This window comes from Naumannella cuiyingiana (assembly GCF_013408305.1).
Lineage (GTDB): Bacteria > Actinomycetota > Actinomycetes > Propionibacteriales > Propionibacteriaceae > Naumannella > Naumannella cuiyingiana.
The window spans coordinates 341570-568161 of sequence record NZ_JACBZS010000001.1 but is presented as its reverse complement, the minus strand read 5'-3'; the positions used below and the strand labels follow the sequence as shown (position 1 = coordinate 568161).

Annotated in this window: 206 protein-coding genes, 4 tRNA genes, 1 other RNA gene and 1 pseudogene (2 of these 212 running past the window's edge); 113 read left to right on the top strand and 99 right to left on the bottom strand. The window is 71.9% G+C overall.

Going from position 1 to position 226592, the window contains the following annotated elements; all coding sequences use genetic code 11:
- Both mmsB and mmsA read right to left on the bottom strand, forming a co-directional pair.
- Window positions 1–209, bottom strand: partial view of a multiple monosaccharide ABC transporter permease gene (gene mmsB, locus GGQ54_RS02520; RefSeq protein WP_179443953.1) — the 5' portion only. 1081 nt of this gene lie to the left of the window's left edge; only the first 209 of its 1290 coding nucleotides appear in the window; the start codon lies at window positions 207–209; its stop codon lies off the left edge, out of view.
- Between the two features lie 9 nt (window positions 210–218).
- A complete protein-coding gene (gene mmsA, locus GGQ54_RS02515) occupies window positions 219–1763 on the bottom strand; it encodes a multiple monosaccharide ABC transporter ATP-binding protein (RefSeq protein ID WP_343045832.1) in 1545 nt (514 codons plus the stop codon).
- Window positions 1764–1904: 141 nt separating this feature from the next.
- Here mmsA and recO point away from each other — a divergent pair, with 141 nt between their 5' ends.
- Together recO and GGQ54_RS02505 are read left to right on the top strand one after the other, a co-directional pair.
- The gene (recO, locus tag GGQ54_RS02510) at window positions 1905–2645 is read left to right on the top strand and encodes a DNA repair protein RecO (protein ID WP_179443952.1); all 741 of its coding nucleotides are present in this window, start codon (window positions 1905–1907) and stop codon (window positions 2643–2645) included.
- 30 nt (window positions 2646–2675) lie between these two features.
- A complete protein-coding gene (locus GGQ54_RS02505; protein ID WP_179443951.1) occupies window positions 2676–3470 on the top strand; it encodes a hypothetical protein in 795 nt (264 codons plus the stop codon).
- A 2-nt stretch (window positions 3471–3472) separates the two neighbouring features.
- Here GGQ54_RS02505 and GGQ54_RS02500 read toward each other — a convergent pair whose 3' ends face one another.
- The 4 genes from GGQ54_RS02500 to GGQ54_RS02485 form a co-directional block, all read right to left on the bottom strand.
- Entirely contained in the window at window positions 3473–3865 is a 393-nt protein-coding gene (locus tag GGQ54_RS02500; RefSeq protein WP_179443950.1) for a Fur family transcriptional regulator, read from the bottom strand.
- Window positions 3866–3983: 118 nt separating this feature from the next.
- Window positions 3984–4808, bottom strand: coding sequence for a metal ABC transporter permease (locus GGQ54_RS02495; RefSeq protein WP_218843636.1), 825 nt, complete (start codon window positions 4806–4808; stop codon window positions 3984–3986).
- Window positions 4808–5488: a metal ABC transporter ATP-binding protein gene (locus GGQ54_RS02490; RefSeq protein WP_179443949.1), complete on the bottom strand. Its 681-nt coding sequence runs from the start codon at window positions 5486–5488 to the stop codon at window positions 4808–4810. The genes GGQ54_RS02495 and GGQ54_RS02490 overlap by 1 nt, the downstream gene beginning before the upstream one ends.
- Window positions 5479–6435, bottom strand: a complete 957-nt coding sequence (locus GGQ54_RS02485) for a metal ABC transporter substrate-binding protein (protein WP_246292524.1) — start codon at window positions 6433–6435, stop codon at window positions 5479–5481. The genes GGQ54_RS02490 and GGQ54_RS02485 overlap by 10 nt, the downstream gene beginning before the upstream one ends.
- Window positions 6436–6493: 58 nt before the next feature.
- Here GGQ54_RS02485 and GGQ54_RS02480 point away from each other — a divergent pair, with 58 nt between their 5' ends.
- Together GGQ54_RS02480 and GGQ54_RS02475 are read left to right on the top strand one after the other, a co-directional pair.
- Window positions 6494–7966 (top strand): serine hydrolase, encoded by a 1473-nt coding sequence (locus GGQ54_RS02480; protein WP_179443947.1) that lies wholly within the window; start codon window positions 6494–6496, stop codon window positions 7964–7966.
- A 10-nt stretch (window positions 7967–7976) separates the two neighbouring features.
- A complete protein-coding gene (locus GGQ54_RS02475; RefSeq protein WP_343045831.1) occupies window positions 7977–8279 on the top strand; it encodes an antibiotic biosynthesis monooxygenase family protein in 303 nt (100 codons plus the stop codon).
- On the opposite strand, the gene GGQ54_RS02470 is transcribed toward GGQ54_RS02475, so the two are convergent.
- Entirely contained in the window at window positions 8272–9216 is a 945-nt protein-coding gene (locus GGQ54_RS02470) for an EamA family transporter (RefSeq protein WP_179443945.1), read from the bottom strand. The two genes, GGQ54_RS02475 and GGQ54_RS02470, sit on opposite strands and share 8 nt — an antisense overlap.
- A 78-nt stretch (window positions 9217–9294) precedes the next feature.
- Here GGQ54_RS02470 and GGQ54_RS02465 point away from each other — a divergent pair, with 78 nt between their 5' ends.
- The 4 genes from GGQ54_RS02465 (at window position 9295) to GGQ54_RS02450 (ending at window position 13965) form a co-directional block, all read left to right on the top strand.
- Window positions 9295–10161: a LysR family transcriptional regulator gene (locus GGQ54_RS02465; protein ID WP_179443944.1), complete on the top strand. Its 867-nt coding sequence runs from the start codon at window positions 9295–9297 to the stop codon at window positions 10159–10161.
- 92 nt (window positions 10162–10253) lie between these two features.
- On the top strand, window positions 10254–11645 hold the full coding sequence (locus GGQ54_RS02460; protein WP_343045830.1) for a glycine--tRNA ligase: 1392 nt from the start codon (window positions 10254–10256) through the stop codon (window positions 11643–11645).
- A 30-nt stretch (window positions 11646–11675) separates the two neighbouring features.
- Window positions 11676–12824, top strand: coding sequence for a tRNA dihydrouridine synthase DusB (gene dusB, locus GGQ54_RS02455; RefSeq protein WP_179443942.1), 1149 nt, complete (start codon window positions 11676–11678; stop codon window positions 12822–12824).
- Window positions 12825–12888: 64 nt separating this feature from the next.
- Window positions 12889–13965 (top strand): HD domain-containing protein, encoded by a 1077-nt coding sequence (locus GGQ54_RS02450; protein WP_179446380.1) that lies wholly within the window; start codon window positions 12889–12891, stop codon window positions 13963–13965.
- Between the two features lie 36 nt (window positions 13966–14001).
- On the opposite strand, the gene GGQ54_RS02445 is transcribed toward GGQ54_RS02450, so the two are convergent.
- Entirely contained in the window at window positions 14002–14370 is a 369-nt protein-coding gene (locus GGQ54_RS02445; protein ID WP_179443941.1) for a DCC1-like thiol-disulfide oxidoreductase family protein, read from the bottom strand.
- Between the two features lie 68 nt (window positions 14371–14438).
- On the opposite strand from GGQ54_RS02445, the gene dnaG reads away from it, so the two are divergent.
- From dnaG to GGQ54_RS02425, 4 genes are all read left to right on the top strand, one after another.
- Entirely contained in the window at window positions 14439–16334 is a 1896-nt protein-coding gene (gene dnaG, locus GGQ54_RS02440; RefSeq protein ID WP_179443940.1) for a DNA primase, read from the top strand.
- Window positions 16335–16443: 109 nt separating this feature from the next.
- Window positions 16444–17151: a sigma-70 family RNA polymerase sigma factor gene (locus tag GGQ54_RS02435; protein ID WP_179443939.1), complete on the top strand. Its 708-nt coding sequence runs from the start codon at window positions 16444–16446 to the stop codon at window positions 17149–17151.
- Entirely contained in the window at window positions 17145–17657 is a 513-nt protein-coding gene (locus tag GGQ54_RS02430; protein ID WP_179443938.1) for a hypothetical protein, read from the top strand. Before GGQ54_RS02435 ends, GGQ54_RS02430 begins: the two co-directional genes overlap by 7 nt.
- Before the next feature lie 38 nt (window positions 17658–17695).
- Window positions 17696–17771: transfer RNA gene (locus tag GGQ54_RS02425), tRNA-Asn, on the top strand.
- 16 nt (window positions 17772–17787) lie between these two features.
- Here the strand turns inward: GGQ54_RS02425 and GGQ54_RS02420 are convergent.
- A complete protein-coding gene (locus GGQ54_RS02420; RefSeq protein WP_179443937.1) occupies window positions 17788–19236 on the bottom strand; it encodes an alpha,alpha-trehalose-phosphate synthase (UDP-forming) in 1449 nt (482 codons plus the stop codon).
- A gap of 73 nt (window positions 19237–19309) precedes the next feature.
- On the opposite strand from GGQ54_RS02420, the gene otsB reads away from it, so the two are divergent.
- Entirely contained in the window at window positions 19310–20173 is an 864-nt protein-coding gene (gene otsB, locus GGQ54_RS02415) for a trehalose-phosphatase (protein WP_179443936.1), read from the top strand.
- A gap of 179 nt (window positions 20174–20352) precedes the next feature.
- On the top strand, window positions 20353–20793 hold the full coding sequence (locus tag GGQ54_RS02410; RefSeq protein WP_179443935.1) for a hypothetical protein: 441 nt from the start codon (window positions 20353–20355) through the stop codon (window positions 20791–20793).
- On the opposite strand, the gene GGQ54_RS02405 is transcribed toward GGQ54_RS02410, so the two are convergent.
- The 5 genes from GGQ54_RS02405 to GGQ54_RS02385 form a co-directional block, all read right to left on the bottom strand.
- The gene (locus GGQ54_RS02405; protein ID WP_179443934.1) at window positions 20794–22227 is read right to left on the bottom strand and encodes an aldehyde dehydrogenase family protein; all 1434 of its coding nucleotides are present in this window, start codon (window positions 22225–22227) and stop codon (window positions 20794–20796) included.
- Between the two features lie 156 nt (window positions 22228–22383).
- Window positions 22384–22460 (bottom strand) — tRNA-Ile (locus GGQ54_RS02400).
- A 15-nt stretch (window positions 22461–22475) separates the two neighbouring features.
- The gene (locus tag GGQ54_RS02395) at window positions 22476–23699 is read right to left on the bottom strand and encodes a glycosyltransferase 87 family protein (protein WP_179443933.1); all 1224 of its coding nucleotides are present in this window, start codon (window positions 23697–23699) and stop codon (window positions 22476–22478) included.
- Window positions 23681–24529 (bottom strand): HAD hydrolase family protein, encoded by an 849-nt coding sequence (locus tag GGQ54_RS02390; protein WP_179443932.1) that lies wholly within the window; start codon window positions 24527–24529, stop codon window positions 23681–23683. Before GGQ54_RS02390 ends, GGQ54_RS02395 begins: the two co-directional genes overlap by 19 nt.
- Entirely contained in the window at window positions 24526–25416 is an 891-nt protein-coding gene (locus tag GGQ54_RS02385) for a hypothetical protein (protein ID WP_179443931.1), read from the bottom strand. The genes GGQ54_RS02390 and GGQ54_RS02385 overlap by 4 nt, the downstream gene beginning before the upstream one ends.
- A gap of 243 nt (window positions 25417–25659) precedes the next feature.
- Between GGQ54_RS02385 and GGQ54_RS02380 the strand changes: the two genes are divergently transcribed.
- The 7 genes from GGQ54_RS02380 to GGQ54_RS02350 all read left to right on the top strand — a co-directional run bounded on the left by GGQ54_RS02380 (window position 25660) and on the right by GGQ54_RS02350 (window position 31833).
- Window positions 25660–26808 carry an AAA family ATPase gene (locus GGQ54_RS02380; RefSeq protein ID WP_425487392.1) on the top strand — a complete coding sequence of 383 codons (1149 nt, stop codon included), beginning with the start codon at window positions 25660–25662 and terminating at the stop codon, window positions 26806–26808.
- Window positions 26809–26823: 15 nt separating this feature from the next.
- Window positions 26824–27858: a DUF58 domain-containing protein gene (locus GGQ54_RS02375; protein WP_179446379.1), complete on the top strand. Its 1035-nt coding sequence runs from the start codon at window positions 26824–26826 to the stop codon at window positions 27856–27858.
- Window positions 27855–28832: a VWA domain-containing protein gene (locus GGQ54_RS02370; protein WP_343045827.1), complete on the top strand. Its 978-nt coding sequence runs from the start codon at window positions 27855–27857 to the stop codon at window positions 28830–28832. Before GGQ54_RS02375 ends, GGQ54_RS02370 begins: the two co-directional genes overlap by 4 nt.
- A complete protein-coding gene (locus GGQ54_RS02365) occupies window positions 28829–29785 on the top strand; it encodes a VWA domain-containing protein (RefSeq protein ID WP_179443929.1) in 957 nt (318 codons plus the stop codon). The genes GGQ54_RS02370 and GGQ54_RS02365 overlap by 4 nt, the downstream gene beginning before the upstream one ends.
- A gap of 53 nt (window positions 29786–29838) precedes the next feature.
- A complete protein-coding gene (locus GGQ54_RS02360; RefSeq protein WP_179446378.1) occupies window positions 29839–30537 on the top strand; it encodes a YggS family pyridoxal phosphate-dependent enzyme in 699 nt (232 codons plus the stop codon).
- Window positions 30538–30642: 105 nt separating this feature from the next.
- Window positions 30643–31143, top strand: a complete 501-nt coding sequence (locus GGQ54_RS02355) for a DUF3145 domain-containing protein (RefSeq protein WP_425487391.1) — start codon at window positions 30643–30645, stop codon at window positions 31141–31143.
- A gap of 171 nt (window positions 31144–31314) precedes the next feature.
- Complete coding sequence (locus GGQ54_RS02350; RefSeq protein WP_179443928.1) at window positions 31315–31833, top strand: CGNR zinc finger domain-containing protein; 519 nt, start codon at window positions 31315–31317, stop codon at window positions 31831–31833.
- Window positions 31834–31841: 8 nt separating this feature from the next.
- On the opposite strand, the gene GGQ54_RS02345 is transcribed toward GGQ54_RS02350, so the two are convergent.
- From GGQ54_RS02345 to GGQ54_RS02320, 6 genes are all read right to left on the bottom strand, one after another.
- Entirely contained in the window at window positions 31842–33107 is a 1266-nt protein-coding gene (locus GGQ54_RS02345; protein ID WP_179443927.1) for a beta-ketoacyl-[acyl-carrier-protein] synthase family protein, read from the bottom strand.
- 100 nt (window positions 33108–33207) lie between these two features.
- A complete protein-coding gene (locus GGQ54_RS02340; protein ID WP_179443926.1) occupies window positions 33208–33453 on the bottom strand; it encodes an acyl carrier protein in 246 nt (81 codons plus the stop codon).
- A gap of 126 nt (window positions 33454–33579) precedes the next feature.
- Window positions 33580–34530, bottom strand: a complete 951-nt coding sequence (locus tag GGQ54_RS02335; protein WP_179443925.1) for an acyltransferase domain-containing protein — start codon at window positions 34528–34530, stop codon at window positions 33580–33582.
- 93 nt (window positions 34531–34623) lie between these two features.
- The gene (locus GGQ54_RS02330; RefSeq protein WP_179443924.1) at window positions 34624–35211 is read right to left on the bottom strand and encodes a hypothetical protein; all 588 of its coding nucleotides are present in this window, start codon (window positions 35209–35211) and stop codon (window positions 34624–34626) included.
- Window positions 35204–36292, bottom strand: coding sequence for a PucR family transcriptional regulator (locus GGQ54_RS02325; RefSeq protein WP_343046008.1), 1089 nt, complete (start codon window positions 36290–36292; stop codon window positions 35204–35206). Before GGQ54_RS02325 ends, GGQ54_RS02330 begins: the two co-directional genes overlap by 8 nt.
- Window positions 36293–36583: 291 nt before the next feature.
- A complete protein-coding gene (locus GGQ54_RS02320) occupies window positions 36584–37552 on the bottom strand; it encodes a cupin domain-containing protein (RefSeq protein WP_179443922.1) in 969 nt (322 codons plus the stop codon).
- A gap of 82 nt (window positions 37553–37634) precedes the next feature.
- Here GGQ54_RS02320 and GGQ54_RS02315 point away from each other — a divergent pair, with 82 nt between their 5' ends.
- Entirely contained in the window at window positions 37635–38459 is an 825-nt protein-coding gene (locus GGQ54_RS02315) for an NmrA family NAD(P)-binding protein (RefSeq protein ID WP_179443921.1), read from the top strand.
- A 9-nt stretch (window positions 38460–38468) separates the two neighbouring features.
- Here the strand turns inward: GGQ54_RS02315 and GGQ54_RS02310 are convergent, their stop codons facing one another.
- Window positions 38469–39206, bottom strand: coding sequence for a YceI family protein (locus GGQ54_RS02310; RefSeq protein ID WP_179443920.1), 738 nt, complete (start codon window positions 39204–39206; stop codon window positions 38469–38471).
- Window positions 39207–39323: 117 nt separating this feature from the next.
- On the opposite strand from GGQ54_RS02310, the gene GGQ54_RS02305 reads away from it, so the two are divergent.
- Entirely contained in the window at window positions 39324–40349 is a 1026-nt protein-coding gene (locus GGQ54_RS02305) for a PHP domain-containing protein (RefSeq protein ID WP_179443919.1), read from the top strand.
- Window positions 40350–40453: 104 nt separating this feature from the next.
- Here GGQ54_RS02305 and GGQ54_RS02300 read toward each other — a convergent pair whose 3' ends face one another.
- The 3 genes from GGQ54_RS02300 to GGQ54_RS02290 are packed head-to-tail and all read right to left on the bottom strand — an operon-like array spanning window position 40454 to window position 42493.
- A complete protein-coding gene (locus tag GGQ54_RS02300; RefSeq protein WP_179443918.1) occupies window positions 40454–41380 on the bottom strand; it encodes an SRPBCC family protein in 927 nt (308 codons plus the stop codon).
- The gene (locus tag GGQ54_RS02295; protein WP_179443917.1) at window positions 41377–41655 is read right to left on the bottom strand and encodes a hypothetical protein; all 279 of its coding nucleotides are present in this window, start codon (window positions 41653–41655) and stop codon (window positions 41377–41379) included. Before GGQ54_RS02295 ends, GGQ54_RS02300 begins: the two co-directional genes overlap by 4 nt.
- Window positions 41656–41686: 31 nt before the next feature.
- The gene (locus GGQ54_RS02290; protein ID WP_179443916.1) at window positions 41687–42493 is read right to left on the bottom strand and encodes an aminotransferase class IV family protein; all 807 of its coding nucleotides are present in this window, start codon (window positions 42491–42493) and stop codon (window positions 41687–41689) included.
- Between the two features lie 25 nt (window positions 42494–42518).
- Between GGQ54_RS02290 and GGQ54_RS02285 the strand changes: the two genes are divergently transcribed.
- Together GGQ54_RS02285 and GGQ54_RS02280 are read left to right on the top strand one after the other, a co-directional pair.
- The gene (locus GGQ54_RS02285; protein WP_218843625.1) at window positions 42519–42887 is read left to right on the top strand and encodes a MerR family transcriptional regulator; all 369 of its coding nucleotides are present in this window, start codon (window positions 42519–42521) and stop codon (window positions 42885–42887) included.
- Between the two features lie 55 nt (window positions 42888–42942).
- A complete protein-coding gene (locus GGQ54_RS02280) occupies window positions 42943–45066 on the top strand; it encodes a heavy metal translocating P-type ATPase (protein WP_179443915.1) in 2124 nt (707 codons plus the stop codon).
- Here the strand turns inward: GGQ54_RS02280 and pabB are convergent.
- Complete coding sequence (gene pabB / locus GGQ54_RS02275; protein ID WP_179443914.1) at window positions 44990–46819, bottom strand: aminodeoxychorismate synthase component I; 1830 nt, start codon at window positions 46817–46819, stop codon at window positions 44990–44992. The genes GGQ54_RS02280 and pabB overlap by 77 nt on opposite strands.
- Window positions 46791–49553: a pyruvate dehydrogenase (acetyl-transferring), homodimeric type gene (aceE, locus tag GGQ54_RS02270; RefSeq protein ID WP_179443913.1), complete on the bottom strand. Its 2763-nt coding sequence runs from the start codon at window positions 49551–49553 to the stop codon at window positions 46791–46793. Before aceE ends, pabB begins: the two co-directional genes overlap by 29 nt.
- A 350-nt stretch (window positions 49554–49903) precedes the next feature.
- On the opposite strand from aceE, the gene GGQ54_RS02265 reads away from it, so the two are divergent.
- A complete protein-coding gene (locus GGQ54_RS02265; RefSeq protein ID WP_218843956.1) occupies window positions 49904–50275 on the top strand; it encodes a DUF3052 family protein in 372 nt (123 codons plus the stop codon).
- Entirely contained in the window at window positions 50272–50748 is a 477-nt protein-coding gene (locus GGQ54_RS02260) for a redoxin domain-containing protein (protein WP_179443911.1), read from the top strand. Before GGQ54_RS02265 ends, GGQ54_RS02260 begins: the two co-directional genes overlap by 4 nt.
- 5 nt (window positions 50749–50753) lie before the next feature.
- Here GGQ54_RS02260 and menC read toward each other — a convergent pair whose 3' ends face one another.
- The 3 genes from menC to GGQ54_RS02245 are packed head-to-tail and all read right to left on the bottom strand — an operon-like array spanning window position 50754 to window position 53742.
- Complete coding sequence (gene menC / locus GGQ54_RS02255) at window positions 50754–51878, bottom strand: o-succinylbenzoate synthase (RefSeq protein ID WP_179443910.1); 1125 nt, start codon at window positions 51876–51878, stop codon at window positions 50754–50756.
- A complete protein-coding gene (locus GGQ54_RS02250; protein ID WP_179443909.1) occupies window positions 51875–52585 on the bottom strand; it encodes a GNAT family N-acetyltransferase in 711 nt (236 codons plus the stop codon). The genes menC and GGQ54_RS02250 overlap by 4 nt, the downstream gene beginning before the upstream one ends.
- A 2-nt stretch (window positions 52586–52587) precedes the next feature.
- Complete coding sequence (locus GGQ54_RS02245; protein ID WP_179443908.1) at window positions 52588–53742, bottom strand: M20/M25/M40 family metallo-hydrolase; 1155 nt, start codon at window positions 53740–53742, stop codon at window positions 52588–52590.
- 92 nt (window positions 53743–53834) lie between these two features.
- On the opposite strand from GGQ54_RS02245, the gene GGQ54_RS02240 reads away from it, so the two are divergent.
- The 9 genes from GGQ54_RS02240 (at window position 53835) to GGQ54_RS02200 (ending at window position 63018) form a co-directional block, all read left to right on the top strand.
- A complete protein-coding gene (locus GGQ54_RS02240) occupies window positions 53835–54767 on the top strand; it encodes an ROK family protein (RefSeq protein ID WP_179443907.1) in 933 nt (310 codons plus the stop codon).
- 2 nt (window positions 54768–54769) lie between these two features.
- Window positions 54770–55585: a serine hydrolase gene (locus tag GGQ54_RS02235; RefSeq protein ID WP_179443906.1), complete on the top strand. Its 816-nt coding sequence runs from the start codon at window positions 54770–54772 to the stop codon at window positions 55583–55585.
- Between the two features lie 118 nt (window positions 55586–55703).
- Window positions 55704–57530 (top strand): ABC transporter substrate-binding protein, encoded by a 1827-nt coding sequence (locus GGQ54_RS02230; protein WP_179443905.1) that lies wholly within the window; start codon window positions 55704–55706, stop codon window positions 57528–57530.
- A gap of 4 nt (window positions 57531–57534) precedes the next feature.
- A complete protein-coding gene (locus tag GGQ54_RS02225; protein WP_343045826.1) occupies window positions 57535–58560 on the top strand; it encodes an ABC transporter permease in 1026 nt (341 codons plus the stop codon).
- A complete protein-coding gene (locus tag GGQ54_RS02220; RefSeq protein ID WP_179443904.1) occupies window positions 58557–59432 on the top strand; it encodes an ABC transporter permease in 876 nt (291 codons plus the stop codon). Before GGQ54_RS02225 ends, GGQ54_RS02220 begins: the two co-directional genes overlap by 4 nt.
- Window positions 59429–61078: an ABC transporter ATP-binding protein gene (locus GGQ54_RS02215; RefSeq protein WP_179443903.1), complete on the top strand. Its 1650-nt coding sequence runs from the start codon at window positions 59429–59431 to the stop codon at window positions 61076–61078. Before GGQ54_RS02220 ends, GGQ54_RS02215 begins: the two co-directional genes overlap by 4 nt.
- Window positions 61078–62013 carry a S66 peptidase family protein gene (locus GGQ54_RS02210; RefSeq protein WP_179446374.1) on the top strand — a complete coding sequence of 312 codons (936 nt, stop codon included), beginning with the start codon at window positions 61078–61080 and terminating at the stop codon, window positions 62011–62013. Before GGQ54_RS02215 ends, GGQ54_RS02210 begins: the two co-directional genes overlap by 1 nt.
- 82 nt (window positions 62014–62095) lie before the next feature.
- Window positions 62096–62169: transfer RNA gene (locus GGQ54_RS02205), tRNA-Val, on the top strand.
- 27 nt (window positions 62170–62196) lie between these two features.
- Window positions 62197–63018, top strand: a complete 822-nt coding sequence (locus GGQ54_RS02200; RefSeq protein WP_179443902.1) for an alpha/beta fold hydrolase — start codon at window positions 62197–62199, stop codon at window positions 63016–63018.
- On the opposite strand, the gene GGQ54_RS02195 is transcribed toward GGQ54_RS02200, so the two are convergent.
- The 6 genes from GGQ54_RS02195 to GGQ54_RS02170 all read right to left on the bottom strand — a co-directional run bounded on the left by GGQ54_RS02195 (window position 63002) and on the right by GGQ54_RS02170 (window position 66378).
- Window positions 63002–63805 (bottom strand): class I SAM-dependent methyltransferase, encoded by an 804-nt coding sequence (locus GGQ54_RS02195; protein WP_179443901.1) that lies wholly within the window; start codon window positions 63803–63805, stop codon window positions 63002–63004. The genes GGQ54_RS02200 and GGQ54_RS02195 overlap by 17 nt on opposite strands.
- Window positions 63806–63856: 51 nt before the next feature.
- Window positions 63857–64504 (bottom strand): alkaline shock response membrane anchor protein AmaP, encoded by a 648-nt coding sequence (amaP, locus tag GGQ54_RS02190; RefSeq protein ID WP_179443900.1) that lies wholly within the window; start codon window positions 64502–64504, stop codon window positions 63857–63859.
- 21 nt (window positions 64505–64525) lie between these two features.
- Window positions 64526–65083: a DUF6286 domain-containing protein gene (locus GGQ54_RS02185; RefSeq protein ID WP_179443899.1), complete on the bottom strand. Its 558-nt coding sequence runs from the start codon at window positions 65081–65083 to the stop codon at window positions 64526–64528.
- 12 nt (window positions 65084–65095) lie between these two features.
- Complete coding sequence (locus GGQ54_RS02180; RefSeq protein ID WP_179443898.1) at window positions 65096–65509, bottom strand: Asp23/Gls24 family envelope stress response protein; 414 nt, start codon at window positions 65507–65509, stop codon at window positions 65096–65098.
- Window positions 65506–65688, bottom strand: a complete 183-nt coding sequence (locus GGQ54_RS02175) for a hypothetical protein (protein ID WP_179443897.1) — start codon at window positions 65686–65688, stop codon at window positions 65506–65508. Before GGQ54_RS02175 ends, GGQ54_RS02180 begins: the two co-directional genes overlap by 4 nt.
- 168 nt (window positions 65689–65856) lie before the next feature.
- On the bottom strand, window positions 65857–66378 hold the full coding sequence (locus tag GGQ54_RS02170; protein WP_179443896.1) for an Asp23/Gls24 family envelope stress response protein: 522 nt from the start codon (window positions 66376–66378) through the stop codon (window positions 65857–65859).
- Between the two features lie 247 nt (window positions 66379–66625).
- Here GGQ54_RS02170 and GGQ54_RS02165 point away from each other — a divergent pair, with 247 nt between their 5' ends.
- From GGQ54_RS02165 to GGQ54_RS02155, 3 genes are read left to right on the top strand one after another with little or no spacing between them, the layout of a single operon-like run.
- On the top strand, window positions 66626–67147 hold the full coding sequence (locus GGQ54_RS02165) for a sigma-70 family RNA polymerase sigma factor (RefSeq protein ID WP_218843621.1): 522 nt from the start codon (window positions 66626–66628) through the stop codon (window positions 67145–67147).
- Window positions 67138–67716: a hypothetical protein gene (locus tag GGQ54_RS02160; RefSeq protein WP_179443894.1), complete on the top strand. Its 579-nt coding sequence runs from the start codon at window positions 67138–67140 to the stop codon at window positions 67714–67716. Before GGQ54_RS02165 ends, GGQ54_RS02160 begins: the two co-directional genes overlap by 10 nt.
- The gene (locus GGQ54_RS02155; protein WP_179443893.1) at window positions 67703–68029 is read left to right on the top strand and encodes a hypothetical protein; all 327 of its coding nucleotides are present in this window, start codon (window positions 67703–67705) and stop codon (window positions 68027–68029) included. Before GGQ54_RS02160 ends, GGQ54_RS02155 begins: the two co-directional genes overlap by 14 nt.
- 12 nt (window positions 68030–68041) lie before the next feature.
- On the opposite strand, the gene GGQ54_RS02150 is transcribed toward GGQ54_RS02155, so the two are convergent.
- From GGQ54_RS02150 to GGQ54_RS02140, 3 genes are read right to left on the bottom strand one after another with little or no spacing between them, the layout of a single operon-like run.
- Window positions 68042–68497 (bottom strand): MaoC family dehydratase, encoded by a 456-nt coding sequence (locus GGQ54_RS02150; protein ID WP_179443892.1) that lies wholly within the window; start codon window positions 68495–68497, stop codon window positions 68042–68044.
- 3 nt (window positions 68498–68500) lie between these two features.
- Window positions 68501–69718 (bottom strand): acetyl-CoA C-acetyltransferase, encoded by a 1218-nt coding sequence (locus tag GGQ54_RS02145; RefSeq protein WP_343045825.1) that lies wholly within the window; start codon window positions 69716–69718, stop codon window positions 68501–68503.
- Window positions 69715–70878 carry an acyl-CoA dehydrogenase family protein gene (locus tag GGQ54_RS02140; RefSeq protein WP_179443891.1) on the bottom strand — a complete coding sequence of 388 codons (1164 nt, stop codon included), beginning with the start codon at window positions 70876–70878 and terminating at the stop codon, window positions 69715–69717. The genes GGQ54_RS02145 and GGQ54_RS02140 overlap by 4 nt, the downstream gene beginning before the upstream one ends.
- A 117-nt stretch (window positions 70879–70995) precedes the next feature.
- On the opposite strand from GGQ54_RS02140, the gene GGQ54_RS02135 reads away from it, so the two are divergent.
- Both GGQ54_RS02135 and GGQ54_RS02130 read left to right on the top strand, forming a co-directional pair.
- Window positions 70996–71910: a LysR family transcriptional regulator gene (locus GGQ54_RS02135; protein ID WP_179443890.1), complete on the top strand. Its 915-nt coding sequence runs from the start codon at window positions 70996–70998 to the stop codon at window positions 71908–71910.
- Between the two features lie 77 nt (window positions 71911–71987).
- Window positions 71988–72830 (top strand): alpha/beta fold hydrolase, encoded by an 843-nt coding sequence (locus GGQ54_RS02130; RefSeq protein WP_179443889.1) that lies wholly within the window; start codon window positions 71988–71990, stop codon window positions 72828–72830.
- Window positions 72831–72852: 22 nt separating this feature from the next.
- Here GGQ54_RS02130 and GGQ54_RS02125 read toward each other — a convergent pair whose 3' ends face one another.
- Both GGQ54_RS02125 and GGQ54_RS02120 read right to left on the bottom strand, forming a co-directional pair.
- Window positions 72853–73629, bottom strand: a complete 777-nt coding sequence (locus tag GGQ54_RS02125; RefSeq protein ID WP_179443888.1) for a CoA-transferase subunit beta — start codon at window positions 73627–73629, stop codon at window positions 72853–72855.
- Window positions 73626–74597: a CoA transferase subunit A gene (locus GGQ54_RS02120; RefSeq protein ID WP_179443887.1), complete on the bottom strand. Its 972-nt coding sequence runs from the start codon at window positions 74595–74597 to the stop codon at window positions 73626–73628. The genes GGQ54_RS02125 and GGQ54_RS02120 overlap by 4 nt, the downstream gene beginning before the upstream one ends.
- A gap of 142 nt (window positions 74598–74739) precedes the next feature.
- Here GGQ54_RS02120 and prfB point away from each other — a divergent pair, with 142 nt between their 5' ends.
- The 9 genes from prfB (at window position 74740) to GGQ54_RS02075 (ending at window position 84954) form a co-directional block, all read left to right on the top strand.
- Complete coding sequence (gene prfB, locus GGQ54_RS02115; RefSeq protein ID WP_425487390.1) at window positions 74740–75852, top strand: peptide chain release factor 2; 1113 nt, start codon at window positions 74740–74742, stop codon at window positions 75850–75852.
- A 25-nt stretch (window positions 75853–75877) separates the two neighbouring features.
- Window positions 75878–76909, top strand: a complete 1032-nt coding sequence (locus GGQ54_RS02110) for a nitroreductase family protein (protein WP_179443885.1) — start codon at window positions 75878–75880, stop codon at window positions 76907–76909.
- Complete coding sequence (locus GGQ54_RS02105) at window positions 76906–78501, top strand: phenylacetate--CoA ligase family protein (RefSeq protein ID WP_179443884.1); 1596 nt, start codon at window positions 76906–76908, stop codon at window positions 78499–78501. Before GGQ54_RS02110 ends, GGQ54_RS02105 begins: the two co-directional genes overlap by 4 nt.
- Before the next feature lie 143 nt (window positions 78502–78644).
- Window positions 78645–79331, top strand: a complete 687-nt coding sequence (gene ftsE, locus GGQ54_RS02100; protein WP_179443883.1) for a cell division ATP-binding protein FtsE — start codon at window positions 78645–78647, stop codon at window positions 79329–79331.
- Window positions 79332–79379: 48 nt separating this feature from the next.
- Window positions 79380–80282 (top strand): permease-like cell division protein FtsX, encoded by a 903-nt coding sequence (ftsX, locus tag GGQ54_RS02095; protein WP_179443882.1) that lies wholly within the window; start codon window positions 79380–79382, stop codon window positions 80280–80282.
- 125 nt (window positions 80283–80407) lie between these two features.
- The gene (locus GGQ54_RS02090) at window positions 80408–81865 is read left to right on the top strand and encodes a M23 family metallopeptidase (protein WP_179443881.1); all 1458 of its coding nucleotides are present in this window, start codon (window positions 80408–80410) and stop codon (window positions 81863–81865) included.
- Window positions 81866–81944: 79 nt separating this feature from the next.
- Window positions 81945–82439: an SsrA-binding protein SmpB gene (gene smpB, locus GGQ54_RS02085; RefSeq protein ID WP_179443880.1), complete on the top strand. Its 495-nt coding sequence runs from the start codon at window positions 81945–81947 to the stop codon at window positions 82437–82439.
- Window positions 82439–84274 carry a DUF2207 domain-containing protein gene (locus GGQ54_RS02080; protein ID WP_179443879.1) on the top strand — a complete coding sequence of 612 codons (1836 nt, stop codon included), beginning with the start codon at window positions 82439–82441 and terminating at the stop codon, window positions 84272–84274. Before smpB ends, GGQ54_RS02080 begins: the two co-directional genes overlap by 1 nt.
- 86 nt (window positions 84275–84360) lie before the next feature.
- Window positions 84361–84954 carry a DUF1707 and DUF4870 domain-containing protein gene (locus GGQ54_RS02075; protein WP_179443878.1) on the top strand — a complete coding sequence of 198 codons (594 nt, stop codon included), beginning with the start codon at window positions 84361–84363 and terminating at the stop codon, window positions 84952–84954.
- 36 nt (window positions 84955–84990) lie between these two features.
- Here GGQ54_RS02075 and GGQ54_RS02070 read toward each other — a convergent pair whose 3' ends face one another.
- Both GGQ54_RS02070 and GGQ54_RS02065 read right to left on the bottom strand, forming a co-directional pair.
- The gene (locus GGQ54_RS02070) at window positions 84991–85362 is read right to left on the bottom strand and encodes an FKBP-type peptidyl-prolyl cis-trans isomerase (RefSeq protein ID WP_179443877.1); all 372 of its coding nucleotides are present in this window, start codon (window positions 85360–85362) and stop codon (window positions 84991–84993) included.
- 45 nt (window positions 85363–85407) lie between these two features.
- Window positions 85408–86055, bottom strand: coding sequence for a DedA family protein (locus GGQ54_RS02065; RefSeq protein WP_179443876.1), 648 nt, complete (start codon window positions 86053–86055; stop codon window positions 85408–85410).
- 179 nt (window positions 86056–86234) lie between these two features.
- On the opposite strand from GGQ54_RS02065, the gene ssrA reads away from it, so the two are divergent.
- Together ssrA and GGQ54_RS02055 are read left to right on the top strand one after the other, a co-directional pair.
- Window positions 86235–86603, top strand: a transfer-messenger RNA (tmRNA) gene (gene ssrA, locus GGQ54_RS02060).
- Window positions 86604–86757: 154 nt separating this feature from the next.
- On the top strand, window positions 86758–87864 hold the full coding sequence (locus tag GGQ54_RS02055; RefSeq protein WP_218843619.1) for a LacI family DNA-binding transcriptional regulator: 1107 nt from the start codon (window positions 86758–86760) through the stop codon (window positions 87862–87864).
- On the opposite strand, the gene GGQ54_RS02050 is transcribed toward GGQ54_RS02055, so the two are convergent.
- A complete protein-coding gene (locus GGQ54_RS02050) occupies window positions 87803–88423 on the bottom strand; it encodes a nucleoside/nucleotide kinase family protein (protein ID WP_179443875.1) in 621 nt (206 codons plus the stop codon). The two genes, GGQ54_RS02055 and GGQ54_RS02050, sit on opposite strands and share 62 nt — an antisense overlap.
- A 23-nt stretch (window positions 88424–88446) precedes the next feature.
- Here GGQ54_RS02050 and folP point away from each other — a divergent pair, with 23 nt between their 5' ends.
- The 9 genes from folP to GGQ54_RS02005 all read left to right on the top strand — a co-directional run bounded on the left by folP (window position 88447) and on the right by GGQ54_RS02005 (window position 98580).
- Window positions 88447–89301: a dihydropteroate synthase gene (gene folP, locus GGQ54_RS02045; RefSeq protein ID WP_218843617.1), complete on the top strand. Its 855-nt coding sequence runs from the start codon at window positions 88447–88449 to the stop codon at window positions 89299–89301.
- A gap of 64 nt (window positions 89302–89365) precedes the next feature.
- On the top strand, window positions 89366–90778 hold the full coding sequence (locus GGQ54_RS02040) for a malic enzyme-like NAD(P)-binding protein (protein WP_179443874.1): 1413 nt from the start codon (window positions 89366–89368) through the stop codon (window positions 90776–90778).
- Window positions 90778–91344 carry a YqgE/AlgH family protein gene (locus GGQ54_RS02035; RefSeq protein WP_179443873.1) on the top strand — a complete coding sequence of 189 codons (567 nt, stop codon included), beginning with the start codon at window positions 90778–90780 and terminating at the stop codon, window positions 91342–91344. The genes GGQ54_RS02040 and GGQ54_RS02035 overlap by 1 nt, the downstream gene beginning before the upstream one ends.
- Window positions 91345–91485: 141 nt before the next feature.
- A complete protein-coding gene (mtrA, locus tag GGQ54_RS02030; RefSeq protein WP_343045824.1) occupies window positions 91486–92190 on the top strand; it encodes an MtrAB system response regulator MtrA in 705 nt (234 codons plus the stop codon).
- On the top strand, window positions 92177–93811 hold the full coding sequence (gene mtrB / locus GGQ54_RS02025; RefSeq protein WP_343045823.1) for an MtrAB system histidine kinase MtrB: 1635 nt from the start codon (window positions 92177–92179) through the stop codon (window positions 93809–93811). The genes mtrA and mtrB overlap by 14 nt, the downstream gene beginning before the upstream one ends.
- Window positions 93808–95658, top strand: a complete 1851-nt coding sequence (locus GGQ54_RS02020) for an LpqB family beta-propeller domain-containing protein (protein ID WP_179443871.1) — start codon at window positions 93808–93810, stop codon at window positions 95656–95658. The genes mtrB and GGQ54_RS02020 overlap by 4 nt, the downstream gene beginning before the upstream one ends.
- A 52-nt stretch (window positions 95659–95710) precedes the next feature.
- The gene (locus GGQ54_RS02015; RefSeq protein WP_179443870.1) at window positions 95711–96460 is read left to right on the top strand and encodes a phosphoribosyltransferase family protein; all 750 of its coding nucleotides are present in this window, start codon (window positions 95711–95713) and stop codon (window positions 96458–96460) included.
- A gap of 157 nt (window positions 96461–96617) precedes the next feature.
- Window positions 96618–97298 (top strand): ribosome hibernation-promoting factor, HPF/YfiA family, encoded by a 681-nt coding sequence (hpf, locus tag GGQ54_RS02010; protein ID WP_179443869.1) that lies wholly within the window; start codon window positions 96618–96620, stop codon window positions 97296–97298.
- 79 nt (window positions 97299–97377) lie between these two features.
- Window positions 97378–98580 (top strand): winged helix-turn-helix domain-containing protein, encoded by a 1203-nt coding sequence (locus GGQ54_RS02005; protein ID WP_343045822.1) that lies wholly within the window; start codon window positions 97378–97380, stop codon window positions 98578–98580.
- Here the strand turns inward: GGQ54_RS02005 and GGQ54_RS02000 are convergent, their stop codons facing one another.
- Window positions 98581–98961 (bottom strand): cupin domain-containing protein, encoded by a 381-nt coding sequence (locus GGQ54_RS02000; protein WP_179443867.1) that lies wholly within the window; start codon window positions 98959–98961, stop codon window positions 98581–98583.
- A gap of 51 nt (window positions 98962–99012) precedes the next feature.
- Here GGQ54_RS02000 and GGQ54_RS01995 point away from each other — a divergent pair, with 51 nt between their 5' ends.
- Together GGQ54_RS01995 and secA are read left to right on the top strand one after the other, a co-directional pair.
- Complete coding sequence (locus GGQ54_RS01995) at window positions 99013–100005, top strand: GlxA family transcriptional regulator (protein WP_179443866.1); 993 nt, start codon at window positions 99013–99015, stop codon at window positions 100003–100005.
- Between the two features lie 83 nt (window positions 100006–100088).
- Entirely contained in the window at window positions 100089–103040 is a 2952-nt protein-coding gene (gene secA / locus GGQ54_RS01990; protein ID WP_484549451.1) for a preprotein translocase subunit SecA, read from the top strand.
- A 3-nt stretch (window positions 103041–103043) separates the two neighbouring features.
- On the opposite strand, the gene GGQ54_RS01985 is transcribed toward secA, so the two are convergent.
- The 5 genes from GGQ54_RS01985 to GGQ54_RS01965 all read right to left on the bottom strand — a co-directional run bounded on the left by GGQ54_RS01985 (window position 103044) and on the right by GGQ54_RS01965 (window position 107402).
- Window positions 103044–103520 carry an Rv3235 family protein gene (locus GGQ54_RS01985; RefSeq protein WP_179443865.1) on the bottom strand — a complete coding sequence of 159 codons (477 nt, stop codon included), beginning with the start codon at window positions 103518–103520 and terminating at the stop codon, window positions 103044–103046.
- Window positions 103521–103603: 83 nt separating this feature from the next.
- Complete coding sequence (locus GGQ54_RS01980; RefSeq protein WP_179443864.1) at window positions 103604–105109, bottom strand: tripartite tricarboxylate transporter permease; 1506 nt, start codon at window positions 105107–105109, stop codon at window positions 103604–103606.
- A complete protein-coding gene (locus tag GGQ54_RS01975; RefSeq protein WP_179443863.1) occupies window positions 105109–105702 on the bottom strand; it encodes a tripartite tricarboxylate transporter TctB family protein in 594 nt (197 codons plus the stop codon). Before GGQ54_RS01975 ends, GGQ54_RS01980 begins: the two co-directional genes overlap by 1 nt.
- The gene (locus GGQ54_RS01970; protein WP_179443862.1) at window positions 105699–106727 is read right to left on the bottom strand and encodes a Bug family tripartite tricarboxylate transporter substrate binding protein; all 1029 of its coding nucleotides are present in this window, start codon (window positions 106725–106727) and stop codon (window positions 105699–105701) included. The genes GGQ54_RS01975 and GGQ54_RS01970 overlap by 4 nt, the downstream gene beginning before the upstream one ends.
- Window positions 106728–106829: 102 nt before the next feature.
- The gene (locus tag GGQ54_RS01965; RefSeq protein ID WP_179443861.1) at window positions 106830–107402 is read right to left on the bottom strand and encodes a TetR/AcrR family transcriptional regulator; all 573 of its coding nucleotides are present in this window, start codon (window positions 107400–107402) and stop codon (window positions 106830–106832) included.
- Between the two features lie 37 nt (window positions 107403–107439).
- On the opposite strand from GGQ54_RS01965, the gene GGQ54_RS01960 reads away from it, so the two are divergent.
- From GGQ54_RS01960 to GGQ54_RS01945, 4 genes are all read left to right on the top strand, one after another.
- Window positions 107440–108258, top strand: a complete 819-nt coding sequence (locus tag GGQ54_RS01960) for an MBL fold metallo-hydrolase (RefSeq protein WP_179443860.1) — start codon at window positions 107440–107442, stop codon at window positions 108256–108258.
- A 226-nt stretch (window positions 108259–108484) separates the two neighbouring features.
- The gene (locus tag GGQ54_RS01955) at window positions 108485–108877 is read left to right on the top strand and encodes a universal stress protein (protein WP_343045821.1); all 393 of its coding nucleotides are present in this window, start codon (window positions 108485–108487) and stop codon (window positions 108875–108877) included.
- A 6-nt stretch (window positions 108878–108883) separates the two neighbouring features.
- On the top strand, window positions 108884–110368 hold the full coding sequence (locus GGQ54_RS01950; RefSeq protein WP_179443858.1) for a wax ester/triacylglycerol synthase family O-acyltransferase: 1485 nt from the start codon (window positions 108884–108886) through the stop codon (window positions 110366–110368).
- A complete protein-coding gene (locus GGQ54_RS01945; protein WP_179443857.1) occupies window positions 110365–110814 on the top strand; it encodes a DUF6912 family protein in 450 nt (149 codons plus the stop codon). Before GGQ54_RS01950 ends, GGQ54_RS01945 begins: the two co-directional genes overlap by 4 nt.
- Window positions 110815–110821: 7 nt before the next feature.
- On the opposite strand, the gene GGQ54_RS01940 is transcribed toward GGQ54_RS01945, so the two are convergent.
- The gene (locus tag GGQ54_RS01940) at window positions 110822–111913 is read right to left on the bottom strand and encodes a Gfo/Idh/MocA family protein (protein WP_179443856.1); all 1092 of its coding nucleotides are present in this window, start codon (window positions 111911–111913) and stop codon (window positions 110822–110824) included.
- 118 nt (window positions 111914–112031) lie between these two features.
- Here GGQ54_RS01940 and GGQ54_RS01935 point away from each other — a divergent pair, with 118 nt between their 5' ends.
- From GGQ54_RS01935 to pruA, 3 genes are read left to right on the top strand one after another with little or no spacing between them, the layout of a single operon-like run.
- On the top strand, window positions 112032–112337 hold the full coding sequence (locus tag GGQ54_RS01935) for an ArsR/SmtB family transcription factor (RefSeq protein WP_179443855.1): 306 nt from the start codon (window positions 112032–112034) through the stop codon (window positions 112335–112337).
- 4 nt (window positions 112338–112341) lie between these two features.
- Window positions 112342–113166, top strand: a complete 825-nt coding sequence (gene ku, locus GGQ54_RS01930) for a non-homologous end joining protein Ku (protein WP_179443854.1) — start codon at window positions 112342–112344, stop codon at window positions 113164–113166.
- Between the two features lie 28 nt (window positions 113167–113194).
- Window positions 113195–114823, top strand: a complete 1629-nt coding sequence (pruA, locus tag GGQ54_RS01925) for an L-glutamate gamma-semialdehyde dehydrogenase (RefSeq protein ID WP_179443853.1) — start codon at window positions 113195–113197, stop codon at window positions 114821–114823.
- A 79-nt stretch (window positions 114824–114902) separates the two neighbouring features.
- On the opposite strand, the gene GGQ54_RS01920 is transcribed toward pruA, so the two are convergent.
- Window positions 114903–115370 carry a DUF2505 domain-containing protein gene (locus tag GGQ54_RS01920; RefSeq protein ID WP_179443852.1) on the bottom strand — a complete coding sequence of 156 codons (468 nt, stop codon included), beginning with the start codon at window positions 115368–115370 and terminating at the stop codon, window positions 114903–114905.
- Between the two features lie 194 nt (window positions 115371–115564).
- On the opposite strand from GGQ54_RS01920, the gene GGQ54_RS01915 reads away from it, so the two are divergent.
- Window positions 115565–120355: an NAD-glutamate dehydrogenase gene (locus GGQ54_RS01915; RefSeq protein WP_218843613.1), complete on the top strand. Its 4791-nt coding sequence runs from the start codon at window positions 115565–115567 to the stop codon at window positions 120353–120355.
- A gap of 7 nt (window positions 120356–120362) precedes the next feature.
- Window positions 120363–121226 carry a PHP domain-containing protein gene (locus GGQ54_RS01910; protein ID WP_179443850.1) on the top strand — a complete coding sequence of 288 codons (864 nt, stop codon included), beginning with the start codon at window positions 120363–120365 and terminating at the stop codon, window positions 121224–121226.
- On the opposite strand, the gene GGQ54_RS01905 is transcribed toward GGQ54_RS01910, so the two are convergent.
- Together GGQ54_RS01905 and GGQ54_RS01900 are read right to left on the bottom strand one after the other, a co-directional pair.
- Window positions 121194–122282 carry a PLP-dependent cysteine synthase family protein gene (locus tag GGQ54_RS01905; protein ID WP_425487389.1) on the bottom strand — a complete coding sequence of 363 codons (1089 nt, stop codon included), beginning with the start codon at window positions 122280–122282 and terminating at the stop codon, window positions 121194–121196. The two genes, GGQ54_RS01910 and GGQ54_RS01905, sit on opposite strands and share 33 nt — an antisense overlap.
- Complete coding sequence (locus tag GGQ54_RS01900) at window positions 122233–123153, bottom strand: EamA family transporter (RefSeq protein WP_179443849.1); 921 nt, start codon at window positions 123151–123153, stop codon at window positions 122233–122235. Before GGQ54_RS01900 ends, GGQ54_RS01905 begins: the two co-directional genes overlap by 50 nt.
- A gap of 72 nt (window positions 123154–123225) precedes the next feature.
- Here GGQ54_RS01900 and GGQ54_RS01895 point away from each other — a divergent pair, with 72 nt between their 5' ends.
- On the top strand, window positions 123226–124122 hold the full coding sequence (locus GGQ54_RS01895) for a LysR family transcriptional regulator (protein WP_179443848.1): 897 nt from the start codon (window positions 123226–123228) through the stop codon (window positions 124120–124122).
- A 36-nt stretch (window positions 124123–124158) separates the two neighbouring features.
- Window positions 124159–125649 (top strand): NADP-dependent phosphogluconate dehydrogenase, encoded by a 1491-nt coding sequence (gene gndA, locus GGQ54_RS01890; RefSeq protein WP_179443847.1) that lies wholly within the window; start codon window positions 124159–124161, stop codon window positions 125647–125649.
- 11 nt (window positions 125650–125660) lie between these two features.
- Here gndA and GGQ54_RS01885 read toward each other — a convergent pair whose 3' ends face one another.
- The 3 genes from GGQ54_RS01885 to GGQ54_RS01875 all read right to left on the bottom strand — a co-directional run bounded on the left by GGQ54_RS01885 (window position 125661) and on the right by GGQ54_RS01875 (window position 127702).
- Window positions 125661–126557 carry an SMP-30/gluconolactonase/LRE family protein gene (locus GGQ54_RS01885; protein ID WP_179443846.1) on the bottom strand — a complete coding sequence of 299 codons (897 nt, stop codon included), beginning with the start codon at window positions 126555–126557 and terminating at the stop codon, window positions 125661–125663.
- Window positions 126558–126586: 29 nt separating this feature from the next.
- Window positions 126587–127096 carry a putative immunity protein gene (locus GGQ54_RS01880; protein ID WP_179443845.1) on the bottom strand — a complete coding sequence of 170 codons (510 nt, stop codon included), beginning with the start codon at window positions 127094–127096 and terminating at the stop codon, window positions 126587–126589.
- A 198-nt stretch (window positions 127097–127294) separates the two neighbouring features.
- The gene (locus GGQ54_RS01875; protein WP_179443844.1) at window positions 127295–127702 is read right to left on the bottom strand and encodes a DUF1761 domain-containing protein; all 408 of its coding nucleotides are present in this window, start codon (window positions 127700–127702) and stop codon (window positions 127295–127297) included.
- Window positions 127703–127773: 71 nt separating this feature from the next.
- Between GGQ54_RS01875 and GGQ54_RS01870 the strand changes: the two genes are divergently transcribed.
- Together GGQ54_RS01870 and GGQ54_RS01865 are read left to right on the top strand one after the other, a co-directional pair.
- Complete coding sequence (locus GGQ54_RS01870; protein ID WP_179443843.1) at window positions 127774–128409, top strand: winged helix-turn-helix transcriptional regulator; 636 nt, start codon at window positions 127774–127776, stop codon at window positions 128407–128409.
- A gap of 276 nt (window positions 128410–128685) precedes the next feature.
- On the top strand, window positions 128686–130017 hold the full coding sequence (locus tag GGQ54_RS01865) for an HNH endonuclease (RefSeq protein ID WP_179443842.1): 1332 nt from the start codon (window positions 128686–128688) through the stop codon (window positions 130015–130017).
- A 34-nt stretch (window positions 130018–130051) separates the two neighbouring features.
- Here GGQ54_RS01865 and GGQ54_RS01860 read toward each other — a convergent pair whose 3' ends face one another.
- Window positions 130052–131686, bottom strand: a complete 1635-nt coding sequence (locus GGQ54_RS01860) for an AMP-binding protein (RefSeq protein WP_179443841.1) — start codon at window positions 131684–131686, stop codon at window positions 130052–130054.
- Window positions 131687–131724: 38 nt separating this feature from the next.
- On the opposite strand from GGQ54_RS01860, the gene GGQ54_RS01855 reads away from it, so the two are divergent.
- Entirely contained in the window at window positions 131725–132747 is a 1023-nt protein-coding gene (locus GGQ54_RS01855) for a queuosine salvage family protein (RefSeq protein ID WP_218843611.1), read from the top strand.
- Window positions 132748–132752: 5 nt separating this feature from the next.
- Here GGQ54_RS01855 and GGQ54_RS01850 read toward each other — a convergent pair whose 3' ends face one another.
- The 4 genes from GGQ54_RS01850 to GGQ54_RS01835 all read right to left on the bottom strand — a co-directional run bounded on the left by GGQ54_RS01850 (window position 132753) and on the right by GGQ54_RS01835 (window position 137425).
- Complete coding sequence (locus GGQ54_RS01850) at window positions 132753–134237, bottom strand: DEAD/DEAH box helicase (RefSeq protein WP_425487414.1); 1485 nt, start codon at window positions 134235–134237, stop codon at window positions 132753–132755.
- A gap of 341 nt (window positions 134238–134578) precedes the next feature.
- The gene (locus GGQ54_RS01845; RefSeq protein ID WP_218843610.1) at window positions 134579–135796 is read right to left on the bottom strand and encodes an MFS transporter; all 1218 of its coding nucleotides are present in this window, start codon (window positions 135794–135796) and stop codon (window positions 134579–134581) included.
- Between the two features lie 49 nt (window positions 135797–135845).
- Window positions 135846–137012, bottom strand: coding sequence for a thiolase C-terminal domain-containing protein (locus GGQ54_RS01840; RefSeq protein WP_179443839.1), 1167 nt, complete (start codon window positions 137010–137012; stop codon window positions 135846–135848).
- On the bottom strand, window positions 137009–137425 hold the full coding sequence (locus GGQ54_RS01835; RefSeq protein WP_179443838.1) for a Zn-ribbon domain-containing OB-fold protein: 417 nt from the start codon (window positions 137423–137425) through the stop codon (window positions 137009–137011). Before GGQ54_RS01835 ends, GGQ54_RS01840 begins: the two co-directional genes overlap by 4 nt.
- Window positions 137426–137588: 163 nt before the next feature.
- On the opposite strand from GGQ54_RS01835, the gene GGQ54_RS01830 reads away from it, so the two are divergent.
- The 6 genes from GGQ54_RS01830 to GGQ54_RS01805 all read left to right on the top strand — a co-directional run bounded on the left by GGQ54_RS01830 (window position 137589) and on the right by GGQ54_RS01805 (window position 145172).
- Window positions 137589–138236: a TetR/AcrR family transcriptional regulator gene (locus GGQ54_RS01830; protein ID WP_179443837.1), complete on the top strand. Its 648-nt coding sequence runs from the start codon at window positions 137589–137591 to the stop codon at window positions 138234–138236.
- A 437-nt stretch (window positions 138237–138673) separates the two neighbouring features.
- On the top strand, window positions 138674–139843 hold the full coding sequence (locus tag GGQ54_RS01825) for an acyl-CoA dehydrogenase family protein (RefSeq protein WP_179443836.1): 1170 nt from the start codon (window positions 138674–138676) through the stop codon (window positions 139841–139843).
- A 6-nt stretch (window positions 139844–139849) separates the two neighbouring features.
- The gene (locus GGQ54_RS01820; protein ID WP_179443835.1) at window positions 139850–141991 is read left to right on the top strand and encodes an acetate--CoA ligase family protein; all 2142 of its coding nucleotides are present in this window, start codon (window positions 139850–139852) and stop codon (window positions 141989–141991) included.
- A 57-nt stretch (window positions 141992–142048) separates the two neighbouring features.
- The gene (locus GGQ54_RS01815) at window positions 142049–143173 is read left to right on the top strand and encodes a beta/alpha barrel domain-containing protein (protein ID WP_179443834.1); all 1125 of its coding nucleotides are present in this window, start codon (window positions 142049–142051) and stop codon (window positions 143171–143173) included.
- Window positions 143170–144387 (top strand): CaiB/BaiF CoA transferase family protein, encoded by a 1218-nt coding sequence (locus tag GGQ54_RS01810; protein ID WP_179443833.1) that lies wholly within the window; start codon window positions 143170–143172, stop codon window positions 144385–144387. The genes GGQ54_RS01815 and GGQ54_RS01810 overlap by 4 nt, the downstream gene beginning before the upstream one ends.
- Window positions 144384–145172 carry an enoyl-CoA hydratase/isomerase family protein gene (locus tag GGQ54_RS01805; protein WP_179443832.1) on the top strand — a complete coding sequence of 263 codons (789 nt, stop codon included), beginning with the start codon at window positions 144384–144386 and terminating at the stop codon, window positions 145170–145172. The genes GGQ54_RS01810 and GGQ54_RS01805 overlap by 4 nt, the downstream gene beginning before the upstream one ends.
- An 8-nt stretch (window positions 145173–145180) precedes the next feature.
- On the opposite strand, the gene GGQ54_RS01800 is transcribed toward GGQ54_RS01805, so the two are convergent.
- Window positions 145181–145954, bottom strand: coding sequence for an IclR family transcriptional regulator (locus GGQ54_RS01800; protein ID WP_179443831.1), 774 nt, complete (start codon window positions 145952–145954; stop codon window positions 145181–145183).
- Window positions 145955–146044: 90 nt separating this feature from the next.
- Between GGQ54_RS01800 and GGQ54_RS17530 the strand changes: the two genes are divergently transcribed.
- From GGQ54_RS17530 to GGQ54_RS01775, 5 genes are all read left to right on the top strand, one after another.
- A complete protein-coding gene (locus tag GGQ54_RS17530) occupies window positions 146045–147205 on the top strand; it encodes an acyl-CoA dehydrogenase family protein (RefSeq protein WP_179443830.1) in 1161 nt (386 codons plus the stop codon).
- Between the two features lie 233 nt (window positions 147206–147438).
- Window positions 147439–148206, top strand: coding sequence for an HpcH/HpaI aldolase family protein (locus GGQ54_RS01790; protein WP_179443829.1), 768 nt, complete (start codon window positions 147439–147441; stop codon window positions 148204–148206).
- Window positions 148203–149606: an MmgE/PrpD family protein gene (locus tag GGQ54_RS01785; RefSeq protein WP_179443828.1), complete on the top strand. Its 1404-nt coding sequence runs from the start codon at window positions 148203–148205 to the stop codon at window positions 149604–149606. Before GGQ54_RS01790 ends, GGQ54_RS01785 begins: the two co-directional genes overlap by 4 nt.
- Window positions 149603–150940, top strand: coding sequence for an MFS transporter (locus tag GGQ54_RS01780; protein ID WP_179443827.1), 1338 nt, complete (start codon window positions 149603–149605; stop codon window positions 150938–150940). The genes GGQ54_RS01785 and GGQ54_RS01780 overlap by 4 nt, the downstream gene beginning before the upstream one ends.
- 69 nt (window positions 150941–151009) lie before the next feature.
- On the top strand, window positions 151010–151768 hold the full coding sequence (locus GGQ54_RS01775) for a glucose 1-dehydrogenase (protein ID WP_179443826.1): 759 nt from the start codon (window positions 151010–151012) through the stop codon (window positions 151766–151768).
- Between the two features lie 3 nt (window positions 151769–151771).
- Here the strand turns inward: GGQ54_RS01775 and GGQ54_RS01770 are convergent, their stop codons facing one another.
- The gene (locus GGQ54_RS01770) at window positions 151772–151996 is read right to left on the bottom strand and encodes a DUF3107 family protein (RefSeq protein WP_179443825.1); all 225 of its coding nucleotides are present in this window, start codon (window positions 151994–151996) and stop codon (window positions 151772–151774) included.
- Between the two features lie 123 nt (window positions 151997–152119).
- On the opposite strand from GGQ54_RS01770, the gene GGQ54_RS01765 reads away from it, so the two are divergent.
- Window positions 152120–152392 carry a DUF2630 family protein gene (locus tag GGQ54_RS01765; RefSeq protein ID WP_179443824.1) on the top strand — a complete coding sequence of 91 codons (273 nt, stop codon included), beginning with the start codon at window positions 152120–152122 and terminating at the stop codon, window positions 152390–152392.
- Window positions 152393–152396: 4 nt separating this feature from the next.
- Here the strand turns inward: GGQ54_RS01765 and GGQ54_RS17265 are convergent, their stop codons facing one another.
- The 12 genes from GGQ54_RS17265 to ligD form a co-directional block, all read right to left on the bottom strand.
- The gene (locus GGQ54_RS17265; protein ID WP_179443823.1) at window positions 152397–153419 is read right to left on the bottom strand and encodes an FHA domain-containing protein; all 1023 of its coding nucleotides are present in this window, start codon (window positions 153417–153419) and stop codon (window positions 152397–152399) included.
- A gap of 4 nt (window positions 153420–153423) precedes the next feature.
- Window positions 153424–154701, bottom strand: a complete 1278-nt coding sequence (locus GGQ54_RS01755; RefSeq protein WP_179443822.1) for a VWA domain-containing protein — start codon at window positions 154699–154701, stop codon at window positions 153424–153426.
- A gap of 18 nt (window positions 154702–154719) precedes the next feature.
- Window positions 154720–155997, bottom strand: a complete 1278-nt coding sequence (locus GGQ54_RS01750) for a protein phosphatase 2C domain-containing protein (RefSeq protein ID WP_179443821.1) — start codon at window positions 155995–155997, stop codon at window positions 154720–154722.
- The gene (locus GGQ54_RS01745; protein WP_179443820.1) at window positions 155994–158423 is read right to left on the bottom strand and encodes a serine/threonine-protein kinase; all 2430 of its coding nucleotides are present in this window, start codon (window positions 158421–158423) and stop codon (window positions 155994–155996) included. The genes GGQ54_RS01750 and GGQ54_RS01745 overlap by 4 nt, the downstream gene beginning before the upstream one ends.
- The gene (locus GGQ54_RS01740; protein ID WP_179443819.1) at window positions 158420–159658 is read right to left on the bottom strand and encodes a hypothetical protein; all 1239 of its coding nucleotides are present in this window, start codon (window positions 159656–159658) and stop codon (window positions 158420–158422) included. The genes GGQ54_RS01745 and GGQ54_RS01740 overlap by 4 nt, the downstream gene beginning before the upstream one ends.
- Window positions 159655–160656: a transporter substrate-binding domain-containing protein gene (locus tag GGQ54_RS01735; RefSeq protein ID WP_179443818.1), complete on the bottom strand. Its 1002-nt coding sequence runs from the start codon at window positions 160654–160656 to the stop codon at window positions 159655–159657. Before GGQ54_RS01735 ends, GGQ54_RS01740 begins: the two co-directional genes overlap by 4 nt.
- Window positions 160653–162062 (bottom strand): hypothetical protein, encoded by a 1410-nt coding sequence (locus GGQ54_RS01730; protein ID WP_179443817.1) that lies wholly within the window; start codon window positions 162060–162062, stop codon window positions 160653–160655. The genes GGQ54_RS01735 and GGQ54_RS01730 overlap by 4 nt, the downstream gene beginning before the upstream one ends.
- Complete coding sequence (locus tag GGQ54_RS01725) at window positions 162059–163648, bottom strand: AAA family ATPase (protein WP_343045819.1); 1590 nt, start codon at window positions 163646–163648, stop codon at window positions 162059–162061. The genes GGQ54_RS01730 and GGQ54_RS01725 overlap by 4 nt, the downstream gene beginning before the upstream one ends.
- Entirely contained in the window at window positions 163645–164193 is a 549-nt protein-coding gene (locus tag GGQ54_RS01720) for a hypothetical protein (protein WP_179443816.1), read from the bottom strand. The genes GGQ54_RS01725 and GGQ54_RS01720 overlap by 4 nt, the downstream gene beginning before the upstream one ends.
- A gap of 4 nt (window positions 164194–164197) precedes the next feature.
- Complete coding sequence (locus GGQ54_RS01715) at window positions 164198–165457, bottom strand: toxic anion resistance protein (RefSeq protein WP_179443815.1); 1260 nt, start codon at window positions 165455–165457, stop codon at window positions 164198–164200.
- 97 nt (window positions 165458–165554) lie between these two features.
- Complete coding sequence (locus GGQ54_RS01710; protein WP_179443814.1) at window positions 165555–166196, bottom strand: TetR/AcrR family transcriptional regulator; 642 nt, start codon at window positions 166194–166196, stop codon at window positions 165555–165557.
- Window positions 166197–166206: 10 nt separating this feature from the next.
- Complete coding sequence (gene ligD / locus GGQ54_RS01705; RefSeq protein WP_179443813.1) at window positions 166207–167151, bottom strand: non-homologous end-joining DNA ligase; 945 nt, start codon at window positions 167149–167151, stop codon at window positions 166207–166209.
- Between the two features lie 68 nt (window positions 167152–167219).
- Between ligD and moeB the strand changes: the two genes are divergently transcribed.
- Entirely contained in the window at window positions 167220–168386 is a 1167-nt protein-coding gene (moeB, locus tag GGQ54_RS01700; protein ID WP_179443812.1) for a molybdopterin-synthase adenylyltransferase MoeB, read from the top strand.
- Window positions 168387–168480: 94 nt separating this feature from the next.
- On the opposite strand, the gene GGQ54_RS01695 is transcribed toward moeB, so the two are convergent.
- A complete protein-coding gene (locus GGQ54_RS01695; protein ID WP_179443811.1) occupies window positions 168481–168684 on the bottom strand; it encodes a cold-shock protein in 204 nt (67 codons plus the stop codon).
- A gap of 236 nt (window positions 168685–168920) precedes the next feature.
- On the opposite strand from GGQ54_RS01695, the gene GGQ54_RS01690 reads away from it, so the two are divergent.
- Genes GGQ54_RS01690 through nudC form a run of 3 tightly spaced genes read left to right on the top strand, consistent with a single transcriptional unit; the run spans window position 168921 to window position 176319 of the window.
- Window positions 168921–172145 (top strand): UvrD-helicase domain-containing protein, encoded by a 3225-nt coding sequence (locus GGQ54_RS01690; protein ID WP_179443810.1) that lies wholly within the window; start codon window positions 168921–168923, stop codon window positions 172143–172145.
- Window positions 172142–175435 (top strand): ATP-dependent helicase, encoded by a 3294-nt coding sequence (locus tag GGQ54_RS01685; protein WP_179443809.1) that lies wholly within the window; start codon window positions 172142–172144, stop codon window positions 175433–175435. Before GGQ54_RS01690 ends, GGQ54_RS01685 begins: the two co-directional genes overlap by 4 nt.
- An 11-nt stretch (window positions 175436–175446) precedes the next feature.
- Window positions 175447–176319, top strand: a complete 873-nt coding sequence (nudC, locus tag GGQ54_RS01680) for an NAD(+) diphosphatase (RefSeq protein ID WP_179443808.1) — start codon at window positions 175447–175449, stop codon at window positions 176317–176319.
- 71 nt (window positions 176320–176390) lie between these two features.
- Here the strand turns inward: nudC and GGQ54_RS01675 are convergent, their stop codons facing one another.
- The 4 genes from GGQ54_RS01675 to recC all read right to left on the bottom strand — a co-directional run bounded on the left by GGQ54_RS01675 (window position 176391) and on the right by recC (window position 186283).
- On the bottom strand, window positions 176391–177410 hold the full coding sequence (locus tag GGQ54_RS01675; protein ID WP_179443807.1) for a magnesium and cobalt transport protein CorA: 1020 nt from the start codon (window positions 177408–177410) through the stop codon (window positions 176391–176393).
- A gap of 271 nt (window positions 177411–177681) precedes the next feature.
- On the bottom strand, window positions 177682–179589 hold the full coding sequence (gene recD / locus GGQ54_RS01670) for an exodeoxyribonuclease V subunit alpha (RefSeq protein ID WP_179443806.1): 1908 nt from the start codon (window positions 179587–179589) through the stop codon (window positions 177682–177684).
- Window positions 179586–182915, bottom strand: a complete 3330-nt coding sequence (locus GGQ54_RS01665; RefSeq protein WP_179443805.1) for a UvrD-helicase domain-containing protein — start codon at window positions 182913–182915, stop codon at window positions 179586–179588. The genes recD and GGQ54_RS01665 overlap by 4 nt, the downstream gene beginning before the upstream one ends.
- The gene (gene recC, locus GGQ54_RS01660) at window positions 182912–186283 is read right to left on the bottom strand and encodes an exodeoxyribonuclease V subunit gamma (protein WP_179443804.1); all 3372 of its coding nucleotides are present in this window, start codon (window positions 186281–186283) and stop codon (window positions 182912–182914) included. Before recC ends, GGQ54_RS01665 begins: the two co-directional genes overlap by 4 nt.
- 89 nt (window positions 186284–186372) lie before the next feature.
- Here recC and GGQ54_RS01655 point away from each other — a divergent pair, with 89 nt between their 5' ends.
- From GGQ54_RS01655 to GGQ54_RS01645, 3 genes are all read left to right on the top strand, one after another.
- On the top strand, window positions 186373–188454 hold the full coding sequence (locus GGQ54_RS01655) for a UvrD-helicase domain-containing protein (protein ID WP_179443803.1): 2082 nt from the start codon (window positions 186373–186375) through the stop codon (window positions 188452–188454).
- 189 nt (window positions 188455–188643) lie between these two features.
- On the top strand, window positions 188644–188982 hold the full coding sequence (locus GGQ54_RS01650) for a hypothetical protein (protein WP_179443802.1): 339 nt from the start codon (window positions 188644–188646) through the stop codon (window positions 188980–188982).
- A 116-nt stretch (window positions 188983–189098) separates the two neighbouring features.
- Complete coding sequence (locus GGQ54_RS01645) at window positions 189099–189455, top strand: WhiB family transcriptional regulator (protein ID WP_179443801.1); 357 nt, start codon at window positions 189099–189101, stop codon at window positions 189453–189455.
- Window positions 189456–189557: 102 nt separating this feature from the next.
- Here GGQ54_RS01645 and GGQ54_RS01640 read toward each other — a convergent pair whose 3' ends face one another.
- Window positions 189558–190931 carry an ABC1 kinase family protein gene (locus GGQ54_RS01640; RefSeq protein WP_343045818.1) on the bottom strand — a complete coding sequence of 458 codons (1374 nt, stop codon included), beginning with the start codon at window positions 190929–190931 and terminating at the stop codon, window positions 189558–189560.
- 3 nt (window positions 190932–190934) lie between these two features.
- Window positions 190935–191765, bottom strand: coding sequence for a hypothetical protein (locus tag GGQ54_RS01635; RefSeq protein ID WP_179443800.1), 831 nt, complete (start codon window positions 191763–191765; stop codon window positions 190935–190937).
- Window positions 191766–192157: 392 nt separating this feature from the next.
- On the opposite strand from GGQ54_RS01635, the gene GGQ54_RS01630 reads away from it, so the two are divergent.
- Window positions 192158–192757 carry a M48 metallopeptidase family protein gene (locus GGQ54_RS01630; protein WP_179443799.1) on the top strand — a complete coding sequence of 200 codons (600 nt, stop codon included), beginning with the start codon at window positions 192158–192160 and terminating at the stop codon, window positions 192755–192757.
- A gap of 92 nt (window positions 192758–192849) precedes the next feature.
- Here GGQ54_RS01630 and GGQ54_RS01625 read toward each other — a convergent pair whose 3' ends face one another.
- Window positions 192850–193839 carry a GlxA family transcriptional regulator gene (locus GGQ54_RS01625; protein ID WP_179443798.1) on the bottom strand — a complete coding sequence of 330 codons (990 nt, stop codon included), beginning with the start codon at window positions 193837–193839 and terminating at the stop codon, window positions 192850–192852.
- Window positions 193840–193910: 71 nt separating this feature from the next.
- Here GGQ54_RS01625 and GGQ54_RS01620 point away from each other — a divergent pair, with 71 nt between their 5' ends.
- Window positions 193911–194879, top strand: coding sequence for an NADP-dependent oxidoreductase (locus GGQ54_RS01620; protein WP_179443797.1), 969 nt, complete (start codon window positions 193911–193913; stop codon window positions 194877–194879).
- On the opposite strand, the gene GGQ54_RS01615 is transcribed toward GGQ54_RS01620, so the two are convergent.
- Window positions 194876–196384, bottom strand: a complete 1509-nt coding sequence (locus GGQ54_RS01615) for a zinc-dependent metalloprotease (protein WP_246292510.1) — start codon at window positions 196382–196384, stop codon at window positions 194876–194878. The genes GGQ54_RS01620 and GGQ54_RS01615 overlap by 4 nt on opposite strands.
- Before the next feature lie 124 nt (window positions 196385–196508).
- Here GGQ54_RS01615 and GGQ54_RS16820 point away from each other — a divergent pair, with 124 nt between their 5' ends.
- From GGQ54_RS16820 to GGQ54_RS01590, 5 genes are all read left to right on the top strand, one after another.
- Entirely contained in the window at window positions 196509–196952 is a 444-nt protein-coding gene (locus GGQ54_RS16820; protein ID WP_343045817.1) for a molybdenum cofactor biosynthesis protein MoaE, read from the top strand.
- Window position 196953: 1 nt separating this feature from the next.
- Window positions 196954–198003, top strand: a complete 1050-nt coding sequence (locus GGQ54_RS17525; RefSeq protein ID WP_179443794.1) for a S16 family serine protease — start codon at window positions 196954–196956, stop codon at window positions 198001–198003.
- Window positions 197997–198527 carry a PPA1309 family protein gene (locus GGQ54_RS01600; RefSeq protein WP_179443793.1) on the top strand — a complete coding sequence of 177 codons (531 nt, stop codon included), beginning with the start codon at window positions 197997–197999 and terminating at the stop codon, window positions 198525–198527. Before GGQ54_RS17525 ends, GGQ54_RS01600 begins: the two co-directional genes overlap by 7 nt.
- Window positions 198528–198602: 75 nt before the next feature.
- Window positions 198603–201461 (top strand): UPF0182 family membrane protein, encoded by a 2859-nt coding sequence (locus tag GGQ54_RS01595; protein ID WP_179443792.1) that lies wholly within the window; start codon window positions 198603–198605, stop codon window positions 201459–201461.
- Window positions 201462–201464: 3 nt separating this feature from the next.
- A complete protein-coding gene (locus GGQ54_RS01590) occupies window positions 201465–202976 on the top strand; it encodes an amidohydrolase (protein WP_179443791.1) in 1512 nt (503 codons plus the stop codon).
- 12 nt (window positions 202977–202988) lie between these two features.
- Here GGQ54_RS01590 and GGQ54_RS01585 read toward each other — a convergent pair whose 3' ends face one another.
- The 4 genes from GGQ54_RS01585 to GGQ54_RS01570 form a co-directional block, all read right to left on the bottom strand.
- Window positions 202989–204314 carry a M16 family metallopeptidase gene (locus tag GGQ54_RS01585; RefSeq protein WP_179443790.1) on the bottom strand — a complete coding sequence of 442 codons (1326 nt, stop codon included), beginning with the start codon at window positions 204312–204314 and terminating at the stop codon, window positions 202989–202991.
- Window positions 204311–205615 carry a M16 family metallopeptidase gene (locus GGQ54_RS01580; protein ID WP_179443789.1) on the bottom strand — a complete coding sequence of 435 codons (1305 nt, stop codon included), beginning with the start codon at window positions 205613–205615 and terminating at the stop codon, window positions 204311–204313. Before GGQ54_RS01580 ends, GGQ54_RS01585 begins: the two co-directional genes overlap by 4 nt.
- Before the next feature lie 22 nt (window positions 205616–205637).
- Window positions 205638–206720: a 5'-3' exonuclease H3TH domain-containing protein gene (locus GGQ54_RS01575; RefSeq protein ID WP_179443788.1), complete on the bottom strand. Its 1083-nt coding sequence runs from the start codon at window positions 206718–206720 to the stop codon at window positions 205638–205640.
- A 65-nt stretch (window positions 206721–206785) separates the two neighbouring features.
- Window positions 206786–209050 (bottom strand): M6 family metallopeptidase, encoded by a 2265-nt coding sequence (locus GGQ54_RS01570; RefSeq protein WP_179443787.1) that lies wholly within the window; start codon window positions 209048–209050, stop codon window positions 206786–206788.
- Between the two features lie 235 nt (window positions 209051–209285).
- Between GGQ54_RS01570 and GGQ54_RS01565 the strand changes: the two genes are divergently transcribed.
- Both GGQ54_RS01565 and GGQ54_RS01560 read left to right on the top strand, forming a co-directional pair.
- Window positions 209286–210050, top strand: a complete 765-nt coding sequence (locus GGQ54_RS01565; RefSeq protein WP_179443786.1) for a putative ABC transporter permease — start codon at window positions 209286–209288, stop codon at window positions 210048–210050.
- 91 nt (window positions 210051–210141) lie between these two features.
- Complete coding sequence (locus tag GGQ54_RS01560) at window positions 210142–211293, top strand: AAA family ATPase (protein WP_246292792.1); 1152 nt, start codon at window positions 210142–210144, stop codon at window positions 211291–211293.
- A 91-nt stretch (window positions 211294–211384) separates the two neighbouring features.
- Here the strand turns inward: GGQ54_RS01560 and GGQ54_RS01555 are convergent.
- Together GGQ54_RS01555 and GGQ54_RS01550 are read right to left on the bottom strand one after the other, a co-directional pair.
- Window positions 211385–211461 (bottom strand) — tRNA-Met (locus tag GGQ54_RS01555).
- 106 nt (window positions 211462–211567) lie between these two features.
- Window positions 211568–212713 carry an FUSC family protein gene (locus GGQ54_RS01550; protein WP_246292508.1) on the bottom strand — a complete coding sequence of 382 codons (1146 nt, stop codon included), beginning with the start codon at window positions 212711–212713 and terminating at the stop codon, window positions 211568–211570.
- Window positions 212714–212790: 77 nt separating this feature from the next.
- Between GGQ54_RS01550 and GGQ54_RS01545 the strand changes: the two genes are divergently transcribed.
- Both GGQ54_RS01545 and serA read left to right on the top strand, forming a co-directional pair.
- Window positions 212791–213738, top strand: coding sequence for a hypothetical protein (locus GGQ54_RS01545; RefSeq protein WP_179443784.1), 948 nt, complete (start codon window positions 212791–212793; stop codon window positions 213736–213738).
- A gap of 60 nt (window positions 213739–213798) precedes the next feature.
- On the top strand, window positions 213799–215001 hold the full coding sequence (gene serA / locus GGQ54_RS01540) for a phosphoglycerate dehydrogenase (RefSeq protein WP_179443783.1): 1203 nt from the start codon (window positions 213799–213801) through the stop codon (window positions 214999–215001).
- On the opposite strand, the gene GGQ54_RS01535 is transcribed toward serA, so the two are convergent.
- From GGQ54_RS01535 to GGQ54_RS01520, 4 genes are all read right to left on the bottom strand, one after another.
- Window positions 215002–215769 carry an inositol monophosphatase family protein gene (locus tag GGQ54_RS01535; RefSeq protein ID WP_246292790.1) on the bottom strand — a complete coding sequence of 256 codons (768 nt, stop codon included), beginning with the start codon at window positions 215767–215769 and terminating at the stop codon, window positions 215002–215004.
- Between the two features lie 110 nt (window positions 215770–215879).
- Entirely contained in the window at window positions 215880–216866 is a 987-nt protein-coding gene (gene rsgA / locus GGQ54_RS01530) for a ribosome small subunit-dependent GTPase A (RefSeq protein WP_246292788.1), read from the bottom strand.
- The gene (gene aroA / locus GGQ54_RS01525; protein WP_179443780.1) at window positions 216863–218113 is read right to left on the bottom strand and encodes a 3-phosphoshikimate 1-carboxyvinyltransferase; all 1251 of its coding nucleotides are present in this window, start codon (window positions 218111–218113) and stop codon (window positions 216863–216865) included. The genes rsgA and aroA overlap by 4 nt, the downstream gene beginning before the upstream one ends.
- 85 nt (window positions 218114–218198) lie before the next feature.
- Window positions 218199–218804 (bottom strand): DoxX family membrane protein, encoded by a 606-nt coding sequence (locus tag GGQ54_RS01520; protein WP_179443779.1) that lies wholly within the window; start codon window positions 218802–218804, stop codon window positions 218199–218201.
- Between the two features lie 85 nt (window positions 218805–218889).
- Between GGQ54_RS01520 and GGQ54_RS01515 the strand changes: the two genes are divergently transcribed.
- The 4 genes from GGQ54_RS01515 (at window position 218890) to rsrA (ending at window position 221262) form a co-directional block, all read left to right on the top strand.
- Window positions 218890–219642: an SOS response-associated peptidase gene (locus tag GGQ54_RS01515; RefSeq protein ID WP_179443778.1), complete on the top strand. Its 753-nt coding sequence runs from the start codon at window positions 218890–218892 to the stop codon at window positions 219640–219642.
- Window positions 219643–219664: 22 nt separating this feature from the next.
- Window positions 219665–220303, top strand: a complete 639-nt coding sequence (locus GGQ54_RS01510) for an alpha/beta hydrolase family protein (protein WP_179443777.1) — start codon at window positions 219665–219667, stop codon at window positions 220301–220303.
- Window positions 220304–220378: 75 nt separating this feature from the next.
- Window positions 220379–221002 (top strand): sigma-70 family RNA polymerase sigma factor, encoded by a 624-nt coding sequence (locus GGQ54_RS01505; protein WP_179443776.1) that lies wholly within the window; start codon window positions 220379–220381, stop codon window positions 221000–221002.
- Window positions 220999–221262, top strand: coding sequence for a mycothiol system anti-sigma-R factor (gene rsrA / locus GGQ54_RS01500; protein ID WP_179443775.1), 264 nt, complete (start codon window positions 220999–221001; stop codon window positions 221260–221262). The genes GGQ54_RS01505 and rsrA overlap by 4 nt, the downstream gene beginning before the upstream one ends.
- Window positions 221263–221376: 114 nt before the next feature.
- Here rsrA and GGQ54_RS17730 read toward each other — a convergent pair whose 3' ends face one another.
- Entirely contained in the window at window positions 221377–221451 is a 75-nt protein-coding gene (locus tag GGQ54_RS17730; RefSeq protein WP_369797015.1) for a 50S ribosomal protein bL37, read from the bottom strand.
- A gap of 119 nt (window positions 221452–221570) precedes the next feature.
- Here GGQ54_RS17730 and GGQ54_RS01495 point away from each other — a divergent pair, with 119 nt between their 5' ends.
- A complete protein-coding gene (locus GGQ54_RS01495) occupies window positions 221571–223145 on the top strand; it encodes a histidine kinase N-terminal domain-containing protein (protein ID WP_179443774.1) in 1575 nt (524 codons plus the stop codon).
- Window positions 223146–223192: 47 nt separating this feature from the next.
- Here GGQ54_RS01495 and GGQ54_RS01490 read toward each other — a convergent pair whose 3' ends face one another.
- A complete protein-coding gene (locus GGQ54_RS01490) occupies window positions 223193–223444 on the bottom strand; it encodes a WhiB family transcriptional regulator (RefSeq protein WP_179443773.1) in 252 nt (83 codons plus the stop codon).
- Between the two features lie 227 nt (window positions 223445–223671).
- Between GGQ54_RS01490 and GGQ54_RS01485 the strand changes: the two genes are divergently transcribed.
- A complete protein-coding gene (locus GGQ54_RS01485) occupies window positions 223672–224055 on the top strand; it encodes a hypothetical protein (protein WP_179443772.1) in 384 nt (127 codons plus the stop codon).
- A 139-nt stretch (window positions 224056–224194) separates the two neighbouring features.
- Here the strand turns inward: GGQ54_RS01485 and GGQ54_RS01480 are convergent.
- The 3 genes and pseudogenes from GGQ54_RS01480 to GGQ54_RS01470 form a co-directional block, all read right to left on the bottom strand.
- Window positions 224195–224941: pseudogene (locus GGQ54_RS01480) on the bottom strand (amino acid ABC transporter ATP-binding protein); the annotation flags it as partial.
- A 59-nt stretch (window positions 224942–225000) separates the two neighbouring features.
- Window positions 225001–225960, bottom strand: a complete 960-nt coding sequence (locus GGQ54_RS01475; protein WP_179443770.1) for an amino acid ABC transporter permease — start codon at window positions 225958–225960, stop codon at window positions 225001–225003.
- A 2-nt stretch (window positions 225961–225962) separates the two neighbouring features.
- Window positions 225963–226592: the 3' portion of an ABC transporter substrate-binding protein gene (locus GGQ54_RS01470; protein WP_179443769.1), read on the bottom strand. Its footprint extends 258 nt past the window's final position; only the last 630 of its 888 coding nucleotides appear in the window; its start codon lies beyond the right edge, outside the window — the gene reads right to left on this strand; the stop codon is at window positions 225963–225965.

Here is a 226592-nt window from a genome sequence, read left to right as displayed (position 1 = left end):
AGGTCGATGTGCCCGGCGATGATCACCAGCACCATCCCGATCGCCAGGATCAGGATGTAGGCATTGCCGTTCAGCAGGTTCATCAGGTTGATCGACGTGACCACCGCGCCGCCGGTGGCGACCTGGAAGAAGACGACCAGCGCGACGAGTGCGATCAGCATGCCGAACTGGCGCCGGTTCCCGCCGAAGATGTCTTTGATGTGACGCATCGCGGCTCCTCAGGCGGCTGGTTCGGTGGTTCGGGTCATCAGGCGCATCAGGTTCTCCTGGGTGGCCTCGGCGCGCGACACCTCGCCGGTGATCGCGCCCTCGGCGATGGTGTAGATCCGATCGGACAGGCCGAGCAGTTCCGGCAGCTCGGAGGAGATCACCAGCACCGCCTTCCCGGCGTCGGCCAGCGCGCCGATGATCCGGTAGATCTCGAACTTCGCGCCGACGTCGATGCCGCGCGTCGGCTCGTCCAGGATCAGCACCTCGGGCTCGGTGAACAGCCACTTGGCGAGGACGACCTTCTGCTGGTTGCCCCCGGACAGGGTCGCGACCCCGGCATTCACGCTCGGCGCCTTGATCCGCAGCTCGGTGCGATAGCTCTCCGCGGCCGCGAACTGGGCCTGCTCGTCGATCACACCGAGGCGGGCGATCCTGGCCAGGTCGGCGCTCACCACCGTGTTCTTCACGTCGTCGAGCAGATTCAGACCGAACACCTTGCGGTCCTCGGTGACATAGGCCAGTCCGGCCGAGATCGCCTGCTCGACGGTACGCGGCTCGATCGGCCGGTCGCCGAGCCGCATCGTGCCGGACTCCCAGATGCCGTAGGAGCGCCCGAACAGCGACCTGGCCAGCTCGGTGCGACCGGCGCCCATCAGCCCGGCGAAGCCGACGATCTCGCCCCGGCGTACCTCGAAACTCTCGTTCTTGCAGACATAGCGGTCGGCGACCTCCGGATGCCGGACCGTCCATCCCTCCACCTGCAACAAGACGGGTCCGATGTTCGGCTCGTGATCGGGGAACCGGGCGGTCAGCGGCCGGCCGACCATGCCGCGAATGATCCGGTCCTCGTCGATCGGCGCCTCGTCGGCGCGGAACGTCTCCACGACCCGGCCGTCGCGGATCACGGTCACCGCGTCCGAGACCGCGGTCACCTCGTTCAGCTTGTGGCTGATCATGATGCAGGTGATGCCCCGGCCGCGCAGCCCGCGGATCAGGTCGAGCAGGTGCGCGGAGTCCGTCTCGTTCAGGGCCGCGGTGGGCTCGTCCAGGATCAACAGTTTGACGTTCTTCGACAGCGCCTTGGCGATCTCCACCAGTTGCTGCTTGCCGACGCCGATGTTCTTGATCAGGGTCTCCGGGTGCTCCTCCAGCCCCACCCTCGCCATCAGCTCGGCGGCGGCCCGGTTGGTCGCGGTCCAGTCGATCACGCCGAAGCGGCGCTGCTCGTTGCCGAGGAAGATGTTCTCCGCGATCGACAGCTCGGGGACCAGGGCCAGCTCCTGGTGGATGATCACGATGCCGGCGTCCTCGGAGGCACGGATATTGGCGAACCGGGCGGGGGAGCCCGCGAACTCGATGGCACCGTCGAAGCTGCCGTGCGGGTAGACCCCCGACAGCACCTTCATCAGCGTCGACTTGCCGGCCCCGTTCTCGCCGGAGATCGCGTGCACCTCGCCGGCCCGGACACTCATCGAGACATCGTCGAGCGCGAGCACGCCGGGGAACCGTTTCGTGATGTTGATCATCTCGAGAATGACCGGTGATCCGGGCACCTGAACTCCCTCGTTCGGGTCGGCTCTCGCTACAGAGACGTCGGAACATTACGCTCGGCCCGACGAGGGGGTCAATCAGCTCGCCGCGACACGCTCTCGATCGTTACCGACCGTGTCGGAGGAGCGAGGGACAATCGTTCGGTGCCCACCTACCGCGACGAGGTCGTGGTCCTGCGCACCCACAAGCTGGGGGAGGCGGACCGCATCATCACCATGCTCTCGCGGCGACACGGCAAGCTGCGTGCGGTGGCCAAGGGCGTGCGGCGTACCTCCTCGAAGTTCGGGGCCCGGCTGGAACCGTTCAGCCACGTCGACCTGCAGTTCGCCCACGGCCGCAGCCTCGATGTGATCGTCCAGGCCGACTCCCTGCACGCCTACGGCGAGCCGCTCGGCCGCGACTTCGACACCTATGCCGCCGGTCAGGCGATGCTGGAGACGGCCGACCGGCTGGTCGCCGAGGAGCGCGAGCCAGCCCTGCAGCACTATCTGCTGCTGCTCGGCGCGGTCCGGGTGCTCGGCTCGGCCACCCCCGACGGGCCGCGACCGCCGCGAGCCATCCTGGACTCCTATCTGCTCCGCGCGTTGGCCATCGCCGGTTATGCGCCGACCTTCGACGCCTGCGCCCGCTGCGGGCAGGAGGGTGCGCACGACTCCTTCTCGGTGCAGGCCGGCGGGAGCGTCTGTCGGGTCTGCCGGCCGCCCGGGTCGGCGAGCCTGGACGCCGGCGTCCGGGCGTACCTGATCGCGTTGCTGACCGGCGACTGGCCGGGCACCCGCGATGCCGCGCCGGGGGTACGCCGCAGCGCCAGCGGACTGGTCACGGCCTTCCTCACCTGGCATGTGGAGCGCCGTGTGCGCTCGCTCTCCCAGGTCGCCGGCTGAGTGCCGGGTAGCCTGCGTGCCGGAGGTGACGTGAGCGACGACAACCCGGCACAGGACCCGTCGAACCGCAGCCGGCCGAGTTCCCTGGCCGGCGCGCTGGGCGTTGTCGCGGCGGCCGTGCTGGTGGTCGTCATCGCGCTGGCCGTGCGCCAGCCGGACGCGCCCGCGCCGCCGTCCGCGCCGGATCCGGCCCCGACCGGCGGCGCGTGGCCGACCAGTACGCCGGCGTCGAGGCCCACCGGGCCGCTCAGACCGGACAATCTGCCCACCACCGACGACCTGGCCTGGGACGCGCCGGGGGACTGGGCCGCCCTGGACCACACCGAGCTGGGGCCCGGCTCGGTGTGCCTGGCCCGGGGGCTGGAGGAATCGCCGGGCGCGCTACGCGGCCTGCGGCGCGAGTACGAGCTGCGCGGCCGAGACGACGGCCGTGCGCGGGTCAGCATCGCCGAGTTCCGCACCCCCGCGGAGGCCGCCCAGGCCGCGGAGTCGGTGGCCGCCCGGCTGCGCGCGTGTCGGGGCTCGCTGGAGCGCGCCGGTGCCACACAGGTGTCGGAGCTGCCCGAGCGCAGCGTGCCGGTCGCGCGCGGGATCAAGGCGATCTTCGTCGAGTACGCCTATGCGCCGCCGGCGGGCACGAATCCGGACATCGGGACCTTCGATGCCCAAGCGGTCGTCGCCTCGGGCTCGCGGCTGGCGCTGGTCCGGATGGTCGTCCAGCAGCAGGAGAACTACTGGAGCTTCCCGGGCGAGCCGCGCTCGGGGCATCCGCTGCACCCGATGTATCGCTCCTTGCCGAAGGTGGTCGACCGGCTGGATCGGTGAGGTCAGCAGTCGCTGCAGGTGCCGAAGATCTCCAGATCGTGCCGGATGGCGCGAAACCCGTTCGCCGCCGCCACATCCCCGGCCCACCGCTCCACCTCGGGGGCGTCGATCTCGACCGTCCGGCCGCAGTCGCGGCAGACCAGGTGGTGATGGTGACCGGTCGAGCAGCGACGGTACGCCGCCTCGCCGTCGCTGTTGCGGAGCACGTCCAGCTCGCCCGCATCGGCCATCGTCTGCAGGGTTCGGTAGACGGTCGTCAGCCCGACCGACTGCCCGCGCCGGCGCAACTCATCGTGCACCTGCTGCGCGCTGCGGAAGTCGTCGAAGCCGTTCAGCACCGCGTCGACCGCGACGCGCTGCCGGGTGATGCGCTGGGACCGCGCTGCTGTCGCCATCAGGCTCCCTTCCGCCGGGCCGCCGGACCCGCACATATCAGTAGATCCGAATGTATCGTGTCGATCAAGATTCGGCCGCCCGAGGTCCGGGCGCTCGCGATCCGGCGGTCGGGGTCGCTCAGGGGCCGGCCCGGCGGGCTCGCCGCAGGGCGAGCGAGATCGGCCAGGCGAGCGCGAAGCCGGCGATCGCGAGCAGCACGATCAGCGCACCGGGGGCCGTGTCGAGGTAGAACGACCCGCCGGTGCCGACGACCGCGACCACCGCGCCGATCGCCATCGCCGCGAACAGCCCGCGGCGGAATCCGCGGACCAGGCCGCGCGCCGTCGCGACCGGGATCACCATCAGGGCGCTGATCAGCAACAGCCCGACCGTGCGCATGGCGACGCTGACGGTGATCGCGGCGAGGATGATCACGCAGAAGTTGTACGCCCGGACGGGCAGCCCCATCGTCCGCGCGTGCTCCTCGTCGGCCGAGACCGCGAAGAGCTGCGGGGCCAGCCCGATCGCCGGGACCAGCACCAGGATGCCGAGCCCGGCCACCAGCCAGGTGTCGCCGTCGTCGATCGTGGTCAGCGACCCGAACAGGTACTGGGCGAGCGCGCCGGCGCCCTGACCGGCCCGGGAGGCGAGCAGTACGCCCGCCGCGAGGCCGCCGTAGAACAGCAGCGCCAGCCCGACGTCGCTGGTCGCGCGCCCCGCCTGGCGCAGCAGCTCGATCGTCACCGCGCCTGCCACGCAGATGATCACCGCGATCGGGAGCGGGGCGGTGCCGGTGGCGAGGGCCAGGCCCACGCCCGCCAGCGCCACGTGCCCGAGGCCGTCGCCGAGCAGGCTGAGCCGGCGCTGCACGACATAGGTACCGATCGCCGGGGCGATCAGGCCGGTCAGCAGCGCCGCCAGCAGCGCCCGGACCATGAACGGGTACGCCAGGAGCTCTGTCATCACGCGCTCACCTCGTCGGCGACCAGCCGGCCCTGGTCGAGGACCAGCCGGCGCTGCAGGGAGGGGCCGAGCGGACCCGGCTCGTGCAGCACCGCCAGCAGCGTGCGCCCGTCGTCGTGCAGGGCCGCGAGGGTGGCGGCCAGGGATTCCTGACTCTCCACGTCGATGCCCGCCAGCGGCTCGTCCAGGATCAGCAGCTCCGGTCGGCCGGCGAGCGCGCGGGCGATCAACGTGCGCTGCTGCTGGCCGCCGGACAGGGCGGCGAACTCACGATCGGCCAGTCCGGAGATGCCGAGCCGGTCCAGCGCCTCGTCGGTCGCCTCGCGGTCGGCGCGGCCCGCCCGCAGGAAGAACGGGCGTCGGCGGGCGAGCCGACCCGAGGCGACCACCTCGCCCACGGTCGCCGCATCGATGGAGACAGCCGTGCGCTGGGGCACGTAGCCGATCCGTGACCAGTTGCGGAACTTCCCGACCGGCGTACCGAACAGCGACGCCGAGCCCGCCTCGGGACGGACCAGGCCGAGCAGGGTGCGCACCAGGGTGGTCTTGCCGGAGCCGTTGCCGCCGAACAGGCCGACATAGCTCGCGGGGTCGATGGCGAAGCTGATTTCGCGCAGCACGGGCGGTCCGCCGAGCGCGACCGTCAGGTCGTCGGCCGCGACGGCCGGGGTCACCGGCATCGGTTGGCGCCGCGCAGCGCGGCCAGGTTGGCGTCCATCAGCGAGAAGTAGTCCGCGCCGGTCGAGGCGTCGGCCAGGCCCTCGATCGGGTCGAGCACGGCGGTACGCAGCCCGAGATCGCGGGCCACCGATTCCGACACCTCGGGCGAGACCAGCGTCTCGTAGAAGATCGTGTCGATGTCGTGGTCGCGGGCGGCGTGCTGCACGGCCGCGATCCGGGCCGGTGAGGGCTCCTCGTCCGCCGAGAGGCCGCGGATCGCGATCTGCTCCAGGTCGTAGCGCGCGGCGAGGTGGCCGAAGGCTTCGTGGGAGGTGATGAAGGCCCGCGTCTCGCACCGGGCAAGTCCGGTACGGAAGCGCTCGTCGAGGTCGGTCAGGCGGGCGTCGAAGGTCGCATCGCGGTCGGCGTACCCGGCGGCGTCGTCCGGGTCGAGATCGGACAGCGCGGCCGCGATGCCGGAACCGATCAGCTCCATGTTCTCCGGGTCCAGCCAGAGGTGTGGGTCGCGCCCCCCGTGGTCGTGATCATGGCCCGGTTCCTCGGTGTGGCCCGGTTCGACGGCCGGTTCGTCGGCATGATCAGCTCCGGGGGGCGGGGCGGGGACCAGCGCGCCCGCCTCCAGAACCGTCCCGGTCGCATTCTCGGCGATGGCCCGGTCGACGGCGGGCTGCAGCCCGGCAAGGTAGACGACCAGATCGGCATCGGCGATCGCGGCCACCTGGCGCGGGGTCAGTTCGAGGTCGTGCGGTTCCGTGCCGGGCGGGGTGAGGTCGGTCACGGTCACGTCGGGGCCGCCGACCTGCTCGGTGGCGAACTGCAGCGGATAGAACGTGGTGACGACCTCGACGGGGCCCGCGCCCTCATCGGCCTCGACCGCCGGCGCGGCGCAGGCGCCGAAGAGGAGCGGGACGATCGCGGCGCAGGGCAGCAGGCGACGAAAGCTCATGGAAATCATTTTCATCTAGAGTCGACCGCCGGGTCAAGTCGCGCTAGTTTGAGCGGTCGTGACCGATCTGCGCAGTGACCAGACAGGCGGGGCGACCGACGACCTCGAACGGGCCGTCTCCGGCTTCGCCGATGCCGCCGAGGCGGCCGGGATCGAGTTGCACGGGCTGATGATCAACTCCGGCGGGCGTACCGTCGCCCGCGGTTGGTGGGCTCCGTATGACGCCGAGACCCCGCAGCACGTCTACTCGATGAGCAAGACCTTCCTGGCGACGGCGTTCGCGCTGGCGAGACAAGAGGGCCTGGTCGACCTGGCCGACCGGATCGTCGATCACTGGCCGGAGTACGCCGCACTCGCCGGCCCGCGCGCCTCGGGCTGGACCTTCGAGCACCTGCTCCGGATGAGCGCGGGGCATCGCACCGACGTGCTGTTGCTCGCCCGGGTCACCGACGGGCTGCAGTTCGACTCCGACGACGACCTGGTCGCCTGGTGCCTGGCCCAGGAGCCGGAGGCCGAACCGGGGTCGGTGTTCTGCTACAACCAGCTCTGCAGCTACCTGGTCTCCGCCACGCTGCAGCGGATCGTCGGCGAGCGGCTCGTCGACTGGCTGCGCCCGCGGCTGTTCGACCCACTCGACGTCGCACCGGTCGGCTGGCAGACCGACGGACTGGGTCGCGATCTCGGGTTCGCCGGTCTGCACATCCCGCTGCGCGGTCTGCTCGGGATCGGCGAGCTGTGGCTGCGCCGCGGGCAACTCGGCGGACGCCGGCTCGTCGAGCCGGAGTGGTTCGAGCTGGCCGTCCGGCCGCTCAGCGACACCGCCGTGCCCGACTCCTTCGGCCAGACGCCGCCGCCGGACTGGTCGCGGGGTTACGGCTATCAGGTGTGGATGATGGATGACGGCTTCCGTGGCGACGGCGCTTTCGGTCAGTACGCCCTCGTCATCCCCGAGCTGGATGCCGTGATCGCGGTGAACGCCGCCGTGCTGGACATGCAGGCCGAGCTCGACCTGATCCGGACCCATCTCTTTCCCGCGCTCGCCCGGCTTGCCGCCCGTGGTCCCGAGGCGGTCGAGCCCGAACCCGTCGAGCTGGCGAGCCGCGAGCTGCCCCCGGTCCGCAGCCTCGTCGACGCCGATTCCCCCGACGGCGGCCTCCCCGGATTCACCGACAGCGAGGGGATCACCCACGAACTGCTCGGTCGACTGCCCGCGCCGGTCGGCCGGCTGACGCCCCGCCGCGACGGCACCGACTGGCTCCTCGACCTGCAGCTCGAGTCCGGTTCGACGACCGTCCCGGCCGGCGACGGCCACTGGGCCGCCGGCACCATCGACGCCGGCGCGCCCGGGCAGGTAGCGGTCCGCAGCAGCGCCGGACTGACCGACGAGGGCTTCGTCGCCGAGCTGATCGTGATCAACACCCCGCACCGGGTCCGACTGGTCGGCGACCCGGTCAGCGGGCGGCTGCGCGCGGCCTGGAATGTCACCCCGCTGGCCGGGGCCGACCTGTCGACGCTCGTCCTCCCGGGGTGATCCGGTGCTGGTGATCAACCGATTCCGCGTACCCGATGATCGAGAAGCGGAGTTCGGCGAACGGATGCGCGCAGCGATCGAGCTGCTGGCCGGCAAACCCGGCTGCGAGGCGGTCGACCTGGTCCGCAATCTCGACGAGCCCGGGCTCTGGGCCCTGGTCGGCCGCTGGCGCGATGTCGGGTCCTATCGGCGCGCGCTGAACGGTTACGACTCGAAGATGATCATCGTGCCGGTGCTCTCGCTGGCGATCGACGAACCGTCGGCCTACGACGAGCCGCAGCGCGTCGGAGAGAACCTTCCCCGCATCACCTGAGCACTGGGGCCTGGGCGTCGGCGGCCCGCGCCTCGGGCGCCCGGGTGGACCGGGGCGGGGGAAGCTGGCCGGCGAGCATCGCGAGCAGGGCCAGCGCGAAGCCGCCGATCTGCAGGGCGGTCAACCGCTCGCCGAGCAGCAGCGCGCCCAGGGCGGCGGCGACCAGCGGCGAGAGCAACCCGAGCAGGGCCGTCGCGGTTACCGGCAACCGCCTGATCCCGCGGAACCACAGCGTGTAGGCCACCAGCGCCCCCGCCAGGCCGAGCCACAGGTAGCCGCCGATCGCCGCACCGTCGATCCGGTCCGGCACGCCGTCAAGAACCAGGGCGGGCAGGGCCAGCACCAGGCCGCCGGCGGTCAGTTGCCAACCGGCATAGGCCATCGGTCCGACACCGGTCGGCGTGCCCCAGCGCTTGGTCAGCGTGACCCCGAGTGCCATCGCGCCCGCGGCGCCCAGGCCCGCCAGCACCCCGACGCCGTCCAGCCGGGCGCCCGGACCGAGCACCACCAGCCCGATGCCGACCACGCCGACGGCACCCCAACCGAGCCGCCAGGGGGACAGGCGCTCACCGAGAACGGGGATCACCAGGAGCGCGACCATGATCGTCTGGGAGGCGCCCAGGGTGGCCGCGACCCCGCCCGGCAGGTGTTGCGCGGCCACGAACAGCAGGGTCAGGAACACCCCGATGTTCAGTGTGCCCAGCACGGCGGCCCGCCACCACCACGAGCCGTGCGGCAGCGTCCGGGTCAGCGCGAGCGCCAGCAGGCCGGCGGGCAGGGCCCGCAGCAGCGCCGCGAACATCGGGTGGCCGGGCGGCAGCAGCTCGGTGGTGACGAGATAGGTGGTGCCCCACAGGGCGGGCGCGAGCGCCGTCGCCGCCGTGCTGCCCAGGCGTTCGGTGAGTGGTGTGGCGGCCGGAGCGATGAGGTGTGCCATGGGACAAGGCTCCGCCCATCCGATCAATGAGTCCAACACATGTTTGTCACCACAGCAATCGTCAATCATGATTGATCAATGGAGCTGCGACAACTGCGCTATGTGCTCGCCGTCGCCGAGACCGGCAACTTCACCCGGGCCGCCGAGCGCTGCTATGTCGTGCAGTCCGCGCTCAGCCACCAGATCGCGGCCCTGGAGCGCGAGCTCGGCTTCGCGCTGTTCGCCCGGACCAGCCGGCGGGTTGCCATCACGCCGGCCGGCACGGCCTTCCTCGACGGCGCGCGGCAGTGCCTGGCTGCGGCCGAGCGAGCCGTCGCCGACGCGGCCGCCGCGGCCGGCGAGGTCCGCGGACATCTGTCGATCGGGATGATCCCGACGGTCACGGCACTCGCCGTCCCGGCCCTGCTGCGCCGCTTCTCCGACGCTCACCCGCAGGTCCGTGTGGGCCTGCGGGTCGCGGCCAGCAACGAGATCGTGGCGGGCATCCGGGCAGGCGAGCTCGACATCGGCGTGCTGGGGCTGCCGCCGGACGAACGGCCGCGCGGGGTGCGTTGGCGCGAGCTCGGCCGGGACCGCCACGTCGCGGTTCTCCCGCCGGGCCACGGTCTCGCCGGGCGGCGACGGATCGGGCTGGAGCGGCTCGCCGACCAACGGTTCGCCGACTTCCCGGTCGGCTCGGCCGGCCGGGCCCAGACCGACCGCGCGTTCGCGGCGGCCGGCCTGGCCCGGACCGTGGCCTACGAGGCGACCGCGGTGGAGCTGATCCTCGAACTGGTCCGCGAGGGGCAGGCGGTCGCGCTGTTGCCGTCGGAGGTGGTGCCGGCCCGCGCGGGCGTACCTGTGGTCGACGTGACCCGCGGACCGGCGCGGGTCCAGTACCTGGCCTGGAGCGCATTCGACCCCAGCCCCGCGGCGCTGGCCTTCCTCGATCTGGCCGCCCGCTAGGGTGGTGGGCCGAGCGCGGGCACCAGCCGGGTGTCCGGCTCGTGTGATGCAGACAAGTGATGCAGACATGTGCTGCAGACAAGGAAGTGACAGTGGCCCCGACCAGCCGTCTCGACAACGTGATCAGCCTCGCCAAGCGGCGCGGATTCGTCTTCCCCAGCGGCGACATCTACGGCGGTACGCGGTCGGCGTGGGACTACGGACCCTACGGCGTGGAGCTGAAGGAGAACATCAAGCGGCAGTGGTGGCGCTCGATGGTGACCGGCCGCGATGACGTGGTCGGCATCGACTCCGCGGTGATCTTGCCCCGCGAGGTCTGGGTCGCCTCCGGTCACGTCGGCGAGTTCACCGACCCGCTGATCGAGTGCCTGCACTGCCACAAGCGGTTCCGTCTTGATCATCTGCAGGAGGCGATCGCGGAGAAGAAGGGCATCGAGGATCCCGATTCGATTCCTGCGACCGAGATCAACTGCCCGCACTGCGGCACCAAGGGGCAGTGGACCGAGCCGCGCGAGTTCAACATGATGTTGAAGACCTATGTCGGCGCGATCGAGGACGAGGCCGGCCTGCGCTACCTGCGCCCGGAGACCGCGCAGGGCATCTTCGTCAACTTCCTCAACGTGTTGAACACCTCGCGCAAGAAGCCGCCGTTCGGCATCGGCCAGGTCGGCAAGAGCTTCCGCAACGAGATCACCCCGGGCAACTTCATCTTCCGCACCCGGGAGTTCGAGCAGATGGAGATGGAGTACTTCGTCAAGCCGGGCACCGACGAGGACTGGCACAGCTACTGGATCGACGAGCGCACCAAGTGGTACACCGATCTCGGCATCGATCCCGAGAATCTGCGCCACTACGAGCATCCGGCCGAGAAGCTGTCGCACTACTCCAAGCGGACGGTCGACATCGAGTACCGCTTCGGCTTCGCCGGATCCGAGTGGGGAGAGCTGGAGGGCGTGGCCAACCGCACCGATTTCGATCTGGGTACGCACTCCAAGCACTCCGGCGCCAAGCTGGAGTATTTCGACCAGGCCAATGACGAGCGCTGGACCCCGTACGTGATCGAGCCGGCGGCCGGCCTGACCCGCTCGCTGATGGCCTTCCTGATCGACTCCTACACCGAGGACGAGGCACCGAACGCCAAGGGCGGGGTGGACAAGCGGACCGTGCTGAAGCTCGACCCCCGGCTGGCCCCGGTCAAGGCGGCGGTGTTGCCGCTGTCGCGCAACGAGGACCTCTCGCCCAAGGCGAAGGATCTCGCCGCGCAGTTGCGCCGCAATTGGAACATCGACTTCGACGACGCCCAGGCGATCGGGCGCCGCTACCGCCGCCAGGACGAGATCGGTACGCCGTTCTGCATCACCGTCGACTTCGACACCCTCGACGACCAGGCCGTGACCGTGCGCGAGCGCGACTCGATGAGTCAGGAGCGGATCGCGCTCGACCAGGTCGAGGGCTACCTCGCCCAGCGGCTCGTCGGGGCCTGAGCCTTCCGGCCCACCTACACTGGGCTCGCCATGACGACGACCCTGAGCCCCGCCCCGCCCCTGCGCCTGGGCGATCTCGTCGTGCCCACGCCCGTGGTGCTGGCGCCGATGGCGGGCATCACCAATGCGGCGTACCGGCAACTCTGTCGCGAGCAGGGTGCCGGGCTGTACGTGTGCGAGATGATCACCTCGCGCGGCCTGGTCGAGCGCGACCGCAAGTCGCTGCAGATGCTGGCCTTCGACCCGGGCGAGACGATCCGTTCGGTGCAGCTCTACGGCGTCGATGCACCGACGATGGCACGGGCGACGGAGATCTTGTGCAACGAGTTCGGCGTCGCCCATGTCGACCTGAACTTCGGCTGCCCGGTGCCCAAGGTGACCCGCAAGGGCGGCGGGGCGGTGCTGCCCTGGAAGCGGGACCGGCTGCGCGCCATCCTGACCGCGACGGTGAAGGCGGGGGAGCGCTACGGCGTACCGGTCACCTGCAAGACCCGCAAGGGCATCGACGATGATCATCTGACCTACCTCGATGCCGGCCGGATCGCCGAGGACTGCGGCGTGGCGGCGATCGCGCTGCACGGACGTACCGCCGCCCAAGCCTATTCCGGGCAGGCCGACTGGGACTCGATCGCCGCGCTCAAGCAGCACGTGTCGATCCCTGTGCTCGGCAATGGCGACATCTGGGAGGCCGACGATGCGCTGGCGATGGTACGCCGGACCGGGGCCGACGGGGTCGTGATCGGCCGAGGCTGTCTGGGGCGCCCGTGGCTGTTCGGTGATCTTGCCGATGCCTTTGCCGGCAGGGAGTCCCGGGCGCTGCCGAGCCTCGGCGAGGTGGCCGCGGTGTTTCGCCGGCACGCCGAGCTGCTGGCCGCGATCATGGGCGAGCGGGCCGGGGTGACCGATCTGCGCAAGCACGTGGCCTGGTACTTCAAGGGCTTCGGGATCGGCGGCGAGGTGCGCCGCGGGCTCGGCCTCGCGTCCTCGCTGGCCGATGTCGATCACTGGCTGTCCATGATCGATCCGGCCGAGCCGTTCCCGACGGGTGAGCTGGGTCAGCCGCGCGGGCGCCAGGGTGCGCCGCGGGATCGGGTGATCATGCCGGAGGGCTGGCTGGCCGACACCTGCGGGCTGGAGGCCGACCTGGCCGATGCCGAGCTGGGGATCAGCGGTGGCTGAGCGCTCGGCACCCGATCTGTCCGTTTCCGATCTGACCCCGCGGGCGCGCGCCTGGGCTCAGACGATGCGCGGCCACGGCAGCGAGGAGATCGTCCGCGCGCACGCCGACTCCGCCGCGCGCATCGGCGTGGCGGCCCCGTTGGGTCGCGAGGACCGCGAGGAGCGGGAGCGGCTGACGCTGCGGCCCGGCGCCACGCTGGCAGAAGGCGCCGGCGACCGCGCGATAGCGGAGTCGCCCGATCCCGAGCGGACCTGCTTCGAGCGTGACCGGGACCGGATCGTGCACTCGACGGCGTTCCGTCGCCTCGCCGGCAAGACCCAGGTGGTCGTCGACCCGCTCGATCACCAGCGCACCCGGCTCACCCACGCCCTCGAGGTCGCCCAGGTCGCCACCTCGATCGCCCGCGGCGTCGGGGTGAACGTCGCGCTCGCCGATGCGATTGCGCTCGGCCACGACTGCGGGCACGGCCCGGGCGGGCACGCCTCGGAGGATGCCTTCGATGCGTTCATCGGCGAGGGCTACGACCACGGGCCGTGGGGCGCCGATGTCGTGCTGACGCCGCTGAACCTGTGCGCGCAGACCCTGGACGGCATCCGCAACCACTCCTGGTCGCGCCCCGCGCCGGCCACCGTGGAGGGCGAGATCGTCTCCTGGGCCGACCGGATCGCCTACTGTGCGCACGATCTGGAGGATGCGATCCATGCCGGAATCCTCACCACCGCGGACATCCCGGCCGAGGTCGTGGAGATCGCCGGGCGCACCCGACGCGAACAGCTCGGCACCTTCATCCGCGCCGTGATCGCGTCGGTGGTCCGGCACGGCGAGGTCGGGATGGACCCGGCAACGGCCTCGGCGCTGGCGACCCTGCGTACCTTCAACTACGAGCGGATCTACACCCGCCCCGCGGCGGTCGATCAGACGCGCCGGGTGATCGACGTGCTGCACGCCCTGGTCGAGCACTACGCGGCACATCCGCACATCATCCCCGACGCAGCCCCGGCCGACCCGGGCTCGCCCGAAGCGGTCCGCGAGGCCGTCCGCTATGTCGGCGGGATGACCGATCGGTACGCCTTCGAGCAGGCGGTCCGGCTGCTCGGCTGGGATCCGGCTCGGCTGCCGCAGGGCATCGACCGGGACTGAGCCGCCCGCGAGACGGCGGCGGGCTGGGCGCCGCACTCAGCGCATGGCGCACGCGGCGGTGCCGCCGGGCAGCCGGTGCCGGTTGGCGGCGACGGCGCGGTAGGCGAGCCCGGCGAGGCTGCGTACCACCGGAAGCGCGAGGAACCGGCCGGCCAGCGCGAGTGGCCCACGATGCCAGATCAGCCACTGGGCCATGGCCTGCGCGCCGCCGAACGCGCTCCCGTCCGGCAGCACCAACACCACCTCGCGCTCGGTGCGCTCGACCGGTACGCCGAGCTCTGCATCCTGCGCCGCGCGGATCTCCACATCGCGGGGGCCGCCGTCGTTCAGGCGGCTCGCCAGCGCGCCGGAGGTCGCGCGGCAGAACCCGCAGTCCCCGTCGATCAGCAGCACCGGACGTTCCACGCGGCCAGTCTATTCGCGCGCTCGATTCGCCTGGCGTCGGCGCCCGGCCCGCCGCGTACACTCGCCCCGTGCCAGGCCGGATCCATCCAGACGACATCGCCGAGGTGCGCGCCCGCGCCCGCATCGACGACATCGTCGGGTCCTATGTCACGCTGCGCAAGGCGGGCTCGGGCTCCCAGAAGGGGCTGTGCCCGTTCCACGACGAGAAGACGCCCAGCTTCCAGGTCACCCCGGCCCGCGGGTTCTTCTACTGTTTCGGCTGCGGCGAGGGCGGGGACGTGATCACCTTCCTGCAGAAGATCGACAACCTGTCCTTCGCCGAGGCGGTCGAGCGGCTGGCCGGGCGTACCGGCATCCAGTTGCGCTACACCGACGACGACCCGGGCGCGCGCTTCGAGCGCGGTCAGCGGATGCGGATCCTGGAGGCCAATGCGGCGGCGGCCGAGTGGTACGCCGCCCAGCTCGCCAAGCCCGAGGCGCTGACCGCGCGCCAGTTCCTGGACTCGCGCGGCTTCGACCGGGCGGCGGCCGAACAGTTCGGCGTCGGGTACGCCCCGCGCGGCGGGCGCGAGCTCGGCAATCACCTGCGCGGCAAGGGATTCGCCGACGCCGACCTGGTCGCCGCGGCGCTGATCCGCCCCCAGGGCTGGGACTTCTTCTCCGGCCGGCTGCTCTGGCCGATCCGCGACTCCGGATCGGCCGTGCTCGGCTTCGGCGGTCGCCGGCTCTACGACGACGACCGGCTGCCGGCCAAGTACCTCAACACCTCCGAGACCGCCGTCTACAAGAAGAGCCACGTGCTCTACGGCCTCGACCTGTCGCGGACAGCGATCGGCAAGCAGTCCCGCGCCGTGGTGGTGGAGGGCTACACCGACGTGATGGCCGCCCACCTGTCCGGGGTGGACACCGCGGTGGCCTCCTGCGGCACGGCGTTCGGCGATGATCATGCCCGGATGTTGCAGCGGCTGATGGGCAATCACGACGCCTTCCACGGCGAGGTGATCTTCACCTTCGACGGCGACGCGGCCGGTCAGAAGGCCGCGCTGAAGGTGTTCGACGGGGACAAGAACTTCATCGGGCAGACCTATGTCGCGATCGAACCCACCGGCCTCGACCCGTGCGATCTGCGGCTGCAGCACGGCGACGCGGCCGTACGCGAGCTGGTCGCGCGCCGCGTACCGCTGTACCGGTTCGTGATGTCCAATGTGATCGCCGGATTCGATCTTGACCGGGCCGAGGGCCGCACCGCCGCGATGCGCGCGGCCGCGCCGCTGGTCAGCTCCATCCGCGACGCGTCGCTGGTCAACGGGTACGCCCGGGAGCTGGCGGGCATGATCGGGCTGGATGTCGAGGAGGTACGCCGGGAGGTGACCCGGGCCGCGGGTCGCGGCCCGGAGCGGGCGCCGCGGGCGCGCGACGCCGAGCCCGACGAGGCGCCCGTGGTGCCGGCGGCACAGTTGCCCGATCCGGCCGACCGGACGCTGGCCGTCGAGCGGGGCACCTGCCAACTGATGATCCAGCAGCCCGCCTTGTTCTCGCCCACCTGGGAGGACATCGAGGCCGCCGACTTCACCCACCCCGCCTACGCGGCGGTCTACGCCGCCGTGCTCGCCGCCCGGGACGGCAGCAACGATGGATCGGCCGAGAGTTCGGCAGGGGGCTCTGGCTGGGTGCAGGCCGTGCGGGCCAGCACGCCGCACGGCTCGGGCGAGGCGCTGGACCACCTGATCGCCTCGCTCGCGGTCGAGCCGCTGCTGGTCCGCGCCGACGAGCGCTACGTGCAGGAGTACGCGGCGAAACTGCGGCTGCTCACCACGATGCGCCGGATCGCCGACCTGAAGTCGAAGCTGCAGCGCACCAACCCGGTCGAACAGCAGACCGCCTACAACCAGATGTTCGCCGACCTGTTGGTGCTGGAGAACCGTCGCAAGAGCCTGCAGGCGGCGAGCATCGGCGTCGACTGACGCGCGTCGCGATTGTCGGATCCGGTGTTGTCCGGTTGTCTCCCGGATGCGGATCCACAGGCGCCCCGCGGCGGCGTCCGGGGCCGGTGTCGGCGCGCAGGCTGGGTGCATGACCGCGATCCGTGTGCAGGCCCGGCCGTTGACCCATCGACTGCTGAGCGCCGAGGAGGAGCGCGAGCTGGCGCTCGACATCGAATGCGGCCTGATGGCCGCGCACCGGCTCGCCCGCGGGGCGTGCTCGGCGCCGGCAGCCGACGAGCTGGCGGAGTTGCGCCGCCGCGGTGAGACGGCGCGGGAGCTGCTGATCCGGCACAACCTGCGGCTGGTCGGCACGATCGCCAGCGAGGTCGCCCGGCGACACGACCAGCCGGTCACCGACCTGTTCCAGGAGGGCGTGCTGGGGCTGATCGAGGCGATCGAGCGCTACGACCTGCGCCGCGGGGTACGCCTCGGCAGGTTCGCCGCCGTGCTGATCCGGGCCCGGGTGCGGGACTGGTGCGCCGAGCGTGGGCGGCGGGGCGCGCGGACGGACTACCTCGCCGATGTGATCGTGGAGCCGCCCGATCCGGGTGCCGTCGAGGCATTCGACGCCGCCCTCGGCCGGCAGTTGCGTCGCGAGCTGCTGGCCTGCGTCGGGAAGACCGAACGTGCCGTGCTCGCGCTGCGCGTCGGCCTGGCCGGCCCCTGCCTCACGCGCGCCGAGGCCGGGCGGCGCCTCGGCCTGCCGCCGGCCCGGGTGCGCAGCATCGAGCGGTCCGCGCTGGCCACCCTGCGCCGCGCATTCGCCGAGCCGGCGGGCAGACTGGGGCAATGCTGAATCGCCTGGCCAAGCCGGTCCGTCGCGATCTTGCCGGGCATCTGGGCGCCAGCCCGCGGGTGCTGGCGTGGGGCCGGGTGGTCGACGGCCGCTGGTGTGTCGCGTTGCCGGACCGGCTGGTCTGGGGCGGGGTGCCGGAGGGGGCGGGGCAGTGGGAGCAGTTGGCGTACCACCTGATCGAGCACGGTGGCTGGAACGCCGAGCTGTCCGAGCTCGCCTGGACTCGTACCGACGGTAGGCGGGGCAGCCTGCGGCTGGTCGACCCGGGACGGCTACCGGAGGCCTTCGTCGACCGGGTCAATGCGACCATCGTCGCGCGGGAGCGCGTCCCGATCGAGGGCACCGACGACGGCGTGGTGATCAGCGGGCGCCGCGACCTGACCGATCCGGACGCCCCGCTGACCTGGCGGGCCAGCCCGATGCGGGGCACCAAGCTGTCCGATCCGCGGGTCGCCGCCGAGGTCGACGCGGCGATCGCGCGGGTCCGCGCCGAATACGACATCTGAGGGGCGAACTGCTACAGTCTCTTCTCGCGTCTACGCGATCCCCTGTAGCTCAATTGGCAGAGCATTCGACTGTTAATCGAAGGGTTGCTGGTTCGAGTCCAGCCGGGGGAGCCAGTCCGGCTCGGCCGCCTCAGCGGCGTTCCAGATCGGCGAGGAAGCTGCTCGCCCAGTGATCGATGTCGTGGTCGAAGACCTGCTTGCGCATCGCCCGCATCCGCTTGGTCTTGGCCGCCGGGGTGTCGTTGATCGCCCGCATCAGCCCGGCCTTCAACCCGTTGATGTCATAGGGATTGACCAGGTAGGCCTGCTTCAGTTCGCGGGCGGCGCCGGCGAACTCGCTGAGCACCAGCGCCCCGGAATTGTCGTCGCGACAGGCCACGAACTCCTTGGCGACCAGGTTCATCCCGTCGCGCAGCGGGGTCACCATCATCACGTCGGCCGCGACATACATCGCCGCCATCTCCTCGCGCGGGTAGCTGGTGTGCAGGTAGGTGATCGGCGGATGTCCGATGGTGCCGATGTTGCCGTTCAGCCGGCCGACCAGCATGTCGATGTCGTCGCGCAGCCGGCGGTACTCCTGCACCCGCTCCCGCGAGGGGTTGGCGACCTGCAGGAAGACGGCGTCGGTCGCCGACAGCGACCCCTCGCCGATCAGCTCGCCGAAGGCCCGCAGCCGCTGCCGCAGCCCCTTCGTGTAGTCCAGCCGGTCGATGCCCAGCACCAGATGCTCCGGGTCGCCCAGGTCGCGGCGAATCTCCTCGGCCCGGGCGCGGACCTGCGGGGTGGCCGCCAGGTCGGCGAATCCCTGGGCGTCGATCGAGATGGGGTACGCCTGGGCCCGCACCTCGCGCCCGTCGGGCATCGTCACCACGTGCCGGTGCACGGACAGCCGGAGCATCCGGCGTACCAGCTCGACGAAGTTGTTCGCGCCGCCCGGGAGCTGGAAGCCGACCAGGTCGGCGCCGAGCATGCCCTCCAGGATCTCGCTGCGCCACGGCAACTGGCGAAACAGCTCCGCCGGCGGGAACGGGATGTGCAGGAAGTAGCCGATCCGCAGATCGGGGCGCAACTCGCGCAGCATCTTCGGCGCCAGGGAGAGCTGGTAGTCCTGGATCCACACCGTCGCGCCCTCGTTGGCCACCGCGGCGGCGCGATCGGCGAAACGCTGGTTGATCATCTTGTAGGTCTCCCACCACTCGCGGTGGAACTCCGGGTGCGCGACGACGTCGTGGTAGAGCGGCCACAGGGTCGCATTGGAGAAGCCCTCGTAGTACTCGGCGATCTCGTCCGCGCTCAGCTCGACCGGGACCAGCGCGAGGTCGTCGGAGACGAATGGCTCGAGCTTCTCGTCCGGGGCGCCGTGCCAGCCCACCCAGGCCCCGTCGTTGGCGCGCATCACGGGCTCCAACGCGGTCACCAGCCCGCCGGGGGAGGTCCGCCAGTCCTCCGTGCCGTCGTCGTGGATCACTCGATCGACGGGCAGCCTGTTGGCCACCACCACGAAATCAGCTCCGGACGGGCTCGTCACCTGGTGCCTCCTCACAACCGCGGACAGCCTATCCAGCGCGGTTACGGGCATGTGTCGGGGTCGACAGATCGATCTTTGGTCCGCGGTGTTTGTCGCGAGCCTCGGGATGCGCCACGCTTGTCGCATGGTCGATGTCACCGACTCCGCCGCGGACGCGTTGGGGGTCACCTCCGAGGCCGCACGGCACGCACTCGACGCCGTCCTCGCCGATCCGGCAGGCACGCTCCTCGCGCTCGACTTCGATGGCACTCTCTCGCCGATCATCGACCGGCCGGAGGATGCCGTCATCCATCCCTGCGCAGCGGCGGCGCTCGATCGACTCGGTCAGTTGATCGGCACGGTCGCGATCATCACCGGGCGCCCGGCAAAGGCCGCAGTTGACCTGGGCCGGCTTGATCAACTCGACGGGCTGGGTGACATGGTGGTGCTCGGCCAGTACGGCGCCGAGCGCTGGGACGCCGACACCGGGCGGTTCTACATCCCCCCGGTACCGACCAACATCGGGCAGGTCGAGTCCGAGGTGCACAAGATCATCGACGACCTCGGCCTGCGCGGGGTGAGCATCGAGAACAAGCACCGTGCCATCGGCGTCCACACCCGGACGGCCGACGACCCGGCCGGGTCCTTCGACAAGCTGGTGGAACCGGTGACCCGGATTGCGGAGGAGAACGGCCTGCACGTGGAGCCCGGCCGCTCGGTCCTGGAGATCCGGCCGTCCGGCAGGGACAAGGGTGCGGCGCTGGCGGAGTTGATCATCGAGCGCGGTGCCCGGGCGGTGATCTTCGGCGGCGACGATCTCGGCGACGTGCCGGCCTTCGACGAGGTCGTGCGCCAGCGCGACGCCGGGCTGCCGGGGCTGCTGATCGCCTCGGCATCGGATGAGCAGAGCGCGCTGGTCGGTCGGGCGGATGTGGTACGCCACGGCCCGGCGGAGGTCGCGGAGTGGTTGAACGCGCTCGCCGACGAGTTGGAGCGCCGCGCCGCCTGAGACTGCCCGCCGGGAACTGCCCTGTGGACAACCCGCCCGTACGGATGATCGCGGCGGCCGGAACGGCAAGGCTGGTGGCCATGCCGACCTCACGCCGCCGCAACCACCGTCGACCCGCCCGTCCGCCGGCCCCTGCCCGCGGGTCGTCCCGCCCGGCCGGGAACGGGACGGAGCTTGTGTTGCCGTCTCGCCCCGCGGTGCTCCCGCCGCACCTGCTGTGCGCCTGTGGGGACGAGTGCCTGTTGACCGCGGCGGCCTGCACGGTGGGGCCGGCCATCCGGCGGCAGGCCTGGTTCCTGGTCTGCACCTCCGCCGGGCGGTTCGCGCCGGTCCTGCTGCCGTGTGACGACCTGCCCGCCGGGGCAGCGGCCGCCGACGCGTTGCTGGTCGGGCGGCTGCTCGAAACGGTCCTCGCGGAGACCCGCACCGATGCCGCGGTGATCATCTGGGAGTGTCCCGGCGACCGCCGCCTCGATCCCCGGACCCGCGCCTGGGCGCGGGCGATGGCCGAGCTGGCGCGGCGCGGCGAGCTACGCCTGCGCGGGCAGGTGCTCGCCCACGACACCGGCGTCCGCCTGCTCGGCGCCGCCGAACTGGGCGTCGCCGAGCAGGCGGGTTGATCAGCCGGCCGCCGGGGCGTACCCCATCACGGCCTTGGTCTCCAGGAAGTCGGCGAAGGCGTGCTCGCCCCACTCGCGGCCGTTGCCCGACTGCTTGTAGCCGCCGAACGGCGCGTTCGGGTCGATGCCGGGGTTGTTCACGCTGATCTGCCCGGCGCGCAGCCGCGATGCGACGCGCAGCGCCTCCTCGCGGTCCTCGCCGGCGACATAGCCCGCGAGCCCGTACGGGGTGTCGTTGCCCATCTCGACGGCCTGGTCGACGTCGTCGTAGCCGATCACCGTGACGACGGGGCCGAAGATCTCCTCCCGGGCGATCGTCATGTCGTTGGTCGCGTCGGTGAACACAGTCGGCTGGACGTAGTAGCCGGTCTCCAGACCCTCCGGCCGGCCCTCGCCGCCGGCGGCCACTGTGGCGCCCTCGTCGATGCCGGTCTTGATCAGTCCCTGGATCTTGTCGAACTGGGCCTGGGAGACGACCGGGCCGATCTTGGCGCCCGAGTCCGGCGCGCCCGGCGCGAAGCCCTCGACGGTCTGCTTGGCGATGTCGGCGACCTCACCCATCCGGGCGCGGGGGACGAACATCCGGGTCGGCGCATTGCAGGACTGGCCGGAATTCTGCATCACCCCGCCGATGCCGGCGGCCACGTTCTTCGCGAACGAGTCGTCGTCGAGGATGATGTTGGGGCTCTTGCCGCCCAGCTCCTGTTGCACCCGCTTCACCGTCGGTGCGGCGTTCCTGGCGACCTCCACGCCGGCGCGCGTGGAGCCGGTGAACGAGACCATGTCCACGTCCGGGTGGCTGGCCAGCGCCGCGCCGACCGTCGGTCCGTCGCCGTCGACCAGGTTGAACACGCCCTTGGGTACGCCGGCCGCATCCAGCACCTCGGCGAAGATGTGGGCCGAGAAGGGGGCCACCTCGGACGGCTTGAGCACCATCGTGCAGCCCGTGGCCAGGGCCGGGGCGACCTTGGCCGCGATCTGGTTCAGCGGCCAGTTCCACGGCGTGATCATGGCCACGACGCCGATCGGCTCCTTGACGATCCGGGTGGTGCCGGCGTCGCTGGTGAACGGGTAGTCCTTCAACACCTGCAGGGCCGTGCTCAGGTGCACCAGCCCCATGGCCGCCTGGGCCTGCTGGGCGAGTGCTGCCGGCGCGCCCATCTCCTCGGTGACGGCGGCGGCCAGGTCCTCGTAGCGCTTCTGGTACTCCTCGACCACCCGCTCCAGGAGCGCGATCCGGTCCTCGCGGCTGGTCTGGCCATACGTGGCGAAGGCCGCCCGGGCGGCGGCGACGGCGGAGTCGACGTCGGATTCGCTGCCGAGCGAGATCGTGCCTGCCGCCTCCTCGGTGGCCGGATTGATCACCTCCAGCGGTTTCGCCTCGGCCGGCTCGACCCACTCGCCGTCGATGTAGAACTTCTGGTAATCGCGCATGTACGCCCTCGTCTCTCACGATCTCGGTTGCACCGTCCGACGGGTTGCAACTCCACGGCAAATTTAGGTCATCGTCGCTCGTCGCGGTCAGGCGCCTCAGCCCGATATGTCTCGTGCGCTCAGCCCATGGTCGTCGCGTTCGAGATGCTCGGTACTTGGTGGGGCGGGCGGGGCTCGAACCCGCGACCCAGGGATTATGAGTCCCCTGCTCTGACCTGCTGAGCTACCGCCCCGTGCCGGGCGGAAGCCTATCCGGTCGCGGCCGCGGGGGTCCCCGCGCGTGCCCGGGCACGGATCCGGCGTACCCCGAGGACCAGGGCCGTACCGAGGAAGATCAGGGCGAGCGCCAGGCCGGCGGCGTCGGCCAGCCGGATCCACAGCGGCCAGGTCTCCTGTTCGGCGTAGGGCAACAGGTTGAACGGCGCCAGCGCCACATAGCCGACCAGTGCCCATCCGCTGACCCGCAGCCCCCACGGGATGCCCGCCCGCCGCAACAGCACCAGGCCGAGCGGCAGCACCCACACGTAGTGGTGCGACCACGAGATGGGCGAGGCGACCAGTGCGGCGAAGCCGGTCAGGCAGAGCCCGAGGGCCGGCTGGTCCAGGCGCTGCCACAGCGCGCCCGCGGCCAGCCCGGCCAGGCCGGCGACCGCGGCCACTGCGAGGGCCGGGCGCTGGGCGTCCGCGCCGAAGAGCCGCACGGCATTGCCGAGCACGGACTGGTTCGTGTAGTGGAAGATCCCGTCGTTGATCCCGGAGTCGCCGCCCACCAGCCGCGTCCAGAACGTCACCGATGCCCCCGGCAGGATCGCGAATCCGATGATCACCGACGCGAGGAAGGTGCCGAAGATGATCAATGCCACCCGGCGCCGTCCGGCCAGGAACTGTTGGACGGCGAAGATTCCGGGTGTCAGCTTGATCCCGGTCGCCACCCCGGCGAGCCAGCCGACCGGCCCCCGGCGGCGGCGACCGGGTGCCGGCAACAGGTCCAGCAGCACCAGCGCCAGCAAGGCGATGTTGATCTGCCCGAAGGCGATCGTGATCCGGATCGGCTCGACGGCGATGATCACCGCCGCGGTGAAGACGCTGAGCCGCCAGCCGGCCAGCCCGAACCGGCGCCCGATCAGCATCAGCAGGCCCGCATTCAGCACGGCCCAGGCGATCACCGCGACCGGCCAGGCGAGCAGCGCCAGCGGCACGGAGAGCAGGGCCGCGAACGGCGGATAGATGAACGGCCAACCGCCGACGGGGCGGGCGTAGAAGTCCTGCCCGGTGAGCACCTGCTCGCCGGCCCGCCGGTAGATGCCGAGGTCCAGGGCGAACGGCTCGAACGGGATCAGCGTCCCCAGCTCGAGCCCGACCGCACCGACGGCGATCGCGACCAGCGCCGGCGGAACCAGCAGGGCGAGCGCGCGTGCCCAGCGCGCCGGGCCGCCGCGCGTACCCGCTGCGGTCACTCCCGGCCCAGCCACGACAAGATCGTCCGCCCGACCGCGGAATCGGCGTTCGACCCGATCGCCGGCGCCCCCAGCCCCGCCAGGCTGGCGTGCGCGTGCGCCATCACGTACGGGCGGCCCACCCAGCCGAGCATCTCGGCATCGTTGGGCATGTCGCCGAATGCGGCCACGTCGGCCGCGTCGATCCCGAGCCCCCGGCAGTACTCGGCCAGCGTCGAGGCCTTCGACACCCCGGCGGCGCTGATCTCCAGCAGCCCGAGATCACCGAATGAGGAATGCGTCACCGTGACCCGGTCCCCGAGCAGGAGTTCGACGATCGCGTGCAGGTCGTCGGAGCTGTACGCCACATGCTGCACCAACAGCTTGATCACCGGTCCCGCCCCGACCAGCTCCTCGGCCGGCGCCACGGTGGACTGCTCCGGATGATGATCGGCGCTGTTGCGGACATAGTCGGGTTCGGTGCCGAACCGCAGACCCAGCTCCACCCCGAACGCCACGCCGGGCAACCGCTCGCGGATCATCGCGACCACCTCAGCCACCAGTGCGGCCGGCAGCGGGTGGCTGATCAGGGGGCGGTCGTCCGACAGGTCGAAGACCAGCGCCCCGTTGGAGCAGATCACCCGCTGCTCGTCGCACGGCAGGCCGCGCAGCACGTCCAGCCAGCGCGGCGGCCGGCCGGTCGCGAAGACCACCCCGATCCCGGCGTCGCGGGCGGCGGCGATCGCGGCCAGGTTGAGCTCGGAGACCGTTCCGTCCGGTGACAGGAACGTGCCGTCCAGATCGGAGGCGATCAACCGTGGCAGCTCACCCGCCGGTGAGGGGTACGCCGCGGCAGCGCGGGTCACAGCCGCGACCTCGTGGTCGGCGCCCCGGGCCCGCTCGACTCGCCGCCGGGCGACGGCGAACGCGATTCGCTCGGCGAGGCGCTGCCGGAGTCCTGGCCGCTCGGTTCCGGGCTCCCCGACTGCGAGCCGCCGTCGCTGGGCTGCGGGCTGGACGAATCCTGGCCGTCGCTCGGCTCCTGCGACTGCGGGCTGCCAGAGCCCGAGCCACCGCCCTGGGTCGGCTGGATGATGGGCGGCGGCTGCTGGGGCGGCTCGTTGCGGAAGATCAGGATCGCGATCAGCACCGCGAGGGCGGCCAGCAACAACATCAGCAGCCAACTGATCAGGATGCTCACCCAGCCGGCCCGGTCGAACCGGCCCGGCCACGGCAGCGGCCACATTCGGGTCAGCCCGGGCGCGATCCGCTGGATCCAGGGGAGCTGGTAGTCGGGCCCGCTCGGGGTGCCCTGGGGGGCGACATCGGCGAGCTGGACCTCGCGCAGCAGCCCGTCGGCCACCCGCACCGGGCCGTCGGTGCCGTCGGCGGCCAGCGCCACCCAGGGGGCGGGCTCGCGCGGGTTCGCCGCGGGTGGGGCGCCGGTGGATTCGTCGACGAACCGGCGCCCGAGCCGACCGTCGGCCTGGCCGTCGCCGCCGCGGGCCACCACGTCGTCGATGTGCAGGTCGTTGATCACCCCGGCGAACCGGTCGCGGGCCGCCGGATCCTCCGCGGCGCCGGAGTTGAGCTGGACCAGGATCACATCGGAGCGGCCGTCGGCGCGCGGTGTGGTGCTGTGGGCCAGGAATCCGGTGCCGGATTCGTGCGCCGCGACCCGGGCGTCCAGCCAGAAGCCTCCGATCCTGGGCGGATCGGAGGCCGTCAGCGGGTACAGGTCGGGTGCGGGCATCGCTCCTCATTCCATCACGTCCGGAGCCGACAACGCCCCGCCTGCCCGGCATCGCACGCCGGGTCGCCGACCATTCTGCCGGGTCCGGCGGCACACCCGGGCGACCGCACAGGGCCCGCACAGGCCGCACCGAGCAAGATAAGCGAGCAACCCCCGCGCGGGTATCGTTGACCCGGCGGTCGGCTCCCGGTGCCGGCCGCGGCCGGCGTCCGCCGCCGTCACCCCGACCCGCAGGAGTTGTTCGTGAGCCCCAGCCCGTCCGACCAGCCAACCGGTCAGTTGTCGAACCAGGAGGCCGCGCGCCTCCTCGGCGAGTCGATCGCGCAGGTGCAACGGGTCATCGTCGGCCAGGACCACATGGTCGAGCAGTTGATGGTGTCGCTGCTGGCGCGCGGGCACTGCCTGCTCGAGGGCGTACCGGGCGTCGCCAAGACGCTGGCCGTGCGCAGCTTCGCCACGGTCGTCGGCGGCAGCTTCGCCCGCATCCAGTTCACCCCCGATCTGGTGCCCTCCGACATCGTCGGCACCCGCATCTACTCCCAGAGCAGCGAGTCCTTCGAGGTCGAGCTCGGCCCGATCTTCGTCAACTTCGTCCTCGCCGACGAGATCAACCGCGCCCCGGCCAAGGTGCAGTCGGCGATGCTGGAGTTGATGGCGGAGAAGCAGGTCTCGCTCGGCGGTCAGACCCACCCCACCCCGAATCCGTTCATCGTGATCGCCACCCAGAACCCGGTGGAGTCCGAGGGCGTCTACCCGCTGCCCGAGGCCCAGCGCGACCGGTTCCTGCTCAAGGTCGACGTGCCCTATCCGCGCGGCAACGAGGAATTCGAGATCCTGCGCCGGATGAGCGTGCACCCGCCCGAGGCGCGCAACGTCCTCTCCCCGGAGCTGGTACGCCAACTGCAGGACATGGCCTCCGACGTGTTCGTGCACAACCTCGTCGCCGAGTACATCGTCCGGCTGGTGCTGGCCACCCGCTCGCCGGCCGAGTTCGACATGCCCGACCTGGCGTCGGTGATCCAGATCGGGGCGAGCCCGCGCGCCACCCTCGGCCTGGTCGCCGCCTCGCGTGCCCTGGCGCTGATCCACGGCCGCGACTACGTGCTGCCGACCGATGTCCAGGCCGTCGCCAAGGACGTGATGGCCCACCGGCTGGTGCTCGGCTTCGACGCCGTCGCCGACAACATCGAGCCCGGCCAGGTGATCGAGCGGATCCTTGCCATGGTGCCGGCGCCGACGCCGGTCTGGGAGGGTGAGCAGGGCTCGCAGGACCAGCCGCAACTCCAGCCCGGCCAGCCCCAGGGCCAGCCGCACGGGCAGGGCCAGCCGCACGGGCAGGCCCAGCCGGGGCCGGCATTCCCGCCGCCCGGGCAGCAGTTCCCGCGGGGCTGAGCAGTGGCCGCGCCCCTGCATTCCGCGCCGCACAGCTCCACCGCGGCGCTCCGCTCGGTCGTCGAGGTCCCGCGGGCCGCGACGCTGCCGATCAGCCAGCTCGCGCCCGAGGCGGCGCTGCGCCGCCTCGAGTTGACCATCGCCCGACGCCTGGACGGCTTCCTGCACGGCGATCATCTCGGGCTGCTGCCCGGCGCCGGCTCCGAACACAACGACGCGCGCCCCTACCAGCCCGGCCAGGACGATGTCCGCCGGATGGACTGGGCGGTCACGGCGCGGACCACCGTGCCGCACGTCCGCGACACCGTCGCCGACCGCGAGCTGGAGGTCTGGGCACTGCTCGACGCCTTCCCCAAGATGAACTGGGGCACCGCGGGCGTCACCAAGCGTGACCTCGGCATCGCCGCCATCGCCACCATCGGGTTCCTCGGCCAGCGTCAGGGTGACCGGTTCGGCGGCGCCATCCTGCGGCCCGACGGGATCCGCCGGCTGCCGGCGGGCGCCGGGCGTACCGCGCTCTACGGTCTGCTCCGCCGGCTGCTGACCGACCCGATCGTGCCCGACCACACGCCCGCCCGGACCAGCCTCGCCGACGGCATCGAGCACCTGAACCGAACCGAGCGGCGCCGGGGCCTGCGGGTCATCGTGTCCGACTTCGTGACCGCCGGCGACACCGAGCTCGACCCGGACGTCGAGCCGGCCTGGGAGCGTCCGATCCGGCACATGTCGGCGCGCCAGCAGGTCCTGGCCGTCGAGGTGGTGGATGCCCGCGAGCTCGACTTCCCGAATGTCGGCGAGGTGCTGATCCGCGACCCCGAGACGACCTTCGAGCGTTATGTGAACACGTCGGACTCCGGGGCCCGCGACCGGATGAATGCGGTCGCGGCCGCCCAGCGCGAGCGGATCCGGATCGCGCTGCGCCGGGCCGGTGCCGGGCACATCCAGTTGCGCACCGATGCTGACTGGGTCGCCGACATCGCCCGCTTCGTGCTGGCCTACCGGCGGGTGGCGAGCCGGCTGCACGCGCCGCCGCGGGGGGTCGCCCGGTGAACCCGCTGGACTACCTGGTGCCGGAGTCGCTGGACTTTCCGCAGCGGCTGCTGGCGCTGCTCGCGATCCCGCTGCTCGCCGGGGCGTACCTGCTGCTGTCTCGCCGGCGCAACCGCAAGGCCATGCGCTTCACCAACACCGCCATGCTGGAGCTGGCGATGCCTCGGACCTCGCAGTGGCGGCGCCACCTGGCCGTGGCGATGGCGTTGCTCAGCCTGGTCACGCTGACGGTCGCCTGGGCCAAGCCGGTCGGCCTGGACCGGGTACGCGTGGAGCGGGCGACCGTGGTGGTGGTGCTCGATGTGTCGCAGTCGATGGCGGCGACCGATGTCGAGCCGAGCCGGATCGAGGCGGCCAAGACGGCGGCGACGGAGTTCGTCAACGGGGTGCCGCCGACCTACAACGTGGCCCTGGTCAGCCTGTCCGGCAATCCCGGCGTGGTCGTCCCGCCGACGCTGAACCGGCAGGCCGTCGAGGGCGCGATCGCCCAGCTCGAACTGCGCGACTCCACCGCGATCGGCGAGTCGATCGTGGTCGCCATGAACGCCCTGCAGCAGGCGCCGAAGGGCGACGGTGACGAGCCGCCGCCGGGCGCGATCGTGGTGTTGTCCGACGGGCAGACCAATGTCGGCCGGCCGGGGGTGCAGGGCGCTGCGGTGGCGGCCGACGCCGGCGTACCGGTCTTCACCATCGCCTACGGCACCGAGAACGGCTACGTCGATCTCGACAACGAGCGCCAGCCGGTGCCGGTGAATGTCGAGGAGATGCGGCAGATCGCCGAGCGCAGCGGCGGTCGGGCGCTGACGGCGTCCTCGGCCGAGGAGCTGCGCAATGTCTACCAACAGGTGGAATCCGAGGTGGGCTTCGAGGAGGCGCGGCGCGATGTCACCGCGCGCTATGCAATGTATGCCGGCGTGTTCGCCGTCCTGGCCGCGCTGAGCACGATCTCGTTGAGTGCGAGGTGGCCGTCATGATCAACGACTGGATCCAGTTCCTGAACCCCGAGCGGCTGTGGTGGCTGCTGCTGGTGCCGGCGCTGGCCGGGCTCTACGGGCTGTTCTGCTGGCTGCGCCGCGACCGCGGCCGCAGTAGCTGGCAGGCGGTGCAGCAACTGGTGCAGCGCGAGCCCGCCTGGAAGCGTCACCTCGCCGTGGTGCTGGCGCTGGCCAGCCTGACCGCGCTGGTGGTGGCCTATGCCCGGCCGAAGCAGCAGGTGGACGTGCCGCGCGAGCGGGCCACCATCGTGGTGACCATGGACGTCTCGCTGTCGATGGAGGCCGAGGACGTCGCGCCGAACCGGCTGGCGGCCGCCAAGGCCGGCGCCACCGCATTCATCGAGTCGCTGCCGCCCGGCTACAACGTCAGCGTCGTCGCGTTCGCCGCGACCGCGCAGATCCTGGTCCCGCCGACCCCGGACCGCGAGCGGGCGACCGCCGCGATCGACCAGCTCACGCTGATGCCGTCGACCGCGATCGGCGAGGGCATCCTCAGCTCGCTCGATGCGCTGCTGCAGCTTCCGCCGACCGACAACGGCGAGCAGCTCCCCGCCCGGATCGTGTTGCTGTCCGACGGCAAGACGACGTGGGGTACGCCGGCCGCCCAGGCGGCCCAGGTCGCCCGCGACCGCAATGTGCCCGTCTACACGATCGCCTACGGCACCCAGGACGGCTATGTGGAGATCGACGGCCGCCGCGAGCCCGTCCCGGTCGACCACAACGAGCTGGAGGCCGTCGCCCGGATCTCCGGCGGCCAGGCCTATGAGGCCGCGTCTGCCGAACAGCTCCGCGAGGTCTATGCCAACATCTCCTCCTCGGTCGGCTACGAGAAGGTCGACCAGGAGGTGACCAGCCGCTACGCCGGTTTCGGGCTGTTGTTCGCGTTGTTGTCTGCCGTCGGCGTCGTCTCGCTCGCCGCGCGCTGGCCGTGAGCTGAGAACGATGCGCAGGACTCGGATGGGCAGGACTCGGATGGGTGGAACTCGTGGGTGAGATCGCCGCGCGGCTGGCGCGGGTACGCGGCCGGATCGACGAGGCCTGTGCGGCCGCCGGTCGCGATCCGGCCGGGGTGCGGCTGCTGCCGGTGTCGAAGACCCAGCCGGCGGAGGCCGTGCGCGCCGCCTTTGCGGCCGGGATGCGCGAGTTCGGTGAGAACAAGCCCCAGGAGCTCGCGGCCAAGGCCGACGAGCTGGGCGAGCTGGCCGGCCTGCGCTGGGCGGCGATCGGGCACCTGCAGACCAACAAGGCCAAGCTGGTCGCCGAGCACGCGAGCGAGTTCCACGCGCTCGACTCGGTCCGGGTCGCCGAGGCGCTGGATCGTCGGCTGCAGGCGCTCGGGCGGGGCCTCGACGTGTTCGTCCAGGTGAACTCCTCGGGCGAGGAGTCGAAGTTCGGGCTGGCGCCCGCGCAGGTCGCCGAGTTCGCCGGGGCCCTGGCGCCCTACCACGCGCTGCGGGTCGTGGGCTTGATGACCCTCGCGGCCAACACCGACGATCCCGCGCGGGTGGCGGGCTGTTTCGCCTCGATGCAGCAACTGCAGCGCGAACTGCGCGAGGGCGGTGTCGCGGGGGAGTGGGACGAGCTGTCGATGGGGATGTCCGGGGACTTCGCGGCGGCGATCGCCCACGGAGCCACGGTGATCCGCATCGGCACCGCGATCTTCGGGGCACGGGAGGTCGCCTGAGCCGGGGCTGGTGTCGCTGGGGCGGATGTTGCAGAATGGGCGCTGGTTCCGCCGTGCGGAGACGAGGCTGCTGGGGAAGGCACACCTCGAGCCGCAGGAGGAACCGTGAACGTGCCCACCCGTGGAGTGCTGTTCATCCACTCGGCGCCGTCGGCGCTGTGCCCACACATCGAGTGGGCCGTCGGCGGCGCGCTCGGCATGCCCGTCTCCCTGGACTGGACGGCGCAGCCGGTGGAGCGCTCGGCCTACCGCGCCGAGTATTCCTGGACCGGCCCCGCCGGATCGGCCGCCACCCTGGCGAGCGCGCTGCAGGGCTGGCAGCGGATCCGCTACGAGGTGACCGAGGAGCCGGCGGCCGGCGCCGAGGGTGTCCGCTATTCCTACACCCCGGCGCTCGGGGTGTTCTGCGGCGCCATCGGCCAACACGGCGACCTGCTGGTGCCCGAGGACCGGATCAAGCACGCCGTGGTCAACGACGCGCTCGGTCGCAAGGAGCTGCTCAGCTCACTGGACGAGCTGCTGGGCCGGCCGTGGGACGACGAACTGGAGCCGTTCCGGCACGCGGGGGCGGACACCCCGGTGCGCTGGCTGCACCAGGTGGTGTGAGCCGGGCCGCCAGCGGCTGGCCGCCGCGTTGGATCTCGAAGGCGCCGCAGTCGCAACGCAGGTAGCGGACGCGACCCTCGCTGGTCGCATGGGTCGAGGCGACCCACCACAGGTGCGGGCCGTCGGGGGCGGGGCATTGCAACATGCCCCCGATCCTGCTGTCATGTTCTTGTGCGAGTAAACCCTTACGGCGAGGATCCGGTACGCCTCGCCGTCCGGCTGGCCAACGACCCGCCCGACGATCCGGCGGAGCTGGCGCGGATCTGCAACGAGGCGGGGATGGTCGTCGACTGGCAGGTCTCGGCCGCCGAGCTCGCCGACACGACCACCTTCCTCGACCAGTGGCGCGCGCTGGCCGCGGTGGCGGGGGAGCGCGAGCGCGCCGAGCTGCTGAACGCCAGCCTGGCGGCGCACGCCACCCATCCCAGCCTGACCGATCACGACGGGCGGGGCTGGCACCTGCACTACCGGCCGGCCGGGCTGAGCTTGGACCGGGTGCTGCGCAGCATGATCAACGTTGCCACGGCGCTGCACCTGGTCACGCGCGGGATGCACCGGCTCGGGATCTGTGCCGCCAGCGGCTGTGCGCGGGTCTATGCCGACTTCACCCGGCCCGGTACCCAGCGCTACTGCTCGACGCGGTGCGCGAATCGTGACGCGGTGCGGCGGCACCGCTCGCGGCGGGCATGATCCCGCGATCACTCGGCTGCGGTCGCCTCCGCATTGGTGAAGATCAACGAGACGTTCGCTCCGCCGAAACCGAACGAGTTGCTGATCCCGGCAAGATCGCCGTCGCCCAACCGGCGCGCGGAATTCGCCGCCACGTCGATCGGCAGGTCGGGCTCGATGTTGTCGATGTTGATCGTCGGGGGCGCCACCCGGTCCCGCAGCGCGTACACGGTGGCGAGCGCCTCGATCGCGCCTGCGGCCCCCAGTAGGTGGCCGGTCATCGACTTGGTGCCGGTGACCACGGCATCATCGGCGGCCGCTCCGAGGACGTCACGGATCGACTTCGCCTCGGCGAGATCGCCCTGCGGGGTCGAGGTGGCGTGCGCGTTCACGTGCCGGATGTCGCCCGTTGCCAGGTCGGCGTCGACCAGCGCCTTGCGCATCGCCGAGGCCTGGCCCGCGCCGGAGGGGTCCGGCTGCACCATGTCATGGGCATCGTTGCTGATCCCGGCGCCCGCGACGGTGCCATAGATCCTCGCGCCGCGGGCGCGGGCGCTCTCCAGCGTTTCGAGCACCAGCGAGGCGGCCCCCTCGCCGAGGACGAACCCGTCACGGTCCACGTCCCACGGCCGCGATGCCCGCTCGGGGTCGTCATTGCGGCGCGACAGCGCCTGCATCTGGCCGAACGCGGCGAGCGGCAACGGGTGTACGACGCCCTCGGTGCCGCCCGCGACCACCACATCGGCCCGGCCGAGGCGGATCATGTCGAGTGCCTGGGCAATCGCCTCGGAGCTCGACGCGCACGCCGAGACAGCGGTGTGTACGCCGGCTCGGGCGCCGAGCCGCAGCCCGACATTGGCCGCCGGCGCATTGGCCATCAGCATCGGGATGGCGAAGGGGCTGACCCGGCGTACCCCTCGCTCCTTGAGGGTGTCCCAGTTGTCCAGCAACGAGTGCAGGCCGCCGATTCCGGTCGCGATCGCCACGCCGAGCCGCTCGCGGTCGACCGGGTTGTCCTCGCCGAGGCCGAAGCCGGCGTCGCGCCAGGCCTCCAGGCTGGCCACGACCGCAAGCTGGCTCGCCCGGTCCATCCGGCGCGCCTCGACCCGGGGGAGCTGCTCGCCCGGTTCCTGGGTGACGGTGGCGGCGAAGGTCGTCGGCAGCTCGGCCGCCCACTCGGCGGTCAGCGTGTGAACTCCGGGCGTACCGTCCCGCATCGCGCGCCAGGTGCCGGGCGCGTCCGGCCCGAGCGGGCTGGTGGCGCCGATTCCGGTGACGACGACGGTGCGGGACATGCGTGGCCTCGGTCTCTCTGTGCTCGGATGGTGCGCGCGGGAACGCGCGCAGGGATTGCGTGCCGGGACCCCGGCGCCCGCCGGGGTCCCGGGCGCGGGATCAGCCCTGGTTGCGCTCGATGTAGGCCACGGCGTCGCCGACCGTCTTGAGGTTCTTGGCCTCCTCGTCGGGGATGGAGACGCCGAACTTGTCCTCGGCGGCGTAGATGATCTCGTTCATCGCGAGCGAGTCGGCATCGAGGTCGTCGACGAACGACTTGTCCATCTGGACATCCTCCACGGGCACCTCGAGCAGCTCGTTGACGATCTCGGCGAGCTGGGTGCGGATCTCTTCGGTGGTGGCCACGAGCGTTCTCCTGTGTCTGGTTACTGATAGCCGGGTTCTGACTGGCTTGCTACCTGTGTGCTGTGGCCGTCGCCCAGCGGGCGGCGGCCGCCGGACCCGGCGGGGTCGCCGGTCCGGAGATCATCATCATGCCCGCTGGGCCGCCTGCGGGGCATCGGCGCGATGGGCGCGGACGAAGGCGCGCGCCTCGTCGAGCTGCTCGGGCCCGTTCAGCGCAAAGGTCTCGACGCCCTTGAGGTTGCGCTTGGCGAGTCCGGTGAGCGTACCGGCCGGCGACAGCTCCAGCAGGCCGGTCACCCCGAGATCGGCCATCGTCGCCATGCACAGGTCCCAGCGGACCGGGTTGGCGACCTGCCCGACGATCCGGAACAGCGCGTCGGCGCCGTCGGTGACCGCGCGCCCGTCGGCATTCGACAGCAGTTCGGTACGCAGAGCGCCGGTGCTCAGCCCGCGCGCCAGGTCGGCCAGCCGCTCCACCGCGGGCGCCATGTGCTCGGTGTGGAAGGCCCCTGCGACGCTGAGCGGCACCAGGCGGGCGCCGGCGGGCGGGTGCTCGGCGAGCGCGGCCAGTTGCTCGACCGCGCCGGCGGCCACGATCTGCCCGGTGCCGTTGTTGTTGGCCGGGGTGAGGCCGGCGGCCTCGATCGCCGCGAGCACCTCCTCGGGATCGCCGCGCAGCACCGCGGTCATCGACGTCGGCGCGATCGCGCTCGCCTCGGCCATGGCGCGGCCGCGCTCGCGGACCAGCGTCATGGCCTGTTCCTCCGTCAGCGCCCCGGCCGCCGCGGCGGCGGTGATCTCGCCGACGGAGTGCCCGGCCAGCACCCCGGCGGGCATCTCGTCCGACCCGTCGGTGAGTGCGGCCAGGGTGATCAGCCCGGCGGCGACCAGCAGCGGCTGCGCGATGGCGGTGTCGCGGATGGTGTCCTCGTCGGCCCGGGTGCCGTAGTGGGTCAGGTCGAGCTCGGCGACCGCACCGAGCCGGTCCAGGTGGGCGGCCGTGTCGGCGTCGGCCAGCCAGGGTTCGAGGAAGCCGGGCTTCTGGGCGCCCTGTCCGGGCGCGACGATCGCGAGCACGGGATTCAGCCTTGCGCGCCGGGCCGCCCGGGTGTGGCAGGTGAGCCGACCAATCTGGTCGCGGGTTTTTGTCAGAAGTCCACAACGGCCGACTCAGCGCGGGCCGTCGACCGTGATCTGGAGGATCGGGTTGAACAGCTCCTCGGTGAAGATCACGGTCGTCTCTCCTGGGGCCACCTCGAAGGTGGCTTTGGCGCGGACCGCCTTGCCCGGTTCCAGGACCACCTCGGGCAGCTCCGGCTGGTAACCCGACATCTGCGCCAGGAAGGCCTCGTTGCCGCGGGAGTCCTCCGCGCTGAGGTAGAGCGGATTGACCGCCAGGGTGCCCTCGGTGCAGGCGACCTCGACGTCCAGCACCAGATAGCGCAGCCCGTCCGCCGGGGGCACCGTACCGCGGGTCTCCCAACTCGCCTCGTGCACCGTGACCGTGCCGCGACCGGTGTGTTGGTACCACTCCACCGGCTTCCCGACGCCGCCGGTGACCGGCGCGTCCGGGACGGCATAGGCGGTCGCCGGGGTGGTCGGCGCCGGCGTCGCGGGGCGATTGGCGCCGGTGCCGGCGAACGGGCTGGTGAGAAAGGCCACCGCACCGACCAGGCTGATCGCGACCAGCGCCGCGATGCCGAGGATCCACCGGGTGCTGAAGGTCGAGGCCGTCCCCGGCGGTCGCTGCTCAGCCATCGGCCCACAGCCTGCCGAGGGTGAGCGCCAGCCGCAGGAAGTACGCCTCGCGCGGATCGGCGGGGGAGTAGCCGCAGACCTCGGCGATCCGCTTCAGCCGGTAGCGCACCGTATTGGCGTGAACGAACAACGCCCGCGCCGCCGCCTCGACCGAGGAACCATGGTCGAGGAAGGCCTCCAGGGTCTCCAGCAGGCCGCCGCCGGCGTCGCGCAGCGGCCGGTACACCTCGCGGTCCAGGGACCGGCGCGCGTGCCCGTCGCCCGACAGCACCCGCTCGGGCAGCAGTTCTCGTGCCTCGACCGGGCGCGGCGCCGCCGGCCAGCCGCGGGCGGCGCGCAGACCGGACAGGGCGGCCCGGGCGGAGGCCGTCGCATCGACCAGGTGTTCCACGACCGGCCCCAGCACCACCGGCCCGGGGGCGAAGGTGTCGAGCACGGCCGCCACGGCGCGCTGCCGGCCCGGCGCGTCCACCACACCGGCCCCGCCCAGCACCACGACCAGCCGGTCGCCGTGGGTCGCGGCCAGCAGGTCCAGCCCGAGCCGGGTGGTACGCCGCCGCATCGCCTCAACGGCGCCGTCCGGGTCGTCCTCCGGCGCCCCACCGACCACCACCATCACGGCCTCCGGCCACTGCCAGCCCAGCGTGGAGGCCCGCGACAGGACCGTCTCGTCGGCCTCGCCGCGGACCACCGCATCGACCACCAGCGACTCCAGTCGGGCGTCCCAGGCGCCGCGGGTCTCGGCCGCACGGGCGTAGAGCTGCGCGGCGCCGAAGGCGATCTCGCGGCTGTAGGCCAAGATGGCCTGCGCGAGCACGGGCCGGTCGGCCCGCGGCATCAGCTCCTGGGTCTTCGCCTCCACCACCTCGATGGTGGTGCGGACCAGATCGACGGTCTGGTGCAGCGTGATCTGCCGGATCAGCGAGCGGGGGGCGGCCCGGAAGATGTCGGCACCGCTCGGCGCGGAACGCGGGTCGGCGAACCAGGAGATGAACCCGTCGATTCCGGCCTGGGCCACGAGGGCGATCCAGGAGCGGTGATCGGCACCCAGCTCGCGGAACCACACGTGGCGGCGCTCCATCTCGGTCACCGTGGCGGTGCCGAGCTGGCCGCGCAGGCCGTTCAGCCGCTTCACGATCGCGTTGCGGGTGCGCGTCGACGGCCACCAGGGCCACGGGGCGGGGTCGACAGGCATGGCGGCGAGCTTAGCGGCGGCGTACCGTTGACCGACGCATCACCGGCTTGCCCCTGACCCCGCGGAGGGGTAGTAATGACGGGCACCGCATCCGAAGGGAACTGACGCCGATGCCGCTGGAACTGACCGTGCTGCTCCTCGGGGCCGTCGCGCTGGCCGTGGTCGCCGTGGCGCTGTTCAACCGCCCGCGGCCGAAGTCGCGCCGCGTCCGCGTGGATCGCTGAGCGCCCGGAACTGCCGGGGGCTCATCCCCTTCACCCGCTTGAATGCCGCGCTCAGCGCGAACGCCGAGGCGTACCCGACCTCGTGGGCGATCCGCTCCAGCGTGTGCTCGCCCTCGATCAGCAGGTCTGCCGCGAGCCCGATCCGCCAGCCCGTCAGGTAGCCCATCGGCGGTTCGCCGACGGCGTCGGTGAACCGGCGGGCGAGCACCGCCCGGGAGACGCCGACGTGGCGGGCGAGCGACTCGACCGTCCACGGGTACGCCGGGTTGTGGTGCAGCGCCGCCAGCGCACCACGCGCCACGGGATCGTCGGCCGCACCCGCCCACGCCGGAGCGTCGGGGAAACCGCGCGACCATGCCCGGACGGCGCCGAGCAGCAGCAGGTCCAGCAGGCGGTCGACCACCACATCCTGTCCCGCCGACGTCGTCGCCAGCTCGCGGTGCAACAACTCGGGTATCGGCCAGTCGAACTCGTGCCCGGCGACCAGCAGGCAGCGCGGCAGCGCCTCGACCAGCCGGGCGCCGACCTCGTTGCTGCGGGCATAGGTCGCGGTGACGAACTCGGTCGACCCGTCCGCGTCGGTGCCCCAGGTGCGGACACCGAGCGCCAGCAGGTCGCGGACCAGCGTCCCGTCCGGGGCATAACAGCCACCGTCGGCGCGGATCTCGGCCAACAGCGGCGCGGCGGCATCGTCATAGGCGTGGTACGGGTCGGGCCCGCGCAGCAGGAGCACCTCGCCCGGCTCTGCCCGGGCCGTTTGGCCGTCGTCGAAACGCACCTCGAGCGCGCCGCGCACCGGCACCAGCAGGCACAGCGCCGAGCCGTCGTCGATCCGGAGCCGCCAGCCCGCCGAGAGGCACACGCGCAGCGCGAAGGCGCGTTGGGCGCGGGGGCCGGTGAGCAGTGCTCCGGTGCTGTCCACGCCGGCAGTCTAGGACGATCGCGAATGTTTTGGCGCGACGAGAGCATGTTCTCTCTCGCCATGCCGCGGTGGGATAGGCCGCATGAATACGACACACGTCAATCCGGATGCCCGCCCGATCGCCATCACCTGCCCCCGCGGCAAGACCTCCCGACACGTCATCGACGCCCTCGCCGAGCGCGGCGTACCCACCCGGCCGGTCGGCCGCTCCGAGGCCATCACGTTCGACTGGAACGCGCCGGAGACCTGGACCCCCGCGCTGCAGGGGGCGCGGGCCGCGTACCTCGTCTACCAGCCCGATCTCGCCATGCCGGGCGCCGCGGAGGCGATCGCCTCGCTGGCGGCGCTCGCCCGCGACGCCGGGCTCGACCACCTCGTCCTGCTGTCCGGCCGCAACGAGCCGGGCGCCCAGGAAGCCGAGCGGGCCCTGCAGAGCAGCGGGGTCGACGCGACCGTGGTCACCGCCTCCTGGTTCGCCCAGAACTTCACCGAGGGGCTGTTCGCGCCGTTCATCGCGGCGGGCGAACTGCCGTTGCCGGCCGATGACTGCCCAGAACCGTTCACCGACACCCGCGACATCGCCGAGGTGGTGGTCGCCGCGCTCACCGATCCCGCTCACCGCGGGCGGCGCTACGAGGTGAGCGGGTCGCGCGCCTACACCTTCGCGGAGGCGGCGGCCCTGCTGGCGGAGACCTCCGGGCGCCCGGTCGAGCTGCGCCGGGTCGAGCCGGAGGAATTCGTCGCACGGCTGGCCGGTATCGGGATCGGCGCGGACGATGCGCGCGGCATCACCGAACTGTTCGCCGAGATCCTCGACGGCCGCAACTCCACGCCGGTCGAGGGTGTGCGCGAGGCGCTCGGCCGGCCGGCCCGGGACCTGCGGGCGGTGCTCGCCGACAATCGGTGAGCCGGGCGGTCAGCGGCCGAGGTTGACCAGGAACTCCACCTGACCGGTCGGCTCGACGGTGACGAAGCCCAGGTTCGGCGGCTCGATGCCGTAGTCGCGGACGTCGACGTCGACCGTGCCGGACACCGCCACGGCCTCGCCGTCGCGGGTGAGTTCGAACGTTCCGGTCGCGGGCCGGGTCTGCCCCGCCAGCGTGAGCTCGCCGCTGACCTCGGTCGCGCCGGAGCCGCCGGAGACGAACGCGGCCGGCAGGTCGACCGGCTCGGTGACCTCGAAGGTGGCGGTCGGGAACTCGTCGGCGCGCAGCGCCGTATCGCGGAAGTAGGAGTCGCGCCGCGAACTGTCCGTGGCGATGCTCGCGACGTCGACCTCGATCGTCGCCGCGGTGAGCCGGTCGCCGGCGACGGTGGCGGTCCCGCTGACCGAGTCGGTACGCCCGACCACGGTGACGTCGTTGCCGTTCAGCACCTCCTCGATCCGGTAGCCCGCCTCCGAGCCCGGACCGACACGCCACTCGCCGGCCAGGTCGTCGCCCGGAGCCGACGGGCCGGTCGTGGGAGGCGCGGTGGCCGGCCCGGCGGTGGGGGCCTGCAGCGGCGGCGGGGCGGCGGAGTTGCGTGACTCGGCGTACCAGCGCGGCCCGAGGATCGCCGCGGCCACGGCGAGCGCCGCGACGATGCCGGCGATGATCACCACCGTCCGAAGGCGCGCGCTCCGGGGAGCCTGTGGGGTTGTCGGGTCGGTCACGGTGGGCCTCCTCGGCAGAGTGCGCGGTCGATCGACGGCACATGATTGAAATTGCAACTGCCTGCTCAACGACGCGCGCCGCGGTTCGGTTCCGGATCGCGGCCGTACCCTGTGCGCGTGGATCCCGTCGTCGCCCTGCGTGAGATCGGCTTCTGGCTGGAGCGGTCGCGCGCCGACACCTATCGCGTGCAGGCCTACCGGAAGGCAGCCGACGCGGTCGCCGCGCTGAGCGGCGCCGAGCGTGCCCGCCGCGAGCGCGACGCAAGCTGGGGCGAGGTCGCCGGCATCGGGCCGAAGACGGCAACAGTGATCAAGGAGGCGGTCGCCGGGGGCGTACCCGACTATCTCGCCGGGCTGCGCGAGGCCGGCGCCACACCGCTCGCCGACGGCGGCGAGTTGATCAAGGACCTGCGCGGCGATCTGCACACGCACACGACCTGGTCCGATGGGGGATCGCCGCTGGAGGAGATGGTCGAGGTGGCGCGCGGGCTGGGCCTGACCTATCTCGCGATCACCGATCACTCGCCGCGGCTGAAGGTTGCGCGCGGGCTGACCGCGAAACGACTGACCGAGCAGATCGGTGTGATCGATTCGATCAATGCCGAGTTGGCGGGGGAGTTCCGGGTGCTGCGGGGGATCGAGGTCGACATCCTCGACGACGGCGACCTTGATCAGGATCGCGGACTGCTGGACCGGCTCGACGTGGTGGTGTCGTCGGTGCATTCCAAGCTGCGGATGGATTCGGAGTCGATGACGCACCGGATGGTTGGCGCGATCGCCAACCCGCGTACCAACATCCTCGGCCACTGCACGGGGCGCCTGATCGAGGGCGCGCGCGGCACGCGACCGGAATCGGTCTTCGATGCCGAGGTGGTCTTCGCCGCCTGCGCCCGGTTCGACGTCGCGGTCGAGATCAACTCCCGCCCGGAGCGCCGCGACCCGCCGGACCGCCTGCTGGAGCTCGCCCGCGATTCTGGATGTCTGTTCTCGATCGACACCGATGCGCACGCGCCCGGGCAGCTCGACTTCCGCGTCTACGGGGCCGAGCGCGCGGTCGCCGCCGGCATCGAGCCCGACCGGATCGTCGACACCTGGCCGGTGGATCGGCTGCTGGAGTGGGGCGGCGCGAAGAAGCAGCGGTGACCGGTCGGGGGCGGGGTCAGGGGCGCTCGACCACGGGCACCTCGTCGTAGGTGCTCGCGGTCGATCGAGGCGCGTGGGCCGCGGAGCCGCTCGGCGAGCGCCGGTCAGCCGCGCGGATGGCGGCTCGCCGTGGCCTGGTTCAGCGCCTGGGCGAGCATGCCTAGCTGGTTGCCCAGGAAGTGAGGTGCCCACCGCCGCGCCAGTCGCTGCAGCCAGTTCCGGGGTGGGGACAGCCGGCGGGCGATCCGTATCCGCGTACCCCCCGGCACTTCGGTCAGCGCCAGGTCGAGCCGGCTCCGACCGTCCGGGCGCGTCTCCAGCCAACTGACCCTGGCGCGCCCGCTCTCGGGCGGGACGGCGGTCACGAGCCGGTGCGTGATCGTGGCGGTACGCCCGCCGCCGCGCACCGTCTGGCGCAATGTGCCGTCCTCCGCGGCGACGGTGTCGTCGAGTGATCCGTCCCAGTCGAGCCGGGCGGCCGGCTCGGCCAGCAGCGGCCAGATGTCGCCGAGTGTTGCGGTGATCAACTTCTCGACCGCGATCTCCCCGTTGCGCGACGGGTGGTCCCCGGTGTCGTGGGTAGCGGCCAGTTCGGCACGGATCGCGGCGGGGTCGGCACCGGCCCATTCGAGGTACTCGCGGACGCGGGGATCGTCCAGGGCGGCGCCCAGGAAGTCACGATCATCGCGGCCGCCGATCCGCAGTGCCTTGGCGAGCGTTCTGGTCGACGGTGCGAAGTTCCAGTCGCCGCGGCGCACGAGTTCGAGTTGCTGTGTCGGGCTGAGCTCACGCTCCGGCGGCGCCGGCGGGGCGATGCCGATGTCGATCAGCTCGTCGCGCTCCAGTTCGCGGCTGGCGGCACGCAGTTGCGCCAGGCCGACCCCGTGGCGGGCGAGCAGGGCCGCCGACGGGCCGCCGGCGCTGACCAGCCCCAGCAGCAGATGATCGACATCGATCGTCTGCTGCCGCGCGCGGACCGCCTCCATGATCGCGCCGGTCAGGATGAGTTGGGTGTCTGAGACGGAGGTCATCGCGTTGGCCTTTCTGGTCGGGAGCCGCCACGTCGGCGTTTGTCGGGGTCGGTCAGGTCGGGGTGCACGCGTTTGGCGTACCTCTTGTGGGCGGCCTGCTTGGTCACCCCGAGCTCGGTTGCGATCTCGGCCCAGCTCAACCCCGCCGCGAGGGCCGCCTCGACCTGGGCGAGCTCCCAGGCGTCGGTCGCGCGACGCAGCGCGTGGATCGCGCGCAGCCCGCGGCGCGGGTCGCCCAGGTCGTTCGCCTCCGTGATCAGATCCGCCATCGCCATGCGTCAACCGTAGTTGACGACACGCAATGTGTCAATCAAAGTTGACGGCTGGTTCCGTGGCGTAGGCCCGGTGCAACAGCGCCGAGAACGCCCGCCCGTCGGCCAGGCGCCGGTCGCCGATCCGATCCAGGGCGATGCCGGGCGACCAGGAGTTGATCACCACACCGGAGAGCCGCGGATCGAGGTCGGCCGGTCGGATGTCGCGCGTTTCCTGGGGTACGCCGAGGGCGGCGAGGCGCCGCCGCAGGATCTGCATGGTGACCCCGGGCAGCACGGCGGCGTCCGGCCAGATCACCGAGCTGCCGTCGCTGAAAGCCAGGTTCCAGATGGTCGCCTCCGACAGTCGGCCATCGCGGTCGAGGAAGGCGGCGTCGTCGAAACCGCGAGCCACGGCCCGGCGCAGATATCGCGTCTTGGCCACCTCGCCCGTGTGCTTGATCTCGGGGAGATGCCGCTCGTGTGCGACCGCGTCGAGTGCCAGCGGGCCGGCCGGCGGTTGGGCAGGATCGGTGACCCTGACCAGGACGTCGAGGTCGGGCGCGACGTCCGGCGCCGTGAACTCGCCCGGTCGGCCCGTCACGAAGCAGGTGAGCGAGCTGTCGCGCGGTCCGCGGCGTACCGCATCGGCGAGCAGCGTCCGCAGCTCGGCGTCGGCGAGGTGGTGGCCGAACATCTCGTCGCTGGCGCTCCGCAGCCGCTCCAGGTGCAGGTCGAGCCCGCGAGCGGCGCGATCGCGTACCTGCATCGCGGTGAAGTGGGTGTATCCGGCGAAGGCCAACGGGGCGAGCTGTTCGGCGGTGGGGGTTCTACCGTTGAGGTAGGTCAGTGCGATAGGCATGGCCCGAAGCTAGGAGTTGACACCAGTGGCAGGGGCAAGTGCGGGGCGGTCGCTGCGGGTCGGGGAACTGGCCGAGCGGACCGGGGTGAGTGCGCGGCTGCTGCGGCACTACGAGAACAGCGGGATCCTGCCGGCTCGACGTTCCTCGGCCGGCCAGCGATTGTTCGACGCGGGCGCAGTGGAGCGGGTCCGCCGGATCCGCGAGCTGTTGGCGGCCGGGCTGCCGGTGCGGGTGATCCGCGAGCTGGTCGACTGCATCCACGAGCCGGGGCGCCTGGAGCCGTGCGCTGTACCGGTGCTCGTCGCGCACCTGCGCGAGCACGATGCGCGGATCGCCGAGCTGGAAGGTACGCGAACCTCGCTGCAGGGCCTGATCGACGCCTCGGCACCCTGACGGGCGCGCATCGACCAGTCTTGTCCAGATACCCCTAGGGGGTATAGTGTGAGACATGACCGAACACCAGCACCAGCCGGAAGAATCCATGCCGATGGCCGGCCACACCGGGCATGCGGGCCACGGCGAAGGCCATACCGGGCACGCGGGTCACGGCGGGCACGGCGACCACGCGGCCCAGTTCCGGCGACTGTTCTGGGTGATGCTGGCACTGTCGATCCCGACGGTGGCCGCCAGCCCGATGTTCGCGATGCTGCTCGGCTACCCGTTGCCCGACTGGCCCTGGCTGCGCTGGCTCTCGCCGGTCCTCGGCACGGTGATGTACCTCTGGGGCGGCCGGCCCTTCCTGACCGGCGCCGTCTCCGAACTGCGCGCCCGGCGCCCCGGCATGATGCTGCTCATCGCCCTCGCGATCACGGTCGCGTTCCTGGCCTCCTGGGGCGCCACGCTCGGCCTGCTCGACCACCAGCTCGACTTCTGGTGGGAGCTGGCGCTGCTGATCGTGATCATGCTGCTCGGGCACTGGCTGGAGATGCGCTCGCTGGCCCGGACCAGCTCCGCCCTGGACAGCCTGGCCGCGCTGCTGCCCGACACCGCCGAGCGGATCGACGCGGACGGCAGCACCAACCAGGTCGACCCGAGCCTGCTGGCCGTCGGCGATCTCGTGCTGGTCCGGCCGGGCGGCCGTCTGCCGGCCGACGGTGAGGTCAGCGACGGCGAGGCCAGCGTGGACGAGTCCATGATCACCGGAGAGTCGCGCCCGGTCCGGCGCGGCATCGGCGACCCGGTCGTCGCCGGCACGGTCGCCACCGACTCCGCCCTACGGGTCACGGTCACCGCGACCGGCGACCGGACGGCGCTCGCCGGGATCCGCAAGCTGGTCGCCGACGCGCAGAGCTCCACCACCCGTGCGCAGCGCCTCGCCGACCGCGCCGCCGCGTGGCTGTTCTGGTTCGCGCTGATCGCCGCTGTGATCACCGTGATCGTCTGGTCGGCGCTCGGGATGCCGGACCAGGCCGTCGTCCGCGCGATCACCGTGCTGGTGATCGCCTGCCCCCACGCGCTCGGTCTGGCGATCCCGTTGGTCGTCTCGATCTCCACCGAGAAGGCGGCCCGCAACGGCATCCTGATCTCGGACCGGTTGGCGCTGGAATCCATGCGCACGGTCGATGTGGTGCTCTTCGACAAGACCGGTACGCTCACCCGCGGTGAGCCCGTCCTGGTCGGCGCCCGGCCCGCACCCGGCACCGACGAAGATCAACTTCTCGCCCTCGCCGCTGCCGCCGAGGCCGACAGCGAGCACCCGCTGGCCCGCGCGATCGTCACCGCGGCAGCCGAACGCGGCCTGTCCGTGCCGCATGCTCGCGACTTCACCGCCTCGCCCGCCCTCGGCGTCACCGCCACCGTCGACGACCGGACGGTCGCCGTCGGCGGGCCGGCGATGCTGGCCAGCGCCGGTGCCGATCCGCTGGAAACCTCCGGTGAACCGGGTTTCGGGCCGGCCGCCACGGTCCTGTCCGTCCTCGTCGACGGCCAGGTGATCGGCGCGCTGGCCCTCGCCGACGCGATCCGCGCCGAGTCGCGCGAGGCGGTCGCCGGCCTGCGCGAGCGGGGCATCGAGGTCGTGATGATCACCGGCGACGCCCGATCGGTGGCCGACGCCGTCGGCGCACAGCTCGGCATCGACCGCGTCCACGCGCAGGTGCGTCCCGAGGACAAGGCCCGAGTCGTCGGCGAGCTGCAGGCCGAGGGCAAGCGGGTCGCCATGGTCGGCGACGGCGTCAACGACGCACCCGCCCTGGCCCGGGCCGATGTCGGCATCGCCATCGGCGCCGGGACCGACGTGGCCGTCGCCTCGGCCGGTGTGATCCTGGCCAGCGACGACCCGCGCGGTGTGTTGTCGGTGATCACGCTGTCCGATGCGGCGTACCGCAAGATGAAGCAGAACCTGTGGTGGGCTGCCGGCTACAACCTGATCTCCGTGCCGCTGGCCGCGGGCGTCCTCGCACCGATCGGCTTCGTGCTGCCGATGGCGGTCGGCGCCGTGCTGATGTCGCTGTCCACGATCATCGTCGCGCTGAATGCGCAGACCCTGCGGCGGCTCAACCTGTCTCCCGAGGCGGTCGCCCCGACCCTCGCGGCGACAGCTCTGCCGGCCGCCAGCCGCGCAGGGAGTTGATCAGCGCGAGCCCGGCGGCCGACCCGAGCCGGTCGGCGGGGATCGACCGCTCGACCAGGATGCCGGCGTCGAGCAGCCGGGCGCGTTCGATCCCGGGCAGGCAGCCGTCGGTCGTCGGCGGGGTGCACCACTTCCCGTCGATCAGCGCGACGACGTTCGCCGTAGTCGCCTCGGTGATCATGCCGGCGCGGTTCACCAGCAACACCTCGTCGGCGCCCGGGTGGGCGGCCCGGGCTCGCTCGTGGACCTCGCGGTTGGTCGTCTTGTGGTGCAGCCACGGGTTGTCCGGATCGACCGGTTCGGCCCGGTGCACGGCAAGCGCCAGCGGTCGCGCGGGCGGGTCCGGCGGGGGAGCGAGGCGCACCGCCGCCGTTCCGTCGCGGGCGAGCTCCAGGCGTACCCGTGCGCGGTCGACCCCGGCCAACGCGGCGGCCACCGCGCGCTCGACCCGGTCACGGTCGAAGGCGAACCCGAAATGGTCGGCCGAGGCCGCCAGCCGGGCCAGGTGCGCGGACAGATTCACCGCGGTGGGTACGCCGTCGCGCTCGGCCACCCCGAATGTCTCCAGCAGCGCGAACGGCGCCACCGGCTGGCCGAGCACCCGTGCCTTCGCCGCGAGCTCTGCCCATTCCGCGGCCGGCTCGGAATCCCAGGTGATGGCGCCGCCGACGCCGTAGCTGGCGGCACCCTGCGCGTCGAGCACGACCGTGCGGATCGCGACGTTGAACTCCGCTCGCACCGGTGCGCCCGGCGGTGCGACGTAACCGATGGCGCCGCAGTAGAGGCCGCGGCCGCGCCCCTCCAGCTCGGTCAGCAGCTTCGCCGTGCTGATCTTCGGAGCGCCCGTGATCGAGCCGCAGGGGAAGAGTGCGGCGAAGATCTCGGCCAGCCCCACGCCCGGTGCGGGGACGGCGCGGATGTCGGAGACGAGCTGCCAGACCGACGGATAGCGCTCCGCGCGCAGCAGCTCGCTCACCGCGACCGTGCCCGTGCGCGCGATCCGGCCGAGGTCGTTGCGCAGCAGGTCGACGATCATCACGTTCTCGGCGCGCTCCTTGGCGCTGGCCAGCAACCGTTCGCGGGCGACGGCGTCCGCGGCAACCGACACCCCGCGCGGGGCCGTGCCCTTCATCGGGCTGCACAGCAGCTCGTCGGCGCTCCAGCGGAAGAAGCGTTCGGGGCTGGCGCTCGCGACGACCCGGTCGCCGACCCGCAGCAGCGCGTGGAAGGAACCGTGCTGCGCGCTCGCCAGTTGGCGGTAGAACGCGGCCGGATCGCCCGGGACGTGTCCGCGCAGGGTGGTCGTCAGGTTCGCCTGGTAGGTGTCGCCGCGCGCGATCGCCGACCGGATCGCGGCCACCCGGTCGCGATGCTCGGCGGCCGACCACGCCGGATGCCAGGGACCGATCGGGCCGGGCCCCTCGGCAGGGAGGCCGGACAGCGCCGGCGCCACCCGCGGCGGATCGGTGATCATGAACCACGCCAGAGGCAGTCCGTCCGCCGCCGACGGCGCCCGCGGGACCGGCAGGAAGGCGGCCGCCGCGTCGTAGCCGACGAATCCCGCCGCCCACGCGCCGGCCGCGGTGGCCCGCTCCACCTGTCGCAGCACCGGGCCGACCTGGTCGATCCGGACGGCCGACAGCTCGGCGCGCGGAGCGCCGAAGATCAGCGCCCGGTCGGCGACGAGGTCGTCGAAGCGGGCGGAGCCCCGACACCGCCCGGGCTCAGGCGTCGCCGCCCTCCTGGGCGACATCGGCAACCGCGGTCGGATCCCCCAACTGGTAGGTGTCGTAGGCCTTCGCCGCGGTGTCGTGATCGAACTGGCCGTCGGCCGCCAGGGCCTGCAGCGTACCCACCACGATCGACGGGGCGTCGGTGTTGAAGTACCGGCGCGCGGCCGCCCGGGTGTCGGCGAAGCCGAACCCGTCGGTGCCGAGCGAGTGGTAGCGGTTCGGCACCCACGGCTGGATCTGGTCCTGCACCTCGCGCATGTAGTCGCTGACCGCGATCACCGGGCCCTCGGCGCCCTCCAGCGCCCTGGTCACGAACGGCACCCGCGGCTCCTCGGTGCCGTGCGCCCGGTTCCACTCGTCGGCCTCGACGGCATCGCGCCGCAACTCGTTCCACGAGGTCACCGACCACACCGTGGCGGCGACGCCATGATCGTCGGCGAGGATCTGCTGCGCCTTCAGCGCATCCGGCATCGACACTCCCGACGCCAGGATCTGCGCCTTCGGCCGATCCTCGGCGCCGTCCGGCGCATCGGCGTACCGGTAGATGCCCTTGAGCAGCGCCGCCACGTCCAGACCCTCGGGCTCGCCCGGCTGCGGCACCGGCTCGTTGTAGACGGTCAGGTAGTAGATGACGTTCTCCCCGCCGGGGTGCTCGTCGGAGCCGTAGTCATACATCCGGCGCAGGCCGTCGCGGACGATGTGGGCCACCTCGTAGGCGAATGCCGGGTCGTAGTGCACGATCGCCGGATTCGACGCGGCCAGCAGCGGGGAGTGCCCGTCCGCGTGCTGCAACCCCTCACCGGTCAGCGTGGTACGCCCGGCGGTGGCCCCGATCAGGAAGCCGCGGCCCAACTGGTCGGCCATCGCCCAGATCGAGTCGCCGGTGCGCTGGAAGCCGAACATCGAGTAGAAGATGTAGACCGGGATCATCGGCTCGCCGTGCGTGGCATATGCCGTGCCGGCGGCGGTGGTCGAGCCCATCGCGCCGGCCTCGGAGATGCCTTCGTGCAGCAACTGCCCCTGCGCGGACTCCTTCCACGACAACAGCAGCTTGCGGTCGACCGAGTCGTAGTTCTGCCCGTGCGGGGAGTAGATCTTGGCCGTCGGGAACATCGAGTCCATGCCGAAGGTGCGGAACTCGTCGGGCGCGATCGGCACGATCCGCTTGCCGATCTCCGGGTCCTTCATCAGGTCGCGGAGCAGCCGGACGAAGGCCTGGGTCGTGGCGACCTTGTTGTCGCCCGCCGACGCGAGCAGCGGGGCATAGGCCTTGTCGCCCGGCAGGGTGATCGACTTCGGCTTCGCCCGTCGCTCGGGCAGGAAACCGCCGAGCGCCTTGCGTCGCTCGAGCATGTAGGAGATCTCGTCGGAATCGGCGCCCGGGTGGTAATAGGGCGGGTTGTAGGGGTCCTCCAGCGCGCTGTCGGGGATGTCGAGATACAGCCGGTCCCGGAAGCTCTTCAGATCCTTGCTGGTCAGCTTCTTCATCTGGTGGGTCGCGTTGCGGCCCTCCAGCGCCTCGATGGTCCAGCCCTTGATCGTCTGCGCCAGGATCACCGTCGGCTGGCCGACGTGTTCGGTCGCCGCCTTGAAGGCCGCATAGACCTTGCGGTAGTCGTGACCGCCGCGCGGCAGCTTGGTCAGGTCGTCGTCGGAGAGGTCGGCGACCATCTTGGCCAGCCGGGGATCGTCGAAGAAGTTCTTGCGGATGAAGTCACCCGACTCGACCGAATAGGTCTGGAACTGGCCGTCCGGCGTGGTGTTCATCTTGTTCACCAGGACGCCGTCGGAATCCTTGGCCAGGAGCGGATCCCAGCCGCGGCCCCAGAGCACCTTGATCACGTTCCAGCCCGCGCCGAGGAAGGTCGACTCCAGTTCCTGGATGATCTTGCCGTTGCCACGCACCGGTCCGTCGAGCTGCTGCAGGTTGCAGTTGATCACCCAGGTGAGGTTGTCCAGGCCCTCCCGGGCCGCCACCCCGATCGCGCCCAGCGACTCCGGTTCGGCCATCTCGCCGTCGCCGAGGAAGGCCCACACCCGCTGCTGGGAGGTGTCGGTGATGCCGCGGTTGTGCAGGTAGCGGTTGAACCGCGCCTGGTAGATCGAGTTGATCCCGGTCAGGCCCATCGAGACCGTCGGGAACTCCCAGAAGTTCGGCATCAGCCGCGGGTGCGGGTAGGACGACAACCCGTTGCCGGGGCCGTGGCTCACCTCCTGGCGGAACGCGTCGAGCTTGGCATCGTCCAGGCGGCCCTCCAGATAGGCGCGGGCATAGATGCCGGGCGAGGCGTGACCCTGGAGGTAGACCTGGTCCCCGCCGCCGGGATGGTCCTTGCCGCGGAAGAAGTGGTTGAAGCCGACCTCGTAGAGGCTGGCCGCGCTCTGGTAGGTGGCGATGTGCCCGCCGACCTCCAGGCCCTTGCGGTTCGCCTTCGACACCATGACCGCGGCGTTCCAGCGGATGTAGGCGCGGATCCGGCGCTCGACGTGCTCGTCGCCGGGGAACCACGGTTCCTTCTCCGGCGGGATGGTGTTGATGTAGTCGGAGCTGCGCAGGGCGGGCAGGCCGATCCGGTTCTCCCGGGCGTGCTCCAGCAGCTTCAACATGATGAACCGGGCGCGATGTTCACCCGATTCGGCGAGCAGGCCGTCGAGCGAATCCAGCCATTCCCGCGTCTCCTCGGGATCGATGTCCGGCAACTGGCTTGCCGTGCCCTCGGCGGTGATCGCGGGGCGGTCTCCGGGCCTTGCCATGGTGCTCCTTCACACGTGCCTGCTAGTGGCGCCGCCGTGCGGCGTGCCGACCCGCCCGGGGTGGGGGTGGCCGGTCTTGTTTCATTCTGGCACCGACGCGCCGCCGTGCCGAACCGCGTGCGGTGCCGACGGCACCGACCCGGGCGTCGAGCCCGGCGAACCCGGGGTAGGCAGGCCGCGCCACCTCTGGCAATCTGACATGTCAAGCGGCCCCGCAGCGGGCCGGATTCCGAGTAACAGAAAGTGTCGCGGTGCGGCCGATGACGAGGGTGGAGGAGTAGGTGGGTACGTCGCAGAAGTCCGGGGATCGGCCGACCGGGGGCAAGGGCCCCGCGGGCCCGGCACACGATCTGGAGCCGGGCCAGGTGGTCCAGGAGCTCGGCTGGGACTCCGATGTCGACGAGGATCTGCGCGAACAGATCGAGTCCGCGATCGAGGGCGAGCTGATCGAGGACTCGGTCGACGCCGTGGACGTGGTGGTGTTGTGGTGGCGAGACGACGACGGCGACGTCGGCGACGGCCTGATGGACGCACTGACCGACCTGACCGATGACGGCCGGATCTGGCTGCTCACCCCGAAGGTGGGCCGGGACAACTATGTCGACCCCGCCGACATCGCCGAGGCGGCGGCCACCGCCGGCCTGGCCATGACCAGCACCATCGCGGTCTCCGGGGACTGGTCGGCGAGCAAACTGGTACGCACCAAGGGCGCGCGGCGGTGAGCACCGGGGGCGCGCCGGCCGCAGGCGATCCCGCGCCGGACTTCACCCGACCCGATGCGCACGGCACCCCGGTCACGCTGTCCGAGGCGCTCGGGCAGACGCCGGTGCTGCTGGTCTTCTACCCGTTCGCGTTCACCGGCACCTGCACCGGCGAGCTGGCCCGTCTGGCCGAACTGCATCCGGAGTTCCTGGCAGCCGGGGTGCGGCCGATGACGATGTCGTGCGATGCGCCGTTCAGCCAGCGGGTCTTCGGCGAGGCCGAGCGCCTGCCCTTCCCGATGCTCAGCGACTTCTGGCCGCACGGCGACACCGCGCGCGCCTACGGGGTCTTCGAGGCCGAGCGCGGATGCGCCGTCCGCGGGTCGTTCCTGATCGGCCGCGACGGCGTCGTCGCCTGGTCCGTGGTGAACCCGATCGGGGCCGCCCGCGACATCGACGACCATTTGGCCCGCGCCCGCGCGCTGGGCGACTGATCCACTCAGCGGGCCAGCTCGCGCGAGCCCACCCGGAACCGGCCCAGCACGTCCGGGTCCACCTCAACGCCGAATCCCGGGCCGCGGGGGACCGCGACCACGCCGCCGCTCATCGTGATCGGCTCGGTGATGATGTCGGTGGCATAGAACCGGTCCGAGCCGGAGATGTCGCCCGGCAGCGTGAAGCCCGGCAGCCCGGCCAGCGCCGCATTCGCCGCCCGACCGATGCCCGTCTCCAACATGCCGCCGCACCACACGGCCACCCCGTTGGCCCGGGCGAGGTCGTGGATCTGCCGGGCCGCCAGGTAGCCGCCGACCCGGCCCGGCTTGATGTTGATCACGGAAGCGGCGCCCAGGGCGATCGCATCGGCGGCCGCCTGCGCCGACACGATCGACTCGTCCAGACAGATCGGGGTGTCGAGCTGGCGCGCCAACGCGGCATGCTGGCGCAGATCGGCCTCGCCGAGCGGCTGCTCGATCAGCAGCAGGCCGAACTCGTCGAGCCGGCGCAGCCGGGCGGCATCGGCGAGCGTGTACGCCGCATTGGCGTCGACCTGCAGCAACAACTCGTCGCCGAACGCGCGGCGTACCTCCCGAACTGCGTCGATGTCCACGCCGGGTTTGATCTTGAGCTTGATCCGGGCGTACCCGGCGTCCAGATAGCCGCCGACCACCCGCACCAGCTCGTCCGTGCTCGGCTGCAGTCCGACCGAGACCCCCGACGGCACGGTGTCGCGGGTCACCCCGAGGTGATCGGCGAACGAGCGCCCGCCCGCCCGCAGTTGCGCGTCCAGGACCGCCATCTCCAGCGCGGCCTTGGCCATCGGGTGCCCGACGACGGGCGCGAGGCGTTCGGCCACGGTCTCGGCGCTCAGCTCGTCGGCGGCGAACAGGACCGGCGCGAGCCAGCGCTCGATCACCTGGGCCGCGCCGTCGGCGTACTCGGCCGAGTACAGCGGCTCGGCCATCGCGACGCACTCGCCCCAGCCGGTGACCGGCTCGCCGGACCCGACGTCGAAGCGGCCCTCGACGAGGTAGGCGCGCCGCTCGGTCTGGGTGCCGAACGAGGTGGTGAACGGTGCCACCAGCGGCAGGCGCAGATCGTGCAGGGTGAGCGAGAGCAGCTTCATCGAGACTCCTGGTGGGCGAAGGTGTAGGCGCCGCCCCGGCCGCCGGCCGGGCGGACGAAGCCGGTGGCGGACAGGCCGGCGGCGAAGGCGGCGACGAAGCGCTCCCGGGTCCGCAGGCGCCAGGCCCGCGCCGCGTCGGGGTCGGTACGCCGCAGCGCCTCGATGTCGGCCGGGATCTCGATCACCAGCTCCGGGTCGGGTGGCGCCGGCGGGTCGGGCGCGGGCGCGACCGGCCAGGTGAGGAGGATCCGGTCGCTCGGCTGACCGGCGTTGATCTCGTCGCGCATCTCGCCGTAGTGATCGACCAGGTACTCGACCGGACGCGCGCCGAGCACCGACAGGTTGAACCACGCGTTGCGGGCCACCAGCGGATCGAAGGTCCAGGTGATCGACCCGACGCCGCGCTCGGCACACCAGGCGCGCTGGTGGTGCTTGATCACGCGGCCTGCGCCGCGCTCGGTCGCGCCGACGATGTGGGAGTGCAGCGTCGCGTTGCCGGGCGGGCCGAAGAAGCCCAGGCCGGCGCCCACATCGGCGCCGTCGTGCTCGGCGATCACCACATAGTTGCCGGAGTGGGCGAGCGCCACGATCGTGTTGGCGTCGATCCCGGCGCCACCGGCCCAGATCGTCTCGATCACCGCGACCACCCGCCGGGCGCCGGCGGCATCGTGCACCGCGTGTACCCGCACGGGCGTACCGGCGTCCATGATCAGTCCAGCAGCCGTGCGACGAGCGCGGCAAGCAGCGCGGTTCGGGGCCCGAGCTGATCGACGAGGGCGTGTTCGTGATCGGCATGCGCACCGTCCCCGACGGCGCCCATCCCGTCCAGGGTGGGTACGCCGGCCGCCGCGGTGAAATTGCCGTCCGAGCCGCCGCCCACCTCCATGGTGCCGGGGGCGACGATGCCGAGCTCGGCGGCCACCTCGGTGCCCAGGTCGACCAACCCGGCACCGCTCGCGGGCTCCATCGGCGGGCGGTTGATGCCGCCGTCGACCCGGATGCTCGCGTCGGGCAGCACCGGGGTGAGCGCGTGCATCGCCGTATCGACGCGCTGCTGCTCCTGCGCGGTCCGGGCCCGGGAATCGACCTCGACCCAGGCGGTGGCGGGAACCGTGTTGATGGCGGTCCCGCCGCCGAGCGTGGTCGGGGTGACGGTGGTGCCGAGCGCGGCGTCGCCGAGCCCGGCGATCGCGGCGATCTGGTGCGCCAGCTCCAGCCCGGCGTTGACCCCCTTCTCCGGGTCCAGCCCCGCGTGGGCGGCGCGGCCGGCGATCTCGACCAGGTAGCGCGCCACGCCCTTGCGCCCGACCTTCCAGGCGCCGCCCGGTCCGGCCGCCTCCAGCACCAGCGCGGCCCGCGCCCCGGCCGCCTCGGTCAGGATCAGCTCGCGCGAGGTGGGGGAGCCGATCTCCTCGTCCCCGGTCACCAGCAGGCACACCCCGCGGGGTGGGCGGCCGGCATCGCGGAGCAACGCGAGCGCGTGGATCGCCATCACCAGGCCGGTCTTCATGTCGAACGAGCCCGGTCCGCGGATCACGCCGTCGGTCACCGCGAACGGCAGCCGGGCGAGCGTACCGATCGGCCACACGGTGTCGAGATGGGCGAGCAGCAGGACCCGGTTCGGTGCCGCATCGTCGCCGCGGACCCGCAGGTGCGTGCAGCCGTCGACCACCAGCGACTCCGCCGCCAGGCCGGTGCGCTCGGCGACCAGCGCTGCTGCGTCGGCCGCCGCGGCCGCGACGGCCACCCGGTCCGCGGTCGGCGTCTCCCGTTCGATCAGCCGTCCCAGGTCCGCCAACATGTCGGGCACGCGCCCCTCGGCGTCGGTCAGCAGCCCAGCATCGGTGCGGAACGGTGTCGTCATCGGGTCCTCTCCGGCACGGCGGCCCAGCGGTGGAAACAGCTCGCAGCTTACGGCGCGGCGCGTGGCACGCGGGCCCGGCTAGAGTCGCGCGGGTGACGCAACGGGTCCTCGCCATCGACATCGGTGGCACCAAGGTCGCGCTCGCCATCGTCGACGAGACCGGGGCGCTACTCACCGAGACCATCGTGCCCACGCCCCGATCGGCCGACCCGGACGCCGTCTATGCGCCGGTCGGTGCCGCGGTCGGCGCCATGCTGGCCGACTGGGACGGCGAACCGCCGCGGATCGGCATCGGCTCGGCCGGTCCGATCGACGGGCCCGCGGGCAGCATCAGCCCGGTCAACATCGGAGCCTGGCGCGATTTCGGGATCGTGGAGCGGGTGCGGGCCAGCGCCCGCGAGGCGACGGGATCGCCGCCGGGCTCGGTGACCCTGATCGGTGACGGTCACGCGATCGCCCTCGGCGAGTACTGGTTGGGCGCGGGACGCGATGTCGATTCCATGATCGGGATGACCGTCTCGACCGGGGTCGGCGGCGGAGCGGTGATCAACGACGAACTGTTCACCGGCACGACGGGCAATGCCGTCCACGTCGGTCACATCACCGTCGACCTCGCGGGGGAGCGCTGCGTGTGCGGCGGGCACGGCTGTGTCGAGCTGTACGCCCGGGGCCCCGCGCTGACCGCCGCCGCCCGCGCCCGCGGGCTGGCGGTCGCCGATGCCCGCGAACTGACCTCGCGCGCCCGCGACGGCGACCCGGTCGCGCTCGAGGTGATCGACGAGGGGATGCGCGCGCTGGCCGCCGGGATCGCCACCGCGGCGACCATGCTCGACGTCTCGGTCGTCGTGCTCGGCGGCGGCGTCGCGAAGGCCGGGCAGGTGATCTTCGACCCGATCCGCCGCCACCTCGGCGCCTATGCGGCGCTGCCGTATCTCCGGGGGCTCGAGCTGCGGGCCGCGGAGCTCGACAATGCCGGCCTGCTCGGCGCCGCCGCCGTCGCGCTCGGCCGGGTGGAACTGCGCTGATCATGGATCGGATCGAACTGCCCGACCTGCCGGCCGAGGCCGACTGGTCGGTCTGCCTGCGCGATGCTGCCAGCGGCGAGGTGCTCGGTGCCGCGTGGCCCGAGCGGGTACTGCGTACCGCCAGCGTCGGCAAGATCTTTCTGCTGATCGAGTGCGCGCGCGCCTTCGCCGCCGGTGAGCTCGATCCGGCCGAGCCGCTGCGGCGTACCCCGGAACTGATGGTCGCCGACTCGGGCGTGTGGTACCTGCTGGCCACCGACGCCCTGCCCGCGGCGGACCTGTGCACGCTCGTCGGCGCCTTCAGCGACAACCTCGCCACCAATGTGCTCATCGAGCGAGTCGGGATCGACGCCGTCGCGGCGACCGGCCGCGCGCTCGGGATGCGCGACAGCGCGCTGTTGGACCGGATCCGTTGGCCGCGCGGGCCGCAGGATCCGCCGACCCTGTCGGTCGGTACCGGCGCGGAGCTGTCGGCGATCATGGCGGCCCTGCACCGAGGCGAGGTGATCGCCGCGGCCGTCTCCGCGCGGGTCGCGCGCTGGCTGGCCGCCGATGCCGATCTGTCGATGGTCGCGGCCGCCTTCGGTCTCGACCCGCTGGCGCACGCCGACCCCGACCGCGGGATCACCCTGATCAACAAGACCGGGACGATCGCGACCGCCCGGATCGACATCGGGACCGCGGACGGCCCGGCCGGTGCCGTCGCGTATGCGGTCGGCGCGAACTGGAACGAGGCCCTCGATCCGCGCGATGGTGTGCTCGCGGCGATGACAACGATCGGGCATCGGATCCGCGCCGCCATCGGCGCGGGGGCTTGACCGCGGCCGCGCTGCGGTGGTTCGTTGCTGCTGCGTCGCACGCGCGTGGTTGCTCCGACGGTGCACGCGAACTGGCTGCATCCGCGCGGGGTGCACGGGAGACGAATCGAGGGTCACAGTGGATCGGCTGAAGCGGCGTACCCTGCCGAGGCGGTGGCTTGCCGCCATCGCGTCCCTCGCGCTCGCGCTCGGGCTTGCGGTGACCGGCGCGAGCGCGCCGGCGCGGGCCGAGGATCCACCGCGGCTGCGGGTCGCCCTGACCAGCGACATCGACACCCTGAACCCGTTCCAGGCGGTCTTCCTCACCAGCACCGGCCTGCTGCGCTACCAGTACGAGGTGATCGTCGGCGTCGGCGTCAACAACGAGCCCGTGCCCGGGCTGGCATCGGAGTGGACGACATCGCCCGATGCCAAGGTGTGGACCTATACCTTCCCCGAGGGGCGGCTGTGGTCCGACGGGCAGCCGCTGACGGCCGAGGACGCCCGCTGGACCCTGCAGTCGATCAAGGACAACGAGGCCCTCGGGACGGCCAACGGTGGCCTGGTCGAGAACATGGCCGAGATCGCCGCGCCCGACCCGCAGACCCTGGTGATCACCCTCACCGAGCCACAGGCATCCAATCCGGGCTTCGAGATCCCGATCGTGCCCAAGCACGTCTGGGAGAACGTCGATGCCGAGACCTACCCCAATGATCGCGACACGGTCGGCTCCGGGCCGTACGTGATCAAGAGCTATGCCCAGGGGCAGAGCGTCGATCTCGACGTCAATCCGAACTTCTGGCGGGGTCCAGCGCCCAATGGCGGCCTGACCTATGCCGTCTACCGGAACCTGGACGCCGCCGTGCAGGCGCTGCGCTCGGCCGAGGTGGACTTCGTCACCCAGCTCACCCCCGCGCAGTTCGACTCGCTGGCCAACCAGCCGGGCATCACCACCAATCCCGGCAACGGCCGCCGGTTCACCTCGGTGAACATCAACCACGGTCAGCGCGGGCCCGACGACACCGAGTACGGCGACGGCAATGCCGCCCTGAAGGATCCGCTGGTCCGCCAAGCGATCATGCACTCGATCGACAACCAGGCCCTGATCGACCGGGTCCTGCAGGGCTACGGCGAGCCCGGCGTGACCCAGGAGCCGCCGGTGTATCCCGACTACTTCGGGCTGGCCGCCGGCACCGAGCCCTATGCCTTCGATCCGGCCGAGGCGAATCGGCTGTTGGACCAGGCCGGGTACGCCCGCGGCTCGGACGGCAAGCGGCTCGGGCCCGATCGCAAGCCGCTGCAACTGCGGATGCTGGTCCGCAACAGCGACCCGACCCACACCCAGATCGCCGACTTCGTCAAGGCCTGGCTGGCCGACGTCGGCATCGGCGTCGATGTCTCCGCGATGAGCGCGAACCAGCTCGACGAGGTGACCACCGCCGGCAACTACGACCTCTACGTCAGCGGCTGGTCGATCAATCCCGACCCGGACTACCAGTTGTCGATCAACACCTGCGACCGGCGGGTGGACGCGGAGGGCAACGGCAACAGCGAGGCGAACTACTGCAATCCCGAGTTCGACGAGTTGTACGCCCAGCAGCACACCGAGCTCGACCCGGCCCGGCGCGCCGAGCTGGTGAAGCAGGCCTGGTCGATCATGTACCGCGACGCCGTGGTGCGGCCCGTCTACTACCAGCAGCAGCTCGAGGCGTACCGCAGCGACCGGTTCGACGCCTTCACCCGGCAGCCGGCCGAGGGCGGGATCATCGCGTACCAGAACTACTACTGGGGCTTCCACGCGGCGGCCCCGGCGGCGCCCGCGGCCGGACCGGGCGGAGCAGGCGGGGCCGGGGGCGGCATGCCGGTCGGCGGCTGGGTCGCCATCGGTGTCGGTGTGCTGCTCGCGATCTTCGGCGGGGTCTACCTGGCCAGGCGGCGCGGCACCTCCGCCGACGACCGGGAGTGACCGGGTGAGCCTGCCCGCCGCGGAGCAGGTCGCCGAGACCAGGGCCGCCCCGCCGCGGACCGGGATCGGCCGCTACCTGGCGGCCCGGGCCGGCGGCGCCGCGATCAGCATGCTGCTGGTGGTGGTGCTGGGCTTCTTCCTGTTCCGGCTGATCCCTGGCGACCCGGTGCGGACCATCACCGCCGGTCGGCCGGTGACCGCCGAGCAGGTCGAGGCGATCCGCCGCCAGCTCGGGTTGGACCAGCCGGTCTGGGTGCAGTTCGGCAAGTACCTGTCCGGCCTCGCCAGCGGCGACCTCGGCTGGTCGTTCGTCTACAACAAGCCGGTCGCCCAGTTGATCGCCGACTATCTTGCCCCGACGCTGCTGCTCACCGGGACCGCCTTCGTGTTGTCGGTGACGCTCGGACTGTGGCTGGGTCAGAAGGCGGCGTGGCGGCGCGGCGGCTGGTTCGACCAGAGCCAGACCGCGATCGCGCTGGTGTTCTGGTCGGTGCCGACGTTCTGGCTCGGGCTGTTGTTGCTGTTGATCTTCGCCGGCGGCCTGCGGCTGTTCCCCTCCGGCGGCATGGTCACGGCCGGCGCGCAACTGTCCGGTTTCGCCCTGGTCGCCGACATCGCCTGGCACCTGGTGCTACCGGCCCTGACCATGACGGCGGTGATCTATGCCCAGTACCTGATGGTGATGCGCGCGTCGGTGCTGGAGGAGATGGACGCCGACTATCTGGTCACGGCCCGGGCCAAGGGGCTGACCGAGGACCGGGTCCGCACCCGCCATGCGGTGCCGAATGCGCTGTTGCCCACGGTGACGTTGATCTTCGTCAACTTCGGCTTCCTGATCGGCGGGGCGGTCACCGTGGAGACCGTGTTCTCCTGGCCCGGCCTGGGCTATCTCACCTATCAGGGCCTGAGTACGCCCGACCTTCCGCTGCTCCAGGGCACCTTCGTGGTCTTCTCCGCGGTGGTGATCGCGATGAACCTGGCCGCCGACATCGCCTACCGCTTCCTCGACCCGAGGCTGCGGACCGTATGAGCACGGTTCGAGGCGGGTCCAGGATCGGCGGGGCGTGGGCGCAGTTCGCCGCCGACCGCGGCGGGATCGTCGGTCTGGTGGTGCTGCTCGTGGTGATCGTCATCGCCGTGCTCACCCCGCTGCTGGTGCCGCTGGAAAGCCTGGACGTGACGCGGGTGACGGCACGCTCCAACGAGCCGCCGTCGGCGGCGCACCTGCTCGGCACCGACCCGCTCGGCCGCGACGTGCTGGGCCTGTTGCTGTGGGGCTCGCGGATCTCGCTGCTGGTCGGCTTCGCCGCCACCGCGGTCGCGATGGTGCTCGGCACCGTGATCGGCATGATCGCCGGGCACGCGCGCGGGCCGGCCGAGGTGATCTTGATGCGGATCGTCGACTTCTTCCTGGTGGTGCCCGATCTGTTGCTCGCGATCGTGCTGGCCGCGGTGCTGCCGCGCAGCCCGGGGACGATCATCCTCGCCATCGGCCTCACCTCGTGGGCGCGCAATGCCCGGCTGGTCCGCGCGCAGACCCTGACGATCGAGGCGCGGCCCTACATCGAGCGGGCGCGGGCGCTCGGCGCCGGCGACGGTCGCATCCTCGGTCGGCACGTGCTGCCCGCGGTGCTGCCGCTGGTGCTGGCCACCACCACGCTCGCGGTCGGCTCGGCGGTGATCGCGGAGTCCACGCTGTCCTTCCTCGGCCTCGGCGACCCGAACACGATCTCCTGGGGGTCGATGCTGCGCTCGGCCCTGGACAGCGGCGCGGCGACGGCCGGCTACTGGTGGTTCGTGTTGCCGCCGGGCCTGGCGATCGTGGCGATCGTGCTGAGCTTCACCCTGGTCGGCCGCGCGCTGGAGGCCGTGGCGAATCCGAGCCTGCGGGGCCGGCGATGACCGCGGCACTGGAGTGGCGCGGGGTGAGCGTCGACTATCGGATCGGCGCCGAGCGGTTCCGGGCGGTCGACGACGTCGATCTTGCCGTGCCGGCCGGCGGCACCGTCGGTATCGCCGGGGAGTCGGGCAGCGGCAAGTCGACCCTGGCGATGTCGGCGCTGCGGTTGCTGCCGCGCAGCGCCGAGGTGAGCGGGGAGATCCTGCTCGACGGCGAGGACGTCACGTCGATGCGCTGGGGGCGGTTGCGCGCGGTGCGGTGGACCGAGGCGGCGATCGTCTTCCAGGGGGCCATGCATTCGCTGAACCCGGTACGCCGGGTGGGCGCCCAGATCGCCGAGGCGCTGGAGCTGCACCCGACCGACGGTGCCCGCTCGCCCGAACAGGTCCGGGCCCGGGTCGGCGAACTGCTCGGCCTGGTCGACCTGCCGGTCGAGCGCGCCGATGCCTACCCGCACGAGCTGTCGGGCGGGCAGAAGCAGCGGGTGATGATCGCGATGGCGCTGGCCTGCGATCCCGACGTGATCATCGCCGACGAGCCGACCACCGCCCTGGACGTCGTGGTCCAGGCGCAGGTGCTGCAGGTGCTCTCCGGGCTGGTCCGCGACCGCGGGCTGACCCTGGTCATGATCAGCCATGATCTTTCCGTGCTGGCGGCGACCTGCGAGCGGATCGTGGTGATGCGCGACGGCCGGATCGTCGAGCAGGGCCCGTCCGAGCAGGTGATGCGGGACCCGCAGCACGAGCACACCCGGGAGCTGGCCGCCGCCTTCCCGGTGATCGGCGATCCGGCGTCTCGCTACCGGGTCGGCCGCCGGGCCGGATCCGGACAGGCGGCGGCGCCGGCAGGCGATGCGCGGGCCGAAGCGTCCGGCACCCCGCTGCTCGCCGTGCGTGGGCTGACCGTCGACTTCCGCGTCCGCGGCGGCACCCTGCGAGCGGTCGATCAGGTCTCGCTCGACCTGCACGCGGGCGAGATCGTCGCGTTGGTCGGGCAGTCCGGCTCCGGCAAGACGACGCTCGCGCGGACCATCCTTGGGCTGCAGCGCCCGACCTCGGGGGAGGTGCGGCTGGCCGGACAGCCGCTGCCGACCAGCCGCGCCGGGCTCAAGGCGTACCGCCGGAAGGTGCAGTTCGTGCTGCAGGACCCGACGGGTTCGCTCAACCCCAGGCAGACCGTCGGCGATGCCGTCGCCGAAGGGATCCGCATCCATCGCCTGCCCGGCGCGGAGGCCGAGCAGGTCGAGCGCGCGCTGCGCCGGGCGGAACTGGTGCCGCCGGAGCGGTTCACCGGGCTGCTGCCCGCCCAGTTGTCCGGCGGGCAGCGGCAGCGGGTGGTGATCGCGGGCGCGCTGGCGCTGGAGCCGGATTTCCTGGTCGCCGACGAGCCGGTGGCCAGCCTGGACGCGTCGGTACGCGGCGAGATCCTCGCGTTGCTGCAGGACCTGAAGAATGATCTTGGTCTGGGGGCGCTGGTGATCACCCATGATCTCGGTCTGGCCTGGAACATCGCCGACCGCGTGGTGGTGATGACCGATGGTCGGATCGTGGAGGAGGGGCCGACCGAGCGGGTGCTGCTCGACCCGCAACACGACTACACCCGCAAACTGCTGTCGGTGGTGCCGTCGCGGCTCGGCGCACGGTCGTGATGCAGTCCGTCCCCGACATCGCGATGGGGCTCGGCCCGCTGACACCGGGCGATCGCGTCGCGCTGGTCGCGCCGGCCGGTCCTCCGCCCGCGGCGCTGCTCGACCGCGGCGCGGCGCTGTTGCGCGACTGGGGCCTCGTACCGGTGATCTTCGACTCCGCGCTCGCCCGGCACCCGCGCGCGGACTATCTGGCCGGACCCGATGCCCGGCGGGCGGCCGATCTGGTGGCCGCATGGCACGACCCGTCGATCACCGCGATCTTCTGCGTCCGCGGCGGCTACGGCACCGTGCGCGTCCTGGATCTGCTGGACGCCGAGGCAATGGCGACCGTCGCGCCCAAGCCGGTGTACGGCAGCTCCGACATCACTGCGCTGCACGAATGGCTGCGCGAGCGACTCGACGTGCCGAGCTGGTTCGCCCCGATGATCGCCACCGCTGACCTGCTCGACGATGCCGCGGCGATCGCGTCGCTGCGGGCCGCGGTGTTCGACGGACCGGCCGGGCGGTCCTGGTCTGCGGCCACGGCCCGGACGCTGGTGCCCGGCCGGGCGCGCGGACCGCTGATCGGCGGCAATCTCTCCCTGCTGGCGATGACGATCGGCGCCCGCGGGCGGCCGGCGATCCACAACGCGGGTGCGATCGCGCTGCTGGAGGACGTCACCGAGGACGTCTACCGGCTCGACGGGCACCTGCAGACGCTGGTGCGGGCCGGCTGGTTCGACGACATCGCCGGGATCGCGCTCGGCAGCTGGCGCGACTGCGGGCCGCCGGAGCAGATCCGTGCCCTGATGGTCGAGACGCTCGGCCCGCTCGGCGTACCGCTGGCCGCCGACCTCGGATTCGGTCACGGACCGGCGGCGCACAGCCTGCCCCTCGGCGCCCCGGTCACCCTGGCGGCGCCGCCGGAGGGTACGCCGAGCCTGTGCGCCGGGTGACCGCATGGACGCGCCGGAGTGCACCGGCTAGCATGATCCGCTGTCCGTCCGCGCCGTCGCGGTCGCATCGAGGGCGGGCACGGGGCGCATAGCTCAGTTGGTCAGAGCATCTGCCTTACAAGCAGAGGGTCGGCGGTTCGAGCCCGTCTGCGCCCACCGAATCGGCCGAGAGGGGACCGCGAGGTGCGCGAGGACCTGACCGGTACGCCGATCGCTGCCTACCAGCTCTCGCCGAGCGGCCCGGCGCGCGGCGATGTGGTGCTCTGTCATGGCACGCCCTGGTCGTCGCGGGTCTGGCTGCCCGTCGCCCAGCGGCTGGCCCGCGATCACCGGGTCTGGCTGTGGGACATGCCGGGCTACGGGCAGTCGATCATGGACCCGGCGTACCCGGTTGATCTGGTCCGGCAGGGCCGACGCTTCGCCGGGCTGCTGCGCAACTGGGGAGTGCGACGCCCGCATGTGGTCGCCCACGACATCGGCGGCGCGGTCGCCCTGGGTGCGCATCTGCTCGGCGGCGCCGACTTCGCCAGCCTGTTCCTGCTGGACGTCGTCACCCTGGAGCCCTGGGGCTCGCCGTTCTTCTCGCTGGTCGCCGAGCACGACGACGTCTTTGCGCGGCTGCCGCCGGCGCTGCACGCCGCGCTGGTGGTCGAGTACATCGCGGGCGCCAGCAACCACCGGCTCGACGCCGAGCGCACAGCCGAACTCGCGGCGCCGTGGCTCACCGAGGCCGGCCGGCCCGCGTTCTATCGCCAGATCGCCCAACTGCGGCCGGCCGACACCCGACCGCTGGCCGAGCGGCTGGGGGAGGTGCGCTGCCGGACCGGCATCGGCTGGGGCGCGGAGGACCCGTGGATCGATGTCGAACAGGCCTTCCGCCTGCACGCGGCGATCCCGGGATCGACCGCGCCGGTGATCTTCGACGGGCTGGGGCATCTCGCTCCGATGGAGGATCCCGACGCCGTCGCCACCGCCATCCGCCACTGGCTCAGCGCGCAGGGCTGACCGGCGGCGCCGCGAGCAGCCGCCCGTGCGGCATGATCAACACCGCATCCGGGTCTGCGGCCCAGGCCAACCACGCCTGCGCGATCGCCGCCAGGTCGTCGCGGTCGGCCAGACCCTCGGCCAGCGCCTGGTCGGCGATCGCCGAGTGCCGGATCCGTTCGGCCCAGTGTTCGCCCCACCAGCTCCGGTCCGCCGGGTCGGCGAAGACCCAGACATCGGCGGAGTAGGCCACCTCCGACAGCCCGGCCCCGTGCGCCCAGGCGAGCAGCCGGCGGCCGGCATCGGGTTCGGAGCCGTTGCGGCGCGCCACGGCCTGGAACAGGTCCTGCCAGGCATCGAGGCCGGGTAGCTCGGGGAACCATGTCCAGCCGTGATAGTCGACCTCGCGAACGGCGATGATCCCGCCGGGCCGGCATACGCGGCCCATCTCCCGCAGCGCGGCAACCGGATCGGGCAGGTGGTGCAGCAGTTGATGGGCGTGCACCACGTCGAACGCGTCGTCCGGCAGGTCCAGGTCCTGGGCATCGGACACCACGAACTCGCCAGCCAGGCCACGCTCGGCGAAGGTCCGGCGAGTCAGGTCGAGCGCCGATTCGGAGACCTCCACTGCGGTCACCGAGGCGACCCGGTCCGCGAGATCGGCCGTGATGGTGCCGGGACCGGAGCCGATGTCCAGCAGCCGCATCGAGGGATCGAGCCGATCGAGCAGGTGGCCCACGGAGTTCTCGGCGGTCCGCCACCGGTGCGAGCGCAGCACCGTCTCGTGATGCCCGTGCGTGTAGGTCATGATCGCAGGCTAGGCCGGGCCGCGCCCGACCCAGCCTGCGGGTCTCGCCAGTCAGGATGCGGCGAGCTGCTCTCCCCGGGACAGGGTGATGGCGCCCTCGGAGCGGGTGCTCCCCGTGGCGTCCACGAAGACCCGCAGGTCGGCGACCCGACCGCCGAGGGAGGTGGCCAGATCGCTCACCGGGCCGGTCTCGAGGGCCTCCAGGACCCGGCGCACATCGGCCAGCTCGTTCACCGACACGCGGACCTCGACCACCGGTTCGGTCGACATGCCGCGGACGGTGACCGAGGAACCGACCACGCCGGGGATGTCCTCGATGCCCTCGGCGACCGCCGACTCCAGCGCGCCGGTGTCGACGACGGTGGTGCCCCTGGCGGGATCGGTCGTCAGCCGGAACGGCTTGGCGGGGATCGGGCGGGGGAACTGCGCGATCAGCCAGACCAGGCCGAGCAGGAACAGCACGACGCCGACCGCGGCGACGCCTCGCCAGGCCCACAGCGGGACCTGACCGTCACCGACCAGCTTGGTGTTCGGGTCGGCCGGCGCAATGGGTGCCAGGCCGACCGCCTGGAGTGCGGGATTGGCCAGCCCGAGGGCGATGGCGCCGGCGACCAGGCCGCCGAGCACGGCGAGCAGGCCGATCACGAAAAGCCAGAACCGATTGGGTCCGCTGGGACCGTTACGACGCGGAACAGCCATGATCAACTCCTCGAATCCGGGTCACGCCGTCCGGCGTGCCGTGGTGGAAACCTTGGGGGTGCGGACGAAACCGATCCCGTCCAGGCGCTCCTGCACCTGCTCGGTGACCGCGGTGCGAACCGCCGTCGGATCGGCCGCGGCCGTCTTGACGATGAGCCGGACCGAACGCGCACCGGCGCTGACCGATACCCCGTCGACGCCGTCGATCTGCGCGGCGCGGGCGCCGGAGATACGGGCGAGGGCGGAGCGCGCCAGGGCAACGTCGCTGCTGGCGATCGCCTCCGGGTCCTGTGGCGGCCTGACCGCCAGGGCGGAGGTCGCGCCCGGCTTCACGGCGAGCACGATCAGCAGTAGGCCGAGCAGGACGGCCAGCACGGAAGCGACGATGATGCTCGGTGAGAACCAGCTCGTGTCCTGTAGCCGCTGGGGCAGCCAGGCCAGCCAGCTCGGCAGGTTCCGGGTGATCGAGGCCTCGATGCCGGCCCAGGCGGCGACAAAGCCGAGCCCGGCCAGCAGCACGGCCACGATGATCGCGGGGGTACGCCGTTGCGCGTGCCTGATCATGGAAGAGCGTGCCATGTGATCATCTCCTCAACGAAGGTGCCGGGCGACCCCGGTGTCGGCGCGGGACAGCCAGGCGACATCGATGTCCACCCGGTCGACGGTGATGCCGACCTGGCGCTCGACCTGGTCGTGCACGTGGGCGCGGACCGCGTCGGTGGTCTCGCGCAGCGGCGCGGGATAGGCAACCCCGCAGGTGACGGCGATCGTCGCGGAGTCACCGCGCAGGTCCACCGAGACCTTGGGCCGGGCGTCGAAGTCGCGGCGGGCTCCGATGCCCAGGAATCCGCCCGAGGTGCCGCCCGCGGCGGAGACCTCGCTGGCGGCCTGGGAGGCGATCTTCTCCACGACTCGTCGATCGATCCGCAGCCGCCCGCGGTCGGCCGCGGGGATCTGCGAGGCTGCGCTGTTGTCGACGTCCACGCGGGGGTCGACGATGGTCATCGCCGATCGCCCGCCCGGCCGGTGAGCTGGGAGACGTCGATCCGGCCCGAGACGACCTGGGCCACCAGCCAACCGACAGCCCCGCCGATCGCGGTGATCAACAACGGCACGAAGCCGGCAATGATCGCGATGGCGCCGAGGGCCATACCCACGATGATCGCGAACTGGGTGTTGTTCATCTGCTTTCTCCTCGACTTGTGCCACCAGCGGTGGCCGAACGGGAATGGGCCCCCGAAAACTGTGGAATCGGAACTGGTGAGATTCTTGCGGATTGGCGCGGCCGCGGGGTGCCGGGACACGGTACGGGGGGCTTCGTGCCCCGGCACGCCCTCAGGCCGGCCCGCAGGTCACTGCAGTTCCGGACGGTCCTTCTTGTCGCCACCGCCGTTGCCGGCGGAGTCGTCGCTGGCGTCCTCCGGGAGCTGCACGTCGGTGACGTTGATGTTGACCTCGATCACCTCGAGGCCGGTGCCGAACTCGACGGCCTTGATCACGGCGTCGCGCAGGTTCTGTGCGACATCGGCGATCGGGTAGCCGTACTCGGTGATGATGGTCATGTCGACCGCGGCCTGGCGCTCGCCCTTCTCGACGCTCACCCCGCCGGTGACATTGGTCTGCGAGCCGGGGATGCGCTCGGCGATGGCGTTCAGGGTGCGGCGCGCCGCATTGCCCATGGCGTAGACGCCCTCGACCTCGCGGGCAGCGAGGCCGGCCAGCTTGGCGACGACCTGATCGGCGATCGTGGTGTCGCCCTGCTCGGTGTGCAGAGCGTCGAGCTGCTTGGACTCGGCACGCGCGACCTCGTTGCCGCCGGTGGAGGTGCTCGTGCCGGCGGGCTTGTCGGTGGACTTGGTGGTCGGGTTGGTCATGATGGGTTCCTTTCCGCAACCGTTGGGCTTGCACTGTTGAAGACGCCGGTACGCGGGAATCCTCACGCGCCGATGCGTGTGATCTATGTCACAAAACCTTCGGGGAGCGGATCGTGGCATATTTGGGGCCGTGTCGACATCGTCACCCGTGCGTGAGGCGTCCGCGCCTGATGCACGAACCGAGCCCGGAGATCCGCTCGCCGGGCAGGACGACGCAACGCTGGTGGCCCGGTCGCGGGATGGCGATGTGGCCGCATTCGAGGCGCTGGTGGATCGCTACCAGGGGCCGATCTTCCGGCACGCGCTGCGGATGCTCGGCGATCGCGCGGAGGCCGAGGACGTCACCCAGGACAGCCTGGTCGCGACGTGGCGCCGCCTGGACCAGTTGAACGAGCCCGCGCACTTCCGGGCATGGCTCTACCGCGGCGCCACTCACCGCTGCCTCGACCAGTTGCGTCAGCGTGCGCGGACGCCGGCACCGGAGTCGCTCGATGCGCCGGATCCGGCCGGGCGTACCCTGCTCGACGCCGAGGCCGCGGACGGCCCCGGGCCGGAGGGCGCGGCCGTGCACGGGGCACAGTGGCAGGCGCTCGCGGTGCTGGTCCGCGAGCTGCCGCCGAATCAGCGTGCGTGCTGGATCCTGCGCGAGCTGGACGGGTTCGGTTGCGCCGAGATCGCGCGCATCGTCCGGACGACGGAGGGCGGCGTACGCGGGCAACTCGCCCGCGCCCGCGCGTCGCTGGCGAAAGGAATGGCCGAATGGAGATGAGGGCACCTCGGACGGCCGATGCCGCCGGCACGCTCGCCTGCGGGCGCACGCTCGAACAGGTGTGGGCCGGCCTGGACCGACCGCCCGACGAGCACGAGCGGGACTGCCCGGAATGTGGCCGGGCCCGGGAGAGTCTGCGTGAGATTCACGAAGTGGCGGCGCAGTGGCGCGACAGCGCGGATTCCGATCCGGAGCAGCACCTGGACGTGGCGGTGAAGGCGTCGATCATGCACGTGGTCCGCTCGGAGCTGCGGGGTGGCCGGCGGTTGCCGCTGCGGCGGACCGAGTTCGGCGAGATCCGGATTCGCGAGGCCGCGATCGCCCAGCTCGCCCGTGACGGCGCCTCGACCATCGCCGGGGTCCGACCCCGCGGGTGCACGGTGGGCGGGCTGGCCGAGCCCGGGGAGCCGCTGCGGCTGCGGATCGGCCTCTCGGTCGCCGCCCGTGAGTTGAGCCCCGGGCTGGTCGAGCGGATCCGGGCGGCGGTCATCGCCCGGCTGGAGCGCGATCTGGGACTACCGGGAGCGGTGGTCGATCTGAGCGTGGAGGACGTCCATGACGACGAGTGAGTTGGACCCGGGGGCGCTTGCCGACCTGATCGCCGACGAGTTGCGCGCGACGCCCGGCGTGGTCCGGCTGCACCCGAATCCGCGCGCCGTGCTGCGCGGGCTCGCCCGAAAGGCCCTCGGGGACGGTGAGACGGTCGAGGTCGACCTGCGGGTCGTCAATGGCCGCGCCATCGTCAACGCCGACGTGGTCGTCGCCGCCGGGCAGGTACCGATCGAGGTGGTCGCCGAAGCCCAGCGCCGGGCGGCCGCGGCGCTCGGGGCGACGGCCCGCGAGCTCGAGGTCGATGTCTGCATCACCGCCCGTGAGCAGTGACGGAGCGCAGCGTCAGGGAATGATCAGCATGATCATCTCGGCCACACAGGCCGGGCGATCGCTGCCTTCCAGCTCGATGGTGTATTCGGTGATCAACTGGATGCCCTTCTCCAGCCGATTCACCTCTGCGGCGCGAGCGTGGGCGCGGATCCGGCCACCGGCCGGGACCGGGGTCATGAAGCGCACCTTGTTCAGCCCGTAATTGATCTTCGCCGAGCCGAAGTCGATGGCGCTGATCTGTGCGCCCAGCACCGGGATCATGGAAAGGGTGAGGAAGCCGTGTGCGATCGGCCCACCGAACGGGCCGGCATTCGCCCGCTCGATGTCGACGTGGATCCACTGGTGATCACCGGTGGCGTCGGCGAACTGATTGATCCGCTCCTGGGTCACCTCCACCCAGTCGCTGGTGCCGAGCTCCGCACCGGCCAGCGCCTCCAGCTCCTCCGCCGAGTTGATCTTGCGTACCATCCGTCACTCCACCCTTTCGAAGATCGCTGCGAGGCCTTGTCCGCCTCCGATGCACATCGTAACCAGACCACGGCGAGCGCCCGTCCGGTTGAGTTCGCGCGCCAGGTGACCGGTCATCCGGGCCCCGGTGGCGCCGACCGGGTGTCCGAGCGAGATGCCCGAACCGTGCACATTGGTGCGCTCGCGGTCGGTCTCGGTGAAACCCCACTCGGTCATCACCGCGAGTGCCTGTGCCGCGAACGCCTCGTTCAACTCGATCAGGTCGATGTCGGCCAGACCGAGCCCGGCTCGTTCCAGCGCGGCGGCGGTGGCCGGGACCGGACCGATCCCCATCCGAGCGGGCTCGACCCCCGCCACGGCCCAGGAGACCAGCCGCGCCAGCGGCTGCAACCCGAGACGCTCGGCATGCTCGCGCGTCGTCACGATCACCAGCGCCGCGGCGTCGTTCTGGCCGCTGGCGTTGCCGGCGGTGACCGTCGCCTCGGGGTCGTCGGCGAGCAGGATCGGGCGCAGCTTGGCCAGCGCCTCCAGCGAGGCGTCCGCGCGCGGGTGCTCGTCGATCTCGACCGTGACCTCGCCCTTGCGGGTGGCGAAGCGGACGGGAATGATCTCGTCGTCGAACAGGCCGGCGCGCTGGGCGGCGACCGCGCGTCGGTGCGATTCGAGCGCGAGCTCGTCCTGCGCCTCGCGGCTGATCCGGTACTCGCGCCGCAGGTTCTCCGCCGTCTCCAACATTCCGCCCGGCACGGGGAAGTTCTTCCCGCCCGCGGTCACCCGCCCGCGGCCCAGCCCGTCGCGCATCGTGGTGTCGCCGGCGCGCGTACCCCAACGCATGTCGAGGGTGTAGAACGGCGCATTGCTCATGGACTCCGTGCCGCCCGCCAGCACCAGACGGGAACCGCCGGTCGCGATCTGTCCCGCGGCCGTGAGAATCGCCTGCAACCCCGAGCCACATCTGCGGTCCAGTTGCTGCCCGGTCGTGGTGATCGGCAGGCCGGCGTCGAGCGCCACCACCCGCCCGATCGCCGGCGCCTCGTTGGTCGGGTTGCAGTTGCCGAGGATCACCTCGTCCACCTCGGCCGGGTCGAGCTCCGTGCGCTCGATCAGCCCGCGCAGCAGCCCGCTCGCCAGGTCGGCGGCCGAGACGGGCCGCAGGCTCCCGCCGAAACCACCGACCGGTGTGCGGTAGGGCGCGGCGATCACGATCTCGGGGTTGGTCACGATCTTCCCTTCGGTTCGGCGTGGCGGCGCAGCAGTTGGCGAGCCACGATCACGCGCTGGATCTCGCTGGTGCCCTCGTAGAGGCGCAGCAGCCGGGCGTCGCGGTAGAAGCGTTCTGCGGCCGACTCGCGCAGATAGCCGGAGCCGCCGTGGATCTGCACCGCCCGGTCGGCCACCCGTCCGGCCATCTCGGTGCACCACAGCTTCGCCGCGGACGGCGCCAGCCGCGTGTCGGTGCCGGCATCGAACTCGCGGGCGGCGGCCAGCACCATCGCCCGGCCGGCGTATGCCTCGGTCGCGCAGTCGGCGAGCATCGCCTGGACGAGCTGGAAGTCGGCGATCGGCGTACCGCCCTGCCGGGTCACCAGTGCGTGCCGCGTGGACTCCTCGATCAGCCGGTCCGCCATGCCGACCGCGATGCCAGCCATGTGCAACCGGCCCTTGGCCAGCGAGCGCATGGCCGCGGCGAAGCCGTCGTTCTCGCGGCCGCCGACCAATGCGTCCGCGCCGACCCGGACGGAGTCGAACCAGACCTCGGCGGTGTGCGCGCCGCGCTGGCCCATCTTCTGGTCCGACGGCCCGACCGACAGGCCCGGGGTGTCGCGGGGGACCGCGAAGACCGAGATGGAGCGGTTGCCGTCGGCGGGATCGCCGGTGCGCGCGAACACCAGGAACACGTCGGCGACATCGGCATTGGTGATGAACCGCTTGGCCCCGTTGATCAGATAGCCGTCGCCGTCGCGCACCGCCTTGGTGGTCAGGCCGGACGGGTCGGAGCCGGCCTCGGGCTCGGTCAGCGCGAAGGCGCCGATCACCTCGCCAGCCGCCATCCCCGGCAGCCAGCGCTCCTGCTGTTGCGGCGTGCCGAAGTTGACCAGCACCTGGCCTGCGATCCCGTTGTTGGTCCCGAACATCGAACGGAAGGCGATCGGGCCGCGGCCCAGCTCGATGGCGAGCCGCACCTCCTCGGTCATCGAAAGGTCCAGGCCGCCGTGGCGCTCCGGCAGTGCGTAGCCGAACAGGCCCATGTCGGCGGCCTTGCGGCGCAGCCGATCGGGAACCCGGTCGGTCTCCTCGATCTCACGCTCGGCGGGGATCACCTCGGAGTCGAGCAGGTCGCGAACCGTCGCGAGCACCGCATCGAACTCCGCCGTCTCCATCGACCATCCCCTCCGTTGACGGGTCCGATCCTCCGTCGGCCGATTGCTAACCGTCAAGCTGGAAAATGCCATGGAATTGATACTCACCGAGCATCAAACTGTGCGAGCATCGGCGGGATGGACGTCGCCCAGCTCCGCGCGTTCCTCGCGGTCGCCGAGGAACTGCACTTCGGCCGCGCCGCCGAGCGGCTGCACATCGCCCAGCCGCCGCTCAGCCGGATGATCCGCCAGCTCGAGCGCGGGGTGGGCGCCCAGCTCTTCGATCGGACCACCCGGCGGGTCTCGCTGACCGCTCAGGGCGCGGCCCTGGTCGAGCCCGCGCGAGCGGTGCTCGCCGCGCTGGACGCCGCCCGGCTGGCGGTCCGCTCGGCCGGGGAGGGCGAGGTCGGCACCGTCCGGATCAGTTTCACCGGCCCGTCCACGCAGCACCTGATCAGCCGGCTCGCCCGGGCCGTGCGCAACCGTCACCCGGGGATCGACCTCGTGCTGCAGTCCCACACGTATGGCGCCGAGGCGGTCGGCCTGATCCTCGCCGGCCGGCTCGACCTGGCGCTCCTGATGACGCCGGGGCCGCCGCCCGGGATGGCCGCCAGGCCGATGCGCCGCGGCCGGTTCGTGGTCGTACTGCCCGACTCCCATCCGCTCGCCGGGCGGGCTGAGCTGGCGATGGCCGAGCTCGCCGAGGAGCCGTGGGTGGCCTTCCCGCCGTCGGCCGGCTCGGTGCTGCGCGAGGAGTTCGTCCGGCTGGCCGCCGACCGCGGCTTCGTGCCCCGGATCGTGCAGGAGGCGCCCGACACCTGGAGCAAGATCGCGCTCGTCGCCTCGGGTGTGGGGATCACGCTGAACACCGATCTCGCGCTGGACGCGATGGGCCGCGACGGGATCGTGGTCGTCCCGCTCGCCGACGACGTCGAGGCCTCACCCACCCAGCTCGTCTGGCGCGAGGCCGATCCCAATCCGGCGCTGCGCCGGGTGCTCGCGCTGAGCGCCGATCTCGCCGATCCGGCCGCCGCCGCGCCCCGGGACCGCTGACCGTCGCCGATCCGGCGCCGCAGGGTCGAGGCGCGGACCGGGAGCGCGGCCCGGCCGCGACGCAGAACAATGTGGCCATGCCCTTCCTCGATCTTCCGCTCTCCCGCGTGCACTACCTCGATCTCCCCGCGACCGGCGAACAGCTCGGCACCGTCGTGGCGCTGCACGGATTCACCTGCGATCACCGGCTGATGACCGGCGCGTTCGAGCCGGTGTTCGCCCGGCACCCGGGCTGGCGGCGGCTCTACCTCGACCTGCCGGGCCACGGTCTGAGCACCGCGACCGCGGAGTTGTCCGGCACCGACGACGTCCTCGCCGTCGTCTCGGCAGCGTTGGGGCGGCTGGTGCCGAGCGGGGTGGTCGCGCTGGCCGGGCAGTCCTACGGCGGCTACCTCGCCCAGGGCCTGCTCGCCGCCGAGCCCGAGCGGTACGCCGGCGTGTGCCTCGTCGCGCCGGCGGTGCTCGCCGACGCCGCCGCGCGAGACCTCCCCGAGCATCGCGTGATCGCGGAGCGCGCCGAGGGGATCGAGATCGTCGACGGCTCGGCGTTCTCGCTCGGCGTGGTCCGGACGCCCGAGACCTTCGTCCGCACCGCCCTGGAGGTCCAGGCGGGCATCGACAGCGGGGATCAGGACGTCCTCGCGCGCATCGCGGCTGCGTATCGCGGTGCGTGGGAGGGCTCGGTGCCCGCGTACGCCGGCCCGGGGCTCGTCGTGACCGCCCGGCAGGACGCCGTCGTCGGGTACGCCGACCAGTTCGCGCTCACCCGCGGCTGGCCGCGTACCACCTTCGCCGCGCTCGACCGCGCCGGCCACAACCTGCAGATCGAGCAGGCGGGCGTCTTCGACGCGCTGGCCGGCGACTGGCTGGCCCGGGTGGAGGAGGCGCTCGCTTCCGCCGATCGGCCCGGGCCCGCCTGACCGCGGCGGGCCGCCCGGGCCCTCAGCGCAGGTAGAGCCGCACGGTGTCGATCTCCTCGCGGAGCAGCCGCACGTCCTCGTCGGTCGGCGGGGTGGTCTCGGTCAGGTCGGCGGCGACCCGGAGCGGCCAGCCGGTGGCGCGCACCACGTCGTCGGGGTCGACGCCCGGGTGCACGCTGGCCAGCTCGAGCTCGGCGAAGCGGTCCGGGCGGCGCAGCACGCCGAGCGGGGTGATCACCGTGCTCACGCCGGCCCCCTGGGGCAGCGCGAAGCCCTCGCGCTCCGCGGCCTCGCGCGCGCGGACCGGGCTGGCCGAGGTGCAGAAGTCGAGCTCGGCCGGCATCGCGTCGGGGTCGTGGCGGCGGATCACCACGATCACCCGGCGCGAGTTCGCCATCACGTCCGCGGCGCCACCCGCGCCGGGCAGGCGTACCCGCGGCTTGGCCCAGTCGCCGATCACGGTGGTGTTCAGCGAGCCGTAGCGGTCGATCTGCGCCGCACCGAGGAAGCCCACGTCGACATAGCCGCCGCCGAGCACGGCGCCGAACAGAGCCGGGATGCCGATCACCGACTCCGCCCCGGAGACCAGCGTGAAGTCGGCGATGCCCTCGGCCATCGTCTCCGGGTGCGCGCCGCACACCCCGGACTCATAGATCAGCTCGAGGTCGGGATTGATCGTGCGCTTGGCGAGATCGACGGCCAGCGTGGGCAGGCCGATCCCGGCGAAGACGCGGTGCTCGCCCGCCAGTTCGCGCGAGGCGACGGTGGCCAGGAACTCCGGCCCGACCTTCGTGCTCATGCCGCGCCCCCGTTCCGGGGGGTACGCCCGTAGTCGACCGGCGCCGCCGGCCGCGGGTCGAGCCGCACGCTCGCCCAGCGCTCCTCGCCGAGTCGCTGCACGTACGCCGCCCGGTCCACCACGCCGTGCACCCACTCGTCGAGCCAGGCGAGCAGCCGCGAGCGATCCTTCGAGATCGCCTCCCACTCGCGGTAGAAGGCGTTGTCGCGCTGGTAGTAGCCCTGCACGTACGACGGGTGCGCGCCGCGGGGGACCGGCACCACCGCGGTGACGGCGTGGGCCGGGATCAGCGTCCGGTTGGGGTCGCTGCGCACGACCTCGGGCTCGACGATCTCCTCGACGGTGACGATCGTGCGCCGACCGGCGTAGGCGGCCTCCGGCTGGATACCGGTGATGCCCCACAGCTGCACGTTGCCCAGCCGGTCGGCGCGCTGGGCGTGGAGGATCGTGACATCGGGCCTGATCGGCGGCACCACCGCCACCCGGCCGCCGCCGTAGGGATCCTCGACGCTGCGCAGCATCGGGTTCACCTCGAACAGGTCCGAGCCGACGCCGGAGTGCACCGGCAGGAACGGCGCGCCGGTCGCGCCGGCGGAGTAGCGCGCGGCCATCTGGCCGTGGGTCCACTCCTCGACCTCCAGCGGGCGTGGGTCGTGGTGCTGGATGCGCCGGCGTACCTCGTGCAGCGAGCCGGCCGAGCCGCTGGCGAAGAAGGACGCGACGAGCCGGTCGACGCAGTCGGCCGCGATCAACTGGTCCGCGATCAGGTCCGGCGTCATCCGGACCAGCGTCAGCCCGCGGCGGCCCTGGCGGATGATCTCGTGCGCCGCGGCGAACGGGATCAGGTGGCCGAAACCCTCCGGGCAGATGGTGTCGCCGTCGTGGACATGGGCCGCGATGGCGGCGTCCAGCTCCATCACCTTGTCCCTCGGCGCGGCCTCCGGCGGGCCTGCGGTCTGCGTGGTCATCGGTTGCCTCCTTTGGCGCAGGTACAGCGTCGCGGGCCCCACCGATGCCGAGCAAGTGCCAGATCGGAAAACGATTACCGCCGGTTCGGGTAACAATCGAGCCGCGGCCCGCCGGCGGCCGCGCGCGATAGCATTGCCCGTTGTGGCAGAAGACATCTCCGAGACCCTGACCGAGCTCGACAAGGCGCTGACCTCGATCGAGGCCGTCGTCGATCCCGCGGCGAAGCGGGCGGAGATCGCCGACCTCGAGGGGCAGGTCGCCGCGCCGGACCTGTGGGACGACCAGGAGAACGCCCAGCGGGTGACGTCGCGGCTCTCGCAGTTGCAGGGCGAGGTGGAGCGGGTGGCCGGACTGCGCCAGCGCCTGGACGATGCGGCCGTGCTGGTCGAGCTGGCCGGCGAGGAGGGTGATGCCGACTCGCTCGCCGAGGCCACCCGGGAGACCGCGGCGCTGCGCGCGGCGATCGAGGCGCTGGAGGTGCGTACCCTGCTGTCGGGCGAGTACGACCCGCGCGAGGCGATGGTCACCATCCGCGCGGAGGCCGGGGGAGTGGACGCTGCCGACTTCGCCTCGATGCTGATGCGGATGTACCTGCGCTGGGCGGAGCGGCACGGCTACGGCACCGAGGTCTTCGACACCTCCTATGCCGAGGAGGCGGGCATCAAGTCCGCCACCTTCCAGGTCAAGGCGCCGTTCGCGTACGGCACGCTGAGCGTCGAACAGGGCACCCACCGGCTGGTCCGGATCAGCCCGTTCGACAACCAGGGCCGCCGGCAGACCTCCTTCGCCGGCGTCGAGGTGTTGCCGGTCACCGAGGAGACCGACCACATCGACATCCCCGAGGCGGACCTGCGGGTCGACGTGTTCCGGTCCTCGGGCCCGGGCGGGCAGAGCGTGAACACCACCGATTCGGCGGTACGCCTGACGCACCTGCCGACCGGGATCGTGGTGTCGTGCCAGAACGAGAAGTCGCAGTTGCAGAACAAGGCGGCCGCGCTGCGGGTGCTCCAGGCGCGCCTGCTGGAGAAGGCGCGCCAGGACCGCGAGGCCGAGCTGAACGCGCTGAAGAGCGACGGCGGCAACTCCTGGGGCGCGCAGATGCGGTCCTATGTCCTGCAGCCCTACCAGATGGTCAAGGACCTGCGCACCGAGCACGAGGAGGGCAATCCCGACGCCGTCTTCGACGGGGCGATCGACGGGTTCATCGACGCCGGGATCCGGTGGCGCAAGCAGAGCGAGACCGTCGACGCGTGACCCCCGCCGGGCCTAGCCTCCAGGCGTGCAGTCAGCCGCCGGTGCGTGGGACGCGATCCTTGCCGATGCCCACCGCTACCCCTCGCCGCACAACTCCCAACCGATCACGCTGGCCCTGACCGGCCCGCACTCGGCGATCGCATACTACGACAAGCGGCGGGGCCTGCCCGCTGAGGACTTCGGCGTACCGTTCGGATTCGTCTGCATGGGCGTCTTCCTCGCCCATCTCGAGGTGGCCGCGGCCGGTCACGGGTACGCCGTGGAGTCCGAGCTCGAGCTGGCCGAGATGGATTTCGCCGACCCGCGCCGCCAGCATCCGTTCGCCCGGCTCCGACTGGTCCGCCGGCCCGCCGACGAGCGGGCCCGCGACGGTCTGCGGCAGTTGCGGCGGCGGCGTACCTCGCGTCGCCCCTACGACTCCACGCCGGTTCCGCCGGCGGTGATCGCCGAGGTCACCGAGCTGGCCGCGCGGCACGGCTACCGTTTCCGCACCAGCGCCGAGCGCGCGGTGGTGGACAAGATCATCGAGGTGAACGCGGAGACGCTGTTCGACGATCTTCGCCGCGATGCCGTCTACCGCGAGCTGATGGACTGGCTGCGGTTCTCCCGGCGGGAGGCGGCCGCCACCGGTGACGGACTGAGCGCGGAAACCCTGCTGATGCCCGGCCCGGCGCTGCGGCTGGCCTTCCGGAACCGCTGGTTGTGGCAGGCCCCGGTGATCGGCCCGGCGATCCGTCACCTCTATCTGCGCACCATGACCGGAGTGGCGCAGGTGGGCTGGCTCGAAGGGCCGTTCGCCACCCTGGCGGACTATGTCGGCGCCGGGCGTTGCTTCCTGGAGGTCTGGCTGGCGCTCACCGCGCACGGGATCTGGCTGCATCCCTACGGCACGGTGATCACCAACCCGACATCGCACCGCCGGTTCGCCGAGCTCGTGGGTGCTCGCGAGGACGACGGGGAGATGGCCTGGATGCTCTTCCGCCTGGGCCGCAGCGCCACCCCGCCCCGCAGCCACCGCCGCCCGGTCGCCAGCATGATCATCGAGGAGCAGTCATGACCGAACCACGCACCGAACGCGGACGGCGGCTGGCCCTGCGGGCGCTGCTCGGGGCCCAGGATCTGGCGATGAAGCAGCTCGTCCGCAACCAGGGTGTGCACACCGCGCTCTTCGCCCGCGGCCTGGCGCCGGTGCGTGCCGAGCTGGGGCGCTACCGCGCCTGGCTCGCCTATGACAACGCCGCGCGGCGGGTCCCGGCGTACCGGGAGTTCCTCGCCGAACAAGGGATCGCGCCGGGCGCGGTCGACGGCGAACCGCCGACGCTGGCCGGGGTGCCCGAGATGGACAAGGCCAGCTACATCAAGCGCTGGAGCGTGCAGGAGCGCTGTCTGGACGGCCGGCTGCCGACGCGCGGTGTGGTGGTCGACGAGTCCTCCGGCAGCACGGGTACGCCGACCAGTTGGGTGCGCGGGCCCGCCGAGCGCAATGCCGTGCGCACCCTGCTGCAGATCGGGTTCCGCGGCACCACTGCCGCGGCCGAGAAGCCGATCTTCATCCTGAATGCATTCTCGCTCGGTGCCTGGGCGACCGGGATGAACATCAGCGCCTCGCTGACCGATGTGGCGATCATCAAGTCGATCGGCCCGGACCGGGACAAGATCATCTCCACGATCCGTGAGTTCGGCACGGGCTACACCTATCTGCTGCTGAGCTATCCGCCCTTCCTCAAGGAGCTCGCCGACGACGACCGGATCGACCTGTCCGCCCACGACGTGATGGCCGGCTTCGGCGGGGAGGGGATGAGCGAGTCGATGCGTGATCACCTGCTCGGCACCTTCGGTGCCGTGGTCGGTTCCTACGGCGCCTCGGATCTGGAGATCAATCTCGGCATCGAGTCAGATTTCACGATCGCGCTGCGCCGCGCGCTGCTGGCCGATCCCGAGCTGGCGGCCGCGATCTCGCGCAGCGAGGAATACGGCGTGATGCCGATGATCTTCCAGTACAACCCCTATGACTACCTGCTGGAGACCAACCAGGCGGGCGAGCTGCTGGTCACCATCACCCGCCCGGAGAACATCAGCCCGCGGATCCGCTACAACATCCACGACCGCGGCCACGTCACGACCATCCGCGAGCTGGCGCCGGTGTTGCGGCGGCTCGGGCACGCCGCGCTGCTGGACGGCCTGCGGACCGACCTGCCGGTGCTCTTCCTCTACGGACGATCCGACCTGTCGGTCGACTTCAACGGTGCGGTGGTCACCCCCGACGAGGTGCGCGACGTGCTGAATTCCCACGACGACCTGATCGACGCGGTGCACAACCACCGATTGATCAGCTACGAAGACGCCAATGCCGATCGCCGGCTGCAGATCGCGCTGCAGTTGGAGGAGGGTCGGCGGGCCGATGAGCAGACGACGGCGGCCTGGGCGCGCGACGTCTTCGCGGCGCTGCTGGAGCGCAACGGCGACCTGCGCCAGGCGTGCCGGACCGCCGCGCCGCGGATCTGGCCGACGCTCGCGGCCTATGAGTTCCGCACCGGCCCCTTCGCCGCCGACGGCCGGAAGCTGAAGAACGAATATGTCTGGCAGTTGCCCGCCGACGCCGTCGCCGCGGCCGGCCTGGTGCCGGGGGTCGCGGTGACCGAGGTGTGAGCGGCCCGGGCGCGCCGGGCGTACCAATCCTGAGATTTCGTTGAGTCTGTGCCTAGACTGACCACGGCCGTTTCCCCTGCCGGCCCGGGCGCTGTGGCGTGCGATCGGCCGGGGTCTTCGTCTAGCCGGCCGAGGGCAACACCGTGATCCGATTCGACAACGTCACCAAGACCTATGACGGTCAGCGCCGTCCGGCGCTGCGCAATGTCTCGGTGGACATCGACAAGGGCGAGTTCGTCTTCCTGGTCGGGACCTCCGGCTCCGGCAAGTCGACGTTCCTGCGGCTGGTGCTGCGGGAGTACCAGGCGAGCTCGGGCCAGGTCTGGGTCGCCGGGCGCGAGCTCGGACAGTTGCCGCGCTGGAAGGTGCCGAAGCTGCGCCGCGAGATCGGAACGGTCTTCCAGGACTTCCGGCTGCGACCCGGCCAGACGGTCGCGGAGAACGTGGCATTCGCCCAGCGGGTGATCGGTAAGTCCACCTCCCATATCCGCAAGGTGGTGCCGGAGACGCTGGAGATGGTCGGCCTGGCGGGCAAGGCCGACCGGCTGGTGGAGGAGTTGTCGGGTGGGGAGCAGCAGCGCGTGGCGATCGCGCGGGCCTTCGTCAACCGCCCCAAGATCCTGATCGCCGACGAGCCGACCGGCAATCTCGACCCGGGGACCAGCGTCGGGATCATGAAGCTGCTCGATCGGATCAACCGCTCCGACACCACGGTGCTGATGGCCACCCACGACTCGACGATCGTCGACCAGATGCGCAAGCGGGTGATCGAACTCGACGACGGGGAGCTGATCCGCGACCAGAGCCGGGGTGTCTATGGCACCCAGTGAGTCACCGATCGTCCGCCTGACCGCCCCCCGGAACCCCCAGGACCGCTGATGCGCCACACCTTCTCCGAGACCCTGTCGGGTCTGCGCCGCAACCTCACGATGACCATCGCGGTGATCGTGACGATGTGGGTGTCGCTGACCCTGTTCGGTGCCGGCCTGCTCGCCAACCAGCAGGTCGACCTGATGAAGGACCGCTGGTACGACAAGATCGAGATCTCGGTCTTCTTGTGCAACCAGGCCTCCGTCGGGCCCAACTGCACGCAGGGCGAGAACGTGACGGATGCGCAGCGCCAGACCATCGAGCAGACCCTGCGTTCCAACTCCGAGGTGGCCGAGGTCTACTTCGAGACCAAGGAGATGGCCTACGAGGAGTTCCGGCGCGCATTCGAGGGCAGCCCGATCCAGGACACCCTGCGGCCGGAGGACATGCAGGAGTCGTTCCGGATCAAGCTGGTCAATCCCGAGGAGTACCGGGGCGTGGTCACGGCGGTCGAGGGGCTGCCGGGGGTGCAGGCGGTACGCGACCTGCACGAGGTGCTGGACCCGTTGTTCGAGTGGCTCGGGGTCCTGCAGTGGGGCGCGATCATCGCATCGGTGTTGTTGCTGGTGGCCGCCGCGCTGCAGATCGGCAACATGGTCCGGGTCGCGGCCTTCGCCCGCCGCCGCGACATCGGCATCATGCGGCTGGTCGGGGCGTCCAACCTCTACATCATGTTGCCGTTCCTGCTCGAGGCCCTGCTGGCGGCCGTGGTCGGCGCGGGTCTCGCATGCGTCACATTGGCCGCAGGGGTTTACTTCCTCATCACCGAAAAGGTTCAAGTCTTGATTCAGGCTTCACCCTGGATCGGCCCGCAACACGTGCTGTGGGCCTGTTTGGGGGTTGCACTCGTGGGACTGCTGTTGTCAATAATTCCGACGCTCATAGCAACGCGAAGGTACCTTCGCGTCTGACTCGGGTCTGACCCGATCAGCCGCGATGTCACCGAACGGATTGGGAGATGACAGTGGACCGGGAACTTCCCCCCGCGGCACACCGGACGCACAGCCGACCCCGGTTGGTTGGCGCCGATCGCCGGATGCCCCGACGTCTCGCCGCGGTGCTCGCGGCCGCGGCCCTGAGCTTCGGGCTCGCCGTGCCGACCGCGCTGGCGAATCCCGCCGAGGACGCCAAGAAGGAGGCCGACCAGCAACTGGGCAAGGCCCGCGACACCCTCGACAACAGCTCGGTGGACCTGAGCGATGCCCAGGCCGCACTGGACGACGCGCGCTCGCGGCTGAGCCAGGCCCGCGACGAGCTGGAACGCATTCAGGGTGAGTTGGCCGAGGCCCGCGAGCGGGACGAGCAGATGGCGATCCGGCTGTCGGAGGCCCAGGAGAAGCTGGAACAGGCAAAGGCCGCCGTCGCCGCCAACCAGGATCGGGTGGACCGTCAGCGCGCGCTGATCGGCGACGTGGTCCGTGACCAGTACCAGCAGCAGAACGGCCTGGTCGGGATGGCGATGGTCGTCGACAGCACCACCGCCGGCACCCTGCAGACCCGGATGCAGTGGTCCACCACGATGTTCGACACCGCCCAGGCGAAGATGGACGCCCTGTCCGAGGCCCAGCGCAAGCTGGAGGCGGCGAAGAAGAAGCAGGCCGAGGCCGAGGAGCAGGCCGAGGAGGACCGCCGGGCGGCGGCCGCGAATCTCGCCGACATGGAACAGCTCGAGGCCGATGCGCAGGCCGAGGAGTCCGCGATCGCCGATCTGGTCGCCACCAACAAGCGGGCCGAGGCCGATCTCGCGGCCCAGGTGCAGAAGGACAAGAACCGGGTCGCCGAGATGGAGGCTGAGTCGGCCGACGCGCAGCGCAAGCTGGACGAGTACGCAGCGGAGCAGAAGAGGAAGGCCGAGGCCGAGCGCAAGGAGCGCGAGGCTGCGGCAAAGAAGCGCGCCGAGGAGAAGAAGCGCGCGGAAGAGGCCGCGAAGAAGGCCGAGGCCGAGAAGAAGGCGAAGTCCGAGCGCGAGGACAAGAAGGACGACGACGAGAAGGACTCGGGCAAGAAGAAGGCCGAGCCCGCCAAGAAGTCGAAGTCGTCGAACAGCCGCAACGCAACCAAGTCCTCCCGGGCCGCGGCGGTCTCACCGATCGCGCCGGGCGACTACCGGATCTCTGCCGTCTTCGGCCAGACCGGACTGTGGGCGCGCTACCACACCGGGCTCGACTTCGGCGGCACCGGGACGGGTACGCCGATCCGGGCGGCCAAGGACGGCGTGGTGATGAGCTCGAGCGCCGGCGGCTGGGCCGGGAACCACGTGATCCTGCGGCACAGCAACGGCGAGTCCACCCTCTATGCGCACATGAGCCGCAAGAAGGCCTCGCGCGGCGAGGTGGTGAAGAAGGGTGACGTGATCGGCTACACGGGCTCGACCGGCAACGTCACCGGGCCGCACCTGCACTTCGAGTACTACCCGCGCGGCGCCACCCCGGGCAGCGTCTACTCCGCAAAGGACCCGCGCGCCTGGCTCGGCCGCAACGGCGTGCGGATCTGATCGCCAGAAGCGCCCGCCCCCGGCGATCCCCGGGGGCGGGCGCTTCGGCGTGCGCCCCCCGCCGGGCATGATGGGGACCATGCCGAGGGAACAGGGCAAGACGATGGTCGCCCAGAACAAGAAGGCGCGCCACGACTATGCGATCGGCGACACCTACGAGGCGGGACTGGTGCTCACCGGCACCGAGGTGAAGTCACTGCGGGAGGGCCGGGCATCGCTCGCCGACGCCTTCGCCACCGTCGACGACGGCGAGGTCTGGCTCCGCTCGGCGCACATCCCCGAGTACTCCCACGGCACCTGGACCAACCACACGGCCCGGCGTACCCGCAAGCTGCTGCTGAACCGCAAGGAGATCGCCCGGCTCGAGCGCGCGCTCGGCTCCTCGGGCACGACGCTGGTGCCGCTGTCGCTGTATTTCAGCGACGGGTACGCCAAGATCGAACTCGCTGTCGCAACCGGCAAGCGCGAGTTCGACAAGCGGCAGACGATCGCCAGGCGCGATGCCGACCGAGAGGCGCAGCGGGCCCTGGCCCAACGCAACAAGCGTGCCGTGACCGGGCGGGGGAGGCGCTGATGCGGATGCTGGCCCGCCGTGTTGCAGCCGTGGCGGCGATCGCGATGCTGGCGCTGCTCGGGCTGACCCCCGGCATCGCCCGCGCGGCCGACGGCGACGTGATCAACGCCTACACGATCGACTACGTGGTCAACGACTCCGGGGTGGTGTCGGTGACGGCCACCATCGACTACCAGTTCGGCCCGGGCGAGCGCCGGGGCATCTTCTACAACATCACCACGCGCGAGCCCGACCCCGACCGGCCCGGCCAGGACATGGTCTTCCCGATCAAGAACGTCCGGGTGGAGAGTCCCACCGGCGCGCCCACCCAGACCTCGGAGGAGGACTTCGGCAGCGGCCGGGACCGGACCAAGCAGATCCGGATCGGCGACCCGAACCGCACGGTCGACAGATCCGAGACCTACATCATCTCCTACGAGGTCGAGGGCGCGATCCGGCCGCAGGACACCTTCGACGAGTTCTACTGGGACGCCATCGCGCCGGATCCGGATGCACCGCCGATCCGCGACCTGACGATCAGTGCGCGGGTGCCGGGCGGGGCCCGCGACGCCAGTTGTTTCATCGGCGCGGCCGGCTCGAAGCAGACCTGCCCGGCGCAGGTCGACGGCGACGACATCGCCCGCTTCGACGTCGGGGAGGTGCCGGGCGGCGACGGGATCACCATCGGCGTGATGATCGGCCAGGGCCTGGTTGCGGACAATCAGCCGCACTGGGAGCCCGACGGCAGCCAACTGACCCCGAGCCAGCTCACCGGGCTCGGCGCGATCGGGGCGGCCTTCGCCGTCGTGGCCGTCGGCTCGCCGCTGATCGGTCGCGCCTGGTGGCGCCGCAACGGGCGCGACGAGCGGTTCGTCGGGCTGCCTCCGGGCACCGTGCCCACCGGCGGCGCCGCGGCCGCCGTCGCCCCGACAGATCCGAAGATCCAGATCCCGGTCGCCTTCGCCCCGCCCAAGATCCCGGTCGGCGAGGGCGGTTATGTCATCGACGGCAAGATCACCGGCGAGGAGACCGCGGCCACGCTGGTCGACCTGGCGGTGCGTGGGGCGGTGCGCATCCGGGCTGCCGGCCCCCGCGAGTACGACGTCGAGTTGGTCGATCCGGCGAAGATGGCCACCCCCGAGGACCGCGCCTTCCTGCCCGCGCTGTTCCCCGGTCTGCGGGTGGGCGATGTCATCGACCTGGGCCGCACCGCCGCCCTGCATCGGCCGAGCCAGGCGCTGGATTCGGTGATCACCAGTGAGGTACACCGACACGGCTGGTTCAAGACCCCGCCGCGCGCGGGCGGGCTGGCCGGGATCGCGGTGTTGATCTTCGCGGTGGTCGCGGCCGTGATCTTCCTCGGGCCGATCGGCTTCCTCGCCGTCGTGGTGCTGGCACCGCCGTTGATCACCGTGATGGTGATCAACCACAAGCTCGGCCGCGGCGTACGGACCGCCGCGGGTCGCGCGGTTACCGATCAGGTCGAGGGTTTCCGGACCTATCTGGCAACGGCGGAGGCCCGCCAGCTCAGGTTCGAGGAGGGTCAGGACATCTTCTCCCGCTACCTGCCCTGGGCCATCGTGTTCAACCTTGCCGATCGCTGGCAGGGGGTGTGCGAGGAGGCCATGAAGCTCGGCGTGATCCCGCAGTACACGCCCACCTGGTATGTCGGCTCGCCCGGCTGGGGCTACTTCAACGCCGGCCTGCTGGCGGGCTCCATGCAGAGCGCGAGCGCGCCCCCGCCGCCACCCCCGAGCACCTCCTCGGGCAGCGGCTTCGGCAGCGGCGGCTCCTCGTTCGGCGGCGGGGGATTCTCCGGCGGCGGTGGCGGCGGTGCGAGCGTCGGAAGCTGGTGAGCAAGCCCAGGGTCTGACCCGATTGAGGGTCGAATAGGGGCACAGCCCGATGGGTCGGTCGCCTCGGCGGAGGCAGGATGGTCGGCATGGGTGCGATGAACGAGTACGCCGGACAGAACCAGCGCGTGGGCCATCTGGAGCGGGAACGGGCGGAGCAGTATCTGTCGGAGGCCTATGCGCAGGGCCGGATCGACGAGGACGAGTTCGAACGGCGGATCGACCGGACGCTGAATGCCCGGACCCGCGGCGACCTGAACGCCGCCTTCGCCGATCTGGTGCCCGTCACCGCGCAGTACTTCGGGCCGCACCCGGCGTACCGCCCGACCCCACCGCGCGACAGCGTCGAACTGCCCGGTGCGAAGGGCGCCGCCGGTATCGCCCACCTGCTGCCGTTCGTCAGTTGGATCATCGGCCCGGCGTTCGTGTACGCCGTGTCCTCGCCCGGCAGCTATGCCCGACGCGAGGCGGCGAAGTCGTTCAACTGGACGCTGTTCTCATCGGCCCTGTTCTTCGCCCTCGGGATGCTCGGCATCTGGTTCGTGCCCGATGTTCTGCTCGCCCTGGCCTGGTTCGCCTGGGTCGCGCTGACCGTCATCGGCGCCGTGAAGGCATTCGCGGGGGAGAACTGGACCAATCCGCTGCTGCGGGTCATCCCGTGGAAGCCGCTCACCGAGAAGTGAGCCGCGCGCGGCCCGGTGGGCGGTCGCCGCTGATGCTCAGCCCACGCCCCGCAGGTCGCAGACGAAGATCAGGGTCTCGCCCGGCTTGATCACCCCGCCCGCGCCGGCGTCGCCGTAGGCGAGCTGGGGCGGGATCACCAGTCGGCGGCGGCCGCCGACCCGCATCCCCTCCAGGCCGCGGTCCCAGCCCGTGATGACCTGTCCCGCGCCGAGCGCGAAACGCAGCGGCTGGCCGCGGTTGTAGCTGGCATCGAACTCCTCGCCGGAGCTGTACGCCACGCCCACGTAGTCCACCTCGACCATGTCACCCGGCTTGGCCTGCTCGCCCTCGCCGACGATCAGATCGGTGATCTCCAACTCGGCGGGCGGGGGACCTTCGGGAAAGTCGACTTCCGGCTTCTCGCTCATGGCCTCGACCCTAGCGGGTCGGCCTCGCCCCGCGGGGCGGTCGGCTCAGAACTCCTGGTCGCGCGCCTGTGCCTCCGTGGCGGCGCGGTGCCCGTGGCGGGCGCGGATCCGGCGTACCACCCAGATCACGACGGCCGCGGCGACCAGCACGATCACGATCTTCTGGAAGATCGAGGCGTACTGCTCGACGACCGCCCAGTTCGCGCCCAGGTAGTAGCCGGCGATCACGAAGACCGAGTTCCAGATCGCCGACCCCGCGAGAGTGAGCAGGCCGAACAGGACGGGCGGCATCCGGGTGATGCCGGCCGGAATGGAGATCAGGCTGCGAAAGATCGGGATCATCCGCCCGAAGAACACGGCCTTCGGGCCGTGCCGGTGGAACCAGGCCTCGGTCTTGTCCAGATCGGCCACATCGACCAGCGGCAGCTTGGCCGCCAGCCAGCGCATCCGGTCACGGCCGACGGCCGCCCCGACGGCGTACAGCAGGTACGCCCCGACGACGGAGCCCGCGGTGGTCCAGACGATCGCCTCGAGCACGCTGAAGCTGCCCCGGGCGGCGGCGAAGCCGGCGAGCGGCAGGATCGCCTCGCTGGGGATGGGCGGGAAGAGGTTCTCCAGTGCCACCGCGAGGCCGGCGCCCATCGGCCCGATGGTGTCCATCAGGCCGACGAGCCAGTCCACGATCTGATTCATGCGCACTGTCTACCAAGGATTTGCCGTGGGACCATCGCCCCGTGGGGTCGGCCCGGCAATCGTGGGTGACGCCACGGTCCCAGCGGGACTAGACTGGGCCGTTCCGGTGTTGCACCGGATGGACGATCGGTGGGAGTTCTCGCCTCGCGCGAGATCTCGTCGGTCGTGACAACTCAACAGGGGGTGATCGGTTTCGACTCGGGGCGGTAGTCCCAGGAGAAGCGGGCCGAGGATCCAGGGTCAACTCGTTGATGCTCCCTGGAAACCAACAAGTGCCGATTCCAAGCGCACTGACTTCGCTCTCGCTGCCTGAGCAGTGATCGAAGGGTCAGACCGGGGTTAGCCTTCGCTCCGGACCCTGGCCTCATCAAGAAGGCTTGCTGATCAGCCTGCGTCGCAGGGGCTGATCGGGACTTCACTGCGACTGGGCCTGTCGGTGACGTGCTGGCGCGAGCACCGGGGCCAAGAAAACGCTGACACCAGCTGCGCCCGGAGAAGTCCTGGTTCACCCTTCGAGGACGCGGGTTCGATTCCCGCCACCTCCACCTCTCCCGGTTGGGAGCTCAGCGGCGGTTCGCCGGGATTCGTCCCGGCGGGCCGCCGTTACGTGTGCGCGGGATTCGCAGGTTCTGTGGACGGACCTGCCGCGCCCATTTGCCCCGTCCCGACCCGGTAGCGGCCCGGGTGGGCCACACTGGACCGATGGCCCGACAGATTTCGATGCGACGGGTCGCCGAACGGGCCGGCGTCTCGGTGAGCACCGTCTCCCATGTCGTCAACGGCACCCGCGTGGTGGCGCCCGGGACGGTGGACCGGGTCCGCCGCGCAATGGCCGAGCTCGGCTACGTGGCGCCGGCGGAGGGCTCGCTACGGGCCGGCGATGCGCAGAGCATCGGGGTGGCGATGACCGCGGTCTCCAGCGAGTACTGGGCCGCGCTCGTCGACGCCATCGACCGCGAGGCGGGCCGACACGGATACAACCTGTTGATCGTCGACACTCGCGACGACGCCGAGCACGAGGCGCGGATGGTCGCGAACCTGCTGGCGCACCGGATCGCCGGGCTGGTGCTGGCCCCGTCCCCGGGTTGGACCGCGCACTCGCTGCCCGTGCTGCGCGCCCACGACACCCCGCTGGTGCTGGTCGACCGGCTGCAGCCCGCGCCCTACGACCAGGTCGGGGTGGAGAACCTGGAAGGCAGCCAGGGACTGGTGGGCCACCTGATCACCCACGACCACCGCCGGATCGGGCTGATCACGGGACTGGACGGGCTGACCACCACCGACGAGCGGGTGGCGGGCTACCGGGCGGCGCACGAGCGGTTCGGCGTACCGGTCGACGAGGCCCTGCTGGTCGGCGGCCAGTCGAGCACCACCGGTGGTCGGGCGGCCGCGGCCGCCCTGCTCGACCTGCCCGAGCCGCCGACCGCGATCTTCGCCGCCAACAACGCGATGCTGGTCGGCCTGCTCGACACCTTGTGGGAGCGTCGCCTGTCCGTGCCCGGCGACATGGCCGTGGTCGGCTTCGACGACTTCACCTGGGCCGACTTCATGCGGCCCGCGCTGACCACGGTCGCCCAGCCCTCGACGGCCATCGGCGCCAAGGCGATCCAGCTTCTGCTGGCGCGGCTGGCCGATCCCGAGCGGCGCGCGACGACGGTCCGGCTGCCCGGTCAGATCCGGCACCGGGAGAGCTGCGGCTGCTCGGGACGGCCCCATCCGGGGGCCGGCGACGAAGACCCGGCGGAGGTCAGCCGAGCCGGACGACCACGCTCGTCCGCGGCCGAGTCGCGGCGACCACCTCGGCGTTGACCAGGTCCGGGCCGAGGGTACGCCGCAGCGCCGCGTCGGCGGACCGGCCGTAGGCCCGGTGCCGCGCCGTCAGTCGGTCCCGGCGTACCTCCTCGGCAAGATCGAGGTACCAGATCTCGTGACACAGCTCCGCCACCCGGTGCCACGGCGGCTCGGCCGCCAGCAGGTAGTTCCCCTCGGTGATCACCAACGCGCAGTCCGGGGCCACCTCGACCGCCGACCCGATCGGCTCCTCGATCTCGCGGCGGAACTCCGGCGCCCAGACCGGGTCGGGCCCCCCGGCCCGCAGGCGTTCCAGCAGCGCGACATAGCCCGCCGCGTCGAAGGTGTCGATGGCGCCCTTGCGCTCGGTGCGGCCCAGCCGGGCCAGCGCCGAACCCGCCAGGTGGAACCCGTCCATCCCGACCACCACCGCGCCCGGCACGCCGGCCGCCAGTTGGGCGGCCAGCGTCGACTTGCCGGCCCCCGGCGGCCCGGTCAGGCCGAGCACGATCCGATCGCCGGCCGAGCCCAGCCGCCGCGCGCGGTCGAGCGCGCCGGCGGAGTCGAGTTCGATCATGGCGAAACCCTAGACTCGGCGCCGTGCCACCCGCCCCCGATCCCACGCCGTCCGGGCCGCAGGTGATGGCGATCGTCAACCGCACCCCGGACTCGTTCCACGACCGCGGCGCGACCTTCGCCCTGGACGCGGCGGTCGCGGCCGCCGAGGCGGCGATTGCCGCCGGCGCCGGTTGGGTCGACATCGGCGGGGTGCCGTTCTCGCCGGATGCCGCGCCCGTCGGGACCGCCGAGGAGATCGATCGGGTACGCCCGGTGGTGCGTGCGCTTGCCGGCCGGCCCGGGGTGATCGTCAGCGTCGACACCACCCGGCCCGAGGTCGCCGCGGCGGTGCTCGCGGCGGGGGCGCAGGTGATCAACGACACCTCCGGGCTGGCCGATCCGGAGCTGGCGCCCGTGATCGCCGAGGCGGGCGCCGGGGTGATCCTGACCCACTGCCTCGCCCCGCCGCGTACCCACCTGTCCGCGCCGCCACGCTACGGCGACATCGTCGCCGAGGTGACCGCATTCCTCGCCGAGCGGGTCGCCCGCGCCGCCGCCGGTGGCATCGACCCCGCCGCGATGGTGATCGACCCGGGCCCGGACCTGAACAAGACCACCGTGCAGACCCTGGAGCTGCTGCGCGGCGTCGACGCGCTGAACGCCGTCGGGCCGCCCTGGCTCGCCGCGGTGTCCAACAAGGACTTCGTCGGCGAGACCCTGGACCGCCCGCGCGCGCAGCGGCTGGCGGGCAGCCTGGCCGCGACCCTGTGGTGCCTGGATCGCGGGGCCGCGCTGGTCCGTGCCCACGACGTCGCGGCGACCGTCGACGCCGTGCGGATGTGGCGCTCGCTGCGCGGGGAGCGAGCCCCGGCGTACCAGCGGCACAACCTCGCCTGACCGGGCGGCCCGGGCCACGACTTCGTCGTGCATCCGGGCCCGCGCGCCGTGAGAGGATCGCGGGGTGACCGATGCAGCAACCAGACCCGCACCCTCCATCGCCTACTCGATCACGGCCCGGCTGCATGCCCCGGCGGGCGGGGCAGCGATCAGCCAGCTCACCCACGCCGTCGAGCAGGCCGGCGGCACCGTGACGGCCCTCGACGTCTCCGGCTCCGGCGGTGAGCGCCTGCAGATCGACGTGACGATGGGTGCGGCCTCGACCGAGCACGCCGACGAGCTGGTCGCGGCCCTGCGCGCGCTGCCCGATGTCGAGGTCGGCAAGGTCTCCGACCGCACCTTCCTGATGCACCTCGGCGGCAAGATCGAGATGCGCTCCAAGCACCCGATCCGCAACCGCGACGACCTGAGCCTCGTCTACACCCCCGGCGTCGCCCGGGTCTCCCGCGCGATCGCGGAGAATCCCGCCGACGCGCGCCGGCTGACGATCAAGCGCAACTCGGTCGCCGTCGTCACCGACGGGACCGCCGTGCTCGGCCTCGGCGACATCGGGCCCGAGGCGGCGATGCCGGTGATGGAGGGCAAGGCGGCGCTGTTTCGCCGGTTCGCCGAGATCGATGCCTGGCCGATCGCCCTCGACACCACCGATGCAGAGGAGATCATCTCGACGGTCCGCAACATCGCGCCCGGCTTCGCCGGAATCAATCTGGAGGACATCTCCGCCCCGCGCTGCTTCGAGATCGAGGCCCGGCTGCGCGAACAGCTCGACATCCCGGTCTTCCACGACGACCAGCACGGCACCGCGATCGTCGTGCTGGCGGCGCTGTTCAACGCGCTGCGGGTGGTCGACAAGAACCTCGCCGATGTGCGCATCGTGATGTCGGGCGCCGGTGCCGCCGGGACCGCGATCCTCAAGCTGTTGCTGATCGCCGGCGCCCGCGACGTGGTGGTCGCCGACATCGACGGGGTGATCCATCGCGGCCGCGCCGGGATGGACGAGTCGCTGACCTGGATCGCCGAGCACACCAACGCTGCCGGCCTGACCGGCAGCCTGCGCGGCGCGCTGGCCGGCGCCGATGTCTTCATCGGGGTGTCGGCGCCGGGCATCCTGGGCGCCGACGACATCGCCACCATGAACGAGCGGGCGGTCGTCTTCGCGCTGGCCAACCCCGAGCCGGAGATCGACCCGGTGGTGGCGGCCCGGCATGCGGAGGTGGTCGCCACCGGGCGCAGCGACTTCGCGAACCAGATCAACAACGTGCTCGCCTTCCCGGGCGTGTTCCGCGGGCTGCTGGACGCCCAGTCCCACGAGATCACCGCGGACCTGCTGTTGGCGGCCGCGCGCGCGTTGGCCGAAGTGGTCACCGACGACGAGCTGAACGCCGCCTACATCATGCCCAGCGTGTTCCACGCCGCGGTGCACACCGAGGTCGCGGCGGCCGTGCGCGAGGCGGCCGAGGGGGCCATCGCCGGCTGATGGGCGATCGCGCGCTGCCCGGCCCGGGCGATTTGTTGGTCTCCTCGGTGCTCGACACCGAGGGGTGGTTCGCCCACACCGTCATCCTGATGCTCGACGTCGACGCCGGTGGCGCGCTCGGTGTGGTGCTGAACCGGGTCTCCGATGTCCCGCTGGCCGCGGTCCTGCCGGCCTGGGTGGAGCAGGTCAGCGAGCCGCGGGTGATGTTCGCCGGTGGCCCGGTCTCACCCGACGGCGCGATCTGTCTGGCCACCCCGTACCAGCCCGACGAGGACCCGCCCGGCTGGCGGCGGGTGGCCGGCCGGGTCGGGCTGCTGCACCTCGACACGCCGGTCGAACTGGTCGCCGGGGCGTATGCGGATCTGCGGATCTTCGCCGGGTACGCCGGCTGGGAGCCGGGGCAGTTGGAGGGTGAGCTGGCCGCCGGGGCCTGGCACATCGCGCGCAGCAAGTACGCCGATGTCTTCTGCACCGAGCCCGAGGAACTGTGGCGCCGCGTGCTGCGCCGCCAGGAGCTCGACGTCGCCATCTATGCGACCTGGCCGGAGGAGCCGGAGCAGAACTGATCGTTGCTGCCGGGTTCGTGCGGACCCGCCGCATAGGATTGCTCCGATCGGGACGCGGATCGGCCCGGTGGCGAGATCACGGGAGCGATCACGGGCAGGCTCACGGGCAGGCTCACGGAACAAGGTGTGAAGGAGTAACGGGTGAGCGATCACGGCAGGGGCCAGCAGCACCGCATCCTGGTCGTCGACGACGATGCCTCGCTCGCCGAGATGTTGCAGATCGTGCTGCGCCAGGAGGGGTTCCAGACCACCTGGACCCCCGACGGCGATGCCGCGATCGACGCCTTCCGCGAGGCCGCGCCCGATCTGGTGCTGCTCGACCTGATGCTGCCCGGGCGCGACGGTGTCTCCATCTGCCGCGAGCTGCGCGCGACCTCCGGCGTACCGATCGTGATGCTGACCGCGAAGTCGGACACGGTCGACGTGGTCGCCGGGCTCGAGGCCGGCGCCGACGACTACGTGGTGAAGCCGTTCAAGGCCAAGGAGCTTGTCGCCCGGGTGCGGACCAGGCTGCGCCGGGCGCCCGCCGATGCCGACGAGAGCCAGTTGCGGATCGGCGACCTGACGATCAGCGTGGCCGCCCACACCGTGAAGCGCGGCGACACCGAGATCTCGCTGACCCCGCTCGAGTTCGACCTGCTGCTCGCTCTCGCCAGGCGGCCGAGGCAGGTGTTCAGCCGCGAGACCCTGCTGGAACAGGTCTGGGGCTACCGGCACGCGGCCGACACCCGCCTGGTGAATGTCCACGTGCAGCGGTTGCGGTCCAAGATCGAGGAGGACCCGGAGCGGCCGAGGATCGTGGTCACCGTCCGCGGCATCGGCTACAAGGCCGGTGAACCCGTCTAGCCGGGCCGCCCAACTGGCGCGGCTGCCCGCCCGTTGGTGGTGGGGATCGCTACCGCTGCGGGTGATCGCGACGACGCTGCTCGCCTCGGCGATCGTGATCACCCTCGGCGGGCTGTTGTTGATGCAGCAGGCGACCGAGGGCGTGCTGTCGGGCAAGAAGCAGTCGGCGCTGGCCGAGGCCTCGCTGGCCTACGACACCGCCCAGCGCCAGCTCGCCGCCTCCGATCTCGACGACCGCGGCATCTCGCTGCTGTTGTTGCAGCTCACCACCGACGTCGGCAACCGCGGCAATCTCGGCAGCCGCTACCAGGTCCTGGTCGAGGGGCCGGTCTCCAACTTCGTCTCCGGGCAGGCCAGCCCGGACAGCGTGCCCGACAGCCTGCGCCGCGAGGTCGATGCCCGCGACGGGCTGTGGCTCACCCCGACCACGATCCGCTACCGCGACGCCACGCCGGACGAGCCCGGGCTGGCGATCGGCGCCGCGCTGGTCGCGCCCGGGGCGGGGCGCTACCCGATGTACTTCTTGTTCCCGCTCGCCCAGGAGCGGGAGACGATCGAGGTGTTGCGGCAGGCGGTGATCACGACCGGCGTGATGCTGATCGGACTGTTGGCCCTGATCGCGGCGCTGGTCGCGCGGCAGGTGGTCGCTCCGGTACGCGAGGCGCGCAAGGCCGCGGAGCGGCTGGCCTCGGGCTTCCTGGACGACCGGATGACCGTGCGCGGCACCGACGACCTGGCCAGCCTCGCCACCTCGATGAACAACATGGCCTCCGAGCTCAGCAAGCAGATCAGTCAGTTGGAGGAGTTGTCGCGGATCCAACAGCAGTTCGTCTCCGATGTCTCCCACGAGTTGCGCACCCCGCTGACCACGGTGCGGATGGCCGCGGAACTGCTGCACGAGGCGCGCGAGGACTTCGACCCCACCTCGCGCCGCGCCGCCGAGCTGTTGGCCAAGGAACTGGACCGGTTCGAGGAGATGTTGTCGGATCTGTTGGAGATCTCCCGGTTCGACGCCGGCGCGGCCGAGCTGAGCGTCACCGAGGTCGACATGGTCGAGGTGGTGGAGCGCGAGATCGCCGCACAGCGGGCCTTCGCGCAGCGCAGCGGGATCGACGTGCGGCTGCACGCCGGCGGCCCGATCGTCGCCGAGGTGGACGAGCGCCGGGTGCGTCGCGTGCTGCGCAACCTGATCACCAATGCCCTCGAGCACGGCGAGGGGCGACCCGTGGACATCCGGGTCGCGGGCGATGCCGATGCCGTGGCGATCACCGTCCGCGATCACGGCGTCGGCTTCGAGGCGGGCCAGGTGAAGAAGGTCTTCCACCGGTTCTGGCGCGCCGACCCCGCCCGCAACCGCACGATCGGCGGATCGGGCCTCGGGCTGGCCATCTCGATGGAGGACGCCCGGCTGCACGGCGGCTGGCTCAATGCCTGGGGCCGACCCGGAAAGGGCGCCCAGTTCCGGCTGACCCTGCCGCGGGCGCGGGGCCGGATCCTGCAGCTCTCACCGTTGCCGCTGGTGCCGACCGATCTGCTCCGGCCGGCCGAGCGCCTGGCCCTGACCACCGGCCGCGCCGATGCGCCGGCCGGCGCGGCGCCGACCGGCCCGGTGGCGCCATGAGCGGGCGGTGGGCCACGAGACGGCGAGCCCCGCGACTGCTGGCGGCCCTCGCGGCGGCGCTGGCGCTGCTCGTCACCGGATGCGCGTCGATGCCGACCTCCGGGCCGGTCGAGTTCGGCGGCCGGGGCGGGCAGGTCGCCGACGCCGAGGTCGACATCGCGCCGGAGCCGCCGCGGACCGGCGCCGAGCCGCGCGACATCGTCGACGGCTTCCTGCAGGCGATGGCGAACTACCAGCCGGGCTATGCGACCGCCCGGGAGTATCTGACGCCGCAGGCGCGGCAGTCCTGGCAGCCCGAGGCGGGGATCGTGGTCTATGCCGACGGCAGCCAGGTCAACGCGACCTCGGACTCGGCCGTGCTGACGGCGCCGGTACAGGCCCGGATCGATTCCGACGGCGCCTACGTCCCGGGCCGGCTGCTCGACCCCGAGGATCCCCTCGGCGACCTGCCCGACCGGCTCGTGCGGCGCAGCGACTCCGATCCGCAGGTACGCATCGACTTCGGCCTGGAGCGAGACGCCGCGGGTCAGTGGCGGATCGGCAATCCGCCACCCGGCAGGCTGATCCAGGCGTACCTGTTCCAGCAGTTCTTCACCCGCGCCTCCGCCTACTATCTCGACGGCGACCTGCGGATGCTGGTGCCGGACCCCGTCTACGTGCCGCGCGGCTCGCAGAGCCCACTGGCGCGGCTGCAGATCCTGTTCCGCGGGCCGACCCGCTGGCTGGAGCCGGCCGTCCGCACGGCGATCCCGGCGGGCACGGAGCTGAGCACCCAGTCGGCCTTCGTCGATGCGGAGGGCGTGGTCGATGTCTCCCTGCGCGGTCCCGGACTGGCGGGGTTGCCCGACGAGCAACGCGGCCGGATGCGCGACCAGATCGTTGCCACGCTCGCCCAGGTTCCGGCCGTCACGGCGGTGCGGCTGTCGCTGGAGGGCGCGCCCTATCCGGTGCCCGGGGCGCCGGACGGCCTGATCGGGGTCGGGCCCCGGCCCGGCCTGGATCCGATCCCGGCCGAGCTCGGCGAGCAGTTGTTCGGCTCCACCGGGCGTCAGGTGGTGACGGTGGACGACCAGCAGGGCGCGGGCGCGCTGTCCCCGGTCGCCGGGCCCTGGGGCCGCGACGCCTCGGGTGTGCAGACCCTGTCGCCCTCGCTCACCGGCGACCGCGTGGCGGGCATCACCCGCGACGGGACCGAGCTGTGGGAGGCGCCGGTCGCCGACGGCGGCGAGGCCCGGCGGGTGCTGACCGGCCGGCGCCTGCTGCGTCCGCAGTATGTCGGGGGCGGCCGCGACGAACTGTGGGCCCTCGACGCCGCGGACTCGACCGCGCGCGTGGTCACCGCGACCGGCATCACCGACGTGCCGGTCGACCTGTCGGGCGGAGCGCTGCGGGCGTTCCGGATCTCGCCGGACGGTACGCGGATCGCCGCCGTCGCCGAACGGGACGGCCGTGCCGAGCTGGGCCTGCTGCGCGTCCGCCGCGAGGCCGAGCCGCGGATCGACGGCTGGCGCGCCCTGCCGCTGTCGGCACGGGCGGGCCGGCCCGCGCCCGACGTCGCCGCCAGCGATGTCGCCCCCATCGATGTCGCCTGGGTCTCCGACGAGGAGCTGATGGTGCTGACCGCAGGGGAGGGCGCCAACCGCCCGTGGCGGGTGGCCTCCGACGCCTCCGAGGCGACCCAGCTCGGCGCCCCCGACGGCTGGGCAGCCGAGACGATCACCGCGCTCCCGCGGCACCGCACCCCGCGGGTCGTCGTGCTCGGCCCGGCCGGGGCCTGGCGCTACGACGACAGCGCGAGCTGGTCGCGGCTCGGCGACGAGCTGACCGCGGTGAGCTTCGCCGGCTGAGTTCTCCACAGGGCCCTCGCGCCGCGCCGGGCCCCACGGTTTGGATGGGCCGGTGCACCTCGCAACCGCTCGCCGCGCGGCCGCCGGGCTCGTCGTGGCGGCCGCCGACGTGCTGGTCGGTGCGGCCTGCGCGGGCTGTCGCCGGCCCGGGATCGGGCTGTGCCCCGACTGCCGGCGCGAGCTCGCCGGTCCGCCCGTGCCGGCGGCGCCGCGACCGGCCCCGACCGGTTTCCCGCGCTGCTATGTCGCAGGCAGCTATGCCGGCGTGACCCGGGCGGCCCTCACCGCCTACAAGGAGCGCGGCGCGCTCACCCTCGCGGGGCCGCTGGCCGGCCGGCTCGCGGCAGCCGTCGCCGCCCTGCTGTGCGAGGCGGGAGCGGCCCACTGTCTGCTGGTGCCGGTGCCGAGCAGCCCGGCGGCGATCCGTCGCCGCGGTCTCGACACGGTCGCCACGCTCGCCGGCCGGGCGGCCGCCGATCTGCGCCGCTGCGGTGTGGCGGCGCGGGCCCGCCCGGCGCTGCGCCAGACCCGGCGGGTCGCCGACCAGGCCGGTCTCGGCACGGCGGCGCGTGCCGCCAACCTCGCCGGGGCGTTCCGGGCGGGCGCGCGGCCGCGCGAGCCGCGGCCGGTGATCGTCGTCGACGACATCGTGACCACCGGCGCGTCGCTGACGGAGGCGGCACGTTGCCTCGCCGCCGCCGGCTGGCCGGTGCTGGGCGCCGCCTGCGTCGCGGCGACCCGCCGTCGATCCGCGGCCCGGGGCCCGGACCGGCCCGGGGAACCAGTGAGATCGCTGGCATGAGACGGGGCGGGCCACTAGCGTTGTTGCATGGAGCCGCGCTGCACCCCGAGACGATCCGGGGCGCAGCGCGGCGTCGTTCGTGTGGCGCCCGGTTCCGCGGCGCCGCGCTCGATGTCGGGTGCCGCCGCTGCCGTGGCGTACCCGTGAGGAGGTTGCGATGGATGTTGTGGTGACGGGCCGGCACTGCCAGGTGCCGGAGGAGTTCCGCGAGCACGTGAGCGAACGCGTCGGGTTGATCGAGAAGCTGCGCGACCGGGTGATCCGGGTCGAGGTACTGGTCTCGGCGGGCGGGCACACCAAACAGCCCGACCAGGGCAGCCGGGTCGAGATCACGCTGATCGGCAAGGGCCCCGTGGTCCGCGCCGAGGCCAGCGCGCAGGACAAGACGGCGGCCTTCGAGCAGGCGTTGGACAAGCTGCGTTCCCAGCTCCGCAAGGCCCACGACCGGCGCCGGGTGAGCCGCGGCCGCCGCGCGCCCCGATCCGTCGCCGAGGCCACCGCCGAACTCGCCGAACTGCCCGTCCCGATGGACGGCGACCGGCCGGACGATCAGCCCGACAAGCACACCGTCGCGGGCATCGAGGTGACCGGCGGCGGACCGCTGGTGGTCCGGGAGAAGACCTTCGCCGGCGCGCCGATGACCCTGGAGCAGGCCCTGGACCAGATGGAGCTGCTCGGACACGACTTCTACCTGTTCGTCGACGCGGTCTCGGGCCTGCCGAGCGTCGTCTACCGCCGCCGCTACTTCGACTACGGCGTGATCCACATCGACACGGCCGCCGACGCGGATCCCACTGCGACCAACCCATCGACGCCGCAGCGAGCCGCCTCCGCCTGACCCGGCGCGGTTGTCGGGGCGGGGCGCTAGTTTGGCGCCCATGCCAACGGCCCCGTCCCCGCCATCGGATCGGCCGGCGGTGCGCCTGCGTCTGTCGCAGGCCAGGCGCATCGCCCTGGCCGCGCAGGGCTTCGGCGCGGCCCGGCCCGCGCGCCCGGTCGGCATGCGCGATGTGCAGCGCGAGATCACCCGCCTGGGCCAGTTCCAGATCGATTCGATCAATGTGGTCACCCGGGCCCACTTCATGCCGCTGTTCTCGCGGCTCGGGCCCTACGACCCGGCGCTGCTGGAGCGGGCCGCGCACCGCCCGCCGCGGCGGCTGTTCGAGTACTGGGGCCATGCCGCCTCGCTGATCGACGTCACGCTGCAGCCCGCGCTGCGCTGGCGGATGGCGCGCGCCGCGGACGAGGCGTGGGGCTCCATGATCAGGATCCGCGAGCAGCACCCCGGTCTGGTGGAACGGATCCGGGCCGACGTGCTCGACTCGGCGCGACCGATCACGGCCCGCCAGATCGAGCACGACGAGGTCCGGGTGCGTGATCACTGGGGCTGGAACTGGTCCAGCGTGAAGACGGCGTGCGAGTGGCTGTTCTGGGCCGGCGAGATCACCTCCGCTCGGCGCAATACCCAGTTCGAGCGGGCCTATGCCGCGCCGGAGCGGGTCTTGCCGAGTTCGATCATCGAGGCGCCGACACCCGGGAGAGAGGAGGCGATCCGTGAGTTGGTCCGCCGCTCGGCCCGCGCGCTGGGCATCGGTACGCTGGCCTGCCTCGCCGACTACTTCCGGGTGAGCACCGCCGATGCCGCGACAGCGGTCGCCGAGCTGGAGGCCGGCGGAGAGCTCGTCCCCGCGCGGGTGGAGGGTTGGGACCGGCCGCTGTGGCTGTGGCACGACGCCCGCCGGCCACGCAGGATCCTCGCCCGGGCGCTGGTCAGCCCCTTCGACTCGTTGATCTTCGAGCGGCGTCGGCTGCGCGAGCTGTTCGGGATCGACTACACGATCGAGATCTACGTGCCCGAGGCCAAGCGGCGCTACGGCTACTACGTCTACCCGTTCCTGCTCGGGGAGACCTTCGCCGCCCGCGTCGACCTGAAGGCCGACCGCGCCGCGGGGCTGCTGCGCGTCCGGGCCGCCTGGCTGGAGCCGGGCCACGACCCGGGATGCGTCGCGCCGGAGCTGGCCGCCGAGTTGTCGATCATGGCCGGTTGGCTCGGGCTGTCCGGCGTCGCCGTCGAGCCGCGCGGCGATCTTGCCGGGGCCCTTGCCGTCGCGACCGGTTGATCAGCGCGCCGTCGTCGGGCGGATCCCGTCGGGGAGGTCGGTGGCATCCCCGGTGTTCAGCGTGCCGGCCGGTTCGATCATCACGACATCGGCGCCCTCGGCCGAGCGGGTCCGGTGCTCGATGCCCGCCGGAACCGTCGCGATCGCGCCCGGCCCGAGGGTGATCGTGCGCTCGGCACCGTCCTCGCGCAGGTCGATCAGCAGTTCGCCTCCCGATACCCAGAACAGCTCGTCGGTGTCGGCATGGGCGTGCCAGACGAAGTCGCCCTGCACCCGGACCGCCTTGATGTCGTAGTCGTTGATGCTGGCGGCCAGGACGGGGGAGAAGGGGCGCTCGATGGCGGAGAAGATCTCGTCGAGGGAACGGGGTTGGATGCTCATGCCGCCATCCTCGCCCTGGCCGGGCCGCGCCGCGAGTGCTAGGAATGACATATGCCGCGCAATTCCTCTCACGTACCGCGCCCGCACCGGGTCGTGATGATCACCGGCGACGGCGCGAACCCGTTCGAGCTGTCGGTCGCGACCGAGATCTTCGGCATCTCCCGGCCCGAGCTCGCCGTCGATCCCTACGCCTTCACCGTCTGCGCGCCGCGGCCGACCGTGCGCCTGCGCGAGGGCCTGCTCACCCTGACCGGCCTGCCCGGGCTGCGTACCCTCGACCGCGCGGATACCGTGATCGCGCCCAACCGCCCGGACGCCGGGGCCGGCTTCGACCCGGTCGTGCTGGCCGCGCTGCGCCGCGCGCACCGGCGCGGCGCCCGGTTGATCAGCTTCTGCACCGGCGCGTTCACCCTCGCCGCGGCCGGGCTGCTGGACGGCCGGCCGGCGGCCACGCACTGGATGTGGGCCGAGGAGTTCGCGCGCAGCTTCCCCGCCGTCGAGCTGCGCGAGGACGTGCTCTACGTCGACGACGGCGATGTGCTGACCGCCGCCGGCAGCGCGGCGGCGCTCGATCTGTGCCTGTACCTGATGGCAAAGGACCACGGCGCGGAGGTCGCGAATGCCGTGGCGCGGCGCCTGGTGTTCTCGGCCCACCGCGACGGCGGTCAGCAACAGTTCATCGATCGGCCGCTGCCGGCCGAGGGCTCGGCCGGACTGACGCCCGTGCTGGACTGGGCCCGGCGGCACCTCGACCGGCCGCTGACCGTTGCTGCGCTGGCCCGCCGGGCGGGGCTCAGCCCGGCCTCGCTGCACCGCCGGTTCCGCGCCGAGCTGGGCCTGACCCCGCTCGCCTGGCTGAACGCCGAGCGGGTCCGGCACGCCCGCCGGCTGCTCGAGACGACCGATCTGACCGCGAACCGGGTCGCCGCGCAGTGCGGGATGGGCGATGTCTCGACCCTGCGCCGGCTGCTGCGGCGCGCCTGCGGGCTCAGCCCGAGCGAGTACCGCAGGCGGTTCGCACCGCCGCGGGCGGCGGCTGGCTGAGCGCGGCTTCGGCCGATGCCTCTACGATGGAGGGCGGCGTGCCGAGCCGCGGTACGCCGATGCCCGAGGGACGAGGAAGACGCGTGGCTGTACTGGACAGGTTGATGCGGATCGGCGAGGGCCGGGTGCTCAAGCGCCTGGAGAACATCGCCAAGCACGTCAACGCCATCGAGTCCGACTTCGAGGAGATGACCGACGAGGAGCTGCGCGGCCAGACCGACGAGTTCCGCAAGCGGCTCGACGACGGCGAGACCCTCGATGACATCCTTCCCGAGGCCTTCGCCACGGTACGCGAGGCCAGCCGGCGAGTGCTCGGCAAGCGACACTTCGACGTCCAGATCATGGGCGGCGCCGCGCTGCACCTGGGCAACATCGCCGAGATGAAGACCGGTGAGGGCAAGACCCTGGTCGCGACGCTCCCGGCGTACCTGAACGCCCTGACCGGCAAGGGCGTGCATGTCGTCACCGTCAACGACTACCTGGTGAAGTTCCAGTCCGAGCAGATGGGCCGCGTGCACCACTTCCTCGGCCTGAGCACCGCGGCGATCCTGACCTCGATGACGCCCGCCGAGCGGCGCGAGGCCTACCACGCCGACATCACCTACGGCACGAACAACGAGTTCGGCTTCGACTACCTGCGCGACAACATGGCGCTGCAGTTGGAGGACTGCGTCCAGCGCGGCCACCACTTCGCCATCGTCGACGAGGTCGACTCGATCCTCGTCGACGAGGCCCGGACGCCGTTGATCATCTCCGGCCCGGCCGAGGACAATCACGACTGGTACCCCGAGTTCGCGCGGCTGGCCGCGTCGCTTACCCCCGGTGAGCACTACGAGGTCGACGAGAAGAAGAAGACGGTGTCCGTGCTGGAGCCCGGCATCGATGTCGTCGAGGACCGGCTCGGCATCGACAACCTCTACGAGTCGGCCAACACGCCGCTGATCAGCTATCTGCAGCAGGCGTTGAAGGCCAAGGACCTGTTCAAGCGCGACCGCGACTACGTGGTGATGAACGGCGATGTGCTGATCGTCGACGAGCACACCGGGCGCACCCTCGACGGCCGCCGCTACTCCGAGGGCCTGCACCAGGCGATCGAGGCCAAGGAGAAGGTGCAGATCAAGGACGAGTACCAGACGCTGGCGACCGTCACCTTGCAGAACTTCTTCCGGATGTACGACAAGCTCGCCGGGATGACCGGCACGGCCAAGACCGAGGAGTCGGAGTTCCAGAAGATCTACGGCCTCGGGGTGCTGCCGATCCGGACCAACAAGCCGATGATCCGCGAGGACCAGCGCGACCTGATCTATCGCACCGAGGAGGCGAAGTTCGACGCCATCGTCGAAGACGTCGCCGCCCGCCACGAGGCAGGGCAGCCGGTGCTGATCGGCACGGCCTCGGTGGCGAAGTCGGAGTTGATCTCCGCGCGGCTGAAGAAGGCCGGCGTACCGCACAACGTGCTGAACGCGAAGAACCACGCCAAGGAGGCGCAGTTCGTCGCCGAGGCCGGGCGCAAGGGGTCGGTCACCGTCGCGACCAACATGGCGGGCCGCGGTACCGACATCATCCTCGGCGGCAATGCCGAGTTCCTGGCCGACCGGGTGCTGCAGAAGAAGGGCCTGAATCCGGAGGACACGCCGGAGGAGTACGAGGCCGCGTGGGCCGACACCCTCGCCGAGCTGGAGGACCAGGTCGAGGCCGAGCACGCCGAGGTGGTCGAGCTCGGCGGCCTGTACGTGGTCGGTTCGGAGCGGCACGAGTCCCGCCGCATCGACAACCAGCTTCGCGGCCGGTCCGGCCGCCAGGGCGACCCGGGGGAGAGCCGCTTCTACCTGTCGCTGGGCGACACGTTGATGCGACTGTTCAAGTCCGACCTGGTCGAGTGGGTGCTGACCACGCTGAAGATTCCCGACGACCAGCCGATCGAGAACCGACAGGTGACGAAGTCGATCGAGAGCGCGCAGAAGCAGGTCGAGTCGCAGAACTTCGAGATGCGCAAGAACGTGCTCAAGTACGACGACGTGATGAACCGGCAGCGGCACACCATCTATGCCGACCGGCGCAAGGTGCTGGAGGGCGCCGACGTCAGCGAGCAGATCCGTGCCGCCGTCGACCGGGTCGTCGGGGAGACCGTACGCCGGCTCACCGCCGAGGGCTTTGCCGAGGACTGGGACTACGAGGCCATCTGGGCCGAGCTCGAGGCGCTCTATCCCGTCTCGCTGAAGCGCGAGGACTACGAGGGCGGCGACCTCAGCTCCGACGAGCTGGCCCAGGAGTTCGTCGAGGATGCCCGCGAGGCGTACGCCAGGCGCGAGACCGAGCTTGGCGAGGACAACATGCGCGAGCTGGAGCGGCAGGTGCTGCTCACCGTGCTGGACCGCAAGTGGCGCGAGCATCTCTACGAGATGGACTACCTGCGCGAGGGCATCGGCCTGCGCGCCATGGCGCAGCGCGACCCGCTGGTGGAGTACCAGCGCGAGGGCGGCGACATGTTCAACGCGATGATGGAGGCGCTGCTCGCCGAGGTCGTCGGATTCGTCTTCCGGGTGGAGGTGCAGCAGCCCGCGCAGCCGCGGGTCGCGGCCGTGACCGATGCCGACGGCAAGCCCGTCAGCGTGGCCGATCTGACCAATGGCCGCGCGCCCGCCGACGACGCGGACGCTGGCGATCACGGTGGCGGTGCCGATGACGCCGACGGCGACGATGACGCCGACGCCGACGCCGACGGTGCCGATGACGCCGACGACGCGGACGATGCCGACGGCAAGTCGGAACCGGACGCGGCCGACGACGGCGAACCGGAACTGGTCGGCGCGGCAGCCGAGCGGGAGGGTGCCGAGCCCGGCTCGTTGCGGATCAAGGGCGCCGGGCGGCGACGCAGCGCACCGAAGCTGCGCTACTCCGCCCCCGATGCCGACGGCGAGGCGACCGAATCGGCCGATGCCGAGGCCGACGAGTACGCCGGGGTCGGCCGCAACCAGCAGTGTCCGTGCGGCTCGGGCAAGAAGTTCAAGCTCTGCCACGGCAAGCGCGGCTGAGTCTCATGCGGCGGCGCGCAACCTGCCGGCCGCGACCGGCGGGCCGGCCAGCTCGCTGCATCGCCAGCGGCCGCCCGCCCGGTCCAGGCGGAAGCCGAGAAAGCCCGTCCGCTCGGCGACCCGATAGACCGCGACGGCCTCGATGGACCGGCCCGCGGGCCGGGCGACGACCCGCAGCAGCCGCGGCGCGTCCGGCGTGAGCGCGAGCCCCGCCAGCACCGCTGCCGGACCGGGCGCCAGCAGCGCGGCCACGCCGGCCGCCTCCCGGCGACCGGAGATCACCTCCAGGAACACCCGGGCGAACGCACCCGCGGTGCGGCGGGCATGCTCGCCCCGCGGTGGCGGCGCCGCCGGCGGGGCGGCGTCGCCGGTCGGCGGCGGAGCAGCGGCCGGCAGCGGCCACGGCGCCGCGGCGCACAGGATCTGTCCGGCCGGCTCGATGTCTGGCGCCGAGCCGAGCAGGTACGGGTGCGTTGCCATGCGAGCAGGCTGACACGGCGTACCCGCCGGGCGGAACGACCCTGTGGACAACCTCCGCCCGGGGGTTCGGTCTTCGCGCCTGCTCAGAGGTCGGCGCCGGCGCGCTGGCGTACCCTGCGGACCACGCTCCACACGATCGCCAGCAGCAGCAGCGCATAGATGGTGATGGTGATCGGCTCGGAGGCGAGCACCGTCCAGTCGTTGTCGGAATTCTGCATCGCCGAGCGCAGCGAGGTCTCCGCGAGCGGGCCGAGGATGACGCCGATCATCACCGGCGCGAGCGGCACGTCGAAGCGCCGCATGCAGAAGCCGATCAGGCCCAGCACGATCATCAGCCACAGGTCGATCGAGGCGCTGCTGGCGGAGTAGACGCCGAGGCAGGCGAAGAGCGTGATGCCCGCGTAGAGATAGGGCTTGGGGATGCGCAGCAGGCGTGCCCACAGCGGGGCGAACGGCAGGTTCAGCACGAGCAGCACGACCAGGGCGACGAAGAGGCTCGCCAGCAGCGCCCAGACCACCTCGCCGTTGCGCTCGAAGATCAGCGGGCCGGGCTGCATGCCGTACTGCTGGAAGGCGGCGAGCATCAGCGCCGCCGTCGCCGAGGTGGGCAGGCCGAGCGCCAGCAGGGCACCCATCGCCGTGCCCGCCGTCGCATTGCCGGCGGCCTCGGGGGCCGCGACCCCGCGGATCGCGCCCTTGCCGAACTCCGGCGACCCCGAACGCCGGTCGATGTTGCGCTCCAGCCCGTAGGACAACAGGGTCGGCACCTCGGCCCCGCCGGCGGGAATGACGCCGAACGGCAGCCCGATGCCCGTGCCGCGCAGCCACGCCGGCAGCGCCTTGCGGAACTCGCGGCCGGACAGGAACGGACGGCCCTTGCTCGCGATCAGCGACGTGTCGTCGCGTTGACCGACCCGGGAGGCCAGGTGCAGCACCTCGCCGAGGGCGAGGATGGACACGGTGATCACCACGATGTGGACGCCGTCGAAGAGCGCCGGGACACCGGCGGTGAACCGCTGGGTGCCGGTGATCTGGTCGATCCCGACGAAGGACAGGGCGACACCGATCAGCAGCGCGCACAGCCCGCGGACGGCGCTGTCGGAGACGACGGCGGAGATGGCGATGAACGCGAACACGGCCAGCGCGAGGTATTGCGGCGGACCGAAGCTGGTCGCCAGGGTGGCCAGCAGCGGCACCGTGAAGACGACCACGATCGTGGCCAGCAGTCCGCCGGTGAACGCGCCGATCGCGGAGGTGGCCAGCGCCTGCGGCGCCCGGCCGGACAGGGCCATCCGGTGGCCCTCGAAGGTGGAGGCGATCGCGGTGGAATTGCCCGGGGTGTTCATCAGGATGCCGGAGATCGAGTCGCCGAAGAGGCCGCCGAAGTACACGCCGGCGAACATGATCAGCGCCGCGGTCGGGGACAGCGTGAAGGTCATCGGCAACAACAGCGCGACCGCCATCGACGACCCGAGCCCGGGCAATACGCCGACGGCGGTGCCGAGCAGCGCGCCGAGCACCAGCCAGAGCAGGTTCTCGACGGTGAGGACGGCGGCGAAACCGGCCCAGAGCTCGGGGAGATGTTCCATCACTGTCCTCCCAGCCACAAGCCGGGCGGCAGCGGCAGCCCGAGCAGCCCGGCGAAGATCAACTGGACCGCGGCCGACAGCCCCAGGGCGAGCACCGCGTTGAACAACGGGCGGCGGGCCGCGGCCTCGCCCCAGCCCAGCGCGGTGGTCATCCCGAAGAACAGCACGGCGCCGGAGACCAGCCAGCCGACCGGTTCCAGGATGATCGCGAAGACGACGAGGCTGGCCACGGCCAGGCCGAGGGTACGCCAGTTGACCGGCGTCGGGTGGCTCGCATCGCCGGCGTGCTGCTCGCCCGGCCGCCGCCAGATGTCGACGGCATAGATCACCGCGAGCACGATCATGGCGATCGCCGCCGCCCACGGCATGGCCGTCGGCCCGAGCAACTCGTCGCTCTCCACGACCTCCATGGTCACCAGGCCGAAGATCAGATAGCCGGCGACGGCGAGCATGATCGCCGGCATCACGAAGGCGCCGTAGCCACGGGTCACCCGATCGGTGACGGGGGCCTCGGGCCGGGTTGCCTCGGGCCCGGTTGCCTCGGGGTTGGCCGCCTCGGGGCTGGCCGGGTCGGGGGTGGGGCGATCGCTCATATCAACCCCAGCTCCGCGAGCAGTTCGTCCACCCGGGTCTGTTCGGTGGCCAGAAAGGCGCCGAAGTCGTCGCCGGCGAGATAGGAATCCTTCCAGCGGTTGCGTTCCACGGCCGAGCGCCAGGACGGGGTGGCGATCATCTGGTCGACGATGCTGATCAACTCGTCACGCTCCTGGGCGGTGATGCCCGGCGGGGCGACGATGCCACGCCAGTTGACTAGGTCCACCTCCGGATACCCGAGTTCGATCATGGTGGGGATGTCGGTGTTCGGGAGCCGCTCCGGCGCGACGACGGCGAGCGCGCGCAGATCGCCGCCCTCCAACAGATCGCGGAAGTCGTTGAAGCCGCTGATCCCGACCTCGACCGTGCCGGCCTGCGACGACAGCAGGGACAGGCTCAGCTCGCCGCCACCGCTGTAGGCGGAGTAGACCAGGTCGGCCGGGTCGATCCCGGCGACGCCTGCCAACTGGGCGGCGACCATGTGATCGATGCCGCCCGCCGAACCGCCGCCGATGGGCAGCGCCGCCGGATCGGCCCGCCAGGCCTTCAGCAGGTCATCGAGCGTCTCGAACTTCGAATCCGCCGGGACCACGATCACCTCGAAGTCCTCCGCCAGGCGGGCGATCGGCGTGGTGTCGGCCAGGGTGTACTCGGAGTCGTTGCGGGCGATGCCGCCCATCATCACGGTGCCGGTGATCATCAGCGTGCTCGGGTCCCCGGTCATCCGGCCGAGCTGGCTGAGCCCGATGGTCCCGCCGGCGCCGGGCACGTTGACGACCTGCACATTGCGTACCAGCGGGGGCAGGTCGTCGTCGGACTCGCCGCCCGGGGTGCGCAGCGCCCGCTGCGTCTCGCGCGCCACCAGATCCCATCCACCGCCGGCCGCTGCCGGGGCGATCACCGTCAACCGGGATCTCAGATCGGAGCGCTGGCCAGATCCCGCCGCCTGCGCCACCGCGGCAACGGTCAGCGCGAGGGTGACGGTGATCGCGATGGCCCACCCGACCGGGCGGGGTGTCTTCATCGTGCCTTCCCCTGTTCGTCGCCTGTGTCCTCATCGACCGGCCGCGTGCTCCGGCGGACGTGGGTCGCCATCATGTCACGTCCGCCCCCCCGCGAGGGCTCCTCAACGACCGGCGGGTGCTGCGGCCAGCAGGGCGTACGCTGCGGCCGCTGCCCGGCGCTGGACGTCCGGGTCGCAGGTCGCCCGCGACAGCACGAAGCCGCCCTGGACGACGGCGGCGACCATCCCGGCGAGGTCTGCCGCCGGCAGGTCCTCGCGCACCGCCCCGGCCTGCTGGGCGTCACCGATGGCGTCCGCCAGCAGCGCGACGATCCGCCGGAACGCCGCACCGACCGGCTCGAGCAGGCGCGGGTCGGCGACCACCGCGGGGTCGTAGGCGAGCCCGCCGATCTTGCAGCCGGCCAGCGCGTCGCGCCCGGCCAGCAGGTAGCGGCGGATCCGGGTGAGGCCCGGCTCCGGGCCGGTCAGGGTGTCTACCGCGAACGCTTCGATGTCGGCGGCATTAGCGCCGATGGCGGCCACGCCCAGGTCCGCCTTCGCGGGGAAGTGGTGGTAGAAGCTGCCCTGTCCGACCCCGCTGCCCGCCATCACCTGACGCGGGCTGGTCGCCGAATATCCCGCCTGCCAGATCAGTTCGGCGCCGGTCCGGACCAGCCTGTCTCGATTGTCGGCCATGTCGTCACCATACCTAGAGGTAGGTATGGTGGCCACCATGACACCCACCGAAGAGGCAGTGACCGCGGTCCGGCAGGAATTCGCCATCGCAGCGATCGGCGGCCCGACTGCCGTGCTGGACTACGGCGGGCTGCGGTTCGTCACCGATCCCACGCTCGACCCGCCCGGGGACTACGGGGCCTACCAGAAGCTCGAGGGCCCGGCGGTCGCGGCACCGGCCCTGGGTGACATCGATGCTGTGCTACTCAGCCACGATCTGCACGCCGACAATCTCGACCGGGCCGGGCGCGAGTTCGCGCTACGCGCACCGGTGATCCTCACCGGACCGAAGGCGGCCGCCCGGATCGGCCCGCCGGCGATCGGGCTGGCCGAATTCGCGGAGCACCAGCTGCCGGGGACCAGGTCGCTCGTGCGGGTCACCGCGGTACCGGCGCAGCATGGACCGCTGGACGGCGAGCTGGATGAGGCCGGCAACGTGAACACCGAGGTCAGTGGGTTCGTGCTGGAGAGCGACGGCCTGCCGACTGTGTATCTCAGCGGCGACAACGCCGGCATCGCCCCGGTGGTGCGCATCGCCGCCCGGTTCCCCAGGATCGAGGTGGCCGTGCTGCACTGCGGCGCGGCGCGGGTGCCGGCCAAGAACTCCGGGCGGGCGCTGACCCTGTCGGCCGCGCGGGCGGTGGATGTGACGGCCCTGCTCGATGCCGCCCAGGTAATCCCGGTGCACCATCGGGGCTGGTCGATCTACAGCGAGGGGTTCGATGACCTGGACCGCGAGTTCACCGACGCCGGGCTGCGATCACGGCTGATCCCGGCTCCTGTTGGCCGATGGGCGATCCGCCGCGAGATTGCCTGACGACGCGTCATGGGCGCTCGCCTCAGCGCAGCGGCGCGGGTGCCGCGGAACCCTCGGGGAGCCGCTTCTGGGCGAAAAGCACGTCGTGCCAGTGGCCCAGCTTCCAGCCCGCTCACCCCCTGCCAGCTCTGCCCGGTCCGGGTCCGCCATCATGTCAGGGCCGCCGCCCCGCGAGGGCTCCGGCCGATGCCCGGGAAGGCGCGCGCGGACGTGCCATGATGGCCCTGTGAGCGTGGTTGCGGTGGCCTTCAACGACAGCGTGCCGGGGCGGGCGGCGCTGGCTCGCGCCGTGCTCGAGGCCGAGCGCGACGGCCGCGAGCTGGTCGTGCTGCACGTGGTGGAGGAACTGAGCGCCGACAGCCGCGAGCACGCCGATTTCAACACCCGGCGGGCGGTCGTCGCCGCCGGCGGGGACGAGAACAACGTCCGGGTGCTGATCGGGGCCCAGGGCCCGGATCCGGCTGGCGCGCTGATCGACCAGGCGATCCAGGCCGACGCCGACATGCTGGTGGTCGGCGGCCGGCACCGCAGCGCGGTCGGCAAGCTGCTGATGGGCAGCACCGTGCAACGGGTACTGCTGGACGCGCCGATGCCCGTCTTGTTGGTCAAGGCCGACTGACCGACGATGGCAGACCGGCTGTCCGAGCGAGACGTACTGCTACTCGCCCTCGACACCCATCACAATCCCGGACACGCCGGCGCGGTCGACGTGTTCGACCCGGCCGCCGACGGTACGCCGCTGACCCGCGACCGGCTGCTGGACCTGATCACCGAGCGGCTGGTCTATGTGCCGCGCTATCGCAAGCGGGTGCGGACGGTTCCGGGCGCGCTCGGTACGCCGGTCTGGGTCGACGACGCCGACTTCGACCTGAGCTTCCACGTCCGCTCGGCGGCGCTGCCCGCGCCCGGCACCCCCGAGCAACTGGCCGAGTTCGTCGGCCGGGTGAGCGCCGGGCGCCTCGACCGGTCGCGCCCGCTGTGGGAGCTCTACCTGGTGGAGGGCCTGGGCGGTGGGCGTACCGCCCTGGTCTGGAAGACCCATCCGGTGCTGGTGGACGGGATCGATGCGGTCGATCTCGGTCAGTTGCTGCTGGAGTCGGATCCCATCCCCGACGAGGCCGAGGAGTCGCCGTTCGGCACCGAGTGGCGACCCGAGCCGGAGCCGGGCCCGCTCGGGCTGCTCGCCGGCGCCGCGCTGGAGGCGGGCGGGGGACTGCCGTCGTTGCTGCCGCGCGCGCGTCGCGGGGCGACCGAGGCTCTGGGCGCGGTGGTCGCGGTCACCGAGGCCGTGGGTGGCACCGCCGGCGCGGTCGGCGATCTGCTCGGCGCGTTCGTGCACGGCGGACGCCCACCCACCGACTCGCCGCTCGGCGGGGCCGCCTCCCAGCAGCGCCGTTGGGCCGCGCTGGACCTGCCGCTGGCGAGGCTGCAGGAGCTGCGCGCCAAGGGGCAGGCGGCCGGCGCCCAAGAGGACACGCTCGGCGCCGTGACCATCAACGACATCGTGCTGACCGTGCTGACCGGCGCGCTGCGCGCGTGGCTGACCGGGCGCGGGGCCGCGCCGCGCCGCTCGGAGCTGGTCGCGCTCGCGCCGATGAGCGTGCGCGATGTCGACGGCGAGCCCAGCTCGCTCGGATCATCGGTCGCGCCGCTGTTGATGTCGCTGCCCGTGGGCGAGCCCAACCCGCTGCTGCGTCTGCAGCAGGTCGCCTTCGACACCCGCGCGTACAAGGACACCGGGCGCGCGGTGGGGGCCCGCGACATCTCCGAGATCGCCGGTTTCGCGCCCGCAACCCTGCAGGCACTCGCCGTGCGGGCCGCCCTGGGCAGCCGGCGCCGGCCCTACGATCTGATGGTGACCAATGTCCCCGGCCCGCAGCACAAGGTGTACGCCGGCACGGCACCGCTGGCCGCGACCTGGCCGGTGCTGCCGCTGGCGGCGGGGCACCTGCTGGCCGCCGGCCTGACCTCCTACGACGGGCGGGTGCATCTCGGCCTGACCGCCGATCGGGACAAGCTGGCCGACCTGGCGGCGCTCGCCGAGGGCGTACCCGATGCCGTCGACGAGCTCGCCGAGGCGCTGGACCGGCGACAGGAGGGGGCGCGATGAGGATGCTCGCCGCGATCGCCCTGTCGACCGAGCAGGCCGCCGGTCTCGCCGAGGGCGCCGAGCTCGTCGACCTGCGCGGGTACGCCCCGACGGCCGCGATGTTGGATGCCTTCGAGCTGTCCGCGGGCGAGGATGCCGAATATGTCGCCCTGCTGATCGCCCGGGCCGCGGGGCTGCTCGACGACGCCGCCCTGCTGGTCACCGCCGAGGTCGCGGTGCACGAGACCGAACCGGCGGAGTTCGGCGCGGTCACGGTTCCGGTGCTGCGGCTCGCCGATGTGCACGGCGTGTTCGTCGACGACGACCCGGCGGCCGCGGTGCGCGCCGCAGCCGCCGTCGAGGGCGCCGACCTCGACGAGGCCTGGGAATCCCCGGCCACGCAGACCTTTCTCGGCGAGCACGACCTGCTCTGGCATCACCCGGGAGAGCTGGCCGACCTGCTCTGAGCGGCGCTCAGGCGCCGGGGGCGAGCGACTCGATCAGCCCGTGCAGGCGTACCGCGTCGGCGAAGGTCGCGACCCGCGAGCCGCCGTCGGTCAGGTCCGCGGTGAGGGCGAGGTACTGGGCGGCGACGTGGCGGGCCTCGGTCGGCACCGCGAGCCCGGCCAGCGGGTCAGCCGCGGCGAGCGGCTGGGCGGGCCGCCCGCGGCGGATCAGCCGGCCGGACCAGCGGGAGAACTGTGGCTGGCCGGCGCCACCCGGCTCGTCCACCCCGGGAGTGGTCAGCTCCAGGACGCCGCCGTCGGTGTGCACCGTGAGCGTCGACCGCGGGTCGGGGTCGCCGTCGAAGGTGACGATCGCGCCGAGCCCGGTCGGCGTGCGGAAGGTACCGGCCAGCGTGTCGGGCGCGCTCGCCGCAACCGGACCGATGCCCTCGACCGCGACCCGCGGACGATGCACGACCGCGGCGCCGCCGACCGGGGTGATGCCACCGACGACCTGATCGACCAGGTCCGCGAAGTGCCCGGTGTGCACCTCGCGGTTGCCGGCGCCGCTGGCGCGGTCCAGGGTGTAGCGGCGCGGCTGATCCAGCGCGGCCAGCCCGCTGCCGCGCGAGGATCGCGCGAGAACGGTCTGGATCTCGCCCAGCTCGCCGGAGGCGAGCAGTCGGCGCGCGGACACGATCACCGGGTCGTGGCGCCCCTGCAGCCCGACGAACCCGCGCCGGTCCGGTCTGGTGAGTGCCTCCAGTTCCGCCGCCTCGCGCGCGTCCAGGGCAAGCGGCCATTCGCACAGCACATGCTTCCCGGCGGCGAGGGCGGTACGGACGAGTTGATCATGGGCCGGCACCTTCACGGTGATCACCACGACCTCGACCGCCGGGTCGGCGGCCAGCTCCTCGGCGCTGGTGTGGCCGGTGGCGCCGGTGTCCGCGGCGGCCTCGCGCGCCGACTCCGGCCGGGTGGTCGAGACGGCGGTGACCACCGGGGCGGGCAGTCCCGCATCGGCGAGCGCGGCGATGGCCGGCAGGTGCGCGCGATAGCCCCAGCCGTGGCCGCGGCTCGCACCGACGATCCCGATGCGCGGGGGAGGGGGTGGGGTCATCAGTGGTCGTCCTCTCGCTGTTCGGGCCGGATCCGGCACCTGTGTTCGAACTTTTCGAACCTGTTCGCACGCTAGCATGGTGTTCGAAGTATTCGAACCATCGACTCGTGGAGGCGGCATGACCGAGATCGCCGCAGTGCTGCATGCGCTGGGCGACCCGGTACGGCTGGAGATGGTCGGTCGGCTCGCCGACCGGGGGGAGCCGCAGCCCTGCGGGGCGCTGTACGACGACATCGCGAAGTCGACGGCGTCGTACCACTTCCGGCTGTTGCGCGAGGCGGGGCTGATCGAGCAGTACGCCGAGGGCGGCCGCACGCTGAACCTGCTGGCCCGGGCCGAGGCCGATCGGCGCGCCCCCGGCGTACTCGAATCGGTCCTCGCGGCCCGGTCCGCCCGCGCGGCGCGCACCGATGGGGGACAATGACCCCATGCCCAGATCGATCTGGAAAGGCGCCATCTCGTTCGGCCTCGTGACCATCCCGGTCAAGCTGTACTCGGCCACCGAGGAGCGCGATGTGTCGTTCCACCAGGTGCACGCCGAGGACGGCGGCCGGATCAAGTACAAGCGGGTCTGCGAGAAGGACGGCAAGGAGATCCCCTACAGCGAGATCGCCAAGGGCTACGAGGCGCCCGACGGGCGGCTGGCGATCCTGGAGAAGTCCGACTTCGACGACCTGCCGCTGCCGAGCACCAAGCAGGTCGAGGTGGTCCAGTTCGTCGACGCCGACGAGGTCGATCCGACCTACCTGAACAAGACCTACTTCCTGGAGGCCGACGGCCCGGGTGCCAAGCCGTACGTGTTGCTGCGTGACGCGCTGAGCAAGTCCGGGAAGTCGGCGCTGGTCAAGGTCGCGCTGCGCAATCGCGAACAACTGGCGCTGATCCGGCCCAAGGACGATCTGCTGGTGCTGCACACCATGTTGTGGCCGGACGAGTTGCGCGACGGTGAGTTCGCCGCACCGCCGGCCGATGTCACCGTCTCCGATGCGGAGGTGAAGATGGCGCAGTCGTTCATCGATGCCCTCGACGCCGATTTCGCCCCGGAGCAGTACCACGACGACTACCGGGCAGCGCTCGAGGAGGTCGTCAACGCCAAGCTGTCCGGGGCGCCGATGCCGACCGAGGAGGGCGAGACCGAGGGGGCCGACGCGGCCGAGGTGGTGGACCTGGTGGCCGCGCTGCGGGCCTCGGTGGACGCCGCCAAGAAGCGCCGCGAACAGGCCGCCGGATCGGGCGATGCCAAGACGGGGTGAGCCCGCGCCGCCGCGTTATCCTGCGAGCATGGATGCGATCGTCACCGTTCCCGAGCCCGTCAACGAACCGGTCCGCGGCTACGCCCCGGGATCGCCGGAGCGAGACAGCCTGGAGGCGCGGCTGAAGGAGCTGGCGAGCGCGGAGCCGGTCGAGCTGACCGCGACCATCGGCGGCGAGCAGCGGATGCCCGGCGGCGAGCCGTTCGAGGTGACGATGCCGTCGGACCGCTCGCACGTGTTGGGGCGCAGCGCCAACGCCAGCGCCGAGGACGCCCGTGCGGCGATCGCCGCCGCGGCCGCGGCGGCCCCGGCATGGGCCGCGACGCCGTATCACGAACGGGCCGCGGTCTTCCTGCGTGCCGCCGATCTGCTGGCCGGCCCGTGGCGCGACACCCTGAACGCCGCCACCATGCTCGGTCAGGGCAAGACGATCCAGCAGGCCGAGATCGACGCGGCCTGTGAGCTGATCGACTTCTGGCGGTTCAATGTCGCCTTCGGCGAGCAGCTCATCGCCGAGCAGCCGATCAGCTCGCCCGGTGTCTGGAACCAGCTCGACTATCGCCCGCTGGAAGGCTTCGTCTACGCGATCACGCCGTTCAACTTCACCGCGATCGCCGGCAACCTGCCGACCGCACCCGCGCTGATGGGCAATGTCGTGTTGTGGAAGCCGAGCCCGACCCAGCAGTTCGCGGCGCACTTCACCATGCGGCTGCTGGAGGCGGCCGGCCTCCCGCCGGGGGTGATCAATCTGTTGCCGGGCGACGGGATCGACGTGTCGTCGGTGGCCCTGACGGACCCGGGGTTCGCCGGCCTGCACTTCACCGGATCGACCGCCACGTTCAAGAAGCTGTGGCGCGAGATCGGCGACAATCTTGATCATTACCGGGCCTATCCGCGGATCGTGGGGGAGACCGGTGGCAAGGACTTCGTGGTCGCGCACCCGAGCGCCGATCCCGCGACCGTGATCACCGCGCTGATCCGCGGCGCCTTCGAGTACTCCGGGCAGAAGTGTTCGGCCGCCTCGCGCGCCTATGTGGCGCGCGGCGTGTGGGACAAGATCAGTGACGAGCTCGCCCGGCGTACCGATGCGCTGGCCGTCGGCGATGTTCGTGATCTTGCCAACTTCACCTCCGCGGTGATCGACGAGCGCGCGTTCGCCAAGCACAAGGCGGCGATCGATGCGGCCAACACGGCGGCCGATTGCGAGGTCGTGGCCGGGGGCCGCTACGACGACTCCGAGGGCTTCTTCGTCCGCCCGACGATCATCACCTCCGACAACCCGGAGGCCGAGATCTTCACCACCGAGTACTTCGGCCCGATCCTCGGCATCTACGTCTACGACGACGATCGGTACGCCGAGACGCTGGAGCTGGTCGACCAGACCTCGCCCTACGGCCTCACCGGGGCGGTGATCGCGACGGACCGCGCCGCCATCGACCAGGCGAGGGAGGCGCTGCGCCAGGCCGCCGGCAACTTCTACATCAACGACAAGCCGACCGGCGCCGTCGTCGGTCAGCAGCCGTTCGGCGGGGCGCGCGCCTCGGGCACCGACGACAAGGCCGGCTCGATGTGGAACCTCGCCCGCTGGGTCAGCCCGCGCGCGATCAAGGAGACCTTCGTCCCGCCGACCGCCGAGGCCTACCCGCACATGGGCTGAGCTCGGCTCCCGCACATGGTCTGAGCTCGGCTCCCGCACATGGTCTGAGCTCGGCTCCCGCACATGGTCTGAGCTCGGCTCAGGCCAGCCAGCGGTTGCCGACGTCCTGCTGCAGCTTGATGCCCTCGAGCACGGCGGGCGCGGCGGCCTTCTCCAGCTTGCCGCCGACCAGTGGGATCTTGACCTTCAGGTCACCGGCGACATCGACCCGGGTGCGGTCGCCGTCGGGGATGATCTTGGTCTGGCCGGTGAGCTGTACGGGCTGGCCCGGCACCGTGAGCTCGAGCCGGCCGGTGCGCGAACCATCGGGCCCGGCCTCGCCCCAGGCGATCTCCTCGACCACGGTCAGCGTCGGGCCGGTGAACCGCGCGGCCTCGGGCGGCGCCGGCAACTGTCGGCTCATCCGGGTGTGGTTGCCCTCCACCGAGGTCTCGAAGTCCGACGCGTCGCTCGCCCGGCACAGCTCGGCCAGATAGCCCTCGTCGGTCAACATGGCGAAGACGCGGTCGGGGGTGGCGGCGAAGGTCGCGGATGAGGTGATCTGCATGGGCCTCACTATGGCGCATCAGGCGGCGGCCCGACACGCGCCCGCCGTGCCCTCGCCCCAGGTCCAGCAGATGAGACGGCGGGGATAGGGTGGGTGGCCGGGGCCGGTGTCGTCCCCGTCACAGCAAGGAACGGAGTGTCGTGACCGCGGTGCAGTCAGAGTCCGAACGGGAAAAATCGTCGCGGATCCGGAGCTTGGCCGAGTCCGGTGCCGAGCGGGCGGCCCAGCTCGGCGGCGACCCCGAGCGGGTCCAGGTGTTCCTCGGTCACTACTTCCGCCATGTCGACGCCGATGACGTTGTCGACCGCGATGTCGACGACCTGCTCGGCCTGGTCGCCAGCCATTACGAGCTGGCGCTGGAGCGCCCGGTCGGCCGTTCGGTCGTCTCGGTGGCCACCCCGGAGGCGGGGGCCGAGGGCTGGTCTGCCGGCGGCGCGACCGTGATCCAGATCGTCACCGACGACAAGCCGTTCCTGGTCGACTCGGTGACCTCGGAGGTGCTGGCCCAGGGCTGGGCCATCCGCGAGGTCTTCCACCCGCAGTTCGTGGTACGCCGCGACATCACCGGCAAGCTCTACGAGGTGATCACCCACGCCGAGGCCGAGGGCGATCCGAATGCGGTGGCGGAGTCCTGGATGCATCTGGAGGTACGCCGACCGCCGAGCGGCGAATCCCTGGAGGCCCTGAGCGAACGCCTCACCGACCGGCTGCGTGCCGTGCTGACCGATGTCTCGGAGTCGGTGGCCGACTGGCCGCGGATGGCCGAGCGGGTCGCCGACACGATGTCGGAGCTGGTCGCGGCGGGGGGCGACGGTCCGCGCGCGGCCGAGCGCGAGCAGGCGATCAAGCTGCTGGACTGGCTGGCGGATGATCATTTCACCTTCCTCGGCTATCGCGACTACGATTTCGACGGCACCGGCTACACCCCGGTCCAGGGCACCGGGCTCGGCATCCTGCGCTCCGACCAGGCCGCGGCGGGCCGGTTCGGCGCGCTACCGCCGGCCGACGGGCCCGCCGACCTGCTGGTGATCACCAAGGACGACGAGACCGCGACCGTGCATCGCCCGGCGTACCTCGACTACGTGGGCATCCGGCGCTTCGACGGCGACTCGGTGGTCGGCGAGCGACGCTTCCTCGGCCTGTTCGCCGCATCGGCCTATTCGGACTCGGTGCTGCACATTCCCGTGCTCAAGGACAAGGTCGACCAGATCATCGCCGAGAGCGGCTACGAGCGCACCAGCCACGGGGCGATGGCGATCCTCGCCGCGCTCGACAACTACCCGCGCGACGAGCTGTTCCAGACCCGTGCGGACGATCTTGCCCCGATCATCGAGCGGATCTCCCGGCTCAAGGACCGCCGACGCGTCACGGTGTTCAGCCGGCCCGATGCCTACGGACGGTTCCTGTCGCTGCTCGTCTACCTGCCGACCGACCGCTACAACACCGAGGTACGCAAGCGCATGCAGCACCTGCTGCGCGACGAGCTCGGGGGCGAGTCCGTCGACTTCTCGGCGCGGGTGGGCGAGGGCGTGCTGGCCCGGCTGCACTTCGTGGTCCGGATGCCCGCCGGCCGCCCGCTCGGCGAGGTGGACGTCGAGCGGCTCGGCGATCTGCTGACCGCGGCGACCCGGGCCTGGGACGACGACCTGACCGACCAGCTCACCGGCAATGCCGAGGCGGACCGGCTGACCGCGCTGACCGGTGCCCTGCCCGAGAGCTACAAGGAGGACTTCAGCGCCCGCCAGGCCGTGCAGGACCTGACCGCGATCAGCGCGCTGGCCCCCGGCGAGGGCGAGATGTCGATGGCCCTCTACGCTCCCGACGAGCCGACCGACGAGGCGGACCTGCGACTCAAGGTGTTCCGCCGCGGCGACTCGATCGCGCTGTCGAAGGTGCTGCCGCACCTGTCGCTGCTCGGTGTCGACGTGCTGGACGAGTACCCCTACACCCTGCGCTTCGACGACGGCGGCAAGGCGATGATCTACGAATTCGGTCTCGCCGTGCCGGGCGGGGCCGAGGCGGTCGCGGGGCCGGCGTGGTCCCCGCAGGCGCGGGAACGGTTCACCGAGGCCTTCGCCGCCTCCTACAACGGGCGTACCGAGGCCGACCCGCTGAACGGTCTGGTCACCCGGGCCGGCCTGACCTGGCAGGAGGTGAGCTGGCTGCGCGGCATCTCCCGCTACCTGCAGCAGGCCGGCTCGACCTATTCGCAGAGCTACATCGCCAACGCGCTGCTCGCGCAGTCGGCGATCGCCGCCGACCTGGTCGCGCTGTTCCGGGCCCGCTTCGATCCCGACGCCCCGGCGGCCGACCGCGAGGCGGCGACGGCGCAGATCACCGAACGGATCTCGGCGGCGCTGGACGAGGTGGTCAGCCTGGACTCCGACCGCATCCTGCGGTCCTTCCTCGCGGTGATCGCGGCGACGGTACGCACCAACGCGTTCCGGCCGGACCGGCCCGCGCTCGCCTTCAAGGTCTTGCCGCGAGAGCTCGCGATGCTGCCGCAACCGCGCCCGGCGTACGAGATCTTCGTCAGCGCACCGCAGGTCGAGGGCGTGCACCTGCGCTTCGGCCCGGTGGCCCGCGGCGGCCTGCGCTGGTCGGATCGACCCGAGGACTTCCGCACCGAGGTGCTCGGCCTGGTCAAGGCGCAGATGGTGAAGAACACCGTGATCGTGCCGGTCGGCGCCAAGGGCGGCTTCTATGCCAAGCAACTGCCCGATCCCGCGGCCGATCGCGGAGCCTGGTTCGAGGCGGGCAAGGCCGCGTACCGCACCTTCATCACCAGCCTGCTCGATGTCACCGACAACATCGTCGGCGGCGAGGTGGTCGCGCCGGACCGGGTGGTCCGCTACGACGGCGACGACCCCTATCTGGTGGTCGCCGCCGACAAGGGCACCGCGACCTTCTCCGATGTGGCGAACGCCATCGCGCTGGAGCGCGGCTTCTGGCTCGGCGACGCCTTCGCCTCGGGCGGTTCGGTCGGCTATGACCACAAGGCGATGGGCATCACGGCCCGCGGTGCCTGGGAGTCCGTGGTCCGGCACTTCCGGGAGATGGGCATCGACTGTCAGAACACCGACTTCACCGCGGTCGGCGTGGGGGACATGTCGGGCGACGTGTTCGGCAACGGAATGCTGCTCAGCAAGCACATCCGGCTGATCGCGGCCTTCGATCACCGACACATCTTCGTCGACCCGGATCCCGACGCGGCCAGCTCGTGGGACGAGCGGGCCCGGATGTTCGAGTTGCCCCGGTCGAGCTGGGCGGACTACGACACCTCCCTGATCAGCGAGGGCGGCGGCGTGTTCCCGCGTACCGCGAAGTCGATCACCATCACCGAGCAGATGCGGGCAGCCCTCGGGATCGACGACGAGGTGACGGCGCTGAACCCGGAGGAGTTGATCACCGCCATCCTGAAGGCCCCGGTCGACCTGCTGTGGAACGGCGGCATCGGCACCTACGTGAAGGCCGAGGCCGAGACCCACGCCGAGGTCGGCGACCGGGCCAACGACGCCGTCCGGGTCAATGGCGCAGAGCTGCGGGCGCGGGCCGTCGGCGAGGGCGGAAACCTGGGCCTGACCCAGCGGGGACGCATCGAGTACGCCCGGGCGGGGGGTCGGATCAACACCGACTTCATCGACAACTCCGCCGGCGTGGACACCTCCGACAACGAGGTGAACATCAAGATCTTGTTGTCCGGCGAGGTGGAGGCCGGCCGGCTGGCCGAGGCGGAGCGCAACGAGTTGTTGGCATCGATGACCGACGAGGTCGCCGATCTGGTGCTCGACCACAACTACGACCAGAACCTCGCCCTGGCCAATGCCGCGCTGTATGCGCCCGGGATGATCCAGGTGCACGAGGACTGGATGCGCCGCCTGGAGCGTCAGGGCCTGATCGACCGCGAACTCGAGTCGCTGCCGGGCACCCGCGAGATGCAGCGCCGCCGGCAGGCCGGGGAGGGCCTCGCCGCGCCCGAGCTCGCGACCCTGCTGGCCTGGACCAAGATCGTCCTGGCCGACGAGATCGGCGCCTCCGACCTGCCCGATGATCCCTACCTCGCCGACCGGCTGGTCCAGTACTTCCCCCAGCGGCTGCGCGAGGGGTACGCCGACCAGATGCCCCGCCACCGGCTGGCGCGGGAGATCATCACCACCGTCGCGGTGAACCGGTTCGTCAACTCCGCCGGGATCAGCGCCTACCATCGCCTGTCCGGCGAGACCGGTGCGCGGGCCGCCGACGTCTTCCGCGCGCAGCTCGCGTCCCGGGCGATCTTCGCGGTCGGCGCCCACGAGACGCGGCTGCGGCACCTGGACAACAAGGTGGACGCCGGTCTGCAGACCCGGGCCAGGATGGAGTTGCGGGCGCTCGCCGAGCGCGGCACCCGTTGGATCCTGAACAACCGGCGCGCGCCCATCGACGTGACCGCTGCCATCGGGCAGTTCCGCGACGGTGTCGCCGAGATCGCCGCCGTCCTGCCCGACCTGCTGACCGGGCGCGAGCAGGCGCGCTATGCCGAACGCCGGCAGCGCTACCTCGACGACGGCCTGCCCGAGGAACTGGCATCGGTCGTCGCCGGCTCCGACGTGCTCTACCAGTCGCTCGGCATCGTGCAGACCGCGCAGGCGCTGGGACGCGACGCGACGGAGGTGGCGCGGGCGCATTTCGCGCTCGGCCAGCAGCTCAATCTCGATCTGCTCGGCAGCCGTATTGCCGAGCTGCCGCGCGACGACCGGTGGGCGACGATGGCCCGCGGCGCGCTGCGCGACGACCTGCACCAGTTGCATGCCCAACTGACCAGCGAGGCGCTGCAGGCCGCAGACGGCGGCGGGCCGGAGGCGGCGGTGGAGAGCTGGACCCGGGCGCACGGCGACATCGACGAGGACGTCTCCACGCTGGTCGCGATCTGCGACGGACCCGCCGACCTTGCCCGCGTGTCGGTGGGGCTGCGGATCGTGCGTTCGCTGCTGCGGACCCCGGCCTGACGCGCGCATGCGGATCGACCTGCACACCCACTCCGCGGTCTCCGACGGGACCGATGCCCCCGCGGATCTCATTGCGGCGGCCGCGGCCGCCGGTCTCGACGTCGTCGCCCTGACCGATCACGACACCTTCGACGGCCTGGCCGAGGCGGCCGGGGCGGCACGGCGGCTCGGGATCGGATTCGTGCCCGGGATGGAGATGTCGGCCCGCCGCGACGGCGCCTCGGTGCACCTGCTGGCCTACGGCGCCGACCCTGCCCACCCCGCCCTCGCCGCCGAGCTGGCCCGGATCCGCTCCGGGCGGGCGGACCGGGTCGGTCCGGTCCTGGAGCGGCTCGCCGCCCTGGGGGTGCGACTCACCCGGGAGCAGGTCGAGGCGCAGGCCGACGGTGCGTCGGCGATCGGCCGGCCGCACATCGCCGACGCCCTGGTGGCCGCCGGGTACGTCGCCGACCGCACCGAGGCCTTCGACCGCTGGCTGCGCGACGGCGGCCCCGCGCACGTCGATCGGTACGCCACGGAGCTGGCGCGGGCGATCGACCTCGTGCACGACGCCGGCGGCCGTGCGGTGCTGGCCCATCCGTGGGCACGGGAGAGCCGCACGGCGCTGCCGCCGGAGGTGATCACCGCGCTGGTCGCCGAGCACGGCCTGGACGGGCTGGAGGCCGATCACCATGATCACGACGAGCAGGCCCGCGCCGAGCTGCACGCGCTGGCCGCCCGGCTCGGGATCGTCGCGACCGGCTCCAGTGATCATCACGGCACCGGCAAGGTCGATCACGATCTCGGCTCCTGCACGACCTCGCCCGCGGCCTATCGCCGGCTGTTCGGTGCGGAGGGCTCAGCCGCCGAGGCGCCGGTCCAGCCAGTCTGACCACGGCGCCGGGTCGAGCCCGTGCGAGCGTACCCAGGTGTCGTCGAAGTACGTTTCTGCATAGCGATCGCCCGGATCGCAGATCAGCGAGACCACCGAACCGGTGCTGCCGGCCGCGCGCAGTTGCGCCATGATCATCGCGACGCCGACGATGTTGGTGCCGGTGGAGCCGCCGACTCGCCGGCCGAGTCGTTCGGAGATCCACCGCGTGGCCGCCACCGACGCGGCATCCGGCACCCTGATCATCTGGTCGATCACCTGGGAGACGAAGCTCAGCTCGACCCGCGGCCGGCCGATGCCCTCGATCCGCGACCCGGTCTCGCGGGCGGTCGGATCGGCGTCGCGGTAGCCGGCGAAGAATGCCGAGCCCTCCGGGTCGACCACGCAGAGCCGGGTGGGCAGGCGGCGGTAGCGCAGATAGCGGCCGATCGTCGCGCTGGTACCACCGGTGCCCGCGCCGACCACGATCCAGGCCGGCACCGGATGCGGCTCGGCCGCGAGCTGGGCGAAGATCGACTCGGCGATGTTGTTGTTGCCGCGCCAGTCGGTGGCGCGCTCGGCCATCGTGAACTGGTCCATGAAGTGCCCGCCCAGCTCGGTGGCCAGGCGCTGCGACTCGGCGCCCAGGGCGGCGGGATCGTCGACGAAGTGGCAGCGCCCACCCTCGCGCTCGATCAGGGCCACCTTTGCCGGCGAGGTCGAACGGGGCATCACCGCGATGAACGGTACGCCGAGCATCCGCGCGAAGTAGGCCTCGCTGACGGCGGTCGATCCGCTGGACGCCTCGATCACCGGGGCTCCGGGTCGCAGCCAGCCGTTCGCGAGCGCGTGCAGGAACAACGAGCGGGCCAGCCGGTGTTTCAGGCTGCCGCTGGGGTGGGTGGACTCGTCCTTGAGGTAGAGCTGGTGATCGGGGTCGCCCAGGTCGACCTTGATCAGATGGGTGTCTGCCGAACGCTGCGCATCCGCGCGCAGCAGGCCCATCGCCGCATCGGACCAGCGCCGGTCATCCGGATCGCTGTGGCACACGCGGCTCGGCTCGCTGGGTTCGCTCACGCCGATACCCTAGGGCGCCGGAGCCGAGCGCGACGCCGGTGACGACGACCAGGGCGCCGACGATCTCGATCCAGGTCAGCGCCTCGCCCAGGGTGAGCCAGGCGGTGGACAGGCCGACGAGCGGCACCAGCATCGAGAACGGCGCGATCCGGCTGGCGGGATGGCGGCTGAGCAGCCAGGTCCAGATTCCGCTGCCGAGCACCGTCCCGATGATCACGGTGTAGGCCAGACCGGCCAGGGCGAGGAGCCCGGTGGCCGAGCCGAGCCCGGTCGCGGAGGCGGCGATCCGGGCCGGGCCCTCGACGATCAGCGAGACGGCAAGCATGGGCAGCGGGGGCACGACGGACATCCACATCGTCAGCCGCAGTGGCTTCTCCGGCCGGGCGAGCCGGCTGCACAGGTTGCCGAATGCCCAGCCGAGCCCGCCGCACAGGGTGAGCAGGAAGGGGAGCATGGCGGCGGTGCCCGCCTGCTGGCTGCCGACGATGCACAGCCCGAGCACCGCGGCGATGATCCCGATCACCTGATCGCGGGTCAGCCGTTCCCGGAGCAGGGTGGCGCCGAGCAGCACGGTGAACGGGGCAGAGGACTGCAGCACCAGCGAGGCGAGACCCGTCGGCATGCCGGTGGCCATGGCGAGATAGAGGAAGAGGAACTGCAGGGTGCCGAAGCCGAGGCCGTAGCCGATCAGGTAGCGCACGGGGACCCGCGGGCGGGGGACCAGCACGATGGTCGGCACGGCCAGGATGGTGAAGCGCAGCGCGACCAGGAAGAACGGCGGGAACTGTTCCAGCGAGAGGTGGATCGCCAGGAAGTTGAGGCCCCAGATGACGGCGACGGAGCTGGCCAACAGGCGGTCGCGGGTGTTCATGGCGCCGAGTCAATCGCGCGCCACTGTTCAGGACAAGCGCCAATTCATGACCATTGTGTTTAGCATGCCTTCATGGAAGTCCGGCACCTAATGCTGCTCCGCGAGCTCGCCGAACGCGGGACCGTGGGAGCGACCGCACGCGCGCTGCGGGTCAGCGCGTCGGCGGTGTCCCAGCAACTGCGCGCCGCCGAGCGCGACCTGGGCGTGCCGCTGGTCGAGCCGGCGGGGCGCGGCCTGCGACTGACCCGGGCCGGCGAACTGCTCGCCGACGGCGCGGTCGAGGTGGCGAGCGCGCTGGCGGGCGTCGAGGCCCGGTTCGAGGAGTTCCGCGGGGCGGTCGGCGGCGAGGTCGGGGTGGCCTGTGTGCCCAGCGCGGCGGCGATGCTGCTGCCGGGGCTGTTCGGACGGCTGGCCGAGGGACCGGTCACCGTGCGGATCCACGATCGCGACGTCGCCGAGGCGGGGTACGCCGAGCTGGCGCGCGACCACGACATCGTGATCGGTCACCGGATGGGCGCGCGGCCCCTCCCCGAATGGTCGCGGCTGAGCCGGGTGGATCTCCTCCGGGAGCCGCTCGACGTGGCGCTGCCCGTCGGCCACCCGCTCGCCGCGCGGGACAGCCTGGCGCCGGCCGATCTGGTCGACGAGCCCTGGGTCGGCGTACCGATGGGGTATCCGTTCGACGATGTCCGGCTCGCCGTCGAGGAGCGGACCGGCGCCCGGGTCCGCGTGGTGCAGCGGGTGCTGGACAACCGGCTCGTCGAGGCGTTGGTGATCGGCGGTCATGGCATCGGGCTGTTGCCGCGGTTCAGCACCCGGGCGGGTGCTGAGCTGGTGCTGCGGCCGCTGGCCGGCGTACCGACCGGGCGCACGGTCAGTGCGCTGGCCCGGCCGGAGGTCGCCCGTAGGGTGGTCGTGCGTCATGTCATCGATGAACTGCGTGCGGTCGGCCGGGAGCTGGCCGGGTAGATTCGTCGCGCAGCGTAACCCTGACGAAGGAACCCGATGAGCGAACAGGACCCCGGCAGCGAACCGGCCGGCACAGAACCGGGTGCGAAGGGGCGGGCCAATATCGGCGTCACCGGGATGGCGGTGATGGGCTCGAACCTGGCCCGCAATCTGGCCTCCCGGGAGGGCAATACCGTCGCGATCCACAACCGGACCACCGAGAAGGCCGAACGGCTGGCGGCCGACCACCCCGACGCCGGATTCGTGGTCGCCCGGACCGCGCAGGACTTCGCCGACGCGCTGGCCCGTCCGCGGACGGCCGTGATCATGGTCAAGGCGGGCGCCCCGACCGACGCGGTGATCAACGAGCTGGCCGATGTCTTCGAGCCGGGCGACATCATCGTGGATGGCGGCAATGCCGATTTCCGCGACACGATCAGACGCGAGCGCGAGCTGCGCGCACGCGGCATCAACTTCGTCGGCTGCGGGATCTCCGGCGGCGAGGAGGGCGCGCTGCTCGGGCCGTCGCTGATGCCGGGCGGGAGTGCGGAGGGCTATGCCACCCTCGGGCCGATCCTGCAGACGATCGCGGCGCGGGCGCCCGAGGACGGCGAGCCGTGCGTCACCCACGTCGGCACCGACGGCGCCGGACACTTCGTGAAGATGGTGCACAACGGCATCGAGTACGCCGACATGCAACTGATCGGCGAGGCCTACGACCTGATGCGGCGCATCCTGGGAATGACCCCGGCCGAGATCGCCGATGTCTTCGACGAGTGGAATGCCGGTGAGCTCGATTCCTACCTGATCGAGATCACCGCGCAGGTGCTGCGGCAGGACGATCCGCGCGGCGGCGGCCCGTTGATCGACAAGGTGCTGGATGCCGCCGGGGCCAAGGGGACCGGCAGTTGGACCGTGCAGAACGCGCTCGATCTCGGCGTACCCGTGTCCGGGATCGCGGAGGCCGTTTTCGCCCGCTCGCTGTCATCCGACCCCGCGCGCCGCGCGATCGGGCAGGAACTGCCCGGTCCGGAGCGCCCGGTTCGGGTCGAGGATCCGCGGGTGTTTCTCGCCGACATCCGCGGCGCGCTCCATGCGGCCAAGATCATCGCCTATGCGCAGGGCTTCGACGAGATCGCGGCCGGCGCGGGGAAGTACGGCTGGGAGATCCATCCCGGCGAGATCGCCCGGATCTGGCGCGCCGGCTGCATCATCCGGGCGCGGTTCCTGGGCACGATCACGCAGGCGTACGCCGATGACCCGGGCCTGGTCTCGTTGCTCGGGGCGCCGGTCTTCGCCGAGTCGCTGGGCAAGGCGCAGCAGGGCTGGCGACGGGTGGTCGCCGCGGCGGTCTACTCCGGGGTGCCGGTGCCCGCCTTCGCGACCTCGCTGGCCTACTACGACGCGTTGCGCAGCCCGCGGCTGCCGGCGGCGCTGACCCAGTTGCAGCGCGACTTCTTCGGCGCGCACACCTATCGGCGGACCGACGACGAGGGCAGCTTCCATGTCTTGTGGTCGGGCGATCGCAGCGAGGTGCGCGAATCCTGATCAACTTCTGATCAGCCCGGCCAGAGCCCGCGCGCGCCGACCTTGATCACATACAGCGAGGTCGTCGCGGTGATGTGGAGGTCGGTCCGCCGGGAGCCGCCGAAGGCCACATTGGACACGGTTTCGGGCAGCCCGATGCGGGCCAGTCGGGTGCCGTCGGCGTCGTAGACATCGACGCCGGCGCCGGCGCTGGTCCAGATCCGGCCGGCGTCGTCGACACGGAATCCGTCGAAGGTGCCGTCGGTCGAGGTGGCCAGCGTCCGGGCGTTCGTCAGCCTGCCGTGATCATGGTCGAAGGCGTGCAGGGTGTCGGTCTCGCTGTCGGTGACGTAGAGCACCGAGGCGTCGGGGGAGAAGGCGATGCCGTTCGGGGCGGTGAGGCTGTCGATCGCGCGCGTCGGCGTACCGTTCGGGGCGATCCGGTAGACGTCGTTGGAGCCGATCTCGGAGCTGGCCGCATGTCCCTCGTGATGATCGAGGATGCCGTAACTGGGGTCGGTGAACCAGATGGCGCCGTCCGGGGACGTGGTGACGTCGTTCGGGCTGTTCAGGCGGGAGCCGTCGATCGCGTCGGCGAGGATGGTGACCGATCCGTCGGGTTCGGTGCGGGTGACCCGGCGGGCGCCGTGTTCGCAGGTCAGCAGCCGCCCGCAGGAATCGAGGCGATGGCCATTGGCGAACCCGGCCGGCGCGGCGAAGGTCGTCACCTCGCCGGTGACCTCGTCGTAGCGCAGTACCCGGTCGTTCGGGATGTCGCTGAAGATCAGCATTCGGGCCGTCGGCACGTGTACCGGTCCCTCCAGCCACCGGCCGCCCGTCCACAGGCGGGTGAGAACGCGATCGTGGCGTACCGCGAAACGATCGTCGAAGACCGTGAGGTCGAGGGGAAGCGTGACCGATGTCGTCATGTCGCCAGTGTGGCAGCGCGGCTGGGTGGTCAGTCGGAGAAGGCGTACCAGCAGATGTCGTTGCGGGCGGCCTGGTCGGTGATCACCAGGGCGCGGACCGCCTCGGGCAGTCGGCCGCGCTGCCAGTCACGCTCGGCGCGGGCCGCGTCCGGTTCGGTCGGGCGGGCATCGGCTGCGGCGCGGATGGCGTACGCCGCGGCGCCCAGGTCGTGCTCGGCGACGTGACCGACGCAGGCCGCCTGGCCGGCCGCATGGGCGGCGAACCGGGCGGCGCCCGCCAGCGGGCGCGCGGCACCCATCGCGTGGCCGCCCGCCGCACGGGCCCGCATCATCGGCAACTCGCCCCGGGCCCACGCGCGCGCTGCCTCGATCGCCCCGCGGGGCCGCTGGTCGTCGGGCCGCTCCTGCTCGAAGAGGGGCAACACGTGTTCGGCGCAGTCCGCCGCCCAGAGCGCCAGCAACCGATGGTCGGCGTCCGTCAGCGTCCCGCCGCGGCGGACGGTGATCAGCCGCGGATCGCGCACCTTGGGCAGGATCATGCCGGTCCCTCGTGGATGTCGGAAGGAGCTCAGTCTGGTGTGTGCCGGAGGTTCGGGACAACCTTCGCTCACGCGCGCGCCGCGACGTGTGCCGCATTCTTGTGGCTACGCCTGCGTGGCTTGTCGCCGATCGACGAACTCGGGCTGGAACCCACGCTCAGCGCAAGGATGTGCTGATCCCGTCGTGGATCGACATGCCTAGAAGAGTCCCAGCACCAGCGTGATCGCGAGGAACAGCGCCAGTTGATAGCCGGTGTTGATGGTCGTCAGCTTCAGAGGCTTCTGTTCGAATGAGTTGTGCTGAAGAAGGGTCGATGCGGACAATGTCAGCCAAGCGACGGCCCCAACCGTCACGGCCATCCACACGGAGTCGTTGCCGGTCGCCGCGGACGTGAGCCCGACGGCGAACGCGAGCCCGATAGTGGTCGCGGCGTTGGACACGGCGAGCAGGATCAGGTTCCGCGTTCGGACAGGTTTGTTCTTCTCCGGCGTGATTCCTGTCATCGCTTCCCAGGCGTCGGCGATGGCACCCTTCGAGTACCAGACCATCGCCACGACCATTCCCGCGACGAACGCTAGGAGTGCACCAAGCCAACTGATGTCCATGCCACATACCTCCCTGATAGCCAGGGCGCGGCAGTCCTGGCAACGATGACGTGTGCTTGATATAATCAAGTATGGTTGAAAAAGTCAACGCATTGTCGCGTCGGAGCTACGGGCAGTTCTGCGGACTGGCGCGCGCGCTCGACATCGTTGGAGACCGCTGGAACCTCCTGATCGTGCGCGAGCTACTGCCCGGGCCCCTGCGATACGGCGAGCTGAAAGCCTCCCTGCCGGGCGTGGCGAGCAATCTCCTGGCCGAACGGCTGCGGACGCTGGAAGAAGCCGGTGTCGTGGAGCGAGTGCTGGGAGACGCGGGCGTTCTTTATGGACTGACGCGATGGGGGGCGGAACTCCAGGAGCCGATGGAGGCTTTGGGGCGATGGGGTGTCCCTCTGCTCGCCGCCGGGCGGGGTGACGACGAGTTCCGGCCACGATGGCTGACTCTTGCCTTGCCAGCCATCCTCCGCGGGAGAACGGCAACGCCGCCCGTGGAGGTCGGCTTCGAAGTGGAGGGCCTGCTCATCATTCTCCGGATCGACGCGGACGGCTCGACAACGCGCGTCGGCGACGACCATCTACCGGAGACCGTTCTGGCGGCCGACGCCGAAACCGTCGTCGGCCTCGTCGCCGGCGCGCTCACCGTCGATCAGGCGATCGATGCAGGTGAACTCCGCGGAGAGGTCGACGCACTTCGGCGAGCATTCGCCTGAGACGCCACCACCAAGGCGCAAGGTCGGAGACATACCCCATCAGAGTGACGTCGTGAACACCCTCATCGCCACCCAACAGGTGGTTGTGGATCTCAGATGTGGGCCCGTGGGTGTTCGGAAGGGCTTGCATTCGAATAAATGTGCGATTAGTATGGGTGCATGGATCGGGGGATCTCGGCGCACGAAGTCCGGGCAGACCATGTCCGGGCAGCTGATGATTGTGCGTCCTTTCTGGCGAGGTTGCCCTTGCTCGATGCCGATTCGCCAGGGGAGCTGATGGTGCTGATCGAGCAGCTCGAGTTGATCAAGAACGCGGCGGCGGCCGCGCAGGCCAGGTTGAGCGTGCGGGCGGAGGAGCTGCTGCTGGCCGAGCAGGAGGCCGCCGGGGTTCCGGCGAGTCGTCTCGGTCGCGGGATCGCCGACCAGATCGGCCTGGCGCGGCACGAGTCGCCCTGCGCGGGCTCGCGGCACCTGCAACTGGCGAAGACGATCGCCGCCGAGCTTCCGGCCGCCGGCGCTCTGTTCGCGGTCGGACGATTGTCGGAATTCGCGGTGACCCGGCTGGCAGCAGCCACGGCGGCGTGCCAGCCGGCCGATCGCGCGGCGATCGATGCCCAGCTGTGCGGCGGCGCCGACCCGGTGGCCGCGCAGCAATCGCCGCGGCAACTCGAGAAGGCGGCGCGGGCGTTGGCCTATGCGGCCGAGCCCGAGGTCGCCCGGCGCTGGAGCACCGCAGCCGAGGAGGGCCGCTACGTGTCGATCCGCCCGGCGGAGAACGCGATGGTGCATCTGAGCGCCCTGCTGCCGCTCGCCCAGGGCGTCGCCGTGCACGCGGCGCTGGATCGCGCGGCCGACCGGGCGCAGGCTTCGGGAGACGCACGGAGCCGCCAGCAGTGTCGCGCCGATGCCCTTGTCGAGAGGGTGACCGGTCAGGCGGCAGCGCCCGAGGTCCCGGTCGAGATCCAACTGGTGATGACCGACGGTGCGCTGCTCGGCCCGGCCGTCCCCGCCGATCCTCCGCTAGCTCCGGCGACGGAGCGCGAGGGAATTGCGCCGCAGGAGATGCGCGACGGTCCCGCTGCGGTCGTGCCGGGGTTCGGCCCGGTGGCGGCCGGGGCGGCTCGCGAGCTGGTGTGGGCCTCGCGCGCCAAGGTGTGGTTGCGGCGGCTGTGGACCGATCCGCCGACCGGCCGGGTCTCGGAGATCGATCAGCGGCGACGGCTCTTCCCACGGTCGGTGCGGCGGCTGGTGATCGCGCGCGACCAGGTCTGCCGGACGCCCTGGTGTGACGGTGCCATCCGCGACATCGACCACATCGTGCCGTGGGCGCGGGGCGGCCCGACCGGGTCCGACAACGCCCAGGGACTGTGCGCGCGGTGCAATCGGGTGCGTGCGATGCCGGATTGGGACCGTGCGGGATCGGCCCTGCGCGTGATCACCGAGTCGCCGAGCGGTCAGGTGCATGTCTCGGAGCCGCCGCCGGCCCTCTGGCTGCCGCACGCTGCCGCCATTCGGCCCGCCCGCGCCCGGCCGATGACACGCGCGGCCCAGCCACGTCCGGTGGTGACCATCGACATCGGGCACTGGCCGGAGTGCGCTGCGTCCTGAGGGCGCTCGCGCGCAAACAGGCCGGCCCGAGTTGTCAGGCCAGCCCGAGCTGCTGCGCCGCGTCGGCGCGCATCTCGACCTTCCTGATCTTGCCCGTCACGGTCATCGGGAACTCGTCGACGACCAGCACATACCGGGGGATCTTGAACCGGGCCAGCTTGCCCTCGCTGAACGCTGCGACGTCTTCCGCGCTCAGCTCGTTCTCGCCGTCGCGCAGCTGCACGAACGCACACAGCTCCTCGCCGTACTTCTCGTCGGGCACCCCGACCACCTGGACATCGGCGATCTTGGGGTGGGTGTAGAGAAACTCCTCGATCTCGCGCGGGTAGATGTTCTCCCCACCGCGAATCACCATGTCCTTGATCCGGCCGTTGATCGTCACGTACCCGTCGGGGCGCATCATGCCGAGATCCCCGGTATGCATCCAGCCGTCGGCATCGACGGCCTCGGCCGTCTTCTCCGGCTCGTCCCAGTAGCCGAGCATCACCGAGTAGCCCCGGGTACAGAACTCACCGACCTCGCCCCGCGGGACCACCTCACCGCTGGCCGGGTCGATGATCTTGATCTCCACGTGCGGGTGCACCCGTCCCACCGTGGCCGTCCGGCGCTCGACATCGTCGTCGCCGCCGGTCTGGGTGCTCACCGGCGACGTCTCGGTCATGCCGTAGGCGATCGACACCTCCGACATGTGCATCTCGGTCATCACCCGCTTCATCACCTCGACCGGGCACGGCGAACCCGCCATGATCCCGGTGCGCAGGCTGGACAGGTCGTAGTCGGCGAAGTTGGGCAGGGTGAGCTCGGCGATGAACATCGTCGGTACGCCGTACAGCGCCGTGGCCCGCTCGTCGTGCACCGCCTGCAGGCTCGCCGCCGGGTCGAAGGACGGCGAAGGAATGATCATGGTCGCCCCGTGCGAGGTGCAACCGAGATTGCCCATCACCATCCCGAAGCAGTGATAGAACGGCGGCGCGATCACCAGCTTGTCCTGCTCGGTGAATCCGATCCGTTCGGTCGTGAAGTAGCCGTTGTTCAAGATGTTGCGGTGGCTCAGCGTGGCACCCTTCGGGTGACCGGTGGTCCCCGAGGTGTACTGGATGTTGATCGGGTCCTCGGGCCGCAGCGTCGCCGCGATCCGTTCCGCCTCACCCGCGTCGACGCCGTCCGCGCCCGCCAGGAACTCCCGCCACGACTCGTCGTCGGTGATCACCACGTGGCGCAGACTCGGCACGTTCTGGCGTACCGATTCGATCATCGCCGGGTAGTCGCTGGTCTTGTACGCCGGGCTTGCCACCACCGCGACACAACCGGACTGGTTCAGCGCGTAGGAGAGCTCATGGGTGCGATAGGCGGGATTGATGTTCACCGCGATCACGCCGATCCTGGCCGTCGCGTACTGCGTCAGCGTCCACTCGGCGCTGTTCGGCGACCAGATCCCCAGCCGATCGCCCTTGGTCAGCCCGAGCGCCAGCAGGGCCCGGGCCACCCGGTCGACGTCGGTGGCGAACTCGGCCCAGGTCCAGCGGCGCCCGGTGAACGATTCGACCAGGGCGTCGCGGTCGGGCCAGCGGCGGACCGTCTCGGCCAGGTTCGCGGGGATGGTCTGGTCCAGCAGCGGCTGCTCGGTGCTCCCCGACGCGATGGAGAGCGCGGCTTCGTTGTCCGGCATGAGGGCCAAGCTACCGCGCGGTTGGTTAGGGTGCCCGGGTGTCGATCGATGCCGCGCCGCCCGGTGCCGACCCGCTCGCCCGGGTGCGCGCCGACTGCGCCGCCGTCGCCGCAGGCGCCCGGCATGTGCGGATCGTCGACGACGCGCTCGGCGAGTACGCCGCGGCGCTGCCGATCGCGGAGGGGGCCCGCCCGGCCTTCGACGCCGACCACCACTATCGCGGCAGAGAGCCCGACACCGTGCTGGCCGTGCTCTGCCTCGACGCGATCAACTTCGGATCGGGATGGTTCCCGCGGCTGACCAAACGTCCCGGAATGTCGGGCTACTTCACGGTCGCGTCGTCGCTGAAGGACTGGTTCGGCGCGGGTACGCCGGATGCGGCCGAACTCGCCGCCCTCACCCCCGACCGGGTCGCGGAGATCGTCGGCCAATCCGACAACGCCGACATGGCCGAGCTGATGTCATTCTTCGCCCGCGCCCTGAACGAGCTGGGCACCGAGCTGACAGCCAACTGGGCCGGCGACGGCAGAGCCCTGGTCGCCGCGGCCGGCCGCAGCGCCGCGCGCCTGGTCGGCCTGCTGGCGGCGATGCCGATGTTTCGTGATGTCGCGACCTGGCGCGGCCCGGACGGACGCGAGCGCCCGGTCCATCTGTGGAAGCGCGCCCAGCTCACCGCCGTCGACCTGTCTCTCGCGCTCGACGGCGTACCGGGACGCGACGGCGCGCCGAGCGACCTGGGCCGCTTCGACGACCTGGACCGGCTGACGATCTTCGCCGACAACCTCGTGCCGCACGTGCTGCGCACCGATGGACTGCTCGCCTACGACGACGAGCTGGCCGCCGCGATCGACGCCGGCGCCGACATCCCCGCGGGCAGCGCCCCCGAGGTCGAGCTGCGCGCCTGCGCGGTGCACGCGGTCGAGCTGCTCGCCGCCGAACTGAATCGCGGACCCGGCCGCCGGGTCAGCGCCGCCGATCTGGACTACCTGTTGTGGAACCGCGGGCAGGAACCGGCCTACCGTTCCCGCCCGCGGCACCGCACCCGGACGACCCGCTACTGAGCGGGTCAGTTGGTGCTGCTGGTGGCGGGCGATTCCGCCGGACGGTCGCCGCCGGCACCCCGACCGCGGCCTCGGCCACCGCGGCGCCGCCGCCGTCGCCGCTGGCCCTCGCCGGCCTCGTCGGTCGCCCGGTCGGTGGTCGCCGCGTCGACAGGTGCGGCCCCGTCGCGATTCGTCTGGTCGCGATTCGTCTCGTCGCGACCTGGCCCGTCGTGGTGCGTCTCGTCGCGGTTCGTCCCGTCCTGATTGGTCCCGTCGCGACCGGAGACGGGCTCGCCGTTGCGGGTACGCCGACGGTTCCGGGAGCGGCGCGGACGCTCCTCGCGCGGCCGCTCGCGGCCCTCGTCGCGCCGCTCGCGCGGCTTCTCCGGCACCAGACGACCCTTGGTCCCGGACGGGATGCCGAGATCGTGGAACAGGTGCTCCGACGTGGAGTAGGTTTCCTGCGGCTGCTCGAACGGCAACCCGAGAGTCTTGTTGATCATCTTCCAGCGAGCCAGGTCGGCCCAGTCGACGAAGGTGATCGCGACGCCCGACTTGCCGGCGCGGCCGGTCCGGCCGATCCGGTGCACATAGGTCTTGTCGTCGTCGGGGCACTCGTAGTTGATCACGTGGGTGACGCCGCCGACATCGATGCCGCGCGCCGCGACATCCGTCGCCACGAGAACATCCACCCCACCCTCACGGAACCGCTTCAGCGCCTTCTCCCGCGACACCTGGGTCAGGTCACCGTGGATCGGTGCGGCCGCGAAGCCCCGCTCGGCAAGATCATCGGCGACGCGCTGTGCGGAGCGCTTGGTGCGGCAGAAGATGATCGCGCGGTCGCGGCCCTCGGCCTGCAGGATGCGCGCCACCACCTCCGGCTTGTCCAGATCATGGGCCTGGTAGACGAACTGTGCGGTTGCCGGGACGGTCTGGTTCTCGCCGGCGTGCTCGGCCCGGATGTTCACGGGGTGGCGCAGGTGCCGGCGGGCCAGCGTGACGATCTGGCTCGGCATCGTCGCGGAGAACAGCAGGGTCTGGCGCAGCTCGGGCGTCTTGGCCAGCAGCTTCTCGACATCGGGCAGGAAGCCGAGATCGAGCATCTCGTCGGCCTCGTCCAGCACCGCGACCTTGACGTGGGACAGGTCGAGCGCGCGCCGGTTGGCCAGGTCGAGCAGTCGGCCCGGCGTACCGACCACCACGTCGACGCCGGCCGCGAGCGCGTCCAACTGCGGCTCGTAGCCGACGCCGCCGTAGACGGTCAGGATCCGCGCCGCGCGGACCTTGGCCGCGGTCTGCAGATCCTTGGCGACCTGGCTCGCCAGCTCGCGCGTCGGGCAGATCACCAGCGCCTGCGGCTTGCCCGCCGGGTGCACGGAGTCGGCATCGCGATCGCCCGGGACCACGATCCGCTGCAGCAAGGTGACGCCGAACGCGAGCGTCTTGCCGGTGCCGGTGCGCGCCTGCCCGATCATGTCGGTGCCGGTGATCGCGATCGGGATCGCCATGTGCTGGATGGGGAAGGGATGGCTGATCCCCACCTCGTCGAGCGCCGCGACGATGTCCGGGTGCACGCCCAGATCGGCGAAGGTCTCGCTCGGCGGGACCCGGTCGGTGGTGCCGGACTCCGCGGGTGCGTCCGCGCCGTCGGCGATGTGCGCGGGCACGCCCGCGTCCTCGGTGATTTCGGTATTCAGGATTCTTGCCCTCGTGCTCGCAGATCGCACGCCGGCGATCCCTCGGTACGGCTCCGGCACGACGCGGATCGGGACTTCCCGGTCAGCCGCCTCCCGACGGCACGCGGTGCCCGGAGCGTGCGGTCGTTCCGACCGCCACCGGGCAGTCTAGCTCATGGCCGATGCCCGCCTGCGCGGCCGATCCCGGCCGGTACGCGCCCGAGGACGAACGCGACCAGGCACAGCGCCCCGACGTAGCCGACCACGGCGGGCCAGCCCCCCGCGGCGAAGACGACGCCCCCGAGCGCGCCGATCACCGACGACCCCGCGTAGTAGCCGCACAGGTACAACCCGCTCGCCGTGCCCCGGTCGCGGTCGGCCAGCGCACCGACCCAGCCGCTGGCCACCGCGTGCGCGGCGAAGAAGCCGGCCGTGAACAGCGCGGTGCCGGCCAGCACGGCGGGCAGCCACGGCGCCAGGGTGATCGCCAGACCGAGCAGCGTCGCGCCCACCGTGACCGCCAGCACCCGCGAGCGGCCGCGGCGGTCGGCCAGCCGCCCCGCCCAGGTCGCCGACACGGTGCCGGCGAGGTAGAGCAGGAAAATCAGCGCGACCGCGCCGGGCGGCAGCGAGAAGGGCGGCGCGAGCAACCGGTAGCCGAGATAGTTGTAGACCGTCACGAAGCCGCCCATCAGCACGAAGGCGAGCGCGTACAGCGCCAGCAGCGCGGGCGTGCGTAGGTGACGGACGACGCCGGCCGCGATCCGCCGCGGCGTCGCGGGGGCGGGGGAGAAGTGCGCCGAACGCGGCGAGAGCGCCGCGAACAGCGCGGCCGCGACACCCGCCAGCACCGCGGCGGCGAGCAGCGCGACCCGCCAGTCGGCGAGGTCGAGGGTCAGCCCGGGCGTCAGCCGGCCGATCAGGCCGCCGATGGTGGTGCCGCCGATGTAGCGGCCCATCGCCGCGCCGAGCGCCGATGGGTCGACCTCCTCGGCGAGGTAGGCCATTGCCACCGCCGGTACGCCGGCCAGCGCGACGCCCTGCAGGGCGCGGCCCGCCAGCAGCACCGGCCAGCTCGCCGCGAGCGGGAGGGCGAGCCCGATGGCGGCGGAGCCGATCGCGGAGATGATCATCACCCGCCGCCGACCGAACCGGTCGGACAGCGCGCTGATCGGCAGCACGAAGATCGCCAGCGCGCCCGTTGTCACCGACACCGAGAGTGCGGCGGACGCCGGGCCGACGGCGAACACGGCCGACAGCTCCGGGAGCAGGGCCTGGGTGGAGTAGAGACCGATGAAGGTGGCCAGCCCGGCCGCGAAGAGCGCGACGGTGATCTGGCGGTAGCCGCGATCGCCGTGCCGGTAACGGGCGGGGCGATCGGCGGGGCTCACCCGCCCCATCGTGCACCGGCCGGCGCACGACGGGGCGGGCAGGGGGTGATCAGCCGCGTGCGGCCGAACCGGACAGCGCGTCCTCGGTGCCGAGGATCAGCGTCGCCGATGCCATGAACATGCCGCCGTTGCCGAGCAGCGCCGAGACGTTCGCGCCCTCGACCTGCGCCGGCGCCTCGCCGCGCAACTGGCGTACCGACTCCTGGATCAGGAACATGCCGTACATGCCGGTATGGGTGTAGGACAGGCCGCCGCCGTTGGTGTTCAGCGGCAGCTTGCCGCCCGGAGCGGTGTTGCCGTCGGCGATGAACGCGCCGGCCTCGCCGCGCCCGACGAAGCCCATGTCCTCAAGGCCGTAGAGCGGCACGTGGGCGAATGCGTCGTAGATCATCAGGTGATCGACATCGTCGGTGGTCAGACCCGCCGACTCGAATGCCGCGGCGCTCGACTGGCGGAATCCGCGCGAGGACGTGAGGTCCTCCATCTGGGAGACCATCGGCGCGTCGCAGGCCTCGCCGCTGCCCAGCAGGTAGACCGGCTTGTGCTTGTCCGACAGGTCCTTGGCCCGCTCGGCCGAGGTGATGATCAAGGCGCCGCCGCCGTCGGTGACCAGGCAGCACTCCAGCAGGTGGAAGGGGTCCGCGATCATCTTCGACGCGTACACGTCCTCGACCGTGATCGGATCGCGGAACATCGCGCGCGGGTTGAGCGCCGCCCACTGCCGCTGGATGACGGGCACCGTGGCCATCTGATCGCGCGTGGTGCCGGTGTCGGCGAGGAAGCGTCGCGCCGGAACGGTGAAGGTGGTCGGCGGTCCGAAGGTGCCGTACGGCGCCTCGAACTGGCCCGGCATCGAGAACGGGTCGACCTGCCAGGCGGCATTGCCGACCCGGGAGCGGCCCGACTCGCCGTGGGTGATCAACACGGTGTCGCAGTAGCCGGCGGCGATGGCCGAGGCCGCGTGCCGGACGTGGAACAGGAAGGACGTTCCGCCCACGTTGGTGGTGTCCAGCCAGCGCGGGTTGATGCCGAGCGCGTTGGCGACGGTGAGCGGGCCCGGCAGGGCGACGCTCGCGACGCCGTCGATGTCGTTGATGGTCAGCCCGGCGTCGGCGAGCGCGTTGTGTGCGGCCTCGAGGTGCAGGCCGAGGGTGGACTGATCGGGATTCTTGCCCAGGCGCTCGGTCTCCGCGGCGCCGATGATCGCGACGGTCATGCGGCCGCCTCCTTCGGGGCGAAGACGGGCACGAACAGGTCGTCCCCGCGGTCCTGGAACTGCACGTGCAGTTCCATGTCGAGCTCCAGCGCGTCCGGCTCGATGTCGACGATGTTGGTCATCATCTGCGGTCCCTCGGCCAGACGCACGATGGCGATCGCGTACGGGGCGTCGTAGCCCGGGGCGAGGCGGTGGTTCACGTTGTAGGACAGCAATGTCGCGTCGCCGGAGGCGTCGAACCACTCGACCTCGGTGCTCGAGCAGTTCGGGCAATAGGGCCGCGGGTAGAAGTAGGCCTTCTCGCACGCGGTGCAGCGCTGGATGCGAAGGACGCCGCGGCGGGCCCCCTCCCAGTACTCAGCGGTTTCGGGGGTGGGTACGGGCCTGGCCCGCTCGGACAGGGCTGCCGCCATGACGTCTCCTGAATCTGGGTCCACTTTGACGAAGACTGCTCTGGAAATACGGACGAGGACTGTTCTAGAATACGTTCTAGTCGGCGTCAAGTGCATCGATCCACTCGGGTCTGAGCGCCCGGGTGCCATGATCGGCAGCGCAGCCGGGGAGAGGCGGGATCGGATGGGTTCGAAGTCGTCGGAATCGATCACCGAGACGGCGCGCCCGGATCGGCGCCGGCGGGGCGATGACGCCAGGAAGCGCCGCGACGACACCAAGTCGCGCATTCTCGACGCGGCGCTGGAGGTGTTTCTCGAACGCGGCTACGCCGATGCGTCGGTGGCGGAGATCGTCGAGCGATCCGCGGCCAGCGTGGGCAGCGTCTACCACCACTTCGGCGGCAAGGGCGAGCTGTACGTCGCGCTGTGGCAGGACTATCAGCGTGCCTATCTCGACGCGGCCCAGGCCGCCGTGCGCGCGGCGAAGGAGTCCGGGGAAGCGGATCCGGCCGACCTGCTCGTGGCGGGCACCCGCGCCTACCTGGAGCGGGCCTGGGCCCAACGCGAGCTGGCGGCCCTTTTCCTCGGCCTCGACGCGCCCGCCGAGCTTGCGCGGCTGCAACGCCAGATTGCCAACGAGTGGATCCGCCAGAACGCCCGGTTGTTGCGCTCGACGGGCCCGGAGGGGAGGCTGCAGGTCGCGATCCTGACCGGCATGATCGGCGACGCCACCCACGCGGTCGTGCATGCGCGCGACCGGCGCGAGTGTCGACGCCTGATCGCGCGCAGCCTGCACTACGTGCGCCTGCTCGCGACCGATCGGGGCGAGTGAGGTGCGCGATATCACCGGGTGGATCGTCGGGCTTGACATCGCTCCGCCGGCTGGACCAGATTTGCCAACCTAGAACGGGTTCTAGAACCGACTTGGTTCACCATTGAGTCGGCGGCGGCAGCCGAGCCGGACGACGGCACGGTGGCCCGGATCCGTCGAGACACAGTTGTCGTGCTGGCCGAATCAAAGGAGATGCAGTGCCGCAAACCCGGTGCCGGGCCGCGATCCGCGGCGCCCGGGTCGCGTGCACCCCCGCTCCCTTCGGTCGACCGGCCACCGGCGCCGAGGCGGCGCCCCACTCGAGCGATCGCGCCCCGATGGACGGCGAGCGCGTCGTTCCCCCGATCGGTCGGACCCGCCGCGTGCCGGCGAGCCGATCACTGCAAGTCGCCGGCGGCTCGCGGGCCTGAGCAGAAACCAGAAAGAGGACAACGATCATGGACTTCACTCTCTCCGAGGAACAGCGCGACATCCGGGACACGATCCGCAAGTTCGTCGCCAAGGAGATCATCCCGCTGGAGCAGCAGGTGCTGCTGAACGAGCGGGAGAATCGCCCCGGCCTGGAGCCCGGGCAGCTCAAGGATCTGCGCGAGCGCGCGCGCAAGTCGGGATTCTGGGGCATCAACACGCCGGCCGAGTACGGCGGCGCCGAGCTCGGCGCCGTGATGGCGGCCGTGATCTCGATGGAGGTCTCGCGCAGCTTCGTGCCGTTCTCGTTCGGCGGCGACGCCGACAACATCCTCTACCACGGCAACGAGGAACAGAAGCGGGAGTACCTGATCCCGACCATCGAGGGTGAGCGCCGCAGTTGCTTCGCGATCACCGAGCCGGGCGCCGGGTCGGACGCCCGCGCGATCCGTACCCGCGCGGTGAAGGATGGTTCGGACTGGGTGATCACGGGCGAGAAGACGTTCATCACCAACGGCAGCGAGGCCGACTTCGTGATGGTGTTCGCCGTCACCGATCCCGAGAAGGGCGCCAACGGCGGCGTGACCTGCTTCCTGGTCGATCGGGAGATGGGCTGGGAGTCCCGGCCGATCCCGACGATGGGTGAGTGGGGTCCCGCGGCGCTGAGCTTCGAGGGCGTCCGGGTGCCGGAGCGCAACGTGCTCGGCGAGGTCGGACACGGCTTCGATCTCGCCATGCAGTGGATCGGCAAGGGCCGCTGGATGATCCCCGCCCGCTGCGTCGGGGCGGCCGAGCGGCTGCTCGAGATGGCCATCGAGTACTCCAAGCAGCGCGAGTCGATGGGCCACCCGATCGCCGACTACCAGGCCATCCAGTGGCAGATCGCCGACTCCCACGTGGAGACCGAGGCGGCCAAGTACCTCACCCTGCTCGCCGCCTGGCAGCAGGAGCAGGGTCTCGACCCGCGCCACCACAGCTCGGTGGCCAAGCTGTACGGATCGGTGATCAGCAACCAGGTCGTGGACCGCGTGCTGCAGATCCACGGCGGCATGGGCTACACCAAGGAACTGCCGATCGAGCGGTGGTACCGCGAGCTGCGCCTGATGCGCATCTTCGAGGGCACCGACGAGATCCAGCGCCGCACCATCGCCCGCAACCTGCTGCGCGGGCACGTGCAAATCGGACAGATCGGGGCCTGAGCTCAGATGACCGTCGAGGAAATCACCGAGGTGCCGGCCGAGTTCACCGCGCGCCTGAACGAGCTCTTCCGGCCGCGTGGCATCGCCATGATCGGCGCCACCGACAAGTCGCGGTGGTCGGTCAACGTGTTGCAGAACCTGGAGCGCTACGAGTTCGCCGGTCCCATCCACCTGGTCAACCCGCGCGGAGGGCAGGTGCACGGGCGGCAGGCGTACAGCTCGATCGCCGAGCTGCCGGACGGCGTCGACATGGCGTTCGTGATGGTGCCGACGCGCGCCGTCCTGGACACCATGACGGCGCTCGCCGATCGCGGCATCCGGACCGCGGTCGTGCTCACCGCCGGCTTCGGCGAGCTGGGCGAGGAGGGCGCCGCGCTGGAGCGCCAGCTCGCGGACCTGTGCCGCGAGCGCGGGCTGGTGATCGTCGGCCCGAACGGCAACGGCTTCATCCACGCCGCCGCCGGGGTGGTGCCGTTCGGCATGCCGATCAGCCCGCCCCTGCTTCGTGGGTCGGTCGGCTTCGTCCTGCAGAGCGGGGCCCTGGCCAGCTACGTGCTGCACTTCGCCCAGGCGCGCCGGGTCGGCATCAGCCTGCTGGTCGCGATGGGCAACGAGACGGTGCTCGGGCTGACCGATGTCGTCCGTTACCTGATCGCCGACCCGGACACCAAGGTGATCTGCCTGTTCCTGGAGTCGATCCGCGAGCCCGAGGAGTTCCGGCAGGCCTGCGCCGAGGCGCGGGCCGCGGGCAAGCCGATCGTCGCGGTCAAGGTCGGACGCAGCTCGGTCGGTGCCAGCGTCGCGCGTGCCCACACGGGCTCGCTGGTCGGCGACGAGCGGGTCACCGACGCCGCGCTGAAGCAGCTCGGCGTGATCCGGGTGCCCAGCCTGGAGGATCTGGTGATCACGGCGGACCTGCTGACCCGGCTGCGCGACAGCACGGCCGGCCGGCGCGTCGGTGTGGTCACCGGGTCGGGCGGGGCGTGCGAGCTGCTGGCCGATGTCGCCGAGGACGTGGGCATCGACCTGGTGGAGTTCACCCCGGAGACGGTGGCGGAGCTGCAGTCGTTCCTGCCCGAGTTCGCCACCGTGCACAACCCGATCGACGTGACCGGCTACGTGCTGGTGGACCCGACGCTGATGGCGCACTCGCTGGAGGTGGTCAGCCGCGACGCCAACGTCGACCTGGCCCTGATGATCACCGATGCGGTACGCGAGTCCAGCCCGGCCGACGATCTGATCGAGGAGTCGATGCGGCGCAATGCCGCCATCGTGCGCGCCTCGGACAAGCCGGTCGAGCTGATGAGCACGACGCTGCTCGACATCACCCCGTTCACCCGCGAGATGGCCGAGCGGGCCGACTACCCGCCGACCGTCGGCGGCATCGAGCACGGCATTCGCGCCCTCGGCCGGGCGATCGACTGGCTGGAGTGGGTCAGGTCCGACGAGGCCGCGACGGCCCCCGCCGCGCCCCCCGCGGTGCCCGTGCCCGACGGCGTCGCCGGGCAGACCTGGACCGAGCATGCCGCGTCGGCGTACCTGGCCGAGCACGGCGTGCCGATGGTGCCCAGCCGGCTGGTCGGCGGCGCCGACGAGGCGCTGGCCGCGGCGCAGGAGCTGGGCTTCCCGGTGGTGCTCAAGCTGGCGGCCGACGACATCGCGCACAAGAGCGACATCGGCGGCGTCCGGCTGAACATCACCGACGAAGCGACGCTGCGCGAGGCCTACGCCGGCGTGGAGCAGGCCGGCCGGACGGCGGGCGTCGACCCGGTGACCGTGCTCGTCCAGCCGCAGCGCTCGGGCCTGGAGCTGATCGTCGGCATCGCCACCGACCCCACCTGGGGCAAGGTGTTGGCCGTCGGTCTCGGCGGCATCTGGGTGGAGATCATGAAGGACAGCGCGCTGCGCGTGCTGCCCGCCACCCGCGAGCAGATCCGCGCGGCGTTCGAGGAGTTGCGGGCCGCCCCGCTGCTGCACGGCGCGCGTGGCGCCGCCGCGGTCGATCTCGATGCGCTGGTCGAGGCCGTGTACCGGCTCGGCGAGCTGGCGGTCGGCCTCGGGCCCGCTGTCGACTCGATCGAGCTGAACCCCCTGCTGGCCACCCCCGAGGGCGTCGAGGCCGTCGACGCGCTGATCACGTGGGCGTGAGCGATCGGGGACCGCAAGCGATTCGAGCAAGATCGGAACAGAGAGGACGCTGACCCGATGTCATACCCGAAGGTGACGATCGTCGAGGAGGGCATGCGCGAGGGCATGCAGATCGAGAGCGAGACGATCGGGGTCGAGGCCAAGATCGAATTGCTGGACGCCTTGTCCCGGACCGGCCTGAGCAGGATCGTGATGGGCTCCTTCGTCAGCCCCAAGTGGACGCCGCAGATGGCGCAGATCGACGAGGTGGCGAAGCGGTTCACCCGCGTACCCGGCGTGCAGTACACCGCGCTCGCGCTCAACGAGAAGGGGCGCGAGCGCGCCGCCGAGCACGACCTGGCGACCCGCGTCGGCCTGCCGCGCTCGCTCGTCCACGTCTGCGACGTGTTCGTCCGGCGCAACGCGAACCGCTCCCAGCAGGACGAGATCGACGCCATTCCCGCCACCGTCCGGCGCGCGGTCGACGCCGGCGCCACCGAGGCGATGATCGCGGTCAACGCCGCGTGGGGCTCGAACTGGCTCGGCGAGTTCAGCGACGAGCAGCGGATGGAGCTGCTGCAGCGCCAGCACGACGCGTGGACCGAGGCGGGGATCGCCGTCACCGGCATCTCGTTCGGCGACCCGATGGGCTGGAACGTGCCGCACAAGGTGGCGGGCCAGCTCCGGGCGGCGCTGGAGCGGTGGCCGGAGATCCGGACCGTGCACCTGCACCTGCACGATGCCCGCGGCACGGCGCTGACCTCGGCGTACGCGGCGCTGGAGGTGCTGGACGATCGGCACGAGCTGATTCTGGACACCGCGATCGGTGGCATGGGCGGTTGCCCGTACTGCGGCCACGGCCGGATGACCCGGATGATCCCGACCGAGGACGCCGTCGACATGCTGCACGAGATGGGCATCGAGACCGGCGTCGACCTGGACAAGCTGATCGAGGCGGCGGCGCTGGCCGAGGAGGTCGTCGGTCACGAGCTGTGGGGACACGTCTCCAAGGCGGGGCCGCGGCCGCGCGGGGAGCGGCTGTATGCGATGGACATGCCCTTCATCGAGACCGCCGAGCAGGCCCAGCACTTCCGCAAGGGCCCGCAGGTGTACGCCGGTGCGCGATCCCCGTGGCGCGAGCCGATCACCTCCCCGGCCCGCGACGCCGTCGAACGTTCACTGCAGGAAGGAACCACCCGATGACCCAGGCCAGCACGCCGCCGGCCCCCGACGCCGCGGAGCAGGTGCCGGGCAGCCTGTCCGGCATCCGCGTCCTAGACCTGACCGGCAATGTCGCCGGGCCGTTCGCCACACAGGTGCTCGGCGACCTCGGCGCCGACGTGATCAAGGTCGAGCGGCCCGGGTCGGGCGACGACACCCGCGGCTGGGGTCCGCCCTTCTGGGGCGGCGAGGAGGGGCTGACCTTCGCCTCGCTGAACCGCAACAAGCGCAGCATCACCGTCGACCTGAAGTCGCCCGAGGGCGTCGAGCTGCTGCGCGAGCTGATCGGCACGGCCGACGTCGTCGTGCAGAACCTGCGTCCGGGCGCGCTGGACCGGATCGGCCTGGACTGGCCGACCATCCGCGAGCTCAACCCGCGTGTCGTCTACTGCGCGATGACCGGCTTCGGCCCGGAGGGGCCGCGCGCGACCGATCCCGCCTACGACCCGCTGATGCAGGCCTTCAGCGGGCTGATGAGCGTGACCGGTGAGGACGGCCGACCCCCGGTGCGGATCCCGGTCTCCATCCTGGACAAGGGCACCGGCATGTGGGCCGTGATCGGGATCCTGGACGCGCTGCGCACCCGCGACGCGACCGGCCGCGGCGCCCGGGTCGACGTCAGCCTGCTGGACACCGCGCTGACCTGGGAGGCCACCCAACTGATGACCTACCTCAGCGAGGGCAAGCTGCCGCCGCGGCTCGGCTCGGGCTCGCCCGGCGTCGCGCCGTACGGGGCCTTCGCCGCCACCGACGGCGACGTGGTGATCGCGGCCGGCAACCAGCGGCTGTGGGAGGCGCTGTGCTCCGCGCTGGACACCCCGCAGTGGCTCGAACTGGCCGAGTACGCCGACAATGCCGCCCGGTTCGCCAACCGGGCCGCGCTGAACGAACTGCTCGCGGCGGAGGTCGCCAGGTACAGCGTCTCGGAGCTGTTGGCGCGACTGACAGCGGCGGGCGTACCCGTCAACCCGATCAACACGGTCGATCTGGTGGTCGACGACCCGCAGGTGGCCGCGCTCGGCTCGATCGAGCGGATCGATCACCCGCGGCTCGGCGACTACGCACTGATCCGTACGCCGATCAGTGTCGACGGGCGCCGCTCGCCGACGCGGCTGTTGCCGCCGCAGCTCGGGGAGCACGACGACGAGGTGCGCCGCGAGGTGCGCGCCGGTGCCGAGGAGGGAGCGCGCCGATGAACGAGCAGGACAACGTTCTGTACGAGGTGGCCGACCGGGTCGCCACGATCACGATCAATCGCCCGGACCGGCGCAACGCGTTCGATCCGCCCACCCGGCGCGAGCTGATCGCGCGCTTCGCCGAGGCCGCGGCCGACCCCGACGTGTGGTGCCTGGTGCTGACCGGGTCCGGGACCAAGGCGTTCTCCGCCGGCGGCGACCTGCGCAGCTTCGACGACGCCGCCAAGGCGGGCCGGCGCTACCAGGAGACCCCGATGGAGGGGGCCGAGCGCAACCTGTTCGAGACGCTGCTGGAGGTCTACAAGCCGACCATCGCGGCGCTCAACGGGCCCGCGGTCGCCGGCGGTTGCGAGCTCGCGCTCGCCTGCGACATCCGGATCGCCGCCAAGCACACCGTGCTCGGGCTGCCCGAGTCCAAGCGGGGGATGGGCGCCAACTTCGGCAGCGTCATCCTGCCCCGGCTGGTGCCGCGGGCGATCGCCTTCGATCTGCTCTACACCGGCCGCTACATCGACGCCGAGGAGGCGGCCCGATGGGGGCTGGTGAACCGCGTGGTGGAGTCCGACGAGCTGGCGGAGACGGTACGCGCCTACGCCGCCGAGCTGGTCGGCAACGCCCCGCTCACGCTGCGCCGCTACAAGGAGATGATGGTGAAGGGCTGGGGGCAGCCGGTGCCCTCGGCGCTGCGCCTGAACGTGGGCCCGAATCCGTACCTCAGCGAGGATCGCCGGGAGGGCGCGGCGGCCTTCCTGGAGAAGCGCCCGCCGGTCTGGCAGGGGCGCTGAGCCGGGCGTCAGTTGGTGGCGCCGGGGCCGGCCTCGCGCTGGGCGCCGAGCAGGTGGGAGATGGTCGAGGCCGCCCGCGCCACCATCGGCGCGGCCTCGCGCATCTGGCGCGGCGTCGGGAAGCCGGTCGCCGAGATCGAGCCGAGGACCTGGCCGTCGGAGCCGAACAGGGGCGCGGCGACACACAAGATGCCCTTGCCGGACTCGGCGAGGTCGTAGGCCACCCCCTCGGCGACCACTCGACGCAGCGTGCGCTCCAGCATCGCGGGCGTCGGGTGCGCCCGGTCGGGCTGCCAGGTGGCGGCGATGATGTCGTGGCGCAACTGCGGCGCGGTGTGGGCGAGGATGGCCTTGCCCAGCCCCGTGCGCAGCGCCGGCCGCCGGTCGCCCGCCGGGGTGCGCACCCTCGCCCGGGGCGCGGTCAGGCGTTCCAGGTAGACGACCTCGGTGCCCGACAGGACCGCGAGGCTGATCGTCCGGTCGGTCGCCGCGCGCAGCAGCTCCATCGTGGGGCGGGCAACCGGCACCAGCGCCTGCTGGCGCCAGGCCCGCTGGCCGAGCTCGAACAGTCCGAGCCCGAGGCGGTAGTCGGCGTCCACGCGCTCCAGCAGGCCGAGCTCGACCAGCTCCGCGCAGATCCGCGAAGCGGTCGGCTTGGGCAGGTCGGCGCGCGCCGCGATGGTGCGCAGCGGGAGCACCGGGTCAGCCGAGGTGAAGCTGCGCAGCACCGCAACGGACCGCGAGGCCAGAGATCTTTGGTCGTTTCGTCTGTCGGAACGCATCAGTGCGATTCTCGCGAGCGGTTTTCGTAAAGTCAAGGGGTAGCCGACAACGGGTGCAATGGCGCCCAAGCAGACCACGAAGGAGTGGGAGTGGATTTCCAGCTCAGCGAACACCAGGTCGCAATTCGGGATGCCGTAGCCAAGTTGTGCTCGCGGTTCGGCGAGGACTACTGGCAGCGCGAGGACCAGGGTCATGAGTACCCCCAGGAGTTCGTCGATGCGCTGCAGGAGGGCGGCTGGCTCTCGCTGCTGATCCCCGAGGAGTACGGCGGCGGTGGCGGCACGATTTCCGATGCCGCGGTAGTGCTGGAGACCATCAACCGCAGCGCCGGGACGGGCAGCTCCGCGCACGCCCAGATGTACACGATGGGCACCATCCTGCGACACGGCAGCGAGGAGCAGAAGCAGCGCTACCTGCCGAAGATCGCCTCGGGAGAGCTTCGCCTGCAGGCATTCGGGGTCACCGAGGCCGATGCGGGGTCGGAGACAACCAAGATCAGGACGCGCGCGGTGCGCGACGGTGATCACTACGTCGTCAACGGCGGCAAGATGTTCACCTCCCGCTTCCAGCACTCCGACCTGATGTTGTTGCTGGTTCGCACCACGCCCTACGACGAGGTCGAGAAGCCGACGCGCGGGCTGAGCACCCTGCTGGTCGACCTGCGCGAGGCGCGCGACCAGATCGAGGTGCACCCGATCGAGACGATGCACAACCACGAGACGAACCAGCTTTTCTTCAACGACCTGAAGGTGCCGGTCGAAAATCTCATCGGCGAGGAAGGGCGCGGCTTCAATTACATTCTTTCGGGAATGAACGCCGAGCGCATTCTCACCTGCTCGGGCGTTTTGGGGGCCGGTTTCTGGTTCATCGATCGGGCATCGGCGTACGCGAGCGAGCGTGTGGTCTTCGGTAGGCCGATCGGCCAGAACCAGGGCGTGCAGTTCCCGCTCGCCCAGGCCTACGCCCGGCTCGAGGCTGCCAGCCTGATGCGTTGGCACGCGGCCTCGCTGTTCGAGAGCGGCGAGCAGCCGGGCGCGCAGGCCAACATGGCCAAGCTGCTCGCCTCGCAGGCGACCTGGGAGGCGGCGAATGCGGCGATGGACACCTTCGGCGGCTACGGCATGACCAGGGAGTTCGGCATCGAGCGCAAGTTCCGCTCCTCGCGGCTGTCGCTCGTCGCGCCGGTGAGCAACAACATGGCGCTCGCCTTCATCGGGCACAACGTGCTCGGCATGCCGAAGTCGTACTGACCGCCCGTCCGCCCGCGACCGACCGGCCGCCACCGATGCCGGCACCCCCGATCCCCGAATGCGGGCGTCGCGACGCCCGCATTCGGTCAAGACCGTCGGCCGTGATCCGGCCGATCCCTTCACGACGAAGTGAGAGCCCCCATGAATCCGACAGTGCCGAATCCCGCCCCGCCGAAACCGGAGCGCGCGCTCGCGGCGGCGGTGCCGCGCCGGCTCACGGACGGAGCGTCGGCATGAACTGCGTCGACATGCGGGCGCGGCTGCGGGCCGCCGAGCGGCTCGTGGGTGTCTTCGTCAACCTGCCCGCGCCGGGCCTGGTCGAGCTGCTGGCCTCCGCGGGCGTCGACTTCGTCGTGATCGACTGCGAACACGGGCTGTTGAATCCCGAGTCGGTCGAGGGCCTGATCCGGGCCGCCGGTGCCAGCGGCATCGGCGCGATGATCCGGGTCCCGGCCGGCGAGCCCGCCGCCATCCAGCGCTATGTCGATGCCGGCGCGAGCGGCGTCCAGGTGCCGATGATCGAGACCGCCGAGCAGGCCGCGGCCGTCGTCGCGGCGGCGCGCTACGCTCCGGAGGGCCGGCGCGGCGTCGCGGCCACCCGCAGCAACGGCTTCGCCGCGCCCAGCGCCGAGCGGCTGCAGACCGCCAACGAGACCACGGCGATCGTGTTGCAGATCGAGACCGGCGAGGGCGTCGCGGCCGCCGCCGAGATCGCCGCCGTCCCCGGGGTCGACTCGCTGTTCATCGGCCCGACCGACCTGGCGCACGCGCTCGGCCGCGGCGGCCAGCTCGATCACCCCGACGTCGACCAGGCCATCCGGACCGTCCGCAAGGCGGTCGGCGACCTGCCGCTCGGCATCCTCGTCGGCTCGGGCGAGGACGCCGCCAAGCGCGCGGGCGAGGGGATGAGCTACCTCGTCGGCACCAGCGGGGGGTTGATCCGCGCCGCGGTACGCGGGCTGGTCGACACCGCCCGCTCCACGTCCGGGGCGCAGTCGTGAGCGCCGAGGGCCTGACCGGCGACCTCGCCGCGTTCGTGGCCGACGCCGAGCCCGGCGCGGTCGACGCCGAGACCCGCGCCGCCGCCCGGCGCGCGATCCTGGACACCGTTGGCGTCATCCTGGCCGCCCGCGGCGACTCCACGATGACGACCCTGGCCCGGGCGCGCGCCGGTTACGAGCGGGTGCTGGCCGGCGACGCCCCGGCGCCGCTGACGGTCTCGGAATTCGCGCTCGGCGCCGGCACGGCCGCGCACGCGCTGGACTTCGACGACGTCACCGACACGCTGAAGGGTCACCCGAGTGTCGCGCTCGTGCCGGCGCTGCTCGCTGCGGCGCAGGGCCGGGCCGTCAGCGGGGCCGAGCTGCTCGAGGCGTACGCGCTGGGCTACCAGGTGGCGGTCGCCGTCGCGGACGGCCTCGACGTCAAGGGCCACTACAAGCAGGGCTGGCACACCACGATCAGCATCGGCATCTTCGGCGCTGCCGCGGCCGCCGCCCGGCTGCTCAAGCTGGACAGCGCGGCCACCGCCCGCGCGTTCGGGATCGCCGCCACCGCCGCGTCCGGCAGCCGGCAGAACTTCGGCACCATGACCAAGCCGCTGCACGCCGGTCTGGCCGCGATGCTCGGACTACGGGCGGCACACCTCGCCGGCGCCGGCTTCACCGCCGACCCCGGCGAGCTGGAGGCGCCGCTGGGCTACTACGCCCGGCTCGGCCAGGACCTCGACGCCGACGCGGTGCGCGCCACCCTGACCGAGCGCTGGTCGCTGCGCCAGCGGGGGCTCAACGTCAAGCGCTACCCGTCCTGCTACAACACCCACCGCAGCGCGGACAACATCCTCGACCTGCGCGCCGACGGGCTACGGGCCGCCGATGTCGAGTCGGTGCACATCGCGATCGAGCCGCGCGGGCTCGGCCCGCTGATCCATCACCGCCCGACGACCGGGCTGCAGGGCAAGTTCTCGATGGAGTACGTGGTGGCGGCCGCGCTGCACGACGGCGAGCTGACGCTCGCCACCTTCACCGACGACCGGGTTCAGCGCCCCGAGGTCCGGGCGCTGCTGCCGCTGGTCCGCGCCGAGGAGGTGGCGACGCCGCCGGTGGGCGAGCCGACCTTCCGGCACGCGTACTCGGTGCTCACCGTGCGCCGCACCGACGGGACCGAACACGTCGTGCGCACCGACGAACCCAAGGGCGGCGCGCGCCGCCCGCTGACCGATGAGGAACTGCACGAGAAGTTCGCCGGCTGCCTGAGCTATGCCGGCTACTCGGGGGACGAGATCGCCGCGGTCGCAGGCCGGATCGACGGTCTCGACGAGACGGCCGACATCGCGGGCACGGGTCTCGCGCAAGCCGTGGCCGAAGTCCTGGACGCACGTTCGAAGGAGAACGCTGGATGAGTGTGAAATCGCAGGATCGCAACGGGCCGGGCCCGTCGGTGCTGGAGGAGTCCGGCCTGGAGGCGACCGGCAACCGCGTACCCACCCGGGGCTGGGTGGTGCTGGGCGTGCTGATCATCTTCATGCTGATCAACTACGCCGACCGCACGGTCCTGGCCTTGGCCGGTTCCTACATCATCGACGACCTCGGCCTGACCTCGACCCAGTTCGGGTTCCTCGGCAGCGCGTTCTACTTCCTGTTCGCGGTGAGCGCCGTGCTGGTCGGCATCATGGGCAGTCGGCTGCCGCTGAAGTGGCTGATCCTCGGGCTCGCGATCTTGTGGGGCATCACCCAGATGCCGGTCTTCGCGCTCGGCACCTGGGGCTCGCTGGCCTTCAGCCGGATCAGCCTGGGTGCCACCGAGGGGCCGGCCAGCGGGCTGTCGAACACGGTCAGCTACACGTGGTTCCCCGACAGCAAGCGCGGCCTGCCCAGCGCCGCGCTGAACGCCGGCACGGCGGCCTCCAAGATCATCGCCGGTCCGCTGATCGCGTTGGTGATCATCACCTGGAACTGGCGCGCGGCGTTCCTCACGGTGGCGCTGATCTCGTTCGCCTGGGCGCTGCTGTGGCTGTTCGTCGGCAAGCTCGGCCCCGTCGGGCTGGCCGAGGAGGCGCAGCCGATGACCATGCGCGAGCGCTGGATGCCGGTGCTGCGCGCGATGCGTACCCGCACCTTCATCGGCCTGCTGATCGTCACCGTGCCGCTCTACGGACTGGTCGCCGTGATGACCACCTGGTTCCCCCTCTACATGGAGAAGGGCCTCGGGATGGACGAGGTGACCGCGGGCATCCTGATCGCCGCCCCGGCGATCGGCGCGGTGCTCGGCGCGCTGTCCTTCGGTGCGCTGTCCGACGCGATGGCCCGCCGCGGAGCCTCCCCGCGACAGGCGCGCGGCCTGCTGTGCAGCGGTCTCGTGGCGCTGTGCGGAGGCACCCTCGTGGTGTTCTCCCTGGTCTCGCTGCAGGGCTACCTGGCGGTCGCGGTGCTGTCGCTGATCTACGGCATCGGGATGGGCGGTCTGCCGCTCGCCCTGCCGTCGGTGGGCGCCCTGGTCGATCGTCGGCTGCGCTCGACGATCCTCGGCACGTTCCTCGGCGTCCAGTCGATCTCGGGCGTCGCCGCCCCGCTCTTCGTCGGGATCATCCAGGACCAGTTCGCCGAGCCGCTGCCCGGCTTCCTGACCTCGTTCATGGTCCTCGGCGGTCTGACGTTGATCGGCGGCCTGATCGGTGCGGTGATGGTGGACCCGGCGCGCGACAGCGTGCAGCCGGTCGCCGCGAACAACGGCTGAGGCAGGACCGGCGGCGGCGTCCGGGGCCGCTAGGGTGAGCGGCGTTCGGATCTCGACGAGGAGAGTGCAGTGGAACGTTTTGCCGACAAGGTCGCACTGGTCACCGGCGGCAGCCGCGGTATCGGCCTGGGCATCGCCCGCCGGCTCGCCGACGAGGGCGCGCGAGTGGTGATCACCGGCCGGGACACCGATTCGCTGGCCCGGGCCGCTGCCGGATTCGGCGAGGGCCGGGTGCTGACCGTCGCCGGGAAGAGCCAGGACCCCGAGCATCGCGCGGCCGCGCTGGACGAGATCGCCGACACGTTCGGGCGGCTGGATGTGTTGATCAACAACGCGGGAACCAATCCGGTCTTCGGCCCGACGGCCGAGATCGAGCTGGCTGCCGCGAGCAAGATCATCGAGATCAACCTGCTCGGTACGCTGGCCTGGGTTCAGGGCGCGGTGGCGCATCCGCGACTGGGCTTCGGCGAGCACGGGTCGGTGGTCAACATCTCCTCGGTCGCGTCGACCAATCCCACGCCCGGCATCGGGATGTACGGCGTCTCCAAGGCCGGCATCGATCACCTGACCAAGACATTGGCCGCCGAACTCGGGCCCGGCGTCCGGGTCAATGCCGTCGCCCCGGGCCTGGTGAAGACCGATTTCGCCGTGGCGCTCTACGAGGGCAAGGAGCCCGAGCTGGCGGCCCAGTATCCGTTGCGGAGGCTCGGGGAGCCGGCCGACATCGCCGGCGCCGCCGCCTTCCTGGCCTCCGACGATGCCGCGTGGATCACCGGGCAGGTGATCAATGTCGACGGCGGGATCCTCGCCGTCGGCGGGCGCGCCTGAGGATCAGACCGCGCCGAACCCGACGCGCCGCGCGCCTTCCTTGCCGAGGTCGAGATAGGCGACGGAGGCGGCCCGCACGACCACCTTGTTGCCCTTGGTGTCGGGGATCTCCAGCAGCCCGTCCGTGGCGAGCGCCTGCTGCCAGGCATCGCGTACCTCATCGGCACCCTGTTCGGTGTCGACGGTCAGCTCGCGCGACACCTGCCGCATCCCGATCTTGACTTCCACTCCGGCCTCCTGATCACCCGTGGCGAGGTGCCACCCCTCCAGACTTCCACACGCCGAACCGGCCCGCCGGGGGTGTTCGCGGACGGCGCAACGGGTACGCGCCCGGGGTGCACAATGGGCGCCATGAGCGCCAACGACGAGGTCAACGCCAACCAGCTCGACGACGCGGGACTGCTCGCGCGGATCAACGAGCTCGCCGAGGAGCAGAAACGACTGCGCGAACGGGCGTCCGACGGCACCGGCGATGCAGAACCCGGACGCATCGGCCAGCTCGAGGTCGAGCTCGACCGATTGTGGGACCTGCGACGGCAGCGCGAGGCCAAGGAGGAGGTCGGGCAGAACCCGGACTCGGCGCGCGAGCGGCCGGCGAGCGAGGTCGAGGGCTACCTGGGCTGACGGCCTATCCCGCGGTCAGCTCGCCGGGCGCGGCCGGACGCAGCGAGATGCGCGTCCACGCCCCCAGGAACAGCCGATCGTCCGGGCCCAACTCGCGGCGTTCGCCGCTGGGCAGCGGGTCGGCCGGCAGCGGCAGGCCCGTTGCGGCGACGAAGGTGCCGTTCGCGGAGTCGAGGTCCTCGACCCACCACCGGGTGCCGTCGGTGGTCAGTTGCGCGTGCCGGCGCGAGATGCCCGAATCGGGATCGCAGTCGATGTCGGGGTGGATGTTGCGCGAACGCGAGACGCGACCGATCAGCAGCGATCGATTCCGCAGGGGCACGATCCGGGGCAGGCCGGGTGAGGGCATCGGATCCGGGCTCTCCTGCATCGCATACCACTCGGGGTCGATCCACAGCTCCGCCACCCAGTCCGCGTCCGTGCTCGGTGAGATGTTCGCCGGCCGGTCCGGCGTGGCTTGGGACGCCGGACCCGGCTCGGGGGTGGGCGTGGCGCGGGCAGGGCTGCTGCCGGCGGGTGCCGCGCTCTGCGGTGTGGGCTGCTCGGGTGCAGGCTGCTCGGGTGCGGGCGGCTGCGGTGCGGGCGGTGCAGCGGGTGCGGTCGGTGCGGGCGGCTGCGGTGCGGGCTGCTCGGGTGCCGGCGGCTGCGGTGCGGGCGGTGCAGCGGGCGCGGGCGGTCCGGAAGGTGCGTCGGGCACCGGCCCGGCGCCACGGCGGCCCACCGGCGGCGCGTCGAGGTCGAGCAGGCCGCCGCGGGGCAGCGTACCCGTGGTGAAGTCGTAGCCGCAGGCCTCGCAGAACAGCGCCCCGGCCGCATTGCCCGCGCCGCAGTGCGGGCAGTCTCGGGCGGCGGGCCGGTCCGGCGCGGGCCCGCCCCGTCCGGCGTCCGGAGCCGCCGCGGCGTCCGGTGCGGGCGATTGTCCGGCGACCGGCGCGGGGGCCGCGTCGCCGGCGCCGTTCAGCGGCGTCCCGCAGACATCGCAGTAGTCCGTGGCGGTGCTGGCATGGCCGGCTGGGCAGGTGGGCATGGACTCAACCTCGCGTCCGGGTCGTCTTGGTGGAGGCGGTGTCGAGCGCCATCTCGTCGGCCTTGTCGACGCTCTTCTTCAGCCGGACGGTGCCGGTCTCGGCATCGTCGACGTCGACCACCTTGCGCAGCCGCGACGTCGCCTCCTCGTTGCCGGTCTCGGCCGCGAGCTGCACGGCCCGTCCGAGCCGGGTGGTCGCCTCATCGGTACGCCCGGCGGCCTTCGCCGCGAGGCCCGCCTGGATCGCCTCGGCCAGCTCGGTCTGGCCGGTGTAGTGCGCGACCGCGGGGTCGATCCGCGTGGTCAGCGCGTCGTCATCGGACCAGCGCGCCTTCACCAGCCCCTGCGTCACCGGCTGCTGGCCGACCACGAGCTGCACGCGCGCGGCGAGCTGCTCCTGGCCGATCTCGCGCGCCGCCAACCGCACGGCCACGTGATAGTCGCGCGACTCATCGCCCCAGGCTCCGGTCGGGAAGTCGACCGTGAGCGGGTTGACCGGGGTACCGCGATGCGTCAGGTCCTCGACCTGGGGCAGCACCTGGCGGCAGAACAGCACCTGCGCGCCCTGGGGCGCCCAGACCCGCAGCGTCGCCTCGGCCACCCCGCGCCCCATCGACTGCTGGATCAGCTCGGCGAACACCCGCGGCATCATCGAGGGCTCGGGGATGATGTCGACCGTGCCCAGCAGCGCCTGGGAGATCCGGCGGATCTCGGCCACCACCCAGTCGGTGCCGACACCGCGACAGTCGGCCTGGAACGCGCCGATGCTCGCGCGGATGGCCGCGTCGAGTTGTACCGGGGTTTCGTTGTGGTTCTCACCGTCGGTGAGCAGCAGCGCATGTCGCTGGGACAGATCCGGCACGGACTCGAACAGCGCGCGGGTCAGGTTCAGCCAGGAGCCGATGGCCGTCCCGCCCTCGGCGCGGAACGTGCGGATCGAGTTCACGGCCTCGAACCTGGTCTGGGGGTTCATCTGCACCATGCCGACCGGGCCCGGATTGCGCGGGTACGCCAGATAGGCCCGGTGATTGCCCGCCACCACGGCGAACCAGGTGCCGTCGATGATCTGCTCCACCGCAGCCACCGCAGCCTGCTTGGCCAGCTCCATGTTCTGGATGCCCATCGACCCCGAGGTGTCCACCACCACGATCTCGCCCGCCCGTCCGCCGCCCGAGCCCGCCTGTCCGGCGTCGGAGCAGGTCACGTTGACGATCGCGTGCACGTCGGTCCCGCCGGCCGGCAAGAACTCGTTCTGGTAGACGGCGGAGGTGAACTGGGCCACGGTGTGCGCTCCTGGGGTTCAGTCCTGCGGGGTTGCGTCCTGCGGGTGTCGAGTCAGCCTACGGCCGGCGGGGGCATCCGGGGCGTACCTGGTCGGACGGGTGGCCTGATCGGACTCCGGATCGAGCGGCGACGCCTCGACCGCCGGCGGCGGGAGGGTGGGGCCCGACCACTGCTGCGGCCCGAACCGGGCCAGCGCCGCCGTGATGTTGTCCCGGCCGCCGCGCTCGCGCGCCCACTCCACCAGCAACTCCGACAGCCGGAGCGGGGCGTGGTTGCGGGCGGGATCGGCGAGGATCAGCTCGGCGACCACCGCCTCCAGGTCGTCCGCCGCCGAGGCGTAGTTCCACAGGCCGTCGCTGCAGACCAGCAACCAGCCCGGACCCGGCACCCGGAACTGGCCCGTCTGTGGCGCCAGATCGGGCGCGTCGGCCCCGAGCCACTTGGTGATCGCGTGCGCGCCGGGGGAGTTCTCGGCCTCCTCGCGGTCGACGCCCATCGCGATCCGGGCCTGGGCCACGGAATCGTCGGTGCTCAACTGCGTCGGCTCGCCCTCGTCGGGCAGCCAGTAGCTGCGGGAATCGCCGAGGTTGCCCCAGGTGACCAGGCCGTCGGTGATCATCGCCGCCGAGAACGTGCAGGACGCGGCGCTGTCGGCGCCGGCGGGGTCCTCGGCCGTGCCGAGCACCGCCGCATTCGCCGTCGCCACCGCGTCCACGATCAGTTGCACCAGGGCGGCATCTCGCGACTCGGCCGTGCCGAGCCCGGCCCGATGGGTGCTCGCCATCAGGTCCCGGGCGGCCCGCGCGGCGGCCAGCGACGCGCGGTCGGAGTCGGGCGCGGTCGACACGCCGTCACAGACCACCAGCACGCCGCGCGAACCAGGGCGGTCGTCCGCGGCGAGCGCCAGCGCGTCCTCGTTGCGGTGATGGCGTACGCCGAGATCGGAGGTGCCGGCGAGCCAGTCGGCGGGAGCCTCGCCGAACCGGTCCCGCGCCCGCGGAGCCTTGGCGCCGCAGACCTCGCACCAGCCCTCGACATCGACCGCGCCACCGCAGTCGGCGCAGGTCCGGGCATGCTCACCGCCCGCGAAGCCGAGATCGACGCTGTGGGCGCGGACCGAACGGCTCAGGTTGATCGGGGCGTCGGCGAGACCGCGCTCCGGGGCACGCTCGGTCGGATCGAGCTCGTGGCCGCAGCTCTCGCAGAACGACTCGTGGGGGGAGACCTCGGCACCGCAGCCCGGGCAGGTGGGGGGCGCCGCGCCGACGCCGGCATCGGCCGCAGGCTTCGTCACGTGAGACTCCAGTTCCTGATTGCGTTCGCCCGGTCGACCCACGCGACCCGCTTCTCGGGCTCGTGGGACGCGAGCTGACGGTAGGTGGCCTCCAGGCCGTCGCGCAGCTCGGGCTCGGTGGCAGCGTAGCGCCCGATCCGGACACCCCCGGCGGGTGCCGCCGGCTGCCGGGGACCGCCGCCCCGCACGAAGCCCAGCGCCGCCTCCAGCACCTCGGCGGTGAACCGTTCCCGATCGACGGGTTCCATCGGCGCGTCGGTGATCGAGTCCAGGGCCCGGGCCAGGTCGGCCGGGCCCGAGCTGAGCGCGAGCTGATGCCGCGCGCGCAGTTGCGCGGCCTCGCCGTGGGCCCGGCTGGTGACCGGCACGAGGCCGAGCGCGTCGATCGCGCCGGGCAGATCGCCCGCCCCCTCGCGCAGCCGCGCGATGCCGAAGGCGGCCGGCACGACATAGGCGGCGTCGGTGCCGGCACAGACCCGGTACAGCGCTTCGGCGATCGCCGGCTCACCGCCCAGCTCGCAGGCCAGGCCGAGCGCCAGCTTCGGCGCCAGCTCGCCCGGCACCTGGCCGTAGACGGCATTGAACGCCTTCTGCGCGTCGCCGAAGCGGCGCTCGGCCAGGGCCGCCAGGCCCTGCATCCACACGGCCCGCCACTCCCACGGATCCTCGGCGAGCATCTGCGCGCAGGCGCGCTCCAACAGCTCCCGGTTGCCTAGGGCCAGGGCGCAGCGGGCCCGGTCGAGCGCCACCTCCGGGCTGGTCGCCGGCGCCGCGTCGAGCGCACGCAGCCGTTCGGCGGGATCGGTGACGTCGATATTCGACAGCCAGGCGAACTGCGGATCCGTCGGGTCCTCGCGCAGCGGCGGCAGCTCGTCGGGTCCGAGGTCGTTGCCCGACACCTGCGGCGTCTCGAACAGTACCGACGGCGCGCTGGTCGGCGCGAGACTCGACGAACCGCGACCGACCTCCTCGCGGAGCAGACCGAGCAGTTGGGTACGCAGCTCGTCGGCGGAGGCGAACCGGTCGGCCGGGTCCGCGGCGCAGGCCTTCTGCAGCAACCGGTGCAGCGAGTCGCGTTCGCCGAGCAGCGGGATCTCGGCCGCGCCCGGCAGCGACTCCTGCCAAGTTGTCTGGTAGCCGCGGAACTCCGCGGCCAGCACCAGCAGCGTCCGTCCGATCGTGTACACATCGGAGGCGATGCTCGGCCCGACGCGGGCGACCTCGGGGGCCTGGTAGCCGATGGTGCCGTAGATGGCGGATTCGGTGTCGTCGATCCGGCGTACCCCGCCGAGGTCGATCAGCTTCAGCCCGTCGCCGACCTGGACGACGTTGTCGGGCTTGAAGTCGCAGTAGACGAGGCCGAGATCGTGCAGGTACTGCAGCGCGGGCAGCACCTCCAGCACATAGGCGATCGCCTGGTCCAGCGGCAGCGGGTCGTACGCGCCGTCGTTGGCCCGCATCCGGTCCTTCAGCAACTGCTTCAGCGACCGACCGCCGACGTACTCCATCACGATGTAGCCGGCGTCGTCGTGGGTGACGAAGTTGTAGATCTCCACGATGGAGGGGTGTTCGACCTGGGCCAGGAACTGCTGCTCGGCGAGCGCTGCGGCCAGCGCATCGGCGTCGCCGGAGTTGAGCAGGCCCTTCAGGACCACCCAGCGGTCCGAGACATTCTTGTCCCGGGCCAGGTAGATCCAGCCCATGCCGCCGTGGGCCAGACAGCCCGCCACCTCGTACTGGTGTGCGATCAAATCACCCGGTGCCAGTTTGGGGTCGAAGGAGAACGGATTGCGGCAGTTCGGGCAGAACCCCGAGGTGCGGCCGGGCCGCCCGTCGCGGGAGCGGCCGACCGGGGACTGACAGCTAGGGCAGTGTCGCTTGTTCTCCGGGACGACGGGGTTGGCCATCACCGCCTCCGCCGGATCCGTCGTCGGTGCCGGCGGTACCCGGACCAGTCCCGCGCCGATCCGACCCGTCGAGCGCAGCCGCTGCGAGCCGCCGGTCCGGCGGGTGGCGACGCTGTCGCCCGCCAGCCGCGCGGAGCCCAGGGCCGTCGAGTCCAGCCGGGACGAGCCGCGGGTACGCGTGGACAGCCCCGACGGGCCCGAGTCCGGCGCGTCGGCGGCCGACGACGACCCCGGGCCCGCGGCCGGCGTACCGCAGACGTCGCAGTACCCGTCGGCGATGGCGCCCGAACAGCCGGGCTGGCGGCATCGGCCGGTGGCCGAGGAGGGGCCTCGGCCGGTGGCCGAGGAGGGGCGAACGGGGGCCGGCGGGCGCGCGGGAGCGGGCGGGCGCGCGGGCTGGGTCGCGGGCATCGCCGAGGTGTCCGGGCCGGCGTCGGCGGGGGTGGCCGCGGGCAGCCCGCAGATCATGCAGTACCCGTCGGCGATCTCGCCGGCGCAGCCGGGCTGGGTGCACTTCATTGCGCTGTCTCCTTCTGCGGTGACTGCTTCTGCGGTGACTGCTTCTGCGGTGACTGCTTCGTCGGCGGCTCCGGTCGGCGCGTCAGCCCGGACCGCCAGGCCAGCGCCGTGTCGTAGGCGTCGGTCAACTGGCGCGCCAGCACCATCGGGGTCGGATCGGCGGCCAGCGCCTCCTCGGTCAGGGCGGCGATCCCGGTCAGTACCCGGTCGCCCGCGAGCCCCACCACGGCGGCGCGCTGTTGCGAAACGTCGAGCCGGCCGCCGAGGGAGGTGTGCTCGGCGAGGGCGGCGCTGTAGGCGTGCTGCACGACCTGGAGTGCACGACTCACCTGGTCCAGCCGCGCCAGGTAGGCGGTCAGCTCGGCCCGGCCCGCCGGCGGGTCGCCGAGTGCGGTGACGTCGGGCACCGCGTACTTCGGCGCCGGGGCGACCCGACGCACGGTCTGGTCGACGAGCTGGCGCAGGGCGGCCGCCCGGGCGACCAGATCGGCGCGCAGTTCCCGGGCCTGCTCGCTCAGCGCGCCCGCGGCCCGTCGTTCGGCGCCGCCGACGATCAGGTCGCGCTCCAGCCGGGCCGCGTCGATCTCGGCCGGGCCCAGCATCCCACCGATGTCGCCGCCGCGCTCCGCGCGCGCCTGGAGTTCGGCGACCCGGTCGGCCAGCCGGGTCAGTGCCGCCTGCGCCGCCGGGCGCCCGGCCTCGGGCTCCAGCGCCACCTGGTCGCGGATCCGGTCGAGCTGCGCGCGGAGCTGGCGCAGCCGGGTGAGCAGTCCGCTGGCGTCGGGGCCATGACCGAGCCGCGCCCGTAGCTGACCGGCCAGGGCATCGGAGAGGCGGCAGGCCTCGGGCAGCGAGACCGCGAATCCCGCGGGACGGGCCTCGTCGTCGCCGACCAGCAGGGACGGATCCAGGGTCGCGTCCAGCCGGCCCCAGATCAGCGACGACAGTCGCTCACGGCGTACCGCGTCCACCCGCCCGGAGTCCCAGGTGGCGATCAGCAGGTCGAGCCGGTCCCGCACCGCCTGCCACAGGGCGAGCGACAACATCACGTCACGGGTCAACGCGCGGCGCTGCGGTTCGGGCTGGGCGAGGACGGCCTCGTCCAGGGCGGTCAGCTCGGCCCGGCGGTCGTCGGACCAGGTGAGCAGGGCCGCCAGATAGCGCTGCATCGCGGCCGGCTCGACCGGTACGCCGAGCCGGCCGGGTGGTATCGGCGCCGCGGTGAGCGTCGTCACGGGTTCCTGCCGTAGGCGGGCTTGGGCGGCGCGCCCTTGCCCAGGTAGGGCAGGAGCCAGCGGTCGTAGCTGCGTTGCCATTCGCCGTCGGCCGCGCGGCGCTCCAGCACGCCGTTCACGAACCGGACCAGGTCGACGTTCTCCGCATTCACCCCGACGCCGTACGGCTCGGGCGTGATCGGCGGCATCTGCATCACCTTGGCATAGGGGTCCTGGCTGGCGAGCCCGGCGAGCACGGCGTCGTCGCCGATGATCGCGTCGGCCTGGCCGGTCTGGAACAGCCGCAGGCACTGGGTGTGGTTGGCGGCCTCGACCGGGATGGCGCCGGGCGCGTCCCGGGCGAGCAGGGCCGCCTGGGTGGTCCCGCTCGGCATGCACACACGGCGGCCGTCGAGGCTGCCCAGGTTGATGATCGCGTCGCCGCGGGGACCGAGGACCTTGGTGCCGGCGCGGTAGTACTCGGCGCTGAACGCGATCTCCTTCCACCGGTCACAGTTGATCGTGAAATTGCGCACCACCAGGTCGACCTCCCCGTCGGCGAGCAGTGGGATGCGCTGGCTGGCGGTGATCACCCGCAGCTCGATCCGGTTCGCGTCGCCGAAGATGGCGGCCGCGATCGATCTGGCCACATCGGTGTCGAAGCCCTCGATCCGTCCGCTGGTGCGGTTGCGCGCGCCGAGCAGCCGGCTGTCGGAGGAGACGCCGACGATCAACCGACCGCGCTTGGCGATCTCGGCCATCGTCGAGCCGGCCGGCATCTTGCCCGGTGCCGGCAGCGCACCCTCGGGGGCGTAGCTCTGCAGCGCGTTGTCGCAGCTCGGGCCGCCGCCCGCCGCCGGCGGGGTCGGGGCCGGCTCCGGTGTCGGCTGCGGCACCGGCGTCTCGGCGTAGCTGGCGGCGCAGCCGGACAGCAGCACCGCCAGCAGCGCCGCGATCAGCGCGAGGGACGGGCGCAGGGGGAGGGGCCGGCGTACCCGCGCGGTGCTCGTACTGGTCACTGGTACTCCTTGATCCGCAGGTTGATGCCGACCGCGGCGCCGACGATGCCGACGGCCGCCAGCAGTCCGGTCGCGATCGCCGCGACGGTGAGCCAGGTCGCGGTGTTCGCCAATTGCCTCGAGACCACGGCCGCATCGGCGGCGATGGCGTCGGCCGCGGCTTTGTCGAACTCGGCGAACCGGCTGTTCGATCCGCCGGGTTCGTCGGTGGTCGCGATCTGCACCGCGCCGGCCCAGTTCCCGTCCGTGTCCAGCGTGACGATCTCGCCGTGTACGTCGCGGTAGGCCTGCCACAGGCCCGCCAGACCGGGGGCCCCCGCCAGGGCATCGGCCACGGCCGTGTCGGCCTCGACCCAGCTCTCCTCGTGGCCGTCGCGCCCGGACTGCTCGATCAGCCGCAGCGCCTCATACGATTTCGCGTCCGCCGCGTCGCCGCGGGCGGCGGCCAGGGCCGACAGTGGGGTGATCCGGTCGCGGTCCAGCGCGGCGGCCGTGGCCATCGACGAGCCCACCGAGATCAGCAGGATCAGCGCGGCGAGCGCGGCGGCGCCCGCGGCCACGGCGTACGGAATGTTGACGTAGCGGCGGAACCGGCGCGCCATCTGCACCCAGAACCAGGCCATCGCGGCCGGTACCGCCAGCGCGAGGAAGGCCGCCACCAGGCCGAGGCCACCGAGCGCCGCCGTCTCGGCGCGGATCCGCTCGGTGTTCGCCGCCAGCAGCGAATCGACGATCGGCATCGCGCGCTCGCGAAGCGTGGCCGAACCGTCGGACAGGTACGCCGTGCCGACCTGGAATCCCTGCCGGTTGTTGGTCCGGCCCGCCTCGATCGCCTCGGTGTAGCGCAGCACCTGCTCGTTCAGCGCGGCGAGGGCGGCGGCATCGGCCGGCTGTGCCCGGCTGGCCCGGACGATCTCGGCGCTCGTCGCGTTGATCGCGTCGTCGAAGCGCTGCAACTGCGCCGGGCTCGCCGATTCGCTGCCGAGGAAGGAGTTGGTCGCCGCCACGTCCGCGGCCAGGAGGCTGGACTGGATGGTCTGGATGCGAAGCAATTGGTCGACATTCGCGCTGAGCGCCGTGACCGAGGAACGGTTGGAGGCCAGCACCCCGGTCGCCAGGATGCCGAGCAGCAGGCAGCCGACGCTGATCAGCACCTGCGCCCGGCGCAGCCAGCGCGGCGTCGACAGCGCCGGTCGGGCATAGGCAGGTCGGGCCGGCGCCGCGGCCGCGCGGCGGGCGGAAGGGCCGGCCGGTGCGGGGGAGGGTTGCGGCCGGCCGGGTGCTGGTGCCGGTGGTTGGGGTGCCGGTGCCGGTGGTTGGGGTGCCGGTGCGTGCGTCCCCGGGGCGGACGCGAACGGGAAGCCGGGAGCCTGCCCCCGACTCGTGCCTGCTCGTGGCTGACTCATGCCTCATCCTGCCTGCGGTCGGGGTCGGGTTCGGTCAGGTCCTCGGGGCGCAGCTCGCGGAGCTGTTCGAGACTCGGCTGCTCGACATCGCGCAGTCGCCACGCGTGCGCGCCGATCGCGGCCTCGAGGCAGTTACGGGCGTACCGCGCATTGCCGAAGGCCGGGCCCCGCTCCTGGGCGGCCGCGAGCTCGGCGAAGGCGGCGATGGTCTGCGGCGCGAGGTCGTAATCGGCCGCCTCCGCGAGCAGCGCGAAGATCTCGACCAGTTCCTCGTCGCTGTAGTCGGCGAACTCGACCGTCGTCCGGAAGCGGCTCGCCAGACCCGGGTTCTGCGCGACGAACAGCGCCATCGGGCCGGGATAGCCGGCGACGATCACCACCAGGTCGTCGCGGCGGTCCTCCATCTCCTTGACCAGCGTGTCGACGGCCTCGGTGGAGTACTGGTCCCCGGTCAGCGAGTACGCCTCGTCGATGAACAGGACGCCGCCGGCCGCCGACGCGACCACGTCCGCCGTCTTGGTCGCGGTCTGCCCGAGGTAGCCCGCCACGAGATCCGAACGGTCCACCTCGACCAGATGTCCCTTCGACAGCAGGCCCAGCGCCCGGTAGATGCCCGCGACCAGGCGCGCCACCGTGGTCTTGCCCGTGCCGGGGTTGCCTACGAAGACCAGGTGCCGGGTGATCGCCGGCCGGTCCAGCCCGGCGTCGCGGCGCAACCCCTCGACGCGCAGCAGCGCTGCCTGGCGGTGGATCTCGGCCTTGACGTCGGCCAGTCCGATCAGCTCGTCCAGCTCGGCCAGCAGTTCGGGGAGGGTACGCGGGTCCTCGGCGGGCTCGGCCTCGGTCGCGGCCTGTGCTGCGGTATCGGCTGCGGGCTCCGGCCGCGGGTCACCGGTCGCGGTGCCCGGTTCGACCGCTGTGCCCGGGTCTGCTGTGGGCCCCGGCCCCGCGGCCGGTGACCCGCGGCCGGTGAGGTCGAAGGCGCCGGGGCCGATCGGGGCGGTCGCGTCGAGGTCCAGCCACGAGCCGGGGGCCGCGGGGGAGGGCCGTTGGCCGCCGAGCCGGGCCAGCACCTGCTCGACCAGCGCCGGCGCCCGGGCGACGAAGTCGTGATCCGCGGTCGGCCCGGCCGCGCGCGGCGAGCCCTCGGGCCGCGCGGCGTGCAGGCGCCGCGCCGCGGCCACCGCGGAGAGCTGCGCGCTCGCGGCGGCCGCCGCGTTCCCGGTGGCGCGGGCATCGGGGGTGCCGAGCGTTGCCGCCGCCGTGGCCACGCCGGCCAGCGCGCGGGCGTAGGCGTCCGCACCGGGCGAGCCGCTCGCGATCAAGGTGTCCAGCAGGCTGGTCGGCGCGCCGCGCCACGCCCGTCCGTGCCGCGCCGCGTCGGCGAATGCGGCGGCGCCCTCCGGCTCGCCGGTCTGGGCGGCCCACTCGGCGAAGGCCCCCGGCGACCGCTCCGCGACGGCGGCGGCCAGCCGAACGCCCTCCGCCCGGGCCGCCGCCGGATCCTGGCCGGCGCCGCGCGCGACCGCGGACAACTCCCGCAGCGCGACCGCGAGCGCCCCGGCGGGTGCATCGGCTTCGGTCACGGGCCCTCCAGGTCGAGCGGATTTCCGGTACGCGGTGGTGCCGGCGGCTGCGGCGGCCGGGTCACCGGTGCGCCTCCGAACCGTTCGGTCAGGAACCGCCCGTGCGCGACCAGCGCGGCCGCGTCGGTGCGAGCCACCGCGTCCAGCACCTTCGCCATGGTGGACCCGAGCAGGTCCAGTTGGTCGACCAGCAGCATCAGCGAGGTCTTGCCCGCATCGACCGGCCGGGTGTTCGCCCAGTCCCGCGGCAGCCGCAGGTACGCCCCGAGCGCCTCGGGCAGATAGTCGGTCGCCGTCGCCATCACGGCATAGGAATCGGTCGTGTTCAGGCCGGTGCTGCGCAACCGGGGCAGGGTGTCGCGGACCAACCCTGCCACCCGGCCCACCCGGACCAGCACCAGCGACGGCAGCCCCGCCGACCGGGCCAGTTCCTCGGTGCGCTCCAGTGCATTGAGGATGTCGGCATCGCTCGGCACCGTCGGTGCATCGATCCCCTCCGGTTCCAGCCGGTCGTTGACCCGGCCGACCCAGTCGAGAAATCCCATCGCCTCAGCGGGCCCCGGGACCGCCGGACTCGATGTCCATCGCCCCTGAGGCGAGCCGCTGGTCGTGCTGGTTCACCCGCGCCAGGTAGTCCTTGGACTTCTCGACCTCGTGACTCAGCACGCTGATCGTCTGGCCCATCGAGTCGAGCGCCTGCAGCTTGAACGCGTCGATCGAGTCCATCGTGTCGTAGACGTTCTGGAACGCCGCCTGGAGCTGGGGCAACCCGATCGTCGCCGACGCCGCCTGGGACTGGATCCGTGCCGAGTTCTCCTTCAGCATCGCCGAGGTGCGCTCGATCAGCCCCGAGGTGGTCTCGTTCAGCGCGGTGATCTGGTTCAGCACCAGTTCCTGGTTGGTCATCGCCTGGGCAACGATGATCGCCGTGCGCAGGGCCGACACGGTGGTGGTCGAGGCCCGGTCCACGCCCTTGATCAACTCGAGGTTGTTCTTGATGATCACGTCGATCGCCAGGTAGCTCTGGATCGAGACCGCGAGCTGGGTGAGCAGGTCCTGGTGCTTCTGGCGTACGTAGAACAACACATCCTGCGACAACGCCTTCGCCTTCTCCGGATCGCTCAGCTCCAGCGCCGAGATCTGCTCGGCCAGGCGGCGGTCGAGCTGCTCGGCGATGTAGATGTACTGGTTCAGCCGGCCCATGTTCTGCCAGAGGTTCTGCTTCTCCAGGTTCAGCGCCACGTTGTCGCGGGTCAACTCGTCCTTGCCGTTCTGCAGGGCGTGCAGGATCCCGTTGAGGTGCTTCTCCGCGCTCTGGTACTTGCGGAAGTAGTCCACGAGTTGATCACCGAAGGGCAGGAAGCCGAGCAGCTTGCGGGGCCCGGTGGCCTGGCTCGGGTCGAGGTCTTCCACCGTGCGGCGCAGGTCCAGCAGGGTCTTGCCGACCTTGGACTCCTTGGCGATGCCGCCCGCATTCATCTCCTTGACCGGCATCTGGAGCAGCCGGTTGGACGTCTCGGCAGCCCGCCGGATGTCGGCATCGCCCATCGATCGCACGGCCGCCGCCTGGGCGTCCATCTCCGGTGAGCGGGCTGCCGCCGTGCCCAGGGCAGCGACGAACGCGTCGACCTTCGCGTCGAGGGCCGGGACCTGCTCTGCCGACACCGGCGGTGCCATCGTGGGCGCCTCGGTCTCGGCGACCTGAGGCACCGGCGCCGGCGCCTCCAACGTGAGCGCGGGGGCCGGCGGTTCGAGGGGGGCCGGCACCGCCTCGGCCGAGGGCTGCTGCGGGGGCGGTGGCTGGGTCATGCGGTCCCTCCTGCGTCGATGCTGCGAGCCGGCGCGCTCGCCGGGTGGGTCGCCGCACAATCTAGTGCGCCGGGGAGTCAGCGAGGGGACAACCGCGTCAGGCGTTCGCCGTGACCCGGGGAAAGGCCCGGATGCCCCGCCAGGCGAGCTGGCTGACCAGCTCGACCGCCCGGGCCTGACCGATCCCGGAGCTCTCGTTGGTCCAGTACCGGGCGCTGACCTGAGCCAGCCCGACCAGCGAGACGCCGAGCAGCCGCGCCTCGTCGGCCGGCAGCCGGGTGTCGAGGGCGATCACCTGACCGATCGCCTCGGCCAGATCGGTGTGGATCCGCCAGACCAGATCGCGTACCCGCGGGTCGGGGTTGAGGTCGGTCTCGAAGATCAGCCGGAAGGTCTGGTGTTCGGTGACATAGGCATAGAAGGCGCCGATCGCCGACGACACGCGATCGGCATTGTCGTCGGTCGCCGCCATCGCGCCGCTGACCAGCTCGACCACCTGGTCGGCCGAGGCGTCGAGCAGCGCGAGATAGAGATCCAGCTTGGACGGGAAGTGCTGGTAGAGAACAGGCTTGGAGACCCCGGCCGCCTCGGCGATGTCGTCCATCACGGTGGCGTGGTAGCCGTTGGCGGCGAAGACGGCGCCGGCCGAGTCCAGCAACTGGCGGCGGCGTTGCTCGCGCGGCAGCCGGGTGCTGCGCGCCGCGCGGCCCGGTTCGGCTCGGTGTGTGGTGGACTCCATCCTCGGCAGCCTAGTCGCTCGCGGGTAGTGGTGGCGGGTCGTCGAGCAGCAGGTCCCCGGCGAGGTCGCCGTGCTCGGCGACCCGGGCCAGGACCTCGTCCGGGCCGAATCGCAGCGCATCGGGCGTCTGCACCGCGCCCAACTCGTCCCAGGTCAGCGGGGTCGCCACCCGCGGACGGTCCCCGATCCGCAGCGAGTACGGCGCGACCGTGTTGCGAAAGGTCTGGTTCTGGTTGTAGTCGACGAATATCCGCCCGGCCCGCGCCGACCTGGCCATCTGGTCGACGAACAGGTCCGGCGCGGTGCGGACCAGCTCGGCGGCCAGCCCGCGGACGTAGTCGCGGCTCGCGGTGCCGTCGGCGGGCGCGATCGCGGCGGCCACCTGCAGGCCCTTGCCGCCCGAGGTGCGACAGACCGGCACCAGCCCGTCGCGCGCCAGCAGGCCACCGGCCAGCAGCGCCGCCCGGGCCGATTCGATCATGGTGATCCCCTCGCCGGGGTCCAGGTCGATCACCAACCGGTCGTGCAACGGCAGTGGCGCGTCCGTCGCGCTCTCGGGCAGCCGCAGCCGCCCCGGCCCGGTGGAGGCGAAACGCCACTGCGGCACGTGCAGCTCCAGCGCCGCCAGGTTGGCCAGCCAGACCACCGTCGCGGCGTCGTCGGCGACCACGTAGTCGATCGGCCCGTCGGAGGCCTGCACCGGCCGGACCCGTACCCAGTCCGGCGTACCGGCCGGCGCGTTCTTCTCGTAGAACGTCGGGCCGGCGGCGCCGTCCGGGGCGCGCAGCCGGGTCAGCGGGCGGTCGGCGATGTGCGGCAACAGCACGGGCGCGATGTGCAGGTAGTAGGAGATCACCTCGGCCTTGGTCTGCCCGCTCGGATAGAGCTCCTTGGCCAGGTTGGACAACGCCAGCCGACGACCGTCGATCTCGGTCAGCGTCTCGGAACGGGCCACCGGGCCAGCCTAGGCCCGGGCCGGCGCCGCTGGCGGTCGCGGTTCGCCGGCCCGCGTAGCGTGGGGGCATGGATCCGTTGGTCAGTCCCGGCGCCGAGCTGGAACCCGCCGAGCTCGGACGCTACAGCCGGCACCTGTTGATTCCCGACATCGGGATGGTCGGGCAGCGGCGGCTGAAGAACGCGCGGGTACTGGTGGTCGGTGCGGGCGGGTTGGGCAGCCCCGCGCTGCTCTATCTCGCGGCGGCCGGCGTCGGCACGATCGGCGTGATCGACTTCGACGTCGTCGACGAGTCCAATCTGCAGCGCCAGGTGTTGCACGGGGTGGCCGATGTCGGCCGGTCCAAGGTGGAGTCGGCCGCGGCCCGCCTGGCCGAACTCAACCCCCTGGTCACCGTCCGCACCCATCGCGAGCCGCTGACCGCGGACAACGCGCGGGCGGTCGTCGCCGAGTACGACCTCGTCGTGGACGGGGCCGACAATTTCGCCACCCGCTACCTGGTCAACGATGCGTGCGCGCTCGCCGGGCTGCCCTGTGTCTGGGCCTCGATCTTCCGGTTCGACGGCCAGGTCAGCGTCCTCTGGGCCGGCCACGGCCCCTGCTATCGCTGCATCTATCCCGAGCCGCCGCCGCCGGGCGCGGTCCCCAGTTGCGCCGAGGGCGGCGTATTGGGCGTGCTGCCCGGGGTGATCGGATCGGTCCAGGCCGCCGAGGCGATCAAGCTGATCACCGGTGCCGGCGAGCCGCTGGTCGGCCGGCTGCTGGTCCACGATGCGCTCGGCCAGGACTGGCGTACCCTGCGCGTCGAGGCGGATCCCGGCTGCCCGCTGTGCGGTCCGGACGCGACCATCGACGGCCTGGTCGACTACGGCGAATTCTGCGGTACGCCGGCCCCGGGTGACCCCGTCGAGGAGGACGACGGCATCTCCGCCGAGGAGCTTCGCCGGTTGCTCGCCGAGCGCTCGGCCGGACGCGCCGACTTCACCCTGATCGACATCCGGGAGCCGGCCGAGACCGCGGTCTCGCAGATCGCGGGGGCCGAGCTCGTACCCAAGGGCCTGATCGAGGCCGACCCGGACCGGCTGCCGCCCGGGGCGGTGGTGCTGTACTGCCGCTCCGGCGCGCGCTCGGGACAGGTGCGCGAACTGCTGCGTGCCCGGGGCCGCGATGTGGAGCATCTGCGGGGCGGGATCACCGCGTGGGCGGGAGAGATCGAGCCGGGTCTGCCGGTCTGAGCGGACCCGGCGAGGCCGGCAGCCGGACGCAACGACCGCGGGCCCGGAGAAGTCTCCGGACCCGCGGTCGTGTCGTGGTCTGTCGGGGGGTGCCTCAGACGAGGCGGACCGCGTCAGCCTGCGGCCCCTTGTCACCCTGCTTGGTCTCGAACTCGACGCGCTGGCCCTCGTCGAGCGTGCGGAAGCCGCTCGAGTCGATGGCGGTGTAGTGCACGAAAACATCCGGGCCGCCGCCATCGATGGCGATGAACCCATACCCCTTTTCGGCGTTGAACCACTTGACGGTTCCTTGTGCCATGAAACTTCTCTCCTTGCTGATACTGCGAAGGGCGCGGGCGCGCACTCCTAACCACCGCCGAAACGCGTGCCCCCCGGCACAGGAACGTGGAAACTCGCTCTCCCCACCCCACGTCTCGTGGCTCGACACACACTGTCACATGTCGTCCGGCTTGGGAACCGAAGTCCGGCATTTTGTCGGTAAATCTCCTGTTGGCTCGCGCGGGCGCTGTCAGACGCGGGTGCTTGGATGGGTGCGTGAGTGAGAATCGGGCCGGGCCGGCGTGGCGACTGCTGCCCCCGGTGGTGGCGCGCGAGCCCCGACCCGAGCTGGATCCCGACCAGCGCCGGGTCGTCGAGCACGCCACCGGGCCGCTGCTGGTGCTCGCTGGCCCGGGCACCGGCAAGACCACCACGCTGGTCGAGTCGGTGGCGGCCCGGGTGGACGACGGCGCCGATCCTGGATCGATCCTCGTGCTGACCTTCTCCCGGCGCGCGGCCGGCGCCCTGCGCGACCGGATCGCGCGGCGGCTGGACCGGCCCGGCGCCATCCCGCGGGTGCTCACCTTCCACGGGCTGGCGCACGCCCTGGTCCGCCGCTTCGGTCCCGATGACGCGATGCCGCGGCTGCTGACCGCCCCCGAACAGGAGTTCCGCGTCCGCGAACTGCTGTCCGGCCCGGGCGTCGCCGCCGGCTGGCCGGCCGAACTCGCCGCGGCGCTGCCGACGCGGGCATTCGCCGGGCAGGTCCGTGACGTGCTGGCGCGGGCGCGACAGCTCGGCCTGGACCCCGACGATCTGGCCGGCCTGGGCCGCCGCGCCGACCGCGCCGACTGGTCGGCCGCCGGCGCCTTCATGGCCGAGTATCTGGACGTGCTGGATGCCGAGGGTGTCCTCGACTACGCCGAGCTGGTGCACCGCAGCCGGATCCTGCTCGCCGATCCGGCCGTCCGGGAGGCGTTCGCCCGCGAGTTCGGCCAGATCCTGGTCGATGAGTACCAAGACACCGACCCGGCCCAGATCAGGCTGCTGCGCGCACTCGCCGGGGAGCGGCGCAATGTGGTCGCCTTCGGCGATCCCGACCAGTCGGTGTTCGCCTTCCGCGGGGCACACAGCCGCGGAATCCTCGACTTCGGCGTCGACTTCGCCGATCCGGACGGTACGCCGGCGCCGATCCTGGCGCTCGGCACCGGACATCGCCACGGCGCCCGGATCGCCGCCGCCCTCGCCGGCGTCGCGCGCCGGCTGCCGCTGGCCCGCCCGCTGCCGCCGCCGGTCCATGCCGCCCTGCGCGAGCCGGCGCCCGACCAGGTCAACGACCGGGTGGAGGTGCATACCTGCGCCTCGCCGAGCGCCGAGGCCGAGCACATCGCCGATCTGCTCCGCTCGGCCCACCTGCGCGACGGTCTGGACTGGTCGGAGATGGCGGTGCTGGTCCGCTCCGGGCGCCGGGGCATTCCGCCGCTCGGCCGGGCCCTGCTGGCCGCCGGCGTACCGATCGAGGTGGCCGGCGACGAGATCCCGCTGGCCGCCGAGCCGGCGGTCCGCCCGCTGCTGCTCGGCTGCCAGGTCGTCGCCGCGGGCGGCGTACCCGATGCCGACCAGGCGCATCGCCTGCTGGTCTCCCCGCTGGGCGGGCTGGACAGCCTCGGCGTCCGGCGGCTGGGGCGCGCCCTGCGCGCCGCCGAGCGGGCGGAGCTGGGCGAGGCGGTGTTGCCGGCGCCGTCGGCCGATCTCGTGCACCGAGCACTGGCCGAGCCCGAGCGACTCGATGCGCTGTCCGACGGGCCCGAGGTCCGGGCGGCCCGCGACCTGGCCGGGTTGCTGGCCGATGCGCGGCGCGCCGCGGCCGCCGGGCCGGCCGAGGACGTCGTCTGGGCGCTGTGGTCCGGCACCGATTGGCCGCAGCGGTTGCGCACCGAGGCGCTGGGCGGCGGCGAGTCCGCCCGGCGGGCCAATCGCGACCTGGACGCGGTGGTCGCGTTGTTCGACGTCGCCGGTCGGGCGGCGGAGGTCTCCGGCGCGCGGGGCCTGGCGGGTTTCCTCGCCGAGGTGGAGGCACAGCAGATCCCGGCCGACACCCAGCGCGAGGCGGCCGTGCGCGGTGCCGCGGTCCGGCTGCTGACCGCCCACCGGGCCAAGGGCCTCCAGTGGCCGCTGGTGGTCGTCGCCGGGGTGCAGGAGGGGCTGTGGCCCGACCTCCGCGGGCGCGACTCGCTGCTCGAGCCGACCAGGCTCGGTCCCGCGGGACTGCTCGAGCCCGAGCCGGGCAGCGCTCGGCTCGCGGCGGAGCGGCGGCTGTTCCTGGTGGCCTGCAGCCGGGCCGCGCGACGGTTGGTCGTGACCGCCGTGGCCGGCACCGAGGGCGAGGGCGATCAGCCGTCGCGATTCCTGGCCGAGCTCGGCGTACCGGTCCGGGAGCTGGCCGGCCGACCGGCCCGGCCGCTCAATCTCGGCTCGCTCGTCGCCGAGCTGCGCCGGGTCAGCGTCGATCCGGCCGAGCCACCGGCCGTGCGCGATGCGGCGGCGCAGCGCCTGGCCCGGCTCGCGGAGGCCTGCGACGACGCCGGCCGGCCGCTGGTGCCGATGGCGGACCCGGCGAGCTGGTGGGGGATGGACGAGGCGACGACCGGCGCCCCCCGGGCCGACGACGGCCCGCTCGTGCTGTCCAGCTCCGAGATCGGGGCAGCGCTCGACTGTCCGCGGCGCTGGTTCCTGGCCCGCCGCGCGCGCGGCGAACGCCCGCACGGCAATGCGGCGCTCTTCGGCTCGGTCGTGCACGCGCTGATCGAACACTCCGCCGACGGTGCGGCCGCGCGCGGCCGGCTGGGCGAGCTCGACGCCGTGTGGGACCGACTGTCGTTCGACGCGCACTGGCTGTCGGCGAGCGAGCGCGCCGAGGCGGAGGCGGCGGTGCAGCGGTGGGCCGGCTGGGTCGAGGCGCGTGGGCACCGCACCCTGGTCGGGACCGAGATCGGCTTCGACACCACGGTGCAGTTGGCGGGAGCGGAGCCGGTGCGCCTGCGCGGCCGGGTGGACCGGCTGGAGCTGACCGCCGACGGCCGGCTGTACCTGGTCGACTACAAGACCTCCCGCAGCGCGATCGGCGCGGCCGAGGCCGCCGTCCATGATCAACTGGGGGTCTACCAGTTGGCGGCCGCGGCCGGGGCATTCGAGCGCCGGGCGCCGGGCGTGCGGAGGGTCGCGGGCGGGGAGCTGGTCTTCCTGCGGGTGCAGGCCGCCAAGGTCGACCAGCCCTGGCCCGTCTCGGTCGTCCAGCCGTCCCTGGACGAGGTGCCGCATCCCGCGGAGTCCGAGGCCGGCTCGCCGGCCCAGCCGACCTGGGTGCATGCCCGGGTCGCCGAGGCCGCCGGCATCGCCCGCGCCGAGAGCTTTCCCGCGCGCCGCGGCGATGGCTGCCGGCACTGCCCGTTCGCCGGTAGCTGCCCCGCTCTGGCCGCGGGCTCGCGGGTGGTCGCATGAGCGCGATCGACCGGCCCGAACAGGTCGGCGAGCTGCTCGGCATCTCGTTCTCCGACGAACAACTGGCCGCCATCACCGCGCCGCTGGAGCCCGGCGTGATCATCGCCGGCGCCGGTTCGGGCAAGACGACCGTGATGGCGGCCCGGGTGGTCTGGCTCGTCGGCACCGGTCAGGTACGCCCGGCGCAGGTGCTCGGCCTCACCTTCACCCGCAAGGCCGCCGCCGAGTTGTCCCACCGCGTGCGGCGGGCGCTGGACGCCGCCGGGGTGGTGGACGAGCGCGGCGTCGACGAGGCCGGTGAGCAGGTGATCATGACCTATGACGCCTTCGCCCAGCGGCTGATCAGCGAGCACGGGCTGCGGATCGGCCACGAGGCGGAGCCGCTGATGATCACCGGCGCGTCGCGGTTCCGGCTGGCGTCGCGGGTGGTGGCGGCGGCCGCGGGGCCGTTCGAGTCCATCTCCAGGCTGCAGCCGCGCACCGTGACCGAGCGCGTGTTGCAGCTCGACGCCGAGCTGTCCTCGCACCTGGTCGCGATCGGCGAGCTGGATCGGCACGCGCGCGAGCACCGGGTGGCATTCGCGCAGGCGCCGCAATGGCGCGGCAAGCCCTATGCCGACGTCAGCAGGGCGGAGGCGGTGCTGGCCGAGCGGCTCGAACTGGCCAGCCTGGCCGGTGAGTACGCCGACCTGAAGCAGCGCCGCGGGCTGGTCGAGTTCGCCGACCAGATGGCCACCGCCGCCCGGCTCGCCCGCGAGGTGCCGGCCGTCTCCGCGGCGCTGCGCTCGGCGTACCGGGTCGTGCTGCTCGACGAGTACCAGGACACCTCGGCGGCCCAGGCGTTGATGCTGCGCGGTCTGTTCTCCGGCCCCGACCCGGCCGCGGGCCGGGGCCACCCGGTGACGGCGGTCGGCGATCCGTTCCAGGCGATCTACGGCTGGCGCGGCGCGGCGGCGTCCAACATCATCTCCTTCGCCGAGGACTTCCCGTCCGCCGACGGCGACCGGGCGCAGCGGTTCACCCTGACCGTGAATCGGCGCAGCGGCCCGGCCATCCTCGACGTGGCCAATGCCCTGGCGATCCCGCTGCGGGCAGATCCCCACACCGGCACCGACCTGTCCGACACCGAGCTCCGCGCGCCGCAGGACACCGCGCCGGGCTCGGTCGGCGCCGCGGTGCTGCCCACCTGGCCCGACGAGGTCGCGTGGATCGCCGACCGGATCGCCCGCGCCCGCGCCGGCGCCCGGGTGCTGCGCTGGTCCGACATCGCCGTGCTGGCGCGCCGCAATGCCGACATCGCCGTGGTCTATGCGGCGCTGTGCGATCGTGACGTGCCGGCCGAGATCGTCGGCCTGGGCGGCCTGCTCGAGCTGCCGGAGATCGCCGACGTGATCGCCACCTTGGCCGTGCTCGACGACGTCACGGCGAATCCGGAACTGATCCGGCTGCTCACCGGCCCGCGCTGGCAGATCGGTCCGAGCGACCTCGCGGTGCTCGGCGAGCGGGCACGGGAGCTGGCCGGGGCGCGACCGGCCGGCGAGTCCGATGCCGATGATCTTGCCGCGGCACTGGAGCAGGCGGTCGGGGGGACCGATCCCGCCGAGACCGTCTCCCTGCTCGATGCCGTGCACGACCCGGGCCACGCGCCGCTCTCGGCGCCGGCCCGGGAACGGCTCGCCCGCCTGGCGGCCGAGCTCGCGGCGCTGCGGGCCCACACCGGCGAACCGGTGCTCGACCTGACCCGGCGGGTGATCCGCACCCTCGGCCTGGACGTCGAGCTGGGCGCCGATCCCGATCTCGCGCGATCCGGCCGACGCGACCAGCTCGGCGCCTTCCTGGACGCCGTCGCGAGCTATGTCGATGTCGACGGCGATGCGTCGTTGTCGGGTCTGCTGGCGTGGCTGCGGGCCGAGATCGACACCGGCACCGGCCTGGACCAGGCGGTGCCGTCCGGCGCCGACTCGGTGAAGCTGCTCACCGTGCACAAGGCCAAGGGTCTGGAGTGGGAGCTGGTCTTCCTGCCGGGGCTGGTCGACGATGTGTTCCCCAGCGACCGGGTCACCGGGAACTGGCTGCGGTCCGCCGCGGTGCTGCCCGCGGACCTGCGCGGTGACGCCGCGTCGATCCCGCAACTCACCGAACCGACGAAGCAGGCGATGGGGGAGTACGCCGCCGAACTGCGTGCGGGCCAGCGCCGGTCCGAGGACCGGCTCGCCTATGTCGCCGTCACCCGGGCCCGGAGTTCGTTGATCGGATCGGCCCACCACTGGCGTCCGCAGACCAAGAAGCCGCGCCGGCCTTCGGCGTACTTCGCCGCGATCCGCGACCAGGCCGTCCGCCAGGGGCGGTTGCACAGTGACGCGCCGCCCCCGGCGCCGGGGGAGGAGAATCCGCTCGACCGGCCCGACCGCGCCGTCGCCTGGCCGGCGCCGCTCGACCCGGACAAGCTGCGGCGGCGCCGGGAGGCGGCCGAGGCCGTCGAGCGTGCCCGGCGCGCGACGGCGAGCGGCGCGCCGGCCCGCGAGCATCTGCCGGTGGATGCCGAGCCGCTGCTGCTGGATGCCGAGCCCCTGCTGCTCGATGCCGAGGCGAGGCTGGCCGAATGGGACGCCGACATCGACCAGTTGCTGGCCGAGGCGCGCGCCGCGCGCCGCGGCACGCGGGCGGTTCCCGCGCCGGCCGGCATCTCGGTCACGGGCCTGTTGCGGGCCCACGCCGAGCCCGAATCGTTCGCGGCCGAGCTGGCCCGGCCGATGCCTCGTCCACCGTCGGCGACGGCCCGCTTCGGTACGCGCTTCCACCGCTGGGTCGAACGGTTCGCCGCCCGGCGCCACCAGGCCCAGCCGCCGCTGCTGGACGACGATCCGGACGGTCTGGCCGAACTGATCGACAACGCCGAGCTGGCCCGCCTGGCCGAGCGATTCGCCACCGGCCGCTTCGCCGACCGCGCCCCGCTGGCTCTGGAGCAACCGTTCGGGCTGCTGCTCGCCGATCGCGTGATCCGGGGCCGGATCGACGCCGTCTACGCCGCCGATCCGCCGCCCGGGGACGACCGGCCGCGCTGGCTGGTCGTCGACTGGAAGACCGGGGACCGGGATGCGACCGACCCGTACCAACTGGCGCTCTACCGGCTCGCCTGGGCCGAGCTGCAGGGCGTCGAGGTCGAGAGCGTCGAGGCGGGTTTCTACTTCGTGCGTACCGATCGGCTGCTCCGCCCGGTGGGGCTGCCCGACCGGGCGGAGCTGGAGCGGATCTTCGGCGGCTCGCGCGGGAGCGGATCGCGCGGGTAGCGTTGGCAGACGTGGAACCTTGGAATTCCGCCAGCCGGCTCGACCGCGTCGACGAGCATCGCGGTTCGGCCGACTGGGTGGCCTGCCAGTGGCGTCAGCCGGACGCGCTGTTGCTGAAGATCGACGAGCACGGGCGGTGTTTCGTCAATGACGACGGTTCGTTGCGGATGACCCGCCCGTTCGTCGAGTTCGATCCCGAACGCCATTTCCTGCTCGGCACCGTCGACGACGCCCCCGTGTTCGCCGTCGAGGCCCTGCCGGACGGTCCGATGGCCTCGTTGCGCGAGATCATCCCCTCCGCCGACGACACCGGCCGCGACATCGCCGTCGCCGGGGTGGCGCTGACGCACTGGCACCGCACCGACCGGCACTGCCCGCACGAGGGCGCGGAGACGACCGTCATCCGGGGCGGTTTCGCCCGGCGCTGCAGCGTCGGCGGCAACGAGATCTTCCCGCGCTCCGATGCGGCCGTGATCGTCGCCATCCGGGACCGGGCCGACCGGCTGCTGCTGGCCCACCAGGCGAGCTGGGATGCCGGCCGGGTGTCGGTGCTGGCCGGTTTCGTGGAGGCCGGCGAGTCGTTCGAGCAGGCCGTGCACCGCGAGATCGCCGAGGAATCCGACGTGACCCTGGACGAGCTGACCTACTTCGGCTCCCAGCCCTGGCCGTTCCCGCGCTCGCTGATGGTGGGCTTCCTCGCCCGGGCCGCGAGCGAGGAGATCACCGTCGACGGCGAGGAGATCGAGTGGGCGCGCTGGTACACCCGCCAGGAGGTACGCGATGCCACCGCGGCGGGGGAGATCAGCCTGCCCGGGTCGGCCAGCATCGCCCGCCGGATGATCGACGCCTGGCTCACCGCGAAGGCGCCCGCGATCGCCCGTTGAGCCGGGCCGGCGCCGCGCGTCAAGAACGCGTGATCATGGTTCGAGGCGGCGCCTCGTGATCATGGTCGCGGTCAGATCCAGCGTCGGTGGCGGAAGACGATGAACAAGCTGATGCAGACCAGCGCCATCAGGCCGAGCGCGAACGGGTAGCCGTAGGTCCAGCCCAGCTCCGGCATGATCTCGAAGTTCATCCCGTAGATCGTGCCGACCAGGGTCGGCGCGAACAAGATGGCGCCCCAGCCGGAGATACGCTTGACCTCCTCGTTCTGTCGCAGATTGACCTCGGTGGCGCGCTGCATCTCCTCGTTCTGACGCTCGGCGACCAGCGTGGAGTTCACCGTCAGGATGTTCTGCAGCAGTCCGCGAGCCTGGTCGAGTCGCTCCACCACGCGGAGCAGGTGATCCTCCACATCGCGCAGGCTGCGCCGCAACTCCTCGTCCACGCCGTACTTGTCGAAGCCGATGGTCAGCGAGCGCAACATCGCGATCATCGGCCGGGTGGCCCGCTGGAACTCCACCACCTCGCGCGACAGCTCATAGATCCGCCGCGAGACGGAGCTGTCGCCGGCGAAGACCTGGTACTCGATCTCCTCGATGTCGTGCTCAAGGCCGTCGACGACCGGTACGTACTCGTCGACCACCTGGTCGAGAACGGCGTACAACACGGCCTCCGGCCCGAGCTGCAGCAGCTCGGGATGCTGCTCCATCCGCCGCCGGACGCACTGCAGCTTCGGCGACTCCGCATGCCGCACCGTGATCACGAAGTCGGGTCCGGTGAACACGTGCAGCTCGCCGAACTCCACGCGCTCCTCGGCGTCGATGTAGCGCGCCGGCCGTAGCACGGTGAACAGCACGTCGTCGTAGCGCTCCAGCTTGGGTCGCTGGTGCGCGGTCACCGTGTCCTCCACGGCGAGCTCGTGCAGCGAGAACCGCTCGGCGAGCGAGGCGATCTCGGCCTCGTTGGGGCGGTACAGGCCGATCCAGGCCAGCCCGCCCCCCTCACGCAGGGCACGGTAGGTCTGCTCGGGGTCGGCCAGTTCGATCTTGTGGCCTCCGTCGCGATAGACGGCATTCTGGACGATGGGCGCCATGGCGGGCTCCGGTTCGGTTTCGCGCGGCCGGCCGGACGCGGGCCGCAGGTGATCGGGGACGAGACGACTCGCCGCGAGACCGACCGGCGGGGGTCAGCGTCGCGGCGAGTGACTACTACTGACGTCGTCGCTCACCGCGCTCACCTCCCTCAAGATCAACGCGCACCGTCCGTACGCGATGCGGGCGCCCGCCGCGGGGCGCCGTCCGGGTTCAATCCTGCCAGTTGGGCGACGCGGGCGCCAACCGGCCGCCGTCCGCCGACGCGGCCGGTCAACCGAGGCGCTCGCGCAGCCCGGATGCCCGGTTCGCCGGTCGCTCGATGGCGCGCCTGATCGCCTCCGCGCTGCCGATCACCTCGACATGATCACTCGCCCGGGTGATCCCGGTGTAGAACAGCTCGCGGGTCAACAGGGGCGAGTCCGGCGCCGGAACGATCATGGTCAGCGCGGTGAACTGGCTGCCTTGGGCCTTGTGCACCGTCATCGCGTGCACGGTCTCCGTCGCGTCGAGCTGCAGCGGGGAGACCAGGGTGGCCCGGCCCCCCCGCGCGAACGCGCCGCGCGGGCCCGCGGGTGTGTTCACCACCACGCCGGTGTCGCCGTTGTAGAGGCCAGCCTCCGGATCGTTGCGGGTGATCATCAACGGGCGGCCCAGATACCACTCGCCCTCGCTGCCGTAGTCGGTGATCTGTTCGGCGAGCCAGCCCTCGACGATCCGGCTCCAGCGGGCCACGCCGAACGGGCCACCCCGGTGTGCGCAGAGGACCCGGTGCCGATCCAGCGCGGCCAGCGCCGCCTCGGCGTCACCGGCGCGCGCCGCGGCAACCAGCGCCCGGCCCGATTCGATCACCCGCTCGCGGACGCCGGTCAGCAGCGCCGTGCCCAGCAGCTCGCCGGCCGGCCGGTCGGTCTCGACGAAGGCCAGTCGGTCGGTGCCGGAGCGCAGGCGGGTGAGCGCCGCCTCCGCGTCACCGGCCCGGACGGCCCGGGCGAGCTCGTCGATGCCGCCGTCGAAGCGCCAGGTGTGCTCGAGCGTGACCTGTCCGGGGACGATCTCGGCCGCCGGCCGGTCGGCTGCCTCGGCGACCCGGGCCCGCAGTTGCGGCGAAGCCGCCGGCCTGGCCGCGGTGATGTCGGCGAGCACGGCGCCGGCCTCGACCGACGCCAGCTGGTCGGGGTCGCCGACGAGAATCAGCCGGGCATCGCGCCTGGCGGCGGTGAGCAACCGGTTCATCATGGTCAGCGAGACCATGGACATCTCGTCGATCACCACGACGTCGTGTGGCAACGGGTTGCCCTCGTGGTGGCGCATCCGGGTCGAGCGGTAGCGCGCGCCGAGCAGCGTGTGCAAGGTGGTGGCCCGGAGGCCGGTGAGTGCGCCGGACACCGCGTCGAACGGCGCCGGCAGCTCGCCGGCGGCTCGGCGTACCGCCTCCTCCAGTCGCGCGGCCGCCTTGCCCGTCGGTGCGGCCAGCGCGATCCGGGGCGTGCGGGGGGCGAGGCGGTGCAGCAGCGCGAGGATCCGCGCCACGGTCGTGGTCTTGCCGGTGCCGGGGCCACCGCCGATCACCGTCACCCGACCGAGCAGGCTCATCGCGGCTGCCAACCGCTGTTGATCGGGTACGCCGTCCGGCAGTCCCGAGCCGTCGAACAGCGTGTCCAGCCCCGCACGAAGCTCGCCCGGGTCCAGATCGGCTGCGGGCGCGATCCAGCGATCGGTCAGCTCGCGGCGGACGCGGTCCTCCTGGCGCCAGTAGCGATCGAGGTACAGCCGCGTCCCGTCCAGCCGCAACGGGCGCCCGCCCGGTGCGCTCGCGCCGTCGGCGACGAGGTCGGAGGCACGCAGCGCGGCCAGCCAGCCGGCCGGCTCGGGCCACGGCAGCTCCGCGGTGGCGATCGACTGTTCGGTCGCCTCGCCCGCTGCGGCGCCGGGCGCCGGCTCGGTCTCGAAAACGTCGCCGTGCACCAGCTCGGGGTCGATGCACACCGACCCGCCCTCGAGCGCGCGGACGGTCAGGGCGAGCGCCAGCAGGACCCGCTCGTCGAGCTTGCCGCCAGTCCCCTCGTGCAACTGGCCGATCCGCAGCGCGGCATGGACGTCGGCGGCCCGCAACACCCCGGCCGCATTGAAGGGAGCCAGCAGGCCGGTCGCGCCGGCGACCAGATCGCGGGTGATCATGGCCGCCTCCCGTGCAGCAACTCCGACAACTCCATGATCAACTCCGCCGGCGGATGCCAGGCGAAGACGCCGCACGGCGTACCGTTGATCACCGGTGTGGCCGGGCCGGCCATCCCGCGCACGAACAGATAGAGCACGCCGCCGAGATGATCATCGGGCCGGTAGTCCGCCAGCCGCCAACGCAGGAAGCGGTGCAACGCGACGCAGTAGAGCAGTGCCTGCAGCGGATAGTGGGCCGCCATCATCGCGCCGGCCATCGCCTGTGGCGCGTAGTGCCCGACGGTCAGCGGCTCGCCGGGCGCCGAGCCGAGCCAGTTGGTCTTGTAGTCGACGACGAAGTGACGCGGCGTGCCGGCGTCGGTGGCGCGCAGGACCGCGTCGATCGACCCGGTCAGCCAGCCGCGCAGGGACTCCTCGGCGACCAGCGGCGCGTCGAGCAGGTCGGGATAGGGCGCCAGTGGGTCATCGGCCGGCAGATGGCGGCGCAACAGCCCGGCGATGTCGCCGACCACCCCCGAGGCGCCCGGGCGATCACCGCCGCCCAGCGGATACTCGAAGTCGAGCTCGGCCAGCCGGTCGGCCGGCGCGAAGTCGGCCAGGGTGCGGTCGCCGGCCAGCGGGCCGAGCGGGGTGGCCAGCACCGGCTGCAGCGCGGCGGCCAGCTCCTCGGCGCCGACGCCGGCCAGCGGCAGCCGGGTCAGTTGCTCCCGGGCCGCGGCGAGGACGGCGGCGGAGAGGTCCGGGGCCGTCGTGTCGACGCGCTCGAGGATCTCGTGGACGAGCGTGCCGAAGGCGGTCCCGGAGACCAGGCCCGCCATCGGCGACGGCAGGGCCAGGTCGGCATCGGCGAGCTGGGGGCCCGTACGGGTCGGCAGCGCTTCGCCGTCGGCGCCCGGCTCGTCGTCCTCGCGGGCAGCGGGCTCGCTGTCGGCTGCCCCGCCCAGGGCGAGCGCCGGCGACGCCGGCTCGGGATGCGCAGCATCGTGGGCCCGCGCGGTGAGTCCCGAGTAGGACGTGCGGCGCCAGGTCAGGTCCAGCTCCCGGTCGAAGACGCGGGCCGACAGCCGCCCGGGAATCGGCGGTCGGGTCAACTGCGGCGGGTCACCGGCCTCGTCCGGGACCAGCTCGGAGACCGCGAAGCCGGGGGCGGTGCCCGGGTCGACGCCGGGCCGCGCCCGGTCCGGCGGCACCGGTCCGGTGCGCTGCAGGAGGCGGTGCAACGGCGCCTCGGGGGAGACCCGGTCGTGCCACGCCCACCAGGCGATGATCATCCGGCTGGCCCGGGTCAGCGCCACATAGGCCTTGCGCAGGGCGTCCGCGCGATCCTCCTCGGCCCGCCCGGGGTGCGGTCCGGTGCGCGGGACGACATCGAGCACCCGCCGGCCGCTCTCGTCGTAGCGGACCTGCGGCCCGCGCACGGGCGGGCTGGCGGACCGCCACAGATCGGGCAGCAGCACCACCGGGAACTCCAGCCCCTTGGCCGCATGCACCGTCATCACCTGCACCGCGTGGGCGTCCGTGTCGAGGCGGCGGGCGCGCTTCTCCGAGCGCTGGTCGGCATCGGCCAGTTGTTCGCCGAGCCACTCGATCAGTCCGGCGACGCCGAGCTGGCGCGCGCGCTGGGCGGCATGCAGGTCCTGGCCGATCTGGCGTAGGTCGGTCAGTCGGCGCTCGCCGCCGCGCACGCCGAGCAGCCGCTCCGCGAGCCCGGCCTCGCCCAGCGCCTCGACCAGCGCGGCCACGCCGTGGCCGGCGAGCACCCGCCGCCAACCCCGGATCCGCGCGGTCCACTCGGCGAGTCGCGCCTCGTCCGCGCCCGCCAGCTCGGCGAGCGTCCAGCCGCCGAACACCGTCAGCGCAGCCCGGCGGATCCTGGCCGGCCGGGGTTGGGCCAGCGCCTCCAGCAGGACCAGCCAGTCCCGGGCCTCGGGGCTGCGATAGACGCTCCCGGCGCCCACCCGCACGACGGGTACGCCGGCCCGGGCCAGCGCCTCGGTCACGGTGTCGGCGACCCGGTGGGTCTGGGTCAGCACCGCGATGTCGCTGGCGGCCAGCGGGCGGTCGGCAGCCTCGGGTCCGGGACCCGCCGCCCCCGGCGGCGGCTGGTCTGCCAGCGTCGGGGGATCGGCGAGCAGGGCGGTGACCTGTCGGGTCAGGTCCGCGACGATCGCGGTCTGCAGCGTTCCCACCCGCGGGCGACGCTCCCCGGCGGGCAGCACGCGCAGCCGCAGCGGCTCGGTGACGGCCAGCCGAGGGGCGGTGTGGGCGGCCGCGACCTCGCGTACCGCGATGTCGGGATGGCCGAGCTCGGCGCCGGCAGACAACTGCCCGAGCCCGTCGACCAGCCGTGCGTCGCTGCGCCAGTTGGTGCCGAGCGTGGCCACCGCACCGGTCTGCCGGACCGCGCGCAGATAGCTGTTCACGTCGGCACCGCGGAACCCGTAGATCGCCTGCTTCGGGTCGCCGATCAGGACCAGCGTCGAGGCCCCGTCGAAGGCGGTGGCGAGGATCTCCCACTGCACGGGATCGGTGTCCTGGAACTCGTCGACCAGGACCACCGGGAACTGGGCGGCGAGCCGCTCCCTCGCCGCCGGCTCGTCGCGCAGTGCATCGGCCAACCGCTGCTGTTGATCATGGAAGGTGTAGCGGCCGAGCCGGCGCTTGCGCCGCTCCACCTCCGCCCGCACGCCGCGGGCGAAGCGGCTGCGCGGCGAGTCGTCGTCCGGCGCGATGGCGGCATCGGCGTACTCCACGACCCGGGCGGCGATGTCGCGCGCCTCCGCCCAGCCGAAGGCCGGGCGGTCGGCATCGGCATAGGCGCGCAGGTAGAAGTCGGCGGCCACCTCGCGGGCCAGGTCGGACAGGTCCTCCACCAGCACGTCGTCGCGACCGTGATCGACGAGCACGCCGAGGCCGGCAAGCATCCGTTGGCAGAACTCGTGGGTGGTCGCGATGGTCGCGGCGTCGAGCTCGGTCAGCGCGCGGGCGATCCGGTCGCGCCGGGCGCGCAGCTCCTCCGGTGTGGTGGCGGCCAGCAGGCGGTCGACCGGGTCGGGCAGCGACGCGGCGGGGTCGGCGAGACGTGCCGACAGCGCCGCCTCCGTGGCGACCAGCCGGCCGCGGATCCGGTTGCGCAACTCCTGGGTGGCCTGCCGACTGAAGGTGATCATCATCAACTGGTCGAGTCCGACGACCCCCTCGGCGAGGTAGCGGGCCGCCAGTGCGGCGATCGTCCAGGTCTTGCCCGTTCCGGCGGAGGCCTCGAGCACGATGGTGCCGCTCGGCAGCGGGCCGACGGGATCGAAGGTGGGCAGGTCGCCGCTCATCCGCTCGCCTCCGCGTCCAACAGCGGCTGCCAGACCCGGCGGGCCAGGGCCCGCATTCGCCGCGACTCGCGGGCCGCCGGCTCGCTGTTGCCGGCATCCTCGCGGCCGGCCCGGGGCCGTTCGAGATCGCCCAGCTCGGCGTACCACCGGGTCCAGATCTCATCGGCGTCGCGCTCCCAGGCATGGCGCAGGTCGTCGGGGCCCGGTTCGCGGCCGGTGTGGGCGATCTCGGCATAGGTCGCGGCCGTCGTCAGCGGCAGCGGCAGTGGCGCGCGCAGACCGAGATCGCGCACGATCAGCAGGTCGTGCAACCGGGCCCGGGCATCGGCCTGCGCGACCGGACCGAGGACGGTACGCGAACCCGACTTCGCGATGATCACCGAGCGCCAGGGCCGACCCGGCTCGGCCACGGTCAACGCGAGCAGCCGCAGCCAGGCGACGATTCGATGCCTGGCACCGAGCCGGGAGAAGGTGACCTCGACGATGTCGTTGCCCCGCACGCCGGGGATCACGCCGAACACCTGCCGCTCACCGACGGTGGCCAGCACCTGGTGGCTGCTGGCGGGCAACTGGGCGAGATCGAGCGCGGCGTCGCGGACCTTGATCACGTCGCGGCGCAACCGGTCCAGTTGCGGTGCGCCGAGATTGCGCGGGGGGACGGCGCCGCTGCGCCATTCCGCCGCGACGACGCGGTCCGGATCCGACCCGGCCAGCGCGGCCGTCAGCATCCGATCCCCGATCTGCCACAGGGCGAGCCCGTCCAGCTCGACGGGGATCTCGTCCGGCGGCGGGTCGTCCTGCGCCCACAGCGAGAGCCCCGCCCGCTGTCGCAGGAACTCCCGCGCGGGGTGGGTGTAGAACGCGGTCAGGTCCGACAGTTCGACCATCGCCGCGGGGTCGGTCCGGGCGAGCCCGGTCGCGCGCCAGGGATCGATCGGTTCGCGTGGTGGCGCCGCCGCGGCCCGCGCGCCGGTCAGTGCCACGGCATCGAAGCTCAGCGGTTCGGGCTCGCGGAAGTTGTCCGGCGCGAACGGCTGCAGCGGGTGATCGGTGGTGATCGCGGCCAGCCCGTCGGGGCCGATCATGGTCTGCAGCGCATCGGTCAGCTCCTGCACCGGGATCGCCGGCTCGCGGCGCTCACCGGTGCGCTCGGAGGTGCCGGAGTGGATGATCATCAGATGCTGACGGGTGGCCATGATCGCATCCAGCAGCAGTTGCCGGTCCTCACTGCGCGGGTCGCGATCACCGACCCACGGGTCGAGCGCGAGCAGATCGTCGCCGTCGGGGGTGACCGTGCGGGGGAAGCGGTCGGAATCCATGCCGAGCAGGCACACCACCCGGTGCGGCACCGAACGCATCGGGGTCAGGGTGCACATCGTCAGGCTGCCCGTGCGGAAGTTCGCCCGGCTCGGCCGGCCGCGGAAGGCGTCGGCCAGCATGGCCGAGACATCGGACGGCGTGAGCTCGCTGGTCGATGCCTCGCCCGGCGGCGCGAGCTCGGCCAGGGTCGCATGCGCATGCGCGAGCTGCCAGGACTCCGCCGACGGCACCGCGCTGACCTGCTCCAGCGCATCGCGCAGCGCGGCGACCCAGCCGGCGGCATCGTGCGGGCGCGCCAGCTCGGCACAGATCCGGCGCAGCCGGGCGAGCAGCTCGGCCAGCCGGCCGATCAGGGCCACGTCCGAGGAATCCACATCGCCCAGGGGCAGGGCCGTGCCGAGGAAATGCTGCCCGTCGGCATCCATGGCGATGCCGAGCAGCATCCGGTCCAGGCCGGCCTGCCAGGTGTTCTGGCCGAAGCCGCCCATCGCGAACCGCGACCGGTGCCCCGCGTCCAGCCCCCAGCGCACGCCGGCCCCCTCGGCCAGTTCGGCGAGCCGTTCCAGGTCATCGGGCGTGAAGCCGAAGGCCCGGGCCACCGGCGGCTGCGCGCACAGATCGAGCACCTGCGACAGGCCCGCCCGCGCATCGGCCAGGGCGAGCAACTCCGCCAGCACCGCGAGCAGCGGATTCAGTTGCACCAGCGACCGGTCGGCCAGCCGAACCCGCAACTGGTGGCCGGGATGATCACCGGGCCCGTCGGCCAGCCCGAACGTGGCCGAGATCAGCGGCGCGAAGGTCTCGATGTCGGGGCACATCACCACGATGTCGCGCGGCTGCAGCGTCGGGTCGTCGGCGAGCAGCCCGAGCAGGGCCTCGCGCAACACCTCCACCTGCCGGTCGGGGCCGTGTGAGCGGTGGATGGCGATGCTGGTGTCCGCGACCGCACCGGGGGAGGGGGCCCGGTCCGCCCGAAGGTCCGCCTGCAGCCGGCCGAGCAGCGTTTCCGATGCGTCGCCCGCCGGGAAATCGGGCGTCAGGAGATCGGGGACAGGAGGATCAGGGACAGGGGGATCGGGGACAGGGGGATCGGGGACAGGGAGATCGTGCGCGAGCGGTACGCCGGTGCTGGTGGCGAGCCGCAACTGCAGCTCGCGCGCATCGCGGCCGAGGCGGTTGACCAGCGGATTGCGCACCACCCGCCAGGAGTCGTCAGCGGCCCGGGGGCCGGCCGGGCGCGGGCCGAGCTCGGCGATCGCGCGCCAGGCGGCGGGCGAGGCGTGCGGGGTGAACAGGTGTACCGCGCGATGGGCGGCCAGCGCGTCGATCACCGCGAGCTGATCGGTGCTCAGCCGCGTCGGCCCGAAGATCGCCAGCCGCTGCGGCAACCCCGCACGGGCGGGCTTGGCGCGCAGCGCGGCCACGGCGTCGGTGAGGCGTTGCACCGGGTCCGGCGCCTGCGCCAGCTCGGCGGCAAGCCGGAACAGCCGCGGCTGCCAGACCCGATCGGCCGGCAGCGGCGTACCGTCCGCCGCCGCGTCCGCCCCGTCCCGCCAGCGCCGGATCAGCTCGGGTCGCTGCGCGGCATAACCGCGGAACAGGCCGGCGATCCGGTCGGCGGTCGCCCAGGCCCGCCCGCCGGGATTCTGCTTCGGCCAGGCGTGCCGTTGCACCGTGCCGAACCAGTCCTCCTCGCGGGCGGCAAGCATCGCCTGCAACACCAGCCACGGCAGCCGATCGCTCGCCCACGGGTCGTCGGCGCCGGCGCCCGCATCGACGGCTCCGGTGATCAACTTCTCCAGCGACCGGTAGTCGATGCCGGCGGCGACGCCGTCGCCTGCCGGCCCGGCACCGAGCCGGGCGGCGAGGGTCTGGGACAACCAGCGCTCCACCCCGGGCGACGGCACGCTCACCACCTCGAACGCGAACGGGTCGGGGAGTGGGTCGACCAGGAGGTCGGCCAGCACGCCCGCCAGCACCGTCGGATCGGGTCCGTGATGGATGAACAGACCGGGGCGCTGCGGCCGGTCGGGCGCTGGCTGGGACATCGCGGACCACCCTAGGCGAGCGGTCCGACAGTCGTGTCGTGGTGCGTCGCGGCGCCGGGGCGTCGGAGCCGGCGCCTACAGTGGCCATCGTGCGTGACCAGCCGGGGTTCGACCAGTTGCCGAGTCGCGACCCCGAGCGGCTGCTGGAGGGCCTCGACCCGGAGCAGCGCGAGGTGGCGACCAGCCTGCTCGGCCCGGTCGCCGTGATCGCCGGTGCGGGCACCGGCAAGACCCGGGCGATCACCCACCGGATCGCCTACGGAGTCGCCACCGGCGCCTTCGCGCCCACCGCCGTGCTGGCGGTGACCTTCACCACCCGCGCGGCGGGCGAGCTGCGGTCGCGGTTGCGGGCGCTCGGCGTACCGGCGGTCGCGGCGCGCACCTTCCACTCCGCCGCGTTGCGCCAGGCGCAGTACTTCTGGCCCCGCGCGCGCGGCGGCGAGCTGCCGCCGGTGCATGCCAACAAGCTGCCGATCGTCGCCGAGGCAGCCTCGAGGCTGCGGATCTCCACCGACACCGCCGTGCTGCGCGACCTGTCCGCCGAGATCAGTTGGGCCAAGGTGAGCAATGTCAGCCCGGAGTCCTATGCCTCGCTCGCCGGCTCGATGGGCCGCGAGCTGGCCTCGGTGGATGCCGCGTCGGTCGCCCGGGTGCTGTCGGGCTACGAGGACGCCAAGCGCGCCCGCGGGGTGATCGACTTCGACGACATCTTGTTGTGCGCGGCCTCGCTGCTGGCCGACCATCCCGAGATCGCGGCCCAGGTGCGCGGCAGCTACCGGCACCTGGTGGTCGATGAGTACCAGGACGCCAGCCCGCTGCAGGAGGCGCTGCTCAAGCTGTGGCTCGGGACCGGCCGGGAGATCTGCGTGGTCGGCGACCCGGCCCAGACCATCCATTCCTTCGCCGGCGCCCGCGCCGACTACCTGACCGGGTTCGAGCGCCGGTATCCGGGTGCCGCCGTGCTGCGGCTGCATCGCGACTACCGCTCCACCCCGCAGGTGGTCGGGGCCGCCAATGCGCTGCTCACCCGGGCGCCGCGCTCGGCCGGGCTGGAGCCGGTACGCCTCACCGCCCAGCGCCCGCCCGGGCCCGAGGTGGCCTATGCCGGCGCGCCGGACGAGGCGGCCGAGGCCGCGGCCGTCGCGGACTGGCTGGCCGGCCTGCGCGACCGCGGCACCGACCCGCGCGAGATGGCGGTGCTGTTCCGGATCAACGCCCAGAGCCCGGCCTTCGAGGCGGCGCTGGCCGACCGCGGCCTGCCCTATGTGGTGCGTGGGGCGGAGCGGTTCTACGACCGGGCGGAGGTACGCCGGGCGCTGCACGCGGTCGCGGCGCACACCGCCGATCCCGACCGCGATGCCGTCGACGAGCTCGTCGTGGTGCTCGAGTCCACCGGTTGGAGCACCGAGCCGCCGGCCGGTTCGGGAGCCGTCCGGGAGCGGTGGGAATCCCTTGCCGCGTTGAAGTCCGTCGCCGAGGACCTGACCCGGGCCGACCCGACTGTCGGCTTCGCCGAGGTGGCCGCCGAGCTCGCCCGGCGGGCGGCCGAACAGCACGCGCCGGTCGCGCACGGGGTGACGGTCGGCACCATCCACGCCGCCAAGGGCCTGGAATGGGACGCCGTCGCCGTGGTCGGGGTGCACGAGGGGACGTTGCCGTTCGTGCTGGCCACCACCCCGGCCGAGGTGGCCGAGGAGCGCCGCTTGCTCTACGTCGCCCTCACCCGGGCCCGGGAGCACCTGCGGGTGTCCTGGTCGGCGGGCCCGCGGTCGCGCCGGCCGTCCCGCTTCCTCGATGGGCTGCGCCCGGCCGAGCCGGAGCAGGCGGCAGGCGGGCGTACCCGCCAGCGCCGGGCGCGAACCAGCGCGCTCGCGGCGAGCTGCCGCAGTTGCGGCGAATCGCTGGCCAGCGCGGCCGAGCGCAAGCTGGGGCGGCACGAGGCCTGCCCGTCGACCTATGACGAGGACACCCTGGAGCGGTTGCGCGAGTGGCGGCGCGGCCGCGCGGCCGAGCAGAAGCTGCCGGCGTACTGCGTGTTCACCGACGCCACCCTGATCGCGATCGCCGAGGCCCGGCCCGCCGACGACGCGCAATTGCTCCGGCTGCCCGGGCTCGGCCGCTCCAAGTTGGAGAAGTATGGCGCCGAGGTGTTGGAGATCATGAACGCGTGACCGTCCGGGTCGGCCATGATCATGATCAACTCCTGCCGGATCCGGGCCGTCGGAGAACTCGCCGGTTAAATCGCTTGCGGCCCCGCGTGTGCCGGTCGTAGAGTCACTCGGGATGCCTCGCCGAGGCATCCCAGCAGCCGTCCGCGGCAGGCCCCCGGCCAGCCGCCGCACCGAGAGGAGGGATGTCAGATGGACACGATCGCGATGATCGAGAACCCGGTCACGGGTAGCCGACCGGCCATGTCCACGGCGTCCCGGACTCGGTTCGCCTGCTCCCCGCGCTGGATCGCCGAGACGCTCGTCCCGGCCGCGCCGCGCGTCCGCACTCGCGTGCCCAGTGATCACCTGATCACTGCCTCGATGACTGGTGATCACCTGATCACTGCCCAGATGACTGATGATCACCTGATCACCACCCCGATGACCGGTGATCAGTTGATCACCAACCCGACGACGACTGATGTCGCCCCCTACAACGGCTTTGCCACTGAGCCGTTGCGTCCGGACCGATCCCGGAGACAGGTGTAGCAGCACCGAACTCTCCAGGCCGTGGATCCGGACACCGGGTACCCACGGCCTGATTCTTTTCCACCGTGGTTTCCCGGCCAGCAGACCCCAACCAGGCCGACCACAGGAGGAAAACGATGACCGTCTTGCTGGACGAGGTGAGCCTGCAGGGATTGCCCTGCCACCTCGTTGATCCGGAGGTGTTCTTCGCCGATGCCCCGGGAGACATCGAGTACGCCAAGGGTCTGTGCACCGACTGCCCGCTGCGCACGGAATGCCTGGCCGGCGCGCTGCGCCGCGGCGAGGCGGCCGGCGTCTGGGGTGGTGAGTTGCTGGTCAACGGCGAGGTGGTCGCCCGCAAGCGGCCCCGCGGCCGTCCGCGCAAGCACCCCCGGCCGGTCGAGCCGGTGACCCGGCGCGATGTCGCCCCCAACCCGCTGCGTGGCAGCACCCTGCAGCGTCCCGCCGCGATCCGCCGAAGGCGCGCGGCCTGAACCGCAGGCCAGGTTGGGGAACCGGAACGAGGGCCCGGGTCGGGCGTACCCGAAGGTACGCCCGACCCGGGCTCGTTCGTGTCCAGAGCCGGGCGGGCGCGATCAGCGGGGCCGGTCCGAGCGCGGCGGACGCCACTGTGGCAGGAACTCGGTCAGCACCTCGCCGAAGCGGGCGGTGACGTCGAGCTGGGCGAGCACGGCGATTCCGCCGAGCCAGACGCGGTGGATCAGCAGGTAGCTCGGCGGCAGGTTGAGCTTGGCGGCGATCCCGCCGGGCCGCGCGGCGGAGTTCACCCGGCTGAACTCCGACCGCATCCACTCCCGCGAGAAGTGGAACTCCTCGACCAGGGCGGGCTCGATGAACGGGGACAGGTAGTCCAGCAGTTCGCCCGGGTCGACCTCGCGTACCCCGCGCGCGAGAAAGCCCTCGGCGGCCAGGCCGGCCAGGGTGGCGCGCGCGTCGCCGGCTGCGGCGAGCGACATCAACCGGCCCATCGCCTCCGGCAGCCCGCCCGGCATCTCGTCGACCAGCCCGAAGTCGACCGCGCCGAGCCGACCGTCGGGCAACACCTTGAAGTTCCCGGGATGCGGGTCGCCGTGCAGCAGCCCGACCTCCCGCGGCCCGGCGAACAGGAAGCGGACGTAGCGCAGCCCGAGGCGATTGCGGGCCTCATGATCAAGTTCGGCGGCTCGCGAGAACGGCGTACCGTCCAGCCAGTCGGAGATGATCACGTGCGGGGTGTGTTCGCGGACGGCGGGTACGCAGAACTCCGGGTGGCCGGCGAATCCCTCCGCTGCGCGCTGCTGGGCGGCGGCCTCGTTCGCATAGTCGGTCTCCTGGCCGATCTTGGCGACCAGCTCGGCCACCAGCGGCTTGATGTCCACCCCGCCGGCCAGGGGAGCGAACAGGCCCGCGACCCGGCTGAGCTGTCGCAGGTCGCTGGCCAGTGCCCGGTCGGCGCCCGGGTACTGCAGCTTCACCGCCACCGGTTTGCCGGTGTCCTTCCACACCGCCCGGTGCACCTGGCCGATCGAGGCCGCGGCCGCCGGCCGGTCGGCGAAGCTGGCGAACCGGTCGCGCCAACGGCTGCCCAGCTCGGCCGCGAGGATCGCGTGCACCCGCGAGGCCGGCATCGGCGGCGCCGAGTCCTGCAGCCGGCGCATCCGCTCGCGATACGGACCGGCGATGTCCTCGGGCAGCGCCGACTCGAAGATCGACAGCATCTGGCCGACCTTCATCGCGCCGCCCTTCAGCTCACCGAGCACCCGGAACAACTGTTCCGCGGCCTGCTCCCGGGACAGGGCGGTGGCGGCGTCCGAATCCATCCCGCCGATCCGCCGGCCGAGCCGCCGCCCGGCGCGGGTGGCCGCTCCGGCGGGCAGTGCGAACAGCTTGGCGGTGCGGCCCAGGGCGCCGCGGCGCAGGGCGAACGAGTCCGGCTGGCCGCCGGCGCCGTCGGTCTCGTCGGGTGTCACGCCTCAATTCTGGCCGATGCCCGGTGCCGGGTCGCACCCGCAACCGCACGCGGGGTGGGCGCCGAAGCCGCGGTACACCGGGAGCCAGTCGTGGACGGTGAGCTCGGCCATGCCGCCGAGGACCGCCGGGCGCGCGCCGGCCTGGTGGGCGAGGATGGCGGCCAGGGCGGTGCCGAAGGCCCACTCGATCAGGGCCGGCGCGGGCTCGGTCGGCAGCACCGCGAGCCGGGCCGCGTGGGTCGGCCACGCCGGGTCGCGATCGGCGCGGGTCAGGTCGAGGCAGCGCAGGCAGGGGCTGCGCCCGGGCAGCACCAGCGGGCCGACCCTGGCGCGGTCCGCACCGACGGTGATGATCAACTGCGCCAGACCGTCCCGGGTGAACGTGTCGGTGATCGCGCGGTCGACCTCGGCGGCGGCGGGGGCGAGCAATGCCAGTGTCGCGCCGGCCGGCGGGTCGGGCAGCGTGCAGGCCACCGGGTGCCGGTACGCCTCGGCGGCGACGCCCGCGGCGGCGAGGCGTGCGGCCAGTCGCTCGGCGAGCGCCTCGCCGAACACCGCGACCGGCGGTCGGGCCGGTCGCCGGGGCGCGAGGAGTCCGGCAGCGGCGAGCGCGTCGACGATCGCCGCCGTGGCCGCGGCCGGCAACCCGCTGCGGGCCGCCAGTCCCTCGCGGCGGCTGCGTCCGTCGAGCACGGCCAGCAGCGGCCGGGCCCGGGCGTCGAGCAGCAGTGCCCCGGCGCCGGTGCCGACCTGCAGCACGCCGTCCGGCCGATCCAGCACGGGCGTACCCGGAGGCAGCCGGGGACGGGGCTCGGCGTCGTGATCGCTGCGCACGCCCACCATCGTTGCGCTCGGGCGGCCCTCGCGGGGGAGTTGTCCACAGGGGGCGCGCATGAGGGCAGGAAGAAGGCCCCCGGGAACATCGGTTCCGCCAGCCTTCCCCTGCAGGCGGGCCGACCATCCGGGGGCCTGTTCGGATGAACCTAGGGCCTCGGCGACCCCCGGTCAAGCGGGTCGACCGAGACGGTCGAGGGCCTTTCTCCACGGCTTGTGGACAAGGCTGTGGAAGCCGTGTGGGCTCCGGCCGCCGTCCTGTGGAGTGAGCCGCCGAAGCGGGGGACAACCTGCAGACCACCTGTCGTCATGGTCTGCTCGACTGCCGTTCAGCCGCTCGTCATCTTCGACGCAGTGCTGTCCGATGGGCAGACGATGGCAGACTGGGTGACATGTCGCGGGCCGACCAGACCGATCCCGGCCAGTCCGATCCCGAATCCGTGGCGCCCCTGCTGGGCGGCGAGGCGCCCGAGGTCGAGGTACGCCGAAGCTCGCGGCGGCGCCGGACGATCACCGCCTATCGCGACGCGGGCCGGATCGTGGTGCTGCTGCCGCAGCGCCTGTCGGTGGCGGAGGAGCGCCGCGTCGTGCCGGAGATGGTCGCCAAGGTGCTGGCCAAGGAGGAACGCTCGCGGGCTCCCGCGGCCGACCTCGCCCTGACCGGCCGGGCCGCGGAGCTGAGCCGACGCTTTCTGGCGGCCGAGGGCTCCCCGATGCCGGCAAGCGTGCGCTGGGTCGGCAACCAGAACAACCGCTGGGGCTCGTGCACCCCGGGCGCCGGGACGATCCGGCTGTCGGACCGGCTGCGGCCGATGCCCGCCTGGGTCGTCGACTACGTGCTGATGCACGAGCTGGCCCATCTTGTCGAGCGCGAGCACAACGCCCGGTTCTGGCGCCTGGTCGACGCTCTGCCGGATGCCGAACGGGCGAAGGGCTACCTCGCCGGGTGGAGCGACGCGCTCGCCCGCGGCGTACCGACCGGCGAGCGCTGAGCCCCTAGCTGTGCTGCCCACTCAAGGCAGTGCGGCCGCGACTCACTCGGCGTCCAGGTCGTCGCCGGACTCCGCGGTCTCCCCGCCCGGGGTCAGGACATTGTCGACGGTTCCGGCGGGTCTGGTGTGTGGAAGGTGGTGCGGTAGGACGCGGGCGAGACTCCCAGGTTGCGCCGTAGGTGATTGCGAAGTGAGCTGGCTGATCCCATTCCGCTCGTGTGCGCTATGTCGTCGATGGTCCGGTCGGTTGTCTCCAGGAGGTTCCTGGCCAGCTCGAGTCGTTGCCGGATGATCCAAGTGGTAGCGGTCGTCCCAGTTGCGGCTCGGAATTTTCTCGTGAACGTGCGGCGGCTCATCCGAGCGTGTGCCGCCAATTGATCGACGGTGAGTGGTTCGTCGAGGCGCTCGAGTGCCCAGTCCATCGTGTCGCCGAGGTGATCTTCTGGGTGCTGAGGCACGGGCTGCTTGATGAATTGCCGTTGACCTCCGTCTCGCCAGGCAGGCACGACGCAGGTCCGTGCGGTGTCGGTGGCGATGGCACTGCCGTGGTCTTCGCGGACGACGTGCAGGAGCATGTCGATTCCGGCGGCCGCGCCGGCCGAGGTTGTGATCTCGGCCGAAGTCACAAAGAGCGCGTCGGGGTCCACGGTGATGGCGGGGAAGCTGCGCGCCAGAAGGTCTGCGGCGGCCCAGTGCGTCGTCGCGGTCCGCCCGTCCAATCGCCCTGCTGCGGCCAGGAGGAACGATCCCAGGCATACGGAGGCAATTCGTGACGCGTGGCATTCCTTGAGTGCGCGAACTATCGGCGGCATGGTGTCCGCGGCCATTCTCGTCAGACTTGTGTGCTGGGGTGAGGGTGCAACCACGACAAGGTCGGCTCGTCTCAGCAGGGACAAGTCGTGTTCCAGGGTGATGCTGAACCCTGCTGCGGTCGCAAGGGGTCCGGCTCGTTCGCTGCAATGCCGCACGGTGTAACCCGGCCGGCCGCGGGCGTCGCGGACACTGCCCAGGACACGCGTGGCGAGGCTGAGTTCGAACGGCATCACGGCCGAGTCGGCGACGACCGCGACCAGTTGAGACATGGCCCGATCCTCTCATCAACTGTCCTGTGGGCCATCGCGCCCAGGGTGGCGGATCGCCCACTGTTGACCGCATGAGCAATGACGAAATGATGAAGGCGATCCGGCGGGAGCGTCTTGGTGGCCCAGAGGTTCTGCGTATCGCGTCGGTGGCGGTGCCGTCTGTGGGCCCGTCCCAAGTGCTGGTTCGGGTCGAAGCAACGAGCCTGAACCCGACGGATTGGGTTCATCGGCGAGTTGCCGGTTTTCTGGGAGACGGCCCGAAAGTGCTGAGGTGGGATGTTGCTGGGGTCGTGGTTCGAGTCGGTCTTGGCGTCACCGTGCACCGCGTGGGTGATCGGGTGGTGGGAATGCTGCCTTACCCGTTCGGGCACGGCGCCGCAGCCGAATATGTTCGTGCCCCTGCCCGTGCCCTCGTGTCAACGCCCGCTGTACTCGCATCCGCCGATGCGGCGGCCGTGCCGCTCGTCGGTCTCACCGCCTGGCAGGCCCTGGTCGACACCGCCGGCGTACAGCCGACGAACCGAGTCCTCGTTCATGCCGCGGCGGGAGGGGTGGGACACATGGCGGTGCAGATCGCCAAGGCTCACGGCGCATACGTGATCGGCACAGCCAGCGCCTCGAACCACGCCCTTGTGCGAGACCTGGGAGCGGACGAGGTGATTGACTACCGCACGACGCGGTTGGTCGAGGCGGTCGAGAACATCGATATCGCCCTGGACACCGTAGGGGGAGATACCGCAGCTCGATCCCTGCAGGTCACGCGGTCCGGAGGCGCGATCGTGTCCTTGTCGCTGAATTCGACCACTCCGCTCGGTGAGATTGCCCAACGTCGTGGTGTTCGACACGAGTTGATGCTCGTCGAAAGCGACCGTGAGGGACTGACCCAGCTCATGCGCCTTGTCGAGGCTGGGCGCCTGAGGCCGGTCGTTGATCGCCAGGTCGCCCTGTTCGGCATCGATGCCGTCCGCGAAGCACACGTCTACGGTGACGCCGGACATGTGGCAGGAAAGATCATCCTGCGCGCCGAGTCGGCGGCCTAGCGGTCCTCCGCGTCGGATCCTCGCTCGTCGTCGGAGTCGAGCAGCTTCGCCAACTCGGCGTCCAGGTCGTCGCCGGACTCCGCGGCCTGCCCGCCCGGGGTGTAGCCGAGCGGATCGGCCAGGTCGGCCGTCGACGGCAACAGGTCGGGGTGGGTCCAGGCCGCTTCGCGCGCGTCGGCGCCCGAACGCTGCCGCAGCACCTGCCACAGTTGGGCGGCCTCGCGGACCCGGCGCGGGCGCAACTCCAGCCCGACCAGCGTGGCGAGGGTGTCCTCGGCCGGGCCGCCCGCACCGCGGCGGCGGCGCATGGTCTCGGCCAGCGCGCCCGCCTGCGGGAGCCAGCGCTCGGCCGCCACCTCGACCACATCGTCCACCCACCCCTCGACCAGGGCGAGCAATGTCTCCAGGCGCTCCAGGATGCGCTCCTGCTCCGGTGTGCGGGCCGGCGTGAACAGGCTGTTGTCCTGCAACTGTTCGGCGATCCGCTGCAGCGTCTCCGAGTCCAGCGCGCCGCCCGTGGAGCCCATCAGCTCCTCCAGGCGTGAGGTGTCGATGGTGATCTCTCGGGCGTACGCCTCGACGAGCGCGAGCACCTGCGGCCCGAGCCAGGCCGCATGGGCGAACAGCCGCTGGCGGGCCGCCTCCCGCAGCGCCAGATAGATCACCACATCGTCGGCGCCGGACTCGAGCCCGTCGGCGAAGGCCTCGATGTTGGCCGGCAGCAGCGCGACCTCGGAGCTGGGCAACAGCGGCAGCCCGTTGTCGGTCCCGCCGAGCACCGCGCCGGCCAGCCGCCCGATCGACTGGCCCGCCTGCAACCCGAACATGTGCGCGCCGCTGGTCCGCAGCATCGGCTTGAGCATCTGCTCCATGCCGGCCAGCATCTGCGCCTCCGGCGCATCGGCCGGCAGCGACATCGTCTCGGCCATCGCATCGGCCATGCTGCTCGCCACCGGCGAGACCAGCCGCTGCCAGACCTCGAGGGTCTTCTCGATCCACTCGGCCCGACTCCAGGCCTGGGCCTGCGGCGAGGAGGCCGGCAGCGCGGTCGCCTCGTCCAGCCAGGACTGCGCCAGGCGTACCGCATCCGCCACCTGCTCGCGCCGCTGCCGTCCCGGGGTCGGATCCTCGCCCTGGCTGGCCGCCGTCTTGCGGGCGACATCGCGCACCAACTGCCAGTTCACCCCGTCCTCGCCGACGGCGCCGGGCGGCTGGGTGCCCGGCATCCGGAAGCCGATGCCGCCGCCCGGGTTCGCCATCGCGCCGCCCGCGCCCGGGGCGCCGAGGCCCATCTGGCCGAGCATCTGCTGGACCTGGGCCACCAACTGGGAAAGATCGCCGCTCGCCCCGAACTGCTGGAACAGCGCCTCGAGCGACTCCCGCTGGGCGGCCTCGGAATCCTCGCCCGGGTTCCGGTCGTCGCCCGGCTGCTCGCCACGGGCGTCGTCGGGCCGGTTCTCGTCGTCGTTGTGGTCCGGATCGGGCGGGCCGGGCTGGTCGGACATCGAAGACTCTCCTGATCGGGTCGGTCTGATCCATTCAACCCCATGGCGCAAACGCGCCGCAGGGCCGCCGGGCGACGGGCCCGGCGTGCGGGCCCGAGCCCGCCGCAACGGGTATGGTCGGCGCGTGTCAACGAGCCTTCCCGAGCGGGTCCTGGGCGTTCGCCTCGGCCCCGAACCGATCGACGTCGCGAGCGTCATCGACGCCGTCGCCGATCCGGCGTGCGGCGGGCTCGGGCTGTTCGTCGGCACGGTCCGCGACACCGACGAGGCCACCGGCCCCGGCGAGGTCACCGGCCTGACCTACACCGCGCATCCGGCTGCGGCGGACGAACTGGCCCGGGTTGCCGCCGAGGTCGCCTCCCGTCACGACGTTCGCGGCGTCGCGGTCGAGCACCGTACCGGCTCGCTGCGCGTCGGCGACATCGCCGTGGTGGTCGCCTGCGCGGCCGTGCACCGGGCCCCGGCGCTCGCCGCCTGCGCCGACCTGATCGACACCCTGAAGGAGCAGGTGCCGATCTGGAAGGAACAGACCTGGGCCGGGGGCGCATCGACCTGGCCGGGGGTCTGAGGTGACGCGCCAGACCCTGACCGCGCTGGTCTCCGCGGTCCTCTTCGTCGGCTTCGCCGTCGCGCTGGCGGTGCTGCCCGTGCCGTTCGTCGTCTACAGCCCCGGCGGCACCGTCGACGTGCTCGGCAATGCCGCCGACGGCAGCCCGGTGGTCGAGCTGAGCGATGTGCGTACCTATCCGACCGACGGCCGCCTCGACATGACCACCATCAGCGTGACCCGCGCCGATGCGGTGGTCGGGGTTCCGGAGGCGATGCTGGCCCACTTCCTGCCCAGCCGGGAGACGTTGCCCCGCAATGCGGTCTACCCGCAGGGCCGCACGGCCGATGAGGTACGCAACGACAACGAGGCGCAGATGGGGTCGTCGCAGGACAATGCGCTGGTGGCAGCCACCCTGGCCGCCGGTCAGGAGGTCCAGGACCGGCCGATGGTGACCGCGGTGACGCCGCTCAGCCCGGCCGACGGCCAACTGCAACCGGGCGACCTGTTGTACGAGATCGGCGGCGAGCATGTCGCCAATGTCGACCAGGTCAGCACGCTGGTCGCCCGGCATCGCGTCGGCGACACCGTGCCGTTCAAGGTCGTGCGCGCCGGCCGCGAGTTGATCATCCCGATCGTGCTGCAGGGAGCCAACGACGATCCGACCCTGCCGATCGTCGGGATCGCCGTCGGCACCGGGTATCGTCTGACCCCGCAGGTCACCTACAACGTCGACCCGGCGATCGGCGGCCCCAGCGCCGGACTGGTCTTCGCGCTCGCGATCTACGACAAGATCACCGAGGGCCAGTTGCTCGGCGATCGGGTTGTCGCCGGGACCGGCACGATCGATGCCCGCGGCAATGTCGGACCGATCGGCGGCATCCAGGAGAAGATCGCGGCCGCCGAGGGCGCCGGCGCGACGATCTTCCTGGTGCCGTCGGAGAACTGCCCCGATGTCGCCGGCGTGCAGACCTCGATGCGGCTGGTCCAGGTGGGCACCCTGCAGGAGGCGATCACCGCCGTCGAGGATCTCGCGGTGCCCGAGCGGGCGGCGGGAGTGCCGTCATGCTGACCGACCCCGACGAGCGGGTGGCCGCCCTGGCCGCGGCGCTGGTCGAACTCGAGCGGACCTGCAGCGATGCCGGATGGGACGCCCCGCCGCGGCTGTTCGCGCTGGTGCCGACCGCCGACGTGATCGCCGACGAGCCCGCCCTTGCCGAGGAGTTCGGCCTGCGCGGCGACGGTCCGCCCGGCGCCTGGACCGCGATCGAGCAGGGTGACTTCCGGCCCGGCGACGACCTCGTCGGGGCGCTGCAACGGCTGTCCTGGCCGGCCGAGGTGAAGGGCTGCGCGCTCGCCCTGGAGCGCAGCTTCCTGCCGTCCGGCGCGGAGGCCGAGCTGCCCGACGAGCCGGCCGCGGCGCAGCGAGTGGTCGCCGAGCACCCGGATCGCCAGGACATCCGCCTGGTCGTCGGTGTCACCCGCGACGGAACCGGCTACGGCGTGGGCCGGCTGGTCGCGCAGCCCGATGAGCTGCTCGGCGGACCCGACCTCGCCCCCGGGCTGGTGTCGTTGCTGGCGACTACGCTGGCCTGACCCGGATGACCGCGTCATGAGTACCAAGATGAGCACGAACGTGAGCACCAGCATGAGCACGAGCAGGAGACATCGATGACCTCGACGGCCGCCACCGCGCCGCGCCGCCGCAATGCGCTGTTGCCCACCCTGGTCGCGCTGGTGGGCCTGGTCATCGTGGCCATGCTCGGCACGGGGGTGTGGACCGACCGGCTGTGGTATGTGAATCTCGGTTACGGGCAGGTGTTCTCCACCCAGTTGTGGACCCGGGTGGCGCTGTTCGCGGGCTTCGGGCTGATCACCGCGGCGGTCGTGGTGGGCAACATCGTCCTGGCGTACCGGCTGCGGCCGGCGACCAGACAGGGCCCGGTCGCCAGCCAGTTGCTGGAGCGCTACCGCGAGGTGCTGGAGACCCGGTTCAGCCAGGCCATGATCGCGCTCGGCGGGGTGGTCGCGCTGTTCGCCGGGGCCAGCGGTGCGGGGCAGCTCACCACCTACCTGGCGTGGGTCAACAAGACCGAGTTCGGTACGCCCGATCCGCGCTTCGGGCTGGACATCTCCTTCTTCGTCTTCGATCTGCCCTGGCTGAGCTACCTGCTCGGCTTCGCGATCACCACGCTGCTCATCGCGGCGGCCGGTGCGGCGGTGATGCACTACGTGATGGGGGCCCTGCGGTTCGGTCGCGGTGCCGCCCGCTCCGGCAGCCGCGCGGCGCAGATCCAACTGTCGGTGCTGATCGGGCTCGCGGTGCTCGGCTACGGCGTCGCCCGCTGGCTCGATCGCTATGTCTATGAGCTGCAGAGCGGGCCCCTGCTGACCGGCCTGACCTACACCTCCGACACCGCCCGGATCAACGCCTCGACCATTCTCGCCGCGATCGCGGTGATCTGTGCGGTGCTGTTCTGGTCGACGATCGTGCTGGGCCGGTGGCTGTTGCCGGGCGCGGGCATGGCGCTGATGGTGGTCGCCGCGATCGTCCTCGGCGCGATCTATCCGGGGGCGGTGCAGGCGATCACCGTGGTGCCCGACGAGCCCGACAAGGAGCGCCCCTACATCGGCCAGCACATCGCCGCCACGCGGGACGCCTACGGGGTCGCCGATGTGGAGGTGCAGGACTACTCGGCCGAGACGGTCGCCGCCGCCGGGCAGTTGCGCCAGGACGCCGCGACCCTGCCGGGCATCCGGTTGATCGACCCGGCCAAGGTCGGGCCGACGTTCGAGCAACTGCAGCAGGTCAGGGCCTACTACTCGTTCCCCTCGGTGCTGGACGTCGACCGCTATCTGATCGACGGGCAGCCCACCGACACGGTCGTCGCGGTCCGCGAGCTCGACCCGAACGGGATCGAGAACCCGAGCTGGAACACCCGGGTGACCGAGTACACCCACGGCTTCGGGATGGTCGCCGCCTACGGCAACCGTCGCCAGGAGAACGGCACGCCGGAGTGGATCTCGCGCGACATCCCGCCGGTCGGCGAACTGCCCGAGACCGAGCCGCGGGTGTACTTCGGCGAGCTGAACCGCGGCTTCTCCATCGTCGGCGCGCCCGCGGGCGCGGCGCCGATCGAGCTGGACACCCCCGGCGGCGGCGAGGGCAGCACCCCGCGGCTGAACACCTACCAGGGCGCGGGCGGCGTACCGATCGGATCGATGTTCAACCGGATCCTCTATGCCATCCGCTTCGGCGATCCCAACATCTTGTTGTCGGACCGGGTCAACGAGGCATCCCAGATCATCTACGACCGCACCCCGGTGGAGCGGGTGCAGGCGGCCGCGCCGTGGCTGCAGGTCGACTCCAATGCCTATCCCGCCGTCGTCGACGGACGGATCAAGTGGATCGTCGACGGCTACACCACGACGGACAACTACCCGAACAGCCAGCGGGTCTCGCTGGAGGAGGCCACGGCCGATTCGCAGTCCGGCCGCCCGCCGGGCGCGGCGCCGACCGACACACTGAACTACATCCGCAACTCGGTGAAGGCCGTGGTGGACGCCTATGACGGCACCGTCGATCTGTACGCCTGGGACGAGACCGACCCGATGCTGCAGACCTGGCGCAAGGCCTATCCCGACACGGTCCAGCCGCGCAGCGCGATCAGCCCCGATCTGCTGGCGCATCTGCGCTATCCCGAGGACCTGTACAAGGTCCAGCGCCAGATTCTCGGCCGCTACCACGCCATCGATCCGGCCGTGTGGTACCGGGGCAGCGACCTGTGGCAGGTGCCGACCGACCCGGTGAACGGCGCGAACACCCGCAAGGAGCCGCCCTACTACCTGTCGATCAAGTGGCCGGGAGACGACCAGGCTCACTTCAGCCTGACATCGCTCTACGTGCCGAACGGCCGGGCGAACCTGGCCGCCTACATGGCGGTGAATGCCGATGCGGCCTCGCCCGACTACGGGCAGATGCGGATCCTGCGGATGTCGGACAGCCAACAGATCGACGGCCCCGGGCAGGTGTTGAGCGCGATGAACAACGACTCCGCCGTCGCGGAGACGCTGCGCCGGTTCCAGAACGAGGGCACCGCACAGGCGAGCTACGGCAATCTGCTGACGCTGCCGGTCGGCGGCGGGCTGCTCTATGTCATGCCCGTCTACGTGCAGCGCGCCTCCGGCAGCGGCTCCTATCCGGTGCTGCAGTTCGTGGTCACCCGGTTCGGTTCGCAGGTGGCGATCGATCCGACCCTGCAGGGCGCGCTGGACAAGCTGTTCGCCGGCGATGCGGGAGCGAGCACGGGGGAGGAGGACGGGACGCGGCCGCCGGACGGCGGCGAGCCGACCGAGCCGTCAGGTCCCGCGGACAATCCCGCGGCGATCGCCGCGTTGAACCAGGCGATCACCGCCAACGAGGAGGCGGAGAAGGCGCTGCGGGCCGGCGACCTCGCGACCTACCAGCAGAAGCAGAACGAGGCGGCCGAGGCGACCCGGCGCGCACTGGATGCGCTGGGCGGGGGGTAGTCCTTGGCCGGATCGCTGATCATCCGCCGCGCGCGGCCGGTATTCCCCGACGGGGAACCGGCCGCGCCGCTGGTTGATCTTGTCCTGCGCGACGGGCGGATCGCCGCGCTCGGTGCCGCGGGATCGGTCGGGTACGCCGAAGCGGCCCCCGAGATCGACGCGGACGGCCGCTGGCTGATTCCCGGCCTGTGGGACCAGCACGTGCACCTTCGGCAATGGTCGCGGGCCGAGTCGCGGCTGGATCTGTCGGGTGCCGGCTCGGCCGCCCAGGTCTGCCGGATGCTCACCGAGCGCGGCGTCGCGGCAGGCAGCGGACCGCTGATCGCCTTCGGCCATCGCTCGGCGGTCTGGCCGGACCGGGCGAGCGTGGCCGGACTGGACGCGGTCACCGGGACCCGGCCGGTGATCCTGATCAGCGGCGATGCCCACCAGGGCTGGCTGAACAGTGCGGCGCTCCGGCTGCTGGACCTGCCATCGCGCGAGGAGGCGCTGACCGAGGACGAGTGGTTCGCCGTCTCGCCCGCGGTCGAGGCGCTCGGCGCCGGCGAGCCGGAGCAGGCGGCATATGCCCGCGCCCTGGCCGCCGCCGCGCGCCGGGGCATCGTCGGCCTGACGGACTTCGAGTTCGGCGACGGCTGGCGCACCTGGCCGGCCGCCTATGCCGGCGAGCTCGGTCGGCTCCGGATCCGGGTGGCCTGCTATGCCGACGAGCTGGACGCCGTGCTCGCCGCCGGGCTGCGTACCGGTGACCCGCTGGACCCGACGGGCCGGCTGCGGATGGGCCCGTTCAAGATCATCTCCGACGGCTCGCTGAACACCAGGACCGCCTGGTGCTGCGATCCCTATGCGGCCAATGATCATGATTCTCCCGATCATGGGCAGGCCAACCAGACCCTCGCCGAGCTGACCGAGCTGCTGTCGCGCGCCCACTCCGGCGGCCTGCGGGTCGCGGTGCACGCGATCGGTGACCGGGCCGCCGACGACGCCCTGACCGCCCTCGAGGCGTCGGGCGCGCGGGGCACGATCGAGCACGCCCAGTTGTTGCGACGCTCCGACATCACCCGGATGGCGCGGTTGGGGATCACTGCGAGCGTCCAGCCCGCACATCTGCTCGACGACCGGGACGTCGCCGAACAGGTGTGGCCCGGGCGTACCGACCGCTGTTTCATGTTCGGCTCGCTGGCGCGCGCCGGGGTGCCGCTGGTGCTGGGGTCGGATGCGCCGGTCGCGCCGCTCGATCCGTGGCTGGCGATGGCCGCGGCGGTCGGACGCAGCGGTGACGAGCGGCCGGCCTGGCATGCCGCGGAGGCGCTGTCGCCGCGGCAGGCGCTGGCGGCCAGCACGGGTGGCGTGGATGCGGTCGTGTCGGGCGGGCCGGCCGATCTGGTGCTGCTGGACCGCGATCCGCTGGCGCCCGCCAATGATGCCCCGACCGCCGCGGCGGCGCTGCGGCAGATGCCGGTCGCGCTGACGGTGGTGGACGGTTCGCCGGTGGCCGGCCCGCTCGCCGGCTGAGCGCGCGCCGGGTCAGCCGCGGGTCAGCGGCGGCAGGGCGGCATGCTCGGGCAGGTCAAGATCATCCGCCGCGCCCACCACGACGGCGCTCAGCGACTCGGGGGTGACGATCTCGCGATAGGCGGCGGTCGCCTGCTCCGCGGTGACACTGCCGAGCGCCTCGAGCTGACGGGTCAGATGATCATCGGGCAGCCCGTCCAGCACCTGCCGGACGTGCTGGTCGACCAGCGCCTCGGCGGTCGCCCACTGCAGCGGCGCGGCACCGACGTAGTAGTTGACGGCATCGGTCACCTCCCCGGTGGTGATCGGGGCGACCTCGTCGATCATCAGGCCGAGCCCGCGGGTGATCGCATCGCCGGTCACCTCCGAGCGGAACGAGCCCGACAGCGCGAACGTGCCGCCGGTCCGCAGCGGCGCCGGCGCGAGCCGGACGCCGTAGGTGTAGCCGAGCTCCTCGCGCAACAGCAGGTTGAGCCGGCTGCCGAACGAGCCGCCCATCGCGTGCAGCGCCACCCGCAGGGCGGGCCAGCGCGGATCGGAGCGGTCGATGCCGAAACCGCCGATCGACACATTCGCCTGCACCGCGCCCGGTCGGTCGATCAGGCGGTACGCCGGCGCACCGGCCGCCGCGACCGGTGGTGACGCCGCCTCGGCGCTGCCCGACCAGCCGCCGAACGCCCGCTCGGCGAGCGCGCGCACATCGGCGCCGCCGAGGTCGCCGCCGATCACCAGCGTCGCCCGGTCCGGGGCATAGCTGCGCGCATGGCGGGCGCGGGCGGCGTCGGGGGTGATCGCGGCGACCGTGTCCGGTTCGCCGCCGACGGGCCGGGCGCCGCGGTAGCCCGGGGCGAACACGGTACGCCGGAACTCCCGGGCGGCCGTCGCGGCCGGGTTGGCCTGCTGCTGCTCGATCTCGGCCAGCCGCAGCGCGACCTGCCGGGCGAGGTCGGCATCGGCCAGCGCGGGCTCGGCGAGGGCGTCGGCGAGCAGGCCGAGCGCGTCGGCCAGCCGGGAGGCGGGTACGTCGATGCCGGCGACGACCCCGCCGAGATCCTGGTGCGCGCCGAAGCCGGCGCCGAGCAGCTCCAGCCGCTCGGCGTACCGCGTGCCCGGATCCGTGGCGGTGCCCTCGTCGAGGGTGCGGGCGATGATCGTGCCGATGCCCTCGGGATCCTCGCCGGTGAGCGGGGCGTCGATCACCACCGCGGCGCTGATCACCTGCTGCCCCGGCAGGTGCAGGATGCGCAGCGCCATGCCGTTGTCGAGCCGGTCGTGCTCGGGCAGCGGGAACCGCGGGGGGAGCGGGGCAGCCACCTCGGGCGGGCTGGTCCTGGTCATGCGACGGCCTCCTCGGTGCCCTCTTCGGCGCTGCGGTAGACGAGCGTGGCGCGGGCGGCGGGGTCCAGATGCTCCGCGGCGGCGCGCTGCACCTGCGCCGCGTCGATCGAGGCGATCGCGGCCAGCCGGCGGTTGATCTCGTCGGGATCGCCGAGCAGCGTGGCGTAGGCCGAGATCTGGTCGGCACGCGAATCGAGGGTGGCCAGCCCGTGCAGCCAGTGTCGTTCGTACTGGGCCCGGGCGCGGGTCAGCTCCTCGGCCGTCGGCCCCTCGTCTGCGAACCGAGTGAGCTCGTCGACCATGATCGACTCGATCTCGGAGATCGGCGCGTCATCACGCGCCCGGGCCGAGGCGAAGCCGAAGGAGTTGCCGCCGATCAGCCCGAGCGCGGAGGCGCCGGCGCCCTGGGCCAGCTCCTCGTCGCGGACCAGCCGGCGGTAGAGCCGAGACGTCTGACCGTCGCCGATGATCGCCATCGCCAGGTCGGCCGCGTCGAACTCGCGGCGGTCGAGCGCGGGCAACCGCCAGGCGAAGTGGACCGCGTCGGCCGGGACGTCGGCGCTCACCTCGCGCCGGGGCAGGCCCGATAGCGGCGGCAGCACGCCCGGGTCGGGCGTGGTCGGTCGGCTGCCCGCCGCGATCGGGCCGAAGTAGCGGCGTACCCGCTCCAGCGCGTCGTCGACCTCGACATCGCCGACGATGCTGAGCACCGCATTGTTCGGCATGTAGAAGCGGCGGAAGAACGCGTGCACGTCGGCCAGCTCGGCGGCGTCGAGGTCGGCCATCGAGCCGATCGTGGTGTGGCCGTAGGGATGGTCGGCGGGAAAGGTGAGCGCGACCAGGTGTTCGAGCAGGTCTCCGTAGGGCACGTTGTCGTAGCGCTGCCGCTTCTCTTCCTTCACCACCTCGCGCTGGTTGTCCAGGCTCTCCTGGGTGACCGCCTCGAGCAGCGTGCCCATTCGGTCGGCCTCCAGCCACAGCGCGCGGTCCAGCCCGCCGACCGGCAGCGCCTCGAAGTAGTTGGTCCGATCGAACCAGGTGGTGGCATTCACCGAGGCGCCGGCGGCCTGCATCAGCGAGATGTGGGTGCCCGACGCGACATTCGCCGACCCCTGGAACATCAGATGCTCGAACAGGTGCGCGAAGCCCGAGCGGCCGGGCTCCTCGTGCCGGGACCCGACGTCGTACCAGAGGTTGACCGCCACCGCGGGGACCGCGTGGTCGGGGCTGATGATCACCCGGAGCCCGTTGTCGAGGCGGTGCTCGTACAGCGGATATCGGACTTCGTCGGTCGCGGCCATGCCGCACAAGCTAACGCACCGCTCAGAACAGGGTCGGCTGCAGGCGTTCGGGCAGTGGCGGCAGTTGCCGGCGGGTACGCCACTGCGCGCTCGCGTCCCAGCCGAGCGCGTCGAGCACGCCCGGCTGCTCGGGCGTGGCGTCGTCGGCGCCGGCCAGGGCTCGGGCGGCGAGCGTGGCGGTCGCCGGCAGGTCGTGGGCGAGCAGCGTGCGGCGTACCGCCCGGGCCGGCAGGGGCAGCCGGCCGGCGTCCGGGTCGTGCAGCCCGACGGGCAGATCGTCGCGCATCCGCATCACCGCGCGGTTGCGCCGCCAGGCGGCGCGGGCATCGGCCTCGCACAGGCGGGCCCGGCAGCCCGGCCCGACCACGTCGGTGATGGCCCGGCCGCCGGCATCGACGTCGGCGAACAGCGCGTCGGCCGAACCGAAGCGCTTCAGCAGGGCGGCCGCCCGCTTGGGGCCGACACCCCGGACGCCGGGCAGGTTGTCCGACGGGTCGCCGCGCAGGGCGGCGAAGTCGGCGTACTGGGCCGGGGTGATGCCCAGCATCAGCTCGAGGCGGTCCGGCGTCAGCAGCGGGGACGCCTCGACCCCGCCGTTGATCACCCGCAGCACGGACGTGTCGGCGTCGATCAGCGCGAAGGCGTCGCGGTCGGAGGTGACGAGGACCGTCCGGCCGCGATGCCGGGCATTCCACCGGGCGGCCGAGGCGAGCACGTCGTCGGCCTCGTGGCCGGGCGGGGTGACCACCTGCACGCCCAGCTCGGTCAGCACCTCGGCGGCGCGGGCGAGTTGGGCGACCAGCGTGGGCAGCTTGTCGACGCGCTGGGCCTTGTAGTCGGGCCAGCGTTCGCGGCGGGTGCTGGCGTCCGGGTCGTCGAAACCGACGACGATCCGCGCCGGCCCGATCCGGTCGGCGGCGGCGACGAGCTGGGTGAGCAGGCCGCGGATCGCCCAGATCGGCTGGCCGAGCGAGTCCCGGGCGCCGGACGCGGCGAGCGCGTGGAAGCTACGGTGCAGCAGCGAATTGCCGTCCACCACCATCAGCGGCCGCCCGCCCGCGGCGGCGGGCACGGGCGTCGGGCCCGGGGCGGCGGCGGAGGTCACCCCACCATCATGACGCCTCGGGCCGACGGTCGCCCGTCACCCGGGCGGGTGTTGGCCAGCGACAGCTAGTTGCCGGACTTCGAGGAACGAGCCGCCGGATTCGCTCCGGGATCGCCGCCGCCGGCCTGGGTGCGTCCGCCGATGCTCAGCGTGTAGCCGGCGTAGGAGTCCGCGGTCTCGCTCGGGTCATGGGCCATCACGATGGCACCGAGCGACTTCGCGCCGCGCATCTCCCGGCGTACCTTTGCCGCCGAGACCTCGGCGCGTCCGTCCGCACCGACCGGCACCTCGAGGTGGCCGACGCGCTTCGTGCCGTCCCAGCCGACGAGCTGCAGCGACCAGCCCTGGACGGGATCGGGACGGACCTGGGTCGCCGACCGCGCGGTGCCGAGGTCGATCTCGGTGCCGCCCACGGCGGCGTCGCGAACCCACCATCCCGTCGGCTCCGCACCGTTGCCGTTGGTCGCGGCGTCGGTCAGGTAACGGAACGAGATCAGCACGTCCTTGCCGGCATAGGCGGCCAGGTCGTAGGTACGCGTGGCCCAGTCGGCGGTGCCGGTCAGGCCGGGCAGCAGGCCGACGATGGTGCCGTCGGCGCCGGAGGCGTGCTCGCTCGTGGTGGCGTCGCCGGGCACGGTGGTCCAGGTCTCACCTCCGTCGGTGGAGACCTGCACGATGCCGAAGTCCCAACCGGTCTCGATCTCGGTACGCGACTCGAACGTCAGCGCCCCGCCGCCGGCGGGCACGCTCGCCTCGACGACGGCGCTGCGGTCGACATCGTCGCCCTCGCCGCTCCACAGCTCGCCGGAGGAGACCTGCCACTCCAGCGGCTTGACCGGATACGTCTTGGCCCCGGCGAACGTGACGCCGTAGTCGAACGGGCGGTCGGTGGCGGCGAGAACGAAGTCGGCGCCGTTGGTCGGCGCGCCCGGCGAGCTGGCCGAGCCCGCCCAGTCCCAGCGGATCGCCGAGGAGAGCCGGGCCGAGGTGAAGCGCGCCTTCTCGGCGTCGGTCAGGCCCTTTGCCCCGGAGTCGAGCAGCCGGTCGAGGGCCATCTGCGCGACGAAGTCCTCCAGCACGTCGCCGGAGCTCGTCTTGTCGGCATTCGCGGTCAGCCAGTTCTGCAGGGAGGTCAGGCCGGTCGCGCTGCCGTCGCGGTGCAGGGCGGTGATCAGGTCCTCGCCGTAGCGGTCGGCGAGGTAGGTGACCAGGGCGTACGCCGCCCCGTAGTCGGCGAGGATCTCGTTCGGCTGGTCCTCCCAGCGGGTGATCGAGTTCTCGGCACCGCAGTAGGGGAAGCTCTTCGTTGCGTAGAAGCCCTGGTAGCAGGTGATGTGCGAGTCGGCGCCGACGCGGCCGTAGGGGATGGTGGTGTCGGAGTAGCCGACGAGCGTCTGGGCGTAGTCGGACAGGCCCTCGTTCAGCCAGGTCGTCTCGCCCGGATCGGTGTAGTAGTGCAGCAGGTGCTGGTACTCGTGGGCGAAGGTCGACTCGTAGTTGCGCGGACGCGCCGGCTGTTCGGACGAGCACAGGCCCCCGGCGCCGCCGTCGGGCGGATTGGCGCCCGTGCGGTGCAGCCAGTCGTAGGAGTCGATCGTCATCACGTTGCGGTCGAAGGCCTCGTTGAACAGCGGGGAGAAGAAGCCCGCGATGAAGGTCGAGCCCTCGGGCGTCGTCGGGTCGTAGAAGTTTGCGTCGCGGACATTCGAGACCAGCACGACCGTGGAGTCGCCGTCGCCGACGTAGAACTCTGGGTCGCCGCCACCGAGCAGTTCCCACAGCGGGCCGCCGAAGCCGACATCGGTCTGGGCGCTGCCGTCGCGGGCGGGTGCGGTGGAGAAGGCCTCGGACTCGGTGGGCAGGATGTTGGTGTCGAACTCGGCGACCATCGCGTTCACCTGGTCGTCGGTGATCACATTGCGTACGCCGTCGTTGCGGCAGTCACCGTCGGGGAAGTTGATGTCGGACTGCACCCAGATCTCGATGTTGTTGCCCACCGCGCGCAGGGTGAACTCCTCGGGGGCGTAGACGCCCTCGGCGTCGTCGAGCACCAGCCACGGCTTGGTGCCGCCGATCGGCGTGCCGGTGGCCGCCGGGGGAGCGCTGCTGCGCTGGCGTCGCAACTGCGGCGCCTCGTCGCCGAACTCGCGCTTCTCGGCGTCGCTGAGCCGGGCGCGGGGCGACTTGACCAGGTCGGCGCGGGGGGCGCGGGTGTCGTCGGCGGGCGCAGCGCCGGCGTCGGCGGGGGGCGAGGGTGGCGGCTCCGCGGAGGCGGTCAGCGGAGCGACCAGCCCCGTGGTGACCAGCGCGGCGGCCGCACCGGCCGCCATCAGACCACGGTGCCATCCACCTCGGCGCATCTCGGACCCTCCTGGCATGGACAGCCGGGCCCTGGGGGCGCCCGGTCCAGTCGGCAGCAAACCATGATCGGTGACGGCGCGGAAGGTGAACGGCGAGATTTGTGGGAAACCTTGAGGTGTTCTTCAGGTGCGCGAGCGCCGGGGGCGGCGGGCATGGACATCGGGGTCGGGTGGCTGCGAGGCTCGACGTGGGGGTGGTCTGGGGGTGGATAGCGTGTTCTCGGAGTTCTGGTACACGGCGCTGTGGGGCTTCCTGATCTTCAGTGTCCTCGGCGTTGTCGTGGAGATGGTGTACGCCTTTGCGCGCGAGGGTGTGATCGAGTCGCGGCTCGGGGTGCTCTACCTGCCGCTCAGCCCGATCTACGGACTGGGCGGGGTGGCCATCACCGCCTTCTTGTTGCCCTATCTGCACGACCCGATCCTGTTGTTCTTCGTCGGCATCGTGGTCGGCACCGTGCTGGAGTATGTCGCCTCGTTCGTGATGGAGAAGCTGTTCCACACGATCTTCTGGGACTACAGCAACGAGCCGCTGAACCTGCACGGCCGGGTCTGCGCCCAGTACTCGCTGTACTGGGGCTTGCTGTCCCTGCTGCTGATCTATGTGATCGATCCGCCGATCGGGCGGCTGATCGACGCGATCCCGCAACCGCTCGGCGACCGGCTGCTGCTGGCCGCCTGCATCGTCGCCGCGGCCGGCATCGCGCTGACGCTGGCCGCCTTCGCCCGGCTGCGGGCCAAGGTGGACGCGCTGGAGGCCGGCCGGCCCGTGCCGAGCGGGGCGCTGGGGCGCGCGATCGACACGCTCGCGCCCGATGTGGTGATGGCCTGGACGTTCCCCCGGATGAACCTGGTCCAGGAGTATCTGCAAGCCCGGGGCATCGAGCCCAGCCGGGTACGCCTGGACCTGCGCGTGCCCAGCGCCGAGCGCGAGGCCATGCTGGAGCGCGCCCGCACCGCGGGGCAGGGATGAGCGGGGTAAAGCGATGGGACGAATTGCCAAGGCGGCGGCGGTCGGAGCGGGTGCTGGGCTGGTCCTCGTAACGATCTTCGCCGTGGGCGAGATGCTGGGCAGCCCGGACGCGCCCGCGCTGCCGGTTGTGATCGTGCTCGCCCTGGCCATGGGTGGACTGCTGGTCGGGGCACCTGCCGGTGCCGTCATCGGTGGGCTGATCGGGCTGTTTCTCAGAGGCCGCGCGAAAGATGGTGCCCCTGCCTCCGTTACCGAGCCCACGACAGGGGGCCGTGTTGTGGCCGACCGCCCTCATCGTCAGCCTCAGGCGCACGAGCAAGTGGACGATCCCGCTCCGCTTGCTCCCATATCGGCGCCTCCCGCACGCCCAGCGAGCCCTGCGGTGGATCCGCGTGATCCGGAACGGTTGAACCGCGTGCTCGCAGAACTTGACGGCTTGCCGGGGCTGGAGGCCGTGGCTGAGCAGGTGCGGCGGATGGCTCGTCGGGTCGCGCTTGATCAGGAGCGGAAGGTGCGGGGAATGGCGGTGGCCGAGAGCGGTTATCACGCGATCTTCTCGGGCCCGCCCGGAACCGGGAAGACCACGGTTGCGCGCATCTGGGGTAATGCCTTGGTCGCCATGGGAGCGCTTCCGTCCGGTCACGTGGTGGAGGCAGATCGAGGGCGGCTTGTGGGCCAACACGTCGGGGAGACCGCGATCAAGACAACCGAAGCATTCGACGAAGCGCGCGGTGGGGTCTTGTTCATTGATGAGGCGTACTCCCTCGTGCCGCGTGGATTTGAATCGAGCAACGACTTCGGGCGGGAAGCGGTGGAGACCGTGCTCGCACGAATGGAGAACGACCGCGCCACAACAGCGGTGATCGCGGCTGGCTACGCGGAGGAGATGGATCGATTCCTGGACTCCAACCCGGGTCTACGCTCACGGTTCGCAAACACGGTGACATTCGAGCACTTCGACGGGCCGACGCTCGTTCGCGTGGCTGAGTCCATGGCGGAGAAGGGCGACTATGGATGGGATCCGGAGGCGCTTCGGCTGCTCGGGCAGGCGTTCACGCGGTTGGCTGCTGCTCCACCGAAGGGCTGGGCGAACGCGCGCAGTGTCCGCAGCGTCCTGGACCTGGCAGTCACGGCCCAGGCTGACCGGCTCAGTGAGATCGGCTTCGGGGACGATGATCTTGCCCGATTGATCGAAGAAGACGCTCGAACCGCGCTCCAACGCCTCTATCCCCAAGCCATCTGACACGCGACGAGAGCGCCCACCGCCCGTCCGGATCGCCGCGGCAAAGCGAAGGGCCGCTGACCGGCGTCTTGCCTGGTCAGCGGCCCTTCCGTGGTAGCGGGGACAGGATTTGAACCTGTGACCTCTGGGTTATGAGCCCAGCGAGCTACCGAACTGCTCCACCCCGCGTCGCGAAGATTGACTATAGCCGCTGGTCACCGGCGAGCCAAATCGCGCGCGGATACCGACGTTTGCGTCACATCTGACGCAAACGTCGGTATCCACGTGCGGCGGCTCACTCGCGCAGCTCCGGGATCGCCTCGCGGGCATCGGGGTAGCTCATCCCGGTCAGCTCCAGCAGGTCGGCGAGCATGGAGCGAAGCTGCGCCAACACGACGACCGCGGACAGGCCACTCGCCATCTTCAGCCGGGAACTCGCCCGCGCCAGCTCCAGGATCCGGGCGCGCGCCGCCGTCGGGATCCGTCCCTCGAACAGTTCCCCCGCGCAGAAGTCGGCGACACCGGCGACCTGCTGCATCAGTGCGAGGTACGCCATCGGCACGCTCGGCTCGTCGCGCCACAGCGCCACCGCGCTGCGTCGGGCCAGCACCCGCAGGTTGCGGGTCAGCCGGTCCAGCGGGTCATAGAGATCGGCGAGTGCCTCCATCCGCTCGCGTTGTCCGCGCCGGAAGGGCGAGTGCCGGATCACCGCCAGCCCCTCGGTCACCGCCTGCGACATCGTGTCCAGCAGCCGCTCGCTGTTCCGGGCCTGGCGCAGCGCGACATCGGCGGCCTCGGCGTCGCGGGCGTCCAGCGCGTCCCGGCAGGCGCGCAGGCAGCTCGCCACCTCGCCGAGGATCCGCGCGGCGGTCACCCGCGGTTTGATCACCGGCCCGGCCGGCGCCAGGGTCGCGATCAGCATCGCCAACGCGCATCCCAACAGGGCGTCCAGCCAGCGCCCGAGCCCCTGGCCGGGTTGGGGCAACAGCGTGAGCACGATGATCGACTGCACGCCCGCCTGGATGATCATCAGATTTCGCGCGCCGAGCAGCGTCGCTGCCGACATGGCGATCAGCGCGGCCACCATGATCTGCCACACGCCGGTCCCGGCGACCGTCACGAAGATGTCCCCGGTGAGCACGCCGATCGCGACCCCGATGCCGACCTCGAGCGCCCGGCTGTAGCGCTGCCCGAAGCTGAGTCCGAGCGTGATCACCGCCGCCACCGGCGCGAACACCGGCATCGGGTGCCCGAGCACCACGATCGCCAGCCACCAGGCGAGGCCCGCGGTGAGCGCGCATTGTGCGATCATCCAGAACCGGGCATGCAGGCGCTCCCAGCCCTCGCCGAGGGAGCGGCGGCTGCGGCGTACCGATCTTTCGCTGAGGTCGAAGGCGCGCACCATCGCCGCGCGCAGCCTCGCCGGCCGGTCCGCATCCATGGCCCCATCCTCCCGCACATCGCTCAGCGCTCCCCGCCGGTGCTAGCGTGCCGCCCGCCACCTGTAGGGGAGAACCGATGACCCAATCGCACGACCCGAACGAACCGCGCGGTCCGCAGTTCACGCCGCCCGGCTTCCAGGGTCCGCCCCCGCAGCCCCCGGCTCCGCAACCCGGCCAGCGACCGCCCGCCCCGGGCCCGCAGCCGTACGGGCAGCAACCGCCCCAGGGCCAGCCCCCGTACGGTCAGCCCCCGTACGGTCAGCAGCCCTACGGGCAGCAGCCGCCGCACGGGCAGCAGCCGCCCAACCGGGGCCCGCAGCCCTACGGCCCGCAGCCCTACGGCCAACAGCCCTACGCGGGGCCTTCGCCGTACGCCGGACAGCAGCCACCCCTCGCCGGGCCGGGGCAGCCGTATCCGCCCCAGCAGCCCCAGGGTCCGTGGCCACCCCAGCAGCCGCCGCGCCGCGGCAGCAAGGCGCCGTGGATCGTCGCGGGCGCGATCGTGGCGGTGCTGTTGGTCACGGGCGTCGCCTGGCTCGGCACGTCGGGTTTCGGCCGCCCACGCGCTGCGCCGACCGTCGAGGCGCCCGCTCCGCCCCAGGTGCCCGCCCCGACCGCGCAGGAACCCACCGACCCCACCGAACCCGATCCGACGCGGCCGCCCGGCAGCGGCGCGATCGATCTCCCGAAGAGTTTCGACGGGCTCGAGCTGATGGGCGATCCGGTCGTCAGCGGCGACCTCGTCGTGGCCAGCTATGTGAACTCGGACTACTCGCGCAGCCTCACCGTCTCCGCGATGGCCGATGACGGGACCTTCGACGCCAAGAGCTATGCCGAGACCATGGCCGGGTCCGACGCCGGCGAAGCGACACAGGTCGACGGTGCCTGGTGCGCCACCGACGACCCGCTGACCGCCTGCGCCACCGTCGCCGACGGCTACCTGATCGCGGTCATGCCGTTCAGCGGCAGCGAGGACGTCGCGACCACCGCGCGATCGCTGCGGTTGTTCGTCGAGGCCATCTGAATCGACCGCCAGCCGGTCGGCGACCGGCAGGGTCACGCGCCCGGCCTAGAGTTGTCCGACGTGAAGGCCCTGCTGCTCGAGAACATCCATCCCTGCGCCGTCGAGATCCTCACCGACGCCGGATTCGAGGTGGAGACCCGCTCCGGTGCGCTGGGCACCGACGAGCTGGTCGCCGCGCTGGACGGCGTCGACCTGCTCGGCATCCGCTCCAAGACCCAGGTCACCGCCGAGGTGCTGTCGGCCCGGCCCGACCTGGCGGCCGTCGGCGCCTTCTGCATCGGTACCAACCAGATCGACCTGGACGCCGCCGCGGGTGAGGGCACGGTGGTGTTCAACGCCCCGTTCTCCAACACCCGCAGCGTTGTCGAGCTGGCGGTCGCCGAGATCATCTCGCTGGCTCGCCGGCTCGGCGACAAGAACGCCGCCATGCACGCCGGCCGCTGGGACAAGTCGGCCAAGGGCGCACACGAGGTGCGCGGGCGTACCCTCGGCATCGTCGGCTACGGCAACATCGGCAGCCAGCTCTCCGTGGTCGCCGAATCGCTCGGCATGCGGGTGTCGTTCTACGACATCGCCGACAAGCTGCCGCTCGGCAATGCCCGCCAGGTCGAGACCCTCGACGAACTGCTCCAGACCTGCGAGACCATCTCGCTGCACGTGGACGGGCGCCCGGGCAATGCCGGGCTGTTCGGCGCCGACCAGTTCGCGCGGATGCGGCCGCGATCGATCTTTCTCAATCTGTGCCGCGGGCTGGTCGTCGACCACGAGGCGCTGCGCGACAACCTGCTGTCCGGCCACATCGCCGGCGCCGCCGTCGATGTCTTCCCCGAGGAGCCCGCCGCGGCCGGGGAGGGCTTCAGCTCCGTGCTGCAGGGTCTGGACAATGTCATCCTCACCCCGCACATCGGCGGCTCCACCCAGGAGGCCCAGGAGGACATCGGCCGCTACGTGGCCGGCAAGCTGCGCGACTACGCCCGCAGCGGCGCCACCACGATGTCGGTCAACCTGCCGACGGTCGCGGTCGGCCCGCCGGCCGGCTCGCGGCTGCTGCATCTGCACGCCAACGTGCCCGGGGTGCTGGCCCGGGTCAACTCGCTGCTCGCCGAGCACGGCGCCAACATCGACTCCCAGTCCTTGGCGACCCGCGGCGAGCTGGGCTACGTGGTCACGGACACGGCTGCGCCGATCCCGGCCGAGCTGGCCGACCGGTTGCGCGCCCTGCCCGAGACCGTCGAGCTGCGCGTCATCGACGCCGAGGGCTGATCACTCCCGCGGCGCGAGTTGGGCGACCACCGCGTCGTGCAGCCGGCCGTTCGTGGCCAGGGCGCCGGGGCCGACCGGCCCGTCGGCGCCGGCGACATTGCCGAACCGGCCGCCGGCCTCGGTGACGATGATCGAGCAGGCGGCCATGTCGTGCAGCGCCAGCTCGGGTTCGCAGGCGATGTCGACCGCGCCCTCCGCGACGAGCATGTAGGACCAGAAGTCGCCGTAGGCGCGGGTACGCCAGCAGCGCCGCATCAGGTCGACGAACGGCTGGCCGTGCGGGGTGGCGACCCAGCCCGCGACATCGGAGTAGGACAGCGAGGCGTCCTCGATCCGCGTGAGCTCGCTGACCCGGCACTCGGTGGGGGAGCGGAACGACTTCCCCGTGTACGCCCCGCCGCCGCGGCTGGCCCACCAGCGCCGGCCCAGCGCCGGCGCGGAGACGCAGCCGAGCACCACCTCGTCGCCGTCGAAGAGGGCGATCAGGGTGGCCCACACCGGTACGCCGCGCACGTAGTTGCGGGTGCCGTCGATCGGGTCGATCACCCAGCGCCTGGGCCCGTGTCCGGTGTCGGCCAGCTCCTCGCCGTGCACCGCGTCGCGGGGGCGGGCCTTGCGCAGCACGGCCCGGACCGCCTCCTCGACGGCGATGTCGGCGTCGGTGACCTCGGTCAGGTCGGGCTTGGCATCCACCCGAAGATCGCTGGCCCGGAACCGGTCCAGCGAGATCGCGTCGGCATTGTCGGCGAGCATGTGGGCGACCCGCATGTCCTCGATCAGGCCGCGGGAGTCCGCGTTGGTCGCCTCCCCGGTCCGCGTCTCACCCCTGCGCTCACCCGCCATGGCGGCAGCCTAGCCGCGCGGTGCCCGGAGCGCGGTCACGGCTCGCGCTCGGCGCTGATCATCCGGCGGAACGAGGCGACCCGCTCCGCGCTCACCCGGCCGGCCGCGACGGCCGGGTCCAGCGCGCAGTCCGGGGCGCCGGTGCGATGATCACAGCCGCGAGGACAGTCGCGCGCGATCTCGGCAAGATCGCCGAACGCCGCGATGATCGTCGCCGGATCGACATGGCTCAGTCCGAACGACCGCACACCCGGGGTGTCGATCACCCAGCCGCCACCGGGTAGCGGCAACGCGATGGCCGAGGTGGAGGTGTGCCGGCCGCGGCCCGTCACCTCGTTCACCCCGCCCGTCGCCCGATCGGCGTCGGGGATCAGCCGGTTGACCAGCGTCGACTTGCCCACGCCCGAATGTCCGACCAGCACCGAAACCCTGTCCTGCAAGGCGTCCTGGAGCGGGGCCAGCTCGGCATCGGGATCGAGCACCACGATCGGCACGTCGAGCGGGGCATAGGCCGCGACAAGATCATCCGGCGACGCCAGATCCGCCTTGGTCAGGCAGAGCAGCGGCGCGACGCCCGCGTCGTAGCCGGCCACCAGGATCCGGTCGATCATGCCGGTCCGCGGCGGCGGGTCGGCGAGCGCGGTGACGATCACCAGTTGATCGGCATTCGCGACGATCGGCCGCTCGTAGGGATCGTCGTCGTCGGCGGTACGCCGCAGCACCGAGCGCCGCGCTTCCACGTCGACGATGCGCGCGAGCGTACCCTCCGCACCGGAGGTGTCGCCGACCACGCGCACCCGGTCGCCGACGATCGCGGCCTTGCGGCCGAGCTGGCGAGCCTTCACCGCGATCACCGGACGGTCGCCGACGAGCACCTGATAGCGCCCGCGGGTGATCGAGGTGATCATGCCGATCTCGGCCTCGGAGTAGTCGGGCCGATTCTTGGTCCGTGGGCGGGTGCGGCGCCGGGGCCGGTCGAAGCCCTCATGATCATCGGTGCCGATCCGCCGGCCCGCGCTCAGGTGTACCTCTGCGAGTCGTCGATCATGGCCTGCCAGCGCCTCGGGAAGTCCGGCATCGTCTTGGCCGTGCAGTCGATGTCGTCGACGACGACGTCGGGGACGACCAGCCCGAGCAGCGCGGCGGCGTGTGCCATCCGGTGATCGGCATAGCTGGCGAACGTGCCGCCGTGCAGCAGTCGCGGTTCGATCACCAGGCCGTCGTCGGTCTGCCGCACGTGCGAGCCGAGGCCGTTCAGCTCGTTCTCCAGGGCGGCCAGCCGGTCGGTCTCGTGGCCGCGGATGTGGCCGACCCCGGTGATCGTGGAGGTGCCGTCGGCGAGCGCCGCGATGGCGGCCACCACGGGGGTGAGCTCGCTGGCATCGCGCAGGTCCAACTCGACGGCCTGCAGCGAGTGCCCACCGGTCACGGTCAGGCCGCGACCGTCGAGTTCGACGACGGCGCCGAAGGCCGTCAGGATGTCGCGGATCCGATCGCCGGGCTGTCGCGTCCGGGTCGGCCAGTCCGGGATCGTGATGTGGCCCCCGGCGACCGCCGCCGCCGCCGCGAACACCGCGGCATTGGACAGGTCCGGCTCGATCACCAGGTTGCGGGCGGCGATCGGGCCCGGCCAGACGACCCACCGGTTCTCCTCGCCCGTGTCCACGCGAACCCCGCGCTCGCGCAGCATCGCCACCGTCATCTCGACGTGGGGGCGGGAGGGCACCGGCGACTCGCCGATGTGCCGGACGTCGACGCCCCGCCGGTAGCGCGCACCCGCGAGCAGCAGGCCCGAGATGTACTGGCTCGATCCCGACGCGTCCAGCGCCACCGGGCCGCCGGGCAGGTCGGGCCGCCCGGTGATGTCGAAGGGCAGCCCGACGGGCTGCCCGGCGATCCGGGCGCCGAGGTCATCGAGGGCGGTGAGCAGCGGGCCGAGCGGGCGCTCCCGGGCCTCGGCGTCGCCGTCGAAGCGGAACTCGCCGGAGGCGAACGCCGCGATCGGCGGCACGAACCGCATCACCGTGCCGGCCAGACCGCAATCGATCAGGCCGTCGCCGGACGGCTCGGCCGGCGGCTCGATCTGCCAGCGCTCGGGATCGGAATCGTCGATGACCGTGCCGAGCCGGCGCAGCGCATCGCGCATCAGGGCGGTGTCGCGGGCGTCCAGGCCACCGCGCAGCGAGGACGGGCCGTCGGCGAGCGCGCCCAGGACCAGCGCTCGGTTGGTCTCCGACTTCGACCCGGGTACCGGTACCGAGGTGTGCATCCGGCTGCCCGCGGCCGGGGCCGACCAGGTTCCGGCCCTGCGCCGAGGGGCGGGGGTGCCGTCGAGTGTCACGCTGGCTGCCGGATCACAGGTTGAGGTCGCTCTTGGCCTTCTTGGCCGAGCGCCGCGCCTTCTTCGCCGCCCGCCGCGCCTTCTTGTCGAGGCCGTCGAGCTTCTTCTCGGCCGTCTTCTCGACCCGGTTCAGGTGCTTGTCCGCCGACTTGGCCAGATCGCGCCGGACGTGGTCGGCGCGCCAGCCGAGGCTGGGCCGGCCCTGGGTGTCGCCGCTGGCCAACAGGGTCGCGCCGAGCAGGCTCAGGCTGACCAGGAAGTCGCGCCCGCGCTGCTCCTCGTCGTCGTCATCGGTGCTCCGGCCGCCGAGCGGGCTGGCCGCGATCACCTGCGGCACCAGCGTCGCGGCGAGGATGATCGCGCCCATCCGGCGACCGATCCCGGTGGCCAGCGAGATGCCGCCGATCACCTGGGCGATGCCGGTGAGGCGGGCAAGCGTGCGCGGTTGCGAGGGGATCAGCGAGGCGACCTGCGGCGGGGCCGCGGACTTGACCAGCGGGACGACGCGTTCGGCGACGGGCCGGAGCTCCCCGGCACTCGCGCCGGGATCGCGTACCGCCTTGACCCCGTCGGCGACGAAATAGCTGGCGAGCATGGTGCGGGCCAGGAAGCGCAGCATTGTCGATCCTCTCAGTGGTGTGCCCGACAGCGTAGTCCGTGGTCGGCCGGTCGATGTGTCGGCATGGCCGACTAGTCTCGTCCGCATGTGCGGGAGGTACGCCCACTGGACGGGCGAGACCCGGCTGGTCAGCGAATTCGGCATCGACAAGGTGATGGACGAGCTGCCCGGGCCGGACTACAACGTCGCGCCGACCGACGAGGTGCCGGCCGTGCTCGTGCGCACCGACCGGGAGACCGGCGAGCCGCAGCGCCGGCTCGCCCCGCTGCGCTGGGGACTCGTCCCGTCGTGGGCCAAGGACCCGAAGATCGGCGCGCGGATGATCAACGCCCGGGTCGAGACCGTCGCCGAGAAGCCCGCCTTTCGCAAGGCGTTCGCAACGCGGCGCTGCCTGCTGCCGGCCGACGGCTACTACGAGTGGTACGCCACGGAGCCCGCGAGACCCGGCGGCAAACCCGGCAAGCAGCCGTTCTTCGTCCGCAATGCCGATCACTCGCTGCTGGCGATGGCGGGGCTGTATGAGTTCTGGCGCGACCCCTCCCGCGCCGACGATGACCCGCAGGCATGGCTGCGTACCTGCACCGTGATCACCACGACCGCCACCGATGCGGTGGGCCAGATCCATGATCGGATGCCGCTGCTCGTCGCTCCCGAGAATCGGGGGCGGTGGCTCGACCCCGCGATCTCGGAGCCGGCGGAGCTGCTCGACCTGATCGGCGTCGGCACGGAGCTCGAGGCGTATGCGGTGTCCAGGGCCGTCGGCAATGTCGCCAACAACGGACCTGAGCTGGTCGAGCCGCTGCCCGACGCCGACGACGCCCCCGAACGGCTCTTCTGATCATGGCCCGCAGTTCTCGATCATGAAAGGCATCCTCGTCGAGACGCCGCTCGGGCCGGGCCGGCTGCACCTGTCGGGCGATCCGGCGGGCACCTGGTTCCTGCTCGGGCACGGCGCCGGCGGCGGTATCGACGCGCTCGACCTCGCCCTGCTGGCCGACCGCCTGCCGGGCGACGGCGTCGGGGTGGCCCGCTACGAACAACCCTGGCGGCTCGCCGGGCGCAAGGTCGCGCCGGCACCGGCCCGGCTCGACGAGGGTTGGCTCCCGGCGGTGGCCGCGCTGCGCGCGGCGGTCGCGCCGGCGAGGCTGATCACCGGTGGCCGCAGTGCGGGCGCCCGGGTCGCCTGCCGGACGGCGCCTGCCACCGGCGCCGACGCGGTGTTGTGCTGTGCGTTCCCGTTGCATCCGCCCGGGCGTCCCGACCGCTCTCGGCTGCCCGAGCTGCTCGGCGCCGGCGTACCCGTCGCGGTCGTCCAGGGCACCCGCGACACCTTCGGCACGGCCGACGAGCTCGCCGCCGCGACCGGCGAGGACGGGGGAGTGGCGGTGTTCTGCGCCCCGGACGCCGATCACGGGATGAAGACGCCGGCGCGCGCCGACCCGGTCCCGGCGCGGAATGCGGTGCTGGCCGCGGCGCGCTCGCTGATCGCCGGGGAATAGCTCCCCGGCGGGTCGTGTTGGACCGGTGTGACGACAGCACTCCTGGACCGACCACAACGGGTAGGATCGTGGGCGATGACAACGCCGACGGAGCCGACCGAGGGCAACAACGTCGATCTCGCCACCGAGACCGAGGCCGAGCGCAGCGCCCGGTTCGAGCGCGATGCGATGGTCTACCTGGACCAGCTCTACGGCGCGGCGCTGCGGATGACCCGCAACCCGGCCGACGCCGAGGACATCGTCCAGGACGCCTACGCCCGGGCGTTCGCGTCGTTCCACCAGTTCAAGCCGGGCACCAATCTGCGGGCCTGGCTGTACCGCATCCTGACCAACACCTACATCAACTCCTACCGCAAGGCGCAGCGGCAGCCGCAGATCTCCGGCGGCGAGGATGTCCAGGACTGGCAACTGCACCGGGCCGCGACCCACGACTCGACCGGCCTGCGGTCGGCGGAGACCGAGGCGCTGGACCGCCTCCCCGACGGTGATGTCCAGGAGGCACTGGCCCAACTCCGGCCGGAGTTCCGGATGGCGGTCTATCTGGCCGACGTCGAGGGATTTTCCTACAAGGAGATCGCGGAGATCATGGAGACCCCGATCGGGACCGTGATGTCGCGGCTGAACCGCGGTCGGACCCAGTTGCGTGGATTGTTGACCGATCACGCGCGCGAGCGTGGCCTGATCGGGGCGCAGGCATGACGCGCGAGGGGCTGGGCGACGTGGACTGCGCGGAGGCGTTGCGGCGGATGCAGGAATTCCTGGACACCGAGCTCGACGGCGCCAGCGTCGACGCGATCCGGGCGCACCTGGAGGCCTGCGAGCCCTGCCTGGAGAACTTCGACACCGAGGATGCGCTGAAGCGGCTCGTCCACCGCTGCTGCGGGGCGAGCGGGATCAGCGCACCGGAGTCGCTGCGGGTGCGGATCGTCAGCCGGACGGTACGCTTCCGCGCCAACTGAGGCCCCGTGCACCGGGCCCCCGAGAAACCCAGGCCCGGAGAAATCGAGCCCCCCGAGAAAGCGGCTACCGACGCCTGCTTGGCAGGCGTCGGTAGCCGTTCGTCGTTGTCGCCGTCAGGCGTTGGGGCGCTTGCCGTGGTTCGCGCCCTTCTTCCTGCGGGCGCGGCGCTTGCGGCCGGTCTTGCCCATTGCAGCCTCCTTGATCGTGCAGCGAGCCAGTATGCCATGCGGCCACAGCCCACGCACACCGCGCGCCCGGTCCCGGAACGGCCCGGGCGCGGCCCGGAGCGGCCGCTAGGGTGACCGCCGTGGCAACGTTGTCCGATCAGCTCGACCGGCTCGGCGTCGACCCGGCCACCGCGGCGTGGCTCGAGCGGCTGGTCGGCGACTGGCACCTGATCGCCGACCTGTCCTTCTCCGACCTGGTCCTCTGGCTGCCCGATGCCGACGACCCGAACATCTTCCGCGCCGTCGCCCAGGTCCGCCCGGCGACCGGACCGACCGCGCTGGAGGACGATGTCGTCGGCGACGAGATCGCCTACGAGCCGGACAGCGGCGTGGTGGAGGCCTACCTGTCGGCCGAACCGGTGGAGACCAGCGACAACAAGCTGCAGGCGGGCATTCCCGTCGATCAGCTCGCGCTCCCGGTACGCCGGCCCTGCGAGGTCGCAGAACACCTCGAGGCGGGTGACTTCGAGGAGGGCCATTTCGAGGGAGACGCCGATGACGAGGTCCGCGCCGACGCGGCCATCGTCGCGGTGATCGAGCGGCACACCAACCAGATGAATGTCCGGGCGCCGAGCACCCTGGAGGACAACTACCTCGAGATCGCCGAGATCCTCACCTGGATGCTGCAGGCCGGCGATTTCCCGATCCCCGGCGAGCCGCTCGACCCCACCCAGAGCCTGCGCGTGGGCGACGGCCTGATCCGGCTCGACGCCGGCGGTCGGGTCACCTATGCGACCCCGAACGCGACCACGGCCTTCCGCCGCCTCGGCCTGACCAAGGATCTGATGGACGAGCGGCTGGCCGATGTCACGGCGCGACTGGTCACCGAGCAGCCACAGCAGCCGGTGGCGGCGTTCCTGGCCGGCGGCACGGCACGCGAGATGGACCTGGTGTCCGGGGCCGTGGTGTTGCGTCTGCGGGTCCTGCCACTGCGCGGGCCCGACGGCCCGTTGCCTCCGATCGTGTTGTGCAAGGACATCAGCGAACTGCGGCGGCGCGAGCGACAACTCGTCACCAAGGACGCCACCATCCGCGAGATCCACCACCGGGTGAAGAACAACCTGCAGACCGTTGCGGCGCTGCTGCGGATGCAGGGGCGCAGGATCGACTCGCCGGAGGCCAGGGCCGCCCTGGCCGAGGCGATGAGCCGGGTGGCCGCGATTGCCGTGGTGCACGAGACCCTGTCGCAAAGCTATGACGAGGTGGTCGATTTCGACGAGGTCGCCGACCGGGTCCTGCGGATGGTCGCCGATGTCAGCCGGGCCTCTCGCTCGGATGTCCGGGTGCTGCGCGAGGGCAGCTTCGGGCGCGTTCCGGCCACCGTCGCGACCCCGCTCTCCCTGGTCGTCACCGAGCTGTGCCAGAACGCGATCGAGCACGGTTTCGGAGACCTGCCCGGCACGGTCCTGGTCCGGCCGCGAACCGACGCGGGAGAGCTGACGGTCGAGGTGTGCGACGACGGGCAGGGCCTGCCGTCCGATTTCGATCCGAGCGCCGGGCAGAGCCTCGGTCTGTCGATCGTCGACACCCTGGTCCGCGACCTCGGGGGGAGCTTCGTGCTGGAGCAGAACCCGGCGGGCCAGGGGTCGCGGGCGGTGGTCCGGGTGCCCGTGGTGCCGCCGGACGAGCATCGCGCGGGCAATGAAATGGGCTGACGCGATATCGCGTCAGCCCGTCCCCCCGGGAGTTGTTTGTTGGTCGCTCAGGCCGACCTGATCCGCGACCGCGCGGCGCGGCGCTTCAGCGCCCGACGCTCGTCCTCGCTCATGCCGCCCCAGACGCCGTGGTCCTGCCCCGCCTCGAGGGCCCACTGCAGGCACGCCTCGCGCACATCGCAGCGCTGACAGACCTTCTTGGCCTCCTCAATCTGGAGCAGCGCCGGGCCGGTGTTCCCGATCGGGAAGAACAGCTCCGGATCCTCGTCCAGACAGGCTGCCTTGTGGCGCCAATCCATCCGCTTCCATCTCCTTGTCCGTCGGCCCGGCGTCGCGAGATGGACGCGCACGGCGCGTCATCGGCGTGGGCACCCGGAGAAGATTCCGGCCCGGGGGAGTGCCGCATCCCAGCGTGGCAACTTGTGACAAGAAATACAAGGGTCAACGGAGTTGGCTGTCTCACACTTCGGCGCCGTCGCGCCGGTGCGCGATTGTCGGCCGCGGATGCTCCCGCCATGATTGTGGCATGGCCGATCCGTTGCCCGGGGTGCCGGGGTCCGTGCGCGTTGCCGCTGTGACGGTTGTCGTGCTGGCGGTGGCCTTCGGTGGCCTGGCGGTGGCCGAGTTCGCCAGTACGCGGGCCTCGCGCCCGGAGGTGGGCATCACCACCGGCCTGGCCTTCGCCGGGTACGCCGTCCTGCTGCTGATCACCGCACGCGGCCTGGCCCGGCTGCGCCCCTGGGCTCGCAGCGTCGCGATCTTCGCCGGACTGCTGCAGATTCCGGTGGCGATCAGCTTCTGGGGTGGTCAGACGATCCCGATCGCGGTTGCGGCGCTCGTCGCCTCGATCGTGATCATCGGCGGCCTGATCACTCCCGCGGCGAATCAGGTCCTTGGTCGGAATCGGTAGCAGGGTCGGAATCGCCAGCAGGGCCGGAATCGGTAGCCCGGCCGGAGTCGCCAGCAGGGCCGGAATCGGACTGCGGTTCGGAATCGACCGGGCCGCCCAGCGTCTGGGCATGCTCGGCCTCCGCGGCGGCTTCCTGCCTGACCCGGGCGATGAACGCCCTGGTGCGCTCGTGTCGCGGGTTGCCGAGCACCTGCTCCGGCGGACCGTCCTCGACGACCGCACCGCCGTCCATGAAGATCACCCGGTCGGCCACCTCACGGGCGAATCCCATCTCGTGGGTGACCACGATCATGGTCATCCCCTGATCGGCCAGCGCGCGCATCGCGCCGAGCACCTCGCCGACCAGCTCGGGATCGAGGGCCGAGGTGGGCTCGTCGAACAACATCAGGTCGGGCTTCATCGCCAGGGCACGCGCGATCGCCACTCGCTGCTGCTGCCCGCCGGACAGCTCGTTGGGGTAGTAGCCCGCGCGATCGGCGAGGCCGACCCGATCCAGCAGCTCCATCGCCTCCCGGCGCGCGGTGGCCGCATCGACCCCGGCGACGGTACGCGGGGCGACGGTGACGTTCTCCAACGCCGTCATGTGCGGGAACAGGTTGAACCGCTGGAACACCATGCCGATCCGTGCGCGCTGCCGGGCGATGTCCTTGGGCCGCCGCGCGTGCAGGCGCCCGCCGCGCTCGGTGAAACCGACCAGCTCGCCGTCGACGTAGATCCGGCCGCCGGTCAGCGTCTCCATCTGGTTGATCAGCCGCAGGAAGGTGGTCTTGCCCGAGCCGCTCGGCCCGAGCAGGCAGACCACCTCGCCGCGATCGACGTGACAGTCCACCCCCTGCAGCACCACATTGGAGCCGAACGACTTGGTCACGTTGACCGCGTCCACCAGGTGTCCCGACTCGATCTTGTCCCGCTCGACCCAGGCGCCGGAGCGGTCCGGCTCGGCGCTCATCGTTGCGCCACCGCGTTCGAGGCGTCCTGCTGCGCCTGCCGTGCGCGGCTGCGGGCGCCGAAGCCCCGGCCGAACCGCCGCTCGAGGAAGGACTGGCCGACCATCAGCACGCTGCAGGCGGCGAGGTAGTACAACAGCGCCGCCATGTAGACCGGGAAGATCTGATAGGTCCGACTGCCGATGCCCTTGAGCTGGAAGAACAGCTCGGTCGTCAGCGGCACTGCCAGCAGCAGCGAGGTGTCCTTCAGCATCGCGATCGTCTCGTTGCCGGTCGGCGGCACGATCACCCGCATCGCCTGGGGCAGGACGACCTTCCAGGTGGTCTGGCGCGGGCTCATCCCGAGCGCCTCGGCCGCCTCGGTCTGGCCCTTGTCGACGCTGAGGATGCCGGCCCGGGCGATCTCGGCCATGTAGGCCGCCTCCGATGCCGCGAGGCCGACGATGGCGCCGAACAGGCCCTGGAACAACACGTTCGCGTCGAACGAGGCGATCCGCATGGTGCCGTCGATCCCGAACAGGCGCAGGATCAGCCAGTCGAACGGTACGCCGATCGAGACGCCCCCGCGGTCGAGCGGGAACAAGATGCCCAGCGCGCCCATCACGGTCAACAAGACGTAGCGCGGGATGGCCCGGAAGAACCAGGTGTAGGCCCACGACACGGCCGACAGGATCGGGTTGTCGCTGAGCCGCATCACGGCGAGGATCACGCCGCCCACGACGGCGAAGATCATCGAGACGAAGGTGACCAGCAGCGTACCGATCACGAACCCCTCGATCACCGGCTTCTGGTTCATCGCCTCGAAGACAAACGGCCAGTTGAACGCCGGGTTGTTGATCAACAGGTTCAGCAGCATCGCGAACAGGATCGCGATCACGCCGATCGCCACCCAGCGCCACGGGTGGGGCACCGGCCGGGCCTTGATCAGGCCCGGCCGGCGGGCTTCGTCGACGTCCATGATCAGGGGTTGACGGCGAAGCTGTCGATGCCGCCGTCGGCGAGGTCCCACTTCTGCAGGATCTGGTCGTAGCTGCCGTCGGCCTTGAGCTGGGTCAGCGCCTCGGCGATCGCCTCGGCGTACTCCGGCTGGTCCTTCGGCACGATGATCCCGTACGGCGCGGAGTCATAGACCTCGCCCAGCGCCTCGATCTGGCCATTGGTCTGCTGGCCCGCGTAGGCGATCACCGGCGAGTCGGCGACCATCGCATCGGCGCGCCCGCTGACCAGCGCCGCGGTCGCCTCGTCCTGCCCGGTGAAGGTCAGCACCTCGATCGGGTTGTTGCCGCACTTCTTGTTGCGCTCCGGCAGGTCCTCCTCCTGCTGGATGGTGCCGGTCTGCACCGCGACCTTCATCCCGCACGCGTTGTCGGGGTCGACCTTCTTCGGGTTGCCCGGGGCCGTCGCCCACTGCGTACCGGCCTCGAAGTAGGAGACCATGTTGGCCTGCTTCTTGCGCTCGTCGGTGATGTTGAACGAGGAGATTCCGGCGTCGTAGCGCCCGCCCTCGATGCCGGCGATGATCGAGTCGAACGCCGCCGGCTGCCACTCTGCCTGCACGCCGAGCTTGGCCGCGACCGCATCGAACACGTC

Coding starts and splice junctions, on each gene's coding strand:
- GGQ54_RS01920 (WP_179443852.1), bottom strand. CDS start 115,370: ATGCAGATCACCTCATCCGCGACCTTCGCCGCCACCCCCGACCGCGTC.
- GGQ54_RS01765 (WP_179443824.1), top strand. CDS start 152,120: ATGAGCGCCAACGACGAGGTCAACGCCAACCAGCTCGACGACGCGGGA.
- GGQ54_RS02180 (WP_179443898.1), bottom strand. CDS start 65,509: ATGACCATCGTCGACCCCCGCGTGGACGTCGACAACAGCGCAGCCTCG.
- otsB (WP_179443936.1), top strand. CDS start 19,310: ATGGTCGATGTCACCGACTCCGCCGCGGACGCGTTGGGGGTCACCTCC.
- GGQ54_RS01935 (WP_179443855.1), top strand. CDS start 112,032: ATGACCGAGATCGCCGCAGTGCTGCATGCGCTGGGCGACCCGGTACGG.
- GGQ54_RS02465 (WP_179443944.1), top strand. CDS start 9,295: ATGGAGCTGCGACAACTGCGCTATGTGCTCGCCGTCGCCGAGACCGGC.
- GGQ54_RS01745 (WP_179443820.1), bottom strand. CDS start 158,423: ATGAAGTGCACCCAGCCCGGCTGCGCCGGCGAGATCGCCGACGGGTAC.
- GGQ54_RS01805 (WP_179443832.1), top strand. CDS start 144,384: ATGAACGAGCAGGACAACGTTCTGTACGAGGTGGCCGACCGGGTCGCC.
- pabB (WP_179443914.1), bottom strand. CDS start 46,819: ATGTCGCCCAGGAGGGCGGCGACGCCTGAGCCCGGGCGGTGTCGGGGC.
- smpB (WP_179443880.1), top strand. CDS start 81,945: ATGCCGAGGGAACAGGGCAAGACGATGGTCGCCCAGAACAAGAAGGCG.
- GGQ54_RS02210 (WP_179446374.1), top strand. CDS start 61,078: ATGCAGTCCGTCCCCGACATCGCGATGGGGCTCGGCCCGCTGACACCG.
- ku (WP_179443854.1), top strand. CDS start 112,342: ATGCCCAGATCGATCTGGAAAGGCGCCATCTCGTTCGGCCTCGTGACC.
- rsrA (WP_179443775.1), top strand. CDS start 220,999: ATGACGCGCGAGGGGCTGGGCGACGTGGACTGCGCGGAGGCGTTGCGG.
- GGQ54_RS01965 (WP_179443861.1), bottom strand. CDS start 107,402: ATGGCCGACAATCGAGACAGGCTGGTCCGGACCGGCGCCGAACTGATC.
- GGQ54_RS02055 (WP_218843619.1), top strand. CDS start 86,758: ATGGCCCGACAGATTTCGATGCGACGGGTCGCCGAACGGGCCGGCGTC.
- GGQ54_RS02490 (WP_179443949.1), bottom strand. CDS start 5,488: ATGCCGGTGACCCCGGCCGTCGCGGCCGACGACCTGACGGTCGCGCTC.
- recC (WP_179443804.1), bottom strand. CDS start 186,283: ATGTCCCAGCCAGCGCCCGACCGGCCGCAGCGCCCCGGTCTGTTCATC.
- GGQ54_RS01580 (WP_179443789.1), bottom strand. CDS start 205,615: ATGGCCGCGACCGACGAAGTCCGATATCCGCTGTACGAGCACCGCCTC.
- GGQ54_RS02185 (WP_179443899.1), bottom strand. CDS start 65,083: ATGGCACGCTCTTCCATGATCAGGCACGCGCAACGGCGTACCCCCGCG.
- GGQ54_RS02405 (WP_179443934.1), bottom strand. CDS start 22,227: ATGCGCGATTACCAGAAGTTCTACATCGACGGCGAGTGGGTCGAGCCG.
- GGQ54_RS02450 (WP_179446380.1), top strand. CDS start 12,889: ATGCGCGGCCACGGCAGCGAGGAGATCGTCCGCGCGCACGCCGACTCC.
- GGQ54_RS01825 (WP_179443836.1), top strand. CDS start 138,674: ATGGACTTCACTCTCTCCGAGGAACAGCGCGACATCCGGGACACGATC.
- menC (WP_179443910.1), bottom strand. CDS start 51,878: ATGAAGCTGCTCTCGCTCACCCTGCACGATCTGCGCCTGCCGCTGGTG.
- GGQ54_RS01810 (WP_179443833.1), top strand. CDS start 143,170: ATGACCCAGGCCAGCACGCCGCCGGCCCCCGACGCCGCGGAGCAGGTG.
- GGQ54_RS01880 (WP_179443845.1), bottom strand. CDS start 127,096: ATGATCCTGCCCAAGGTGCGCGATCCGCGGCTGATCACCGTCCGCCGC.
- GGQ54_RS01490 (WP_179443773.1), bottom strand. CDS start 223,444: ATGGATTGGCGCCACAAGGCAGCCTGTCTGGACGAGGATCCGGAGCTG.
- GGQ54_RS02065 (WP_179443876.1), bottom strand. CDS start 86,055: ATGAATCAGATCGTGGACTGGCTCGTCGGCCTGATGGACACCATCGGG.
- GGQ54_RS01730 (WP_179443817.1), bottom strand. CDS start 162,062: ATGAGTCAGCCACGAGCAGGCACGAGTCGGGGGCAGGCTCCCGGCTTC.
- GGQ54_RS01950 (WP_179443858.1), top strand. CDS start 108,884: ATGGCAGACCGGCTGTCCGAGCGAGACGTACTGCTACTCGCCCTCGAC.
- GGQ54_RS01870 (WP_179443843.1), top strand. CDS start 127,774: ATGGTTGAAAAAGTCAACGCATTGTCGCGTCGGAGCTACGGGCAGTTC.
- GGQ54_RS02135 (WP_179443890.1), top strand. CDS start 70,996: ATGGACGTCGCCCAGCTCCGCGCGTTCCTCGCGGTCGCCGAGGAACTG.
- GGQ54_RS01865 (WP_179443842.1), top strand. CDS start 128,686: ATGGTGCTGATCGAGCAGCTCGAGTTGATCAAGAACGCGGCGGCGGCC.
- pruA (WP_179443853.1), top strand. CDS start 113,195: ATGGATGCGATCGTCACCGTTCCCGAGCCCGTCAACGAACCGGTCCGC.
- GGQ54_RS02280 (WP_179443915.1), top strand. CDS start 42,943: ATGACCGAACACCAGCACCAGCCGGAAGAATCCATGCCGATGGCCGGC.
- GGQ54_RS17265 (WP_179443823.1), bottom strand. CDS start 153,419: ATGCCCACCTGCCCAGCCGGCCATGCCAGCACCGCCACGGACTACTGC.
- GGQ54_RS02435 (WP_179443939.1), top strand. CDS start 16,444: ATGACCGCGATCCGTGTGCAGGCCCGGCCGTTGACCCATCGACTGCTG.
- GGQ54_RS01615 (WP_246292510.1), bottom strand. CDS start 196,384: ATGTCCGACCAGCCCGGCCCGCCCGATCCGGACCACAACGACGACGAG.
- GGQ54_RS01945 (WP_179443857.1), top strand. CDS start 110,365: ATGAGGATGCTCGCCGCGATCGCCCTGTCGACCGAGCAGGCCGCCGGT.
- GGQ54_RS02000 (WP_179443867.1), bottom strand. CDS start 98,961: ATGAGCATCCAACCCCGTTCCCTCGACGAGATCTTCTCCGCCATCGAG.
- GGQ54_RS01560 (WP_246292792.1), top strand. CDS start 210,142: ATGCTGGGCAGCCCGGACGCGCCCGCGCTGCCGGTTGTGATCGTGCTC.
- GGQ54_RS01710 (WP_179443814.1), bottom strand. CDS start 166,196: ATGGAGTCCACCACACACCGAGCCGAACCGGGCCGCGCGGCGCGCAGC.
- GGQ54_RS01535 (WP_246292790.1), bottom strand. CDS start 215,769: ATGCGGGTCGCCCACATGCTCGCCGACAATGCCGACGCGATCTCGCTG.
- GGQ54_RS01980 (WP_179443864.1), bottom strand. CDS start 105,109: ATGGAACATCTCCCCGAGCTCTGGGCCGGTTTCGCCGCCGTCCTCACC.
- GGQ54_RS01780 (WP_179443827.1), top strand. CDS start 149,603: ATGAGTGTGAAATCGCAGGATCGCAACGGGCCGGGCCCGTCGGTGCTG.
- GGQ54_RS02120 (WP_179443887.1), bottom strand. CDS start 74,597: ATGACCACGCAGACCGCAGGCCCGCCGGAGGCCGCGCCGAGGGACAAG.
- GGQ54_RS02020 (WP_179443871.1), top strand. CDS start 93,808: ATGAGCGGGCGGTGGGCCACGAGACGGCGAGCCCCGCGACTGCTGGCG.
- GGQ54_RS01520 (WP_179443779.1), bottom strand. CDS start 218,804: ATGCTGCGCTTCCTGGCCCGCACCATGCTCGCCAGCTATTTCGTCGCC.
- recD (WP_179443806.1), bottom strand. CDS start 179,589: ATGATCACCCGCGATCTGGTCGCCGGCGCGACCGGCCTGCTGGCTCCC.
- GGQ54_RS02430 (WP_179443938.1), top strand. CDS start 17,145: ATGCTGAATCGCCTGGCCAAGCCGGTCCGTCGCGATCTTGCCGGGCAT.
- GGQ54_RS02105 (WP_179443884.1), top strand. CDS start 76,906: ATGACCGAACCACGCACCGAACGCGGACGGCGGCTGGCCCTGCGGGCG.
- GGQ54_RS02500 (WP_179443950.1), bottom strand. CDS start 3,865: ATGGCGACAGCAGCGCGGTCCCAGCGCATCACCCGGCAGCGCGTCGCG.
- GGQ54_RS01595 (WP_179443792.1), top strand. CDS start 198,603: ATGACCTCGACGGCCGCCACCGCGCCGCGCCGCCGCAATGCGCTGTTG.
- GGQ54_RS02365 (WP_179443929.1), top strand. CDS start 28,829: ATGATCAACGACTGGATCCAGTTCCTGAACCCCGAGCGGCTGTGGTGG.
- GGQ54_RS01570 (WP_179443787.1), bottom strand. CDS start 209,050: ATGGCGGCCGGTGCGGCCGCCGCGCTGGTCACCACGGGGCTGGTCGCT.
- GGQ54_RS01940 (WP_179443856.1), bottom strand. CDS start 111,913: ATGACCCCACCCCCTCCCCCGCGCATCGGGATCGTCGGTGCGAGCCGC.
- GGQ54_RS02235 (WP_179443906.1), top strand. CDS start 54,770: ATGGATCGGATCGAACTGCCCGACCTGCCGGCCGAGGCCGACTGGTCG.
- GGQ54_RS01975 (WP_179443863.1), bottom strand. CDS start 105,702: ATGAGCGATCGCCCCACCCCCGACCCGGCCAGCCCCGAGGCGGCCAAC.
- GGQ54_RS02195 (WP_179443901.1), bottom strand. CDS start 63,805: ATGACCTACACGCACGGGCATCACGAGACGGTGCTGCGCTCGCACCGG.
- GGQ54_RS02160 (WP_179443894.1), top strand. CDS start 67,138: ATGGAGATGAGGGCACCTCGGACGGCCGATGCCGCCGGCACGCTCGCC.
- gndA (WP_179443847.1), top strand. CDS start 124,159: ATGAGCGAACAGGACCCCGGCAGCGAACCGGCCGGCACAGAACCGGGT.
- hpf (WP_179443869.1), top strand. CDS start 96,618: ATGGATGTTGTGGTGACGGGCCGGCACTGCCAGGTGCCGGAGGAGTTC.
- GGQ54_RS02315 (WP_179443921.1), top strand. CDS start 37,635: ATGAATACGACACACGTCAATCCGGATGCCCGCCCGATCGCCATCACC.
- GGQ54_RS02325 (WP_343046008.1), bottom strand. CDS start 36,292: ATGGAGCGCCGCCACGTGTGGTTCCGCGAGCTGGGTGCCGATCACCGC.
- GGQ54_RS02140 (WP_179443891.1), bottom strand. CDS start 70,878: ATGGAGACGGCGGAGTTCGATGCGGTGCTCGCGACGGTTCGCGACCTG.
- GGQ54_RS01665 (WP_179443805.1), bottom strand. CDS start 182,915: ATGAGCGGCGACCTGCCCACCTTCGATCCCGTCGGCCCGCTGCCGAGC.
- GGQ54_RS01600 (WP_179443793.1), top strand. CDS start 197,997: ATGCTGACCGACCCCGACGAGCGGGTGGCCGCCCTGGCCGCGGCGCTG.
- GGQ54_RS02485 (WP_246292524.1), bottom strand. CDS start 6,435: ATGAGCTTTCGTCGCCTGCTGCCCTGCGCCGCGATCGTCCCGCTCCTC.
- GGQ54_RS02245 (WP_179443908.1), bottom strand. CDS start 53,742: ATGACGACACCGTTCCGCACCGATGCTGGGCTGCTGACCGACGCCGAG.
- GGQ54_RS02250 (WP_179443909.1), bottom strand. CDS start 52,585: ATGGACGCCGGTACGCCCGTGCGGGTACACGCGGTGCACGATGCCGCC.
- GGQ54_RS01620 (WP_179443797.1), top strand. CDS start 193,911: ATGAGCAATGACGAAATGATGAAGGCGATCCGGCGGGAGCGTCTTGGT.
- GGQ54_RS02330 (WP_179443924.1), bottom strand. CDS start 35,211: ATGGCTGAGCAGCGACCGCCGGGGACGGCCTCGACCTTCAGCACCCGG.
- GGQ54_RS01625 (WP_179443798.1), bottom strand. CDS start 193,839: ATGTCTCAACTGGTCGCGGTCGTCGCCGACTCGGCCGTGATGCCGTTC.
- GGQ54_RS01685 (WP_179443809.1), top strand. CDS start 172,142: ATGAGCGCGATCGACCGGCCCGAACAGGTCGGCGAGCTGCTCGGCATC.
- GGQ54_RS01790 (WP_179443829.1), top strand. CDS start 147,439: ATGAACTGCGTCGACATGCGGGCGCGGCTGCGGGCCGCCGAGCGGCTC.
- GGQ54_RS02420 (WP_179443937.1), bottom strand. CDS start 19,236: ATGCCCGTAACCGCGCTGGATAGGCTGTCCGCGGTTGTGAGGAGGCAC.
- moeB (WP_179443812.1), top strand. CDS start 167,220: ATGGATCCGTTGGTCAGTCCCGGCGCCGAGCTGGAACCCGCCGAGCTC.
- GGQ54_RS02170 (WP_179443896.1), bottom strand. CDS start 66,378: ATGACCAACCCGACCACCAAGTCCACCGACAAGCCCGCCGGCACGAGC.
- GGQ54_RS01960 (WP_179443860.1), top strand. CDS start 107,440: ATGACACCCACCGAAGAGGCAGTGACCGCGGTCCGGCAGGAATTCGCC.
- GGQ54_RS01860 (WP_179443841.1), bottom strand. CDS start 131,686: ATGCCGGACAACGAAGCCGCGCTCTCCATCGCGTCGGGGAGCACCGAG.
- GGQ54_RS02385 (WP_179443931.1), bottom strand. CDS start 25,416: ATGCCCGCACCCGACCTGTACCCGCTGACGGCCTCCGATCCGCCCAGG.
- GGQ54_RS02070 (WP_179443877.1), bottom strand. CDS start 85,362: ATGAGCGAGAAGCCGGAAGTCGACTTTCCCGAAGGTCCCCCGCCCGCC.
- GGQ54_RS01875 (WP_179443844.1), bottom strand. CDS start 127,702: ATGGACATCAGTTGGCTTGGTGCACTCCTAGCGTTCGTCGCGGGAATG.
- GGQ54_RS02125 (WP_179443888.1), bottom strand. CDS start 73,629: ATGAGCACGAAGGTCGGGCCGGAGTTCCTGGCCACCGTCGCCTCGCGC.
- GGQ54_RS02345 (WP_179443927.1), bottom strand. CDS start 33,107: ATGTCCCGCACCGTCGTCGTCACCGGAATCGGCGCCACCAGCCCGCTC.
- GGQ54_RS01895 (WP_179443848.1), top strand. CDS start 123,226: ATGGAAGTCCGGCACCTAATGCTGCTCCGCGAGCTCGCCGAACGCGGG.
- aroA (WP_179443780.1), bottom strand. CDS start 218,113: ATGCACACCTCGGTACCGGTACCCGGGTCGAAGTCGGAGACCAACCGA.
- GGQ54_RS01585 (WP_179443790.1), bottom strand. CDS start 204,314: ATGACCAGGACCAGCCCGCCCGAGGTGGCTGCCCCGCTCCCCCCGCGG.
- GGQ54_RS02220 (WP_179443904.1), top strand. CDS start 58,557: ATGAGCACGGTTCGAGGCGGGTCCAGGATCGGCGGGGCGTGGGCGCAG.
- GGQ54_RS01645 (WP_179443801.1), top strand. CDS start 189,099: ATGACCGTCTTGCTGGACGAGGTGAGCCTGCAGGGATTGCCCTGCCAC.
- GGQ54_RS01715 (WP_179443815.1), bottom strand. CDS start 165,457: ATGACCCAGCCACCGCCCCCGCAGCAGCCCTCGGCCGAGGCGGTGCCG.
- GGQ54_RS02050 (WP_179443875.1), bottom strand. CDS start 88,423: ATGATCGAACTCGACTCCGCCGGCGCGCTCGACCGCGCGCGGCGGCTG.
- GGQ54_RS01835 (WP_179443838.1), bottom strand. CDS start 137,425: ATGGCGGCAGCCCTGTCCGAGCGGGCCAGGCCCGTACCCACCCCCGAA.
- GGQ54_RS01900 (WP_179443849.1), bottom strand. CDS start 123,153: ATGAACACCCGCGACCGCCTGTTGGCCAGCTCCGTCGCCGTCATCTGG.
- GGQ54_RS02130 (WP_179443889.1), top strand. CDS start 71,988: ATGCCCTTCCTCGATCTTCCGCTCTCCCGCGTGCACTACCTCGATCTC.
- GGQ54_RS02075 (WP_179443878.1), top strand. CDS start 84,361: ATGGGTGCGATGAACGAGTACGCCGGACAGAACCAGCGCGTGGGCCAT.
- GGQ54_RS01820 (WP_179443835.1), top strand. CDS start 139,850: ATGACCGTCGAGGAAATCACCGAGGTGCCGGCCGAGTTCACCGCGCGC.
- GGQ54_RS02495 (WP_218843636.1), bottom strand. CDS start 4,808: ATGACAGAGCTCCTGGCGTACCCGTTCATGGTCCGGGCGCTGCTGGCG.
- GGQ54_RS01510 (WP_179443777.1), top strand. CDS start 219,665: ATGAAAGGCATCCTCGTCGAGACGCCGCTCGGGCCGGGCCGGCTGCAC.
- dusB (WP_179443942.1), top strand. CDS start 11,676: ATGACGACGACCCTGAGCCCCGCCCCGCCCCTGCGCCTGGGCGATCTC.
- GGQ54_RS02290 (WP_179443916.1), bottom strand. CDS start 42,493: ATGCCTATCGCACTGACCTACCTCAACGGTAGAACCCCCACCGCCGAA.
- GGQ54_RS01800 (WP_179443831.1), bottom strand. CDS start 145,954: ATGCGTTCCGACAGACGAAACGACCAAAGATCTCTGGCCTCGCGGTCC.
- amaP (WP_179443900.1), bottom strand. CDS start 64,504: ATGGCTGTTCCGCGTCGTAACGGTCCCAGCGGACCCAATCGGTTCTGG.
- GGQ54_RS01985 (WP_179443865.1), bottom strand. CDS start 103,520: ATGGCAACGCACCCGTACCTGCTCGGCTCGGCGCCAGACATCGAGCCG.
- GGQ54_RS01885 (WP_179443846.1), bottom strand. CDS start 126,557: ATGACGACATCGGTCACGCTTCCCCTCGACCTCACGGTCTTCGACGAT.
- GGQ54_RS02175 (WP_179443897.1), bottom strand. CDS start 65,688: ATGAACAACACCCAGTTCGCGATCATCGTGGGTATGGCCCTCGGCGCC.
- GGQ54_RS01545 (WP_179443784.1), top strand. CDS start 212,791: ATGACCCAATCGCACGACCCGAACGAACCGCGCGGTCCGCAGTTCACG.
- GGQ54_RS01970 (WP_179443862.1), bottom strand. CDS start 106,727: ATGAAGACACCCCGCCCGGTCGGGTGGGCCATCGCGATCACCGTCACC.
- GGQ54_RS01720 (WP_179443816.1), bottom strand. CDS start 164,193: ATGGGATTTCTCGACTGGGTCGGCCGGGTCAACGACCGGCTGGAACCG.
- GGQ54_RS01505 (WP_179443776.1), top strand. CDS start 220,379: ATGACAACGCCGACGGAGCCGACCGAGGGCAACAACGTCGATCTCGCC.
- GGQ54_RS01910 (WP_179443850.1), top strand. CDS start 120,363: ATGCGGATCGACCTGCACACCCACTCCGCGGTCTCCGACGGGACCGAT.
- GGQ54_RS02295 (WP_179443917.1), bottom strand. CDS start 41,655: ATGGCGATGGCGGATCTGATCACGGAGGCGAACGACCTGGGCGACCCG.
- GGQ54_RS01515 (WP_179443778.1), top strand. CDS start 218,890: ATGTGCGGGAGGTACGCCCACTGGACGGGCGAGACCCGGCTGGTCAGC.
- GGQ54_RS01485 (WP_179443772.1), top strand. CDS start 223,672: ATGGCCGATCCGTTGCCCGGGGTGCCGGGGTCCGTGCGCGTTGCCGCT.
- GGQ54_RS01695 (WP_179443811.1), bottom strand. CDS start 168,684: ATGGCACAAGGAACCGTCAAGTGGTTCAACGCCGAAAAGGGGTATGGG.
- GGQ54_RS01675 (WP_179443807.1), bottom strand. CDS start 177,410: ATGGCGCCCATCGTCCAGAATGCCGTCTATCGCGACGGAGGCCACAAG.
- GGQ54_RS01550 (WP_246292508.1), bottom strand. CDS start 212,713: ATGGATGCGGACCGGCCGGCGAGGCTGCGCGCGGCGATGGTGCGCGCC.
- GGQ54_RS01840 (WP_179443839.1), bottom strand. CDS start 137,012: ATGACCGTCGCGATCATCGGCGCCGCGGAGACCGAGCGCCTGGGCAAG.
- GGQ54_RS02215 (WP_179443903.1), top strand. CDS start 59,429: ATGACCGCGGCACTGGAGTGGCGCGGGGTGAGCGTCGACTATCGGATC.
- GGQ54_RS01995 (WP_179443866.1), top strand. CDS start 99,013: ATGCCGCGCAATTCCTCTCACGTACCGCGCCCGCACCGGGTCGTGATG.
- GGQ54_RS02300 (WP_179443918.1), bottom strand. CDS start 41,380: ATGACCTCCGTCTCAGACACCCAACTCATCCTGACCGGCGCGATCATG.
- GGQ54_RS01850 (WP_425487414.1), bottom strand. CDS start 134,237: ATGGCGATCCCGATCGCGATCACCGGCACCGACATGATCGGGCAGGCG.
- GGQ54_RS02470 (WP_179443945.1), bottom strand. CDS start 9,216: ATGGCACACCTCATCGCTCCGGCCGCCACACCACTCACCGAACGCCTG.
- aceE (WP_179443913.1), bottom strand. CDS start 49,553: ATGGCAAGGCCCGGAGACCGCCCCGCGATCACCGCCGAGGGCACGGCA.
- ftsX (WP_179443882.1), top strand. CDS start 79,380: ATGCGCCACACCTTCTCCGAGACCCTGTCGGGTCTGCGCCGCAACCTC.
- GGQ54_RS01475 (WP_179443770.1), bottom strand. CDS start 225,960: ATGGACGTCGACGAAGCCCGCCGGCCGGGCCTGATCAAGGCCCGGCCG.
- GGQ54_RS02080 (WP_179443879.1), top strand. CDS start 82,439: ATGCGGATGCTGGCCCGCCGTGTTGCAGCCGTGGCGGCGATCGCGATG.
- GGQ54_RS02035 (WP_179443873.1), top strand. CDS start 90,778: ATGGGCGATCGCGCGCTGCCCGGCCCGGGCGATTTGTTGGTCTCCTCG.
- GGQ54_RS02090 (WP_179443881.1), top strand. CDS start 80,408: ATGCCCCGACGTCTCGCCGCGGTGCTCGCGGCCGCGGCCCTGAGCTTC.
- GGQ54_RS02155 (WP_179443893.1), top strand. CDS start 67,703: ATGACGACGAGTGAGTTGGACCCGGGGGCGCTTGCCGACCTGATCGCC.
- GGQ54_RS01650 (WP_179443802.1), top strand. CDS start 188,644: ATGGACACGATCGCGATGATCGAGAACCCGGTCACGGGTAGCCGACCG.
- GGQ54_RS01830 (WP_179443837.1), top strand. CDS start 137,589: ATGGGTTCGAAGTCGTCGGAATCGATCACCGAGACGGCGCGCCCGGAT.
- GGQ54_RS02150 (WP_179443892.1), bottom strand. CDS start 68,497: ATGGTACGCAAGATCAACTCGGCGGAGGAGCTGGAGGCGCTGGCCGGT.
- GGQ54_RS01815 (WP_179443834.1), top strand. CDS start 142,049: ATGTCATACCCGAAGGTGACGATCGTCGAGGAGGGCATGCGCGAGGGC.
- GGQ54_RS01630 (WP_179443799.1), top strand. CDS start 192,158: ATGTCGCGGGCCGACCAGACCGATCCCGGCCAGTCCGATCCCGAATCC.